This window comes from Plantactinospora soyae (assembly GCF_014874095.1).
Classification (GTDB): Bacteria; Actinomycetota; Actinomycetes; order Mycobacteriales; family Micromonosporaceae; genus Plantactinospora; species Plantactinospora soyae.
Map to the genome: position 1 here is coordinate 6775744 of NZ_JADBEB010000001.1, position 230139 is coordinate 7005882.

Consider the following 230139-nt stretch of genomic DNA (forward strand, 5'->3'; position numbering starts at 1 on the left):
GCGGCATCACCCCGTACGACGCGACCCATCTGGGGCACGCGGCAACGATGATCACGTTCGACGTGCTGCAACGGGTGTGGCGGGACGGTGGCCATCCGGTGACGTACGTGCAGAACGTCACCGACATCGACGATCCGCTGCTGGAGCGGGCCGCGCGGGACGGCGAGGACTGGGTCGTCCTGGCGATGCGGGAGACGGCGCTGTTCCGCGAGGACATGGAGGCGCTGCGGATGATCCCGCCGGCGCACTACGTCGGCGCGGTCGAGTCGATCCCGGCGATCGCCGCGAAGGTCCGGGCGCTGGTGGACGACGGTGCCGCGTACCGCCTCGACGACGGCACCGGGGACCTCTACTTCGACATCACCGCCGCACCCCGGTTCGGCTACGAGTCCAACCTGAGCCGCGAGGAGATGCTGGGCATCTTCGGCGAGCGCGGCGGGGACCCGGACCGGGCCGGCAAGCGGGACCGGCTCGATCCGTTGCTCTGGCGCGGCAGCCGGGACGGCGAGCCGGCCTGGGAGGGCGGACCGCTCGGCCCGGGGCGCCCCGGCTGGCACATCGAGTGCGCGGTCATCGCGCTGGCCCTGCTCGGCGACAGCATCGACGTCCAGGGTGGCGGCAACGACCTGCTGTTCCCGCACCACGAGTGCTCCGCGGCCCACGCCGAGCGGCTGACCGGGGCGGCGCCGTTCGCCCGGCACTACGTCCACGCCGGGATGATCGGGCTCGACGGGGAGAAGATGTCGAAGTCAAAGGGCAACCTGGTCTTCGTCTCCCGGTTGCGGGCCGACCACGTGGATCCGATGGCGGTGCGGCTCGGGCTGCTCGCCGGCCACTACCGGACCGACCGGGAGTGGACCGACGACGTGCTCAAGGTCGGTACCCAGCGGCTGGCCCGGTGGCGGGAGGCCGTCGCGGCCCCGCTCGGCGCCCCGGGCCCCGACCTGCTGGCCGGCGTCCGCGACCGGCTCGCCGACGACCTCGACACCCCCGGCGCGCTTGCCGTGATGGACCGCTGGGCGGACGCGACGCTGGCCCACACCGGCACCGACCCAGCCGCCCCGGACCTGGCCGCCGCCACCGTCGACGCCCTCCTCGGCATCCGCCTGTAAGGAAGGGCCCCTTCCTATCGCTTTTTGTAGAAGAAGGGGCCCTTCCTAACTCCCCAGCCCAGGGGTCAGCCCAGCGCCAGGCCGGGGTCCGGATCCAGGTGGGTGTCGGGGGTCGGGGCGGGGACCTGGTACTGCTCGGTCAGGGTGGTCATCGGACCGGGCCAGGTCGCCTGCGCCACTTCGATCGGCTTGTGGCTGGCGTCGTAGGCGACGTGCAGCAGGTGCAGCACGGGGGTGTCCGGCCGGATCTGCAGGATCTCCGCCTCCTCCCGACTGGGCTGCCGGGCGCTGATCTGGTCCGTCGCCGACATGTAGCGTCGGCCGATGGCCTCCTCCGCCTCCTGGTAGAGCGGTCGCCCGTACGCCTCCATCCGTTCCAGGCTGGTGCCGGCGGCGTCGGCGGTCCGGAACCAGGAGGCGCCGACCTCGACCGGTACCTCCTCGGTACGGACCAGGTGCCGCCGGACGATCAGCTCGGTGCCGTCCGGTACGCCGAACGCGTCGGCCACCTCGGGCGGAGCCGGTGCCCGGCCGACCTGTACCAACTGCTGCCGGTACCGGGCGGCGAGGTCGGCGTGGTAGCCCCGGTGGCCGCCGTACCGGCCCCGGGAGAGGCGGTTCAGCCGGCGCCGGGTACCGCGTACGTAGGTGCCCGAGCCGGGTTTGGTGATCAGCACGCCCTCGACCCGCAGTTGGTCGATGGCCCGCTGGACGGTCTGCTTCGCGACCCCGAACATCTCGGCGATGGCCGGGATCGACGGCAGCCGTTCCCCGGCGGCCCAGTCACCGTCGCGGATCCGGGCCCGCAGCTGTGCGGCGATCTGCCGGTGGGGAAACTCGGCCGCCCCAGGGTTGATCTGCATCCTGCCCCCGTCCAGTAATGACACTAGTTTCCTAGGATGCCGTACAGGCGGTGTGCCGGGCAACCCCGGACACGCCGATCGGAGCCCGCCGGACGACGGGCAGAACGGGGGAGTGGCCCCTGGGCAGGTACGACCGAGGGACGGCCCCCGATCGGAGACCGTCCCTCGAACTGCTAAGCCTGAGCTGCTACCGGATGTACGGGTACCCGCTCACCAGGAGCCGGCGGTCGGACCCGCCGAACCGCCCCGGCGGCGCAGGTACTTCTCGAACTCCTGGGCGATCTCGTCCCCGGTCAACGGCTGGATGCCGGCGTCGCCGACCCGTTCTTCCAGCTCGCGGACGTACTCGCCGAGTTCGGCGTCCTGCTCGGCGGCGGTGCGTACCCGCTGCTCCCACTCGGCGGCCTCCTCGGCCAGGTCCGACATCGGGACCGGCAGGTCGAGTACCTCCTCGACCCGGTGCAGCAGCGCCAGGGTCGCCTTCGGGCAGGGCGGGTTGTTCGCGTAGTGCGGTACGTGCACCCAGAACGAGACGGCGTCGACCTCGGCCCGGGTCGCCGCGTCGTGCAGCACCCCGACGATGCCGGTCGGACCGTCGTAGCGGGTCGGGGTGAGCTGGTAGCGCTCGGCGGCGTCCTTGTCCGAGGCACTGCCACTGATCGGCAGCGGCCGGGTGTACGGCACGTCGGCGAGCAGCGCGCCGAGCAGCACGATCCGGTTGACCTCCAGGCTGTGGCAGAGCTCCAACACCTGCTCGCAGAAGGTCCGCCAGCGCATGCTGGGCTCGATGCCCCGGATCAGGACCACGTCCCGCTCCGTCCCCTCCGGGCTGGCCACCATGAACCGGGTGGTCGGCCACTCGACCCGGCGGGTCTCGCCATCGGCCATGGTGATCGTCGGCCGGCTCACCTGGAAGTCGTAGAAGTCCTCGGGGTCCAGCTCGGTGATCTGGCGGGCCTGCCAGACCTGCTCGAGATGCTCCACCGCCGCCGTCGAGGCGTCCGCCGCGTCGTTCCAGCCCTCGAAGGCCGCGATCGCGACCGGCGAGCGCAGCACGGGCAAGCCGTCGAACTCGGTCACGCCCTACCCCCAGCGTGCGTGCCGTCGGTGATCCGGGCGGCGTACAGCCGCGCGGTGGTCCCCCCGATGAGCCTGGTGCTGCCGTCCCTGTTGTCCCTCACGTCCGTCAGCCTACGTCCCTGATTCGGATGCGGCCCGCCGGCCGCGCCGTCCGGCTCCGGCACGGGGCCCGGCCGGCCGGCCACCGGACAGGTGATGAGCAGGGACATCTGGGGCGCCGAGGGTGATAGCGACGCGGGTCACACCAGACGGAGCGGTACGCCTACCGCCGGTGGTCCGCCCTGGTGGGCACTAGCCTGGAGGCGTGTCGACTCCGCTACTGGACGCGCTGGCCGACCGGGTGCTCGTCGCCGACGGCGCGATGGGGACGATGTTGCAGGCGGCCGAGCTGACCCTGGACGACTTCGAGGGCCACGAGGGGTGCAACGAGGTCCTCAACGTCACCCGGCCGGACGTGGTCAGTTCGGTGCACGACGCCTATCTGGCCGCCGGCGCCGACTGCGTGGAGACGAACACCTTCGGAACGAACCTCTCCGCCCTGCGCGAGTACGGCATCGAGGACCGCATCGCCGAGTTGGCCGAGGCCGGGGCGCGGCTGGCCCGACAGGCAGCGGATGCCGCCAGCACGCCGGACCAGCCCCGGTACGTGCTCGGCTCGATCGGGCCGGGTACCAAGCTGCCGACGCTCGGGCACCTGCCGTACGCCGAGTTGCGCGACGCGTACCAGCGGAATGCGGCCGGGCTGGTGGCCGGGGGAGCCGACGGCCTGATCGTGGAGACCTGCCAGGACCTGTTGCAGGTCAAGGCGGCGGTGGTCGGCGCCCGACGGGCGGTGGCCGACGCCGGCCGGCAGGTGCCGGTGATCTGCCACGTGACCGTCGAGACCACCGGCACCATGCTGCTGGGCAGTGAGATCGGCGCGGCGTTGACCGCGTTGGAGCCGCTCGGCATCGACCTCATCGGGCTCAACTGCGCGACCGGGCCGGCCGAGATGACCGAGCATCTGCGCTACCTCTCCCGGCACGCCCGGATACCGCTGTCGGTGATGCCGAACGCGGGACTGCCGCAGCTGACCGCCGACGGCGCCCGCTACCCGCTGACCCCCGAGGAGTTGGCCGACGCGCTCGAGGAGTTCGTCACCGACTACGGCCTGTCCCTGGTCGGCGGCTGCTGCGGAACGACGCCGGAGCACATCCGTACGGTGGTGGCCCGGTTGCGCGGCGCGGTGCCGGCGCCTCGGGACCCGGAGCCGGAGCCCGGGGTGGCGAGCCTGTACCACCAGGTGCCGTTCGCCCAGCAGGCCAGCGTGCTGATGGTCGGCGAGCGCACCAATGCGAACGGCTCCAAGGCGTTCCGGGAGGCGATGCTGGCCGGCGACTGGCAGACCTGTGTCGAGATCGCCCGTAGCCAGGCCCGGGACGGCTCGCACCTGCTCGACGTCTGCGTCGACTACGTCGGTCGGGACGGGGTGCGGGACATGCGGGAGGTCGCGGGCCGGTTCGCCACCGCCTCCACGCTGCCGATCATGCTCGACTCGACCGAGCCGGCGGTGATCGAGGCGGGTCTGGAGGCGCTCGGTGGCCGGTGCGTGGTCAACTCGGTCAACTTCGAGGACGGCGACGGCCCGGACTCCCGGTACGCCCGGGTGCTGCCGTTGATCGCCGAGCACGGCGCGGCGGTGGTCGCGCTGACCATCGACGAGGAGGGCCAGGCCCGGACCGCCGACTGGAAGGTACGGGTCGCGGCGCGGCTGATCGACGACCTGACCGGCCGCTGGGGGCTGGGCGTGCAGGACATCCTGGTCGACTGCCTGACCTTCCCGATCGCCACCGGGCAGGAGGAGACCCGCCGGGACGGCATCGAGACCATCGAGGCGATCCGGGAGATCGCCCGGCGGTATCCGGGGGTCAACTTCACCCTGGGCATCTCCAACGTGTCGTTCGGCCTGAACCCGGCGGCCCGGCAGGTGCTCAACTCGGTGTTCCTGCACGAGTGCGTACAGGCCGGTCTGACCAGCGCCATCGTGCACGCCAGCAAGATCCTGCCGATGGCGAAGATCCCCGACGGGCAGCGGGAGGTCGCGCTCGACCTGATCTACGACCGGCGCCGCGAGGGCCACGACCCGGTCCAGCGGTTCATCGAGCTGTTCGAGGGCGTCGACGCCGCCTCCGCCCGGGCCACCCGGGCGGAGGAACTGGCGGCGCTGCCGCTCGATGAGCGGCTGAAGCGACGGATCGTCGACGGGGAGCGCAACGGCCTGGAGGCCGACCTCGACGCGGCGCTGACCACCCGGCCGGCCCTCGTGATCATCAACGAGATCCTGCTGGACGGGATGAAGGTGGTCGGCGAACTGTTCGGCGCCGGCCAGATGCAGCTTCCGTTCGTCCTACAGTCCGCCGAGGTGATGAAGACCGCGGTGGCCCATCTCGAACCGCAGATGGAGAAGGCCGACGACGGCGGCAAGGGCCGGATCGTCCTGGCCACCGTCAAGGGCGACGTGCACGACATCGGCAAGAACCTGGTGGACATCATCCTGTCCAACAACGGCTACGAGGTGGTCAACATCGGCATCAAGCAGCCGATCACCGCCATCCTGGAGGCCGCCGAACAGCACGGCGTGGACGCGATCGGGATGTCCGGCCTGCTGGTCAAGAGCACCGTCGTGATGAAGGAGAACCTCGCCGAGATGGCGTCCCGGGGCGTCGCCGAACGCTGGCCGGTGCTGCTCGGCGGAGCAGCGCTCACCCGCGCGTACGTCGAGGACGATCTCCGGGCCGGCTACGCCGGTCAGGTGCACTACGCGCGCGACGCCTTCGAGGGACTCTCCCTGATGGACCGGCTGATGGCGGCCAAGCGCGGCGGGAGCCCCGTGGTCGACCCCGAGCGGGAGGCCGCCCTCGTGGCGCGGCGGGCCCGTCGGGAGCGGCAGCGGGCGATCGTCACCGAGGCGCTGCCCGAACTCACCGACGCGTCCGTACGCTCCGACGTCGCGACCGACGTCGAGGTGCCGACGCCACCGTTCCACGGCACCCGGGTCGTCCGGGGCATCGCGCTGGCGGACTACGCGGCGCTGCTCGACGAGCGGGCCACCTTCGGTGGGCAGTGGGGCCTGCGCGGGTCGCGCGGCGGAACCGGACCGACGTACGAGGAACTGGTGGAGACCGAGGGGCGCCCCCGGCTGCGGTACTGGCTGGACCGGCTCGCCTCGGACAAGGTGCTGGAGGCGGCCGTGGTCTACGGCTACTTCCCGGCCTACTCCGAGGGCAACGACCTGGTGGTGCTCGACGAGAACGGCGGCACCGAACGGGCCCGGTTCAGCTTTCCCCGGCAGCGCCAGGAACGCCGGCTCTGCCTGGCCGACTTCTTCCGGCCCCGGGGCGGCGAGCCGGACGTGGTCGCCCTGCAACTGGTCACCGTCGGGCAGCCGGTCAGCGAGTACGCGGCCAAGCTCTTCGCCGCCGACGAGTACCGGGACTATCTCGAGGTGCACGGACTCTCAGTGCAGCTCACCGAGGCCCTCGCCGAGTACTGGCACCGGCGGATCCGGGCCGAGCTGGCCCTGGCCGGCGGCCGTACGGTGGCCGACGACGATCCGGCGGAACTGGCCGGACTCCTGGGTACCCGGTACCGGGGCTGCCGGTACGCGTTCGGTTATCCGGCGTGTCCCGACCTGGAGGACCGGGCCACAGTCGTCGACCTGCTCGGCGCGGACCGGATCGGGGTGCGGTTGTCGGAGGAGTTCCAGTTGGTGCCGGAGCAGGCGACGGACGCGATCGTCGTGCACCACCCCGACGCCAACTACTTCAACGCCCGCTGAGCGGGGCGCGGGTCACCGCCGGGCCAGGAGCCACTGCGCCGTCTCGAGGTGCCGACCCATTCCCGCCTCGTCCTGGAACGCCCAGACCAGCGCCAGCGCGGCGGACCAGTTCCGGGCCCGGTCCCGGTCGAGGCCCAGTTCGGCGCTGAGCCGGTCCAGCCGGCGCGTCACGTCGACCCGGCCGTGTCCCAGGCCGTAGTCGCGGACGATCGAGGCGACCGACAACTCCCGCTCCCCGGTCACCGGTTTGGGGTCGATGACCAGCCACGGCCGGCGCTCCGCCCGCAGCACGTTGTACGCGTGCAGGTCCAGGTGGACCAGCACCTGCTCGCCCTGCCCGTCGGCGAGGCCGGTCAGCAGCTCCCGGACCGTGTCGAGCAGCCGTCGGGCCGCCGGCCGCCCGGCCCGTTCCCAGCGTTCCGGCAACTCGTCGCCCCACCGGGCCGCCTGCCGCCGTACCGGGACGAACGGCGCCCCCGCCGGCACGGAGAGCGCCGGCAGCAGCCGGGCCAGGACTGTCAGCGCCCGCTCGGCGCCGACCTCGGCGAGGGGGCCGCCGGGAACGCATCGTTCGACCAGCAGGGCCCGCAGCCGTGGGTCGTACCCCAGCAGTCGGGTCGAGACGTGACCGTCCCAGTGCCGGAGCGCGGCGGCCTCGTGCTCGCTGTCCGGCTCGGGGTACTGCACCTTCAGCACCACCTCGGTGCCGTCGGGTCGGGTGGCGGGCAGCACCAGTGAGACGTACGAGCCGTCGTAGGGTGGGCCGGTCCGCAGCGACCAGGCGGCCGCGCACTCGGCGACGAGATCCGGTAACGCCGCCAACCAGGCGCGCCCGCTCTGGTGGCCCCGTAACCAGTCCAGCCCGGCGGGCAACCGCAGTGGCCGTCGATGTCCGTCCATCGGTACATGGTCGTCGATGGCCGCAGCGCGTACGGTCGCCATCGTGGCTGTTCTGACGCTCTGAATTCGAGGTGGTGGCCGCGATGACCCCGTTGCCCCGTAGCGACCGATTCTGGCGGCTGCTCGCGCTCGTCGTCACGCTCGTCGTCGCCGGCGCCTGTTTCGCCGTACCGGGCGGCGAGGACGATCCGCCGGCTCCGGACGACCCGGGTACGCCCGTCGCCACCGGCACGGCCGAGGCCGGGGCGGACGGCACCATGACGGTCGAGGAGTTCGAGCAGGACATCAAGAGCGCGGTCCGGATCGCCGAGCTCTACTGGGCCGGCGAGTTCCGGGAGGCGGGGCAACGGTTCCAGCGGGTCAGCCGGATCAGCGCCTACAAGCGGGACGGTGAGATCGAGTGCGGGGGCCAGCCGCTGCCCCGGAACAACGCGGTCTACTGCTCCGACGGCGACTTCATCGCGTACGACATCAACTGGGCGGTGGCGGCGTTCCAGCAGATCGGGGACGCGTTCCTGTACTACCTGCTCGGCCACGAGTACGCGCACGGCGTGCAGATCCGGCTCGGCATCCGGTACGAGTTCACCATCCAGCAGGAGTTGCAGGCCGACTGCATGGCCGGGGCGTACATCGGGGACTCGGAACGCGACCAGGTGCTGGCGGTGCAGGACGGCGACCTCGAGGAGTTGGCCGCGGGGCTGATGGCGGTGGCCGACGATCCGGGCCAGCCGTGGTTCGCCGAGGGGGCGCACGGCACCGTGGAGCAGCGTACGGACGCCTTCTTCGCCGGCTACCGGGACTCGATCGAGGCCTGCGATCTCGGCTGACGGGCTGAGGGATCCGCCACACTTCGACGCCGACACCGGGAGATCAACGGGTCGCCTTGGCAGGATCGGCACTACAGACCCAGTCCGATCCGGGAGGAAATCCTGAACAGCCAGCACCCCGCAGCCGTGCTCTTCGACATGGACGGCACCCTGGTGGACAGCGAGCGGCTGTGGGACACCGGGCTGCAGGAGCTTGCCGCGCACTACGGCGGAACGCTGTCGACGGCGGCCCGGCTCGCCATGGTCGGCACCAGCATGGCGGTCTCGATGGAGATCATGCACACCGACCTGGGACAGCCGTGGCGGGACCCGGCGGTCGGCGGCGCCTGGCTGGACAACCGGGTCGCCGAGCTGTTCCTCACCGACCTGCGGTGGCGGCCCGGTGCGCTGGCCCTGGTCTCGGCGGTACGCGCCGCGACGGTGCCGACCGCACTGGTCACCTCGACCCGCCGAAGCGTGGTCGAGGTGGCGTTGGAGACCCTCGGGCGGGACAGCTTCGACGTGGTGGTCTGCGGCGACGAGGTGGACGCGACCAAGCCGGATCCGGCGCCGTACCTGACCGCTGCCCGGCTGCTGGGTGTGCCGATCAACCGGTGCGTGGCGATCGAGGACTCGCCGGCCGGGGTGGCGAGTGCGCTCGCCGCGGGTGCCGCCGTACTCGCGGTGCCCAGCGAGGTGCCGATCGACCCGGCTGACGGCGTACGGATGCTGGAGACGCTGGCCGGGGTCGACCTGGAGCTGCTCACCGGCCTGCTGAGGCCGATCGACCTGCCGCACTGACCCGGCGGTACGCACGACGGGGGCGGTGTCCTTTCGGACACCGCCCCCGCGTTTCACCCGCATCCATCCCCTGGATGCGGGCGGGTCATTCGTGCGCGATCGCGCTGAGCACGTTGAGCCGGGCGGCGCGGATCGCCGGCAGCACCGCCGCGACCACCCCGATCACGGCCGCCAGGCCGAGGAACAGCCCCATCTCCGTCCATGGCAGGACGAGATGGGTGATTCCGTCCTCGCGCAGCGCCCGGACCACCGCCGCACCGAGCCCGGTGCCGACGACCACGCCGAGGAGCGCGCCGAAGACCGAGATCACCACGGCCTCGACGGTGATCATCCGCATGGTCTGGGCCCGGCGCAGCCCGATGGCCCGTAGCAGGCCCAGCTCCCGGGTCCGCTCCAGCACCGACAGGGCCAGCGTGTTCACGATCCCGAGTACGGCGATCAGGATCGCCAGCGCCAGCAGCACCTGGATCATCGTCAGCAGCTGGTCGAACTGGCTCGTCTGCTGGTCGATGAAGTCGGCCCGGTCGGCGACTGAGACCTCGGGGCTGTCCGCGAGCAGCGTTTCGACCTGCGGCATCACCTGGTCGACCGAGGCGCCCGAGTCCAGTTTCAGGTACGCCTGGGTCGGCTGCGGTACCGCGAAGTTCGTCGCCGCCGAGACCGGAAGCAGGAACCCGCCGAACAGGTCCGACTCGGCGTAGATCCCGGTCACCGTGTACGTCTGCGCCTCGCCCCGGGACAGTTGCACCGGTACGGTGTCGCCGACGGACAGGCCCCGGTCCTGCGCGGTGCCCGAGTCGACCAGCAACTGGTTGGGGCCGAGCGAGTCGATGCTGCCGGCGGTCGGGGTGACCCGGTAGATGTCCCGCAGCGCCGCCACGTCACTGGTCGCGGCGATGAAGGTCTGCTTGTCGCCGATCTGCGCACGGTCGCCGTAGAGCCCGGCCACCATCGCGACGCCGGGCAGTTCGGCGGCCTTCTGCAGCACCGCCGGATCGAAGCTCGGCGGCCGGGCCCCGGTCTGCGAACCGGAGATGACCAGTTCGGCCGAGATGGTGTCCTCGGCCAGCGCGGTGATGCTGCTCTTGGCCGAGTCCAGGATCACCGTCACGCCGGTGACCAGCGCGATGCCGACCATCAGCGCGGCGGCGGTGATCGCGGTACGGCGCGGGTTGCGGCCCGAGTTCAACCGGCCCAGCTTGCCCGGCACCGACCAGGCGAAGAGCCTGCCGAGCAGCGAGACCACCGGCCGGCTGATCAGCGGGGTGAGCAACGCGACCCCGATGAAGGCGAGCAGCACCCCACCCAGGATCGTCCACAGCGTGTTGTCCCCGGTGCTGCCGCTCAGGCCGAGCGCCAGCAGGGTGCCGCCGAGTGCCGACACCACGGCGCCGGCTGCGGAGATCTTGGTCAGCGGCCGGTCCGGGGTGGCGATGTCCTGCATCGCGGCCACCGGAGGGATCCGGGAGGCGCGCAACGCCGGCAGCACCGCCGCGACGACCGTGACGAGCAGGCCGACCACGAACGAACTGATCACCGCGTTCGCCGGTACGCCGATCCCGGCCAGTTGCAGCCCGCCGACCGCCTGCCCGAACACGTACGCCAGGAGCGCGCCGATCCCGACCCCGGCAGCGAGCCCGAGCACCGAGGCGACCAAACCGATCACCACGGCCTCGACCAGCACCGATCCGATCACCTGACGCCGGCCGGCGCCGATGGCCCGGAGCAGCGCGAGTTCGCGGGTGCGCTGGGCGACGATGATCGAGAAGGTGTTCAGGATCAGGAAGATGCCGACGAAGAGGGCCACGCCGGCGAAGCCGAGCAGGATGTTGTTGAAGAAGGAGAGGCCCTCCTTCATTCCGGCGGTGGCGTCGTCCGAGAGCTGTTCCCCGGTCTTGACCACGTAGCCGTCGCCGAGCGCCGTCGCGATGTCGTCGCGCAGCGCCGCCGGGTCGACACCATCGGCCGCCTTGACGGTCAGTTCGGACCAGACCCCCGGTTGGCCGAGCATCAGTTCCTGGGCGACGCGTTCGGTGAACGTCACCTCCTGGGCGCCGCCGAGGCTGTCCCGGTCGCCGCTGTAGCCGAAGATGCCGACCACGGTGAACTCGCGCTTCGGTTGCAGGGTCAGCACCCCGACCCGGTCACCGACGGAGAGCTTGGCCGCCTCGGCCACGCCCGCGTTGATCGTCACCTCGTCGTCGGCGGTCGGGCCACGGCCCTCGCGCAGTTTGACCAGGCCGCTCTCGCCGGTCCAGTTCGATCCCATCTGCGGCGGGCCGAAGGAGGTCAGCACCTTGCCGTTGCTGCCGATCACCCGGGCGCCGTCGGCGAGGGCCAGACCCGTCGCGGTGGCCACTCCGGGCACCGCCTTGACCTGGTCCAGGGTCGCCGCCGGGAAGGTGGCGGCGACGGGCATGCCCTCCATCTCGTTGACGTCGATCTTCGGCTTGGCGGTCACGCCGACGTCGGTGCCGACGTACGCGTCGCTGAAGATGGTGTCGAAGGACCGTCCGAGGGTGTCGGTGAGGACGAAGGCACCGGAGACGAACATGACGCCGAGCACCACGGCCAATCCGGAGAGGATCAGCCGGAGCTTGCGGGCGAGCAGGCTCTTCAGCGTGGCGCGCAGCATCAGTGCCCCGCCTCGGAGAGCCCGTCCAGCTTCTTCATCGTGTCCAGCACGGTGTCCGGGGTCGGCTCGATGAGTTCGGAGACGATCTCGCCGTCGGCCAGGAAGATGACGCGGCCCGCGTAGGAGGCGGCGACCGGGTCGTGCGTGACCATGACGATGGTCTGCTGGTACTCGGCGACGGAACGACGGAGGAAGCCGAGCACCTCGGCGCCGGCCCGGGAGTCGAGGTTTCCGGTGGGTTCGTCGGCGAAGATGACCGCCGGTCGGGAGGCGAGGGCCCGGGCGCAGGCGACGCGCTGCTGCTGTCCGCCGGAGAGTTGCGCCGGGCGGTGGTTGAGCCGGTCGCGGAGGCCGACCGTGTCGATGACCGTGTCGAGCCATTCCGGGTCGGGCTTCCGGCCGGCGATGGACAACGGCAGCAGGATGTTCTCCTGAGCGGTCAACGTGGGCAGCAGGTTGAACTGCTGGAAGATGAAACCGACTTTGTCGCGGCGGAGTTTGGTGAGACCGGCGTCGCCCAGTCCGGTAACGGCGGTGTCGCCGATATGGATGGTTCCGCGGGTCACCGAGTCCAGCCCGGCGAGGCAGTGCATGAGCGTGGACTTTCCAGAGCCGGACGGCCCCATGATTGCGGTGAACCGAGCGCTCTCGAATTCCGCGTTGACCCCCCGCAGGGCGACCACCTGGGCCTCGCCGCTGCCGTACACCTTCCATACGTCGCTGGCCCGCGCGGCCATCTGCGCATCTCGGGCTACCGTCGCCGTCACTTCGTCTCCCCCTGTAGCAATCTTGGTCCGGCCGGACCTTGGCCCGGCCGGCAGCATCTATCGTCGCTGACAAAGACAACCCGGTCGTCCGTCCCCGGGCGGAGCCGGACGCGGAATTCCGGTGCGGGTCGGCCCTGATACCGAATCAGGGTTGCCCCTGACTGGTACGGCTCGCTCCGTCGAATCGACCCTGTGTCGCCAGTTCTCACTGGATTGCCTGTGTCAATAATCTGACTCGGCGTCCGGTTCGGGTGTGCCGTCGGTCGGGCATCCCGGAACCATTCCTATCCGGTTTTCTTATCACACGACGATTGTTTCCTTAAATGCGATTGACCGAGGCGGGAACGTGAAGCTTCCCGCCCGGTGGCTCGGCGGCGCCGCCGTCCCCCGTTCGTACCTAGCCAAACGGTAGGCGCGGTCGGCCGTCACTCCGTCGTACGCCGGGACGGTCTTCGGATCGGCCCCACGTACCGGGGTCCTCCTCCGGGTGGACGACTCCGGCACCGGCGGGTCGTACATCCCGTCGTGCCGCAGGCGTACGCCCTGGGGTCGGTCCTCACCCTGACCTCTCGGGGTCGGGCGGCGGCGGGGCGGTGTTCGCCGGTCAGGCGCCCGGACGGACCAGGCCGGTCTCGTAGGCCAGCACGACGGCCTGCACCCGGTCGCGCAGCCCGAGCTTGGTCAGCACGTGGCCCACGTGGGTCTTGATCGTGGTCTCGCTGACCGTCAGCACCCGGGCGATCTCGGCGTTGGACAGGCCCCGGGCGACCTGGACCAGCACCTCGCGCTCGCGCTCGGTGAGCACGCCGATCGCCTTCGGCGGGGTGGCGGACGGATCCGGCAGCGACTCCGCGAACCGGTCCAGCAGCCGCTTGAGGATGCGCGGGGCGACCACGGCCTCGCCGTTGGCGACGGTCCGGATGGCGGTGACCAGGTCCTCGGCCGGTACGTCCTTGGCGAGGAAGCCGCTGGCACCGGCCCGGAGCGCGCCGACCACGTACTCGTCGAGGTCGAAGGTGGTCAGGATGAGCACCCGGACCGGCAGCCGCGCGTCGATGATCGCCCGGGTGGCGGCGACCCCGTCCATCCGGGGCATCCGGATGTCCATCAGCACCACGTCGGGTAGCAGGCGGCGGGACAGGTCCACCGCCTCGGCCCCGTCCCCGGCCTCGCCGACGATGTCGAGATCGTCTTCCGCGCCCAGCACCATCCGGAACCCGGTACGCAGCAGCGGCTGGTCGTCGGCGAGGAGGATGCGGATCGGCCGGGCCGGTTCCTGGCGGTCGGTCATGCGGCCGTACCGCCCATTCCGGACGACGGGACCTGTCCCGTACTGGCCGCACCGGCACGCTCGCTTCTGGCCCTCACGATGCCCCCTCACTGATCGGCGCGCCCAGTTGCTCCATCGGCATTTTCGCGTACACCCGGTAGCCGCCGCCGGGACGGGGCCCGGTGCGCAGGGTCCCACCGTAGAGGGCCATCCGTTCCCGCATCCCCACCAGGCCGTGCCCCAGCCGTTCGGGCTCCGGTGACGGCCCGCGGCCGGTGTCGGAGACCTCGACGATCATCCAGTAGACGCCGAAACTCAGCCGGACCTGGGCCGTGGCCGCCCCGGCGTGCTTGAGCGTGTTGGTCAGCGCCTCCTGGACGATCCGGAAGATCGTCAGCGCCACCCCCGGGTCCAGTGGTCCCGGCGTGCCGTCCACCCGCAGCGTCACCGGCAGGCCCGCCTCCTTGACCTGTTCGACCAGCGCCTCGATGCCGGCGAGCCCCGGCTGTGGGGAGAGGTCCGCGGCGGGCTCGGCGTCGGTACGCAGTACGTCCAGCAGGCGGCGCAGTTCACGTAGGGTCGTCCGGCTGGTGTCCTCGATGGTGCTCAGCGCACCGTCGGTGACGCCCGGGTCGCGGGGCAGTACCCGCCGGGCGCCGGTGGCCAGTACCCCCATCACGCTCACGTGGTGGGCGACGACGTCGTGCAGCTCGCGGGCGATCCGCCGCCGTTCGTCGGCGACCGCCTGGTCGGCCAGCGAGCGTTGGTTCTCCTCGGCCACCCGGGCCCGCTCCTCCAGGGCGGCGATGGTGGCCCGGCGGGCGTGCACCGTACGCCCGACGAAGAAGCAGACCAGCGCGAGCAGTACCTGGGTGAAGACCACGTACGCGGGGGAGGGCTGGGTGAGGTTCTCCGGGGGCCGTTGGGCGAGCGCGGCCGGCAGGGTCGGGGCCCAGAGCAGCACGGCGGCGAGCGCGGCCTGGCGCAGCGGCAGCAGCGCGGCGGTGGTGTAGGTCAGGGCGACGAACGTCACGCTGCCGGTCACCGGCTGCGATCCGGTCAGCACCGAGATCGTGAAGGCCGGCACCGCGAGGGCCACCGCCGACCAGGGCGCCACCCGGCGCAGTGCGATCGGCACGGCGCAGGCGATGCTCCAGATCAGCGCCACGGGCCAGCCCGGCGGGGTCAGCTCCGGTGGGGCGGTGACCGCCACCACGGTCTCCACCGCGATGGCCGCGACGGCGAGCAGTCCGTCCCAGGCCAACCATCGGCGTTGCCTGGGGGTGAGCCCGGACCGGATCCACGCCCAGCGGTCCCGGGTGCCGCCTGGTGGTGCGGGGACGTCGGTACGGGTCATGGTGGCGACGGTAATCGCTGTGCGGCCGATCAGGTCATCGCTGACGGCGACCTGGGCCTCCTCCTTCAGGAGGAGACCTGCTCCTCCTGGCCGGAACCGACCGGGACCGTCGGGCCATCCTGGACCGCCGGGTCCGTCGGGCCCGCCTGGACCGGCACCGGCCCGCCCGGCGCCGCGGCCGGCTCGGGGAACGGCGGGGGAGTTCCGCCGAAGGCCGGGCAGTGCGCCTGGTGGTTGCACCAGCCACAGAGCCGGCTGGGCCTGGGCCGGAAGTCGCGGGCCCGGGTCGCCTGTTCGATGGCGTGCCAGAGGGCCACCACGGTGCGCTCGAACCGGACCAGCTCATCGGCGTCGGGGGTGTAGTCGCAGACCTCGGCGTCCTTGAGGTAGAGCAGCCGCAGCACCTTCGGCACCACCCCCCGGGTGCGCCACAGCACCAGGGCGTAGAACTTGAGCTGGAACAACGCCCGCGCCTCGAACGCCTCGCGCGGTGCGCCACCGGTCTTGTAGTCGACCACCCGGAGCGCACCGTCGGGCGAGATGTCCAGCCGGTCGATGTAGCCACGGATGAGCAGTTCGTCGTCCACCACCGCGGACACCAGGCTCTCCCGCTCGGCGGGCTCCAGACGGCGTGGATCCTCCACCGTGAAATAGCCGTCGAGCAGACCCCGGGCCGAGTCCAGGAACTCGACCGGGCCGGCGAGGTCGTCGGCGGTGAACACCTCGGCCAGGTCGGCCTGCTCGGTCACCAGTCGTTCCCACTGCGGGGCGACCAGGTCGGCCGCGGCGGCCGGGGTTCGCCGGTCGGCGGGCAGGTCGAACAGCCGTTCCAGGACCGCGTGTACCAGCGTGCCGCGGGCCTGGTCGACGCTCGGCCGCTCCGGCAGCCGGTCGATGCTGCGGAACCGGTAGAGCAACGGGCAGGTCTTGAAATCGGCGGCCCGCGACGGTGACAGCGAGGCGGCGACCGGCGGGGTGGGTCGGCCCGACGTCGGGGTCGTGCCCGGACCCCGCGGGGCCGTCTGCGATGTCACCGTCTCCGCCGTCATGTCCGGAAGGCTATGTCACGGGTACGACCGAACCGGGTCACGGGTACGACCGAACCGGCCTCACCCACCCCGCCGTGCGTACCCGCCCCGATCGTCCGCGCCGACCCCGGCCGAACCGGCGGGTGCCCCAGGCCGGTTGTTCCGTAGCATCGTTGCGATGGAGGAAAACTCGCGACCACGACGCACCTCGGACCGTCGGCCCGCAATCGCCGTCGGTCGGGTGTTCGGGGTCCCGGTCTACGTCAACGCCTCCATGCTGCTGCTGGTCGCCCTGGTCACGATCATGTACGGCGAGTTCGTCCGACAGCAGCTCGAGCTCTCCCAGCTCACCGGCTATCTGGTCGGGTTCGGCTTCGTGGTCTTCCTGCTCGGCTCCGTGCTGCTGCACGAGCTGGGTCACGCGCTGACCGCCCGGCGGTACGGGATCGGGGTCCGGGGCATCACCCTGGAACTGCTCGGCGGCTACACCGAGATGGACCGGGACGCGCCGAGCCCCCGGGTGGACCTGCTGGTCTCGCTCGCCGGACCGGCCGTCTCCCTGGTGCTCGGCCTGCTCGGAGTGGCCGTCACGCTCGCGCTGCCGGACCGGACCCTGCTCAACGAGTTCGCCTTCCAGCTCGCCGCGAGCAACGTGCTGGTCGCGCTCTTCAACATCCTGCCCGGACTGCCGCTGGACGGTGGTCGGGCGCTGCGGGCCGGGGTCTGGGCGCTGACCAAGGACCGCAACCTGGCCACCGAGGTGGCCGGCTGGTTCGGCCGGGCGGTCGCGATCGGCACCGTCGTGCTGTTCAGCCTGCTGACCTGGCTGGGCGGGCTTCCGCCGCTGGGTCTGGTGCTGATCCTGCTGGTCGCGTTCACGCTCTGGCAGGGCGCGGGGCAGACGATCCGGGCCGCCCGGATCAGCCGGCGGTTCCCGCTGATCGACCTGGCCCGGCTGGCCCGCCCGGTCTTCTCGGTGCCCACCGGCACCCCGTTGGCCGAGGCGCAGCGTCGGGGGGCGGACGCCGGGCAGGGCGCGTCGACGCTCGGTGTCGCGGACTCGTCCGGCCGGCTGGTGGCCCTGGTCGACCGGACCGCGGCCGAGGCGGTGCCGGTCGAGCGCCGGCCCTGGGTGGCCGTCGACAGCGTGGCCCGGGGCGTGGACGGGGTGCCCAGCCTCGCCGTCGGACTCGGCGGGGAGCAGGTGATCAACGCGGTACAGGCCCACCCGGGCGCGCAGTACCTCGTGACGTCAGGCGAAGATGTGATCGGCGTTCTGCATATCGCCGACCTGGCGCAGCTCCTGGAGCCGAAACGGAAGATGACTCAGTGACCGCACAGCCCACCGCCGTTCCCACCGCCCCGGCCGCCCCGGTGCCGGCCCATCGGGGCCCGTTCCGGCCCGGTGACCGGGTGCAGCTCACCGACCCCAAGGGGCGGATGCACACGATCACGCTGGAACCGGGACGGTCCTTCCACACCCACCGGGGCGCCATCGAGCACGACGCGCTGATCGGGCTGCCCGACGGGAGTGTGGTCACCTCGACCGGCAGTACGGCGTACCTCGCCCTGCGGCCGCTGCTCTCGGACTACGTTCTGTCCATGCCGCGCGGTGCCCAGGTGATCTATCCCAAGGACGCCGCGCAGATCGTGGCGATGGGGGACGTCTTTCCGGGCGCCAAGGTGCTCGAGGCGGGCGTCGGTTCGGGTGCGCTGACCTGTTCCCTGCTCCGGGCGGTCGGTCCGGAGGGCGAACTGCACTCCTACGAGCTGCGTGAGGACTTCTCCGAAATCGCCCGCCGGAATGTGGAATCCTTCTTCGGTGGACCGCATCCGGCCTGGACCCTCCGGGTGGGGGACGTCGCAACCTGTCAAGAGTCCGGTTTCGACCGGATCATCCTTGATCTGCTCACTCCCTGGGAAGTACTCGACCTGGTCGAGCGCGCCCTGGTGCCCGGCGGCGTCTTCATCGGCTACGTCGCCACCACGCCCCAGCTCTCCGAACTGGTCGAGGCGCTGCGCGAGCGGGGCGGGTTCACCGAGCCGCGCGCCTGGGAGTCCCTCGTGCGGGACTGGCACGCCGACGGACTCGCGGTACGTCCGGACCACCGGATGATCGCGCACACTGCGTTCCTCGTATCCAGTCGCAGGCTCGCCCCCGGCGTCACCGCCCCGGCCCGCCGGCGCAAACCGAGCAAGGGCGCCGAGGCGTACGCGCTGCGCCGCCAGGCGCGGCAGGAGGCCGAAGCGACGTCCGGGGGAGCCACGGGATGATCCCGCGCGAGGAGGCGCCATGAGCCGGCCGGCGTACGGTGGCGGCGGTGGTGGTGGCGACCTGCCCGCGGTCTTTCCGGACTGGTCGCCCTACCAGGACCTGGAGTCGGCAGCCAGGGCGTACCTGCGGGATCCCGATGTCGCGATGGAGGCGCTCAACGGCGTGCTCCGGGGCGCGTCGGTGCTCGGCTTCACCCTGGAGCGGTTCGTCAACGAGGTGAACGGGGTCTGGCAGGAGGTCGCGATCTGCGACGGCAGCCGGCTGATCCTCTGGCACGGCGAGGACGTGCCGCCGGACGACGGGCCCGCCGGCTCGATGACCTCCTCGCTGCGGGTGGTGCCCGTCTCGACGGTGAGTGAGGTGGGTTGCCGGCGTCGGCTGAGTCGCAACCCGACGGGCCAGATCCGGGTCGACAGCATCGACGTCTACCTGCTGCTCAGCTCGCTCGACGAGGGCGTCCCCGGCGACGAGGCGCAGTTGCCGCCCCGGCACGACGCGCTGCGGTTCGGCAAGACGCTCGACGACGGCGGCGCGGGGCAGATCGCCCGGCTGGAGGAGTTCGCCCGGCTGGTCGCCTCGGTCGTCGGCCGTCCGACACTCTGACCGGTCGGATCCGGCCGGCCCGGTCGGTGCGCTCCGGACGGGACCGCGCCCCGGCGGGCCGCCCCGATGCGATCAGGTTGCCTCCGGGCCCGCCACCTCGACGTCGTCCGTTCCGCGCAGGACGTGGATGCACTCGCCGGGGCACTCCCTGGCCGCGTCGATCACCTCCGAGCGCAGCTGGGCCGGTACGTCCACCCGACTTCCCGGCGCGAGCCGCAGTTCGCCCGCCGCGTCCTTGACGTACGCCAGGCCGTCGACGTCGAACTCGAAGACCTCGGGCGCGTACTGAACACAGAGCCCATCGCCGGTGCACAGGTCCTGGTCGACCCAGACCCGCAGTTCCGCCGGCCCCGGCCCGATGACCGTCCCGGCCCGTTCCGTGCTGTCGCCCACCACGGGCGCGACGGTACCCGAATCACGGCCCGGACTCCCGGCCGGGACGGCCCGGAACGACCCGCCCGGAGCGGACGAAGTGATCAAGGTTCAGCGACGAGGGTGTTGCGTGGAACCGAATCAGCGTCATAGCGGTTAGTGTTAGGGCAGAACGTTCAAGCCCCCGGGGAGGTGGGACGTGGCACGCAGCGACGACGCGGACTCGCGCGCCGCACGGTGGGAGAAGGAGGCCCACGATCTCTCCACCCAGGTCGCGTTTCTTCAAGAGGAACTCGCTCTGGTGCGGCGCAAGTTGACCGAAAGCCCTCGACACGTCCGGCAGCTCGAAGAACGGCTGGCGGCGACGCAGGCGCAGTTGGCTCGACTCACGGAGAACAACGACCGGCTCGTGAACACCCTCAAGGAGGCACGCGCCCAGATCGTCACGCTCAAGGAGGAGATTGACCGGCTGGCGCAACCGCCCAGCGGTTATGGTGTCTTCCTGGCCCGGCACGACGACGGCACGGTGGACGTCTTCACCGGTGGCCGCAAACTCCGGGTGGCCGTCTCACCCTCGCTTGAGGTGGGAGAGTTGCGGCGTGGGCAGGAGGTCCTGCTCAACGACGCGCTCAACATCGTCGACGCGTTCGGCTACGAGCGGGTCGGCGAGGTCGTCATGCTCAAGGAGGTGCTGGACAGCCCCTCCGGCGGCGCGGGTGACCGGGCACTGGTGATCTCCCACGCCGACGAGGAACGGATCGTCCACCTCGCGGAGACCCTCATCGGCACCGCCCTGCGGGCCGGTGACTCGCTCATGATCGAGCCGCGTTCGGCGTACGCGTACGAGCGGATCCCGAAGAGCGAGGTCGAGGAACTGGTCCTGGAGGAGGTGCCCGACGTCGACTACGGCGACATCGGTGGCCTACAGTCCCAGATTGAGCAGATCCGGGACGCCGTCGAGTTGCCGTTCCTGCACGCCGACCTGTTCCGGGAGCACCAACTCCGTCCGCCGAAGGGCATCCTGCTCTACGGTCCCCCGGGGTGCGGTAAGACGCTGATCGCCAAGGCGGTGGCCAACTCGCTGGCCAAGAAGATCGCCGAACGGCGGGGCCAGGAGAAGCACACCAGCTTCTTCCTCAACATCAAGGGTCCCGAGCTGCTCAACAAGTACGTCGGTGAGACCGAGCGGCACATCCGGCTGATCTTCCAGCGGGCTCGGGAGAAGGCCGGCGAGGGCACTCCGGTCATCGTGTTCTTCGACGAGATGGACTCGGTGTTCCGGACCCGTGGCTCCGGCGTCTCCTCCGACGTCGAGAACACGATCGTGCCGCAGCTGCTCAGCGAGATCGACGGCGTCGAGGGCCTGGAGAACGTCATCGTCATCGGCGCCTCCAACCGGGAGGACATGATCGACCCGGCGATCCTGCGGCCCGGACGACTCGACGTCAAGATCAAGATCGAGCGGCCGGACGCCGAGGCGGCCCGGGACATCTTCTCCAAGTACATCCTCACCGGTCTTCCGCTGCACCCGGACGACCTGGCCGAGCACGGGCACGACCCGCAGTCGACGGTCGCCGCCATGATCCAGGCCGTGGTGCTCCGGATGTACTCGGAGACCGAGGAGAACCGGTTCCTCGAGGTCACCTACGCCAACGGGGACAAGGAAGTCCTCTACTTCAAGGACTTCAACTCCGGCGCGATGATCCAGAACATCGTCGACCGGGGCAAGAAGATGGCGATCAAGGAGTTCCTCTCCTCCGGGCGCAAGGGGCTGCGGTTGCAGCACCTGCTCGACGCCTGCGTCGACGAGTTCCGGGAGAACGAGGACCTGCCGAACACCACCAACCCGGACGACTGGGCCCGGATCTCCGGCAAGAAGGGGGAGCGGATCGTCTACATCCGTACCCTCGTCTCCGGTGGCAAGGGCGCCGAGGCCGGCCGGTCGATCGAGACCGCGAGCAACACCGGCCAGTACCTGTAACGTGCGGAACCATCGTGGGCGTCGCGGTCGCGGCGCCCACGATGCTGTCCGGGTGCGTCAGGGGGTGAGAACCGGATGAGGGCGCTGTCGAGGCGTACCGTGGCCGTGTCGACACGCCGGGCGAACAATCCGGCGATGGGGCGGACTACGCTCAACGACATGGGCGAGCGGAGCGAGGCGACGGTATGAGCGTACGGCGGATCATGGGCAGCGAGGTGGAGTACGGCATCTCCGTGCCCGGCCAGGCCGGAGCCAACCCGATGGTGACCTCCTCGCAGGTCGTCAACGCGTACGGCGCCCGTCCGGAGCTGGCTCGGGGCGGCCGGGCTCGTTGGGACTACGAGGAGGAGTCGCCACTGCGCGACGCCCGGGGGTTCACCTACTCCGGCGCGGCGTACGACCCGGCGGAGGCGCTGGCCGACGAGGACCTGGGACTGGCGAACGTCATACTGACCAACGGCGCCCGCCTCTACGTCGACCACGCCCATCCGGAGTATTCGACCCCGGAGGTGACCAACCCGCTCGACCTGGTCCGCTGGGACAAGGCCGGTGAGCGGGTGATGGCCGAGGCGTCCCGACGGGCGGCCACCATCCCCGGCACGCACCCGATCCACCTCTACAAGAACAACACCGATAACAAGGGCGCCAGCTACGGCGCGCACGAGAACTACCTGATGCGCCGGCAGACCCCGTTCGCGGACATCGTCGCGTACCTGACGCCGTTCTTCGTGACCCGGCAGATCGTCTGCGGTGCCGGCCGGGTGGGGATCGGGCAGGACGGTTCCCAGCCGGGTTTCCAGATCTCCCAACGGGCGGACTTCTTCGAGGTCGAGGTCGGCCTGGAGACGACGCTGAAGCGGCCGATCATCAACACCCGGGACGAGCCGCACGCCGACGCCGACAAGTACCGCCGGCTGCACGTCATCATCGGCGACGCCAACCTCTCGGAGATCTCCACCTACCTCAAGGTCGGCACCACCTCACTGGTGCTCGCCATGATCGAGGAGAAGGCGCTCACGCCCGATCTCGCGATCGCCGATCCGGTGGGCGAACTGAAGGCGGTCAGCCACGATCCGTCGCTGTCCCACCGGCTGCGGCTGCGGGACGGGCGGCGGTTGACCGCGCTCGACCTGCAGTGGGCCTACTACGAGCGGGCGCACTCCTTTGTGGAGCAGCGGTACGGCGACGACGTCGACGAGCAGACCGCGGACGTGCTCGACCGCTGGGAGAGCGTGCTCGACCGGCTGGGCCGGGACGCCATGCTCTGCGCGGGTGAGCTCGACTGGGTGGCCAAGCTGCGGCTCCTGGAGGGCTACCGGGAGCGGGAGAAGCTCGGCTGGGCCTCGCACAAGCTGCAACTGGTCGACCTGCAGTACTCCGACGTACGACCGGAGAAGGGCCTCTACCACCGCCTGGTCAGTCGGGGCTCGATGGCCACGCTGCTTGCCGACGAGGTGACCCGGGCCGCGATGGTGGAGCCGCCGGAGGACACCCGGGCCTACTTCCGGGGCCGGTGCCTGGCCCAGTACGCCTCCGAGGTGGTGGCGGCGAGTTGGGACTCGGTCATCTTCGACGTCGGGCGGGAATCGTTGGTACGGGTGCCGATGATGGAGCCCGAACGGGGTACGCGTAAGCACGTCGGTGCGCTGTTCGACCGCTGTGCCAGCGCCAAGGACCTGCTGGAGACCATCACCGGCGGCTGACGGCCGGACCGGTCGCGAGAAAGATCGGTTACCCGGGACCGGGGGAGTCGCGGCGGCGACGTTTCGTCGTCCATCCGAGGTAAGTTTCTCGCAGGCGATCGTGGAGGAGGCACCAGATGGCTACTCGTGACACCGGTGGTCAGACGCAGCCCGGGAAGTCGCGCCGGGACGAGGAGGTCGACGAGGTCACGACCGAGGCGAACCCCGAGGTTGCCGAGCGGCACGCGGAGATCACCGAGGACGTCGACGACCTGCTGGACGAGATCGACTCCGTGCTGGAGGAGAACGCCGAGGAGTTCGTCCGGGGCTACGTCCAGAAGGGCGGCCAGTAGGCGCCGTCGGCGGATCCGGCCCGGCCCTCGTCGTCGCTGGCCGACGGCGTACCGGGCCGGGAGATCCTCGGCGCCGGCCCGTTCCGTGGAGTCGAGGCCACCGATCCCGGCACCGGGGTTCGGTGGCCGGCGAGCGCGCCGGACCGGTCCAGGAGGCCGTGTCCCACCGGCCCGCAACACGAGGACCACGATGATCGCGCCGGTGGGATCCGGAGGATACTCTGCTTCAACCGCAACGGTGGCCTCGACCGGTTCTGCGTTGACGCGGAGGATCGGGGCGATGCGATGAGATACCTGAGAGGAAGCACGTGGCAGCGGCTTTTGATCCAAGCGGGCGTCTACCCGACGTGTTTCTCAACGTGGGGACGTCCTCCTTCACCCAGTTCCTGAGCGCGGCAGCCCCCGACCTGCTGCCCGGTCGCCGGCCGCTGCCGCCCGGCTCCGCCACCGGCCTCGTTCCGCACGCCACCACGATCGTCACCCTGACCACCGTCGACGGCGTCGTGATGGCCGGTGACCGACGCGGCACCATGGGCAACCTGATCTCCAGCCGTGACATGCGCAAGGTGCACCCGGCCGACGCGCACTCGCTGGTCGGGTTCGCCGGCACGGCGGGCATCGCGATGGAACTCGTGCGGCTGTTCCAGGTGGAACTGGAGCACTACGAGAAGATCGAGGGAGCGATGCTCTCCCTCGACGGTAAGGCGAACCGGCTGGCCGCGATGGTGCGGAGCAACCTGGGCGCGGCGATGCAGGGACTCGCGGTCATTCCGATCTTCGCCGGCTTCGACCTGGCCGCCGTCGACCCGGCCCGGGCCGGTCGGATCTTCAGCTTCGACGTCGCCGGTGGCCCCTACGAAGAGGTCGGATACGACGGGATCGGCTCGGGCTCGCTGTTCGCGAAGTCGGCCCTGAAGAAGCGGTACCGCCCCGGGATGAGCACCGAGGAGGCCATCCGGGTGGCCGTCGAGGCGTTGTACGACGCCGCCGACGACGACAGCGCCACCGGTGGCCCCGACCTGAGCCGCCGGATCTACCCGGTCGTGATGACGGCCACCGCGGAGGGCACCAACCGGCTCTCCGACGCCGAGGCGGCAACGGTCGCCGAGGCCGTGGTCGCCGCCCGGATGGAGAACCCGGGCGGCTGACGCCGCCGCAGATCCGCAGTCCGCCGTCAGCAGAACCGCTAAGGAGAACCGCCGCCGTGGCCATGCAGTTCTACGCCTCACCCGAGCAGATCATGCGCGACCGCTCGGAGCTGGCCCGCAAGGGCATCGCCCGGGGCCGGAGCGCCGTGATGCTCAGTTACGAGGGCGGGGTGCTCTTCGTGGCGGAGAACCTCTCCAGCGCCCTGCACAAGGTCAGTGAGATCTACGACCGGATCGCCTTCGCCGCCGTCGGCCGGTACAACGAGTTCGAGAACCTGCGCCGCGCGGGCGTACGGATGGCGGACACCACCGGCCTCAGCTTCGACCGGCGGGACGTCACCGGCCGGGCACTGGCGAACGCGTACGCCCAGACCCTGGGGGCGATCTTCACCGAGCAGTCCAAGCCGTTCGAGGTGGAGATCTGCGTCGCCGAGGTGGCCAGCACGCCGGAGGACGACGAGCTCTACCGGATCACCTATGACGGTTCGGTCAACGACGAGCCCGGCCGGATGGCGATGGGCGGCCAGGCGGAGGCGGTGACCGGGGCGTTGAAGGAGGACCACCGACCCGACATGTCGCTCGAGGCCGCCGTCCGGCTGGCCGTACGGGCGCTGGGCAGTGTCGGTGGCGAGGGCGGAGCACCCCGGACCATCGCCGCGAGCCAACTGGAGGTGGCGATCCTGGACCGCCGCCGGGTCGGCCGTACCTTCCGGCGGATCACCGGTGCACCGCTGACCGCGCTGCTCAACGGTGGTTCGCCCGCCAAGGATGCCGGAACCGAGGCAACGGATCCGAAGCCGCCGGCCCCGGGCCCGGACAAGCCGACCGAGTCGGCCGCCTCCGCGGACCTGGAGAACAAGGCGAAGTCGGGCAAGGACACCGGTAACGGGGACGACAAGCCGGGCAAGGCCAAGCCGGCCAAGTAGCGGGGTCAGCCCCGGACGAGCGATTCCGAGCCGGGCGGCCCGGTGGTGACCACCGCCGGGCCGCTCGGCCGTAACGCCTCGGCGAGCAGCGACCGCCAGTCCGCCAGCGGGGGCAGGCCGGCCCGGGCCCAGCCCGCGTGGCCCAGCACGCTGTAGCCGGGCCGTCGGGCGGGTCGGGGGAACCGGTCGCTGTCGACCGGCCGGATCCGCTCCGGGTCCAGGCCCGCACGGACGAAGATCTCGCGGGCCAGGCCGTACCAGGTGGTCTGGCCGGCGGCGGTGCCGTGGTAGGTCCCGGCCGGGGCGTCGCCGCGCCAGGCCGCCGCGCCGAGGTCGACCAGGCGCTCGGCGAGGGCGTACGACCAGGTCGGCTGACCGAGCTGGTCGTCGACGACGTCGAGCTGCGGCCGTTCGGTGGCCAGCCGGAGCATCGTGGCGACGAAGTTGGGGCCGTGCGCGCCGTACAGCCACGCGGTCCGGACGACGTATCCGGTGCGCGGCAGCAGCCGGGCCACCGCGAGTTCGCCGACCAGTTTGCTCCGGCCGTAGGCGTTGATCGGAGCGGTCGGGGCGTCCTCCGGGTAGGGCCGGGTGGCGTCGCCGCCGAAGACGTAGTCGGTGGAGACGTGCACCAGCCGGGCGCCGGCCTCCGCGCAGGCCCGGGCCAGGTTGGCCACGCCGGCACCGTTGACCGCGGTGGCGGCGGCCTCCTGGCTCTCGGCTCCGTCCACGTCGGTCCAGCCGGCCGCGTTCACCACGATCTGCTGACCGCGCACCCCGGCCCGGACCGCCGCCGGGTCGGTCAGGTCCAGTTCGGCCCGGGGGGCGGCGGTGACCCGGGCGTCCGGCCGCGCCGAGAGTACGGCTACCAGGTCCCGGCCCAGCATCCCGCCCGCCCCGGTGACCAGCCACGCGCAGGAGCCGGCCTGCCGGCCCGGCCGGGCCCGGCCGGTGGTGGTCAACGGGTCGCCACGTCGGGTCGCCACGTTCCCTCGTCGCCCGGTCGCGCCTTGAGCGGCTCCCACCAGGCCCGGTTGTCCCGGTACCAGGTGACCGTCTCGGCGAGCCCGCGCTCGAGACCGATCTGCGGGGCGTACCCGAGTTCTTCACTGATCTTCGTGATGTCCAGCGAGTAGCGTCGGTCGTGGCCCAGCCGGTCGGCGACCGGGGTGACCCGGTCCCAGTCGGCGTCGCAGGCGGTCAGGAGTCGCGCGGTCAGCTCGCGGTTGGTCAGTTCGGTGCCGCCACCGATGTGGTAGATCTCGCCCGGCCGGCCCTTGTCCTGGACCAGCGCGATACCGACACAGTGGTCGTGGACGTGCAGCCAGTCCCGGACGTTGCCGCCGTCGCCGTAGAGCGGCACGTTGCCGCCGTCCAGCAGGTTGGTGACGAACAGCGGGATGACCTTCTCCGGAAACTGGTACGGGCCGTAGTTGTTGGAGCAGCGGGTGAGCACCACGTCCATCCCGTAGGTGCGGTGGTACGCCAGCGCGAGCAGGTCGGAACCGGCCTTGGCGGCGGCGTACGGCGAGTTGGGTGCCAGCGGCCACGTCTCGGTCCAGGATCCGGAGTCGATCGAGCCGTAGACCTCGTCGGTGGAGACGTGGACGAACCGGCCGGTGCCGTGCCGCAGGGCGGCGTCCAGCAGGGTCTGGGTGCCGAGCACGTTGGTGGTGATGAACGGCGCCGCGCTGCGGATGGAGCGGTCGACGTGGGACTCGGCGGCGAAGTGCACGAGAACGTCGTGGCCGGCCACCGCCGCGTCGACCACGGCCGGGTCGCAGATGTCGCCCACCACGATCCGGAGCCGGGGGTCGTCGCGGACCGGATCGAGGTTGGCCAGGTTGCCGGAGTAGGTGAGCTTGTCCAGTACGGTGACCGCGCTCGGCGCGAGTCGGGGGCCCGTACCGGTGAGCACCATCCGAACATATTCGGAACCGATGAATCCGGCTCCGCCGGTTACGAGGATCCTCATGAATTGGGAAGTCTACGCGTTCTCCGGTGAGTTCGGCCGCATAGGATTGTCGGCGAGCCGACTTCACGCCGGGCCGTACCCCGGTAGCCTGCGCGAATGCGCGGAATCCTGCTGGCCGGCGGCACCGGCTCGCGGCTGTGGCCGATCACCCAGGCGGTCTCAAAACAGCTTATGCCGGTTTTCGACAAACCGATGATCTATTATCCGTTGTCCACTCTGGTCATGGCCGGAATACGGGAAATCCTCATTATCACCACCCCCGACGACCAGGCGCAGTTCCGGCGGCTGCTCGGCGACGGTGCCCAGTGGGGACTCCGGCTCGAGTACGTCACGCAGCCGAGCCCGGACGGAATCGCCCAGGCGTTCCTGCTCGGCGAGGAATTCCTGGCGGGTGAGCCGGTGGCCCTGATTCTCGGCGACAACATCTTCTACGGCGGTGGGCTGGGGCGGAGTCTGGCCCTCAACGATGCACCGGCGGGCGGACGAATCTTCGCCTATCCCGTGGCGAACTGCGAGGGTTACGGAATTGTCGAGTTCGACGCCGACGGGGTGGCACTGTCGATCGAGGAGAAGCCGGAGAAGCCCAAGTCGCGTTATGCGGTGCCGGGGCTCTACTTCTACGCCAACGACGTGGTCGAGATCGCGCGGGGCCTGACCCCGAGCGACCGGGGCGAACTGGAGATCACCGCCGTCAACCAGACCTATCTGGAGGCGGGCCGGCTCAAGGTCACCGCCCTGGACCGGGGTACGGCGTGGTTGGACACCGGCACCGTCACCTCGCTGATGCAGGCCGGCGAGTTCGTCCGGGTGATCGAGGAACGGCAGGGGCTGAAGGTCGGCTGCATCGAGGAGGTGGCCTGGCGGAGCGGGCTGATCAGCGACGGCCAGCTGCGCGAACTGGCCGAGCCGTTGAGCCGCAGCGGCTACGGCGAGTACCTCTTCGGCATCCTCGAGGATCCCGGCCGGTGACCCGTCCGGCCGGCGGTACGAGGGCTGGCCGGCGCCGCGCGGTGGGCCGTTCGGGGCGATCCGTACCCGCACCGGGGGCAGATCCGCGCAACGCCACGTCCCGACACTGACCACGCACGGCTCCGGGCGACTAATCTCCAACCATGGAGCGGCGAATCTTCGGCCTTGAAACCGAGTACGGCGTCACCTGCACCTACCGCGGTCAACGGCGACTGTCTCCGGACGAGGTCGCCCGGTATCTCTTCCGTCGGGTGGTGTCCTGGGGACGATCGAGCAACGTTTTCCTACGCAACGGTGCCCGGCTCTACCTCGATGTCGGGTCCCATCCGGAGTACGCCACCCCCGAGTGTGACTCGGTCTCCGACCTGGTCGCCCACGACCGGGCCGGCGAGCGGATCCTGGAGGGTCTGCTGGTCGACGCCGAGAAGCGGCTGCACGACGAGGGGATCGCGGGCGAGATCTACCTGTTCAAGAACAACACCGACTCGGCCGGCAACTCGTACGGCTGCCACGAGAACTACCTGGTCTCCCGGCACGGGGAGTTCGGCCGGCTGGCCGACGTCCTGATCCCGTTCCTGGTGACCCGGCAGTTGATCTGTGGGGCCGGGAAGGTGCTGCAGACCCCGCGCGGGGCGGTCTACTGCCTGTCCCAGCGGGCCGAGCACATCTGGGAGGGCGTCTCCTCGGCGACCACCCGCAGCCGGCCGATCATCAACACCCGGGACGAGCCGCACGCCGACGCCGAGCGCTACCGACGGCTGCACGTCATCGTCGGGGACTCGAACATGAACGAGGTCACCACCCTGCTCAAGGTGGGCAGCGCCGACATCGTGCTGCGGATGATCGAGGCCGGGGTGGTGATGCGCGACCTGTCGCTGGAGAACCCGATCCGGGCGATCCGGGAGGTCTCGCACGACATCACCGGGCGCCGGAAGGTGCGACTGGCCTCGAACAAGGAGATCAGCGCGCTGGAGATCCAGCAGGAATACCTGGCGAAGGCGACCGAGTTCGTCGAGCGCCGGGGCGGCGACCAGACCGCGAAGCGGGTCGTCGAGCTGTGGGGGCGGGTGCTCAGCGCCGTCGAGAACGGCAACCTGGACACGGTCTCCCGGGAGATCGACTGGGTGACGAAGCTTCAGCTGATCGAGAAGTACCAGCGCAAGAACGACCTGCCGCTCTCGCATCCCCGGATCGCCCAGATGGACCTCGCCTACCACGACCTGCGCCGGGGACGCGGCCTGTACGGGCTGCTGGAACGGCGTAAGCAGGTCGACCGGATCGCCACCGACCCGGAGATCTTCGAGGCCAAGGAGACGCCGCCGCAGACCACCCGGGCCCGGCTCCGGGGCGAGTTCATCCGGCACGCCCAGGAGAAGCGCCGGGACTTCACCGTCGACTGGGTACACCTCAAGCTGAACGACCAGGCGCAGCGCACGGTGCTGTGCAAGGACCCGTTCCGGGCGTACGACGAGCGGGTCGAGCGGCTCATCGCCAGCATGTGACCGGGGCATCCGGGCGGGGCCGGACGGGCGTTCGTTATTCTGGCCCCCGCTATGACGCATCCAGAATCCGGTCGTGACGAGGGCGAGCACCGCCGCCCCGAGCAGGTGCGACAGAACCGTGTCGAGCGGCGGCGCGCGAAGATCCGTGAGGAGATCGAGCGCAACCGCCGTGGCGAGTACAAGGTGCCCACCTGGGTGCTGACGGTGGCACTGGTGGTGGTCGTGGCCGGCTGGCTGGCCCTGGTGTTCCTGAGCTGACCCGTCGCCACGTCAGACGGGTCAGCCGGGGCAGAGCCGGCGGCGTGCGGGTCGAATCCGGGCAGCGCACGCTGGCGGCGTGCCGGTCGAACCCGGTCAGCGCAGGCTGGCCGCGTGCCGGCCGGCCGCGGCGGCGGTGAGGAAGTACGCGTGGTCGGCGTCCAGGCCGCGGCCCATCGTGGAGAGCGGGACCGGGGTGGCCCGCAGCGCCTCGTCGAGCCCGTCCACGGCCACCCGGAGGACGCGGTGCCGCTCGGCCAGCGGGACGAGTGCCGCCTCCACCTCGGCGGCCAGGTCCGGTGGCAGTTCGGTCGGCAGCACCAGGTCGGCGGGAGCCAGCGCGACCCGGCCGTACGCGGTGACGCTGTGGTGCGAGAGGCCACGGTGCCGGGGGCGGGGGTCGGCGCCGGAGATCCGCAGCGAACCCACCGGATGACCGCCCAGTACGGCGACGGCGTTGACCGCGTCACCGACCGCGACCCCGGAGAAGCCCCACCGGGTGCCGGTCCCCAGGTTGCCCGGACCCTGCGCGACGATCGCCACCTCGGCGTCGAGCACGTGCCGGGCGGCGAGCAGGCCGCTGTGCAGGTTGGTGGCCTCCAGGTCGCCGCCGAACGCCTGGCCGACGGTCACCGTGCCGGCGAGTTCGGTGCGCAGCCCGTGCAGGGTCCGGGAGAACCAGGCCGGCAGGGCGCCGCCGTCGGTCATCAGGTAGGCGATCCGGATTCCGGGCGCGTCGGCCCGGATCCCGGCGACGATCGCCGGCAGCGCGGAGTGCAGGTCGGCGGTGACCACCGGCAGCCCGTCGAGGCCGTCGGCGTCGGCCAGCGCCGCCCGGTGCGGTGAGGCCTCCTCGTCGACGCCGAGCACGATCGGTTGCAGCGGCGTGTAACGGGCCTTGACCAGGTGCCCACCGTCGCGGGTGTGGCCGTTGTCGGGCGGGTCGGCCGGCAGCCGGTCCGGCAGGGCCACCACCAGGGCGTACCCGCCGGTGCCGAGCCCCATCACCAGCGCGCCCACGTTGAGCAGCACCCGGTCGCCCGGCTCCGGCGTGCCGACCAGTTCCGGGTACGCCAGCGCCCGGACGACGACGCCGTCGCTCTGCCGGACGTCGAGTTCGACCGCACCGCCCCAGTGCCGCCGGAGCGTCGTGACCGTGCCGGACCGCCATCGCACCATGGCCGGCAGGGTAGTCGGCGGCCGTCCGGGCGCCATCGTCCGGCCCCGTCCGGCAGCTACGGCTGACGGGTCCGGGTGGGGTCGAGGAAGACGTACCGGATGTTCGGGTAGCGGGCGACGAGTTGCCGCTCGGCCTGGTCGGCGCCCGCCTCGATCTCCGCCCCGGTCGCCTCGTCCCGGAAGTCGACCTTGGCGGCGACGAGGATGTCGTCCGGGCCGAGGTGCATGGTCAGCAGCGTGTCGACCCGGTCCACCATCGGCAGCGAGGAGAGTTCGCGGTAGATCCCCGTGTACATCTGCGGCGGTACCGCCCGCCCGACCAGCAGCGAGATGTTGCTGCGGGCCAGGATGGCGGCGACGACCAGGAGCAGGAGGCCGATCACGATCGAGGCCAGCCCGTCCCAGAGTTCGTCGCCGGTGAGCTGGGCCAGGCCGAGACCGGCGGCGGCGACCGAGATGCCGATCAGCGCGGCGGTGTCCTCCAGGAACACCGCCTTGATCGTGGTGTCCGCGGTGTGCCGCAGGAACCGGGCGGGGGTGATGTTCCGCTTTCGGGAGGCCCGGAGGATCTGCCGGACGGCCCGGGCCAGCGAGACCGACTCGATTCCGAACGAGATCGCCAGTACGACGTACGAGATCAGGTACTCCCCGCTGTGCACCCCGCTCCGTACGGTGTTGATCCCGTGCGTGATCGAGAAGCCGGCGCCAACCACGAAGGTGAAGATCGCGGCGATGAACGCCCAGACGTAGCTCTCCTTGCCGTACCCGAACGGGTGCTCCGGGTCGGCGGGCCGGGCGCCCCGGCGCAGCGCGGTGAACAGCAGCACCTCGGTGGTGGTGTCGGCGACCGAGTGGGCGCCCTCGGAGAGCATCGCGGCGGAGCCGGAGATGGTTCCGGCCACCACCTTGGCCACGGCGATCGCGAGGTTGGCCAGCCCGGCCACCACCACCGTGCCGAGGCTTTCCGAGGTGCCGTCCCGTTCCGCCATGGCGCCAGCCTATGAGCCGGCCGGCGGTCGCACCGTCGGACCGGCCGGGACTCCGCGCGGGTACCCGCGTTGTGATCCGACACTGCTAGCGTCTGTGTCGTGTCGCGGACCCGTACCGAACGCCTGGTCAACCTGGTGATCTGCCTGCTGTCCACGCGACGGTTCCTGACCGCCGCGCAGATCGCCGCGACCGTACCCGGCTATGAGCATGATCCGGACGACCCTCGGGACCACGAGGCGTTCCAGCGCAAGTTCGAGCGCGACAAGGCCGAGTTGCGCGAGCTGGGGGTGCCGCTGGAGACCGGCACGGCCAGCGCGTTCGACACCGAGCCGGGCTACCGGATCGCACACCGCGAGTACGCGTTGCCCGACATTCCGCTGGAACCCGACGAGGCGGCGGCGGTGGGCATCGCCGCCCGGCTCTGGCGGCACGCCGGGCTGGCCGCCGCGGCCTCCTCCGGGCTGGCCAAGCTGCGCGCCGCCGGCATCGACGTCGACCCGCAGGCCACCCTCGGGATGGAGCCCGTGGTCACCGTCGACCCGGCGTTCGCGCCGCTGACCTCCGCGGCCCGGGACCGCCGCACGGTCACCTTCGAGTACCGGGTGCCCGAGGGCGACGCCCCGACCAGCCGGCGGCTGCAACCCTGGGGCGTGGTCTGCTGGCGCGGCCGGTGGTACGTGGTCGGTCATGATCTCGACCGGGCGGCGGCCCGATGCTTCCGGCTGTCCCGGATCGTCGGCGGCGCGGTCCGGCTGCTCGGCAAGGCGAACGCCTTCGAGCCGCCGGTGGGCGTCGACCTGATCAGTCACGTCGCCCGGTTCTCCGGTCCGGTCGAACGGTCCGGTCGGGCCACCGTGCTGGTCCGCCCCGGTCGCGCGGCCGGGCTGCGCCGGTGGGCCCGGGAGGTGACCAGCGGACCGGACGGCGACCGGCTGGTGCTGCCGTACGCCGACGCCGAGTCACTGGCCAGTAGGCTCGTGGGCTACGGTCCCGATGTGCGGGTGGTCGACCCGCCGGAGATCCGGGACGCCGTCATCCAGCGGCTGAAGGAGATCGCCGCCCGGCACGACGACGTGGTCGTGGCGCGGACGTCGGCGTAGACGCGTGGAGCAGGGTGGGTGCCCTGGTGACTGACCAGAGGGAGGAGCCGGCGTGACTCGTCCGGCGCAACGGTCCGGCGGTGCGCGGGCCTCGGCCGACCGGCTGGCCCGACTGCTCAACCTGGTGCCCTACCTGCTGGCCCGGCCCGGCATCGAGCTGGCCGAGGCCGCCGCCGACCTCGGGGTGACCGAACGGCAACTGCGGGAGGACCTGGAGCTGCTCTGGGTCTGCGGGCTGCCCGGGTACGGCCCCGGCGACCTGATCGACATGGCGTTCGACGGTGACCGGGTGACCATCACCTACGACGCCGGCATCGACCGCCCGCTGCGGCTCACCCCGGACGAGGCACTCGCGCTGGTGGTCGCGCTGCGGATGCTCGCCGAGACCCCGGGGATGGCGAACCGGGACGCGATCGAGCGCGCCCTGGCCAAGATCGAGAACGCGGCCGGCGAACTCGCCGGCGCCCCGGTCGCGGTACGGATGCCCGGGGACGGCGATCGGGTGGAGGCACTGCGGGGTGCGGTGCAGCGTCGACGGGCGCTCCGGATCACGTACTACACCGCGGCCCGGGACGAGACGACCGAGCGCACCATCGACCCGATCCGGGTGCTGACGGTCGGCGGCCTGGCGTACGTCGAGGCCTGGTGCCGCCGGGCGGAGTCCGTACGGATGTTCCGGGCCGACCGGATCGACGCCCTCGTGGAACTCGACGAGCCGGCCGTGGCGCCGCCCCAGGCCCGGCTGCACGACCTGAGCGGCGGCGGCATCTTCCAGCCCTCCGCCGAACTGCCGCTGGTGACCCTTCGGGTGGGCCGGGGCGGGCGGTGGATCACCGAGTACTACCCGTGTGAGCGGGTCGAACCCGGCGACGGGGCGGCCGACGGGGCCGGGCGGGAGTGGCTGGTCTCGTTGCGGGTGACCGATCTGGACTGGGCCCGCCGATTCGTGCTCGGCCTCGGGCCGGACGTCACGGTGGTCTCGCCGCCGGAACTCGCCGAGCAGGTACGCGACCAGGCCGCGGCGGCGCTCGACGCGTACGCCACGCTGCCCGCCGAGCCCGGACCGGCATCCGTCGGTGCGCTGCCGGGCGTCGACGCGGTGGCGGTCGGGCCGGTGTCGGGCTCCCGGTCGACCCGGAGCGCCGATCCGGCGGCCGCGGCCGGTAGCCACTAGGCTGACCGGCGTGGTGAAGTGGATCGTGCTCGGGGTCGTCCTGGTCGGGCTTTTGGTGCTCGGGTTGGCGATTCGTCGGGTGCTCAGCCGGCTTCCGCGCCTGCAACGGGCCGCGTTGGCGTTGCAGCAACGGCAGGAGCAGGCGGAGGATCTGCAACGCGTCGCGTTCGCCGTGCAGGACCGGGCGGAGGCGCTGCAGCAGCAGGTCGACACCATGCAGCGGCACGTCACCCTGATCAAGGCCAAGCGCGGCGAGACCCCGTAGTCCCGCTCGGGCGGCGTGACCGGTCGTTTCCGCCGGGCGGTGTCGTTCCCCGGTTGACGGGATGCCCGACGTTGGTCAAGACTTCACCCTCCGGGTCGCAATGTCATCAGCCTGGCGGGTGGCAGTCCCGCCCGACACACGTACGATGGGCCCAGAACACCCCTTTGCTGGACGAACATCGAACTGGAGCTTCCATGGGCGCCCTTAAGCCGTGGCACATCTTCGTACTCGTTGCTGTGCTGGTCCTGCTGTTCGGCGCGAAGCGGCTTCCCGACGCGGCCCGCTCGCTCGGCCGTTCGCTGCGGATCATCAAGGCCGAGACCAAGAGCCTCGCGGACGACGACAAGGACCTGGCCGAGAAGGCCGACGCCCAGGCCGGCCGGCAGCCGCTGCCTGGGGACTCGACGGTCCAGCCGAGCAGCGTCCACCAGCCCGGCTACCAGCCACCCGCCGCGCCGGTGAACGACCCGCAGCGCGTGCGCGACAACTGACCGGGGCTCGCTACCGTGGCCTTCGCTCTGCGCCGGCGCGGTCCGAACAAGTTCGAGCGGGCCTCCGACGGCTCGATGACTCTCATCGAGCACGTGCGGGAGCTGCGTAACCGACTGTTCTGGGCCTCGGTGGGCATCCTGGTCGGCTTCGGCCTCGGCCTCTGGCTGGCTCGTCGGGTCCGTGGCCTGTTGCAGCAGCCGTACTGCGACCTGCCCGGCTCGACGGTGAACGGCAAGTGCCAGTTCACCCAGCTCGGTCCGGCGGACGTGCTCCTGCTCGACCTCAAGATCGCGCTCTGGGTCGGGCTCATCATCGCGGCGCCGATCTGGCTCTACCAGCTCTGGGCGTTCATCGCACCGGGCCTGCACCGGCACGAGCGGAAGTACGCCTACATCTTCACCGCGTTGGCGGCGCCGTTGTTCATCGCCGGCGCCGTGCTGGCGTTCTTCGTGGTGGCCAAGGGCCTGGAGTTCCTGGTCGGGCTGGCCGGCGAGGACGTCACCAACACCCTGGAGATCACCCGGTACATCTCCTTCGTCACCAACATGATCCTGATGTTCGGGGTGGCGTTCGAGTTCCCGCTGATCGTGCTGATGCTCAACTTCGTCGGTATCGCCAGTGGTCGGCGGTTGCTCAGCTGGTGGCGGGTCGCCGTCTTCGTGTTCTTCCTCTTCTCGGCGATCGTGACGCCCACCCCGGACCCGTTCGGCATGACCGCGCTGGCCCTCTGCCTCTGCGTGCTCTACTTCGCGGCGGTGGGGGTGGCGATGATCAACGACCGACGGCGTGGCCGGGGCAAGGAGGTCTACGCCGGGCTGGACGACGACGAGGTCTCGCCACTGAACATCGAGCCGGAGCCGGTCACCGCCGGCGAGCGGGCCGATGCCGTCGGGCCGATCGAGACGCCGGGCTCCGTCGTGGCGCCGCAGCCGATCGACCGGCGCTACGACGACATGACCTGACCGGATCGGACCTGTCGGATCGGTCACGGCCAGCGGTACGGTGCTGGCCGTGACCGTGAACGATCATCTCCCCGGGCCCGCCGGCCCGCTGCCGGACGGCCGGGTGGCCGTGCTGGCCAATCCGACGGCCGGGCGGGGGCGGTACCGGGGACTGCTGCCGGCCGTACTGGATCGGCTCGGCGCGGCCGGGCGGCCGGTGGATCTGCTCGACGCCGGATCCGCCACCCGGGCCGGTGCGGCCTGCCGTGCGGCGGTCGCCGACGGCGCCGCCGCCCTGGTCACGGTCGGCGGCGACGGCACCGTGCACCTGGCGCTCCAGGCGGTCGCCGGCACCGACGTCGGCTTCGGTCCGGTGCCGGCCGGTACCGGGAACGACTTCGCGGTCGGCACCGGATTCCCGGTCGATCCGCTCGCGGCGGCCGACGTGATCGTCGCCGCGCTGGCCGCGGGCCGGACCCGCCCGGCGGACCTGGCCCGGATGACCGGGCCGGACGGGGCGCTCCGGTGGTACGGCGCGGTGCTGGCCGCCGGCTTCGACGCGCTCGTCAACGAGCGGGCCAACCGGATGTCCTGGCCGAGGGGACGGCGCCGCTACGACCTCGCCATCCTGGTCGAACTGGCCCGGCTCCGGCCCCGGCACTACACGCTGCGGCTGGACGGGGTGCCCCAGGAGCTGGAGGCGGTGCTGGTCGCGGTGGGGAACTGCCCGAGCTACGGCGGAGGAATGCGGATCTGCCCGGCGGCCGACCCGACCGACGGGCTGCTCGACGTGGTGTACGCCGGACCGGTCGGCCGGGCCACCCTGACCCGGATCAAGCCACGGGTCTACCGGGGCACCCACCTCGACCATCCGATGGTGCACAGCGCCCGGGCCCGGACGGTCGAACTCGTCGCCGAGGACATCGTCGGGTACGCGGACGGCGAACGGGCCCTGCCGCTGCCGGTGACCGTGACCGCCGTTCCCGCGGCCGTACGCCTGCTGCGCTGACACCGCCGCGCCCTCGGGCCGCCTGCCGGCGCTGGCCCCGCTCGGCGGTGCGGGGCGGCCCGGTCAGCGGCCCTCGGCGACCGCCAGGTCGAGCGCGGCGGCGAGCCCGTTCGCCCGGCCCGCCTCGGCCGCCGGCAGCACCAGCGCGGAACATCCGGCCCGGACCGCCCCGGCGTCGGCCGGGGTGTCGCCGACCATCAGGGTCCGTTCCGGGTCGACACCCAGCATTCCGCAGGCCCGCAGGAAGATCGCCGGGTCGGGTTTACAGCGCCCCACCTCGTACGACAGGACGAACGCGTCGACCAGTTCGGTGAGTTCCCACGCGTCGAAGTGCGGCCGGAGGTCGAATCCGATGTTGCTCACCACCGCGACCGGAACACCCGCCTTCCGCAGGGCGCGCAGGGTGGCCGCGGTGTCCGCGTACGGGAGCCAGCCGACGGGGGACAGGAGCCGCTCATAGAGGGCCTCGGCGAGCCCGTCCACCCCGGTGTCGACGGTCGAGGCCAGCCCGACGTAGGCGGCCCGGTGGGAGGGCCCGTACAGGTCCCGGTCCGCCCACACCTCGGCCAGGTGCGGCGGCACCCGGGCGGGTAGCGGCCCACCGGCGCGGCCGGCCATCACCAGCCGGTCGGCCAGCGCGGTCGCGCGAGGGCGCTCCAGTGTCGTTCCGCACTCGGCGGCGGCGGCCAGTACCCAGGCGACCGGGTCCTCCACCTGGGCGAGAGTGCCATGGAAGTCGAATAGCACCGCGTCGACCGGCCGGCGGGGCGGCTGTTCGGAGGCGGAGTGGGAGGTTCCGCTCGACGTACGGGGCATGGGCGGTTCGGCATGATCCGGCACGTCGTGCACCCTACCGAGCGGCTCCACCGGGGCCGCTGTATGGCCTGCCGGGGTACGACCTCGCACTACGCATTAATCTTGGTGTCATGTCGAGCCCCGCCGAGCGGTACGCCGCGGCGCGCCGCCGGGCCGCGCAGGCCAATTCCTTTCCCGCCCTGAACGTGTTCGCCCAGCAGCTCGGGTTCGACCTCGACGACTTCCAGCGGGAGGCGTGCCAGGCCCTGGAGCGGGGCAGTGGTGTGCTGGTCTGTGCGCCGACCGGCGCGGGTAAGACCGTCGTCGGTGAGTTCGCGGTGCATCTGGCGTTGCATGCGGGCGACGGCGTCTCGGCCGGTGGGGTCGGCGCGGCGACCGGTGGTGGTGCCGCCACCCGACCGGCCGGTGCCGGTGCGCCAGCTGCCGGCGGGGTGGCCCGGAAGTGCTTCTACACCACGCCGATCAAGGCGCTGTCGAACCAGAAGTACCACGACCTGGTGGCCCGGTACGGCTCGGACCAGGTGGGGCTGCTGACCGGGGACAACGTGATCAACGGCGACGCGCCGGTGGTGGTGATGACCACCGAGGTGCTGCGCAACATGCTCTACGCCGGTTCGTCGACCCTGACCGGCCTGGCCTACGTGGTGATGGACGAGGTGCACTACCTCGCGGACCGGTTCCGGGGCGGGGTCTGGGAAGAGGTGATCATCCACCTGCCGGAGTCCGTGACGCTGGTCTCGCTCTCGGCGACGGTCTCCAACGCGGAGGAGTTCGCGGACTGGCTGGTCACCGTCCGGGGCGAGACCGAGGTGGTGGTCAGCGAGCACCGCCCGGTGCCGCTCTGGCAGCACATGCTGGTCAACCGGCGGATGTTCGACCTGTTCCACGACGCCGACGCGGCCCGCAAGCACGACGTGCATCCCGAACTGCTGCGCTACACCCGGGAGATGCTGCGCCGGCTCGAACTCGGGGACGGCCGTACCCACGGGCCGGGCTGGGGGCGCAGCGGCGGCCGGGGGCCACGCTGGCGTGGACCGCTGCGGGCCGACATCGTCGAACGGCTCGACCGGGAGGGGCTGCTGCCGGCGATCCTGTTCCTCTTCAGCCGGGCCGGCTGCGACGCGGCCGTCCAGCAGTGCCTGGCCGCCGGGCTGCGGTTGACCAGTCCGGAGGAGCGGACCGAGATCCGGCGGGTGGTGGAGAGCCGGATCACCAGCGTGCCCGGCGAGGATCTGGCCGTACTCGGCTACTGGGAGTGGCTCGACGGCCTGGAGCGTGGACTGGCCGCCCACCACGCGGGCATGCTGCCGGCGTTCAAGGAGGTGGTCGAGGAGCTGTTCGTGCGCGGTCTGGTCAAGGCGGTCTTCGCGACCGAGACCCTGGCGCTCGGGATCAACATGCCGGCCCGCTGCGTCGTGCTGGAACGGTTGGTCAAGTTCAACGGCGAGGCGCACGTCGACCTGACGCCGGGGGAGTACACCCAGCTCACCGGCCGGGCCGGCCGGCGGGGGATCGACGTCGAGGGGCACGCCGTCGTCGTCTGGTCGCCCGAGGTCGACCCCCGGCACGTGGCAGGACTCGCCTCCACCCGTACGTATCCGCTGAAGTCGAGCTTCCGGCCCTCGTACAACATGGCGGTCAACCTGGTCGGGTCGGTCGGCGCGGCGCCCGCACGCGAGCTGCTGGAGTCGTCGTTCGCCCAGTTCCAGGCGGACCGCTCGGTGGTCGGCCTGGCTCGGCAGGTGCAGCGCAACGTCGAGACCGTCGAGGCGTACGGCGCGGAGATTCGCTGCCATCTCGGGGACTTCGACGAGTACTTCGGGCTGCGGCTGGCGATCGCGGACCGGGAGCAGACCCTCGCCCGGCAGGGGCAGAACCAGCGGAGGACGGCGACCCTGACCGCGTTGGAGCGGCTGAGGGTCGGCGACGTGATCCGGGTGCCGTCGGGCCGGCGGGCCGGGTTGGCCGTGGTGCTCGATCCGGGCGCCAGCGGGTTCGGTGAGCCTCGCCCGCTGGTGCTCACCCAGGACCGCTGGGCCGGCCGGGTCACCCCCGGCGACTTCACCACCCCGGCCGAGGTGCTGGCCCGGATCCGGGTGCCGAAGAACTTCAACCACCGGTCGCCGGCCGCCCGGCGGGACCTGGCCGCCGCGGTCAGCGGTACCGGACTGGACCGGCAGGCGGGGCGGCGCGGCAGCCGGTCCCGGGGCGGCGGTGGCGAGGACGACCGGCTCAGCCAGCTCCGCGCCGAACTGCGCCGGCACCCCTGCCACGCCTGTCCGGACCGGGAGGAGCACGCCCGCTGGGCGGAGCGCCGCCGGCGCCTGGAGCGGGACACCACGGAGATTCGTCAACGGGTCGCCGGGCGTACCGGCTCGTTGACCCGGACGTTCGACCGGGTCTGCGGGATCCTCACCGCGCGTGGCTACCTGTCGGACTCCGGGGAGGTGACCGACGCCGGCCGGATGCTGGGGCGGATCTGGACCGAGGCCGACCTGCTGGTGGCGGAGTGCCTGCGCCGGGGGGTCTGGGCCGGGCTGTCCCCGTCGGAGCTGGCCGCCGCGGTCTCGGTGGTGGTCTACGAGGCGCGGCGGGACACCGACGAGCGGGCCTCGGTGCCCCGGGGCGTGGTCTCGGCGGCAGTGGACGAGACGTTGAAGATCTGGGCCGAGCTGGAGTCGGACGAGGCGTCCCGGGGGCTGGAGGCGACCCGCGAACCCGACCTGGGTTTCGTCTGGCCCGTCTACCGCTGGGCCAAGGGCGAACCGTTGGCGAAGGTGCTGGCCAGCGGGCACAACCTCGACGGCGACATGCCGGCCGGCGACTTCGTCCGGTGGGCCCGGCAGGTGGTCGACCTGCTCGGTCAGGTCGCCGACTCCGCCGGGGCCTCCGTGGAGCTGCGGGGGACCGCGCGGCAGGCGATGGGCTCGATCAACCGTGGGGTGCTCGCGTACCACGGGGCGACCTGAGTCGTCCGGGCTGACCGGAGGGGTGCCGCCGAAAGCGGCTCTGACCAGGGTCTTGAGTCATCCCTTCGGATGGTTCTCGACCCCGGTCGGTCAAGACCGGCTCATCCCCATGTTGATCTTCCGTACCGCTTGCGTACGGCCGCTCGGCCCGCAGATGGGCCCGAAGTTCCGTTGTGGCTGGTCGAGCCGCAAGTGATCATCAGGTGCCGGGTGCGGAACAGCGCCGTTGTCAACGGCCCAAGGGGATCATCAGCATGGCCACGATCGACCACTTCCAGTACGGCTGGATCACGCCCGTCCTGAGTTTCGGGCTCTCCGTCCTCGGCTCGTTCCTGGGGCTGCTCTGTGCGGCACGGGCCCGCGAGGCGCAGGCCTGGGGGCGCCGCGCCTGGTGGCTCGGCCTCGCGGCCTGGGCGATCGGCGGTACGGCGATCTGGACCATGCACTTCACCGCCATGCTCGGCTTCCGGGTCGCCGGGACCCAGATCCGGTACGACGTGCCGGTCACCGTGCTGAGCGCGGTGATCGCCGTCGCCGTCGTCGGGATCGGGCTGTTCATCGTCGGCTTCGGTCGGGTCTCCTGGCCCAGGCTCGTTCTCGGCGGGATGTTCGCCGGACTGGGCGTGGCCGGCATGCACTACCTGGGGATGGGGGCGATGCGGATGCGGGGACGGGTCGACTACACGCCGTCCCTGGTCGCCGCCTCGGTGCTGATCGCGGTGGTCGCCGCGACGGCGGCGTTCTGGCTGGCGGTCAACGTCCGTGGATCCCGGGCCGTGACCGGTGCGGCCGTGGTGATGGGGTTCGCGGTCAGCGGGATGCACTACACCGGGATGGCGGCGATGGGCGTCCACGCACAGCCGACCGGACCGGCTCCCGCCGGTGCCAACGGCTCCACCCTGTTGCTGCCGATCATGCTGATCGTCATCTTCGTCGCGTTCGTACTGTTCTACGCGCTGCTCGCGTCGCCGACCGAGGACGACCGGGCGGCGTCGGCCTACCTGGCCGACCGGGCCGCCGAGCGCGCCGCCGCGGATCGGGTCGCCGCAGATCGGGCCGCAGCGCAGACCACCTCGGACTGGGCGACCGGTCGCTCGGCCGGCCGGGCCGGTCCGCCACCCGCTCGGCGCGGTCGACGCTCCTCCTGAGGTTCGGGCCCGCCCCCCGGGGTGTCGGGTCCCGCGTCCCGGTGATTCGGCCGGTGGGGTCGGCGGGCGACGATGTCGCCGGCCGGGATCAGGCGGCGACGTTCGCGGCCAGGGCGTCGACCAGGCGGCGGCACGGGCCGGCGAGGTTCCACTGCTCGGCCAGGGCGAGTAGCCGGTCCGGATCGACCGGCGCCGCCGGCAGCGTCGTGGTCAGCGGCGGCACCGGTACGTCGAGCGCCACCCGGACCACCTTCGGCGCGACTGCCAGATAGTCCCGGGCGGCGTTCAGTTTGGTCTTCAGCCCCGGGGCGAAGCCGGACGTCGGGTCGTCCAGCGCGGCGAGAACGCCGTCCAGGCTGCCGTACCGGTCGATCAGTCGGGCCGCGGTCTTGTCCCCGACGCCCGCGACGCCGGGCAGGCCGTCGCTGGGGTCGCCGCGCAGGGCGGCGAAGTCGGCGTACCCGGCGGCCGGCACGCCGTACTTGGCCCGGACGGCGGTGTCGTCGCAGTCCTCCAGCTTCGCCACCCCCCGGCCGCAGTAGAGCAGGCGCACGGGCCGGGCGTCGTCGATGAGTTGGAACAGGTCCCGGTCGCCGGAGGCCACCTCCACCGGGGCCGGTTGGGTGGCGGCGAGGGTGCCGATCACGTCGTCCGCCTCGTAGCCGTCCACCCCGATGGCCGGAATCCCGATCGCCGCCAGCAGTTCCAGAATCAGCGGGACCTGCGGGGAGAGGGTGTCGGGCACCACCTCACCGCCCTCGGGCGCCACCCGGTGCGCCTTGTACGACGGCAGCAGCGCCACCCGCCAGGCCGGTCGCCAGTCGTAGTCGAGTGCGCAGACCAGCCGGTCCGGCCGACGGGCGCGGATCAGCGTGGCCAGCATGTCCAGGAATCCCCGTACCGCGTTGACCGGGCTGCCGTCGGGCGCCTTGGCGGCGGACTCCGGAATGCCGAAGTAGGCCCTGAAGTAGAGGCTGGCGGCATCGACGAGAAGCAGAGGGCGGCTGTCGTTCACCCGGACAGCCTGGCACAGCCTCGTCCGGTCCGGTCGGAGGGCACCGGCGGTGCGGGAAGCGGCCCGGATCCCGGCGGCTGGCGTACCAGCTGTCGGGTCCGGGCCGCTCGGAGTCGCCGACCGTCGGTGCCCGGTCGGCGCTTCCGGTGCTGCGAGGGGCGGGCGGTGCGCTCAGCGCCGTGCGGCGGGCTGCCGCAGCATCGGGAAGAGCGCGGCGGCTACGACGACGTGCATCAGGCCCAGCATGACCTTGGTGTCCGCGGTGGCGAGTTCGATGCCGAGCGGCACGAAGGAGAGCACCAGGACCAGGGTCGCGAGGACGCCCCAGATGGCCCGGGCCCGGCGGGTGAACCGTTCCAGCAGGGCGAGCGTGCCCCAGCCGAGCAGGGAGATCACCAGGGTGATCCCGACGATCTCGGCCAGGATCAGCGGGTGTGACACCGGGTTGCCCGGGTCGGTGAGCACGAAGTCGGTGCCTACGGCGTGGGCGGTCGAGTAGAGCACGGCGTTCGTCAGCACCGCCGCGCCGACGGCGAGGAGGCGGAAGCGCCGGACCTGCCGGCCGGACCGGACGTTGACGTCGGGCTGGCCGGTGGTCCCGGGCCGGATCGCGGTGCTGGGCGGGGTGATGGCGGTGGCGGTCATAAGGGGCTCCCTCTGGTCGCTGCGCTGAGGTCCAACTTCCAGCGGTGGCGCTGGCGATAGGAAGACTCTCCCACCGACAACTTTTCTTGTCAAGACATCTTCGATTGTCGGCTGAACGCCTCGGGGAGAGGGTCGGCGAAGCGGGCAAGAGGCCGTCGGCGGCCGGCGAAATCGGCCGGAGTCCTGCCGATCGATCCCGCCCGAACGACCGTTAAGCTAGTGACGTGGGTTACGAAAACCTCTATCCCCCGGAGCGGCTGCACGCCGCGCAACGGGCCACGGCCGAGGCCGGCCTGGACGCCCTGCTTCTTCCGCCCGGCTCCGATCTGCGCTACCTCACCGGGTACCACGCCCACGCGCTCGAACGGCTCACCTGCCTGGTGCTGCCGGCGGCGGGCGAACCGACGCTGGTCGTACCGACCCTGGAACGGCCGGCCGCAGAGGCGTCGCCGGCCCCGCGCACGGGCGTACGGATCGTCGACCACCCCGACGGCGTCGACCCGTACCCGCTGGTGGTCCAGGCGCTCGACGGACCTGTCCGGGCGGTCGGACTGGGTGACCGGATGTGGGCCGAGCAGGTCCTCGCGCTGCGCGCCGTGCTGCCGCAGGCCACCCAGCGGCTGGCCGGCGAGGTACTGAGGTCGCTGCGGCTGCGCAAGTCGCCGGCCGAGGTGGACGCACTCCGGGCCGCCGGCGCGGCGATCGACGCGGTACACGCGCGGATGGCCGAGTGGTTGCGTCCCGGCCGCACCGAGGCGCAGGTGGCCGAGGACATCTCGGCCGCGATCCGGGAAGCGGGCCACGCCACCGCCGACTTCGCCATCGTCGCCAGCGGGCCGAACGGGGCCAGTCCCCACCACGGCACCTCGGACCGGGTGATCGGCGTCGGTGAGCCGGTCGTCGTCGACATCGGCGGCACGATGCCGTCCGGCTACTGCTCGGACTCCACCCGGTGCTACGTCATCGGCACGCCACCACCGGACTACCTCGACTACTACCGGGTGCTGCACGAGGCGCAGCGGGCGGCGGTCGGGGCGGTACGGCCAGGGGTCAGCGCCGAGGCGGTGGACTCGGTCGCCCGCGAGATCATCGCCGACGCCGGGTACGGCGCCGCCTTCCTGCACCGGACCGGACACGGCATCGGCCTGGACGGGCACGAGGACCCGTACCTGGTCGCCGGCAACGAACTGCCGCTCGAGCCGGGTATGGCGTTCTCCATCGAGCCGGGCATCTACCTCGCCGGCCGGCACGGCGCCCGGATCGAGGACATCGTGGTCTGCACCCCGGACGGGGTCGAGCGGCTCAACACCGTGGACACGGAACTGGTCACGCTGTGACCGGGGAGAACCGGCGCCGGACGAGCGCGGCGACCAGCGGAGCGAGGGGGAGCGGCCATGACCGTTGACCGGATCCTGCCCAGCGACGAGGCGTACGAACTGCTCGACCTCGTCACCGAACTGGCCGACCGTGAACTCGCACCGAAGGTGGTCGACTTCGAGGATCGGGGCGTGTTCCCCCGGGAGGTGCTGCGTACGCTCGGCCGGGCCGGGCTGCTCGGACTGCCGTACCCGGAGGAGCATGGTGGCGCCGCCCAGCCGTACGAGGTCTACCTCCAGGTCCTGGAGATCCTCGCCGGCCGCTGGCTGGCCGTCGCCGAGGCGGTCAGCGTGCACACCCTGTCCTGCTATCCGGTGGCCACCTTCGGCGGCGAGCAGGTACGCAAGTTGCTCCCCGACATGATCGGCGGTGAGCTGCTCGGGGCGTACTGCCTGTCGGAGCCGCAGGGCGGCTCGGACGCCGCGGCGCTGACCACCCGGGCGACCCGGGCCGGCGGCGACTACCTCGTCTCCGGCACCAAGGCCTGGATCACCCACGCCGGCATCGCCGACTTCTACAACGTCTTCTGCCGGACCGGCGGTCCCGGCGCCCGAGGCATCTCCTGCCTGCTCGCCGACGCCAACACCGCCGGCATCGTGCCGCAGACCCCGGAACGGACCATGGGCCTGCGGTCGTCACCGATCGCGCAGATCGCCTTCGACGACGCCCGGGTGCCCGTCGACCGACTGATCGGCGCGGAGGGCGAGGGGTTCCGGATCGCCCTGTCCGCGTTGGACAGTGGACGACTCGGCATCGCCGCCTGCGCCGTCGGACTGGCCCAGGCCGCCCTGGACTACGCGGTGGACTACGCCCGGCAACGGGAGCAGTTCGGCCAGCCGCTGATCGACTTCCAGGGCCTCGGCTTCCTCCTCGCCGACCTGGCCACCCAGGTCTCCGCGGCCCGGGCGTTGACCCTGGCGGCGGCCCGGCTGCGGGACGCCGGCCGGCCGTACTCGATCGAGGCGGCCAAGGCGAAGCTGTTCGCCACCGACACCGCGATGCGGGTCACCACCGACGCGGTGCAGGTGCTCGGCGGCGCCGGCTACGTCTGCGACCATCCGGTGGAGCGGTACATGCGGGAGGCCAAGGTGCTGCAGATCGTCGAGGGCACCAACCAGATCCAGCGGCTGGTCATCGCCCGCTCGCTGGCCCGCTGAGCATCCGGTCGGGGCCGCTGGGACCGGGCCGAGCCGGAACCCGTACCCGGTGGCGGGTCCGGGTCCGGGGGTCGCGGCCGGCGAGGCTCGTTCCCCGTCCGGCGCGCAACTTGGTAACGTCTGCCGACTCGACCGGTCTGACGTCGCCGGAGGGGCCTCCTGGCGGTAGGTTTCACGCCGTGGAGGAGACCGATCGGGCAATCATCGCGGCGTTGGCCGCGGACGGCCGACTGTCGTACACCGACCTGGCGGAACGGGTCGGGCTGTCGGTGTCCGCCGTGCACCAGCGGGTCCGTCGGCTGGAGCAGCGCGGAGTTATCAAGGGGTACGCGGCGCGGGTCTCCTTCGAGGCGCTCGACCTCCCGCTGAGCGCCTTCGTGGCGATCCGCCCCCTGGACCCGTCCCAGCCGGACGACGCGCCGGACCGGCTGGCCCACCTGCCGGAGATCGACTCGTGCTACTCGGTGGCCGGGGAGGACTTCTACCTGCTGTTGGTCCGGGTCGCGAGCCCGGTGGACCTGGAACGGGTGCTACAGGAGATCCGGACCGCGGCGAACGTCACGACCCGGACCACCGTGGTGCTCTCCACTCCGTACGAGAGTCGACCGCCGAAGATCAGTTTGGATCCGGCGGCGCCCCGGCTGCGCGCCCTTCCGCCGGACCCGGCGAGTTCCAGCGCAGGATGACCGGGCGCCCGTGCTCGTAGCCGAGGGTGGACACGGTCGCGGTGTCCAGCCGCAGCCGGCCCCCGCCGCTGGGCGGTAGCCCGATCCACCGGGCACCGGCCACCCGGAGGCTGTGCCCGTGCGCGACCAGGGCGACGTCCCCGTGCTCGAGTAGTGCGGTGGCCCGGTCGAGGACCCGGTCCAGCCGGGCACCGACCTGCTCCGGTGACTCGCCGCCGGGGCAGCCGTCGGTCCACAGCACCCAGTCGGGCCGCTTCTGGTGGATCTCGTCGGAGGTGAGTCCCTCGTACTCGCCGTAGTTCCACTCCACGAGGTCCTCCTCGACCTGCGTCACGGTCAGCCCGGCCAGCGCCGCCGTGCGCAGTGCGCGTTCGCGGGGGCTGGAGAGCACCGCGACGAAGCGCCGGTCCCCGAGTTCCCCGGCGATCTGGCGGGCCTGGCGCTCGCCGTCCGGGGTCAACCCCAGATCCGTGTACGAGGTGTGCCGATGGCTCACGCTCCAGGTGGTCTCGCCGTGGCGGACGAGGACGATCTCTGCCATCTCCCCAGTCAACCACTCCGCTCCGGCCCGGTGCTCCTCCTCCGGGCCGGAGCCGCCGGCCCGCACTTCCCGCATGGGGGTGGACGCGCATTCGGGGGAGCGGAGCCGTCATTCCGGATGGAACTCAGCTCAGGGGCACGTCCGAGGGTGGGGCGAGCATCGCCCGGCGGCGGTCTCGTAGTGACCAGCGGCGGGCGAGCAGGGTGGCGCCACTGATCGCGCCCAGGACCATGGCGATCTCTGCGACAAGGACCGGCGCCGCAGTGCTGTAGCCGGTGGACCGTGCGAACGCCATCGTGAGGGGGGTAATCACGATCCCGGCGAGTGGCAGCAGGAGCATCATCGCCTTGGCGGTGTCCCGGATCTGCGGAACGGTGCGGAGGGTAAGCCGCACTGCGATGACCGCGGCTGCCACGACCATGATGGCGGGAACACCGTAGTAGACGAGAACTGCTACCTGGACCGGTACGTGGAACGAGCGTGGCAGGTCCACCCACCGTACGAGCAGCGGATACGCCACCGCGAGCAGGACGCCGCCGATCACCGCGCCGATCGTCGATCCGACCAGCGTGGTGCCGAGCAGGCGACTTCGTTCCGACGGGACGCGGGCGAGGCCGGCTTCGTCGGCGAGCCGGCGGGCGAAGTCCGCCACGTCCGAGCCGATCAGTTGGGCAGGGCTGATCCCGTCGCCGGCTGCGGCCTGTAGGTCCAGCCGCAGGTCCGCGATGAGGGCCGCCCGGTCGGTCGTGCCGATCCCGTACCTGCGCAAGGCTCGGTCGGCTGTGGCCAGCACGCTGTCGATGGTCTCCACGATCAGCTCCTTGATGCTTCGGGATCGGATTCGGACCTGCGGAGGATGGCGTCGACGATGCCGGTGAAGTGCGTCCACTGCTGTCGCCAGGCGTCGAGCCGTACGTGGCCGGCTTCGGTCAGCGCGTACACCTTGCGGGGTGGCCCCGCAGGGCTGGCCTCCTGTTTGTCGACGACCAGGCCGAGACGGCGCATCCGAGTCAGCAGCGGATAGATGGTGCCGTAGCTGACCGGGCCGATGCCTGTCGTCTCCATTCGCCGCACCAACTCGTATCCATGGGCGGGCTCACCTGCCAACACGGCGAGCAGGCACATGTCGAGCGCGCCGCGAAGAAGCTGTGTCTGCCGATCGCCGTCCTCCGCTGCCTGCTGTTCGACCGGTATCATGTCTCGCAGAATAGCAGCTATTAGGTGAACCGATATAGCTACAGCCAGGCTACGTCGATTAGTTCGGGTCCGGTCGGTCCGCCGGTTCGCAGCCCGAATGCGAACGAGCCGGACCCCACTGCCCGACGCGGAGATCACGCGCCGGGCCGGAGTCAACCCGCAGTATCTGCAGCGCCACCGCGATCTCAAAGCCGAGGCCGAGGCAGTCCGCGCCCACCTCGCAGGCGACCTACCACGCGCCGCTGCCGCGGCCAACACCCGCAAGGAAGCAGCGCTCCAGGTCGAGAACCGAATGCTGCTCGAACAGAACGCCACTCTTAGCCGAATCCTCACCGAGGTCCAAGCCGAGCTACGTGCCATCCGGATCGGACAGCTCGGGGCGCGAGCTCGCGACGGGCTTAGCATCCCCTCCACACGGGACACGGAACTAGACGACCTGAGGAAGCAGCGAGACGCAGCCCTGGCCAGCAGGCGAAGCGCTGAAGCCGACCTCGTGTCCCTCCGCAACATCAACCAGTGTCTGATGGTCGAGAACAGCGACTCCTCCAGCCAACAGCCCAGATGCCCGAAACATAACGCCTCAACGAACATTTCAACCCCTGACTGTCGGTGTAAGACGGGATTCGAGGCCGGTCAGATGGCCCCAGGCCGGGGAGCGGCCGGACTAGGGCTGATCTTGTCCTCACCTGCCCCCGTGTCCGGGGCCAGGTCACGTGCTCCTGAACAGCCGGTCCAGATGCACGTCGATCGCGGCGAGGGCGTCCTGGGGCTCGATCACGTCGAGTTCGATCAGGGAGGTGAAGCCGGTGAGGGCGAGGAGCAGGTTGGTCTCGGTCGCCGGGTCGCGGCCGGAGTCGATGTGCCCGTCGGTGATCGCCTGGCGGACCAACTGCTCGACGAGGGCCCGCCCTTGGACGAGGCCGCGGCGCGCCTGCTCGTGCACGGCCTCGTCGTGCAGCGCCTCCAGGACGTAGGCGGCGCTCATCCGGCGGGTCGCGCGGGCGTCGGCATGCAGGGAGAGCATTTCCGCGAGCGTCAGTCGCAGCACGTCACGGGGGTGCGGACGGTCACCGAGCTTTTCGAGCCCCTGGTGTACGCGCACCGAGGTCTGCTCGGACGCGAAGTCCATGGCGAAGGAGAGCATGGCGGTCCGGGAGGCGAAGTAGTGCTGCAACTGCCCGAGTGACATGCCCGCCTCCTGCGCCACCACGCGCATCGTCAGCTGTGTGACGCCGCGCTGCTCCACCACCCGCCACAGTGCGCGGGCGATCGCTTCGCGGCGTCCGCGGTGATCCACCTGTTTCGGCATCGCCGGCCCTCCCTCGGATCCCGGGACTGTTCCAATACGATTGACATAATACACCTGACCCATAATCCTGGGGTCCACGCGAGGGAAGGAATCGTCATGTCCGAACAGCCAAAGGTACGGACCACGGAAGGCGTGGTGCAGGGGCGCCGGCGCCAGGGGCACGCGGTGTTCCGCGGCATCCCCTACGCCCAGCCTCCGGTCGGAGCGCTCCGCTTCGCCGCGCCCGCGCCGCCGCACCGCTGGGAGGGGACGAGGCAGGCGGTCGAGTTCGGCCCCGTGGTGCCGCTGTCCCTGCCGATCGACGTGCCCCCGCAGGGCACCGACTGGCTGACGCTCAACGTCGGCACTCCGGATCCCGGCGCGGCGGGACTGCCTGTGCTGGTGTGGATCCCCGTAGGCGGCTACCTCTCGGCGGCGTCGAGCGACCCGATGTTCGACCCGGCAGCGCTGGCTGAGGCGGGCGTCGTCGTGGTGACCATCAACTGCCGCGTGGGCGCGGAGGGGTTCGCGTTCCTCGACGACGTGCCGCCCAACCGCGGATTCCTCGACCAGATCGCGGCGCTGGAGTGGGTGCAGCGCAACATCGCCGCCTTCGGAGGCGACCCCGGCCAGGTCACCGTGGGCGGGGTATCCGCCGGGGCGGGGTCGGTCGCCGCCCTTTTGACGATGAAGTCCGCGCGCGGACTGTTCCGGCGGGCCATCGCCCACTCGGTGCCGGGGCTGTACAGCACCCCCGCGCTGGCATGGCAGGTCACCGCCGCGTTCGCGGACCGGCTCGGCGCGGCGGCCCCCACGGCCGAGGCCCTGCGCGACATCGACCCGTGGCACTTGGCCGCGGAGCTCACCTCCTTCAACGCCGGCCTCCACAGGCACCGGGAGAGCTGGGGACGCCTCACGGAGGCCGGCACCGGGCTGTGCCCCGTCGTCGACGGCGAGGTCCTCCCGGAAACGCCCTGGCCCGCGCTGACCGGCGCGCGCGCGAGCGGGACCGAACTGCTCGTCGGCCACACCCGGGATGAATTCCGGTACTTCAGCGTCATGAGCGGACGGTACGGCACCTTCACCGAGGAGGACGCCCACGCGGCCCTGGAACTGCTCGCCCCGCAGCCGGACGGCGCGCGGGCCTACCGTGCCGCGTTCCCGCAGGCAAGCCCGGAGGAGCTGGTGGAGACGGTGTACTCCGACGCCCTCTTCCGCATGCCGTCACAGAAGCTGGCCGAGGCGAACGCCGCAGCCGGCGGCACCTCGTACCTGTTCGAACTGTGCTGGGCTGCCCCGGCCCTCGGCGGCATCCTGGGCGCCTGCCACAGCCTCGACGTGCCCCTGGCGTTCGGCACGCTGGACAGCCCCGTCGGCACCCAGCTCATCGGCGAGGAGCCCACTCCCGAGGCCGTCGGGCTCTCCCGCGAACTCCAGCAGGCATGGGTCCGCTTCGTCACCACCGGCGACGCGGGCTGGTCCGCCCACCGGCCCGGCGGGCACCTCACCCGCCTCCTGGACACCGAGTCGAAGACTCTGCCCTACCCCGAACAGGCATCCCGCCAGATCTGGGAAGGCCACGCCCCCGCCCCCTTCGACCTCTCGTAATTGTCCGGGTCAGCTCCTACGACTGCGACGCCGCCACTCACCTGCCCATCGGGACAGCGCGAATTGACGTACAGCCAGGTAACACCCGGCCCGCTTAGCATCAGATCCCACCCGAGGGTGACGGACGACATCAAGAGCCGGGAGAGGCGACGGGAGAGGGCCCAGGTCACGGACGATCCCGGCCAGGGCCCGGATGGGCTCGCTCTCCGACTCCCTCCGCCACACCAGCGCGTACCGGCAGCGGCTCCAGATCAGTGACTGGCAGGTAGGCGATGTCCGGCCGTGCCCAGTAGCGGGTGACGTGGGCGGGGAAGAGCACCACGAGCCCGTCCATGGGACTGAAGACGAGTTCCAGCCGCAGCCGCGTCGGCGCGGGCCGCGCGACCGTTTGCACCGCGTCAGTGAACAAGGCGTCGAACTCGGCCACCCGGAGCGGCTGCTCGGTGGTGGGCAGGGTGCACGCGGAGGGAGCCCATCCCAGGTCAGGGGCGACGTTCTGTGTCATACCTCGACGGTAAACCTGTACCTAGGTACCGAATGCGAGCCCTTCTCGCGTAGCGCCAAATCCGGTCCGAGCCTCCCCGAACGACTGCGGAGGTTGCCGACTATCAGACCGCGGAATCGGTGAACTGCAGGCGCAGCGTCGTCTCATCAGCCGACTGCCCGGATGCACTTGCAGGTGTCGATGGTTGTTCCGTACTCACGCGGCTTTGCGCCGGAACTCGTACGCCGGCACTGACCCGAGTGGAGCATGCCATACACCCACTGGAGCCGAGCTCGCAACCTGCGGAAACAACCTCCGCCGTTGCGCAGAAGGAGCCGAACAAGGAAAGTTCATGACAACACTTCAGGGCCGGCCGAACACCGCGCTCCTCGTCGTCGACGTGCAGAACGGCGCCGTCGAGGGGACGTACCAGCGCGACGGGGTCGTCGCGGAGGTCGGCCGGGTCGTAGGAAAGGCGCGGCGGGGGCAGGTCCCCGTCGTCTGGGTCCAGCACTCAGACGAGCGCCTGGTACGGGGGAGCGATGACTGGCGGATCGTCGGCGAGTTGACCCCGGGCGGCGCCGAGCCGTTGGTGGAGAAGAACCACGCCGACTCCTTCGAGGACACCATCCTCGAAAGCGTCCTGTCGGGCCTCGGAGTCGGGCGTCTCTTCGTCGTCGGGGCGCAGACCGATGTGTGTGTCCGCTCGACGCTGCACGGCGCGTTCGCCCGGGGGTACGACGTGTTCCTCTCAGCGACGCCCACACGACGGCGTGCGGGGCGCCACCGGCGGACCAGGTCATCGCGGACACCAACCTGTACTGGAGCCAGCAGGCGGCGCCGGGGCGGACGGCGGGCACGGTCGAGGCCAGGCACGTCGAATTCGGCCGCACCTCCTGACGTTCCCTACCCCGGTGCCGGCGCTCGTTCAGACCACAGGCTAGCTTCCTAGGATGGCTTATAGGACGTGCCGCCTGACACAGGCAACACGAAAAACTCACGCCTCGACCCGGGGCTCGAATTTTTTTGGCGTTTGAGCAGGGAGCGGGAAGCAGTGTGCCGTGTGGATTTATGGGCGGATTAGGCAGGTTTTATCTCGGCCAAGTCGGGCAAATTACCTAGCGGGCAGCCGCCACGAGCGGCACCATCGAGGTGAGGAGTGTGCGACATGAGTGCTATGGACAAGATGCGCAACAAGGCGGAGGAGTTGAAGGGTGCCGCCAAGGAGCGGATCGGCGACCGCAGCAACAATGAGCAGATGCGCGGCGAGGGCTCGTCGGAGCAGACGCAGGCCAAGGCGAAACAGGCCGGCGCGAACGTGAAGGACGCCGGCCGTAACGTCAAGGAGACCTTCGACCGATGACGGTCGTCCGTCCTCAGTGAGCAGTCTGAGTGCCGTGCCGGGCCCACCAGGCCCGGCCGGCCTCGGGCAGGGTGTCGATCGGATCGTAGTAGGCGTAGCGGCGTTCGAGTGCCGCCAGGTCCGCGGACTCGATCGACGTACGGTAGTTCTTGGTCCAGTACGAGATCCCGCGTTCCCGGTCGTACCCGGTGAGCATGTGCACCCAACGCTTGCCGACGAACGGTACGTCGCAGACGATCCGTGGCGTCGCGTAGCCGGGCAGGTAGCCCATCATGTCGTGTTGGAGCTGCTGGGCCTGCCAGACCGGTACCCGCCAGTGCTCCGCGTTGGGGATCATGTCGCACATGTAGAAGTAGTACGGCAGGATGCCGGTCTCGCCCTGGAGCGCGAAGCAGAGGTCCAGCAGGTCGGCGGTGCTGGCGTTCACCCCACGCATCAGGACGCCCTGGTTGCGTACGTCGCGGACGCCGACCTCGAGTGCGGTCTGGGCGGCCCGGGCGACCAGTGGGGTCAGCGACTGGACGTGGTTGACGTGGGTGTGGATGGCCAGGTTGACGCCGCGCCGGGCGGCGGTCCGGGCGACCCGTTCCAGTCCCTCCACCACCTCCGGCTGAAGCCAGTGCTGCGGTAGTCCGGCCAGCGCCTTGGTGGCGAGCCGGATGTCGCGGACGGTCTCGATCTCCAGTAGTCGCATCAGGTACGACTCCAGGTTCCGCCACGGCACGTTGGCCACGTCGCCGCCGGAGACCACCACGTCCCGTACGCCGGGGTGGGCGCGCAGGTAGGCGATGTGTGCGTCGTACCGGTCGACCGGCTTGAGGGTGAGTTTGAGTTTCTCGACCGTGGGGGTGGAGTTGCCGACCAGGTCCATCCGGGTGCAGTGCCCGCAGTACTGGGGGCAGGTGGAGAGCAGTTCGGCGAGCACCTTGGTGGGGTAGCGGTGGGTCAGTCCCTCGGCGACCCACATGTCGTGCTCGTGCAGGGAGTCGCGGGTCGCGTACGGGTGGGACGGCCAGTCGGTGCGCCGGTCGCTGGCGAGCGGCAGCATGTACCGCCGGATCGGGTCGGCGCGGAATGCGTCGGAGGTCATCGGTGCGTCCGGTACGACCGTGTTGAGCATCTGCGGCGGCATGAGCATCGACATGGTGGCCTGGGTCGCCTGGTCGGTGGTGAGGTCGGCGTAGCAGGCGTCGTCGATGGTGTCGCCGAGGACGGCGCGGAGCTGTCGGACGTTCTTCACGCAGTTGGCCCGCTGCCATTGGGCCGACTCCCACTGGTCCCGGGTCACGTCCCGCCATCCGGGGAAGCGGGTCCAGTCGGGTTCGGTCAGGGCGCGGCGGCGGTATTCGTACGGCTGGCCGGGCGTGGTGGTGTGGTCCGGGTTCCCGGGGTGGGCCGGGGTGGGTGCGCTGCGGGGCGCGAGCACCGTGGTAGCCGGTTCGACCTGGGTCACGGGTCCTCCTCAGGTGTCGGGTGCCGTAGCCTCGACCGGAAACGCTACTGGAAGATTTCCCGTAGAGGAAATATTCTGCCGGAAGTTTTCCTGTCAACCGCGACGGTTGGTGGCTGAGCGCCGGTCTGCCGGTGATGAGGAGGTGGTCCGACATGACATCGCGGGACGCTGTGGTGGCGCCGGAGGACGCCGCGCCGACGTCGGCGGTCGGACTCGGGAGGGTGGTCGAACCCGCCGGGGTGCTGCCGCAGGCGGCGTACCGGCTGGACGCCCGTCCGGAGATCGGTCGCGACGAGGTACGGATCACGGTCGAGCGGCTGAACCTGGACGCGGCCAGCTTCCGGCAGTTGTCGGAAAAGCACGGCGGGGACGGGGCGGCGGTACGGGTCGAAGTCCTCGACATCATCCGTGACCGGGGCAAGATGCACAATCCGGTCACCGGCTCGGGTGGGATGCTCGTCGGCACCGTGGCCGAGGTCGGACCAGACTCCCCGCTGGGTGTACGGCCGGGTGACCGGGTGGCGACGTTGGTCTCCCTCACCCTGACCCCGTTGGCGATCAGCGACGGGCTCGCCGGCTGGGACGGCCGCAGCGAGCAGGTGCCGTGTGCCGGGCACGCCATCCTGTTCGCCCGTTCGATCGTGGCCGTCCTTCCGGATGATCTCGACCCGCGGCTCAGCCTGGCGGTGCTCGACGTCTGCGGCGCGCCGGCCCTGACCGCCCGCACGGTGGGCCGGTACGACGCGCCCACGGTCGCGGTGATCGGTGGCGCTGGCAAGAGCGGCTCGCTGTCGCTGGCCGCCGCCCGCCAGGCGGGTGCCCGCCGTACGGTCGGAGTCGTTCCGGTGGCGGCGGAGCGGGACGCGTTGCTCGCCGCGGATCTGGCCACCGATGTCGTACTGGCCGACGCGCGGGATCCGGTGGCGCTGGCGGCGGCGGTGACCGGGGCGCTGGGTGGGCCGGCGGACGTCACGGTGGTCTGTGTCGACGTGCCCGGCTGCGAGCACGGGGCGATCCTGGCCACCGGGGACGGCGGGTCGGTGGTGTTCTTCTCGATGGCGACGAGTTTCGCCGCCGCCGCGCTCGGTGCCGAGGGGCTGGCCGCCGACGTGACGATGCTGATCGGCAACGGCTATCTGCCGGGCCACGCCGAGGTGGCGCTGTCTCTGCTGCGTACGGTGCCCGGAGTGCGTACGTTGTTCGAGGCCCGGCTGGCGGCAGACTGAAGTCATGACGAACCCCTCGACGCTGTACCGCGGCGGCCGGCTGTACTGCCCGGCCGACCCCCGTGCCACGGCGCTGCTGGTCCGGGACGGGCGGATCGCCTGGCTCGGCACCGACGGCGACGCCCCCGCCGCCGACCGGACGGTGGACCTCGACGGCGCGCTGGTCACGCCGGCCTTCGTGGATGCCCATGTGCACGCCACCTCGACCGGGCTGGCGCTGTCCGGGCTGGATCTGTCCGGGGCGGCCTCCGCCGCGCAGGTGTGCGCCGCGGTGGTCGGGTTCGCGGCCGGCCTGCCGGCCGACGCGGTGGTGCTCGGGCACGGCTGGGACGAGTCGGGTTGGGCGGACCGGCGGGTACCGGACGCCGGGGAGCTGGACCGGGCCGCCGGGGGTCGGCGGGTGTACCTGTCCCAGGCGTCGCTGCATTCGGCGCTCTGTTCGTCGGCGTTGCTGGCGGCGGTGCCGGAGGTGGTCGCCGCGCCCGGTTACGACGGGTCGGGGTGGCTGCGGCGGGACGCCCACCACCTGGTCCGCGAGGTGGCGCTCGGTTCGGTGAGCGCGGAGCAGCGGGCGGCCGCGCAGCGGGTGATGTTGCGCCGGGCCGCCGAGCTGGGGATCGCGGCGGTGCACGAGTGCGGTGGGCCGGACATTTCCAGTGAGGCGGACTTCACCGCCGTACTGTCGCGGTCCGGGGCCGACGGTCCCGAGGTGTACGGCTACTGGGGCGAGTTGATGGGAGCGGCGCGGGCCCGTGAACTGGGTGCGGTCGGGGCCGGTGGGGACCTGTTCGCCGACGGGGCGCTCGGGGCCCGTACGGCGCACCTGTCGGAGCCGTACGCCGATGGTGAGCCGGGCGGGTGCGGGCACGGCTACCTGAGCGCGGACCAGGTCCGGGAGCATCTGCTGGACTGTGCCGCGCACGGGGTGCAGGGCGGTTTCCACGCGATCGGGGACGCGGCGATCGGGACGGTGCTGGCCGGATTCGCCGGTGCGGCCGAGCGGCTCGGGGTGGAGCGGCTGCGGGCGGCCCGGCACCGGGTGGAGCATGCCGAGATCATCGACAAGCGGTTGATCGCGGGGTTCGTCGAGCACGGCGTCGTGGCCAGCATGCAGCCGGCGTTCGACCGGTTGTGGGGTGGCGAGCGGCGGATGTACGCGACGCGGTTGGGGGTACCACGGTCGCTCGCCTCCAACCCGATGGGCGCGATGCACGCGGTGGGGGTGACGTTGGCGTTCGGGTCGGATTCGCCGGTGACGCCGTTGGATCCGTGGGGTTCGGTGCGGGCGGCGATGGCGCATTTCAGTCCGGTGCAGCGGATGAGCGCGCGGGCCGCGTTCGCCGCGCACACCCGGGGCGGGTGGCGGGCGTTGCCGGATGACGTGCGGCGTCCGGGGTTGTCGGTGCGGGACCGGGCGGTGGCGGAGGGGGTGTTGGCGCCGGGTGCGGCGGCGACCTTCGCGGTCTGGTCGACGCCGGCCGGGGTCGACGGCGGGTTGCCGGTCCTGTTGTCGGCGAGTCCGGAGTTGCGGGGACCGGACGATCCGACGCCGCTGCCCCGGTGCCGGCGTACGGTGCTGCGCGGCTCGGTGATCTACGAGGAGGGTACGTCGTGAGCGGATCTGGGTGGGCGGTCGTCGATGGTGCACGGTAGCGGGGTGCGGCCCGGTTCGGCCGGCGTCGGATCGGCGTCGGCCGCTTCCGGCGCGGGCGGCGGGTCGACGGAAGCGGAGCGCGGCACCGGGTCCGGGCCGGGCCCGGTCGGCAAGCTGGCGCTGGATCCGAGGCTGGTGCGGCGGGCCCGGGAACTGGCCCGCCGGGCCGGTCAGCCGGTGGTCGAGTTGGCCCGTGGCCATACGACGGTGTCGGTGGAGCGGGCGGTGTTGCGGCTGGCCGGGGTCGGTGGTGCGGATCCGGACGGGATCCCGTGGGTGAACCGGTTGGTCGACGCCGTGGTCGCGGAGGTGGGCCTGGCGCACGGGGTGACGCTGCCGGTGTTCGACGCGCTGGTCCGGGAACTGGGCCCGCCGGTGCGGGGCGGCCGGGGGAACGGGGTGCCGGCAACCGAGGTCGGCGAGGCGTTGACCCTGCTGGCGCAGAAGTCGGCGGCCGGTTCGGTCCGGTTCGGCGTTCCGTCGGGGCGGGCGGCCACCTCGGCCCGGGCGGCGGCGCGGCGGGCGGTCGGGGCGGGGCTGCGGCGGATCGACCGGCGTCGGGCCGAGCGGGACCGGCTGGTACGTCGGCACGGCGATCCGGTACAGCGGCCGTGGATCTATCTGATCGTCGCCACCGGCGACATCTACGAGGACATTCCGCAGGCGCAGGCGGCGGCGCGGGCCGGCGCGGACGTGATCGCGGTGATCCGGTCGACGGGGCAGTCGTTGCTGGACTACGTGCCGGAGGGGGCGACCCGGGAGGGGTTCGCCGGTACGTACGCCACCCAGGAGAACTTCCGGCTGATGCGGGCGGCGCTGGACGCCTCGTCGAAGGAGCTGGGCCGGTACGTGCGGTTGACCAACTACGCCTCCGGGTTGTGCATGCCGGAGATGGCGGTGCTGGCCGGCCTGGAGCGGCTGGACATGATGCTCAACGACTCGATGTACGGGATCCTGTTCCGGGACATCAATCCGGTGCGGACCTTTGTGGACCAGCGGTTCTCCCGGCAGGTGCACGCCCGGGCCGGCATCATCATCAACACCGGTGAGGACAACTACCTGACCACCGCCGACGCGGTCGACGAGGCGCACACGGTGACGGTGTCGCAGCTGCTCAACGAGTTCTTCGCGCACGAGGCGGGGTTGGCCGACCGGCAGTTGGGGCTGGGGCACGCGTTCGAGATCGATCCGGCGGTGCCGGAGTCGTTCCGGCTGGAGTTGGCGCACGCGTTGCTGGCCCGGGAGTTGTTCCCGGACGCGCCGTTGAAGTGGATGCCGCCGACCCGGTACATGACCGGGGACGTGTTCCGGGGGAATCTGCTGGACGGGTTCTTCAACCTGGTGGGCACGATGACCCGGCAGGACATTCTGCTGGTGGGGATGATGACCGAGGCGGTGGTGACGCCGTGGTTGAGCGACCGGGACATCGCCCTGCAGAACGTGCGGTACGTGCTCGGCGCGGCCGGGGGGCTGCACGAGGATTTCGTGCCGGCGCCGGGCGGGTTCATCCAGCAGCGGGCGGGCCGGGTCCTCGGTGAGGCGGTGGAGTTGCTGGAGCGGATCGTCGACGACGGGTTGTTGACGGCGATCGCGGACGGCACGTTCGGGATCACGAAGCGGCCGGCGGACCGGGGGCGTGGGCTGGACGGGGTCGCGGCGCACGCCGACGACTACTACAACCCGGCGACCGAGCTGCTGGAGTCCGTGGAGGAGGGGTCGTGACGGGACCGGTGGTGCGGCCGTACGGGGACAGCACCGGGGACGGGATGGTGCAGGTGTCGTTCACCCTGCCGCTGGCGCACGACAAGCGGGCCGAGGGTGCGGCGCTGCAACTGGCGGCGAAGATGGGGCTGGAGCCGGCGATGCTGGTGCACGCCCGTCAGATGGGTGACGGTTTCACCTTCTTCGTGGTGTACGGCCGGGTCGGGCACCTGGTGGACCTGGCGGCGGTGCGGGTGGTGGAGCGGGACTATCCGCTGCTGTCGGCGAAGGAGGTCAACGGCCTGATCCGGCGGCGGTTGCGGCGCAAGTTGTCGGTGGTGGGCGCCTGTATCGGCACCGACGCGCACACGGTCGGGATCGACGCGATCCTCAACGTGAAGGGGATCGCGGGGGAGAAGGGCCTGGAGTACTACCGGGAGTTGCGGGTGACGAACCTGGGTGCCCAGGTGAGCGTGCCGGATCTGGTGGCGGCGGCGCGGGCGGAGAAGGCGGACGCGGTGCTGGTGTCGCAGGTGGTGACGCAGCGGGATGCCCATCTGCACAACACCCGGGAGATGTCGGCGGCGTTCCGGGAGGCGTTGCCGGCGGGCCGGCGTCCGCTGCTGGTCGTCGGTGGTCCCCGGTTCGACGAGTTGATGGCCGACGAGCTCGGGGTGGATCGGATCTTCGGCCGGGGTACCACGCCCGGGGAGGTCGCGAGTTTTCTGGTGCACCGGCTGGTGCCGGCTGGCGCGGGTATCCGGGCGCGGCGCGGGGCGATGGCTGGTGTCGAGGCGGAGGTGGGCGGATGACCGGCGGGTCGGGTGGAGCGGTGTCGGCGGGCGGTGGTCGCGAGGAGGGTGCCGGCGACGGGCGCGGGTCCGGTGGTGACCCTCGGTTGGGGTTGACGGTGCGGCACCGCCGGTATGTGCCGTACTCGCACGCGCACTACGCGGGCAATCTGGTCGACGGGGCGTACGCGTTGGCGTTGTTCGGGGACGTGGCGACCGAGGTGTGCATCCGGACCGACTCCGACGAGGGGTTGTTCGCCGGGTACGCGGACGTACGGTTCCGGGCGCCGATCCGGGCCGGTGACGTACTGGAGGTGGTGGCGACGGTGACCCGGGTGGGGACCCGGAGCCGGACGCTGGACCTGGAGTGCCGGGTGGTGTGCCGGGGGCGGCCGGACCGGGGCGGGTCGGCCGCCGAGGTGCTGGATCCGCCGGTGGTGGCGGTGACCGCTGTCGGCACCGTCGTGGTGCCGGGCGCCGCGTCGGCACCGCCGGGTGTCGGCACCGCCGGGCCACCACCGGCCACGTCGCCGCCGCCACCGGTGTGGACACCCTCGGCGACGGCGCCGGATCCCGGGCCGCCGGCACGGTGACGCGGGTAGCGGCCCTGACGGCGCCGTACGCGGTCTGCGCCGACGTCGGGTCCACCTGGACCAAGGTGGCGGTGGTGGACCGCGTCAGCGGCGCCCTGGTGGCGTCGGCGGCGCGGCCGAGCACGATCGGCACCGACGTGCTGCATGGTCTGGACGCGGCGGTCGCCGCGGCCACCGCCGGCTTGTCGCAGCTGGGATCCGCACCCTGGTACGTCTGCTCGTCGGCCGGTGGCGGGCTGCGGCTCGCGGTGCTCGGCTACGAGCAGTTGATCACCGCGCGGGCCGGGCACCAGGTCGGGTTGTCCGCCGGCGCCCGGGTGGTGCATGTCGGCGCCGGCCGGCTCGACCCGGCGGGGCTGGCGGCGTTGCGGGCCGCACGGCCGGACGTGGTGCTGCTGGTCGGCGGGACCGACGGCGGTGACGCGGAGGTGTTGACCCACAACGCCAGCCGGCTGGCCCGAGCGCGGTGGCGGATCCCGGTGGTGGTGGCCGGTAACGCGGTGGCCGGGCCGGCGGTCCGGGACGTGCTCGCCGGCCGGGGGGTGCCGGTGACGGTGACCGGGAACGTGCTGCCGCAGATCGGCGTCCTGGATCCCGGGCCGGCCCGGGCGGCGATCCGGGAGGTCTTCCTGCGGCACGTGATCGGCGGCAAGCGGCTGTCCCGGGGGCCCCGGTTCGGCCGGCTGGTCCGGGCGGCGACCCCGGACGCGGTGCTCAGCGGGGTGGAGTTGCTCGCCGACCTGCTTGGCGGTGATCTCGCGTTGGTGGATGTGGGCGGGGCGACCACCGACGTCTACTCGGTGCTGGTTCCGGACGAGCGGGCCGGCGGTCCGGGGCGGCCGGCCGCCGGCACGCTGTGGCGGGCCCGCAGCGTCGAGGGTGATCTGGGCATGCGGTGGAGCGCACCGGGGGTGGTCGCGGCGGCGGCGGCCGAGCGGTTGCTGGCCCCGGGCGAGGAGGAGCCGCTGTCCGCCGCCGCGGCGACGATGGCCGCCGAACCGGAGCGGTTGGTGGCCGAGGCGGCGGGCCGGGCGGTCGAGTTGCGGATCGCGACGCTCGCCGCCGTCGTCGCGGTACGCCGGCACGCCCGGGGTGCGGGGGTGGCCGGTGCGCCGGCCCGGGACCTGCGGGACGTACGGCTGCTGGTCGGCTCCGGCGGGGTGCTCCGGTACGCCGATCCGGGTGCCGGGGTCGGCGTACTCGACGGGGTGTCGACGGACCATGCCGGTGGCTGGCCGTTGCCGCGCGCGGCCCGTCCGGTGATCGACGTGGACTACGTCCTGATGGCGGCCGGTCTGCTGGCGGCGGCGGAACCGGCGGCGGCCGCGGCGTTACTGCGCCGGCACCTGCTGCCCGGCTGACCGGGGGCGGTGCGTTCGGTCGGGGGCCCGGTCGTGGTGACCGGGGTCTCGCCGGGGCCCCGGATCAGGGTGACGGGGATCTCGGTCCAGGGTCGGCGTCGGGGGCCTCGGCCGGGCCGAAACAACTACGCATATCGCCCGTCCGATGGGGATTCCGGCGTACGGACGTCACGGGCCGGACACGACACGCCGCATCGAACGGGGCGACTGGCCCGGGGCGGTTGACAGTGCCCGGGGGGTACCACGTACCGTCTTTGAGTCCTACAACGGGAAGCGGCTGTTGTTCGCTTCGTCCCTTCGTCCGCTGGCCGAGCGACATTTTTTTGATTCGTCGCAGCGGCCAGGTCCAGCGGGCGGGGGTCGGCGGGGCGGCGCGAACCGGCCGCGGTTACCGGTGCACGGGCAGGGTGGTGCGGACGGCCAGTAGACAACGGCCCGACGGGAACAGCCAGTTCACGTCCGGTCGGTCCGAAGGTCGTCGTGCAGTGCCCTACCACACCGGCCGGGGAGGGCCTGGGAGCATCGGGGCGCGGCGTATGCCGCGCCCCGATTTTCGTGTCCGTACCGGTGTCGGTGTGCGGTTCGTCGAGGCGTTGCCCGGGGAGCCGGACCGGGCGACCGGGGCCGGCCGGGAGGGGTCAGCCACTGCCGGCCGTACCGGCGGGGCCGGTAGCCTTCGGCAGGTGGGTCCGCCCGCCGCCGGGGTCGGTGGCTTCGATGGAACGTGAGGCACGCGTGACAGTGGTTGACACGGCCGAGACGACGGTTGCCGCCGATGGTGCGGGACAACCACCCGAGCCGGCCGGGAAACCCGTTCCGCTGGGCCTGGGGCTGCTGGCTGCCGTACTGGCCGGGCTGGTCCTGCTGGTGTCGTTCCCGCCGTACGGGCTGTGGTGGGCGGCGCCGGTCGGGGTGGCGCTGCTGACGGTCGCGGTGCACCGCCGCCGGATGCGGGCCGGGTTCGGCCTGGGCGCGATCGCCGGGCTGGCGCTGTTTCTGCCGATGCTGAGCTGGACCAACCTCTACACCGGTCAGCTGCCGTGGCTGCTGTTGTCCGGGTTGCAGGCGTGCTACCTGGGGTTGTTGGGTCTCGCGGTCGCGGCCACCAGTCGGCTGGTGGACCGGGTGCGGTGGTCGTGGCCGCTGGTCACCGGGGTGCTGTGGGTGGCGCAGGAGGCGTTGCGCGACCGTACCCCGTTCGGCGGCTTCCCGTGGGGACGGCTGGCGTTCAGTCAGGGCGACTCCCCGGTGCTGCGGCTGGCGACACTCGGCGGCGCCCCGCTGGTCACCTTCGGCGTGGCGGTGGTCGGTGGGCTGCTGGTCGCGGCGCTCTGGCGGCCGTGGCGGTCGGCCGGGACCGGCGGCTGGGTCCGGGCGGCCGGCTTCGTCGCGGGTGCCGTGGCGGTCTCGGTGCTCGGGCTGCTGCTGCCGGTCGGGGTCGCCGGTGCCGGCGCCGGTACGGCGACGGTGGCCATCGTGCAGGGCAACGTGCCGCGGATGGGGCTGGACTTCAACGCCCAGCGGCAGGCGGTGCTGGAGAACCACGTCACCGCCACCATCGACCTGGCGGCCCAGGTGGCGGGTGGGTCGGCGCGTCAGCCGGATCTGGTGGTCTGGCCGGAGAACGCCAGCGACGTCGACCCGGTCCGCAACGAGGAGGCCGGGCGACGGATCTCCGACGCGGCGGACGCGATCAAGGCGCCGATCCTGGTCGGTGCGGTGCTGCTCGGTCCGGGCGAGGGGCAGGTGCGCAACGCGGGGCTGGTGTGGCTGCCGAAGACCGGCGTGGACCAGTCCCAGATGTACGTCAAGCGCCATCCGGTGCCGTTCGCCGAGTACGTCCCGTTGCGCAGCATCGCCCGGAAGGTCAGCAAGGAGGTCGACCGGATCCGGAACGACTTCGTCGCGGGCACCGAGCCGGGGGTCCTGCGGGTCGGCGGGGTGCCGCTGGGGGACGTGATCTGCTTCGAGGTCGCCTACGACGAGGTGGTCCGGGACACGGTGACCAACGGGGCGCAGCTGCTCGTCGTGCAGACCAACAACGCCACCTTCAACGTGGCCGAGGCCGAGCAGCAGTTGGCGATGGTCCGGCTGCGGGCGGTGGAGCACGGCCGGGAGGCGCTGATGGCGTCCACGGTCGGTGTTTCGGGGTTCGTCGGTGCCGATGGGCGGGTAACCGGGGCGACCGGGTTCAACACCGAGGCGGTGGTGACCCGGCAGATGCACCTCGGGGATGCCCGTACGGTCGCCACCCGGGTCGGTCTGTGGCCGGAGATGGCCCTGCTGGCCATGGCCGTCGCGGCGCTCGTCGCGGCGGCGCTGGTCCGTCGGCGTTCGCTCCCCGGGGACGGTACGGCGACGGCCGGCGACCCGGCGGATGCGGAGGAGCGGTGAATGAGGTGTTCGGGGCGGAGGACCACGGCGACGGTTATCCGGGGGTGGGCCGGGTCCTGGTCGTGGTCCCCACCTACAACGAGGCCGACAACGTTGGGGTGATCGTCGACCGGGTGCACCGGGTGGCACCGTCGGTGGAGGTGCTGATCGTCGACGACAACAGCCCGGACGGCACGGGGGCGATCGCCGACCGGATGGCCGAGGCGGATCACCGGGTGCACGTGCTGCACCGGGCCGGTAAGCAGGGTCTCGGCGCCGCCTACGTCGCGGGGTTCGGCTGGGCCGGGGAGCACGGCTACGACGCCGTGGTCGAGATGGACGCCGACGGCTCGCACGCGCCGGAGGAGCTGCCCCGGCTGCTGGACGCGGCCCGGGACGCGGACGTGGTGATCGGCTCCCGGTGGACCTCCGGTGGGCAGGTGGTGAACTGGCCGTGGCACCGGCAGTTGTTGTCCCGGGGCGGGAACCTCTACACCAGGGTGGCGCTGGGAATGCCGCTGTCGGACGCCACCGGCGGTTTCCGGGTGTACCGGGTGCCCGCGCTGGCGCGGCTCGATCTGGACTCGGTCGCGTCACAGGGCTACTCGTTCCAGGTGGAGTTGTCCTGGCGGGCGCACCGCGCCGGTCTCCGGACGGTGGAGGTGCCGATCACGTTCGCCGAGCGGGAACGGGGCACGAGCAAGATGAGCCCGGTGATCGTCGGCGAGGCGTTGTGGCGGGTGACCATGTGGGCGACGCTGGACCGGCGGACGACTCCGGGCGGCTCGCGTCGGGGTGCCGGCGACCACCAGCTCCGTTGGCCGTGACCGACAACGTGTCATGCTGGACGGACGGAGTTTGCGGGCCGGACATCCGGATGGGGTGAGATGCGCCGAGGGTTGAGGTTCGTGCCGTTGGCACTGCTGTTGACCGGGATCGTGGAGGTCGCGGTCTTCGTACTGCTGGGCCGGTGGATCGGGTTCGGCTGGACGATTCTGCTGGTGGTCGCCGTCTCGGTGCTGGGGCTGGTGCTGCTCCGCCGGGAGGGGATGCGGGCCTGGCGGGGTTTCCGGGCCGCGGCCGAGGGTGGGCGTCCGCCCGGGCCGCAGGTCAGTGACGGCCTGGTCGGGTTGCTCGCCGGGCTGCTGCTGGCATTGCCGGGACTGGTCACCGGGGTTGTCGGGCTGTCGCTGACGGTGCCGTTGGTACGCCGGCTGGCCCGCCACCGGGTGCAGCGTGCCGCCGAGCGCCGGATCTCCGCCGCGGTCGCCGGTGATCTCTTCGGTCCCCGGCGGGTACGGGTCCGGCGGGGCCAGCCGCGTCCGGACGATCCGACGGCGCCCCCCGCCGAGGGGCCGGTGGCGTCGACGGGTGGACCGGTGCCCGGGACCGGTGGGCCCGGTCCGGCCATCGAGGGTGAGATCGTGGAGCCCCGCCCGCGCTGATCCGACCGGTCGCGGGACCGGGGTGGACCTGACACGACACCGCCCCCACGGCGGGTGCCGTGGGGGCGGGTGTCGAACGGTGTTCCTGGTCGGTCAGGCCCGGCCGCGTCGGGTCCGGACCTCTTCGAGCCGTTCCGCGAGGATGCTCTCCAACTCGGCGATTGAGCGGCGCTCCAGCAGCATGTCCCAGTGGGTCCGTGGCGGCTTGGCCTTCTTCTGCTCCGGTTCGCTGCCGTCGACCAACCGCGCGACGCTGCCGTCGAACTTACATTCCCAGGTCATCGGCACTTCGGCATCGACGGCGAACGGCACCTCGAACTGGTGGCCCTTGGCGCAGAGGTACTCTCGGGTCTGTCGCGGGGCAAGCTCGGTGTTGCGGTCGGACTCGTAGCTGACTGCTCCCAGACGGCTCCCGCGCAGCATGCGCTCGCCCATGATCGGCTTTCCCCTCGGTCGTGATGCTGGTTCTTATCGGTGTAACGACAGGTGCCGGGTGGGCGATTCCCGCCGCCGGCAGAAACGTACAGACGGTTAAACGCTCCGAGCGTAGCCGGATCACCTGGGTGGTGATCCGGGTCACCTGTCCGGGGCGCGAATTGCCGTGGTATGTGGCATTGATCCGGCCGCATCGTGCCGGTCTGGCCGGCAAAATCGCCGCCGGATCCGGGAATGGGCCGGGCTCACGGATCACTGGCCGGGGCGGTCCGGCCGGACCCGCCGCCCGGACCCGCCACCGTGGCGGCACCGGCGGGCGCGGCGGTCCGGGCACCGAGGCTGGCCAGAGCGGCGGCCAGATCGCTGACCTGGGCGGACAGTTGCCCGGCACGATCACGGGCCGCGTCGCGGTCGGCTTCGGCGGCGGCCGACCGTACCGTGAGCTCCGCGAGCCGGCCCTCGGCGGCGCTCACGGCCTCCCGGGCGGCCTGGAGTTCGGTGCGCAGCCGGTCCCGCTCGGCGGTGGCGCCCGCGGCCGCCGTCCGGGCCTGCGCGGCGGCGGTCTCGGCCCGTTCGGCCGAGGCGTAGGCCCTAGCGGTGTCCCGCGCGGCGTCGTCCGCCGCGTCGCGGGCCTCGGCGGCCATGGTCCGGGCCTGCGCCTCGGCGGTCCGGGCCTCGGCGGCCATGGCCCGGAACCGTTCGGCCTGGGACACCGCGTCGGCGGCCGACCGGGCGGCCCGGTCGGCTTCCGCGCGCGCCGTGTCCCGCTCCCGGGTGACCTCGGCCAGCTGCCGTCGGTCGGCGTCCGCCTCGGCGCGCAGTCCGCGCAGGTCCCGGCGGGCGCCGTCGCGGTCCCGCTCGGCCTGGGTACGCAGGGCGACCGCCGCGCTCTCCGCCTGCCGCGCCGCGTCCCGGGCGGCGAGGGCGGCGCTCGTCTCGACGTGGGCCTGTTCGACGCTCCGGCCAGCCCGTTCGGACTCCTCGCGGGCGGCGGCGCGGCCGGCGACCGCCTCGGCGGCGGCCTGCTGCGCCTGGCGCAGGGCGACGGCCGCCGCCTCGGCCGCGTGGCGGGCCTCGTCCCGTTCGGTCTGCGCCGCGGCGATCTGGGCGGACGCCTCGGCCCGGACCTCGGCGACCTGCCGTTCGACCCCGGCCGGCGACAGTTCGGCGTGCAGCGACTCGGTCAGCGCCTCGGCCATCTGGTCGAGGCGGTCGACCACCTCCCAGGTCCTGGCCACCTGGCCGGCCAGCCCGGGGGCGTTACGGTGCCGCATGCGCTGGTTGCGGGACGCCCGCTGACAGGCGCCGTCGTTGTCGCGGCAGTAGCGGAACGGCCGCCCGGCGGCCGCCCGCTGCGGTACCAGCCGTCCACAGTGGGCGCAGGGTCGGCTCTCCGCCCGGAGATCGCTGCTGGGGTTCTGGTTGTCCATCGCCGGGGAAGTCTAGTGCCGGGCCGGAGCGGGCTCGCGCGGCTCGTCCGCCCGGTCGGTGGGGTAGACCTCGCCGGTCCGTAATCGACCTGACCCGTACGGCCGGGCCCGCCATACTTGGGAGCCGCCGTCGTCGGGGGAGTCCACGGCGGCGGTCATCGGGTCGGGCGGGGGAGTGTGGTCGGGGTGCCGGAACGGACCAGCGGTGGCGACGGGCCGCCGGACTGGTGGCTCGACGAGCTGGCACACGCCGGGAACGAGCACCTGGATCCGGCGTACGTCGCCGGCTACGACCGCAAGGCCGGGCACGACCCGCAGGCCGATCTCGACATCCTGTGCCGGCTCGGGCTGGACGGCGACAGCACGCTCGTCGACCTCGGGGCGGGTACCGGCCGCCTCACCCTCGCCGCCGCGCGGATCTGCCGGCGCCTGGTCGCGGTGGACGTCTCGACGGCGATGCTCGGGCGGCTCCGCGCCGACGTCGGGCGGGCCGGGCTGGCCAACGTCGAGGTGGTGCAGGCCGGCTTCCTGAGCTACGTCCACCAGGGGCCGGCCGCCGACTTCGTCTACACCCGACACGCGCTGCACCAGTTGCCCGACTTCTGGAAGGCCATCGCCCTCGCCCGGGTCGCCGGCATCCTGCGCCCGGGCGGGGTGCTGCTGCTGCGCGACCTGGTCTACACCTTCGACCCGGCGCAGGCGGCGGGGGAGCTGGAGAGCTGGTTGGCCTCGGCGGCCGGATCCACCGCCGATGGTTGGACCCGGCCCGAACTCGCCACCCACGTACGCGAGGAGCACAGCACCTTCAGCTGGCTGCTGGAGCCGATGCTGGACAAGGCCGGTTTCCGGATCAGCGAGGTCACCCCCAGCCGGCATCCGGCCACCTACGCCAGCTACGTCTGCGTCAAGCGGTAGCGGGGACGGCTCATCGGCGTTCGGGCTTCGCCGACCGCGACATCAGCTCCTTGACGACGACCTGGGGTGGCTTCCCGTCGTGCACGACGTCGACGACCATCTGGGCGATCGGCATGTCGATCCGGTGGCGTCGGGCGAGGTCGAGCACGGACCGGCAGGAGGTGACGCCCTCGGCGGTCTGCCGGGTCGCGGCGATGGTCTCCGCCACCGTCATGCCCCGGCCGAGGTTGGCGCCGAAGGTGTGGTTGCGCGACAACGGTGAGGAGCAGGTGGCGACCAGGTCCCCCATGCCGGCCAGACCGGCGAAGGTGAGCGGGTCCGCGCCCATCGCCAGTCCGAGGCGGGCGGTCTCGGCCAGACCCCGGGTGATCAGCGAGGCCTTGGTGTTGTCGCCGAGCTCCATTCCCTCGGCGATGCCGACGGCCAGGCCGATGACGTTCTTCGCCGCTCCGCCGACCTCGCAGCCGACCACGTCGACGTTGGTGTAGGGGCGGTAGTAGGCGGTGTGGCAGGCGAGCTGGAGCCGTTCGGCGACGGTCTCGTCCCGGCAGGCCACAACGCACGCGGCGGGCTCCCGGCGGACGATCTCCGGTGCCAGGTTGGGTCCGGAGACCACCGCGATCCGGTCCCGGTCCGCGCCGGTGACCTCCGCGATGACCTCGCTCATCAACTTGGCGGTGCCGAGTTCGACACCCTTCATCAGGCTCACCAGTACGGTCTGCGGGCCGATCCGCGGCGCCCAGGCGGCCAGGTTCGCCCGCAGGGTCTGCGACGGCACCGCGAGCACCACGAACTCCGCGTCCGCGACGGCCGCCGCCGGATCCACCGTCGCGGTGATCCCGGCCGGAAGCGCGATCCCGGGAAAGTAGTCCGGGTTGGTGTGCGTGCGGTTGACGGCGTCGACCACTTCGGGGCGACGCCCCCAGAGGGTGACCCGGGATCCGGCGTCGGCGAGGATCATCGCGAAGGCGGTGCCCCAGGATCCGGCTCCGAGGACCGCCATACGGGTCGTCACCGATCAGCCTCCTATGCTCCGGCACCGGTCCGCCCGGCGCGCGTTGTCGTAGCGTACGGGGGATCGTGGGTGTGGCCGTGCGGTGTCCGAACCGGCAGCTCAGGCCCGGGTCGACGCGGTCCCCGCGGTGGTGCCGTCGGGGTCCGGTGCGCCGTCGGCGGGGCCGAACAGGAGGCGGAGGTGCGTGTCGAGGACGGCGACCGCCTCGTCCGGGGAGTAGTGCTGGCCGAGGACCTGGATGCCGAGGCCGTCGACGAGCGCCAGCAGGCCCATGGCCGCGTGGGTGGGGTCGATCCGCAGTGGGCCGTCGGAGTTCTCCTGCGCGGCCCGGATCTGGTCCGCGACGAACGTCCGCATCTGGTCGACACTGTCCCGCAGGCCCGCCGCGATGGCCGGCTTGACGGCGGCGTAGGCGAGGAACGCGAGGACGACGTGGTTCTCCAGCCGTCGGAGCTCGTCCAGGGGCAGGATCTGCAGCAGTAGCGTCCGGACGATGCCGCCGGGTCCGGCCGGTCGCGCCGAGGACGCCTCGGCGACGGAGCGGGCCTGGACGTTCTGCATCACCATGTCCAGGGCGAAGATCATCATCTCGTCCTTGGTGCGGAAGTAGTGCTGCACCATGCCGGTGGACACGCCGGCCTCGGCCGCGACGTGCCGGAGGCTGACGGCCTCCAGTCCCTGGGTCGCGGCGAGGCTCATCAGGGCGTCGGCGAGCTGCTTGCGCCGCGCGTGGTGGTCGACTCTCCTGGGCACCCCGCCACTTTACATTGCGACTGTATTGACACGGGCTCCCCGGCGAACTACATTTCAGTCGTATTTTAAAAGAGGGGGGTCCCAGGGTGAACGTGCTCGCGCTGTCCGAGACAGCCGCCGGGATGACGGACCTGGTCGGCGGCAAGGCCACCGGGCTCGGTGAGCTGATCAGGATGGGCGAACGCGTCCCGGACGGCTTCTGCCTGACCACCGCCGCGCACCGGGCCGGGGTGGTCCCGGAGGCCGAGGTCGTCGCGGCGTACCAGCGGCTCGGCGGCGGGCCGGTCGCGGTCCGCTCCAGCGCGACCGCCGAGGACCTGCCGTACGCCAGCTTCGCCGGCCAGCAGGACACCCTGCTGGGCGTCGACGGTCCCGAGGAACTCGTCGACGCCGTACGCCGATGCTGGAACTCCCTGCACACCGAGCGGGCCGTGGCCTACCGGGAGGCCAACGACATCGACCACGCGACGGTACGGATGGCCGTCGTCGTGCAGCGGATGGTCGACCCCGTGGTCGCCGGGGTGATGTTCACCGCGAACCCGATCACCGGCTGCCGCACCGAGATGGTCGTTGACGCCGCCCCCGGCCTCGGTAGCGCCGTCGTCGACGGCACCGTGGTGGCCGACCACTACGTCCTGGACGGCGACCGGTACGACGAGCGGGGCTGCCTGGCCCCGGACCGGCTGGCCGAACTGTGGCAGGTCGGCCAGCGCCTCCAGGACCACTTCGGCTCCCCGCAGGACGTCGAGTGGGCGATCGACCACGACGGGACGCTGTGGCTGCTCCAGTCCCGCCCGATCACCACCCTGTTCCCGCTGCCGCCCTCGACCGACCAGCCACTGCCCCGGATCTACCTGGAGTTCGGCCACGTGCAGGGCATGCTCGCCCCGGCCACCCCGATGGGGATGTCCACGCTGAAGGCGATGCTGGCCGGGATGCTCGCCTCGTTCGGCATCAAGGCCGACATCGTCGACATCGGTGGCCGCCTCTACGGCGACCTGACCGACCTGGTTCGCGGCAGGTCGACCCGCAAGCGGCTGGTGAAGCTGATGGCGGTGGACTTCGGCCCACGCGCCCAGGCGGTGGTCGAGCACATCCTGACCGACCCCCGGTTCGCGCCGCTGCCCGGCAACCCGGCCGGAATGAACGTCTCGCTCGGCGCGACGCTGCGTACCGCCCCTCGGGCGGTGGCCGGGATCCTGGGCGCGCTGGCCCGGCCGGAGGCGACGCGAATCCGGATGTTCCGCGAGATCGAGGGACTCAAGCAGCGCTCGGTCGCTCCCGCCGGCGTCGACACCGCCGCCGAGCGGCTCGACTTCATCGAGGCCCAGGACCCGTCCACCCGGTACGACGCGATCATCTGGCCGATCGTCGCCGGCATCCTCGTCGCGGCGGTGCCACCGGAACTGCTCAAGGGGATCGCCAGCAAGGCGGAGGTCAACACCGTCCTCGGCGGCATGCCGTACAACGTCACCATCGAGATGGACCTGGCGCTGTGGCGCCTGGCCGAACGCGCCACCGAACACCGTGAGCTGCTGCTGAAGACCCCACCGAACGAACTCGCCACGGCCTACCTCGCCGGCACGCTCGTCGACATCGGCCTGGCCGGGTTCCTCGACGCGTACGGCCACCGGGCCGCCGCCGAGGTCGACATCGGTGTACCGCGCTGGGCCGAGGACCCGACACCGGTCTTCGCCATGATCGCGAACTATCTGCGGGTCACCGATCCGGAGCAGGCGCCCGACCGGCGGTTCGCGCGGGCCGGGGCGGAGGCCGAGGAGAAGCTCGCCGAACTGGTCCAGCGGGCCCGCCGACGCCGGCCGGTCCGTGGCCGGCTCGCCGGGTTCCTGCTGCGCCGGGCCCGGGTGCTGACCGGCCTGCGCGAGGCGGGCAAGTTCGCCGGCCTGTACCCGCTGCGCGAGACGCGCCGGCAACTGTTGCTGGTCGGCGCCGAACTCGCCGGACAGGGGCTGCTGGAACGCGCCGACGACATCATGTTCCTGACCCTGGCCGAGGCCCGCGCCGCAGTGGAGCAGCGGGTCGACCACCGGGCGATGGTCGCCGACCGCCGGGCCGTGCACCGGCGCGAACTGCGCCGCCGCCGGGTGCCGGTATCGGTGCTTTCCGACGGCACCGACGTGGAGACGCTGATCCCCGCGCCGTCGTCCGGGGACGGCACGCTGCGCGGGGTCGGAGCGGCCTCGGGTACGGCCACCGGACCCGCCCGGGTGGTGCACGACCCCGCCACCGCGCACATAGAACCCGGCGAGATCCTGGTCGCCGCGACCACCGATCCCGGCTGGACACCCCTGTTCCTGACCGCCGCCGGACTGGTGACCGAGACCGGTGCCGCGATGGCGCACGGTCCGACGGTGGCCCGCGAGTACGGCATCCCCGCCGTGATCTGCGTTCCGGACGCCACCGAGAAGATCCGCACCGGCCAGCTCGTCACGATCGACGGAGCGGCCGGAACGGTGACGCTCGCCGAGTGACGCGGGCGTACCGGCCGACGCCTCGACGGCCGGCTGGCCGGGTTGGACGACCGGATGACCTTTGCGGATGTCGACGGGTCAGCTCGCCTGCCGGCGCGGCCGGCACCGGGGTCCGGCCCGCCCGGGTCGGGATCGTCGGCGAAAGTGTCGGTCGCCCGGGGTAGCGTTCCCTGGCGTCCGGTTCCGCATCGCGGGAACAGGTCCGGGCACCCCGTGGACATTCCGACCCGTCGTGTCGGCGCCTCTTCTGACCGGGGCCCGCACGATACGACCGAGGAGACCCGTCATGGCGACCTCCCCCCGCCGTACCCGGGTCGCCATGGCGCCCGACGTGGAAGCCGAACGGCTCGACCTGGCCGATCTCCTCGACACCCTCGACGACCGTGAGTGGGAGGCGCCGTCGTCCTGCGACGGCTGGACCGTGCGCGACGTCGTCGCCCATCTCACGCTCGCCGACCGCCAGTTCGCCACCACGACGCTGCGGGTGCTCCGGGCCCGTGGCGACTTCGACCGGGTGACCGCGGAGATGGCCCGGGAGCGGGCCCTTCGGTACGGCCCCGACGAACTTGTCGCGCAGCTGCGGGAGACGGCGGGACGGCCCCGGCGCTTCCCGCTCAGCGGTGCGCTGGATCCGCTGACCGACATCCTGGTGCACGGACAGGACATCGCCCGTCCGCTCGGCCGGGAACGTCCGATGCCCATCGAGCGGGTGCTGCCGGTGCTGCAACCCGCCTGGAACAGCGTTTTCCACGGCAACCGGAAGCGTTTCGCCGGGCTGCGGTTCGTCGCCGACGACGCCGACTGGTCGGCCGGCGACGGTCCGCGCGAGGTGCGCGGACCCGCCGGTGACCTGCTGCTCCTCGCCACCGGCCGGCGGTCCGGTCTGACCGGGCTGACCGACGGACGCGCCGAGGTCGCGGCCCGGCTGAAGTAGCTGCCGGGATCCCGGGCGCCCCGGGTGGACTCCGACAACTCCCCGGCCGCCCGAAGCCGCTACGCCACCGGTGTGGTCGGGGTGTCGGCGGCCTGGGTTCCGGGTCGCCGATCGGCCGCCATCACCTGCGTCGCGCGGAGCAGCCGCGCCACGACGACCGCGACGCACCCCGACGCCGCGACGCCGAGCAGCAACGTGAAGGTCGGATACAGGTAGACGGCCTGTAGCCACGAGATGTCGCGGCCCCGGTAGAGGAAGCTGACCACGTCGTGGATCGTGCTCAGGAGCAGCACGGGCAGCAGGTACGGCAGCAGCCGGGCCACGGTGGCGGGGCGGAGCCGGTGGTGACCGGCCCAGTGCCGGGACCGCCGTACCCCGCGGACGGACGGGTACACGGCGCCGAGCGAGAGCAGCAGCAGGACGACGTCGATCCCGATCAGCGGTGTGGGTGGCGCCGGCGGGGACGACGGCCGGCCTTCGAGCAGGTCGATCAGGTGGGCGCCGAGGGCCGGGGCGTCGCCGTACTGGTCGCCGGCGTTCGCCAGCACGGCGATGCCGTAGCCACTCGTCGGCAGCAGGGCCTGGTACGCGGTGACCGTGATCAGTCCACCGGTGTGTTCGACCAGTGGCGCGCCGGACGGGGTTTCGCCGATGTCCCAGCCCAGGCCGTACGACGAGCGGACCGCCGAGGAGCGGTGCATCTCGGCGACGCTGGCCGGCGAGACGACCGGTGTGCCGTCGGGGCCCCGGCCCTGGCTGTTCTGGGTGATCAGCCAGGCGGCCAGGTCACGGGCGGTGCTCAGTACGCCGCCCGATCCGTTGCCGAAGGCCGGCGGTTCGGGCACGGCGACGGCCATGCCGGCGACCATTCGATGGCCCCTGCCACTGGGCGGCAGGTCGTCGGCGGTGTCGGCGGTGCTGCTGTCGGCCATGCCGAGCGGCCGGAACACGTGGTGCCGCAGGTACGCGTCGAAGGACTGCCCGCTGACCACCTCGACGAGGCGGGCGGCGACCTGGTAGTTCGGGTTGTGGTACGCGTAGCGGGTGCCCGGGGCGGTGGTCAGTCGGGCGGTACGCATCGACGCGACCGCCTCCCGCAGGGTGTGCAGCGGCGGCCCGCTGAAGGACTGGTACGTCCGGTCGGACATCCCGGAGGTCTGGTCGAGCAGCTGTCGTACGGTGATCGCGGCGGCCCGGTCGTCGGCCATGGTGAACTCGGGCAGGTAGCGGCGTGCCGGTGCGTCCAGTGCGACCCGGCCGGCGTCCACCAGCTGCATCACGGCGAGCGCGGTGACGGATTTGCTGAGCGAGGCGACGGCCATGACGGTGTGGTCGGTGACGGCGTCGCCGGCCGCGGTGTGTCCGTACCCGGACGTGTGCACCACGGCGCGGCCCCGGGTGACCGCGACCGCCACCCCGGGGATGCGGGTCGCGTCGAGGTACGCGCGCACGACGGCGTCGATGGAGGCGGCGTCGACCACGGACGGGCGGGTGGGGGCGGGGACGGGAGCCGCGACGGTGAGGACGAGGGCGGCGAGGGCATGGATCAGCACCAACCGAGCGTCGGGTGCGCGAGGGTCGTCCCGCATCGGACCGTGGTCCGATGCGTCGTCCGCGCCGCTGTCGCTACCGTGGGGCCGTGGTGTTCTGGCGGTGGGCTCTGATCGGCGCCGATGTGCCGGCAGCGGCCGCGGTCGTGGCCGCGGTCGTGCTGATGAGGCCGGTGTCGGGTGGCTGGGTGTGGTGCCTGGCCGCGCTGCTCGGACTGCCGCTGGCGGTCCGGCGGTGCTGGCCGGTCCCCGTCCTCGGGATCGTGCTGGCGGCGGCGGGGGCGACCCTGATCGTGGGGGTCGGCACCGAGGTCATGGTGTACGCGGTGGCGTTCGCGCTGTACCCGGTCGCGCTGTCGTCGGCCCGGGCCGCGTCCTGGGGTCTGGTCGGCGCGCTCGCCGCTGTTCTCGGTCCGGGGCTGCTGGACGCCCTCGTGGCCGGACTGCCGGTCGTTCCGGCCCGCGACCAGGTGGAGTCGTTCACGACCACGCCCGTCACCGTGGCCGTCTACAGCACGGCGGTCATCGCCGGCTCGTGGGCGCTGGCCTGGGCCGTCCGCACCCGTCGGGGACACACCGCCCAGCTCACGGAGCTGCACACCGCGCGGGCGGTGGCCGAGGAACGGCTCCGCATCGCCCGCGACGTCCACGACGTGGTCGGACACAACCTCAGTCTGATCGCGATGAAGGCGGCGGTCGCCCACCATCTGGACACCGATCCGCAGCTGGCACTGCGGGTGATCGAGCAGGTCAGCCGGGCCGCCCTGGACGACGTCCGCGCGGTGCTGGGCGGGCTGCGGGACGCGGCCGGCCCGCCGGACGCACCTGACCTGGAGCAGCTCGTCGAGGAGACCCGGGCCGCCGGCATCGCCGTCACGATCGACCGGGAGGATCTGTCGTCCGCGCCGTCCGGTCTGCGGATGTCGGCGCACCGGATCCTGCAGGAGGCGCTGACGAACGTGCGCCGCCATGCCGGCGCCACCCACTGCCGGGTCACCGTCACGGTCGCGTCCGACACCCTCGACCTGACCGTCCTGGACGACGGTGTCGCGCCGACTACGGCCGGCCCGGCCGGGTACGGGCTGCTGGGCATGCGTGAACGGGTCGCCATGCACAGCGGCAGCCTGTCCGTCGGTCCGGAACCGGGCGGTGGATTCGCCGTCCGCGCGACGCTTCCGTTCCCGACATGACGGGTGAGCCGGTCCGGATCCTGCTGGCGGACGACGATCCCCTGTTCCGCGCCACGGTACGTGAACTCGTGGACGCCACGCCGGGCCTGACGGTGGTCGCCGAGGCCGGCACCGGTCGCGAGGCCATAACCCTCGCCGCCAGCCACCGACCCGACGTCGTGCTGATGGACGTACGGATGCCCGACCTCGACGGCATCGCCGCCACCGCGCGGATCACCGCCGCCGCCGGCGCTCCGCGGCTGCTCGTGCTCACCACCTTCGACCTGGACGACTACGTCTACCGGGCGCTGCGGGCCGGCGCGAGTGGCTTCGTCCTCAAGGACATCACCCCGCCCCGCCTGCTCGACGCCGTGCGCACGGTCGCCGCCGGCGAGGCGCTGCTCGCCCCCAGCGTCACCCGGCGACTCATCGCGGCGTCGCTGCACCGGGCCGCGCCGCGCCGGACACTCGACGGCGTGACCCCGCGCGAACGGGACGTGCTGACCCTCATCACCCGGGGGCTCTCCAACGCCGAGATCGAGGCGGCCCTGCACGTGAGCCGTGGCACCCTCAAGACCCACATCGGGAACCTGCTGACCAAACTGGCGGCCCGGGACCGGGCCCAGCTGGTGATCGCCGGGTACGAGGCCGGGCTGGCCGATGTGTGACGGGCCCGGTTGAGCTAACCATCGGGCCGGAGCAGGTGCCGCCAGCCGTCCTCGACCGACCGGCGGCATCGGTCGGGGTCGTCCCCGGCACCGACGAACAGCGCGGTCAGCAGGGGGATGGCGTGGGCGAGCGCCGGGCGGGGCAGCGGGCCGGTGGCGACGAGGGAGGCGAGTCCGTGTCCGATCGTCCAGGTCTGGGTGGCCAGTTCCAGCGGATCGACATCGGCGCGGAGGCGGCCGGCCCGGGTGGCGCGTTCGGCGGTGTGCACCAGGCGGTGCAGGGTGTCGTCCGCGGCCGCGGGGTCTTCGAGGTCGAAGGTCGCGTCGAACATGACCCGGTACAGGTCGGGGTTGTCCAGGGCGTTGTGCAGGTAGGCGGCGCCTAAAGCGGCCAGGTCCCGAATCGGGTCCGGGGACGGCACGACGGTCGCGAGTCTGGCCGCGAGGCGGGTGAAGCCTTCCTGCCGCAGTGCCCTCCAGACGCCGTCCATGCCGCCGAAGTAGGTGTAGACGGCCATTGTCGACACGCCGGTCCCGGCCACCAGTGAGCGGAGGGTGATGGGCTCGCGGGTGCGGAGCATCTGTCCGGCCCGCTCGATGAGCCGGGTGCGGACCGCGGGATCCTTCGTCCTGGCCATGTCAGCACTTTACATAGCGATGCTATGGTTTCGGCGAAGGTGGGGCCCACGGGCTCCGACGACACAAGGAGGCGGCATGGCGATCACCCTGGTGAACCCCGACGGATTGCCCAAGCCCGAGGTCTACCGGCAGATGTCGATCGCCACCGGCTCGAAGCTGGTGTTCATCGCCGGCCAGGTCGCCCGGGACGCCGACGGCCAGAAAATCGGCGAAGGTGACCTTGCCGCCCAGGTCGAGCAGTGCTACCTCAACATCGGCACCGCCCTGGCCGAGGCCGGCGGCTCCTTCGACGACGTGGCGAAACTGACCGCGTACGTCGTCGACTGGACTCCCGACAAGATGGCCCTGCTCGGGGAGGGGGTCGCGCGGGCGGCCGCGAGGCTGGGCATCGACCCGGTCAAGCCGATCACGCTGCTGGGTGTCACTGCGCTGGCCGAGCCCGACCTCCTGGTCGAAGTCGAGGCCACCGCAGTCCTCGACTGAACGCGGCACGACCGGGGGTGCCGCGCCCGCGACAGTGGGGGACCTGGCGGTGGTCCAGGTCCCGTGGGCTGGCGCGAACAGCGGGCGCCAACCCACGGGACCTGGACCAGTCGGATCACCGGGCCGAGGCAGGTGCTACCTCCGGTGCCAGCGCTTCATCCCGTGCTCGATGGCCTCGATGATCCGCGGCCGCAACTCGCCGGCACCGATGATCGCGTCCACCGAGCCGACCTCGACAGCGCGCTGGATGCTGTGCACCCGGTCGAACTCGGCGGCGACATCGCCGAGCTTCTCCGCCCGGACCGCGGACTGCACCTCGGCGAGTTGGGCGTTCAGCGCCGCCCGCTCCGCACCGCTGGCCGCCGAGACCCGGGCCTGCAAACCCGTCACCCGGGGGTCGGTCGCGGTGCGGTTGTTCACCTCACCGGAGAACACCACGGCCGCCGCCGGGGCACCGCCGAGCACCGAGGCGAAGGAGCCCTCCAGCGCCAGTACGGTCATGTTCGGGTTGAGCGCCTTGGAGAACACCACGAACGCACCACCGTGGTAACGCGAGATCACACAGAACACGATCGGCCCGTCGAAGTTGACGATTCCCCGGCCGATCTCCGCGCCGTACTCCAGCTGGAGCTTGCGCATCGACTCCGGTGAGCCGTCGAACCCGGACAGGTTCGCCAACACCACCAGCGGCCGGTTGCCGGACGCCGAGTTGATCGCCCGCGCGGTCTTCCTCGACGACTGCGGGAACAGCGTGCCCGCGGTGTAGGTGTCCGGCCCGTCGGTGGGCGGGAAGCCGCGTCGCGGCACCGACCGCGACTCGATCCCGACGAGGCAGACCGGCCAGCCGCCGACGTGTACGTCCTGCACCACCGAGGTGTCGGCGTCGGCCATGCCGGCCCACCGCTCCAGCACCGGGTGGTCCTGATCGGACAGCGCACGCATCACCGTACGGATGTCGAAGGGCTTCTTCCGGTCCGGGTTGTGCCCGGCGGAGAAGATCTCGCCGACGTGCGCGAAGTCGCTGCCGACGATCGTGTGCGGGAACCCGGAGATGTCGCGGTCGAGCGGGTCGTTCGTCTGCGCCTTCCGGGGCGCCGCCTCGCCGGGTACGACGTAGGTGTGGTCGTAGTGCGCCATCAGCACGTCGCGGGCGGCCGGCAGGTTGGGCGCCCAGTACTGCGCCTGACCGTTGGGGCCCATCACCCGGTCGTAGCCGCCGATGCCGAAGTTGTCCTCGGCCGACACCCCGCCGGAGAAGTCCAGCGACTGCTTGCCGGTCAGCACCATCGCCGAGTCCGGCGTCATCACCAGGATGCCCTTGGTGTGCATGAGCATCGTCGCCTCGGCGTTCCAGTACGGCTGCGCGCCGACGGTGATCCCGGCGACCACGATGTTGATCTCGCCACCGTCCTGGGTGAAGGTGACGATCCGCTTGAGCGCGGCCGCGACCCAGTCCATGTTCTCGGTACCCGAGGACATCGAGATCCGCGCGCCCGCCGAGAGCGCGAACCACTCCAGCGGAACCCGCATCCGCTCGGCCAGGTCGAGCGCGGCGATCACCCGTGAGCACTCCGGTTCCGACAGGGCACCCAGCGCCTTCGTCGGGTCGCCGAGCAGCACCACGCGGGTGACACCCTCGGGATGCCGTTCGGTGGGCGTCGTGACGACGCCCGCGACGATCGCGGCGGTGTTCCTGCCCCTAGGCCGCTGCGCCGGTACGAGCGCGCCCTGGTCGTCGAGGTCGTGCTCGACGAAGCTGCCCTTCGCCCCGGCGAGCAGGCCCGTCAACTCGTACGGGTACACGTTTCCGCGCCGTGCCGCACGCAGCACCTTCTGGCGGTAGTCGTCCAGCGGCCGTACCGGTTCGGTCGACGGCTGACCGACGTGCAGGCGTGCGCCGTGACCCGGATCGAGGGCGATCCGCACGGCGACCTCGGTCAGCTCGCCCGTGGCGGTGCGCTGACGGGCCAGGAACTGGACCTCCTCCAGCCCCGCGCCCGCGGTGGTGGGCAGGATGCGCTGGACCAGTGTGTTGAGTTCGTCGGCGGTCAGCTCGGTCGACGGCCAGACGTACATCATGATCCGGTTGGTGTCGAACCGCTTGTTCTGCGGGCGCTGCGCCTGGATGTTGCGGATCGCGTCCATGCCCGCAGTGATCGCGTCCTCCACCGCGGGCAGTGCGACCAGCCTGCCGTCGGCCTCGCGCAGTGGTGTCAGGTCGCGGACCTGGCCCATCGCGAAGAGTCGCTCGTCGGCGGGGTTGCTCTTCGCCACGGCCTTGAACAGGTAGATCTCCTCGTCGGCCGAGGGCAGCCGGGTGAGGTCGAACTCCCGCAACCGCTGTAGCTGCAGCCGCTGCGCGATCTGCGGGTGCAGGCCACGGATCAGCCGGTCCTCGGTCAGGCCCGCGTCGCCCGGCCGGAAGGTGAAGTGGTGGTGGATCACGCCGCTGGAACCGGCGACGGTGGTGGTGATCCGACGGACGCCCGCCGGCAACGGCTGCTCGGCGAGGAGCTGCCCGAGCCGTACCACCATCGCGTGGACGTCCGGCTGACCCTCCCACGTGAGGTAGAGGTCGGCGACCAACCCGCGCTCGGCGACGTCCGAGGCGAGCGCGCCGACCGCGCCGATGGCGGCGGGCAGGTCGGCGATGTCGACGGCGGTGGTGACCACCCGGGTCACGCCGCCCGAACCGGTGTGCTCGGCGGTGACGAACCGGCAGCCGGCGACGTCCAGCGCCGTGACGGCGGACAACCCACGGTTGCCGTAGTAGCGACGGGTCAGTACCTCCAGCAGCGGCGCGTGGTCCCGGCCGGGCCGCCCGATCCGCTGGCCGATCAGCCGGACCAGTGGCTCGGAGCTGGCCACCATGGCCTGGATCCGCTCGGCGCGGTCCGGGGCGTCCGGCTCGCGGTCCAGGTAGCGCAGGTCCTTGCGGACCGCCGCGTAGACGCTTGCGCGGTTGCGGCGCAGCAGCGGCTGGGCGAACCAGCGGAACACCACACCCCGGGCCAGGTCCGCCACCGCGGGGAAACGCACCTGGGTTGCCTCGATCAGATGTTCCAGCGTCAGCCCGGCCCGCTCGCTCAGCGACTCCAGCGGTGGCCCCCCGGCCAGCCACTGCCGCAGCAACTCCGACATGATCGCGACGTCGGCCGACATCCGCTGCTGCGCCAGGAAGATTCGGAAGACCGCGGCCTCCAGTTCCGGCGTACGGTCCAGGTCGGTGATGCCGTAGTGCCCGAGCACCTGCTTCAGCTTGAGCTGGAACCCTTCGGTGACGCCGGCGCGTTCGACGTCGAGGCTCTGCAGGTAGCTGTGGAAGTACTCGCGCGGGCTGTGTACCGGACTGGCCGGCTCGACCTCGAACTCACCGCCCGGCTTGTTTCGACTGAGCTCCAACAGGTCGGCGAAGACCGTCAGCAGGTCCAACTCGCCCTCGATCGGTCGCCCGCCCAGTGCGGCACGCGCGGCCAGGTAGCCCGACAGCACCCGCTTGCGGTCGTGCGGGTCGACGTCGAAGCCGAGCAGCAGGCTGCGCAGGTCCTGCAGGCCGCGTTCGATCCGCTCCGCCGCGGACGCCGCCGCCGGCTCGGCCGGCAGCTCGATCTCGACGGCCTCGGCGGCCGGTTCCGCCTCGTCGGCGCTCTCGTCGGCCAGCGGCTCCAGCCACATCAACGGCGCGCCGGTCTCGACCTGGCTGCCCACCGACACCGGGCACTCACGGACCCGGGCGCGGAACGGCGCGCGGAGCACCGTCTCCATCTTCATGCTCTCCAGTACGAGGATCGGCGCGCCCGATTCGACCTCGTCGCCGATGGCAGCCGGCGTGGCGACCACCAGCGCGGGCGCGGGGGAGCGGACCACGCCGCCCTCGTCGCGACTGATCCGGTGCGTGACACCGTCGACCTCGACCAGGTGGATCGGCCCGTGGGTGGCCGACACCAGCCGGAACCGACGACCGTTGATCACGATCTGGCCGCTGTGCGCGTCGAACCGCTCGACCTCGACATCCGCCAGGTGCGCGTCACCGCCGCCGGAGACGCCGACGCGGAACCGCTGCTGTCCGACCCGGGACACGCTGACCCGGTAGCCGACGCCGCGAAGCTTGAGGTCCAGTGGGCGGCCCACGTCGTGCTGCACCTGCGGGCGTCCGCCGTGCGCGGTGGCCAGCAGCCGCTGGCGGCTGACCTCCTCCTCGTCCTGGTACGCCTCGATCGCGGCGGCGGCCAGGGCGATCGCCGAGTGCCGCCGGCTGACCAGCCGACCCTCGGCGCGTACACGGTCGATCCAGCCGGTGTCGGCACTCGCGTCGATCACCTCGGGCTGGTCGAGCAGGTCGAGCACGAAGCTCTTGTTGGTCGTACCGCCCTCGATGATCACCGTGGTCTCGGCCATCGCGCGGCGCAGCCGGCCAAGTGCCTGCTCGCGGTCACGGCCGTACGCGATGATCTTCGCGATCATCGAGTCGAAGTCGGCCGGGATGGTGTCGCCCTCGCTGACGCCGGTGTCCACCCGGATGCCGGGCCCGGTGGGCAGCACCAGGCGCGCGATACGACCCGGAGCGGGTGCGAAGTCGCGATCGGGATCCTCGGCGTTGAGCCGGGCCTCGACGGCGTGGCCCGCCTCGCCCGGTTGGGCGCCCTCCAGCTTCCCGCCGCCCGCGACGTGCAACTGCAGCCGGACCAGGTCGGTACCGGTGGTGATCTCGGTGATCGGATGCTCGACCTGTAGCCGGGTGTTGACCTCCAGGAAGGCGAACAGCTTCTCGCCGGGGTGGTAGAGGAACTCGACGGTGCCGGCGCCCCGGTAGCCGACGGCCAGCGCGAGCCGCTCGGCCGACGCCTTCAGGTCGGCGATCTGCTCGGGAGCCAGCACCGGGGAGGCGGACTCTTCGATGATCTTCTGGTTGCGCCGCTGCACCGAGCAGTCCCGCACGCCGAGCGCCCACGCGGTGCCCTGCCCGTCGGCGATCACCTGGACCTCGACGTGCCGGGCACCGGTGACCAGGCGCTCCAGGAAGACGACTCCAGAGCCGAAGGCACGCAGCGCCTCCTGGCTGGTGCGCTCGTAGGCGTCGGTCAGGTCCGCGCTCGACGCGACCATCCGGATGCCGCGCCCGCCGCCGCCCGCGGTCGCCTTGAGCATCAGCGGGTAACCGATCTCGTCGCCGGCGCGCAACGCGTCCTCGAGGGTCGCGACCTCGCCACGGCTCCACGGCGCGACCGGGACGCCGACCTCCTCGGCGATCAGCTTCGAGCCGATCTTGTCCCCGAGCTTGCGCATCGCCTCCGCGCTCGGCCCGATGAAGGTGACGCCGATCCTCTCGCAGAGTTCCGCGAACGTCGGGTCCTCGGCGACGAAGCCCCAGCCGACCCAGGCGGCGTCGGCCCCGGTCTCCACCAGCGCCCGCTCCAGGACGCCATGGTCCAGGTACGGCCGGGCCGAGGCGGGACCGAGCGAGTACACGACGTCGGCTTCCCGGACGAAGGTCGCGTTCCGATCGGCGTCGGTGTAGAGGGCTACCGTCTCGATACGCGTCCCGGTTTCCGCCGAAAGATCCCGCACCGCGTGGATGAGTCGCCTGGCGGCCTCTCCACGGTTGACGATGGCGACACGACTGAACACCGACTGACCCCTCCCCAACTACACACGCACAGAAGGCGACGTCCGCGTCCCGGACCGTCGCCTGTACCTGTTCTACACCCTGCTCGATCACGGCCAACTGCACCATGTCCCGGATCGCACGTGCCTGAACTGCTGTGTTGTAGGAATCCCACAAAAACACTGGCGGGAACCCCACAAAAGCGACCGCGTCGCACCGCTCGGCCGTACCGACCCCGAGGGCGAACACGAAACGTGACCTGTCGCCGACCATCCCGGTACGTGGGGAGGTCATCCATAATCGTCACGCCGAGGTCGACGTATTGCGGGGCCTGGCGGGCGGGCTGCCGGCGCGGCCCGGCGCCGGTCGGCCGGACTGTCCCGCCAGCGCGGACGGCGGAGAATCTTCCGCCGGTGTCCTGGCAGCGCTGCTGCGCGGCGGGGCCTGGAAGCCGGAGCAGTGGCTGCCGGCGCACGCCCAGCCGAGCGCGGCCGAGGTGACGCTGGCCCAGCTGCGGATGCCGGCGCTGACGATCGCCGACATCGAAAAGGTGGAGGCGGACTCGCTGAAATACCGCTACGAGTGACGGTCCGCGGACCCACCGCCGTGCGCTGGGGCCGAGGTCGGCGCAGCGCGATGGGTCCGGCGTCGCGTCCTATTCCTCCGGCTCCCAGGCGATCAGCTGGTCGAAGACGCGCCGGTCGCCGTCGAGCCGCAGCGAGTCCATCGGAATGCGGCCGTAGCAGAACATGACCAGCTCATTGGCCGTGCCCCGGGCGGAGACATAGGCCGCCTCCGGGCCCTCGCCGGCGACCGGCGTGGGGAGGCGGGCGGCCCGGGCGCCGTCGGCGGAGAACCAGAGCCGCCAGGAACGGCCCTCGGTGGCGTGGTAGTCGATGACCGCGGGCTTGTGCGGCCACGCCGCCGTCGTCGCGACGCAGGTGGTCAGGAACTCGTCGACACCGTCGAGGGCCACCTCGTCCGGCAGCGGCTGCGGGGCGCCCACGGCGACCTGGGCGTCGTAGGTGTGCACGGCGACCTGCTGGAGCTGGTGCCGGGCGACGGCACCAGTCGTCTGCGGCGACTGCGACGGACCCCACCACGTCCAGCAACCACGATCCGGGCCGGCCTCCCGCAGCGCGTCCAGCAGCTCCCCCGTCGACGCGGCGAACCAGGCCAGCAGGGCCTCGCGCTCCCGGGGCGCCACCGGGGCGGACATCGCCGGCGGAGCGTCGGCGGGCCCCGCGGCCACGATGGCGGCCCACTTGCGGCGCCCCTCGCCCAGGTGCTGCACCAGGTCGAACAACGTCCACTCGGGGCAGGTCGGCACCCGCACGTCGAGGCTGGGTGCCGCGGCGACCGCCGCCCGGAAAGCGGTCGATCGTTCGTCCATCAGCCGCAACAGGTCAGCGAAACCCAGAGTCTTTTCCACCGCGGCTTTGTACCACCCCCCTCCAACGACCGACAGCGGATTTCCCCACCCCGGCGGCGGGGCCACGCGGAAAATCCGTTGCCCGGCGGCCCACGGGTTGACCATGCTGACGCGCATGGATCAGTGACCAGTGGCGCACGTGCGCGGTGAAGACGGGTTCGAGTCACCTCCCCGTCTCCGCCCGCCGTGCCACTCGAAGCCCGCACCGCGTGACCGGTGCGGGCTTCCTTCACGCGACGTGATCTGCGACGTCGCGCCAGCCGGCGTGCTTCCCGCCGAGACGCCGGCTGCCCGCCACTGGATCCGGGAGGCACCCCCCGGCGCGCCATCGCGCTGCCGGGCGCCTCCTGCCTAGACCTTGGAATCGCCGAAGCCATGAATAGTTCCCGCCATGTCCGCGTGCCGGCGCACGGTCGCGGACCCGGCATCGACCGCAAAGCGCTGTGGGTGGTCAGCGAGCTCGGACTGCCCACCATCGTCAAAGCCTGCGTGTCATGCAGGTCCACCCGTCACCGTCCCACCGGCAAGATCCGGGTCAACGCGAACCACAAGCTGCTCGACGTGTGGCTACTGATCTGCTGCGACCTGTGCGGACGCACGTCGAAGATCCCCGTCCACGAGCGCGTCAACGTGCGGGCGCTGGACAACGAGCGGCTACTGATGTTCGAGAACAACGATCCGGCCATGGTGCGACAGCTGACCATGGACGCGACGCTCGCCCACAAGGCCGCCCACCAGCTCGACTGGACCGGCACCTGGCAGCTGGACACCGACATACCGTTCTACGACCTCCAGCGCGAAGATGCCGCGCCACTCGAGGTCATCATCAGGTTCGAGCTCCCGGCACCGATCCGGGTCGAGAAGCTGCTCACCGCCGGGTTCGGCCTGAGCCGTCCCGCCGTGCGAGGCATGGTCGACTCCGGGCGCATCCGCCTGCCCCTGCCCATCGACGCCAAGGCCCGCGAGGACTTCACCTTCCTGGTCGTCACCGCCCCACCGCTGTCACCCGAGCGGGCATGAGGTGCCGCCCCACGGCGCGATGACCTGCGCCGTGGGGCGGCCCGTACCATCCGGCCCGCCGACCGTCGCGGTCGGCGGGCCGGCCCAGCGTGCGGCGATCTCTAACTGGGTGGCCACGTACTCCACCGCTGACCACGGCATCGCCAGCGGATCCTCGGTCAGGAAATGCCCCAGAAATCGCACCGTTCCGACCCTGCAAGCCAAGGCCGATCTTGTGATGATCGGCGCCCTTGTGCGTGATCAGATCCAAACGCGGTGCCGTCGAGCAGGAAGAAGCCCTCCAGCTCTGAACGGCTCAGCTCACCGACGAACCGCTCGTACGCGGCCACCTGATCATCAGGCAAGAACCTAACGGGCACAGCGCAACAACGTACGTCGATTCACTCCGCTGCGGCAGGCCTCTCACCAAGATCATTTCTACCGCTAACCGCTGTCCCGATCTTCCTCAACCCCGTGGTCGACGGTGGCCGCTTCCACAACGAGGCGGCCGCCGAGTTCGACGGCGAGATCGTGGTAGCCCACGACCTGATGCGCGTCGCGGTGCCGGTCCGGATACCGTCGGGCGAATGACCGTCCGTCTGCGTACCGCGAACGATCTGGACATGCCCGCCGTCGGCGCCCTGCACCACCGGTCCCGGGTCTCGGCCTACGCCGGCCTGGTCGCACCGGAGGCGCTGACCTTCGGGTCGGAGGAGGCGCTCGGCGAGTGGTGGGCCGAGCGCCGGCGCTGGGAGGCCGACACGCACCGGCTGACCGTCGCCGTCGCAGAGTCCGGCATCGTCGGGTTCAGCTATCTGGGGCCGAGCGAGGACGAGGGCGTTACCGAGTTGTACGCCATCCACGTCCTGCCCGCGCAGGTGGGAACCGGCGTGGGCCGGGCGCTGATGGGCGACGCGCTGCCGCACCTGGGACCGCGCGCGGTGCTGTGGGTGCTGGAGGGCAACAAGCGGGCCCGGCGGTTCTACGAGAAGGCCGGCTGGTCGGCGGACGGCGTCACCCGCGACGCCCCGATGGGCGACGAGCTGACCCACCAGCTGCGGTACGCCCGGACCGCCGCCCCGGTGTCCGACTTCGCTGAACGTGCCGAGCGGCACCGGGGCGAACTGCGGGTGCACTGCTACCGCATGCTGGGGTCGTTCGACGAGGCGGAGGACCTGGTCCAGGAGGTGTTCCTGCGGGCGTGGCGCGGTCGGGACGGCTTCGAGGGCCGATCCTCGCTACGCGCCTGGTTGTACCGGATCGCCACCAACGCCTGCCTGGACTTCCTCGACGGCCGGAGCCGCCGGACGCTGCCCGATCAGGCCGATTCGCCGGCCGGCCCGTGGTTGCAGCCGTTTCCCGACCGCCTGTGGGAGCCGGTGGCGCCCAGCGCCGACGACCCGGAGGCCGCAGTGGTCGCCAAGGAGACCCTGGAGCTGGCTTTCCTGGCCGCCATCCAGCACCTGCCGCCAAGGCAGCGCGCCGCGACGATCCTCTGCGACGTGCTGGGCTGGCCGGTCCGCCAGACGGCCGAGGCCCTGGACGGCAGCGTTGCCTCGGTCAACAGCGCCCTGCAGCGGGCCAGAGCCACCCTGCGTACCCACCTGCCGTCCGGCCGGTCGGACTGGGCCCCGTCAGCCCCGCCCACGGACGAGGACCGCAGGATCCTGCGCCGCTACATGTCCGCGGTGGAGCGCGGCGACCTGACCGAGGTCGCGGAGCTGCTGGCCCGGGACGTGCGGGCGACGATGCCGCCGTACCCGGAGTGGTTCGCCGATCGCGACGGTGTACTGGCAGCGCTGTCGGCGAGCTGGGACGCCGGCTCACCCGACTACATCGGAACGCTGCGCATGGTGCCGGCGAGCGCCAACGGCCAGTTGGCCGCGGCGACGTACCGGTGTCCGCCGGGCGGGCACGCGTACGAGCCGTTCGGGATCGGCGTGCTGCGGGTCAGCGACGGCCGGATAACCGAGATCGTCGCGTTCCACGAGCCGGCCCTGTTCCCGTCGTTCAACCTCCCACCCACCCTGGACCGATGAGGTTTCGTGGTGGATGCCGTCTCAATACCGCATGAGGCAATCAGCCGGCAGAGGAGACAGCAGTGAACGACATCGAACCGCAGACCGCGAACGGCAAGGTGCTCTGGCACTTCACCATGTCCCTGGACGGGTTCGTGGCCGGCCCGAACCACGAGATGGACTGGTTGATGACCGGCATCTCGCCCCAGCCGGGCCTGATCGAGGAGTACGTCGCGACCACCGGCGCGGTCCTGGGCGGCCGGCGCGGCTGGGACCACTTCCCGGACCCGGGCGCGTTCTACGGCGGCGCCTGGACCGGGCCCATCTTTGTGCTCACCCACCACCCGGAGGACGCCGAGCCCGCCGACGGCGTCACGTTCCTGGACTGTGACGTGGCCGAGGCGGTACGGATCGCGCTGGCCGCGGCCGGCGACAAAAACGTCGAGGTGCTGTCGCCGACGATCGGTGGCCAGCTTCTCGAACGCGGGCTGCTCGACGAGATCAACCTGCACATCGCGCCCGTGCTGCTCGGCGAGGGCATCCGGCTGCTGGACCTCCCCGGTGGCCGGCCGCACTACCTCCACCGGGTCGGCGCCGACGACCCCACCGCCGAACTGAGTGTGCGGTACCGGCCGGTCAAGCATTAACCGCGAGCGCACTGATCGAGCGGGCCGATCCGCGGCCCGCTCGGCGTCAAATCACCCATCTCGGCAAGGCCAACGCCAGCCTGCAGCTCATCCGACCCATCGGGCCAGCACCGACGGGAGCGTGTTCGTCAGGGACGCTCCGGAAGGCCAGGCTCCCGCAACGTCCGGCGACGACTGACTGGCAGCCGGGCCACGTGGCGATCCGGACACCGTCGACCACTTGTCGATGGCGTCCCGGGGTAGGCAACAGACAGGGCGCCGACCAGTACACGCGTCGGACCCGATCGTCGGGGCAGCTAACTGCCCAGGTCGGCCGACACCTCCGTTGCGAAGCAACAGAGACCAGCCAGCCCAAATTAACAAATTTCCATTACCAATATTCCAGTAATTGGCCTCCCGAAGGGCTCGGACCACCTTGAAGCCGGGTACATCATAATGACAGTTCTTTACCGTAAGGGGTTGCCCTGGTGCACAACGCGGCCACCTCGATGCACGCCCGCCGCTGAGCACCGCGACATCGGCCGCTCCTCGTGCGCTGCTACGCCGAGGGCGACGCGAGCACGCGCCAGAGACCCGATACGGCCAGCAGGGACGCCGCGCCCGCCGCGCCGACGACCAGGCCGGGCGCTGACACCTCGCCCAACGCCCCGCCGCCGGCCGCGAACAGACCCTGCAACGTCATGGTGCCGGTCAGCGCCAACCCGAAGGCCTGGCCTCGGTTCGCCTCCGGCACCGCCTCCAGGAAGCGCCGGGCCAGCCCCAGCTGGTACGCGACCCCGAACCCGGACACGGCGAGCAGCAGCGCCGCGGTGACCGGCCCGGGCGAAAACACGAACCCGAGCAGCGGCGCGCCGAGCAGCAGTGCCAACGGCCCTACCAACCGTTCCCTTCGTTCCGGGCTGACGAGCCGGCCGATCGCGAGGTCGCCGGTGAGCATGCCGAGCGCCACGGCGGTGAACAGCAGCCCGGCCGAGTCCGGCATGCCGATCTGGACGGCGTACGGGACGAGCACGCCCTCGGCGCCGACCATGAGCGCGGGCGGCAGCCACTGGGCCAGCAGCAGCGAACGGATCGCCGGCCGGCGCAGCAGTTCACGATTGACGTGCCAGGTCTCGCGTACCGCGTACCCTGCGGCCGTACTGCGGCGCGGCTGCTCGACCAGCCGCAGGCGCAGCAACGCGGCGGAGAGTAGACAACTCGCCACGGTGATCCAGAGCGCGCCGTACGGGCCGAGCGCCGCGATCAGCATCCCGCCCACGGCGAAGCCGAGCACCTGCGTGCCGCCGGCCGCCGTGGAGAACACGGCCCGGCCAAGCACGTACCGGTCGCCGTCGAGCAGTTCGGGCAGCAGGGCGCTGCGCGCCGCGGAGGCGACCGCGCTGGGGATGCCGGTGACGAACACCAGCACCAGCATCGCGTTGGGGGAGAGCAGCCCGGCGGCGAGTACAGCGGCGACGGCGGCGCGGACCAGGTCGTAGCCGACCATCACGGCCCGAGGCGGCCACCGGTCGGCGTACGCCAGCAGCAGCGTGCCGCCGAGGGCGTAGGGCAGGAAGCCGGCAACGTAGGCCAGCGCGGCCAGCAGGGAGGAGCCGGTGCCGGCGTAGACGGTCACCGAGAGCGCGAGCATCTTCACCGTCTCGCCGCCGAGGAAGAGCGTGTAGCCGGCGAACAGCACGCGGAACTGGCGTACCGCGAACACCTCGCGGTAGGTGGCCCGCGCCGGTGCGGCCTGGAGCGTCGTCATGCGGGCCAGTCTCGGGGGGTGCGGGCGGAGGCGTTAGGCTTTCGCGTGGAGGCGAAAGTGCTTGCCATCGAAGTCGGGCCGCTCGACGTGGCGCACACCCGCTACGCGATCTCGCCGCTGGGTGAGGCGATGAACGCGCTGCGGGTCGCGGCGGGCAAGCAGCCGGCCGGGCCGCTGCGGCCCTGGGCGGAGCGCATTGCGCCGCGGTACGCGCGGCTGCTCGGTGAGACGCCCGCGGTCGGGGCGCTGACATCGCTGTTCCGCCGCGGTCGCTACAACGCCGACTTCATCCATCCTCCGCCTTCGGGCCCCGGCGACGACTTCGCCCTCGAACTCGCCGCGGTGCGGGCGACCCCGCTGCGTCAGGTTCGCGCGGAGATCGCCCGCAATCTGGTCGGGCTGCGTACGCCGCCGCGCGACGTCCAGCAGATCCTGTCCGCCCCGGACGTGCTCACCCGGCTCGCGGACGCGATCGAGGCGACCTGGTACGCACTGGTCGAGCCCGACTGGCCGCGGCTGCGTACGGTGTTGGAGCGCGACTTGGTGCACCGGGCCGGCCACCTCGCCATGTACGGCTGGGCCGCGGCGCTGTCCGACCTGGATCCGCGGGTGGGCTGGCGCTCCGAGGGAGCCGACGGTGTGATCGAGGTGCGCACCGGCACACGGAACGAGTGGGAGCGGCACCGGCTGGGCGGCGAGGGACTGCTGCTGATGCCGACCGTCTTCGGGACTCTCATCAGCTACGTCGAGCCGCCGTGGCCGTACGCCCTGGTGTATCCGGCACGTGGCGTCGCCGACCTGCTCGGGCCGCCGCCCCCGCAGGGCGGTGCGGCGGCGCTGGCGCGGCTGGTCGGCCCACACCGCGCGCAGGTGCTGCGGGCGCTCGCAGTGCCGGCGACGACCACGCAGCTGGTCCGCCAGCTGGGTCTCAGCCTGGGCGCGGTCGGCGGCCACCTGGCCGTGCTGCGCGAATCTGGCCTCGTCACGCGGACCCGGACCGGCCGATCCGTGCGCTACGAGCGCACCCCCATGGGCGGGACCCTGGCCGGCGACTGAGCCCGGCCGCCGGTGGCGGCCCGGATCCCCGCCGGCCACCATCAGCGCTGACGCGGAACACAGGAAGACGACCATGAGTCTCGGTAGGTCTCGAGCTTTGTGACCGCGAGAGAAACACCGGGACGCCCGTGCCGTCGCCGACGCCAACGGCCCCACGTCACCCGCCCGCCTGGCCTCGCCGCTCGGCGTTGTTCTGCGTTGATGACTACGGGCGGCCCATCCGCGGCGCCGTGCAGAGGTACGTCCGGATAGCTGGTTGGAACCCCCGGTGCCGGCGTCATTCCGCTACGCGGCCGTAGCTGGCGCGACCTTCGGCAACCTGGCGCGCCTGCCGCTCGCGCCACCGCTTCTGCGCGTCGCCGTTGCAGCGTCGGCAGACCTTGCGATAGCGGCCGGTACGGGTATCGATCTCACGGTCGTGTCCATTGCGGCACCGAGGTTGCTGCTTGCGGCTACGACAGTTCTCGGCGTGACTGACCTGACGCAGGTGGGTCGGCTCGATACAGTCCGGTACACCACAAACATGGTCGACTTCCAACTCGGGATCGTAGTCGCCGACGAAGGCGACGTATGCGGCGATGTGGGCCCAGGCCCGACCCGCGACCTTCTGGTGTACGCCTCGCTGGCTACCGTAACCGCGTACGACGAGGCAGCCGTCTTCCACGCGCGCCGAGCGGTCCAGCAAGTAGGTCCGGAGCGTTTCCTCCGTGAAATGGCGGGACAAGCCTCTGATCTGGGAGAGCACGTCCGGAGGATAGCGGCCACCTCCGATACTCCCCGTGGTCGGCGGCGATACCCCGGTTGCCTGACCCGGCCGACGGTCACCCGACGGCGGCGTTCTGCCGGGCGCGCCTCTGTACGAATCCGTACGTCAGCTGAGAGTCTTCCTCACATGCCGTCTTCCGAAGTGGTGCGCGGCAGGTCGAACAGTCCCGCGCTGACAGTCCCGGGGTCCGCCGATTTCACCGAAGCCTGGCTGGACAACCGGCGGCTGTCCGAGTACACCCGCGTCGCGTACCGGCGGGACATCGCCGGCTGGCTGAGCTGGTGCCAGAGCCGCAACCTCGATCCGCTGCGGGCCACGTTCATCGATGTCAACGCGTACGCCCGGCAGTTGGAGGCGACGCTGGGGGTTCGTAGCGGCCGCCCGCTCACCCCGGCCACCGTCGCCCGCCGCCTCTCCGCCTTGTCCAGCTGGTACGACTTCCTGGTCAAGCTGCACGCTGTCGACGCCAATCCGGTGGCTGCCGCCGACCGCCCGCGGGTCGACCGAGACCACTCCGCCACCATCGGGTTGACCCCCGACGAGGTCGATGCGCTGCTGGCCGCAGCCGAGGCCGACACCGGACCGACCGCCGTCCGGAACCGGGCCACCATCAGCCTGCTGGCCGATCTGGGACTGCGGGTCGGGGAGTTGATCTCGCTGAACCTGACCGACCTCGGCACCGAGCGTGGGCACCGCAGCATCCGCTTCGTCGGCAAGGGCGGCAAGGTCCGTCGCCGCGCCCTCACCTCCGGCACCGCGTACGCACTGGACGCCTATCTGGCCGCCCGGGCCGCCGCCCAAGGGCTGAGCGTGCCGGAGTTGAGCGGTCCGCTGCTGGTCTCCGGGACCGGTGCGCGGCTGGATCGGAACGCGGTGTTCCGGCTGGTCCGCCGTCTCGCCCGAGTAGCCGGCATCCACGCCTGGGCGAGGCTGTCGCCGCACTCGCTGCGGCACGCCTTCGCCACCACCGCCCGCGCCGAAGGGGTGTCCCTGGAGGACGTGCAGGACGCGATGGGACACGCGGACCCGCGCACGACCCGCCGCTACGACCGAGACCGGCACAACCTAGACCGCGATCCTGCATACGTCATCTGGGCGGCCCGGGCCCGCCAACGCGGGCGACGGAACGGGATCGGCGAGGCGAACGTCTCTTGAGGGGTCGTTGACGCCGTAGCGGAGGTAGCCGGCGAGTTCGGGACACCGGCCCGTGAACTGCGTGCGCGGCTGCGGTACCTGGCGGTCGGTCAGGCCAACCCGTGGGTAGGCAGGTCGAGAAGGTCACGGGCGCCCTGCCGGAGCAGGGCCGCGGCGACAGAGGTCCCGAGGGTGATCGGGTCCGCCGCCCATTCGTGCACGTCGAGCACGGTCTTGCCGTCGAGGCTGATCACCCTCGCCCGCAGGCTGAGCCGCCCGTCGGGCTCGGTGCGGGCGAGCGCAGCAATCGGTGAGTGACAGTTGCCCTGCAGGATGTGCAGCATGGTCCGCTCGGCCACGGTCTCCTGTCCGGTCCGCAGGTCGCTGAGGCTCGCGGCCAGGTCACGGGTGCTGGTGTCGTCGTCGCGGCATTGCAGGACCAGGGTTCCGGAGCCGACGGCCGGGACCATCGTGTCGACGTCGATCGGGTGGGTGATCCGCTCGGCCTGCCCGATCCGTTGCAGGCCGGAGACCGCGAGCAACAGCGCGTCGTACGTCTCGCCAGCGTCGAGCTTGGCCAGCCGGCTGTTCGCGTTGCCGCGGATGGCCACCGGCACCAGGTGCGGCCAGTGCAGGGCCAGCTGCGCGACCCGCCGGACCGCAGAGGTACCGATCCGGGTGCCGGCGGGCAGCTGCTCGATGCGCAGTCCGCCCGGGTGTACGAGGCAGTCCCGGACGTCGTCGCGGGTGAGGTAGGCGGCCATCACCGTGCCTGCCGGTGCCGGCCGGTCCCCGGGTACGTCCTTGACGCAGTGCACCACCAGATCAACGTCCCCGGCGACCAGGGCAGCGTCCACCTCCTTGGTGAACGCCCCCTTGCCACCCAGTGCGGCCAGGTCGCCGAGCCACCGGTCCCCGCTGGTCGACATCGACATCACGTCCACGGTGACCTCGGGGTGCCGGTCGGCGAGCATCCCGCGGACCCGCTCGACCTGGGCCAGCGCCATCGGGGAGTTGCGGGTACCGATACGCAGGAGGCGGGAGTCGGACATACCGGCGAGGGTAGTCCGCTAGATACGGGCGTTGACGACCAGGTCGGATGCCCACCTCATGACCGGTGATCGTGGACGCGATCTTGTACGTCGTACGGCGGCGGGTGTTCCTGGCGGCAACTGCCGGTGGACTTCCCACCCTGGCCGGACCGCGTACTGGCACTTCACCGTTTCGAGCGGCGGGGTGTGACCGATCGGATCCTGGGGTACGAGCCGTCGCTATTTCACTCATCCGGGTTCCACCCTGGAGGCCAGGATAATCCAGTTGCGTCCGATGGGCGCCTCGGCTACGGTCCCGCTTCATTATCGAGTATGGAAGAGGTGTTTTGGTGCGTGTCAACGGAGTTTGCCCACGCTCGGTCCAATCCATTCGTACGACTTTAGTTAGGAATCACAGATTTGGATCTGCCACGTAGTTTCACCATCCGGGAGAGCAGTCACCGGCTCCTGAACCCCATCACGCCGGAGAAGCTCGCCACGTTCGGACGCGCAATCGGACTGCGTACCGACATGTCGGTGCTGGATCTGTGCTGCGGTAAGGGTGAGATGCTGTCCACTTGGGCCCGTGACCACGGGACAACGGGGACTGGTGTCGACATCAGCACGGTGTTCCTCAGTGCGGCTCGCGAGCGCGCCGCCGAATTGGCTGTCGCGAACCGCGTAACGTTCGTCCACGGCGATGCCTCGACCTATGTCTCGACCGAGCAGGTTGACGTAGCGGCCTGCATCGGGGCGACATGGATCGGCAGGGGCGTTACCGGCACCGTTGCGCTGCTTGCGCGCGCCCTCCGGCCGGGGGGACTGATGCTCATCGGGGAGCCGTTCTGGCGGGCCGAACCGCCCGACAAGGAGGCGATCCCGACGCACCACGCCCAAGCAAACTATGAAACCTTGCCAGGGCTCGTGAGGCTCTTCGGAAGCCTCGGGTACGACCTCGTCGAGATGGTGCTCGCCGATGAGGACAGCTGGGACCGGTACCGGGCCGCGCAGTGGTTCAATATCCGAAACTGGCTCGACGCGAACCCGGATGATGAGCTCGCCGCCGAGCTTCGGGACGAACTCACCCAGGCGCCGCTGGACTACATTCACCACGAGCGACACCTACTCGGCTGGGGTGTCTTCGCGTTGAAAAAACGCTGATTGAGTCGGTGCCGGCCCAACCGCAACCGGGAGGGCCGGCACCGGCTAGCAACGCAACGTCGCGAACCTATCGGGAGCCTTACGACGTCGGCGCAGGCGTGGCCCTGGTCCTCATCGCTATCAATGCAGATCCGCGTGAAACTCATGGTGATGCTCGGGGCAGACGAACAGCCGGAGCTCGCCGAATTGTCCCACATTCGCGCCCACGATGTCGTCGCTGGCGATGGTGAAGAGCAGTACCATCGCGCTACCGCAGACGCCACAGGAAAAGGTGTACGAGTCGTGCAGGTGCCAGGTGGGCCAGCGGCTAGTTATCTTGATCGTCCCGCCGCGCCGGCTCGGGTGGGGCTGCCAGGATGTCGCCGATGTCAGCAGTGTGGCGCCATCGCAGCTCGATGGTCGGGCTGCCCTCCGCCTGGTTCCGGGGCGGATCCCAATGGCTGGTCGGACACCAGAGGATTTGCAGGAGGTCGAGACCCTCCGGCCACCAGGGGCCCGGCACGTCCCTGGCGAAGATTTGCGCGACCGGCACCATCGCGACCGCCGGGAGTCCCGATGGCTCGTCCTCGTCCGGTACGGAGCAGGTCGGCCATGGGTCCTCCCGTGGCCAGAGCAGCGGACCGCCGAGAGAACTGTCGTGGATCCCAGGGGCGCCCGGCTCCGCGTCGAGACAGGCAGCTTGCCTGCCGTACGGGGCGAGCTCCGGCATGGCGCTGAGAATCTCGCCGACCGGAGGGCGCTGGGGACGTGGCAACGGACAGCTCCTACGGGGCCGCCCGTAGTTTCCAGACCAAAAACAACGGTAAGCAGTTGATCTAGGCCCGCACCTGGGGGTGACTACCTCGGGACGGCTGGGTTGCCGGACGCCGTTTCGGCGTTTCCGTGATCCCGCTACGTGGGACGGGAGGTCAGCGCCGGTGTCGGCGGTGGTGCTCGTCGTTCTCGGCGGTGATGCGTGCGGAGGTCTTCTCACCGAGCCGGACGTAGATGCCCAGAGTGGCGAGGTGCCGGTGGCGGGACTTGGCCTGTAGTTCGGTGGCGCTGCGCGCGCGGGTTGATCACAGGTACCGGTGACCGCACACCTGGAACTTGCTAGAGGCCGAGTTGCACCGGCCGGCCCGGAGTTCCCGCTGTAAGCAGCGATGTTAAGGGTGTGGTGAGGTCACGGGGCGAGAACAGCTCAGGCCCCGTATGGCCGGCGATCTCCGAGAGCTGCCACCAGCGGAATGCGGCCAGGTTCTCCTCTGCAGCGAGTTGGGCGTCCGTCAGGTCGCCGCGGGGCTGGAAGTTGTTCGCGCGGATGAGGAAGTAGTCGTTGATGATGCCGCCGGAGGCCCGCGGATGGTCGGCGGCCGAGATTTCCTGGTGCCAGATGTGCGGTGGATCGGTGGTGATCGCCAGACCGGTCTCCTCACGCAGTTCACGGCGCAGAGCCGTCAGCGGGTCCTCGCCGGGTTCGATACCGCCGCCTGGCGTCGCCCAAACGGCCTTCGCTTGCTCTGGTACCGCCGGGTGAGGAAAGTCGAACCGGCAGAGCAGGATGCGGTCGTCCTCATCAAGGATGATCGCGCGGACGGCGCGGCGCAGGTTCGGCGTCATGGCGCATCGGACGCGGTAGCGAGGCTGATGATGATCGGCACCGCCGCAGACTATCAACCGAGAGATCGAGCGGTGACTCTGAAACGAGGGATCTCGGCTGAGACAATCGCTTGGACCGCGGCGGCCGGATCCGCCGATGACGGCGCGTTGACGGTCAGGCGCGAGCGCCCCGCATAGCTTCCATCAACGCCGTGCCTACGGGCTCGTGGGCGAGCGGAGGCAACTCCTCCGGCCGGAACCAACGGATCTCGTCATGTTCATCGGGAGCGGCGTTTGTCGGTGTCCCCTCCCACTCGCCGACGATCCAGGCGCTGAAGCGCACGGATTCCTCTGCGCGGCCTATCTCCAGCCAGCACAGGTGGATCGCTGAGCCGGTTGTTATCTGCACGCCCAGTTCCTCATGCATCTCCCTGGCGAGCGCAGCCAGCTCTGTCTCGCCTGCCTCGATGTGTCCGCCGGGCAGATCCCATACGTTCGGGTAGACATGGCGGTTCGGACTTCGGTGGACGAGCAGGACCCGACCTTCGCGAACCAACGCCGCGGTAACGATCTCGTGCATGGGTGGAGATTCTGGCATGCCCATCCGACCATGGGCGTCCGCGACCGCCAGGAGCCGCTGCGACAGCCGGCCCACTGCGGCGTCCGGCGCCAACGGCACCTCATCGGGCACGAACCCGAGCCACGGCAGCGTGCACAGCTGGACCGCCACACCCAGCACGTTGCGACCAGTGCGGAACTGACGCACGAACGCCTCGTCCGCACCGGTCAACGTGAAGTACCGGATCAGAGCTTGATCAGCCCTCAGTTCTTACCGTTGTTTTTGGTCTGGAAACTACGGGCGGGCCTACGGGCGGCGAAACGACGACCGCACCATACAGCCGCCATCGTCGCCGCTGTTCTCCGTCCTACTCATCCGGGTCCCCGGCTATAAGCAGGTCGAAGAGACGTCGATCGCCGTCGAGCTTCAGGGAGTCAACCGGAATACGATCGTAGAAGGCGAGGACCAGCTCACTGGCCGTACTCTGGGCGGAGGCGTCCGCCGTATCCGGGTCCTTACCGGAAGCGGTGGCGGGCGTGGGGAGGCGGGCAGTCCGTGCGCCGGCGTGTCACGGACCAAAGATCGCGCGCGACGCCGTGCCGGTGGCCAAGGATTAGCGGTCGGTCGGGATGCGGTAGACGGATACGTGGGATCGCGTCTCGGCGGTGAACTCCGTGCCGCGCCAGTCCGCGTGCCTGGTCTCCAGCTCGAATCCGGCCAACTGCGCCATCAGGTCCAACTCCGCCGGCCAGATGTAGCGGTGCGGGGTGCGAAACAGCTGAGCTTGCCTGCCCTCACCGAACCCGAAGTTGTACGAAACGACGTGCTGGCGTAGCACGTCATAGGTGTCCAGGCCGATGTGATCAGATCCGGAGTGCCAGACCACGGCCTGTTGACCCGGTGGGAGCTTGCGTAGCTCGGGCACCCACAGTTCGACCACGAACCGGCCGCCGGGTGCCAGGTGGCGGGCGGCGTTACGAAAGCATGCGACCTGCTCAGCCTGGGAGAGCAGGTTCGCGATCGCATTGAAGACGAGGAAGACGAGCGTGTACCTCCCCGGGACGGTGGTGGTCGCCATGTCTCCCACGACTACCGGGATCGTCGCCTCGTCCGCCTTCGTACGCAGTTGGTCGACCATCGGACGGGACAGCTCGATGCCGCTGACGGGCACTCCGCGCTCGGCCAGCGGGACGGCTACCCGGCCCGTTCCGATCGCGAACTCCAGGGCGCTGCCGTCGCCGGCGAGTTCGGCGAGGCGGTCCACGGTCGGCCCCAGCACCTCCGGTGCGAACATGCCGGTACCCGGCGTGTCGTACTGCTGAGCGGCGTCGACGTCCCAGATTTCCTCCTGCTGCATGCCCGCGATGCTCGTCGTGGGCGTACACGTTGTCCAACGGTTTGCCGTCGTGGGCACGCTGCTCGGGGTAGGACCGCCGGCCCTGCGTCCGGTCCGGCCAGTGCTGACGCGCCTGACCGGACCGGCGTGGGTCTCAGCCGAGCTGGTCCGTTCTGCGGGAATCGAGGATCAGTGTGTAGGTGAGCGGTTCGCGACGCGGCCCCAGGATGGTGGTCTCCGAGGCGAGCAGGGCGCCCGTGCGCTCGTCGAAGATCAGTACGTACTCGTACTGGTTCGGGTCACCGCGCTCGGCCGGCGGCATCAGGGTCGTACTCGTCGCGACGCCCTTGCGTCCTGCCCGGTCGGTGGCCGCGCCGCGCCACACGAACCCGTCGAGGTCGGCCAGGGTGAGCAGGACCTGGGCGCGTACCTGCCGGGGCACGACGTAGCTCCGGTACAACTCCAGGGTCCACTTCTGGGCGGCGGAGGCGCCGTACCTCGCCCGAAGAACCGTGGCGACCGCGGTGGGATCCGTGGGCGGTTCGGTCCGGTCGGCCGGACGGGCCGCCTCTGCCGGGTCGGCTGCCCGGCCCGGGGCGACCGGGGGGATGTCGGTGGTCGTCTCGTGTGGGATCGGCGGGTGGCCGAGCTTGGGCAGTTCCCGCTCCCAGTACCGCCGGGACTCCTCGCTGGTGAATTCCGCCGCCAGTGTCTTGCGGCGGGACCGGCCGCTGCCGTCCCGCGCGGTCCACAGCCGGCGCTCTTCGACATAGCTCAACTCGTGGCCCTCGTCGGAGAGCCTCGTCGCACCCCAGGATTCTTCGTGCTGGTAGGTGTACCGGCCGGTTTCGCCGTCGTACGGGGCGTCGGTTATCCGGCCGGCGAGGGCGCGCAGGTGGCCGGCGGCCGGCGGCGGGTCGGTGTCGAACTGGTAGGCGACTGGCAGGAGGACCTGGCCGACCGCGGTGCTGTCCGGCGGGTGTGTGCCGCCGGTCGATCCCTTCGGCAGCGCGTAGGCGGTGACGACCGAGGCCGCCACCGCCGCACCACCGACCAGCATCAGCCGGCGCCGGGGCAGCAGCGGACGGGAGGACCCGGCCATCGCGGTCTCGGCGCGCGCGATGAGTTGTGCCGGCGTGACCGGCGGCGGGGCGATGGTGGTGTCGCGGGCGGGGTCGACCGGTCCGAACGAGTTCCGGATCTGCTGTTCAGCCTTCATCATGCGGTTGCCCTCACTTGGGTTCCGCCGCCGCAGGGCGTCGAGGTGGTCGGGACAGGCGCGGTCAGCACGGCGGCGAGCCGCCGCCGGGCGCGGTGCAGGCGGACCTTTGCCGCCGTCCGGGTGCAACCCAGCACCTGGGCGGCCTCGGCGATGGTGAGCTGCTCCCAGCCGATCAGACGGATGATTTCCCGGTCGATCTCGGGCAGTCGGGCAAGGGCGGCGTGCAGGTCGGCGACGACCGCGACCGCGCTGGGTTCGAACCCGTTCGTCGCCCGCGTCGCGATGCTGGCCGGCAGCGGGTACGGCGGAGGATTCGTCCGCCGGGCGCGCCAGTGGTTGGCCAGGAGGCGGCGGGCGACTCCGTAGAGCCAGGGCAGGCAGTTGTCGGGCACGTCCTGGCGCCGGCGCCACGCTATCTCGAACACTTCCTGAGCGATCTCCACCGACGTGTCGACGTCCGCCAGCCGCCGGAATCCGTACCTGACGATATCGGAGTAGTGGGCGGCGAAGATGTCGTTGAACCACTGCTCGCCACGCCGGTCCGCCCACCTCATCGTGCGTCCGGCACGGGCGTCGGCGGGTCGGTCCGGCGTGGCGCGGCAGAGTCAGCCGCGCCGACAGTCGAGGTGGCAACCGCCTGAGCGTCGAGGGCGACAGCCGACGCCGTCCTCCTGACGTACGGCAACGATCTTCGGACTCGCACGTGACGAACCTCCGGCTTGATGATGGGTCAACCCATTCATGTGTCAGCCGGCGCCGGATGGTTACCGCGAAATCGGCGTGTGGGCACCGCGCTCTGCCCCGGCCGGTCCGCGAGGCCCGCCGCCACCAGACTGGCGACCGCCACACCCGCCGCCGCCAGCAGGATCGCGGTCCGCAGGCCGCCGGCCCGGGACGCGTCGGAGTTCGCCACCGCCACCAGTACGGCGGTGTGCGGCTTCCCGCCAGACCGCGATCATGTGCAGCCGCTCCGCGCTCTCGCCCGCCTTACAACTCCTAACAAAATGATGTTGGGCGTATCCGGTGGTCGTGAGGATCGTTCTGTCTGGGTGTGAGGAGGGGTGAGCAGCCGCCGTGGATCGTCTCGGACGGGTTGTGGGCCGAGATCGAACCGCCGCTACCGGCCCGACCACCCAGACGGACCCGGTTCCCCGGCCGCAAACCGTTGGACGACCGCAAGGTCTTGTGCGGGATTCTGCTCGTCCTCTACACCGCGATCCCCTGGGAGTACCTGCCGAAGGAGTTGGGGTTCGGGTCGGGGATGACCTGCTGGCGCAGGTTGCGGGACTGGAACGACGCGGGCGTGTGGCAACAGTTGCACGAGGTCCTGCTGGCCAAGCTCAGAGCCGCCGGCCAACTGGACATGTCCCGGGCGGTGATCGACGGCTCCCACGTACGGGCGCTCAAAGGCAGCCCAAAACCGGACCGAGCCCGGTCGACCGCCGCAAGCCAGGCTCGAAACACCACGTCATCACCGACGCGGGCGGTATCTCCCTCGCCGCGAGCCTGACCGGCGGCAACCGCCACGACGTCACCCAACTGATCCCCCTGGTCGAGGCGATCCCATCGGTCAAGGGCATCCGGGGGCGTCCTCGGCAACGACCCGACAGGCTGTACGCCGACCGCGGCTACGACTACGACACCTACCGCAGGCAACTACGAACCAAGGGCATCACCCCGCTCATCGCCCGACGCGGTACCGGCCACGGCTCCGGACTCGGCACCCGACGCTGGGTCGTCGAACAGACCATCGCCCTGCTGCACTGGTTCCGACGGCTACGCATCCGCTGGGAAATCCGCGACGACATCCACGAAGCCTTCCTCACCCTCGCCTGCGCCATCATCTGCTGGCGCCGACTCCAACACTCATGCAGTTAGGAGTTGTTAGTGGACCGACCTGTCACCCCAGCTCTGGTCGGCGTTCTCGCTGGCGATCGCGAGCACGCCGAGCACACCCACGACGAGCGGCGGCACGACCAGCATCCGGACGCCGGTCGTGCCGCTCAATGTGGCCGGATCCGGGTCCGACACGCCGACGGACAGGCCGTGGTCGATGGCGGCGGCACGGCGGCGACGGCAAGCCGCAGCGTCTATCGATGCCGCTACGCTGAATTGCTGATCATCAACACGAGCTGCCTCGGACGCACACGGCCTTACCAGCGGTAATGCTTATTGTCCTGGCATTGGGCTTAAGGGGTTACGGAGACTGCGGACATGGCTGGGGTTTTGAGGATTCGTACGGCGGTGGCCAGGCTGGTGACCAGGGTCGCGGTGGCGGCGACCATCACGATGACCAGCCAGATTCCGGGGCCCTGGTTTGGGAGGACCGAGTCGGTGCGGACGAGGGTGAACGGCAGGATGCCGGCGATACCTGCGAGGGTGCCGAAGAGGACTCCAGTCACGGCCAGTACGAGGCTTTCGCCGCCGACCATTTTGAGTACCTGTCCAGGAGTGGCTCCGGCGAGGCGTTGCTGTCCGAATTCTCGGCGGCGGTAGGAGGTCCCGGCGTACAGGCTGTTGATCAGCATGAGGCAGGAGAAGACCACGATGATGCTGACGACGACGAGGTTCATCGTCTCCAGGTTCTTGTCCTCGACCGACTTGGTGAGACCGGACGCTTCGATCGCGTCGCTCTCGACGGCCTGCATGTACAGCGTGGCCGTCGCCATCCCGGTGAAAAGGATCAGCGGCATCAGGATTCCGGACAGGTCCTCGGCACGCTGGCGTAGGTTGAGCACGGTCAGGTAGCCGCTGGCGCCGAAGAGTCTGCCGAACGGCCGCTCCAGCCATCGGAGCAGAGTTCGCAGCAACACCGGTGAGAAGACCGCGAAGCCAGCCGACAGGACGATCGCGCCGTACGCCGGTGCCGCCATCAACGCGCTGTCGGTGGCCTTCATCGCGAAGGTGGCCGAGACCGCGACCGTGCCGAATAGCAGGGCCGCGTATCCGGCGAGCCTCTTCATTCGCCCGGTGGGCTTGCGGATTCTGGTGGCGGCCCTGATCGCCCGGCGTACCGCCAAGAGCGCGGCGCCCGCCGCCGCGAGCAGCGTGATGCCAAGGCCCGAGGTCAGCGCGATGGGGCCGAAGACGTAGTTCACGTCGTCGGCGACCTGCCCGCTGTGCTGGAACCGGTTGAGCAGCGCCTGCCCGCCGAGCATGGCGGGCCCGATGGCGAGCAGCGCGCCGACAAGGCCGACAATGGCTGCCTCGCCGACCACCATCCGCTTGATCTGCCCCGGGGTCGCCCCGGTGCAGCGCAGCAGGTTCATCTCCTCGTCGCGCTGGCGTACGTTCACGGTCAGCGTGGAGGCGACGGCGAAGAACACCAGCAGCGTGCCGTAGCCGCCGACCACGCCCGCCGTGAGGCCGAGTGACTCCGCGCTGACCTTGTCGACGTCGCTGGTGCCCGCGGTGTCGTGCAGCGAGTTGAACGTCATGATGATCGCGGTTCCGAGGAATGTGGCCAGCAGGGTGGCGATGAAGCGTCCGGGGCGCTGCCGGACCGATTGCGCGGCCAGGGAGAACATCGGTTACACCCCGACCGGTACATCGTCGACGTCGTCGATGTTGTCGCCGAGGTGGGCAAGGCGCTCGGCGACGCCGTCAACCGTCGGCTGTGCGAGCTGTCCGGCCAGCCGGCCGTCCGCGAGGAACCGCACGGTGTCGGCGTACGAGGCGGCCAACGGGTCGTGGGTCACCATTACCACCGTTCGGCCGTGGACCCGTACGGTCTGCTGTAGTAGCCGCAGGATCTTCCGCGCGCTGCGCGTGTCCAGCGCGCCGGTGGGCTCGTCCGCGAAGACCACGCTGGGTTCGGTGAGCAACGCTCGGGCGATCGCGACGCGCTGCCGCTGACCGCCGGACAGTTCGTCGGGCCGGTGACCGAGCCGGTCGCCGAGGCCGACCTCGGTGAGGATCTCCAACGTCCTGGCCTGGTCGATGGATCGCCCGGCGAGCTTCAGCGGCAGCGTCGTGTTCTGCGCCACGGTCAGGGTGGGCAGCAGGTTGTACTGCTGGAAGATGAAGCCGATCCGCCGACGCCGGAACTTCGTCAGTTGGGTCTCGCTGCGGCCGGTCATCTCCTCGCCGTCCACCATGACCAGCCCGCTGTCGGGCCGGTCGAGCCCGGCCGCGCACTGGAGCAGGGTCGACTTGCCGGAGCCGGAGGGTCCCATGATTGCGGTGAAGCTGCCGGCCGACAGGTTCAAAGTCACCTTGTCCAGCGCCGTCACGGTGTTGCCGGTCGTTCCGTAGGTCTTGCTGACCTCGACCAGACACAGCGCATCGGAGCCGTCTGTGGGCTGGTTCCTGCTTGTTCGGTGGAACATTGGCCATCCTCCTCGTCAGGGACTTGCCCTGTCATTCACCTGAATCTCAGTTCAACGAATCTAGATTCGGTGAGAACGGGTTCAGTATGATGAGTGACCGGAACGGTGGTCAAGGAGGATCTGCATGAACATGCGCAAGGCGAAGGCCGCCGAGACCCGGGCGGCGCTCAAGGAGGCGGCCCGCCGCCAGTTCGTGGAGCGCGGCTACCTGAACACCAAGATCGTCGACATCACGAAGGACGCCGGCCGGGCCACCGGTTCGTTCTACGAACACTTCACGGACAAGGAGGAACTCCTCCAGGAGCTCCTCGCCGACCTGCATGGACAGGCGCGCGAGCGTCTCAGCGGCGATGAACATCCACGCGACCACGACCTGACCGACCGCGAGCAACTCCGCACCCATCTCGCGGTGACCTGGCAGGTGATGCGGAACAACCTGCCTGTGATGATCGCGCTCTTCGAATCAACCATCGCCAGCGGTCCGGCCTCGGGCAGTATGTGGCACCGCCTCGTCGAGGACACCAACGTGCTCCGCGAACACCTTGATTACCTGCGAGAACAAGACCATCCACTGCCCGGTGACCCCACCCTCGTCGCCGCGGCGATGGGCGGGATGCTCTCCATGCTCGCCTACGCGCTACTCACCTCGAACGCGTCCGGCCTGACCGACGACGAGATCATCGACGCCCTCACCGCACTCCTCCTCGACGGCCTGCGTGGCCCACGATGAGCCGAGCCCACAATCAAGATCACTCACGGACCCGGTCGTGTTGCAGCGGACGCAACCCGGTGCGCCTGCCTGCATCCTCGAGGACAATAGGAACGCCGCCACCGAGTCGGCCCCGGCGTGGTAGGACGATCACAGAGCCCTACCCGTCCAAGCACACGCGACCCAGCCCAGATCCATTGCCGGCGAACACAAGAACGACATCGTCCTTCCGGTGCGGGAATGACCTGCTACAACGCTAATCTTCCTGATCACCGACACGGGCGGCATCCCCCTCGCCGCGAGCCTGACCGGCGGCAACCGCCACGACGTCACCCAACTGATCCCCCTGGTCGAGGCGATCCCATCGGTCAAGGGCATCCGGGGGCGTCCTCGGCAACGACCCGACAGGCTGTACGCCGACCGCGGCTACGACTACGACACCTACCGCAGGAAACTACGAGCCCGACGCATCACCCCGGTCATCGCCCGACGCGGTACCGGCCACGGCACCCGACGATGGGCCGTCGAACAGACCATCGCCCTGCTGCACTGGTTCCGAAGGCTACGCATCCGCTGGGAAACCGCGACGACATCCACGAAGCCTTCCTCATCCTCGCCTGCGCCATCATCTGCTGGCGCCGACTCCAACACTCATGCAGTTAGGAGTTCTTAGGAGCATCCGAGGTGTGCATGTGCAGGCAGTACGCGCAGCCGTTGAGCTGCGAGGCGCGGATCTGGACGAGTTCGACCAGGGCCGGGTCGAGGCCTTCCCGGGCTGCGGCGTCGAAGCCGATGAGGGCCCGGAACGCCTTCGGCGCGGCCTGTGCGAAGTTGATCCGGGGTGCGTTGCTGTTCGTCATGAGGACAAAGCTATGAGCGGAAAAGACCGCTCATAGGGTGCAATCTGACGGCGGAATCGTGAGTCAATCACGAGTCATGCTGGCGGTCACTCCGCTGGTGCGGTCGCGGCGCCCTGCACCGTGACGACGACCTTCCCCGCTGGATGACCCTGCGCGAGGTAACGGATCGCTTCGGGCGCGTCGGCGAGGGCGTAGACGCGGTCGAGGACCGGGGTGACCGTGCCCGACTCGATGAGCGGGGTCAGTTCGTCGAGGTCCTCGTAGCGCTCCCGACCGGTCACACCGCACACCCGCTGGCTGCCGAACAGCGAGACCAACGGCGCGGCCATCTGACGCTGGAAGCCGCCGAGCAGCCGGCCCCTGGCATGTCCGCCGCCGACGAGGGCGATCGTCCCGTGCGGCGTGACCGCGCGCCGGAGCAACGACATCGGCCGGCTGCCCGCCGTGTCGATGACGATGTCGTACCGGGTACCGCCGTGGTCGATCTCGTGCCGGGTGTAGTCGATGACGTCCTCGGCACCGAGGGCGCGCACCAACTCGACCTTCGCGGTGCTGCAGACACCGGTCACGCTTGCCCCGTACGCCTTGACGAGCTGGACGGCGAACGACCCGACGCCCCCGGCCGCACCGGTGATCAGGACCCGCTGCCCGGGCTGCACCCCGGCGTCGCGGACGCTCTGCAGTGCCGTCACCGCGGAGATGGGCGTCGCCGCCGCCTGCTCGAAGGTGAGGTTGGCCGGCTTGGATGTCAGCCGGTGCTGCCGTGCCGTCGCGTATTCGGCGAACGAGCCGCTCTCGCAGGTGCCGTAGACCTCGTCGCCGGGGCGCAGCCGGGTCACGCCGGCACCGACCGCCGCCACGACACCGGCGACGGCCCGACCGAGCGCCGCCACCCTGGGCCGGCGCAGCCCGACCGCGAGGCGTACGGCCATCGGCCGGCCCGTCATGAGGATCCACACGCCCGGGTCGACCCCGGCGGCGCGCACCTCGACGAGCACCTCGTCGTCGCCGATCGGGGGCGTGTCTAGGTCGCGGAGTTCGAGCAGGTCGGCCGGTCCATACGCGTCGCGGGCAATCGCCTTCACGGCTTCTCCTCGGGTGGGTCGGGGTACTGGAACACGTCGTCGAGCGGAACACCGAACACCCGGGCGATCCGGAAGGCCATCTCGAGGGTCGGCGAGTAGCGGCCCTGCTCGATGGCGATGAGGGTCTGCCGGGTCACCCCGATGCGCTCGGCCAGCCCGGCCTGGGTCATCTCGTCGTGCGCGAAGCGCAGCGCACGGATGCGGTTGGTGACCTGCGTCGGCTTCACCACTCGGGGACGCTCCGGCGGTAGACGATGACCTTGGTGATGCCGCCGATGATCGCCGACAGTACGAAGCAGAGGTAGATCACGTTGGCGATCCAGAACCGGTCCCAGCCCGCCAGCGCCATGAGCATCGCCGCGACCGCGCCGATGACGACGAACGACTGGCCGACGTGGTCACCGAGCCGGCCGATCTCGCGGTCCCGGACGTCCGTGACGCGGGATGCGCCCGGCAGCACGATCGCCATGCCGACCTCGGCCACGATCGACGCGAGGATGGCCGCACCGACCGTCCACAACAGGACGCCCGCGTACGGCACGTCAGGCAGCGGGCGGCCGTCCTGGCGGCTCACGATCAGGGCCACATAGGCGGAGTAGCCGAGGACGGCGACGACCAGCCTGATCCAGGCGCGTTTCTCTTCGTGCGTCACGCTCAGCCCTTCGTGATGTCTGGAATTTTTGACATCACGAAGGTAGCAAATCTTTGACTTTGTGTCTAGAAAGTTTTACATCGCTGTGCGGCGTGATCGTCGACGGATCGCTCTTCGTCCTGACCCGGTCACGGGGAGCGGCTCGCCCCGGCCGGCGGTGGACGGGTACGCGCCGGCCGGAACGGCGCCCCCACGGGTGCCGGGCGTTCAGTTCAGTTCAGGCGCAGGATCCACTGCCAGCCACCGGTGCCCACATTCACGGGATCGCCGAGGCCGTCGGCCGTTCCGGGGTGGAACAGCAGCGAGCTGTCCGTACCGGCGTTCGTGGTCGCCCAGAGATCGGGGTATCCGTCCCCGGTGATGTCACCGAGCGAGCCGACCAGCGGCGAGTCGGCTACCGGCCAGCGGCGGTCGGCGGCCGGTCGTGGCGTGCCGAGTGAACCGTTCCCGGTGTTCGGGTAGAGCCACAGGGTTCCGTCGGCGCGGTCCCGGGCCCAGAGGTCGGCCGAGCCGTCGCCGGTCGCGTCGCCCGGCGCCAGCGGATCGAACTGCGCCCACTCGGCGCCGCCGATCCGGACCGGAGCGGTGCTGACCAGTCCGGGTGGGGCCGCCGGGTCACCCCGGTAGAGCCACAGTCCCGACGCGTCCCGGACGATCAGGTCCGGATGGCCGTCGCCGTCCATGTCGTCGGCGGCGATCGCGGTGGCGCCGGCCCAGCCGGTGGGCCGGCCACGCATGGCGATCCGGTTACCGAGGTCGCCACTGCCGGTGTTCGGATACACCCAGAGCTGGTCGTCGAGGCGGACCAGCAGATCCTCCCGGTCGTCGCCGGTCCAGTCGCCACGGTGGGCCACCAGCGCGTTGGTCCAGCCGCCGGTACCGATCTCCCGGGAACTGCCGAGCTGTCCCGCGCCGAGCCCTGAGTACAGCCTCAGGTTGCCCTCGTTCTGGACTGCCACCAGATCCGGCCGACCGTCGTTGGTGAGGTCACCCGGCACGCCCGAGGGGCTCCTCGTCTCGGCGTACGCCGCGCCCCGCAGCAGCTTGTGGTCGGACAGGTCAGGTTCGATCGCGTCACCACGTACGGTGTGGAAGTCATCTGCGGTGACGAAGATGTCGTCGAACTTCTTTTCGACGCCGTTGATGACGACCGTCGGTTCACCGGAACGGCAGGCGGTGGCACCCGCGACCAGGCAAGCCTGGTCGAAGTGGTCCCGGTCGTTCTCGTCGACCTCGGCGAACCTGCCGGTGCCGGGCACTCCCGTCAGGACCGACGCCTGCGCGGCCGAACGGGGTACCTCGTTCAGATCGGCACCGAGTATCACCGGCAGCCCGGCGGACCACCGGTCCAGCAACGCGACCACCTGCCCGGAGCCGTTGTCCGGCGGGATGTACTGGGCCAGGTGGGTGGTGCAGGCCAGGGTCGTACGCCCCTGCACCGGACCACGCGCACACAGCACCCCCCGTGGCTCCTCGTCGTCCGGGACGTCAAGCTGGGCGGCGAATCTGTCCACCCTGTCCGTCGTCGACGCCTGGATGAAGATTCCCAGCCCGAACCGGGTGTCTCCACCGGCGTCCCACTTGGCGCAGCGGCTGGCCGAGGCGACCGTGCTGGCCCAGACGCCGCGATAGCCGGTCAGCGCGCCGCGCAGCGACGTCCACTGTCCGATGCACAACTCCTGCAGCATCACCACGTCCGTCTGCCAGGCGTCGATCTCCTGCTTGATCGCCCTGGTCCAGGAGGCGAGGTCACGGTCGCTCTGACAGGGCGCATGGGCGCCGCAGACGTTGTAGGTCAGGGTCCGGATGTTCGGCGCGGTCGCCGGATCGACGACGTCCGCCCGGGCCGACGCCACGGGCAGCAGCAGACTGGCGCCAACCGCGAGCAGGGCCACCCATCGAGTTCGCAGTGAACCACGCACAGCGTTTCCCCCCGTCCGCCCGTCCTCGGACAGGCCGAAAACTCCGAGCCGGAGCGTATCGTGTTCGCCCCCGGCACGAGGGCCCGTCGATGCCTGTGACCGGGACCACGGTCGGCAACCGGCCGGCCTCGTATGGTCGGCCGGATGAGTACGCGCGGCACGTTCCGGCGGTGGTCACCGATCCCACCGGCGGGGCAGCTGCGGACCCTGGCCTGGGGCACGTTGGCCAACACCGTCGGGTTGGGGCTGTGGTTCGCCGGCGCCGCCCTGTTCCTCACCCGGAGCGTCGGCCTGCCGGCCACCTCGGTAGGGCTGGGACTCACCGTCGCCGGGCTGATCGGGCTCTCGGCCAGCGTGCCGCTGGGCCAGCTTGCCGATCGACGGGACCCACGGTCCCTGCGCGCCCTGCTGCAACTGCTCCAGGCGGCGGTCGCGGCGTCGTATCTGCTGGTCCAGTCGTTTCCGACCTTCCTGCTGGTCGCGGTCGTCGACGCCCTCCTGGCCGCCGGCAATCTCTCCGTGCGGGCGGCGCTCGTCGCCGCCGTCGCCGGTCCAGCCGGCCGGGTCCACGCCTTCGCGACGCTGCGAGCCGTCGCCAACATCGGGATCAGTGCGGGGGCCGCACTGGCCGGGCTCGCGCTGGCCGCCGACAGCAGGCTCGGCTACACCCTGCTGGTGCTCGGCAACGCGCTCACGTATCTCGTCTCCGCCGGCCTGGTCATGCGGCTGCCTCCGTTACCGCCGACCCCGACAGATCCGGGTACGGCTCACCGGACGGCGCTGCGGGACGGACGGTTCCTCGCGGTGAGCGCGGTGTCCGCGGTGCTCGCGTCGCACAGCGTCGTACTCGGGTTGGTGGTGCCTTTGTGGATCGCCACCCAGACCTCGGCGCCCCGGGTGACGGTGTCCGCGGTGCTGGTGACGAACACCGTCCTGACGGTGTTCCTGACGGTAAGGATCAGCCGGGCCGTGGAGAACGCCGTCGCGGCCGCCCGGACGATGCGCCGGGCCGGGTTCGTGCTCGCGGTGGCCCTGCTCCTCTACCCGACGTCCAGCTGGTCCGGCACCGGCGGCACCATCACGCTGCTCCTGCTCGCGACCGTGGTCTACACCATTGGTGACCTGTTCCACGCGACCGCCGCCGCCGGCCTCGCCTACGAACTGGCGTTGCCGCATGCGATCGGCCAGTACCAGGGGGTCAGTGGCCTGCTGACCGGCCTGGCCCAGGCGATCGGCCCGGCCCTGTTCACGCTGCTCCTGCTCGACGGCGGTACCGCCGGGTGGGTGGTCCTGGCCGTCGTCTTCGTGGCGACCGGGTTGGTGACCCCGGCGTTGACCGCACGCGCCCTGGCCAGGCCCCCGTTCGGTCAGGTAACGCCGGTGGGGGGTACCCGGACTCCGGGGTGACTGGCGCGGAGGTTCACCGCCGCGAGGAAGGTGTTCATGTCACACCTCCGCCTGCGAGCCGAGGATCTCCAGGTAGTGCCGGTTGTACATCACGCCGAGGACGTTCCCGAACGGGTCGACCACGGACGCGGTGACGAACCCGGGACCGTGCTCGACCGGCTCCGCGTGCACCGTGGCGCCGAGGGAGACCAGCCGCTCGAAGGCGGCCCGGAGGTCGTCGACGTGCCAGTAGACCATCGCGCCGCCGGCCTTCTCGGACCGGTCCGGTGCGGCGAACCGACCGTCGATGATGCCGAGTTCGTGCTGGTAGTCGCCGATCCGGAACTCGACGTACGCGGGCGTGCCTTGAACGGCGCGGACGAAGTACGGCTCGATGCCGAGCAGTTCGGTGTACCAGGTCACCGCGGCGGTGAGGTCGTCGGCGAAGAAGTTGACGGTGGCGAGTCCTCGCAACATGGGCTGTTCCTTCCCTCGGTGGATGACACTGACCATTTTCCGATCTAAAGTGCTCACCAACTGAGCACTTTGCCGGAGGGATCGAGAAGATCCGCGCTGACCGACTCGTCGCCGTACTCCTGCTCCTACAGTCCCGGGGCCGGGCGACCGCCGCCGAGCTGGCCGCCGAGCTGGAGGTGTCCGTCGCCACGGCCCGCCGCGACCTGGAGGCGCTCTCCGCTGCGGGCATTCCGGTGTATCCGCAGCCGGGCAGGGGTGGCGGCTGGTCCCTCGTCGGTGGTGCCCGGACCGACCTCACCGGACTGTCGGCGACCGAGGCGCAGGCGCTGTTCCTGCTCGTCGGCCCGGCCGCGGCCGTCTCGGAAGAGGCCAGGGCGGCGCTGCGCAAGCTCGTACGCGCGCTGCCGCAGACCTTTCGGGCCGACGCGGAGGCCGCCGCCAGCGCCACGATGATCGACCCCACCCGGTGGGGCGAGCGCGATCGTCGCCGGCCCGAGATCGTCGACCTGTTGCAGGCGGCCGTGGTCCGTCGGCGGAAGGTGCTGCTGACCTACAGCAGCAGCGCCCGCGAGCGGACGGAGCGACTTGTCGACCCGTGGGGCCTGGTCGACAAGGACGACATCTGGTACCTGCTCGCCGGTACCGACCGAGGCCAGCGAACCTTCCGGGTCGATCGGATCGTCGGGGCCGAGCCGACCGAGCAGCCCGCCGATCGGCCGGACGACTTCACGCTCGCGGGCGCCTGGCAACAGGTCGTCGGCGAGGTGGAGCAGCGGCGGTCCCGTACCTGGGCGACCGTGCTCGTCGAGGCCCGGTTCGTACCCGTGCTCCGCAACCACTTCGGACGGCACTGCCACACCGACGCCGAACTCGACGACGGGCGTGCCCGGGTCCGGCTGGGCGCGCCGACCCCGTTGGACATCGCCCGGCACCTCGCCGGCTGGGGCGCGATGATCGAGGTGGTCGAACCGCGATCCGTCCAGGCCGAGCTGGCAAGGATCGGCGCCGAGCTGACCGGCCGGTACACCGGTACGCCCCGACCGTGACGGCCGTGCTGCCGCCGGTGCGTAGGCCGCCGAGCGGCGCCAAATCGGTGGTCGGCGGAGCAGGCCCACTGGTAGCGTCCGGCACCCGGCGCTAGCGGGGCGCCGCCTCGGGATGCAGCGAAGGTGGCGGTGGGCTTGTCGACGGTGTCCTTCCGAACTGCTGTCGCCACCGATGCCGAGGGCATCGCGGCACTCCATGCCGACAGTTGGCGCCGCCACTACCGGGGCGCGTACGCGGACGCGTATCTCGACGGCGACGCGCTGGCCGACCGGCGTACGGTCTGGTCGAGTCGGCTGGCGATGCCGGGAGCGGACAGCGTCACCATCCTCGCCGAAGCCGAAGCCTCGATCATCGGAATCGTCGGGTTCGTCCACGTCGTCCTCGACAAGGACGAGCGATGGGGATCACTGGTCGACAACCTGCACGTGACCCGTGGCCGGCAGCGGAGCGGGGTCGGTACCGCCCTGATCACCCGTGCGGCACGGGCGGTACGCGACCGGGGGACGACAGCCGCGATGTACCTGTGGGTGCTGGAGCAGAACACCGAGGCACAGGGCTTCTACGCGGCGCGGGGTGGGAAGCCGGCCGGGCGGGAACTCGTACCGCCTCCGGGTGGCGTACCGGACCGCCTCAACGGTCGTCCGGCGTGCCTGCGCTATGTCTGGCCCGACGTGCGCGACCTGCTGCACGGGTAGGGGTCCCGGTAGTACGGGCCGAAAACCACCGGATATCCGTGACCGGCGTTGATGCTCGCTCGGCGGGCCGACGCTGGTCGGAGCGGCTGCGGTCGTTTCCGGCGGTGGCCATTCTCAAGGAGCTTACAAATGGTTCCCAGCGCTCTTTGATCTCATTGGAGTGGCCTTCAGGAAACGTAGGTTATTGAAGATCATCTAGTCGGCTCGGTTCGGTCGGGCCTGACGAAGGTCAGGGGTGGTCCCCGTCGTTCGGGTCCTGTTCGGGGATACCGGGACTCCTAGCGTGGCTGACGTCAACGAGATGATCGGAGCGGGCTGTGGGGCAGGACAGGATTTGGTGGCGCGGTGTGGTGGCTGCGGCGACGGTGGGGCTGGTTGCTCTCGCCGTGCCGGGCCCGGCGTTCGCGAAGGAAGGACCGGATCTGGCAGCGGTCGAGCGGTTGGTGACCGACTTCGCTGACCAGGGAGGTTATCCAGGAATCGCCATCGCGATCACCAAGGGCGATCAGGTGGTCCACGTGGGCGGCTACGGCCACGATTCGTCGGGCGCAGCGGTGACCGCGACGACGCCGCTGCCGGCGGCGTCGCTCAGCAAATCGTTCACCGCGCTCGCCGTCATGCAGTTGGTGGAGGCCGGGAAGATGGCGTTGGACGCGCCGGTGCGCGGTTACCTTCCCGACTTCCGGATCGCTGACCCCCGGGGGGCGCGGATCACCGTCAGGCAGTTGTTGAACCAGACTTCCGGGATCACCGACGGGACACTTCCGGAGAAGAGCCTGCCGCAGCCGGACTCGCTGGCAGCGGCTGTCGTGCGGGCCCGCGACGCGACGCTTGCCGCCGACCCCGGCACGAGGTACTCCTACACGAATACGAACTATCACCTCGCCGCACGGCTTGTCGAAGTGGTCGCGGGTGAGCCGTTCGCGCAATACCTGCGGCGTCATGTGTTGGACCCGGCCGGCATGCAGGCAAGCGCCACGATCGATCTGACTCCTCGCGATCTGCCGCAGGATGTGCGCGAGGGACACATCTACGCGTACGGGGCGTCGATTCCGCTCGCCGAGCCGAAGCGGTTCGTCAACGGCTCCGACGGCGTGATCACCACGGCCGAGGACATGGCGCAGTGGCTGATCGTCCAGAACAACGCGGGCAAATCCGCCAACGGTGTGCCACTGGTCTCAGCGGAGAGTATCGCGGCCATGCACACGTCGTCCGACCCGCGGTGGACCTACGGGATGGGCTGGGACATCGACCAGGAAGGGCGGGTCCGCCACAACGGGGTGTGGTTCACCTACACCGCCAGCCAGCTTCTGCTCCCCTCCGGCTACGGCATCGCGGTCATCGGCAACAGCGGCATCGGACTGGGTAACGAGGGCACCGATCAGCTGGCAGACGGGCTTGCCACCCTCGTGGCGGGCGGCAAACCGTCGAGTGGCGCCCCGATACGGCTGATTGTCGACCTGGTTGTGGCCGGGCTGACCCTGTTGAGCCTGCTCCTCGGCCTGCGCAACCTACGCCGCACGCAGGCATGGGCGACGCGGCTCGTCACCCGGCCCGCCTGGCGGCTCGTTCTGCGGTTGCTGCCGAGGCTTGTCCCTCTCGCCCTGTTGGTAATGCTTCCCGATCTCCTCAGCCAGGTCGTCGCAGCCGGGCGTGACATCACCTTTGTCCAACTCGGCTACTACTCGGTGGCGTTGGTGACGTGGACGACGGTCGCGGCGGCGATGAACCTCGGCGTGCTCGGTACCCGCACCGTCGCCCTGGTACGACTGCGTCGGTCGACCGGCACGACGCCGGTGCCCGAGGCATCGGCCCAGCTCGCCGCGAGATAGCGTCGGCGATCATGACGAGAAACGGCGGCGGGTGGTTGACGAGATCACCCGCCCCGCCGTGGGCACTGGCCCTGCTCACGGCCCTGATGACGGTCGTCGCCCTGTCCAACCACGAGCTGCCAGGGTGGGCGTTGACCGGAACCCTGCTGGCGCCCCTCACCGCGGTGGCGCTGCTCGGGACGTACCCGTTGATCTCCTTGAGCGTGTGCGTGACCGCGAGCATGGCGACGGCGCTGGCCCTGGGCGACGCCGTCCCGGTGTGGAGTGCCGCGCTCAGCGCGGCGCTCGGTGTGATCAGCCTCCTTGCCGGCCGACGGATGTCGCGGCCGGCGCCCGCCCTCGCAGTTCTCGCGGCCGGGGCGGCGCTGGCCATCCCACTCGCTCTGATCGCGGAGGATGCGTGGATCACCGGACTGCTGCTGCTGGTCATGACGGTGGCGCTCCCATGGGTGCTGGGCCGCTCCATCCGCCAACAGGCCGAGCTCGTGGCGACCACCGCCGAGCGGACCCGGCTACAGGAGCGCACCCGCATCGCGCACGACATGCACGACACGCTCGGGCACGAGCTCAGCCTCATGGCGCTACGCGCCGGGGCCCTGGAGATAGCACCCGATCTTGAGGACCGGCATCGGATGGCGGCGGCGGACCTGCGGGCCGGGGCCGAGGCGGCGACCGAAAGGCTGGCCGAAATTCTCGGTGTGCTGCACGACGGCGAGCCCGCATCGCTGCAACCGGCCTCCGAGCGGATCGACGACCTGGTCGACCGGGCCACCCAAGCCGGAATGGCAGCGTCGTTGGAGTGGCGCGGCCGGCGACAACTACCTCCGATGGTCGACCGGGCCGCGCACCGTATCGTCCAGGAAGGGCTGACCAACGCCATGAAACACGCCGCCGGGACGGCCGTGCGGGTACGACTGGAGACAGCTGACGCCATGACCTTGTTGACCGTCACCAACCCCCTGCTTCCGGGTTCGCGTCCGGGCGCCGGTGGCCGGGCCGGCCTGGTGGGACTACAGGAACGGGTCAGGCTCGTCGGCGGAACGCTCCAGGCCGGTCCACACGATCACGTGTTCGAGATCGTGGCCACGCTGCCACACACGAGGGAATCATGATCCGGGTACTGCTGGCAGACGACGAGGTGATGATCCGGGCCGGGGTCCGGGCGATCCTCACCACCGACCCCGATATCGAGGTGGTCGCCGAAGCGGGCGACGGGCGGGAAGCCATCGAACTCACCCTGGCGCACCGCCCCGACGTCGCGCTGCTCGACATCCGCATGCCCCGCCTCGACGGTCTCGCCGCTGGCGCTGAGATCATCCGGGCGATGCCCGAGGCGGCCGTGGCCATCTTGACCACCTTCGGTGACGACGCCTACCTGACCCGGGCACTCGACGACGGTGCCCGGGGCTTCCTCCTCAAGTCCGGCAACCCGCGCGAGTTGATCGCCGGCGTCCACGCCATCGCCGCCGGTGGCGCCTACCTGTCACCGAAAGTGGCCGCGCGGGTGATCGGCAAGCTTCGCTCCACAGGACTCAGCCGCGCGACAACAGCACGGAGCAGGGTAGGGACGCTCACCCAGCGTGAACGCGACGTACTGGCGTTGCTGGGCGCCGGGCTGTCCAACGCCCAGATCGCCAACCAGCTCAACATCGTCGAAGGCACGGTCAAAGGCCACGTCAGCGCCATCCTGACCCGACTCAACCTGAGCAACCGGGTAAAAGCGGCCGTCCTCGCCCACGAAGCCGACCTCGTCACGGGATGAGGTTATCCAGGTACCGCTGATCCCTGGACAGATCTCGCCTGGATCCCATCGGTGGAGGTTGCCACTCTTGGCAGAGCCGAGAGGAACACCACCGACCAGGGGAGTAGTTGTGCAGGACGTGTCCGTACCCGATCTGACCGGAAAGCTCGCCGTGGTGACCGGTGCGAGCGACGGCATCGGCCTCGGCCTGGCCGTACGCCTGGCCCGAGCCGGCGCCGAACTCGTCCTGCCGGTCCGCAATCCGGGCAAGGGCGCCACGGCGGTCGACCGGATCCACGCGGCGGTACCGCAGGCCACCGTCTCCGTCCGGGAACTCGACCTGGCCTCGCTGGACTCGGTGGCCGCGCTCGCGGACACGCTGAACCGCGACGGCCGGCCGATCAACATTCTGATCAACAACGCCGGTGTGATGATGCCGGCCACCCGACACGCCACGGCCGAGGGCCTGGAACTCCAGTTCGGCACCAACCACGTCGGGCACGTGGCGCTCACCGGCCGGATCCTGTCGCTGCTGCGGGCCGGCCGGGCCCGGGTCACCACCATGTCGAGCGCCGCCGCCCGCTCCGGAAAGATCAACTGGGCCGATCCGCAGAGCGAGCGCGGGTACTCGGCGATGCGGTCGTACGGTCAGTCGAAGCTGGCCAACCTGCTGTTCGGCCTGGAACTCGACCGGCGCAGCGCGGCGGACGGCTGGGGCATCGTCAGCAACGTCGCGCACCCCGGCACCACCCTGACGAACCTGTACGCCTCCGGCCCGAACCTGGGCCGTCGACGCCGCTCGCCCGTCGAGTCGATCATGAAGCGACTCGCCGGCTGGGGAATATTCGTGCAGCCCGTCGATGCCGGCCTGCTGCCCGCGCTGTACGCCGCCACCAGCCCGCAGGCGCTGGGCGGGCGCTTCTACGGCCCGGACGGCTTCGGCCAGTTCACCGGTGGCCCGACGGAACTCGCCATCTACAGGTCGGCCCGGGACCAGGCCGACGCGGTACGGCTCTGGGACCTCTCCGAGCGGCTGGCCGGGGTCGATTTCGCCGCCGTCTGAGATCACCGCTGCCGGAGCCCGTTCCCGTCCGGGTTCGCCGACGACCGAGTATGCCGCCGCCGGAATCACCGCCGGCCACCGCCACAGGAGGGAAAACTGAGAATCATGGAACGGGACCGGCTCGCCGCCTTCCTCCGGACCCGGCGCGAGGCGCTGCAACCGGAGGACGTCGGACTGCCTCGGGGGCGGCGACGGCGTACCGGTGGGCTGCGCCGGGAGGAGGTCGCCGCGCTCTCCGACATGTCAACCGACTACTACAGTCGGCTGGAGCAGCAGCGCGGGCCGCACCCGTCCGAGCAGATGCTCGCCGCGATCGCCCGTGGCCTGCGGCTGTCCCTCGACGAGCGCGACCACCTGTTCCGACTCGCCGGTTACGCCACACCACGCCGGGTCCTGCGCGCGGACCACATCAATCCCGGGATGATGCGCATCTTCGACCGGCTGGAGGACACCCCCGCGCAGGTGGTGAACCTGCTCGGCGAGACGCTGACCCAGACCCGGCTGGCGATCGCGTTGCTCGGCGACGACAGTCGACACACCGGGCTGGCGCGCAGCCTGCACTACCGGTGGTTCACCGACCCGGCCACCCGGCGCAGCTACCCCGAGGAGGACCACCCGACCCACAGCCGGCTCTTCGCGGCCAGCCTGCACGACGCGTACACCCGGGAGGGCAGGGGCTCGCGTGCGGCCGCCATCGTCGACGCGCTGCTGGCGGTCAGCCCGGAGTTTGCCGAGATCTGGCGGGAACATCCCATCCTGGGCCCGTACTGCGCCCCGAAGCGGATCCAGCATCCGCAGGTCGGACTCCTCGAACTGGACTGCCAGACACTGGTGGATCCCGACCAGTCCCAGGCGCTCCTGGTCTACACCGCGGTACCGGGCAGCGAGAGCTACGAGAAGCTGCAACTGCTCTCGGTCCTCGGCGACCAGCGCATCTGAGCTCTCTCGTTCGCGGCGCCCGGTGGCTCCGGGGCGGTGCTGAGGCGCGATGTCGAGACCGGTCGCTCCGCTCCGACCTCTGCTGCGTGGGTGTCCGCCGTATCGGAACTGCCGGAGGAGTCGGGGTGAAGTACCTGATTTTGATCTACTGCGAGCCGGCCGACCGTGCCGGGCTGGCCGGGCTGACCGAGGCGCTGTTCACCGAGATCACCGAGTCCGGGGAGCTGGTCGCCGGTACGGCCCTGGCCGACCCGCTCGACAGCCGGACCGTTCGGGTCCACGACGGCGTCCCGACGGTCAGGGACGGGCCCTACGATGCCGTACGGGCGCAGTTGGCGGGGTACGTCGTCGTCGACTGCGAGCACCGGGACCGGGCCGGCGAGATCGCGGCGCGGTTCCCTTCCGCCCGGTCCGGCGCCGTGGAGGTACGCCCGATCATGGACATGTCCGGCCAGGAGATGTGAACGTCGGCACCGACATCGAGGACCTGCTGCGCCGGCTGGCGCCGCGGGTCCTCGCCGCGCTCGTCCGACGCTACGGACACTTCGAGATCGCCGAGGACGCCGTACAGGAGGCGTTGCTGGCCGCCGCGTTGCAGTGGCCCGACGGCGGGGTGCCGGACAGTCCGGAGGGCTGGTTGATCAGGGTCGCCTCCCGCCGACTGACCGACCAGTTGCGCAGCGAACTGGCGGGCCGGCGCCGGGCGGACCGGGTGGCCGCGCAGACCCCGCCGGACGAGTTTCTGGCGCCGGCCGCAGACGTCGAGGACCTGGCGGGCGCGGAGGACGACACGCTGACCCTGCTGCTGCTCTGCTGCCACTCCAGTCTCACCCCGGCGTCCCAGGTCGCGCTCACGCTGCGTGCCGTCGGCGGCCTGACCACGGTGGAGATCGCCCGGGCGTTCCTGGTACCCGAGGCGACGATGGCCCAGCGGATCAGCCGCGCCAAGCAACGGATCAGGGCCGCCGGTGCCCAGTTCCGGCTGCCGCCCGAGGCCGAGCGACCGGAACGGCTCCGTTCCGTCCTGCACGTCCTCTACCTGATCTTCAACGAGGGCTACACCGCCAGTTCGGGGCCGGACCTGCACCGTGGCGAGCTGACCGGAGAGGCGATCCGGCTCGCCCGGACCGTACGCGTACTGCTGCCCGATGACGGTGAAGTCGCCGGACTGCTCGCGCTGATGCTGCTCACCGAGGCCCGGCGGGCCGCGCGTACCCGGGCCGACGGCAGCCTCGTCCCGCTGGCCGACCAGGACCGCAGCCGGTGGAACCGGAGTTCCATCGACGAAGGCGTCGCACTGATCACCCACACGCTGGCCCACGCCCCGGTCGGCCCCTATCAGGTCCAGGCGGCCATCGCCGCCGTACACGCGGAGGCGGCGCGCGCCGAGGACACCGACTGGGCCCAGATCGTCGCGCTGTACCGACTGCTCGAAGACCTGGCACCCGGTCCCATCGTGCGGCTCAACCACGCCGTCGCGGTCGCGATGGTGCGGGGCCCGCAGGCTGGTCTCGCCCTCCTCGCGACGGTGGACACCGACGACCAGTTGTCCGGACACCACCGGCTCCACGCGGTCCGGGCGCACCTGCTGGAGATGGCTGGTGACCTCGAGGGCGCCGGTCGCTACTACCGGTCGGCCGCCCGCCTGACCACCAGCCTCCCCGAACAGCGGTACCTGCGGGGACGCGCGGCCACGCTCTCCATGGTGGACGGCCGTCCGGCCGCGACCCGGCCGGGTGGGGCGGGAACGGGTCCCACGCCCCCGGACGCCGGTTAGCGGGCCCCGGCCGATGTGCCTCAGGCGACACATCGGCCGGGAACCCTGGCCCACGTCGCGACCTACCGAGGTCTCAGACGTCGCGACGTACCGAGGTGTTCAGACGTCTCGGCGGCGGACGACGAGCAGCGCGACGACGACCGCGACGAGTGGCCAGGCCGCGAACACGATCCAGGACTCGGTGACCGTCGGGCGGTAGAAGCCGTCACCGGACGGCTCGGCCGAGAGCGCGGTCAGGCGCTCCCAGGCGGTGAGCACCATCGCGTGATTGATCGTGGCGGACCAGCGCGTCGTGAGCGAGAAGAAGGACGGCAGCACGAGCAGGACGAGAATGCCGGTGACCATGGTGGTGGCGCTGTGCCGGATCAGCACGCCGAGCCCGAGGCCGATCAGTGCGCAGACCGGTGCCAGCAGCGCCGACGCGACCAGGGCCCGGACCGCGATCGGGTTGGTGATCGACACGGACGCGTCCCGCCCACTGAGGATGGCCTGGGAGACCGCGAACGAGCCGGCGGCGATGACCGTGCCGACGACCGTCCAGGCGACGGTCACCACGGCCGCCTTGGCCAGCACCACCGCGCCGCGGGCGGGAACCGCCACCGTCGTGGTGCGGATCAGGCCGCTGCCGTACTCGTTGACGACGGCGATCGCGCCGGCGCTGACCGCGACGAGCGCCAGCGCCCAGTAGCCGGTCAGCGGAAACGCGTCGGAGAGCGCGAACATCGGCTCCCGCTGCGTCTCCGGGCTCATGCTCGGAAAATCGGTGTAGTCGTCCCACGCCTCGACCGCGGCGAAGGCGATGACGACCAGGGTGACGAGGCCGAACGTCCAGGGCGTCGACCGGAGCGACCGCATCTTGATCCACTCGGCGGCGAGCAGGTCGCGGAACCGGGCGGGTGGATCGGCGACGAGCCCGGCCGAGCTGGACGGCGCGACGGCGGCGGGGACGCTCATCGCTGCTGCCCGGCCAGGTACTCGACGCTGTCGGCGGTGAGTTCCATGAATGCTTCCTCCAACGAGGCGGTTCGGGGGGTCAGTTCGTGTAGGACGATCTTGTTGTCGAAGGCGAGTACGCCGATCCGATCCGCCGGCAGCCCGGTCACGGCCAGCCTCCCGACCCCGTCCGGGACGTCCGGCTCGACCTGCGCACCCGCGGCGGTCAGTACCGCCGCGAGTTCGGCGGCCTGCGGGGTACGCAGCACGACGCTGAGCCGGGTGCTCCGGGCGGCGAACCGCGACAGCGGCTCGGCGGCGATGAGCCGGCCCTGCCCGATGACGATGAGTTCGTCGGCGGTGTTCTCCATCTCCGTCATCAGGTGGCTGGAGAGGAAGACCGTGCGGCCCTCGGCGGCGAGGCGGCGGAAGAGGTGCCGCACCCAGAGCACGCCCTCCGGGTCCATCCCGTTGATCGGCTCGTCGAAGATCAGCACCGGGGGGTCGCCGAGCAGTGCGGTGGCGATTCCGAGCCGCTGCTTCATGCCGAGGGAGTACCCGCCGACCCGGCGCCGCGCCACGTCGGTCAGGCCCACCTCCTGCAACACCTCGTCCACCCGCCGCAGCGGAATGCCGTTGCTGCGGGCCAGCGCGGACAGGTGCGCCGTGCCGCTGCGCCCGCCGTGTACGTGGTGCGCGTCGAGCAGCGCGCCGAGGTGCCGCAGCCCGCGTCGGTGGGTACGGAACGGGACACCGCTGACGGTCGTGCTGCCGGCGGTGGGTGCGTCCAGGCCGAGGATCATCCGCAGCGTGGTCGTCTTGCCGGCGCCGTTGGGTCCGAGGAACCCGGTCACGTGCCCGGGGCGGACGGTGAAGGACAGGTTGTCGACGGCGGTCTTGCTGCCGTAGCGCTTGGTGGCTGAGCTGACTTCGATCACAACGTCGATGCTGTCCGGTACGCCGAATCCGGACATCCGGCCACCGACGGCAATCGCCGGGAAGGGTTAGCCCGTGGGCGTACGCCCGTGGTGTGATGCCGGGTCCGGCGCGAGCTGGCTAGTCTCGCGGCGTGGATGCCATCCCTTTTGCCCTCCGCCCGCCGCTGCGGCACCGCGTGCCACCGGCGGCCCGGACGGTCCTGGCCTGGGGCGGAATCGCCGCGTTTCCCTTCTTTCTGGTTCTTACCGTATTGGTCATCTCAAATGATGGCAGGCCGTACGTCAACGTGCTGGAGAGCATTCCGCGGTACCTGCTTCCGGCCATCGTGATGGCGCTACCCGCCACCCTGCTGCGCCGCAGCCCGCTGACCACCCTCGCGCTGATGCTCGTCGGCTCGGCCGGCCTGACCACCGGGATCAGCCTGGACACCCCGGGATACCTGGGCGACCTCCGCTATCTGCAACTGTTCGCCATCGACGTCGTCGTGGGCTTCGTCGCGGCGGGCCGACCACGCCGGATCTCGGTCGGCACGGCGGTGCTGGCGCTCTGCGCCCAGATCACCATCGGCTACACCAACCCGGTCAGCGACGATCCGATCTTCCAGCCCGAGATACCCTCCCTGGCGATGATCGCCGCCTGGATGATCGGCAACTCCGTCCGGGCCCGCCGGCAGCACGCCGAGGCACTCCGCGCCCAGGCGACGGTCCAGGCGGTCACCGCCGAGCGGCTGCGGATCGCCCGCGAGATGCACGACATGGTCGCGCACAGCATCGGCATCATCGCGATCCAGGCCGGCGTGGGCAGCCGGGTCATCGACACCCAGCCGGCCGAGGCCCGCAACGCGCTACGGGCGATCGAGGCGACCAGCCGGGACACCCTCGCCGGACTGCGGCGGGTCCTCGGCGGCCTGCGACCGGGACAGCAGGACACCGGATCCGAGCCGGCGTCGCTGAGCCCGACGCCGGGGCTGGCCGACGTGGACCGGCTGGCCGCCACCACCTCGGCGGCCGGCGTCCGGGTGGAGGTGTGTTGGCGGGGGGAGCGGCGCCCGCTGCCGGCCGACATCGAACTGTCGGCGTACCGGGTGATCCAGGAGGCGGTCACCAACGTGGTGCGGCACGCGGGCACCGCGCGGTGCCGGGTGAGCGTCGAGTACCGGGCCGAGGAACTGCACGTCGAGGTCACCGACGACGGGCACGGCGCACCGGCGCCCGGCACCGGCCACGGCATTACCGGGATGCGCGAGCGGGTCGGGCTGCTGCACGGCGAGTTCAGCGCCGGGCCACGACCGGGCGGCGGCTTCCGGGTGTCGGCGACGCTGCCGCTGCGCGAGCCGGTCAGCACCCCGGCAGCGCCGCGATGAGCGTCCGGGTGGTACTCGCCGACGACCAGCCGCTGGTCCGGTCCGGTCTGCGGGTGCTGATCGCCGACGCCCCCGACCTGACGGTCGTCGGCGAGGCCGGAACGGGCGCCGACGCGGTCCGGGTCGTCCGGGACCTCCAACCCGACGTGGTGCTGATGGACATCAGGATGCCGGGGATGGACGGGATCGAGGCCACCCGGCAGATCGCCGCCGGATCAGGTCCGACCCGGGTACTCGTGCTGACCACCTTCGACTCCGACGACCACGTCTACGGGGCGCTCCGGGCCGGCGCCAGCGGGTTCCTGGTCAAGGACATGGCGGTGGACGACATCCTCGCCGCGATCCGGGTGGTCGCCGCCGGTGACGCCCTGATCGCGCCGGGCGTCACCCGGCGTCTCATCGCGGACTTCGTGAAGTCCCGCGAGTCGGCCGTCCGTTCCGTGCGGCCGGTCGCGGGCATCACCGAGCGGGAGCGGGAGGTGCTGACCCTGATCGGACGTGGCCGGTCGAACAGCGAGATCGCGGGGGAGCTGTTCATCACGGTCGCCACCGCCAAATCCCACGTGGCGCGGCTGCTGACCAAGCTCGCCGCCCGGGACCGGGTACAGCTGGTGATCATCGCGTACGAGACGGGGTTGGTGACGCCGCCGGGCTGAGTAGGGACCGGCGCCTGGTCGGATCAGTGCGCGGCCAGTACGAGCGCCAGGCCGATCGCCGCCGGTACGGCCTGCACCAGCAGGATCCGCCGGCTGGCCGTGGCCGCCCCGTAGAGACCGGCGACGAGTACGCAGGCGAGGAAGAACACCTTGGCCTGGAACGCGGTCGTGCCGTCGGCCAGCAGCGACCAGACGAGTCCGGCGGCGAGGAACCCGTTGTACAGACCCTGGTTGGCCGCGAGGGTGGCGGTCGACCGGGCAAACTCGGGCTCGGTACCGAACGCCCGCCGACCCCGTGCCGTCGTCCAGAGGAACATCTCGAGGACCAGGATGTAGACGTGGATCGCGGCGATCAGGCCGACGGCGACGTTTCCGGCAGTACTCACGCGACGGCACACTACCCGGGTATCCCGACCCGGCGGTGCTGAGCTGGTCGAACGTGGCAGCCGCCGAGGGCGGTACCGGTGCTGGCGGACGGCGGCGCGTACCCGGTGGTCCGCCGGCCCGGGAACCCACCGGAAAGCCTTGGGGGCGCTGTGTCAGCGGCACGAGCCGGCGGAGAATCGCGGATCGGGGCATGGCTTTTCGGCCCGTGTGATCGGCGCCGGCCGTGCCGCTTGAGGCAGGTGGGTGTCATGGACAGGACCCGGGAATCCGAACCGACGCAGCCGAGCGGAGTCAGCCGCCGTGGTTTCCTGACCGGCGTGGGTGCCGGCGCGGCCGGCGTGGCGCTGGCGGCACCGGGCGCCGCGAGCGCCGCACCGGCGGTCGCGGCGACCCCGGCCGACCGGTTCGGCCGGATGTTCCCGGAGCTTCCCTCGTTCGTACCGGCCGACGACCGGCGCCGCAGCGCGCTCACCGATCTGGGCCGGGCCGGCGGCATACTCGACGCCCGGGACAACCTCGCCGTCGGGCCGGTACTGCTGATCACCGACCCGGCGCAGAGCGTCAACAACCCCGACAACCCGACCCACACGGCGGGCACCACGTTCTTCGGCCAGTTCCTGGACCACGACATGACCTTCGACGCGGTGTCGCCGCTGGGCGTGCCGACGGCTCCGGAGTCCACGCCGAACACCCGTACGCCGGCGCTGGACCTGGACACCGTGTACGGCGGTGGGCCGGTAACCAGTCCGCACCTGTACGAGCCCGACCGGATCCGGCTACGGATCGAGTCCGGCGGCCTGTTCGAGGACCTGCCCCGGCAGTCGAACGGGGCGGCGATCATCGGCGATCCGCGCAACGACGAGAACCTCATCATCTCCGGTATGCACGCGGCGTTCATCCTCTTCCACAACCGGGTGGTGGCTCGGCTCGTCGAGGAGGGGGTGCCGGCGGCCGACCAGTTCGCCCGGGCCCGGCAACTCGTCACCTGGCACTACCACTGGCTGATCGTGCACGAGTTCCTGCCGCAGATCATCGGCGCCGCGGCCGTGCAGGACATCCTGACCCAGGGGCGTCGGTGGTACCGCCCCGAGCCGGGGCCGGCGTTCATTCCGGTCGAGTTCCAGGGCGCGGCGTACCGGTTCGGGCACAGCATGGTCCGGCCCTCCTACCGGGCCAACCTGGCCGGCAACCCGGACGGTACCGCCTTCTTTGGCTTCATCTTCGACCCGGCGGGGGAGGGCCAGGCGGACCCGGTGGACCTGCGGGGCGGCCGGCGGGCGCCGCGACGCTTCATCGGGTGGCAGACGTTCTTCGACTTCGGCGACGGACAGATGCGCCCGAACAAGCGGATCGACCGTCGGATCTCGACCCCGCTGTTCCAGTTGCCGCTGGGGGCCATCTCCAGTGGCGCTCCACCGATCTCGTTGCCACAGCGGAACCTGCTCCGCCATCTGACCTGGAGCATTCCGGCGGGTCAGCGGATCGCCCAGCTGATGGGGGTGCAGATGCTGCATCTGCAGGAGCTGGCGGGTTCCGGTGTGGCGCTGGAGAACCAGAGTCCACTGTGGTACTACGTGCTGGCCGAGGCCGAGATGCTCGCGAACGGGCTGCACCTCGGCCCGGTGGGCGGGCGGATCGTCGGCGAGGTGTTCATCGGGCTCCTCCAACTCGATCCGAACTCGTATCTGGCTGCCCAGCCGGGCTGGACACCCACCCTTCCGGTCCGTGACGCGGGCACCTTCCGGATGACCGACCTGCTGCGGTTCGCCGGGGTGGATCCGGCGAGTCGGGGGCAGTGACCGTCGGTCGGAAGCGGCGCGTCACCCGGCCGCTTCCGACCCGTTCGCCCAGCGCCGTCCCCGGCCGTTCGCCCAGCGCCGCTCGTGGCCGGGCGGGGGGACGGATGTCGAAACCCCCTAGGCGGATGCCTTCGCGCAGATCTTGTATAACAATGATGTGCGTCGATGCAGCACTTGCTTGACACGTCGCCCGAGCATCGGGATCAGGCCCGATGCCGGGCGGTGGCGCGAGCCGGGGGAGGCGAGCGTGCAGGCAATCCGAGGCCCGGAACAGTCGGTACGACTCGCCATCCGCTCGGCTCGGCGGCTCTTCCGGGACGCGCTGGCGACCTGCCTCGCCGCCGAGCGGGAGTTCAGCGTCGTTGGTCACGTGCCGGACGAGGCCGATCTGCTGGCGCTGTGCGCATTGCGCGCGCCGGACCTCGTACTCTTCGACATCGGCGGGGCGGTGGGGCCGAAGCCGCTGACCTCGCTGGCCGCGTTGCATCGTCGGTGCCCCCGGACGCGGCTGCTGGTCGTCTACGACGAACTGTCCCGCGCGGAGCTGACCGCGATCTGGCAGGTCGGGGTGGACGCGATCCTGCCCGGCTCGCACAGCCTCGACGCGCTGATGGTGGTCCTGCACCAGCACGCGGCGGCGGTGCGCTCGGTGTCCGGCCCGGTCCGCCCGGACACCGGCCTCAGCGATCAGGAACAGGAGATCATCGCGCTGATCGCCGGCGGGCACACCGTCAGCCGCATCGCCGAGCTGCTCGGGCTGTCATCCGGTGCCGTGGAGAACCGTAAGCGCCAGATCTACCGGAAGCTGCTGGTGTCCAGCCAGAGTCACGCGATCGCCCGCGCCACGGCGCTGGGTCTGGTCAACCGGGCGCCGAGCCGCCGTAGCCGGGCCCGTACCCGCGGTGGTACGACGCTGGTCGTCCTGCGCGGGCCGATGACGGCGACGCTGCGCCAGGCGATGGCGGTGCTGACGGCCAACGGCGTTGACGTCGTCGTCGAGGACGGCGTCCGGTACCAGGGCGGGATTGCCGTACAGGATGGGTCGCCCACCTGCCCGCCGGTGCTCGTCCTGGTCGATCCGGCTCCGTCGGACTGGCCGGGGGTCGACGAGAGAACCGCGCCCGTGCTGCTGGTCCGGTCCGAGCCGATGAGTCCGGCCGAGACGATCGCGGCACTGGCCAGTGGGGTGGCCGGGGTCGTCGCGGCGGAGGATCTCGTCCAGACCCTGGTGCCGGCGTTGGTGCTGACCGACCACGGTCACGTGACCGTCGAACCCGGCGCGGCGGACGCGTTGGTGGCCGGGATCGGCGCCCGGTTCCTCGACGGGCAGCAGGGGCTTCCCGAACTGACCGCGCGGGAGTCGGAGATCCTCGACTCCATCGCCTCCGGTCACACCGTGCGGCAGACCGCCCGGCGGCTGGGCATCGCGGAGAAGACGGTGCAGAACATCCAGGCCCGGATGTTCCGGAAGCTGGGTACCCAGAACCGGGCCGGTGCGCTGGGCGCCGCCCACGCCCTCGGCCTGCTCTGACCGCCGATCCTCAGGGTGCCGGCGGCTGTTCGGCGGCGAGCATGATCCGGCGCAGCAGGTCGGACAGGGTTCTCCGCTCGTCGGCGGTCAGGGTGCCGAGCAGGCGGTACTCCTCGTGACCGAGGATGTCCATCGCGCCGAGCCAGGCGGCCCGGCCGTCCTCGGTGAGTTCGATGTCGATCCGGCGGCGGTCCGTGACGGACGGCGTCCGCCGGACGAATCCCCGGGCGACCAGGGCGTCGACCCGTGCCGTCACCGACGGGGGCGCCAGACCGAGGTCGTCGGCGAGTTGCGACGGCACCGCCCGGCCGTGCCGTCCGGCGAGTGCGTGCAGGGTGTCGAACTCGTGCCGTTGCAGATCGAAGTCGACCAGGGAGTTCTCCCGGAACCGGCGCAGGTGTTTGGTCACCAGTTTCATCCGGGTGACCGCGGCCTCGACGTCCGGGTCGAGGTGGGGCAGGACGGGCAGCCAGCGCGCGACGTGTCCGTCGGTCCAGTCTCGGTGTTCCACGCCACAACTCTACGTCGACACGGAATTATTCGTTGACGAAAGGTTCGACGTCGAAATACTGTCCCTGGCGTGCCTCATCCGCTCCGGCTCCGCGCCTTCCAGCTGCTCTTCCTCGGCCGTACGCTGTCCGCGCTCGGCGACGCCGTCGTGCCGGCCGCACTCGCGCTCGCGGTGCTCCGGGTCACCGGTTCGACCTCCGCGCTCGCCCTGGTGCTCGGCTGCGCGATGGTGCCCAGACTGCTGCTCCTGCCGATCGGCGGCGTGATCGCCGACCGGTTCAACACCCGGATCGTCGCGATCAGCACCGATCTCGTCCGCTGCGGCACACAGGTCTTCATCGGTGTCGAGCTGCTCAGCGGCACTCCGACACTGCTGCCCATCGCCGCCGCCTCCGCCGTCGGTGGCGTCGCGTCGGCGTTCGCGATGCCCACCACGTCACCGCTGGTCGCCGGAATCGTCGACGGTCCAGGACGGCAACGGGCCAACGCCGCGCTCGGTGCGGCCCGCAGCGCCACCGGACTCGCCGGCCCGGCCCTGGCCGGGGCGTTGATCTGGGCAGCCGGTCCGGGCTGGGCGTTCGTCCTCGACGGCGCGAGCTTCGCCGTCAGCGCCGCGCTGCTCGCCGTGCTGCGGGTACGCCACACGCCGATCGAACGGCGCTCGCTCCTGGCCGACCTGCGGGAGGGCTGGGCGGAGGTCCAGTCCCGCGACTGGTACTGGAGCAGCCTGGTGGCGCACGCGGTCTGGAACGGTGTGGCGGCGGTGCTGGTCACGCTCGGCCCGGCGGTGGCGATCAGCGAACTGGGCGGTGAGGGCGTCTGGGTCCTGGTGCTCGAAGCGGGCGCCATCGGTCTGCTGATCGGATCCCTGCTGGCCGGCCGGGCCCGACTGAAGCGGCCGATCCTCGTCGCCAACCTGGGTCTCGCCACGTACGCGCTACCGCTCACCCTCTTCGCCGTCGCCGCGCCGTCCTGGGCGGTGATCGTCTCCTACGGTGTCGCGCTGGCCGCCCTCGGCTTCCTCAACCCGGTGTGGCAGACGGTCGTCCAGGCGGAGATACCACCACACACGCTCGCCCGGGTCACCTCGTACGACTGGCTTCTCTCGCTGGCCGCGATGCCGCTCGGGTACGTACTCGCCCCGCTCGCCGCCGACGCCTGGTCACCGTCGGTGCCGCTGGGAATCGGCGCGGTGATGGTCGCGCTGGTCTGTCTGGGCACCGCGGCCGTGCCCGGCGTACGCCGACTTCAGGTCAGCCGGCCGACGGCGCAGCCACAGCCGGAGCCGGCGAACGCGTCCGGTTAGTCCGGACCGGGCTCCGCGATGCCGGCTCCGATCGCCACCACTGAGCAGTCGCTCAGCCGATCGGCCGATGACCCGGTCGACCGATCGCCTGGTCGACCGGGTCCCGATCTTGGCGACCGTCGTGACACCATGCGCCGGTGACGTCGACCCGACACACGCACGTTCTGTTCGACTTCTTCGGCACCCTGGTGGACTACTCGGCCAGCCGGACCGAGCAGGGGTACCAGCGCTCGCACGAGTTGCTGCGCTGGTACGGCGGGCGGCTGGACTATCCGGACTTCCTCCTGGAGTGGTCGCGGGTCTGCACGGACTTCGACCGGAGCTGCGACCTGGACGACCACGAGTTCGCCATGGAGGAGGTCACCGAGGCGTTCCTCTCGGCGGCGCTGGGCCGAGAGCCGGACGCGGCCGACGTACGGGCGTTCGTCGACACCTACGTCGCGGAGTGGAACCGGGAGGTCCACTACCTGCCCGGCATCGCCGACCTGCTGTCCGGACTCGCCGCCGACTACCGGCTCGCCGTGGTCAGCAACACCCACCATGCCCCGCTGGTCCCCGCCCACCTGGCCGCGATGGGGGTCGAGTCGCTGTTCGACGCCGTGATCACGTCGGTACGGGTCGGCTGGCGCAAGCCCGACCCCCGGATCTACGCGGCGGCACTCGGGGAACTCGGAGTGGCCGCCGAGTCCGTGGTCTTCGTGGGCGACTCCATCGAGCCGGACTACCACGGGCCACGGCGGATCGGCATGTTGGCGTACCTGATCGACCCGACGGGTCAGGCGCCGGTGCCCGACCGGCACCGGCTGGCGTCCGTCTTCGACCTGCCGGGTCGGCTCGCCGGGCTGACCACGGTTCCGCCGGACTGACCACGGTTCCGCCGGACTGATCCCTCGGCGTCGTCGCGAACGGTCCGGCCGTACCGGACCTCGCCGGCCCGGCGTGACCGCCGGACCGGTCGGCGGGTGCTGCCCGGATATCCGCTGGACGCGGTGGCGAGACTGGGCGGGTGGAGACGATCACAACCCGGGCCTGGACGGTCCGCGACGAGCCCGTGGACGGCGCGACGGCCAGCGCGCTGCTACGCGACTACTACACCGACATCGTCGGCCGGTACCACGGCCGTCCGGCCGAAACTGCCGAGGTCGACGCCGTGCTGGAAGAGGAGCCGAGCGACGATCTGCGACCGCCGACCGGCCTGTTCCTGGTGGGCTGGTACGACGGCGAGCCGGCCGGCTGTGTCGGGCTCCGGCTCGGCGACCTGCCGGTGGCCGAGATAACCCGGGTGTACGTCCGGCCGTCGGCCCGGCGGCAGGGCGGCGGCGCACGGCTGCTCGACGCGGTCGAGGCGGCCGCGGTGGCGTACGGCGCGACGACGGTACGGCTGGACACCCGGCACGATCTGGTCGAGGCCCGGGGGCTGTACGCCCGGCAGGGTTACCGCGAGGTCGCTGCCTTCTCCGTCTCGCCGTACGCCGACCACTGGTTCGAGAAGCGGCTGAGGGGTTGACGGAAGGCGCCGGGGCACGGCGGTGCGGACCGGGGGAGTCCGGCGCGGCTCAGTCCAGGGTGACCCGGTAGCGCCGCGCCAGCGCCCCGGCCGTCGCGACGAACACGGCCCGCAGTTCGGCCGGGGCGAGCACCTCGACGTCGGCGCCGAGCTTCAGCAACTCGATGTGCCCCTGCCGGACCGACTCGATCGGCACCACCGTGTAGAGCCAGCCGGCGTCGTCGACCGGACCGGCGGCCTCCCGTGCCGCCCGGGACATCGCTGGCGGGAACACGAACGGCATCAGGTCGAGTGCCGCCGCCGTCATCCGTACCGTCGCCTCGGCCCGGTAGACGCTCTCCTCGTACCGGCGGCTCCAGGCCTGCCAGAACGCGGCCAGGTCGAAGTCCGCCGGCCGCTCGAATCCCTCGTCCAGCACGGTCAGGTCGAGCACGCTGGCGATCCGGTACGCCCTGGCCTCCGTGCCCGCCCGGGCCACCAGGTACCAGCGGCCCGCCTTGAGCACCACGCCGAGCGGGGCGAGCCGGCGGTCCACCTCCTGCGGCGCCTTCCAGCGGCGGTACCGGATCTCGACCATGCGTTCCCGCCACACGGCGTCGGCGAGCGCGGCCAGGTACGGCGTCGGCTCGGTGGAGCGGAACCAGCCCGGGGCGTCCAGATGGAACCGGTCCCGGGACCGGGCGGCCCGGTCACCCAGCTCACCGGGAAGCGCGGCGAGCAGCTTCAACTCGGCTCCGGCCAGTACGGTGCCGAGGCCGAGTTCCTCGGCGGGACCGGGCATGCCGGTGAGGAACAGGGTCTCCGCCTCGTTGACGGTCAGCCCGGTCAGCCGGGTCCGGTAGCCGTCGAGCAGCCGGTAGCCGCCGGTCGGGCCACGGTCGGCGTACACCGGCACCCCGGCGGCGCCGAGCGACTCGACGTCGCGGTAGACGGTCCGGACCGACACCTCCAGCGCCGTGGAGAGTTCCTGCGCCGTCATCCGCCCCCGCGCCTGCAGGAGCAGCAGTAACGACACGAGTCGGCTGGCGCGCACGCCAGGAAGGCTATCCCGGTATTCGGGGGCACCGAAGGTTCCCGGGCGCGCCTGGACGCCGGGGACGGAACGATCTGGGAACCTTTCTCGCGTGCCCCGATCCACTCCCACCCTGGTCCGTCGGACCACCGGTCGGCTCGCCCTGACCGACTCCCCGGCCGACTTCACCGAGGCCTGGCTGCGTAACCGTCGGCTGTCCGAACACACCCGGGCCGCGTACCGACGGGACATCACCGGCTGGCTGTCCTGGTGCACAGGGCGGGACCTCGATCCGCTCGGGGCCACCTTCCTGCACGTCAACACGTACGCCCGGGACCTGGAGTCGAGTGTCGACGCGCGCAGTGGCCGGTCACTCACCCCGGCCACGGTGGCCCGAAAGCTCTCCGCCCTGTCGAGTTGGTACACCTTCCTCGGTCGGCTGGGCGTGGTGCCGGCCAATCCGGTCTCCGGCGCCGACCGGCCCCGGGTGGACCGGGACCACTCCGCCACCGTGGGGCTGACCTCGGACGAGGTCGATGCCCTGCTCGCCGCCGCCGAGGCGGACACCGGCGTCAACGCGCTGCGCAACCGGGTGGTGCTGGTCCTGCTGGCCGACCTCGGGCTGCGGGTCGGCGAGCTGGTCTCCCTGGACCTGTCCGACCTGGGATACGAGCGGGGGCACCGCAGCGTCCGGTTCGTCGGCAAGGGCGGCCGGGCCCGCCGCCGGGCGTTGACCCCCGGTTCGGCGTACGTGGTGGACGCCTATCTGGCCGCCCGGTCGGCCGCCGAACAGCGGCCGACCGACCAGCTCGGCGGGGCGTTGCTGGTCACCGCCACCGGCAACCGGCTGGACCGGCACGCCGTGTTCCGGCTGGTCCGCCGACTGGCCCGGGTGGCGGACATTCCGGCCTGGGAGCGGCTCTCCCCGCACTCGCTGCGGCACGCCTTCGCCACCTCGGCCCGGGCCGAGGGGGTCCCGCTGGAGGACGTGCAGGACGCGATGGGGCACGCCGATCCCCGGACCACCCGCCGGTACGACCGGGACCGGCACAACCTGGACCGGGACCCGGCGTACGCGATCTGGGCGGCCCGGGCGCGCCGCCAGAGCTGACCGGAGCCTCCGACGGCACGCCACCCGTGACCGCCCCCGATCAGTCCTGCGGTCGCAGGCAGACACAGAACGGCTGGCCGGCCGGGTCGGTGAGGACCCGCCACCGGTCGCCGCCCGGCTGGAAGTCGGGCCGGGCCGCGCCGGCCTGCACACAGCTCGCCTCGGCCTTGTCCAGGTCGTCGACGTAGAAGTCGAGGTGGTAGCGCTTGCCGCCGGAGGTGTCCGGCCAGGCCGGCGGCCGGTACCCCTCGACCAGGCCGAAGCCGATCGAGGTGTGTCCGTCACTGATCATGGCGTATTCGTCTTCACTCGCGGTTATCTCCCAGCCGAGTACCTGGTGGTAGAACTCGGCGTGCGCGCGGGGATCGGGGCTGTCGAGGCTGACCATGATGAGGTCGGCGATTTTGTTCATGCCGGCCAGCCTGCCCCGGATAGCTGACACCTCCTGTCAGGTACGTGATCCGAACCGGGAACGGCTCAGCAGAGTGAGTCGAGTTCGTGGTGGGCGTCGGCCGCGATGTCGCCGCCGCGCAGCCAGCGCCGCGCCCAGAGCGGGGCCGCCACCTCCGCCACCTCGTCGCCCCAGGCCGCCTGCTCGACCAGCAGCGCGGTGCTGAGCGCGTACGCCATCCGCAGGGCCAACCCTCGGGCTCCGGCGATCACGCCGACGGCCTCCGGATCGGCGGCGACCTCGGCGAGCGAGTTCCGCAGCTCGGCGGTGCCGGCGCCGAGCGTGTCGGCCAGCGCCGGGTGCAGCCGCCGGGCGGTGTCTACCGCCTGGTCGAGGCGCTTGAGCAGCGGCGTGGCGGCGTCGTCCCGGACGACCGCCCGGAGCACGTCCAGGGCGAGCACGTTGGTGGTGCCCTCCCAGATCGGCAGCACCTGCGCGTCCCGGAGCAGTCGGGGCACGCCGGTGTCCTCGACGTACCCGGCGCCGCCGAAGCTCTCCACGTACTCGCTGGCCGACGAGACCGCCAGCCGTGCGGTGGCGAGCTTGGCCAGCGGCGCCACGATCCGCAGCTCGGCCTCGGCGTCGGGATCGGCACCGACCTCGACCCGGCCGAGCAGCGCGAACGCGTGCCCGGCGAGCACGAACGCACCGGCCGCGTCCACCGCGAGGGTACCGAGGGTGGCCCGGTGCAGCGGCGAGGTGATCAGCCGCCCGCCGGCGACCTGGCGGGCGTCGGCGTACGCGCGGGCGTACGCCAGCCCCCGGCGCATGCCACCGGCGGCGGCTGCCGCGTTGTGTACCCGGGTCACCACGACCAGGGTCATCGCCCGGGTGAGACCGGGCTGGGTCGGGTCACCCAGCGGCCAGGCGTACGCGTCGTGCAGCCCGATCTCGGCCGTGGGAAGCGCCCGGGTGCCGAGCTTGTCCTTGAGCCGGTGCACGGTGACCCCCGGTGCCGGTGCGTCCGGTTCGGCACTCGGCAGCGCCAGTGGCGAGTCGGCGGCGTAGCGCGGGACCAGGAACGGGGCGAGTACCCGACTGCCCCGACCGGCCGCGTCGGGGCGGGCCAGTGCGACCGCCAGTTCGGCGTCGGCCGCCGAGCAGAACCACTTCTCGCCGGTCAGCCGCCACGAGCCGTCGCTGGCCGGCCGGCCGATGGTGGTCGACCGGGCCAGGTCGGAGCCGCCCTGTGACTCGGTCATCCACTGGCCGCTGCTGACCACCCGGCTCGGATCGGTCGAGGTGAGCCGGGGCAACCAGGCGTCCCGGAGCGCCGGGTCGACCTCGGGGCGGGAGAGCAGTGCCGCCGCACCGTCGCTCATCGCGACCGGGCAGGAGAAGGTTGCCGACTCCGGGCCGTACAGGTGCAGCAGGGCGTGCTGGACGACCCGGGCTGCCGCGCCCCAGGTGCTCCGGGCCCGCGCCAGGTACGGCAGCGCGACCACGGCGTGCCGGGCGGCGGCCTCGCGCTGCGCCTGCCAGCCGACCGAGGTCTCGATCCGGTCGATCCTGGCCCCCCACGGGCCGTAACGGACCAGTGTGGGCGGGTGCGCCTCGGCGAGGGCGTGCGCGGCCCGGAGCGGTCCGGTGACGTCGGTGGCGAGCGCGGTCAGCCGGTCGGCGGCGGCGGCGTGTCCGTCCGCGCCGAGCTGACGGTCGAGCCAGGACCGCAGCAGCCGGTCACCGGTGTACGGGTCGGCGGGCGCGGGTACCGCCTGGACGTAGCGCACCATGGTCTGATTCCTTGGAGTCGAGGGCCGGCGGAGGGGCGGGGTCGGCGACGGGGATGATCCCGACCGTAGACCACGGCCGATCCCGGCGGCACCGCCCGAGCCGATCATGCCGGCCCGCCGGAGTACGGTCCACGAGCCGGAACCCGGCCGGTTCGCTGCGCCGATCGCGGTGGCATATCTACCGTCGAGGCCATGGGATACGAGGTGCCGGGGGCTCGGCCGGCCCGGCGGCCGCGCCGGATGCGGGGCGTCCTGTCGCTGGCCGCGGCCGGGCTCTTCGTCTGCTGCGTGGGCGCGGCGGGGCTCGGCGCCTGGAACTACCAGCAGGTTCGGCAGTCCTCCGGCGGGGCGCGGGACGCGGCGGAGGCGTTCCTCCGCGACGTGACCAGCGGCGACGCGGCCGGCGCCTACGACAAGCTCTGCGGGGACACCCGCGAGCGGTGGAGCCGGGACGACTTCGTCCAGCGGCTGTCGGTGCCGCCCACGATCAACCGGTACGCCATCGACGACGTCGCGGTCGCGACCGACCGGGGGCAGGTCCGGGGCACCGTCACCGCCAGGCTGACCCGTCGCTCCGGTGCGGTGGACGTGCGGGAGATGCCGATGGTGAAGGACGGCGACCGGTGGCAGGTCTGCGGCGATCCGTTCTGAGCGTGACCCGGCGCACTCGATGTGAAGTGTTCTTGACGTAAAGAAGAGTTGACGTCATGCTCGACGTCATGACCACCTCACCCGCCCCCACCAGCCGGATCACCGTGCTGGACCGGATCGCCGACTGGGCTCTCGACCCCGACGGCCACACCTACGGCGACGAACGCGAACGGCTGCGCTGGTACGAGGGCATGGCGACGGCCGCCATGATCCAGTGGATCGCCCTGCCATGGGCGGCGGCGGTGCTGGTGTGGGTCGGCGGCCGACCCGTGGCACCGACCCTCGTGGTGCTGCTGGCCCTGCTCTACCTGCCGATCCTGCTGTGCGCCCGGTACGTCGCGCGGCGCCGGGTCGACCCCCGCCGGATCCGCTGGACCACGCGGACGATCAGTACCGCGTTGCTCGTCGGCGTTCCGTACCTGCTCTTCCTGTTCGGCCTGGCCCGCGCGTACCACCTCCTCGCCGGCCCACCCGTCTGGGCCGTACCGCTCGGCGCGGCGTTCGGCATCGGCGGCGCGGCCGTCGGCGTACGCCTCGACGCCCGGCGCCGGAATCGGGCGGCCGCAGCCGAGGAACTCGACTGATGGTCCGCACCGGCGGGCCGGTACGGGGACGGCCGAACAGTGCGGTCGGCGCGGGGATACGGGTCCAACGCCGCGCGGCCGGACTGACCCAGCAGCAGCTCGCGGACGCTGTCGAGGTGAGCCGACAGACCATCATCGCGATGGAGACCGGCGACTACGCGCCCTCGGTCTACCTCGCCATCAAGATCGCCCGTGCCCTGGAGACCTCCGTGGAAGCCCTCTGGGGCTGACCGTCAGCGGTTGCCGCCCAGGTCGCCGTTGCGGTAGTGCCGCCGGCACAACACCTGGTAGCGCACCTCTGCCTCGTCGACGGTGTCGCCGATGACCACCTGCTCGCCCTCCCGGGCCACCGTTCCGGCCACCACCCGGGCGTTGAGCAGCCCCGGCCGCCCGCACCAGCAGAGCACCTCGACCTGGATCCGGGACACCTCGTCAGCGAGCTCGAACAACCGCTGCGCCGCCGGGAACAGACAGGACCGGAAGTCGCTGGCCAGGCCGAACGCGAACACGTCGACGTCGTACCGGTCGACCAGTTCCGCCATCTGCTCGATGTGCGGCACCGTGTAGAAGCAGGCCTCGTCGCAGATCAAGTAGTCGACCCGGATGCCCGCGGCCCACCGTGACCGCACCAGCTCACAGAGGTCGAGTTCCTCGGTGACCTCGATCGCCTCGTGTGCCAGGCCGATCCGGGTGGTGATCTGCGGGCCGAGCGAGCGGTCGATCCGGGTCAGTACCAGGCCGCGTCGCCCCTGCCGGGCATGGTTGTAGTTCATCTGCAGGGCCATCGTCGACTTGCCGCAGTCCATCGGTCCCCAGAAGAACTTGAGCGCGGCACCGTGGCGTAACCGGCCGTCGCCAGCGGCGAAACACGCGGCGGACAGGGCGGACTCGGCTCCGACCGGCTCGGCCCGGTCGGTACGGATGTCGTCGGTCACGGTCGGTGAGCCTAGGCCACCCGGCGTTTTCGTACGACCCGCCGTGTTGATCACCACTCCGGTCATCCGCCGGGCACCTGCCGGTCACCGCCGGTCGTGCCGCTCCTTCTCGTCCGACACCGTCGCGGCCACCTCGGCCCGCTCGTCCGGGGCCAGCGTCGGCGCCAGGTGCTGTTCCAGAATCGACCGCAGTTCGCCGGAGAGCCCGGGATCGGGGCGCAACAGTTCCTGGAACCGGCGCTGCCAGATCCCGGCCAGCGCCCGCTCCAGGTCGGGATCGTCGGCCTGCCGGGCGGCCAGCACCTCGGCGCGCAGTTCGGCCAGGTCGTCGGCCACGGTGTCGGCCTCGTCCGCCCGGGCCCGTCGCCAGAACGCGACCACCTCGGCCCGGGCCACCGGCCATCCGTCGCTGGCCATCGCGCCGACCAACGACGTTCCGGCCGCCACCGCGATCGGTTCCATCCCGTGCCCCCTGTCTCGTACGGCTCGCCGGCCCCACAGTAGGACACGGCGGGCGGTCCGGACAGCGGTAGCCGGATGCCGGCCCCACGCGAGGCGTCCGGCCGCCCACGCCGCCGCCTCGATCGTCGCCGACCCTCAGAGCCGCGCCGGCGGTACGTTTCCGGCGGCGACGATCGCCCGACGGATCGGCACGGCGAGCAGCAGCACGAAGCCGACGATGAAGAACACCAACAGCGAGATGATCGCCACCCGGTAGCTCTCGGTCATCCCGTACGCCAGGCCGAACAGCAGCGGCCCGAGCCAACTGGTGCCCTTGTCGGAGATCTCGTAGAGCCCGAAGTACTCGGCCTCCTTGCCCTTCGGGATCAGCTGGCTGAACAGCGACCGACTCAGCGCCTGGCTGCCGCCGAGCACGATGCCGATTCCGCCGCCGAGCAGCACGAACGGGATCTCCTCGTTGGCCGGCAGTCGGAACGCCACCGCCAGCACCACCGTCCAGAGCACCAGGCTGATCAGGATCGTCTTCCAGGCGCCGATCCGCTTGGCCAGCGCGCCCATCCCGAGCGCCCCGGCGAAGGCCAGGAACTGCACCATCAGGATGGTCGGCACCAACACGTCGTCGGAGAGCTTCAGCTCCTCGGTGCCGTAGACGGCGGAGAGCGAGATGACCGTCTGGATGCCGTCGTTGTAGATCAGGTACGCGATCAGGAAGAACAACGTCAACGGGTACGCCTTGAGACTGCGCAGCGTGTGCCACAGTTGCCGGAACCCGTCGATCAGCAGCGGTCCCTGGGCCGGTCCGGCCACCGGCGGGCGGTTGCGCAGCCGGATCAGCGGGATGGTGGTGAACGCGGCCCACCAGATGCCGGCCGACACCATGCTGTACCGGGCGACCTCGCCGGTGTCCATGCCGAGCGAGTCCTTGAACAGCACCGCCGCCACGTTGATCGCCAGCAGGAGCCCGCCGCCGATGTACCCGATCGCCCAGCCGATGCTGGAGACGCTGTCCCGGTCCTCCGGCCCGGCTATCTGGGGCAGGAACGAGTAGTAGACGACGATGCTCGCGCCGTAGGCGATGTTCGCGATCAGGAACAGCCCCGCACCGAGCAGATAGCGGTCACCGGTGAGGAAGAGCAGGCCGACGGTGGCCGCCGAGCCGATGTAGGCGAACAGCGCCAGCATTTCCTTCTTGTGCGCCGACCGGTCGGCGACGGCGCCCACCATCGGCAGTACGAAGACGGTCAGGAACACCGACAGCGACACCATGTACGGGAACAGCGAGCCGGGCGCGATGTCGATGCCGAGCAGGCCGATCCGCTGGCCCCGGCACGGGTCGTCCGAGGCGCACCCGGCGGCGGCCTTCGCGATCGACGTCAGGTACGGGCCGAGGAAGACGGTGATGACGGTGGTGTTGAACGCCGAGTTCGCCCAGTCGTAGAAGTACCAGCCGACGCGTTCGTGGCGGGTGCTGGGTGGCGCGTCCTCCGCCGTCGCGGGAAGTGTCTCGGCCATGATCGGTCCTTCGGCGGGGGTCGGGCGGGGGTGGTCCGGGCCGACCTACCGATCGGAGGGCCAGTGTCCGCGGCTGAGGTACGCCTCGCGCAGTACGTCGACGTGATCGGTCATGATGCCATCCACACCCATGTCCAGTAACTCGTTCATCTCGGTGAGTTCGTCGATGGTCCAGACATGGACCTGTAGGCCCAGCCGGTGGACGTAGTCGACGAATCGCCGGTCGACCACCCGTACGCCCCGGTACCGGACCGGAACCTGGGCGGCCACCACCGTCGGCGGCAGCGCCAACCGCCGGTTCGCCAGCGAGGCGAGCCGCAGCCGTGCCACCCCGCGCAGGCCCAGCGAGGTGGCGACCTTCGGTCCGGCCAGCAGCCGCAGCCGGGCCAGTCGGGTGTCGCTGAACGACGCGAGCAGGACCCGGTCACCGGCGCCGACCCGTTCGACGGTGCGCGCCGTGGCCAGGACCGCGCTGTCGGCCTTCACGTCGACGTTGAACCGGATCTGCGGCCAGGCGCCGAGGACGTCGTCGAGCCGGGGCACGGCCGCGGCACCGCCGATCCTGATCGTCTGGAGGTCGGCCCAGCGCAGACCGGCGATCCGGCCCCGTTCGCCGGTCATCCGGTGCAGTGTCGCGTCGTGGAACACCACCGGTACCTCGTCGGCGGTGGCGTGGACGTCGGTTTCGACGTACCGGTAGCCGAGCCGGACCGCCCGGGCGAACGCCTCGGTGGTGTTCTCGTCGCCCCGCGCGGCGCCGCCCCGGTGGGCGAAGGCCAGCGGCGTGGGGGCGTCGAGGTAGGCGAAGTCCCGGATCACGGTGCGAGTATGCGCCGCGAGGTTGGCCGCCGGATGACCGGAGGGCGGCACTTTCATCCGGCGGGCGGTGAACCTCCGGGACAGTAGGGTGCTGCCATGCGGTTGCTCGCCATCGACTTCGGTACGTCCAACACCGTGGCCGTGGTGCGGAACGCGGACGGCCGGAGTCGCCCGCTGCTCTTCGACGGCACCCCGCTGCTGCCGTCGGCGGTCTGCCTCGACCCGGCCGGTGCGCTGCTGGTCGGCCGGGACGCCGAGCGGGCCGCCCGAGGAGATCCGGCCCGGTTCGAGCCGCATCCGAAGCGACGGATCGACGACGGCGTGGTGCTGCTCGGCGGCCGGGAGGTACCGGTGACCTACCTGGTCGCGGCGGTCTTGCGACGGATCGCCGTCGAGGCGGAGCGGCAGATCGGTGGCGTCGACGAGGTCCGGCTCACTCATCCGGCGCGCTGGGGTGAGCCGCGTCGTTCGGTGCTGGTGGCCGCCGCGCTCGCCGCCGGCCTGCCGCCGCCGCGCCTGGTCGTCGAGCCGGTCGCTGCGGCCGCGTACTACCCGACGGTGCTCGGCGCGGCGATGCCGCCGGGTCGGGCGCTGGCCGTTTACGACCTGGGCGGCGGAACCTTCGACGCGGCCGTGGTGCGCCGTACCGTGGGCGGCTTCGACGTGCTCGCCGAGCTGGGGCTGAGCGATCTGGGCGGACTCGACTTCGACCAGGCGCTGGTCGAACACCTCGGCCGGGGCTACGCCGGGACCCGGACCGAGCTGTGGCACGGGCTGGTGAGCCCGGACGACTCGCAGCGGCGCCGGCAGCGGGCGCTGCTCTACGACGACGTACGGGCCGCCAAGGAACTGCTGTCCCGGATGTCCAGCGCCGACGTGCACCTGCCGGCGCTGGACATCCGGGCACACGTCACCCGGGAGGAACTGGAGTCGCTGATCCGTCGGCAGCTGCTCCAGACGGTCAACTGCCTGGCCCGGACGATCGCCGCCGCCGGGCTGGAGCCCGCCGACCTGGTCGGGATCTTCCTGGTCGGCGGGTCGAGCCGGATCCCCCTCGCCGCCCGGCTGATCCACGCCGAACTGGGCATCGCCGCCAGCACGCTCGACCAGCCGGAGACGGTGGTCGCCGAGGGAGCGCTGTGCCACGGCACCCCGCATTCGCCCGGCCAGCCCGCTGATCCGGCCGGCCGGCCATCCCGGCACTCCGGTCCCGGCGCTTCGGCGGCGGAACCCGGCAATCCGGTGGCGGCACGGTGGGGCGGTCCGGCGGAACTCGGCGATCCGGTGGCGGCGCGGCCGGACGGTCCCGCGCTGGCGTCCGGGCCGGAGCCCGGTGCGGTCTGGTCGGTCGCCGGCCCGGCCGGTTCGTCGGTGGGCCGGACCGCACCGGGCTCCGGTCGGGCTGCCGCCGCGCCGACCACCCCGGCCGGCGGATTCTGGTACGGGACGACCGGGCTGGTCTGGACCGGATCCCTGGCCGTGCTGGTGGCTGTCGCGCTCGTCGTGCTCGTCGCGGTGGCCGGGGCCGGCTGACCGGTATGCGCGGGCCGGGGCCCGACCCCACCGGTCGGCTCACCGCCCGCGGCACCACCATTTTCGGGCCACCGTCGGCACCGGCAGGGTCAGCGGTTGTCCGGTGACCAGAACCGGGCCAGCGCACTCGTCGCCGGGTCCTCGGAGTCGGCCAGCGCCGTCCACGGGTCGCCGTCGGCCGGCAACTCCGTCCCGGCGTAGTCGGCCAGTTCCTCCGGGCCCGGTGCCGGGCCGGCCGCCGTCGGCTCGACCGGGGCGGCGGCCGGGTCGCCGAGCAGGGCGGGATCCGCCCACGGGAAGCCGTCGACCGGCTCCGGTGGCGGGCCCAGGTCGGAGGCGTCCGGCGCCGACCAGGCCGGCTCCGACCACTGCGCCGTGTCGCCGTACGGGTCGAGATCCGGATCGGCGCCGATCGGCGGGTCGGCCGGACCCATGCCGACCTCGGCGGGCACCTCCGTCGAGTCGTCCGGCCCGATTCCGGCCGCACCGTCGGCGTACGGGTCAGCCTCGGGGTACGGGTCGAAGCGGGGCGATCCGGCACCGAGGCCGTCGTACCCGATCGGCTCGGGCGGCGGGTCGGCCGCCCCGGTCAGGTCGTCGGGGGCGGCGTCGGCAGCGCCGAAACCCTCCACCGGGTAGTCGTCGCCCTCGGACTGGTCCTGGCCCAGGTCATCGAACTCGCCGCCGTCCGGACCGTCGAAGTCCGGCTGGTCCTCCGGCCAACCGCCCCAGTGGTCAGTCATGTTCCCGCTCCCGATGCGTCGGTGGCCGGCGCCGGGGCAAGCGCCCGGGCCCGCAGGAGTACCTCGTCGACGTTCTTGACCCGGGCCCGGACGGTCTCCCGCTCCGTCTGGGTCGCGGCGCGGCGCCGGGCCCGACTGGCCTGGTCCGTCGCCGCCGCCGAGTCGATCTCGGCGATCCGCTCGTCGAGCTGCCGCAGCCGCCGCTCGATCGCGTCGTCCAGGGCGAGCGTGAGCCCGTACTGGAGGTCGGTGAACCGGTGGGTGATCTCATCCGAGAGCGCCGCCCGGGCGTCGGCGACCACCTCCCGGAGCCACATCCGGGCCTGCTGCCGGTCGGTCTGCACCCGACGCCGGTAAAGGATGAACCCACCGGCGGCCAGTCCCAGCCCGAGCCCGGCGAACGGAATCAGCAGACTGCCGCCGACCAGCGCCCCCGCACCGAGCGCGGAGGCACCCGCCATCGCACCACGGCCGGCCATGAACGCCATCGAACCGGCCGACAGCGCGATCATCATGTTGTCCGGTCCGCCACCCTCGCGGCGCGGCTTGCTGGCCAGCGCGTGCCGGAGCGTCGCGTTCAGCCGCCCCAGCACGAACCGCAGCTCCTCGGGCTGGAACACCTCCGCCAGCACCCGCTCGCCGACCTGCCGGAAACGGACCTCCAGATCCTCCGACAGCCGGATCGAGAGCGCGTGCAGGGCCTCGTCGACCTGCTGCGGCAGTCCCTTGATCTCGTCGCCGCGGGCCCGGTCGACCCGGTTGAGGAACTCCTCCTGCAACCCGCCGACGTACCCCCGGAGCAGGCCGGTGGCCTCGACCCGGGCCCGCTGCGTCTCGGTGTTCAGCGCCAGCGACCACTGCCGGGACTCGGTACGCTTGCGGGCCGCCAGCGCCGCCCGCTCCGCTTTGATCCGGGCCACCTCGGCCGGGTCGGGGTCGGTGGCCCGGAGCCGTTCGCCGAGTTCCAGGTCCCAGCGGACCAGTTCGCTGCGTACCGTGCGCAGCAGGTTGGCCTGCCGCAGCAGGTGGCCCCGCGAGGCGAGGGCGATCAGGGCGTGCTGGAGGTCGGCGATCCGGGACTCGCGGACAAGTTCCCGGGCCGCCTCCGCCGGCATCGTCCGGGACAGCTCGGCCAGCCGGGCCGAGACCGGAAACCACGGCGCGGAGCCGAACCGGGGCGCGTGCGCCTGCAACTGTGCCCGGTTGTCGGCCAGGATCGTCCGCCAGCCCGGGTAGGCGTCGGTCTTGGTCAGCGCGAACACCACCAGGTTCACCCGCTTGCTGGCCTCGATCAGGAAGTCCAGCTCCGGCTGGGAGAACGGGGCGGCGGCGTCGACCACGAAGAGCAGCGCGGTGGCCCGGCTCGCCGCGTCCAGCGCGATCTGGGCGTGCGTCGGATCCAGTCCACCGGTACCCGGGGTGTCCACCAGGCTCAGGTACTGCAACAGCGGCGCCGGATGGGTCACCTCGATGTGCCGGGGCGGCCGCTGGTCCTCCGGCAGCCGCCCGAGCGGGGTGGCCCAGTTCCGCAGCTCCGCAAGGGCCAGCGGAACCGGCTCGGCCCGCCCCGGCAGCCAGGCCCGGGCCCCGGGTTCGGCGCCGGGCAGGAACTCCAGGTAGCAGGCGGTGGCGACCGCGACGTCGACCGGCGACAGGTCCGGCACCCCGACCAGGGCGTTGACCACCGAGCTCTTGCCGCGTTTGGTCTCACCGACGACCACCACCGACGGCCGGGTCACCACCCGGCGGCGCAGCCCGTCGACCTCCGCCGCGGCATCCGGGGCGACCTTGCGCAGGAACGCCAGGCCACCGTCCACCGCACCGGTCAGGGCACTGCCCAGCGCCGCCTCCGGAGAACCGCCGCCACCGGTCCGGGCGCCCGGCGCCCCGGCGACCGTACGGCCGGCGGTCACCGGACACCTCCCTCGGCCCGTACCCGCTGGGAGAGTAGGAAGAAGCCACGGTGGGCGACCTGCGCCACCCGGGACTGGGCCGGGCTGGCTCCGGCGACGGCGTACACCCGCCACCTGGTGGCGGCCTCCAGCGCTGCCCTGGTCAGCTGCTCCGGGGCGGCGGCCGGAAGGCTGAGGATCCAGCGCGGATCGGTGGAGAGCGCCAGCCGGGTCAGCTCCTGCTCCATCGGCTCCGGCAGCTCCACCGACCCGGAACTGACCAGCTGCGCCACCTCCAGCAACCGCAGCCGGTGGTAGTCCGGCTGTTGCAGCAGCTGCTCGATCGCGTCCCGCAGCAACTCGCGGTCCTCGGGGCGGGCGGCGTGACTGGCCAGCTTCTCCAGGCTCGACAACCCCCAGCCGGCCTTGATCGCATCGGTACGCCACCGGAACGCCTGGTCGAGCGTGTTGCGCAGCCGGGGGAAGCCGGACGCCTGGAACAGCAGCCGGACCAGGTCTCCACTGGCCAGCTGCGGTTGGGCGGCGAACTGGGCGATGGCGAACCCGATGCCGTACAGGTCCAGCAGCCGCAGCAGCCGCTCCCGCTGCTCCCGTGGCACCGGCGCGTCCCGCGAGGTGAACAGGTCGACCGAGGCGAGCAGCACCAGCCGTTCGCTGTGCGGCAGCCGGGCCATCGTCCGCAGCGCCTCACAGTCCGCGGCGGTCAACCGGCCGGCCTCGGTGGTCTCGGCGAGCAGGCCCACGATCGGCACCACCTCCGACACCACCCGGCGAAGCACCCCGGTCTGGTCGGCGGCCAGTGGACCGGCCACCGGCCACGGGTCGGCCGCCCCGCCGACGAGCTTGTCCACCTTGTTGAACAGTCCCAGCGAGTTGATCGGGTTGCTGGCCAGCCGGGCCGACACCGACCGGAACGCCTCCAGCGCGGCCACGTCGTCGTCCCGGACCGACTGGGTGAAGACGTAGATGATCGCCTCGGCGCCGGCGATCGCGCCGGCCGAGTCGTCGTCGATGTTGTCGTCGAACGGGGCGGCGGCCGCCTCGAAGAGGAACCGTCGTGCTCCCGCGCTGACCGAGGTGTTCGTCGACGCCAGGCCGGGGGTGTCCAGCACGGTGAGGTCCCGCAGGTGGTCGCTGGTCAACGTCACGTCGACGTACCCGATCTCGGCGCGCGGCACGCCGAGCCGCTGCGGGATCATGCCGGCGTCGTCCAGCGGCAGGCTGACCCGGCTGCCGTCCCGCCGGACCACGTCGACCCGGTCGGCGGTGCCGTAGCGGAACTGGGTGACGATCCGGGTGCACTCACCGACCTCGGTCGGTGCCACCCGCCGGCCGATCAGCGCGTTGACGAGTGTCGACTTTCCGGCCTTGAGGCGGCCGGCGATCGCCACCCGCAGCGGCTCGTCGAGCCGGCGGCGTATCCCCAGCACCTGGTTCCGGGTGGCGGGGCCGAGCCGGGGCCCGGCCCCGTCGCAGAGGCCGGCGACCCGGGCGCTGAGCGGACCTGGGCCCATGGCTCGTCAGCCGGCGGTGCGGTCGGCGACAATGGTCGGAACCCGGTGGTGGCACGCGCTCATCTCGTCTGCTGTCCTTCCGACACGGCGGCAGGAGCGGGCTGTCCCTGCCGGACATCACACTACGAATATCCTGCCGGCGCAGGATCCCATGTTCGTGCCACCGTCTCACGTGGCGGTGGCCGCCAACCCGGGCGGGGAGGACCAGTGCGGCACGCGTCGGTCGGCGACCTGTCCGATCAGTTCCGAGCCAGTGATCTTTCGGAGGTCGGCCGTGACGTCGTGGGCGACCCCGCCCGGGACGTCGTCGAGGTGGGCTCCGCACTGCTGGCCACGCCCGGCCTGGTCGTCCTGCACAGCGGGCCCGGCGGTGGGCGCAGCACCGCGCTGTCCCGGCTCGGTGCCGCGTTCCGGGGACCGGTGTTCGCCGGTGGTGGTCTCGCCAGCCTGCCCACCGAGCCGGCGTTCGCGTTGGCCCGGGCGGTCCGGGTCCGACTTCCCGGGCACGATCCGGCGCTGCTTGCCGAGGCGGTGCGGTCGCGGGTACGGGGCGGCCTGCTGCTCCTGGACGATCTGCAGTGGGTCGATCCGGCCACCCTCGCCGCCCTGCTGCCGCTGGCCGCGCACTGCCGGGTGGCGGTCGCGCTGCGTACCCCGCACCGGCTGCCGGCCGCGGCGGTGACGGCGCTGCGCGGCGGTGCGGCCGGCTGGCTCGCGATACCGCCGGTGGACGTCGACACGGCGACCGCCGTGGCCGGCCGGGTCGCTCCCGGGCTGGGCGCCACCGCCGTCGCCGACGTGGTCCGCCGGGCCGGCGGCGTACCGCTGGCCGTGGTCACGCTGGCCCGCCGGGCCGCGAGCCGGCGGGCCGCCCGGCCCGGCGTGCCGCACCAGCCGGACGGGTCAGCCCACGACGCCCCCGCAGGGCGGCCCGACGGCGACGCGTCACCCGGTTCCGACCCGACCGGGCGCGACGTCGAGCAGGTCGGCTACGCGGTCGCCACCGCCCTGGCCGACCTGAACCGGCCGGCCCGTACCGCGATGGCCGCGCTGGGACTGCTCGGCCGACCGGCGTCGGTGACCGTGCTCGGCACCGGCGTCGACGAGTGCGTCGACGCCGGCCTGGTGACCCGGGCGTCCGACGGCGCACTCGTCGCCCCGGTGTCGCCGTACGTCGCCGAGATCGCCGCCGGCCTGCTCGACGACGCCGGCCGCCGCGCACTGCACCGTCGGCTGGCCGAACTCGTGCCGGCCGAGGAGGCGGTCCGGCACCTCGCGGCGGCCGGTGACGGGGCGGCCGCGTACCGGCTGGCGCTTGTCGCGGCGGAGGACGCCGACACCGCCGGGGCCCGCGCCGAACCGCTGCTGCTCGCCTGCGGGCTGCCCGGAGTCGAGCCGGAACCGGCGGTCCGGGTCGCGGCCGCCCAGGCGGCACTGGCCTGCGGCCGCCCCCGGGCGGCGGTCCGGGTACTGACCACCGCCGCACCGCTGGGGGTCGATCCGGACCTGCTCCGGGGCGAGGCGCTGGTCCAACTCGGCGACCTGGTCGGCGCCCGGTCGGCGGTGGCCCGGGTACCGGACTCGGCCACGCCCGAGCAGCTCGCCGCCCGGGACCGGATCACGCTGCTGGCCCAGCTCGGCACCGAGCCGGCCGAGGCGGCCCGGACCACGGCGCGGCTGCGGGCCACCCACGGCCGGGAACCGGCCCATCCGGGGTTGCGGGCGGCGCTCGCGGCGGCACAGGCCGCACACCGCGAACCGGGTTGGGAGACGGCGCTGGCCACGGCCGCCGCCGCGGCCGGGGCTGCCGGCGACCCGCTGTCGGCGCGATGGAGCGCCTGGTCGCTGGTCGAGACCCTGATCGCGGACGGTCGGCTCGGCGAGGCGGGCCAGATCGCCGAGGCGGCCGAGCAGGCGTGCGTCGCCGACCTGGCCTACAGCTGGCAGACCCGGTTCCTCGCGGCCCGGCTGTGGTGTGCGGCGCTGCGCGGCGGACTGCCCACGCTCGGCCCGGACGAGGCGTTGCGCCGGGCGGGCGACCTGACCGACCGCACCCTGCCCGGTCCGGCCCGGGGATACGCGGTGGCCGCCGCCAGCCTCGTTGAGGCCGACGGCGGACTGCTCGGCTCGGCCCGCGCCCGGTTGGCGGCGACCACGATCGGGTCCGCGACGCTCGACGCACTGCTCGACTGGGTCAGCCGGGAGGCGGCCTGGCTCGACGGCCAACCGGAACGGGCCGGCGGGGCGCCGTCCGGTGGTCCGCCGCTCATCGACGGGCTCCGGCAGATCACCGCCCGCTGGGCGGCCTACGACGGCGCCCGCGCCGGTTCCGCCCCGGAAAACGACCCGCCGGCGTCCGGCGGCGGCCGTCCCGGACCGGCGCCGGACGCCGGCGCCGCGCCGTGGCCCGGCGACGGCGGGACCGAGCCGTCGCAGGTACGGCAGACCCTGGCCGCCTGGGACACGCCGGGCGGCGACCCGGCCGGCTTCACCCTGGCCGCCGCCGGCTGGCGGGAACTGGTGGTCCGGGAGGAGGTGCGCTGCCTGCTGGCCGCCGGGCTGCACGAACCGGACCCGGCGCGGGGCGTCCCGTCGCTGCTGGGCGCGGAGCAGCGCGCCGAGGAGGCCGGGCTGGTGGTGCTGCTGGGCCGGACCCGTCGGGCGCTCCGCCGGCACGCGGTGCGGCGCGACAACCGTGGTGCCCGCTCGGACGGCGACCTCACCGATCGGGAACGCGAGGTGCTGCGCCTGGTCGCGGCCGGCGAACCGACCCGACGAATCGCCGGCCAACTGGGTATATCCGCTGAGACGGTGGAGACCCACGTCCGGTCCGGGATGCGCAAGCTGGGCGCACGCACCCGTACCGAGGCCGCTGCGCTGGCGCTGGAGGTGCTGTGACGGGTGCGGAAGATGCGGCGATGAGTGATCCACCGCGGTACGTCGTGCCCTCTGCGACGGACGCGACCAGCGTGCTGCGCCGGTTGGCCCGCGACGGTTGGCTGACCCGGGAGGGCTTCGCGGTCGCCGAGCCCAGCTGGGACCTGGCCACGGCGAAGCTCGTGCTGTTCGGGCGGGTACCGGACACCGAGACGGTCCGGCTGGCGGTGCTGGCCGCCGCCCGGGGCGCGGGCGTGGTCGCCATCGTGGACCCGACCGGCGAGATCGGCCGTGCCCTGGTCGACGACCTCAGCCGGCTCGGTCCGGTGCACCAGGATCCGGACGACGAACCGGAGTCGGACAACGAGTCGGCGCTGAGCCGGCTCATCCCGGAGCAGCGGGCGCTGCTGGAACGCCTGGCCGACGGCGAGACGATCGCCGCGGCGGCGGCGGCCGAGTTCCTGTCGCTGCGGACCGCGAACCGGCGGATCGCCCAGGCCCGCGAGGCGCTCGGGGTGCGTACCACCCGGGAGGCGGTGCTCGCCTACGTACGGCAGCGCCGCTAGCAAGGAAGGGCCCCTTCCTATCGTTTTCTGTAGAAGAAGGGCCCCTTCCTAACACCCTCAGAACTGGATGCGGGCCGCGATCGGTAGGTGGTCGCTCCCGGTCGCGGGCAGCGACCAGACCTCGGTGACGGTCGCCGACCGGGCCAGGATCTGGTCTATCCGGGCGACCGGCAGCGTCGCCGGCCAGCTGAACGCGAGACCCGATTCCGGCGTACCCAGCCGTGAGGTGACCGGGTCCAGCCCACGGTCGTCGACGGTGCCGTTGAGGTCGCCGAGCAGGACCACCTCGGCCAACTGTTCGGCGGCGACCGCCGCGCCGAGCAGGGCGGCGCTCTCGTCCCGCCGTGCGGAGCCGAACCCGTGGGGCAACCCGAGCCGCAGCGAGGGCAGGTGCGCCACGTACACCGCGACGTCGCCCCGCGACAGCCGGGCCGTCGCCCTCAGGCCGCGGTTCCAGTCCGCGCCGACCCCGGTCGGTCTGATCTCCACCGGCCGTACGTCCGAGAGCGGAAACCTCGACCAGAGACCGACGGTGCCCCACACCGCGTGATGGGGGTAGGCCGGCGCCAGTACCCGCGCGTAGCCGGGCAGCGCGGGCGGGGTCAGCTCCACCAGGGCGATGAGGTCGGGTTTGACCGCCATCAGAGCCCTCGCGGTGCCCGCCGGGTCCCGGTTCTCGTCGCTGACGTTGTGCGTGACGGCGGTGATGTCGTACGGCGGGTCGTCCCCGGGCGGCAGGAGGCCACCGAAGACGCCGAGCCAGGCGGCCACGGGCAGCGACAGGGCGAGCAGGGCGACGAACGATCGACGGAACAGCGACATGCCGAGCAGTACCGGAACGGCCAGCCCGAGCCAGGGAAGGAACGTCTCCAGCAGGCTGCCGAGCCGGCCGACCGTGTTGGGTACGACGTCGTGGAAGACCAGCAGGACGGCGACGATCCCGGCGAGTACGGCGACGATCCGGCCCCGCCGCCAGCCCGACCGCCCGCGTGCGTCGTCGCCCCAGCCGCCCCGGCCGGGAACCCTGGCCCATCGACGGGTTGCCGGGGTTCGGCTCCGCACCGCCGTACCCCGGTCGTCGCCGGTCGTCGGTTCGTCCACTGTCGGCCTCCTGCTGACGCGGGAACCGAGGGTCCCACACCGGACCACCGAGCTAATTGGGTGGTTCGGGGCGGCGGGGGTTGCGTACCGTTCCCGATCGCCACGTCGTCACGGGAGCGGATCATGCGAGTGCCCTACCCCCGCACCCCCCACCTGCCCTGGTCGCCGGGCGTCGCTCCGGACGACCTGCGGGTCAACGGCCTGTCGGGGCTGCTGGGCCGGGAGGTCGTGGTCACCGAGAAGCTCGACGGGGAGAACACCACCCTCTACCGGGACGGGCTGCACGCCCGTTCACTCGACTCGGCACACCATCCGTCCCGCGCCTGGATCAAGGCCCTGCACGGCAGGATCGCCGCCGGGTTGCCCTCGGGCTGGCGGATCTGCGGGGAGAACGTCTACGCCCGGCACTCGATCGGATACCAGGACCTGGAGAGCTGGTTCTACGCCTTCTCGGTCTGGGCCGGCGACCGTTGCCTGGACTGGGACCGGACGGTGCGGTTCACCCGGGGGTTGGGCGTTCCGGTTCCACCGGTGCTGTGGCGGGGCACCTTCGACGAACGGGTGCTGCGTACGCTGCGGCTGGACCCGGCCCGCCAGGAGGGGTACGTGGTCCGGACCGTCGCGGGGTTCTCCCGCCCCGAGTTCGACCAGCGCGTCGCCAAGTGGGTACGTCGACACCACGTGCGTACCGACGCGCACTGGATGCTCGCCCCGGTGGTGGAGAACGGCCTCAGCCCGCTCGCCCCGTTCTGGGAGGTCCGCTCCGGTGGCGCCGTCGACGTACCGCCGCTGCTGGCCGCCACCGGGACGACCGGTACCGACACGGTCGCCGTCGACCGGGCCGAGGCGGCGGTGGCCGACGTCGGCGCCCGGCTCGCCCTACTGGGCCGGTCCGGAGATCTCCGGCTGGCCGGCGTGCTGGCCGCGCTGTTCCACGCCAGCCCCCGGGCCTGGCTGGCGACCCGGCTGGTCGCGTCGGTCGGAATGCCACTGGCGCGGCGGGTCGCCGATCTGGTCGGCCTGCACAGCGGCCTGCACCGGCAGTTCCCCGACGAGGAGCGCCGGGCCGGTCTGGTCCGGTTGGCCGTCGCGGCCGACCTCGGGGTGCTGCACGCGGTCGCCGCCGCAGTCCTCGCCGGCCGTACCGACGGTGCCGCCGGGCCGGCACGCGAGCAGGTCAGCTGGTCGGAACTGCACGCCGACGAGGCCGACCTGCTCGGTACGGCGCCACTGGAGCCGCTGCGGACGGAACTGCGCTCGGCACTGCACGACCATCCGCCGGACGTGGCGGACCGGTGCTGGGCCGAGACAAGGCAGGCGTACGCGCAGGGTCGGATCAGCACCCCCGGCGAGGCACCGGCGGCGAGCTGGCGGTGGCGGGCCGGGGAGTTCCCCCGCCTGGTGATGCTGGTGGGGCCGTCCGGCAGCGGGAAGAGCACCGTCGCCCGTGGCCTTCCCGGTGTCGACGGCGTCGTCTGCCTGGACGACCTGCGGCAGGCCCGGGGTTCACGCGCCGACCAGCGCGCGAACGCGGCCGTTCTCCGCGAGGGGCTGCGTCGGCTCGACCGGCGACTCGCGGGCGGTGGGACGACGGTCTGGGACGCCACCGGGCTGAACCGTCAGCAGCGTTCCCTGGTCCACGCGGTGGCCGAGCGCCGGGACGCGTTGACCACGCACGCCGTGCTGCTGGTTCCGGAGGACGTCCTCGTCCGGCGCAACGCCGGCCGGGCCGATCCGGTGCCGTCGGCGGTGCTCGCCGCCCAGCTCCGCCGGTTCTGGCCGCCGTACCCGGGTGACGCGCACCGCACCTGGTACGTCGGGGTCGAGGGAACCGTCGCCGACGTCGCCGGGACCCTGTCCGACGATCCGGAAACCCCGGTCGACGACCCGGCGACCGGAGACGGCTGATGCGGACCAGCGAGGAGATCTACCACCGGATCCGCTGGGACCCCCGGTTCGATCCGGCCCGCTTCGTGCTCGGGGTGAACGTCCGGGGGCCCCGTCCCGCCCGGGTTCCGCTGCCCGCGTTCGTACCCGGTGGTGACGTCCCGTGGCACCGGGTCCTGTTCATCGAGGCCGACGGCGAGGTGGTCTGGGACCGGTCGGCCGGCGTGGACCGGATCGACTCGTCGTCGGCCGGCCGGGTCCGGGACCCGCGCCGGCTCCGGGCACCGTTCTTCACCGCCGGTACGCCGTTCCGGTGGGATCCGCTCGTCGGCTGGCACGACGCTGCCGCTCCGGCCACCAGCGCCGTCCCGGCCACCACCGGTTCGGCAGCGGTACGGCTGCGCGTACTGACCTGGAACGTCCTGTGGGACCGGTACGACGGTGACCGGATCGACACGGCCCGACGCAGGCCGCTGCTGCTGCGGGCGCTGGAACGGGCCGACGCGGACGTGATCGCCCTGCAGGAGGTCGAAACGGGGCTGCTCGACCTCCTGCTGCGGGCGCCCTGGGTCCGGGCCACCTACACCCTCGACGCCGATCCGTCCGGCCGGGACGTCGACGACACCGGGCTGCTGCTGCTCAGCCGGCTGCCGGTGCGGGAGGCGGGCCGGTACGCCCTCGGCCGGCACAAGGCCGTGGCGGCCATCACGGTGCAGACCGCCGCCGGTCCGGTCGTGCTGGCCGGTACCCATCTGACCAGCGACCATGCCGAGCACGGCGCCGCCCGACGCGACACCGAACTGGCCCGGCTCGCCGAAGGGCTGGCCGGGGTCGACGGTGCCGTGATCCTGCTCGGCGACTTCAACGACGGGGGAACCGGACCCGGCGTCCTGCCCGGCCTGCGCGACGCCTGGACCGAGGTACGCGGTCCCGACGACGGAACGCCGACCTTCGATCCACGGGTCAATCCGCTGGCCGCCGTCTCCACGCTCTCCGGCCGCCCGGCCCGGCTGGACCGGGTGCTGGTGCGCGGTGCCGGGCTGCGCGCGGTGGCCGCGGCGATCCTGGGCGATGCTCCGGCGGCTCCGGGCGGGCTGTTCATCTCGGACCACTACGGCGTCGTCGTGGACGTCACCGTCGGGGCGGACCCGGCCGGCGTCGACCCGTCCGTCCCGCGGCATCCGGACCCGCCGTCGGGTGGCGGGCCCGACGGGTGGCCGCGACCGGATCACCCGCTGCCGAGCCGTCCGGTGCCGGATCACCCGCTGCCGGGCGGATTCCTGCCGGAACTACTGGCCGGCCCCGGGGACGGGCGGCCGGCGGCCGGGGAGCGGCATCGGATCGTCCTCGCCGGCCGGGTCACCCGTCGGCTCCGGGCGGCGCTACCGGAGGCGGCGGTACACGTCGTCGGGTCGCGACGCCTCGGCTGTGCGCTGGCCGGCGCCGACCTGGACCTGGTGCTGGCGGTGCCCGGACCGGTCGACCTGGCGGCGGTCGAGGCGCGGGTGCGCGGGGCACTGCCGGCGGCGACCGGGATACGGCCGGTGGCCGGCACCCGCGGACCGGGGCTCCGGCTGCGGGTCGAGGACCTCGACGTCGACCTGGTCGTCGTGCCCACCGTGGACGTGCCGGCGGCTGCGGCGGTGATCCGACGGGCCGAACTCGGCGAGGTCGCGGCGACCGCCCTGAGCGCGGTCAGCGACGCGGACGCGGTGCTCGCCGAGGTGGGTGCGCGCCGGTCCGCCTTTCTCGGGCTGGCCCGGCAGGTGAAGGCGTGGGCGCGGGCCCGTGGGCTGGACTCCGCCCCGTTCGGCGGGTTGCCGGGCCTCGCCTGGACGGTGCTGGCGGCGCGAACGGTCTGCGACGCCGGTGACCTGCCCCGGGCCGACCTGCTCCGGCACTTCTTCGCCGAGTGGGCCACCTGGGACTGGCGTCGACCGGTCGCCCTGCGGCCGAACCCGCCGGAGACCGAGCTCGCGGAGCCCGTCCGGATCCTGACCCCGTCCGCGCCGGTCCGGTCCTGCACCGGACAGGTCGGTGCCGGCGGGCGGGACCTGCTGGTCCGGGAGTTCCACCACGGTTGGGAACTCGTCGAGGCGGCCGGTCCCGGTTCCCGGCCGGACCTGCTGTCGCCGCCACCGCTGCGGCAGCGGCACGCGGCGTGGGCGGTGCTGACCGTACGGGCGGTCGGGGGCGAGTCCTCTCAGGTGACGCTGGGCCGGGTCCGGGGTCGGATACGCGCCCTGCTCACCGCCCTGGAACGGGCCGGGGTGCCGGACGCGCACGCCTGGCCCCGGCCGTACGAGTCCGGATCCGGGGTGACCCGGTACGCGATCGGGCTCGGTCAGGCGCCACCGGACCCGTACCGGCTCGGCACCGTCGCCGACGCCTGGCTGGCCGGGCTGCCCGGTACCAGCGTCGACTGGGTGCCGGGCGACGGCCTGCCGGCCACGGGTACGCACGACTAGCTGTACTGCCCCGCTCGGCTGGACGCCCTGAGCCGCCGCCCCCTGAGCCCGCCGTACGCCAGATCGGGTTCAGGAGCCGTTCGGACGGCTGCGCCGGTGCTGGCGTCGGGTCTCGGTGGGACGGGTCGGATCGACGTACCGGGGAAGGTCCGGCTCGTCGGGGCGCAGCGGCACGAGTGCGTCGGTGAGCGCGTCGACGATCGCCTCGGTGGCCCGGGCGGCGGCGCCCGGCCCGAGCGGGTCGATTCCGCCGAGGTCGACCGGTGGGCCGAAGTGCACCCGGATCACCGGTCGGCGTACCAGTGCCCGGCCGAGTGCCCGCAGCACTCCACGGGGCGCGACGTACGGCAGTATCTCGTGTGCCCCCCACTGCGCCACCGGTACGACGGTGGCACCGCTGGCGAAGGCGAGCCGGGCGGTTCCGGTCTTTCCGCGCTCGGGCCACATGCCGGGGTCGAGCCCCATCCGCCCCTCCGGATAGACCAGGACGACGGATCCCCGGGCGACCGCCGCCGCCGCGTGTTCGAGGGCCAGGCCGACGGTCGGGGTACGCCGGTCGACCCGGATGTGTCCGCTGTGTCGCATGGCGGCGCCGAAGATCGGCGCCCGGAACACCCCGCCGGTCGCCATGATCCGGGGTGCGATCCGGCGTACCCGGCAGGCGGCGGTCAGCACGACCGGGTCGAACGGGTTGATGTGGTTGGCGGCCAGGATCAGCGGCCCGTGCCGCAGTCCGTCCGGCACGTCGCCGGTGACCCGGAGCCGGGCGACCAGTCCGACGACGCCCCGGGCGACGACCTGGAGGAACAGCCAGAGGCGGGGGGCGCGCCACGGGTCGGTGGCGGTGGTGGTGTCCATCAGCGGTTGATCGTCGCACGTCGCGGGCCGTCCTGTACGCCGGGGCGTCGTACCCGGACACCGGCGCCCCACCCGCCCGCGCACCTCGGTCGTCCCGGCGGCCCGGGATCCGCCGTGGCCGCCCGTGGCGCGGCGGGTGTACCTGTCCCAGGCGTCGCTCCATTCGGCGCGTGCCGGACGTGACCGACCTCCCAGCGACGTCATCTACGACGGCGGGTAGTATTTACTACGTCGCGTAGTAAACATCTGGGGGTTCGCGTGGACGCGCTCGACGTCGCCCGATGGCAGTTCGGTGTCACCACCGTCTACCACTTCCTCTTCGTGCCGCTGACCATCGGCCTCTCGGTGCTCGTCGCCGTCCTGCAGACCCGCTGGCACCGCACCGGAGATCCGCGCTACCTGCGGCTGACCAAGTTCTACGGCAAGCTGTTCCTGATCAACTTCGCGATGGGCGTCGTCACCGGCATCGTGCAGGAGTTCCAGTTCGGGATGAACTGGAGCGACTACTCCCGGTTCGTCGGCGACGTCTTCGGCGCCCCGCTGGCGATCGAGGCCCTCCTCGCGTTCTTCCTCGAATCCACCTTCATCGGACTGTGGATCTTCGGCTGGGACCGGTTGCCCCGGCGCGTACACCTGGCCACCATCTGGGCCGCCGCGCTCGGCTCGACCCTGAGCGCGTACTTCATCCTGGCCGCGAACTCGTGGATGCAGAACCCGGTCGGCTACCGGATCAACCCCGACACCGGCCGCGCCGAACTCACCGACATCGTCGCGGTACTCACCAACAAGGTCACCCTGGTCACCTTCCCGCACACCCTGGCCGGCTGTTTCCTGGTCGCCGGCGCGCTGATGGTCTCGGTCGCGCTCTGGCACCTGCGACGCCCCGCCGGCACCCCGGCCGCGAAGACCACCAGTCCGGAGGCCACCAGGGCGGGGGAGGACCGGGCCGCGTTCCGGTTCGCCGCCCGGTTCGGCGCGTGGGTCACCCTCGCCGCCGCGGTCGCCGTCGTGATCAGTGGGGACCAGCAAGGCAAGATCATGACGCAGGTGCAGCCGATGAAGATGGCCGCCGCCGAGGCGCTCTACACCACCGAGTCGCCCGCGTCGTTCTCCGTGCTCACCGTCGGCAGCCTCGACGGCAGCCGCGAACTGTTCGCGATCAAGATCCCCTACCTGCTCTCCATCCTGGGTACCGGCGACCCGAACGGCCAGGTACGCGGGATCAACGACCTCCAGGCCCAGTACGTCAGCCAGTACGGCCCCGGCGGCTACACCCCGATCATCCCGGTCACCTACTGGAGCTTCCGGTTCATGATCGGCCTGGGACTGGCCGCCGCCGCGATCGCGCTCTGGGTGCTCTGGGCCCAGCGCCGGGGCCGTACCCCGACCTCGCGCTGGCTGTTCCGGGCCGGCCTGGTCATGCCGATCCTGCCGCTGGCCGCCAACTGCTTCGGCTGGATCTTCACCGAGATGGGTCGGCAGCCCTGGGTCGTCTTCGGCGAGATGCTCACCCGGGACGGCGTGTCCCGCAGCGTCTCCCTGCCCGAGGTACTCACCTCGTTCACCGCCTTCACCCTCGTCTACGCCACCCTTGCCGTCGTCGAGGTCCGGCTGCTGCTGCGCTACGCCAAGGCCAACCTGCCCGACGTCGAGCCGGCCCCGGAGCCCGACCCGGGCACCGACGACGAGAACAGACCGCTCGCGTTCGCCTACTGAACCCCTACGCCGACGCCGACCCCGCCCGACCGACCCGACCGGAGTCCACCGTGGACCTGCCCACCGTCTGGTTCCTGCTCATCGCCGCGCTCTTCACCGGCTACTTCATCCTGGAGGGCTTCGATTTCGGCGTCGGCATCCTGCTGCCCGTACTCGGCCGTGACGACCGGGAACGACGCGTACTGATCAACACCATCGGCCCGGTCTGGGACGGCAACGAGGTGTGGCTGATCACCGCCGCGGGAGGGCTCTTCGCCGCCTTCCCCGGCTGGTACGCCACCCTCTTCTCCGGCTTCTACCTGCCGCTGCTGCTGGTCCTCCTCGCACTGATCTTCCGGGGCGTCGCCTTCGAATACCGGCACAAGCGCGCCGACGCCGCCTGGAAGGCCCGCTGGGACACCGCGATCTTCCTCGGCTCCCTGCTCCCCGCCGTGCTGTGGGGGATCGTCCTGGCCAACCTCCTGCGCGGGGTACCGCTCGCCGCCGACCACGACTACGCCGGCGGCCTGCTCGACCTGCTCAGCCCGTACGCCCTGCTCGGTGGCGCGACCACCGCCGCGCTCTTCGTCACCCACGGCGCGGTCTTCCTCGCCCTGAAGACCACCGGGGAGGTCCGGCACCGCGCCGGCCGGCTCGCCGCCCGTGCCGCGCTGGCCACCGCCCTGCTCGCCGGCACCTTCCTGGCGGTCAGCCTGACGATCCGGCACACCCCGGCCGCCGTCGGACTCGCCGCCGGTGCCGCCGTCGCGCTGGTCGGCGCCCTGGCCGCCACCCGGGTACGCCGGGAGGGCTGGGCCTTCGTCGGCACCGCCGCCGCGATCGGGCTGACCGTGGCGACCCTGTTCGCCGCCCTGTTCCCGAACGTGCTGCCCTCCACCACCGATCCGGCCGGCACACTGACCGTTGCCAACGCCGCCGCCGGCGCCTACTCCCTCAAGGTCATGACCTGGGTGGCGGTGGTCTTCGCCCCGCTCGTGCTCGCCTACCAGGGCTGGACCTACTGGGTGTTCCGCAAGCGGATCGGCGTCGCCAACATCCCGGGCTGACGGCGACACCCAGCCCTCCGACGGTTGACGCGCATTGAGGCCTGCTACCCAGGAAGCACGCCACCACCGGTAGATGATCATGCCAGAGTCTCAACGGGCGGTTCAATGAAACAATTGAACCTGGCAGCCCCGCAGAGGGCATCGACCAACTACCTTGCTCGCACCCTTCGGAGGGCTCGATGACGCAGCTACCGATCCGGCACATCCGGGTCGCCGACGTACAGCGGATCACGCCGCACATGGCCCGGGTCAGCTTCACCGGCGACGACCTGGCCGACCTCCACCTCGACGGGCCCGACCAACAGGTCAAACTCTATTTCCCCCGGCCCGGTCAGTCCCGGCCCCGAATGCCCGAGCCCGGGCCGGACCTCTACCGCTGGTACGAGTCGTTCACCGCGATCCCCGAACCCGAACGACCATGGACCCGCAGCTACACCATCCGGGCCCACCATCCGCAGGGGACGCTGATCGACATCGACTTCGCCCTGCACCACAACGCCGGACCGGCCACCCGCTGGGCGCTGCACGCCACCCCGGGCGACACCCTCGCGATGTTCGGCCCGTCACCGGTCTTCGCCCGCCCCGTCCCGCTCACCGGCACCGACTGGATCCTGCTGGCCGCCGACGAGGCGGCACTTCCCGCGCTCGGCACCATCATCGAGGCGCTGCCCGAGGGCACCCGCGCACTCGCCTTCGTCGAGGTCCGCGACCGGTCCGAGGAACAACGGTTCGACACCCGGGGCGAGGTCACCCTGCGCTGGCTGCACCGTGGCGACCACCCCGCCGGACACGGCACCCTGCTGACCGACGCCGTACGCGGCGCGGACTTCCCACCCGGATCCGTCTTCGCCTGGCTCGGTGCCGAGTCCGGCACCGTACGCGCCCTCCGCCGGCACCTCGTCGGCGAGCGCCGGCTGCCCCGACGGTCGGTCGACTTCACCGGCTACTGGCGGCTCACCCTGACCCAGGACGACGCCCCGACCGAAGAGGACCTCGTCGAGGCGCGGGAACGCCTCGCCGACGCCTCGGCCGCACCCGGCCCGAACTGACGCCACCCGACCAGTAGTCGCCGCCGACCCGACGAAGTGTCCCACGCTGCCGACACCCCCCGGGTGTGTCGGCAGCGGCACTTCCGCATCCCCCGGTACTCCGCCCGCCCGGCCCACCGCACAGTCAGTCGAGCGGACCGGTGCTGGAGGTCCCGTTCGGCGAGTCCACCCGCAGGTCGACGGCGGCGGCGGGCACCAGCGCGACATCCGGGCCGGCGTCTTCCCACCGCCCCTCGGCCAGCCGGTAACCGAACGCCGCACCCGGCGCGGCGACCAGCGTGCCCTGCCCGTCCGGCAGCCGCAGCCGTACCGGCACCGTCGCGGTCCAGTCGACGATCCCGCTGGCCACCACCCGCAGCCGCGTCCCGACCGGTCCGAGCATCGCCATCGCCCAGGCCGGATAGTCGTCGTACTGGATCGTCCGCAGCAGCAGACACCTGCCGTCCGGGCTGACCCCGTACACCGTCAGTTCCGGCCCGGTGCCGGCCCGGTGGGTACCGATCGGGTCGTAGAACTCGGCGAGCGCCTCCGCCTCGCCGAGGTGCCGCGCGGCCACCTCCCCGGGATCGTCGCCCCACGCCGGCCCCGCCCCGGGCATGGTGTGGACGATCCGCGTCGGCTCCGGCCGGCCACCCACCGACAGGATCTCCGAGGTGTTGCTGACGTGCACGAAGTTGGACGGGTCGACCGGGGTACGGGACAACGCCAACGTGACCCTCGTCCGCTGCGGCGGCACCTCCAGCACCGCGGCCCCGTCCCGGAACACCACCGGCCGGAACGTACGCCGAATCCTCCCGTCGGGGCCGAACGACAGGTCCGGGGAGAACTCCACCGGCCGGCCGTCGTCCAACACCAGCAGTACGTCGTGGCCGTCGCCGAGCAGCGCCGCCCGCGAATTGCCGTCCATGCCGGCGTCGGTGACCTGTTCCACCGTCATCACCTCGTACCGGTCCTCGACCGACTCCACGAACGCCGCGTACCCGACCAGCCGGTCACCGTCCGGCTTCGACACCACCGGGTTGTCGGCGCTGCGCGCGATGACGTAGGCGGTCGCCCCGGCCGGGGTGGTGCCGGCCCAGACCACGTGCGGATCACCCGCCACCCGAGCCTCGATCCGCTCCAGGTGGCGCCGCCACACCTCCAGCAGTCGCCGCCGGTACAGCTGGTTCCCGGCCAGGTCGCCCCGGGTCGGCTGGTCGAACAGCGGGGAGGCGAACTCGACCCGGTCCCGGCCACCGGGGTACCGCAGCATCCCGCCGGTCGACGCCGCCGCGGCCACCGCCAGGCCGGCGGCCAGGACGCTGCGCCGCCGTACGACCCGTCGCCGGCCACCCCGGCGTACCTCGTCGAGCAGATTCGGCGGGCCCGCCAGGTGATCCGTCGCGCGCTGCAGGACGATCCGCACATCGCCGTCACTGATCGTCATCGTGAACCTCCGGAATCGTTGGAGACAGGCACGACGAGACCCGACCCGGCCAGCGCGGCACGCAGCCGCGTCAACCCCCGGGCCGTATGGCTCTTCACCGCGCCCTCGGAACAGTCGAGCGCTGCGGCGACGTCGGCGACCGACAGGTCCTCCAGGAAACGGAGCACGACCGCCGCCCGCTGCCGGTGCGGCAGCACCCGCAGCGCCGCGACGACCAGCTCCCGGAGCAGCACGTTCTCGGTACCGTCCGGCGCGGACGGGTCGATGTCGCCCAGCGCCCGCTCCGGCCGCCGGGCCCGCCGACGCCAACGGCTCGCCGCCCGGTTGATCAGAGCCCGCCGGGCGTACGCCTCCGGCACGGTCCTGACCCGACGCCAGTGCAGGTAGACCTGTTCCAGCACCTCCTGGAGCAGGTCCTCCGCCTCGTGCCGGTCTCCGGTCAACAGGTAGGCGACCCGCAACAGCGTCACCGACCTCGTACGGACGAAGTCGTCGAACTCCGCGCCACGCGAGTCTCGCATCCCGCCTCCCGGTCTCGTCGCCCTTAAAGACACCGGGAGAGGCGGTACGGGTTACCGCCACACCGATCCGGGCCACGGCCGTTCCCACCGGACTTGCAGGAGCACCGGACCGGCGGGAACACCGGAGCGGCGGTACGACGGCGAGCCGCGTCGTACCGCCGGGGACGGCGGGCGTCAGCCGAGATCGATCGTCGGATACAGCGGATGGTTCGCCAGCAGGTCGGCCGCCTGACCCGCGACCCGGTCCGCCACCGCCCGGTCGAGCAGATACCGTGCCTTCGACGCGGCACCGTCGGGCCCGGCGTCGGGCCGGGTACCGGCCAGCACCGCGTGGACCAGCCCGGCCACCTCGTCCATCTCCGCGACGCCGAGACCCCGACTGGTCAGCGCCGGAGTACCGAGCCGGATCCCCGAGGTGTACCAGGCGCCGTTCGGGTCCCGGGGCACCGAGTTCCGGTTCGTCACGATGCCGGCGTCCAGCAGCGCCGCCTCCGCCTGCCGCCCGGTCAGGCCGTAGCCCGACACGTCCAGCAGCAGCATATGGTTGTCCGTACCGCCGGTGACCAGGGACGCGCCCCGACGCGCCAACCCCTCGGCCAGCGCCACCGCGTTCTCCACCACCCGGGCGGCGTACGTCTGGAAGTCCGGCCGCCGCGCCTCCGCCAACGCGACCGCCTTCGCCGCCATCACGTGCGGCAACGGTCCACCGAGCACCATCGGGCAGCCCCGATCGACCTGCGCGGCCAACTCCGGTCCACACAACACCATCCCGCCGCGCGGGCCACGCAGCGACTTGTGCGTCGTCGTGGTCACGATGTGCGCGTGCGGCACCGGATCGAAGTCACCGGTGAACACCTTCCCGGCCACCAGGCCAGCGAAATGCGCCATGTCCACCATGAACGTCGCGCCCACCTCATCGGCGATCTCCCGCATCAACCGGAAGTTCACCCGCCGCGGATACGCCGAATAGCCGGCTATCAGGATCAGCGGCCGGAACTCCCGGGCGATCCGCCGTACCTCGTCGTAGTCGAGTAGCCCGGTCGTCGGATCCGTACCGTAGCTGCGCTGATCGAACATCTTGCCAGAGATGTTCGGCCGGAACCCGTGCGTCAGATGCCCACCCGCGTCCAACGACATGCCCAGCATCCGCTGGTCGCCGAGCTGCCGCCGCAACACCGCCCAGTCCTGCTCGGTCAGCTCGTTGACCTGCCGGACCCCGGCCCGGCCCAGCGCCGGGACCTCGACCCGGTCCGCCAGTACGGCCCAGAACGCGACCAGGTTCGCGTCGATCCCCGAGTGCGGCTGCACGTACGCGTGTGCCGCCCCGAACAGCTCCCGGGCGTGCTCGGCGGCGATCGACTCCACCGTGTCGACATTGCGGCAACCGGCGTAGAACCGCCGGCCGACGGTCCCCTCGGCGTACTTGTCGCTGAACCAGTTACCCATCGCCAGCAGCACCGCGGGCGAGGCGTAGTTCTCCGAGGCGATCAACTTCAGCGACTCACGCTGGTCGACGAGTTCCGCGCCGATCGCGTCGGCGACCCGGGGCTCCACCGACCGGACCACATCCAGAGCCGAACGGAACGCGACGGACTCGGAGCTGAGCTCGGACACCTGACTGGCCACAAGACCTCCTGGGCAGGAAGAGAATTCGGCCCAGGCGCTCGGCACACGTCACTCGACGGGACCGCTTCCCGATGGTTGACCCCATCCCAGCGCGCCAGTCACGGTCCGGGGCCGAGCCTACCAACCCGCACCGGGCCCCGCGACCATCCGCGCCGCGCAACGTCGGGGTACGACCACACCCGAGGAAACGCGGTGCCACACCACCGGCCCCACCCGGCGGGAACCCCGCCGGGTGGAGACACATCCGGAACCGGGCTCAGCCGGCGTCGCGCAGCTCGGCCAGCCGCGCCTCTATCTCGGCCAGCTCGGCCCGCAACTTCTCGGCCTGCTGCTCGGCCTCCCGACGCTCGACCGACATGATCTGTTCCACCGCCTCGTGCACCCCCGGCACATCGATCAGGCCCACCATCTTCAGCGCCTCGGCCGGCTTGATCACGTACGGCTTCGCCAACGACTTCGTCCCCTGCGTCGCCGCCAACGTCCACTCACCCTCGGCGTACGTCAGGGTGACGGTCAGCCCCGCCGGTCCCTTCGGCTTCGCCGCCTTCACCGGCCGACGCGCCGGCTTGGCCTCGGCGTCCACCGACGGAGCCGGGGGAGTGTCCACTTCGGTCACTACTGCCTCCTCGCGGGGCGCCGGCACCGGCTCCCTGACAATCTTGAATTCTGGCTCCGGCGCCGCCTCCGGCACCGGCTCCGACCTGGCCGCGACCCGCCGCGTCGTCGCACCACGAGGCGCGACGGCCAGATCGGTGGGGGAGAAGGGCAACTCGTCCCGGCCGAACCGGACCACCACCCACTCCTCGGACACCGCCGGGTCGGTCAACTCGACCACCTGCCCGAGCTGGCCGGCGATCTGCCCCGCCGCCTCGGTGAACAACACCTTCGGCTTGCGGCCGCCCGCCAACGCGTCCCTGATCTGCTGCAACTCCTCGGTGGACAACCCCTGGTCGGCGGTACGCGCGGCAGCCATCAGATCCCTCTTCCGTACACCTGTTTGATTCCTGACTTACTACCAGGCCGGCCCGACAACGTCGAGACGGACACACCGGATCGAGATCATCAGAAAACTCGGAACCGGTGCCGAACCCGGCGCCCCGAGCCGGACGTCGACGAGCGCTGTGAGCGCCCCCACACCGGAACAGGCCATCCGCCGCGCACCCCACCTGGCAGGATCGCCTCCTGGTGGGGCCGTCGGGCCCCAGGCGAGGAGGCGACCGTGGCCCCGGTGACGGTGGTGACCGGCGGCGGCCGTGGAATCGGCGCCGCGACGGTCCGACAACTCGCCGCCGCCGGACACGACGTGGCGTTCTGCTACCGCAGCGACGCCGAGGCCGCCGCGACGGTACTGCGTGACGTCCACGCCGCCGGCCGGCGGGGCATCGCGGTACGCGCCGACACCACCGACCCCGACCAGGTCGGCCACCTGTTCGACGCGGCCGGAAAACTGGGGGAACTGACCGGCCTGGTGAACAACGCCGGGGTGACCAGCCCGATCGGGCCCTTCGTCGACCTGACCCTGACCGACCTGCGCCGGGTCGTCGACGTCAACCTCGTCGGCTACGTCCTCTGCGCCCAGCAGGCCGCCCGCCGCCTCGGCGACGGCGGCGCCATCGTCAACGTCTCCTCGGTCGCGGCCACCCTCGGCAGCCCTGGCGAGTACGTGCACTACGCCGCCGTCAAGGCCGCCACCGACACCCTGACCATTGGCCTGGCCAAGGAACTGGCGCCCCGGATCCGGGTCAACGGGGTCTCGCCCGGCATCATCGACACCGAGATCCACACCCTCTCCGGCGTACCCGACCGGGCGCACCGGGCCGCCGACCGCATCCCACTGGGCCGTCCAGGCCGGGCCGACGAGGTCGCCGCCGCGATCGTCTGGCTGCTCGGCGACGCCGCCTCGTACACCACCGGCACCGTACTCAAAGTCGCCGGCGGCATGTAGCCGACCCGGCCCCGGGACGCCTCCGTCGGCCCCGACGGCTTCCCGGACCGGGCCGCCCCGGCCGCACTCGCCGTGGGGCAGGCCCGGACCGTGCCGTACCGACCTGCCTCAGTCCTCGCCGGCCATCCGGAACGCACCGCTGTCCAGCCGGCCGATCAGCCGGTGGGTCCACTCCGCCCGGCTCTCGGCGGTGTGCAGCCACAACCCGACGACCTCGCCGACCGGACCCCAGGTCTGCAGATCGGTGTCCGGCGGCAGTTGGGTGGCGATGCTCGCCCGCCACTCGTCCATCGCCCGGGCACGCCGCCGGAGCAGCTCGACCGCCTCGGACCGGGGGAGATCGTCGATCAGGCCCACCGCGGCGGCGAGCAGGTCCAACCGCGGATCGCGGCTGGACAGCGCGTCACGCAACATACCGAGGTACGCCTGCTCGCCCTCCCCGGTCACCTCGTACTCCATCCGCGGCGGTCCGCCCGCCGCGCTCGGCGTGGTCTCGTGCACCAGCAGCAGACCCTGCCCGGTCATCGCCTTGAGCGCGTGGTAGACCGAGCCCGAGGTGGCGCTCGACCACTCGTGCGCCCCCCAGGCCTCCAGATCGGCGCGGACCTGGTAGCCGTGTGCCCGGCCACGCCGGCGCACCGCACCGAGCACGAGAAGTCGAACCGCCGACATGTGCGTCCTCGTCCCTTCGAACCGATCGTCAGCCGGGGGTGCTGACCCACCACAGTGTGCCGAACGGGTCGACGAAGCCGCCCATCCGGCTGCCGTCGTCCTGGCCGGTGACCTCCATCGCCGACCGGGCACCGGCGGCAACCGCCCGCTGGTAGGCCGCTTCGGCGTCGGGCACGGTGGTCCAGAGCTGGACGTGCACCGGCTCGGCCGGTGAACTCAGGCACCGGCCGCCGTCGGGTCCCGAATCGGCGAAGAACAGCACGCTGGTGCCGATCCGCGCCTGCGCGTGCATCACCCGTTCGGGATCCGTGGGCAGGGGAACGACGTGGGACACCTCGGCCCCGAAGGCGCTCTTGATGAACTCCCCGAAGGCGTTGGCGCTGTCCACCATCACGTACGGCGTCACTGTCGACATCGAAACGGTCTCCTCACTAGCTAAATTTGGCTACCTGCTCGGCAGCGTATCACCGGAGTAGCCAAATTTAGCTAGTGAGAGATCGGGCAGGCCGGACAGGAACCCCCGAAACACCCCGACGCACTGGTCAACGCCGACACCACGTGGCACGATTCCGCAGGTGACCAGCACATCCGCCGCCACGCACCAGCTGCGCGACCTCGCCCGGCTACGCCGCGTCCGCGACCGGATCGACCGGGAACACGCCCAGCCACTGGACGTCGAGGCACTCGCCCGCGGCGTCAACATGTCCGCCGGACACCTCAGCCGCGAGTTCCGGCGCGCCTACGGCGAGTCACCGTACGCCTACCTGATGACCCGACGCATCGAACGCGCGATGGCCCTGCTCCGCCGCGGCGACCTCAGCGTCACCGAAGTCTGCTTCACGGTCGGCTGCTCCTCACTGGGCACCTTCAGCACCCGCTTCACCGAACTGGTCGGCGTACCCCCCAGCACCTACCGGCGCGACGCGGCGCTCGCGACAGCCGGAATCCCGTCCTGCCTCGCCAAACAGGTGACCAGACCGGTCAGGAATCGAGAAGCCCGCGTTCCGGAGCCAGAACTAGCCTGAGCACCATGAACGTCACCATCCACGCCAGCTTCCTCCCACACGACGACCCCGAGGCCGCCCTGGCCTTCTACCGCGACACCCTCGGCTTCGAGGTCCGAGGCGACGTCGGATACGAAGGAATGCGCTGGATCACGGTCGGCCCCGCCGACCAGCCCGGCACCTCCATCGTGCTGCACCCGCCCGCCGCCGACCCCGGCATCACCGACGACGAACGCCGCACCATCGTCGAGATGATGGCCAAGGGCACCTACGGTGGCATCCTCCTGGCCACCGCCGACCTGGACAGCACCTTCGAACGGCTACAGGCCAGCATCGCCGAGGTCGTCCAGGAACCGACCGAACAGCCGTACGGCATCCGCGACTGCGCCGTCCGCGACCCCGCGGGCAACCTCATCCGCATCCAGGAACTGCGCTGAGCCGTCCGGCCACCCCGGACAAACCACCGACCCGACGGCAACACCCCCCGGACCGCCGAGCGCGCCTACCCCGCCACCGGCAGGCGGCGAACCAGACGACGCCGGGGGACCGCGACAACGCCCCCGCCCGAGCAGATGGAGACACGATGAGCAAGGCCACGAGGACGGACACGCAGGCGCCCGCGCCACACGCCGCCGACAGCCACGACCTGATCCGCGTACACGGCGCCCGCGTGAACAACCTCAAGGACGTCAGCGTCGAAATCCCCAAACGTCGACTCACGGTCTTCACCGGCGTCTCCGGCTCGGGCAAGAGCTCACTGGTCTTCGGCACGATCGCCGCCGAATCCCAACGGATGATCAACGAGACCTACAGCGCCTTCCTCCAGGGCTTCATGCCGACACTGGCACGGCCCGAGGTCGACGTACTCGAAGGACTGACCACCGCGATCATCGTCGACCAGCAGCGGATGGGCGCCGACACCCGCTCCACCGTCGGCACCGCCACCGACGCCAACGCCATGCTACGAATCGCCTTCAGCCGACTCGGACAGCCACACATCGGCTCACCCCAGGCCTTCTCCTTCAACGTCGCCTCGATCAGCGGCGCCGGCGCGGTCACCATGGAACGCGCCGGACGCACCGTGAAAGAGCGCCGCGACTTCAACATCACCGGCGGCATGTGCCCCCGGTGCGAAGGCCGGGGCAGCGTCTCCGACATCGACCTCACCCAGCTCTACGACGACAACAAGTCGATCGCCGAAGGCGCCTTCACCATCCCCGGCTGGAAGTCCGACAGCTGGTGGACCGTACGCACCTACGCCGAATCCGGCTTCCTCGACCCGAACAAGCCGATCCGCACGTTCACCAAGAAGGAGATGAACGACTTCCTCTACCGGGAGGCGACCAAGGTGAAGGTCGAAGGCGTCAACCTCACCTACGAAGGCCTGATCCCCAAAATCCAGAAGTCGTTCCTCAGCAAGGACCGCGAGGCGATGCAACCGCACATCCGGGCGTTCGTCGACCGGGCGGTCACCTTCACCAGCTGCCCCGAATGCGGCGGCACCCGGCTCAGCGAGGCGGCCCGCTCCTCACGAATCGGCGGGATCAACATCGCCGACGCCTGTGCCATGCAAATCAGCGACCTGGCCGACTGGGTCCGCGACCTCGACGAACCGTCGATCGCACCACTGCTCAGCACGCTGCTCAAGACCCTCGAATCATTCGTCGAGATCGGGCTGGGCTACCTCTCGCTCGACCGACCGGCCGGCACCCTGTCGGGCGGCGAGGCGCAACGCGTCAAGATGATCCGCCACCTCGGCTCCTCGCTCACCGACGTCACCTACGTCTTCGACGAGCCCACCATCGGCCTGCACCCCCACGACATCCAACGGATGAACGACCTCCTGCTGCGACTACGGGACAAGGGCAACACGGTGCTCGTCGTCGAACACAAACCGGAGACGATCGCCATCGCCGACCATGTCGTCGACCTCGGCCCCGGCGCCGGTACGGCGGGCGGCACCGTCTGCTACGAAGGAACCGTCGAAGGGCTGCCGAGCAGCGGCACCATCACCGGCCGCCATCTCGACGACCGGGCCACCCTCAAGGAGAAGGTGCGGACGCCCACCGGCACACTCGAGATCCGCGGTGCGACGACGCACAACCTGCGCGACGTCGACGTCGACATCCCACTCGGGGCCCTGGTCGTCGTCACCGGCGTCGCCGGCTCCGGCAAGAGTTCACTCGTACACGGGTCGATCCCCGCCGGCGAGGGCGTCGTATCGATCGACCAGGGCGCGATCCGCGGCTCACGGCGGAGCAACCCGGCGACGTACACCGGACTACTCGACCCGATCCGCAAGGCGTTCGCGAAGACCAACGACGTGAAACCGGCGCTGTTCAGCGCCAACTCCGAGGGCGCCTGCCCCAACTGCAACGGCGCCGGCGTCATCTACACCGACCTGGGGATGATGGCGGGCGTCGCCACCACCTGCGAGGAGTGCGAGGGCAAGCGGTTCCAGGCCGCCGTGCTGGAATACCACCTCGGCGGCCGCAACATCAGCGAGGTACTCGCGATGTCGGTGACCGAAGCCGAGAAATTCTTCGGCACCGGCGAAGCGCGCACCCCGGCCGCACACGCCATCCTCGCCCGGCTCGCCGACGTCGGGCTCGGCTACCTCAGCCTCGGCCAGCCGCTCACCACACTGTCCGGCGGCGAGCGGCAGCGGCTCAAGCTGGCCACCCACATGGCGGAGAAGGGCGGCGTCTACGTCCTCGACGAACCGACCGCCGGCCTCCACCTCGCCGACGTCGAGCACCTGCTCGGCCTGCTCGACCGGCTCGTCGACTCCGGCAAGTCGGTCATCGTCGTCGAGCACCACCAGGCGGTCATGGCACACGCCGACTGGATCATCGACCTCGGTCCCGGTGCCGGCCACGACGGCGGCCAGATCGTCTTCGAGGGCACACCCGCCGACCTCGTCGCCGCCCGCTCCACCCTGACCGGCGAGCACCTCGCGGCGTACGTCGGCAGCTGACCCGAGGCACCGCACGGACATCGTGGGACCTGCCCGTGCGGTGCCTCTGGCAGGTCCAGGGCTCTGTCGGCTGTCGGCCCGCATGATCGACGTCAATGCCTAGGCCAGGGGAGTCGTGGCCGGGCGATGCCGCAAATGGCTCACACCTACCGAGTTCCACCAAGCGGCTAAGTATCGCGATGGACTTTCGGCGTTGTGCCGCACATGCGTGGTGGACAAGCACCTGCGCTCGAAGTTCGGGATCAACCTTCAGCAGTACCTCCACCTGGTCGAGGAGCAGGGCGGCCTGTGTCGCATCTGTCAAAGCCCGCCGACGGAGGCGGAGCGCCTGGTGGTTGACCACGATCACTCCTGCTGCCCGCCACAGAAAACCTGCGGGAAGTGCCTGAATCCCTCATCGCAGCGACCTGGCGGCGTACGGGTTGGAGTAGGGAGTCAGGACCCCTTTGCGGTGTCCGAATCCCAGACAACCGAGCCGGCTTCCTTTCGCATTCCTTCAGTGCCCGTCTGGACGCTGGTCGGCGTCGATGGACAGCGGTACGTGCCCGGGTGATGTGGGACGCTCGATCCCTCAGGGCCCTATATGGCGTTCTACCTCGTCGGCTGGCTCCGGCGCGTCGGAAACGCGCCGGTCGGGACGGCCCGCTGGTGACCGACTGCTCGGCTAGTTCTGGTTCGGGGCTGGCACGGCGATCTCTCTGTCGCCGTGCCTGGTTGCGTCGGCGGGTGCCGCGACGGTGGGATCCGTAGCGCCCGTGGCTTTCGGGGAGCGTAGGAGGACTGCGGCGAGGAGGAACCCGATTACCTCGAGACCGGTGGCCACGAAGAACGACACGTGGTAGCCGGCGGTCATGGCGTCGGCCGGCGTCTTGCCGTCGCCGAGCAATGTGTCGGTGCGGGAGCCGGCCAGCGCGGCGAGGAGCGCGACGCCGAGGGCACCGCCGATCTGTTGAGTGGTGCTGACGAGGCCCGAGGCGAGACCGGAGTCTGCTGGTGTCGCGCCGGACATGGCGAGCCCGATGACTGCGGGGAGCGCGAGACCTGCGCCGATGCCTAGGAGAAGCACCGACGGAAGGACGTCCACGAGGTAGGACGCGTCCACGGGCAGGCGTCCCAGCAGAGCCAGTGCGACGGCCGTGGCGACCATGCCGGCGAGCAGCACGGCGCGCGGACCGAAGCGGGTGATCAGCTTGGCGGAGTAGCCGAGCGAGATCACCGCGATCACGATAGGTCCTGGCAGATAGGCCATGCCGGTCTCGACGGAGCTGTATCCCCCCACCGACTGCAGGTACAAGGCGAGCAGGAACTGGAACCCGAACAGGCCCGCCAGGTTGAGGACGCTCCGTAGTTGAGCTGGTGACCTGACGGTCACGTGGAGCACCGCCCCTCGTACTACGAGTGGGAGAAAGACCAGGACCGCGGTTACTCGTGGTCAGCGGTGCGGGCGGCCTACGCGTGCCAGTCGCCCGCGGCTGCGCGCTGCGGCGCTGCTGGCGAGTTCGTCGACCACGACCAGCAGTCACCGGTACGGGCGGGATCCTCCGGTCGCTGTTGGGGATCTCAACCCGACAGCGCTCTTGCCCCCGGATCGGGGGAGGAGCCGCACCCTCCGACGACCCGACCGCGTACGAGTGCCTAGACCTTCCCCTTCGGACGAAGACCACCACCCAGCGGGTGACGGGTCGGGCCGGCGGAGGATGAATCCATTGCCGGTCACGCAGCGGCGTCCGCCGTGGCTCAAGTTAGTGCGAAGACTCAGGAGATAGCTCAAGTTGCTGAGAATGGCTCCAGGACGAATGAGAAGTGACAGGAGTGACGCGGGGCCCCGATGACGGTCTCGGACCCGTCCCGTTTCCAGGTCGATAATGTACATTATGTCAACCAAACAGGATCAGGGTCCGACGTGGCGGTGCGGCCGTACTGGTGGTGTCGCTCCCCGAGGCGCGAACCTCGACGTTGATCGGGCGGGTCCGCCGCCGAGCCCTCTGACCTTCCGGCGCCGTCGACCCGAGCCAACTCGGCGGACTGCTCGGCTGGATAGCCGGCGTGATCGACGCGATGGCTCGCTCACCCCGACAGCCGGGTGCGAACTTCCGTCCGCGTGAACTGTCGCAGCCTGACGGGCTGGTCGCTGCGTCGTGGCTCATTCCCTACCCCGGCTCGGGGTCTCCGGTCCCGAGCCGGTGCACCGCAGGTCGACCGGGCTGTCGGGACCGGCGGATCGCGTACGTCCCGTCGTGACAGCCACTCGCGTTAAACCTCCAAATCATGCATAATGTTGCTTATGCAGGACGAAAGGAACTTTCTTCTCTTACCCCTCATTGACGAGTTCCTGACGTCGCGGGCGACCCGCAAGCCCTCCCCGCACACCCTGGCGGCGTACCGTCGGGACCTGCTGGCCCTCGGCCGACTGATCGCCGAGGATCCGACCACTCCCCTCCCCCTGGCCGCCCTGGAGATCAACGCCCTGACGGCCCGGTCGCTGCGTGGGGCATTTGCCCGGTTCGCCGCTCCCCGAGCAGCGGCGTCGATCTCCCGGGCCTGGTCGACCTGGAACAGCTTCTTCGGCTTCCTGGTCGCCGACGGCATCGTGCCGGGTAACCCGATGTCGGCGGTGGACAAGCCGGTGGTGCCGCCTCCCCCGCCGAAGCCACTGCGCGGTGAGCAGACACCGGAGCAGTTGCTGGCGGCGGTGGCCCGGGAGGACCCGCGCCAGCGGCATCCCTGGCCCGAGCGGGATCTGGTGGTTCTGGCCCTGGCGCTGTGCGCCGGCCTCCGGCTCGCCGAGTTGCTGGCGCTCCGGGTCGGTTCGCTGGGTGGTCGTCCGGGCGAGCGCCGGGTCGAGGTGGCGGGTAAGGGTGGTCGGACCCGGATGATCCCGGTGGAGCCGGAGTTGGACCGGGTGGTGGTCGGCTATCTGGAGAGTCGGCGGCGGCGGTTCGGTGCCCGCACCGTACGCCGGGACTCGGCGCTGCTGCTCGACCGGTACGGTGCTCCGCTGCGTCGGGGTGGTCTGCAGTATCTGGTGGAGTCCTGTTACCGGCGGGCCGGCATCACCGACCGGGTTCCCCGGGGCGCGCAGTTGCACGCGTTGCGGCACACGTTCGCGACCCGGCTGGCGGAGGACGGTGCGAACGCCTCGGAGATCATGCGGTTGCTGGGGCACGCGAGTCTGAGCACGAGCCAGAACTACATCGAGGTGACCGCAGACGCCCAGCGGGCGGCGGTGCGGGCGAACCGAACGAACCGGTCGTTGGGCCGGTTGGTCGGCTCGGACGCGGCGGCGATGGGTTCGGGCTGACGTCGGGGTGCCGCTGTTCCGGATGTTTCCGGGCCTGGGACGAGGGACTCGTGGTCAGTTCATTCCGGAGATCCGCAGTGCCAGGGTGCGCCGGTCGCCGGTGATGACGCCGACGAGGTCACCGGCGACGGCCACCTGCTCGGGGGATTTGTCACCGACGGCGACGGTACTGGTGCTCCGGTCGGTGGCTGTCTCCTCGACGTGGAGTTGCCACTTGATGGGTAGGCCGTCGGTGCTGCTCAGCACCATCCGGCCGCCGTTGGTGGCCAGCACGGTGGAGTACTCGGAGAGTTTGCGTCGTGCCTTGCCGTCGGACTGGTTGACCAGTCGGGGGTCGTCGAGCGATTCGAAGAAGGTGGATTTGCCGGCGAGGATGGTGTCGCCGTGGGCGTACCAGTCCTCGTCGGAGTTGTCGACGGCGATCCGCCAGGCGGGTGTTCCGGTGCGGGTGTCGACGGCGAGGGTGTGGTTGGCGTCGGGTCCGGTGATCGCGACGCAGACGAGGTGGGGTCCGCAGGGCTTGACGCGTTCGATGCGTTCGACGGCGGCCAGCGGTACGGTCCAGCGCTGCTGGAAGCCGGGTACGGCGTGGCCGGCGAGGACCTGCTGGGCGCCGGCGGATCGGGTGGCGGTCTTGCCGATGACGAGGTTGTCGTAGGCGACCCAGATGCCGTCGTCGAGTGGCAGTTTGCCGCTTCCCTGGGCTTTTCCGGTTTTGGCGTCGAGCAGGGTGCCGCGGCCGTTCTTGGCGTCGAGTTCGATGATGGGGGTGGCGGCGACGACCGCGTCGGTGAGGACGCCGTTGACGGCGGGCAGGGTGGCGGCGGGTGTGCTGGGCGGGGTCGGCCATTGGCGCATGGGTTCGGTGCGATGGTCGTCGGTGCTGAGTACGTCCCGGGGGCCGGTCCGGCTCCACTCCTGTTTTCCGGTGCGGAGGTCGACGCGGGCGATGGAGTGTTTGTCGGTGCCGCTGCGGATTTCCACGACGACGTCGGTGCCGTAGTAGGCGACGTCGGTGCGGTTGGCCCAGGCGCGTTTCCACAGCAGTTTGCCGTTGGTGGCGGAGAGCACGGCGCGGACGTCGTCGCCGTAGTTGGTGATGGAGCGCAGGCCGTCCAGGATGATCAGGTCGCCGACGGCGGCGATTCGGAGTTCGGATGGTTCCATCGGCACGGTCGCTGTCCAGCGGGGTGGGGCGTCGTTGCCGGGCAGGGAGACGACTTCGGTCGCCCCGTCGCCGGAGACCGCGGATATGACGTGGTCGCCGGCGACGGTGACGGCGGCGGCGCCGGTCCGGGTGCTCGGATATCCGTTGACCTGTTTGAGGTCTCCGGCGGGGTCGGGGGCGCCGAGGTTGGTGCCGATGCCGTTGCCTGTGTTGTTGAGGGTGCCGACGGCGGCGATGGTGTTCTTCAGCCAGTTTCCGCCGACGACGGCGGTGCCGATGCAGCCGGCGACCGCGATGAACGCGGTGCTGACGATCAGGAGCCGGCGGATCGGTCGGCGGCGTGTGGTGCGGGCGGTCGGTCCGGGTGGCTGTTGGGTCGCGGTGTGCGGTCGGGTCGGGATGGCCGGGGGTGGTGTTGGTGGGTTCGGGGACCAGGTGGGGCCGGCCATCGGGGGGTAGGCGGCCGGCTGGTACCCGGGTCGGGGTGGGCCGGGGTGTGGTGTCGGGGGTGTGGTGCGCCGGATTGCGCCGTACGCGACGGGTAGTTCGGGTTGCTCGGGTACCGAGGGGGCGATGCCGAGCCGGGCGTGCAGGCGGCTGGCGACCAGGGGTAGGCGGCTGGATCCGCCGACCAGGAGGAGGCCGGTGAGGTGGGCCGGGTCGACGGCGGCGCGTTGCAGTACGCGTCGGGTCTCGTCGACGGCGCGGGCGATGAGGGGGCCGGCGACGCGGTCGAGTTCGTCCCGGGTGAGGTGTACGGGGTCGTCGCGTCCGGGGACCTGTACGGGGGCGCTGGTGGTCCGGGACAGCATTTCCTTGGCGGTGCGGACTTCGGTCCAGAACGCCTGCCGGTCGCGGCGGTGTGCCGGGGTGTCGGGCTGGTTGAGCCGGTGCCAGAGTGCGGGGTCGCGGAGTTCGATGAGGTGGCCGAGGTGGGCGACGAGGGCCTCGTCGATGTCGAGTCCGCCGAGGTCGTCGAGGCCGCCGGTGGCGAGTACCCGGAGGCCGTCGGGGTCGCGGCGGACGACGGTGACGTCGAGGGTGCCGCCGCCGAAGTCGAAGATGCCGAGGCTGCCGCCGGTGGGGAGTTGCTGGTGGAGGATGTCGACGCAGTAGGTGGCGGCGGCGACGGGTTCGTCGAGGAGGCGTACGGGGCCGAGTCCGGCGTTCTGGGCGGCGCTGCGGAGCAGGTTCCGTCGGGGTGGGCCCCAGTCGGCGGGGTAGGTGAGGACGGTCGCTGCGGCGGGGTCGACGCCGGCGGTGCGGGCTTCGTCGGCCACCCGTCGGAGGGTGGCGGTGAGGAGGCGTTCCACCGGTACTTCGTCGGTGCCGAGCAGGAGGGTGCCGTCGTCGATGCGGCGTTTCGGGTGTGGTTCGTAGCGTTGCGGGTCGGTGGCGCCGAGTCGTTCGGCGTCCCGGCCGGTGTGCACGGTGCCGTCGGGGGCGACGTAGCCGGCGGAGGAGAGCAGTGGTGAGCCGTCGAAGAGCAGTGTCCGGGGTGGCTGGTGGTCGTCCCGGCGGACCACCGCGATGGTGTGGGTGGTGCCCAGGTCGATCGCGAGCCGGACCGGTTGGTCCACCGATGTCACCTCCGCAGGTGGCGCGCCGGGGGTCGCCGCGCCGCGTGCGGATGCTACTGCCCGGTTGGTGGTGCCGTGGTGGCGGCCCGTCCGGGCTGTGTACCGGTCCGGTGGGTGGGGTTGCGGGCGGGCTCAGGCGAGGTCTACGACGAGGGGGCGGTGGTCGGAGATGGTCGCCACGGGGGTACGCACGGCGGTGACCGCGGGCAGTGGGTGGCCACCGCGGGGGTCGGCCAGGATGTGGTCGAGTTGGACCCGGGGTTGTTTCGCCGGGTAGGTGGGGCGGCGGGCCAGGGAGCGCCAGCCGGAGACGAGGCTGGCGAGTCCGGCGGGCAGGTTCAGGTCGCCGAGGAGGATCCGGGGCGCGGGCAGGGTGCGTAGGGCCCGGATGACCTGGCGGAGTTGTCGGATGTTCCAGCCGGGTACGAAGGAGAGGTGGGTGGCGGCGGCGGTGATCGGGCCGTACGGGGTGTCGAGGATGGCGGCGAGGACGACTCGGGGTTCGTCGCGGAAGAGGACGATTCCGCCGCCGGGGCCGGGGGCGATCACCGGGGAGCGGACGGGGAGTGCGGTGAGCCGGATGACCTGCCAGGAGCGGACCGGGTAGCGGCTGATCAGGCCTATGCCGTAGAGCGGTTCGCCGTGTCCGTCGTCGTCGTGGGTCAGGGGGCGGAACCCCTCGCCGGGGGTGCCGACGACAGCGGCGGCGAACCGGTGGTCGGGTGCGTCCATGGCGTGGGCGGCGATGCTGGTCAGGTCGAGGTGGTTGCTGCGGGACTGGTCGCGGTCGACCTCCTGGAGGGCGAGGACGTCGGCGTCGAGGTTGGCGACCGCGGTGCTGAGCCGGGTCGCGTCGACGAGGCCGTCGTGCGGGGATCTGCCGTGCAGGAGGTTGAAGGTTGCCAGGCGCACCTCTGCACCTTACGGCGGGATGTGCGACAGTTTCCCGGTGATCTTCAAAGCGCTGCTCTGTTCCGGGCTGCTGTTCGTACTCCTGGGTGTGGTCGGCATCTGGTTGCGGCGGCGCCGGGGCCGCTGAGCGGGGGTGGTCCGTTCGGGCCGGGGCTGCGGGCCCGGTTCGTTTTCGGTGGTTACCGTTCGGGCGTGGCGAATCGTCCGGCGCGGATCTCGCGTAGCGCCCGGCGGCGGGCGTCGCCGCGCAGTGTGTCGACGTAGAGGCGTCCGGCGAGGTGGTCGGTCTCGTGTTGCAGGGCGCGGGCGAGGAAGCCGCTGCCGGTGATGGTCAGGGGTTCGCCGTGCTGGTCGACGCCGTGGGCGGTGGCGTGCATGGCGCGCGGGGTCGGGAAGTACAGGCCGGGGATGGAGAGGCAGCCCTCGTCGTCGTCCTGTGGTTCGTCGGAGAGTTCGAGGGTGGGGTTGATCATGTGGCCTCGGTGTCCGTCGGCGTCGTAGACGAACACCTGGGCGCTGATGCCGATCTGGGGTGCGGCGACTCCGGCCCGGCCGGGGGCGCCGAGCAGGGTGTCCATGAGGTCGGTGACCAGGGCGCGTAGCTCGGCGTCGAACGTGGTGACCGGTTCGCTCGGGGTGCGGAGTACGGGGTCGCCGATGATCCGGATGGGCCGCATCGTCATGACCGGAACCTTATCGGGTGGTTTTCCGGCGGTGTCGTCCGGCGCGTCACGGGGTGGGCCGGGATCCGCCGGTGTCGTGACGGTCGCGGATCAGTGCGTCGATGCCGTCAAGCAGCCGGTGCAGGCCGAATTCGAAGGCGTGTACGGGGTTGACCGCCGACCCGTACGCCTCGCCGACGGTGGCGCCGACCCGGGCGGCGGTCGGATAGTGGTGGCCTTCGGTGAGTGCGTCGAGCAGTGGCGCGCGGGCGGACCACCACTGTTCGTCGGTCATGCCGGTGCGTTGTTCGACCGAGGTCGCGTCGAGGGCCTGTCGGGCGGCGCTGGCGACGTGTCCGGCGACGAGGTTGACCACGGAGTCCATCTCGATGTCGGTGAGTCCGATGCCGTCGATTGCGCGTAGTTCGTGTTCGTACCGGGCCATCGCGTTGGGGCCGAGGACGGGGCGGCTGGTGCCGATCTGGAGCATCCACGGGTGTCGGTGGTAGCGGGCCCAGGCGTCCCGGGCGATCTGTTCGACCCGGGTCCGCCAGTCGCGGGGGGTGGTGTCGGTGTCGGGGACGTCGGCGTAGACGGTGTCGAGCATCAGGTCGAGGAGTTCGGCCTTGCCGGGCAGGTGGGTGTAGAGGGACATGGTGCCGACGCCGAGTCGTTCGGCGATCCGGCGCATGGAGAGTCCGGGGAGCCCGTCGGCGTCGGCGACCTCGATCGCGGCGTGGATGATCCGGTCGACGGTCAGGTCGGTACGGCCGCGTCGGTTGGCGCGCTCGTGGGTGCGCCAGAGCAGCGCGAGGCTGCGGGCGGGGTCTCCGGTGCCGGTGTGCTCGGTCGTCATGTCCGGTTGATTGTCGTCCCGTCCGTCGATCTCTGCTCCGGAGGGGTTCCCGTACGTCATACGGTACAATGTACGGGCTGGTCTGGGGGTGGCCCGTCGCCGACCATGGCGCGATGGTGGGCGGGCGGCGGCAGCGGAGAGGAAGAGAACCGGGTATGGAGCCGATTTCGGTGCGGGACGCCGACGGTGGTGACCCGGAACGGCAGCCGGGTGGTCTCGCCGGCTGTGCCGTGGTGTTCGAGCCGGCCGATCCGCCCCGTACGGGTGCGATGGCGTTCTGGCGACCGGACGGTGGCCCGCTGCCGGGCGGGCCGGGGCTGCCCGGGGAGCTGACCGTCGTCGTACCGGACGGGGACGGGGTGCGGTCGCGGACCGTGCCGGCCCGCCGGTTGGCGGTCGGCGAGGCGGTGCCGGTGCTGCTGGCCGGGACCCGTCCGGCGCCGGACCGGCCGGTCGACCCGGCCGCCGCCTACTGGGCCGCGGCGGCGGTGGTGGCGCTGCACCTGGTCGCGCGGCGGCGGATCCTGCCCACCGTGTCACCGGGCGGCTTCGACGCCTGGCTGGTCGGACCGCTGGACCCGGCGGACGTCGCCCGGGTCCGGGAGCTGGCGACGGCGATGCCGGCGCGGGCCCGTGCGGTGCCAATCCCGACGGACCCGCTGACGCTGCCGGACGCGCATCCCCTGCTGCGGGGCTTCCTCGACGCGGTCGCCGACACCCTGCCCCGGTCCCCCGCCGCCCGGCACGCCGCCGGTACCGACGTGTTCGCCGCGCCGGCCCCGCAGCCGGTGCCGCGGCTGCGGAGCTGGGCGGAGGAGATCTCCGCCGGCCTCGACTCCGGGGTACGCGTCTCGATCCGTCTCGACGCCGTCGACGGGGACCTCACCCGGCCCGGGCTGCGGGCGGTGCTACAGGTGCACAGCCTCGTCGACCCCGCGCTGGTGGTCGACGCGGCCGCGCTGTGGCGTGACACGGTCGCCGACTTCGGTCCCCGGGCCCGGATCGACACCACCCTCGCGGTACGGCGGGCGGCCCGGGTCTGGCCACCGCTGCGGCACCTGCTCGACGCCACCGTCCCCGACGAGCTCGCGCTGACCGACGAGGAGGTCAGCGACCTGTTCGCCGACGGGTCCGGCCGGCTCGCCGCGATCGGTGTCGAGGTGCACTGGCCGCGTGAGCTGACCTCCGCGCTGACCGCGCGGGCGGTGCTCGGCGCGACCGACGCTCCCCCGTCGGACGTCGCGGCGTTCTTCGGCGAGGGTGAACTGCTCCGGTTCGACTGGCAGCTCGCCCTCGCCGGCCAGCCACTCACCGCCGCCGAACTGGACGTACTCGCCGAGTCGCACCGGCCGGTGGTCCGGTTGCGGGACCAGTGGGTGCTGGTCGATCCGGAGCTGGCCGCCCGGGCCCGCAAGCCGGCTCTGCCGCCGGTCACCGCGATCGAGGCGCTCGGTGCCGCGCTGACCGGAACGGTCGAGATCGATGGTCGCCCGGTCGAGGTCGCCGCCGACGGCTGGCTGGCCGGGCTGCGGCGGCGGATCGCCGATCCCGAGCCGGCCGGACCCGACGGTGCCGGACCGCAACACCCCGGCCGGACGCCGGACGCCGACCGCGGGTACGCCGAGACGGACCGGATCGGTCCACCGGCGGGCCTGACCGCGGTGCTGCGCGACTACCAGCTGCGGGGGCTGCGCTGGCTGGCCCGGATGACGTCGCTCGGGCTCGGCGGCTGCCTCGCCGACGACATGGGGCTGGGCAAGACGGTGACGCTGATCGCGCTGCACCTGCACCGGCAGGCCGATCCGGCGACCGCCGGGCCGACCCTGGTGGTCTGCCCCGCCTCGCTGCTCGGCAACTGGGAACGGGAGATCGACCGGTTCGCCCCGGGTACGCCGGTGCGGCGCTTCCACGGCGGCCGGCGGACCCTGGACGAGGTGGCCGGTGGTGGGTTCGTGTTGACGACGTACGGGACGATGCGGCTGGACACCGAGCGGCTCGGTGCCGTGCGGTGGGGTCTGGTCGTGGCCGACGAGGCGCAGCACGTGAAGAACCGGGCCTCGGGTACGGCGCGGGCGTTGCGGGCGATCCCGGCCGCCGCCCGGGTCGCCCTCACCGGCACCCCGGTGGAGAACAACCTCGCCGAGCTGTGGGCGATCCTGGACTGGACCACCCCCGGCCTGCTCGGCCCGCTCGCCCGGTTCCGGGCCCGGTGGGCCAGCCGGATCGAGGCGGACCGGGATCCGGTGGCCGCCCGGGAACTGGCCCGGCTGATCGCGCCGTTCCTGCTGCGCCGCCGCAAGTCGGATCCGGGTATCGCACCGGAGCTGCCGCCGAAGACCGAGACCGATCATCCGGTCGGGTTGACCGGCGAGCAGGCCGGCCTCTACGAGGCGGTGGTCCGGGAGACGATGGCGCAGATCCGCGACAGCAACGGGATGGCCCGCCGTGGCCTGGTGCTCAAACTCCTGACCTCGTTGAAGCAGGTCTGCAACCATCCGGCGCACTACCTGCGGGAGGCGCGGCCCCGGCTGGCCGGCCGGTCCGGGAAACTCGAACTCCTCGACGAACTTGTCGACACGATCGTCGCCGGTGACGGCGCGATGCTGGTCTTCACCCAGTACGTCGCGATGGCCCGGCTGCTCGAGCGGCACCTCGGCGACCGTGGCGTGCCGACCCAGCTGCTGCACGGCGGTACCCCGGTGCTCCGCCGCGACGAGCAGGTACGCCGGTTCCAGGACGGCGCCGTGCCGGTCTTCCTGCTGTCGCTCAAGGCCGCCGGCACCGGGCTCAACCTGACCCGGGCCGACCACGTGGTGCACTACGACCGCTGGTGGAACCCGGCCGTCGAGGAGCAGGCCACCGACCGGGCGTACCGGATCGGGCAGACCCGGCCGGTGCAGGTGCACCGGCTGGTCACCGAGGGGACGGTCGAGGACCGGATCGCCGCGCTGCTGGCCACGAAGCGGGAACTCGCCGACGCGGTGCTGACCGGCGGCGAGGCGGCGTTGACCGAACTGTCCGACGCCGAACTGGCGGACCTGGTCGAACTGCGGAGGCCGGGATGAGTGGGCGCGGCGGGCGGATCGACGGGCTCGGCAGGGACAACATGACGAGGGACGCGGCGGGGAGACGGCATGGCTGACGGTGGTGACCGGGTCCGGGGCTTTCCGGCGTTTCCACCGGGCCGGCGGGCCCGGCTGACCCGGGCCTGGTGGGGCGACGCCTGGATCCGTGCCCTGGAGGACACGTCACTGGACCAGACGCTGCTGCGCAAGGGACGCCGGTCCGCCTCCGCCGGCCAGGTCGGATCGATCACCGTCAGCCCGGGCCGGATCGCCGCCGAGGTGCACGACGGGGTCCAGGACGTCTTCTACCGGCCCCGGGTCTTCGTCGAACCGATGAGCGACGCCGCGTGGACCCGGTTCCTGGACCAGGTCGAGGCGAAGGCCGGCCACATCGCCGCGCTGCTCGACGGGGAGATGCCGCGTGACCTGGTGGCCGCGGCGGACGACGTCGGCGTCCGGCTGCTGCCGGGGCTGGGTGACCTGCAACCGGAATGCGACTGCCCGGAGTGGGGCGATCCCTGCCCGCACGCCACCGCGCTCTGCTACCAGGTCGCCTGGCTGCTCGACGCCGATCCGTTCGTGCTGCTGCTGATCCGGGGCCGAGGTCGACGGGAACTGCTGGCCGAGCTGCGCCGCCGGACCGCCCGGCCGGTGACCGACCGCCCGTCGCCCGGCCCGTCGACCGGCGCCGGGGTGCCGGCCGCGCGGGCGTACACCGGGCCGGATCCGGTGCTGCCGCAACCGCCGCCGCCACTTGGCGCAGACGGGCCCGGGCCGGACCTGCCGGACGCGCCGGGGATACCGGCGGAGGCGCTGCGGGCGCTGGTCGACAACGCGGCGTCCCGGGCCGCCGCGCTGCTCGGGCCCACTGCCCCGGACGGGTGCCCGCCGATGTCGCTGCCGCAACGGTCGGACGCGGTCCGGCTCGCCGCCGCCGGGGCGAGCGGCCCGGCGTTGGCCCGGTTGCGTCAGGCCAGCGGCCGGCCGGCCCGGGAGTTCAGCCGGGCCGTGCGGGCCTGGGAGTACGGCGGCCACGCCGGGCTGACGGTATTGGAGGAGTCGTGGCGGCCGCCGGCCGCGGGGCTGGCCCGGGCCCGGGCCCGGCTCGACGCCGGTTGGGACGGTGACGACCTGCCGCAGCCGCAGGTCTGGCGCAACCGGTGGACGTTCCCGGACCGCCGGGCGCAGTTGCGGTACGGCCAGGACGGACGCTGGTACCCGTACCGGGAGGCCGCCGATGGCGAGTGGTGGCCGGCCGGAGCGCCCCGGGACGATCCCGCCGAGGCGCTGGCCGACCTGCTCGGCGGCTGATCCGTGGCCGGTCAGCCCATGGCGCGGCGGTAGCGGGCGGCGACGATGGAGACCCAGGTCGAGGCGGCGATGGAGCCGACGGCCAGGGTCAGGGATCCGGCCTGGCCGCCGCTCATCGCCCAGCCGTTGCCGAGCAGCAGGGCGGTGCCGGCGATCCGGGCGGCGATCGCGTGGCCCCGGTTCCCGGCCCGGCTGAAATGGTGGCCGAGGACGTAGCTGGCGGCGATCAGGGCGGTGAAGGCGACCGCGCCGGCGGCCATGTGGCCGTAGCTGTGCCAGCTGAGCGCCTCGGGTGTCCCGTACGGGGTGCCGGCGGGGAAGCCGTCGCCGGCGTCCATCACCAGTACTCCGGCCGCGATCATGCCGATGCCGTTGACCAGGATCAGTCGGGGTGCCCAGCGGCCGCCCGGTGTGCCGCGCATCATCCGGCGCAGTCCGACGGCACCGGCGACGGTGAGGATCCCACCGAGCAGGAAGTTGGTGATCTGCAGCCAGCCGAGGGCACCGTTGCTCAGCATGCTCAGCGGATGGCGGGTCAGGTCGAAGCCGTCCCGGGTGGCGGCCTGGGCCAGGGAGACGGCGGTCCACAGCGGCGCCGAGACGACGCCGCAGGTGAGCAGGGTCCGGGTGCTGACCGCCGGGCGGGTGGTGGCGATGGTGGTGGTGGGGATCTGGCTGGTGGTCATGGTGGGGCCTTCCTCGGATGTCGGCTGTTCCTGGTCGGCTACGCGTCGATCGGCCCATCCGACAGGGAACGCCGGCCGTTCCCTGTCACATACACTGTTCGACGTCTGAGCAGGGCCGGAGAACCAGCCCGGACAGAGCAGGCGACGAGAGAAAGAGACATTCCATGCGCTACCTGATGACGGCTATGCCCAGCGAGGTCGTACCGGACGAGAACCTGTACGCCGAAATGGCCCGGTTCGTCGAGGAGTTGACCGCGGCGGGAGTTCTGCTGGCCACCGGTGGCCTGGACCCGGCCGGTGTCCGGGTCACCTCGTCCGGGGACGAGATCACCGTGACGGACGGGCCGTTCGCCGAGGCCAGGGAGGCGGTGGCCAGTTTCGCACTGGTCGAGGTCCGGTCCCGGGAGGAGGCGGTCGAGCTGACCCGCCGGTTCCGCAGGATCGTCGGCGACGGCGAGAGCATGATCCAGCAGGTCTTCGGTCCCTGATTCCGGGCCGGGACCGGCCGGGTCGACGACGAATGCGCGGGAAGGTGGAGGTGGGGCTGCCATCGTGGTGACGACGACGGACCTGCACCGTACGGTCGACGCGGTCTGGAAACTCGAGTCGGCCAGGATCGTCGCCGGGCTGGCCCGGATGGTGCACGACATCGGTCTCGCCGAGGAGCTGGCCCAGGACGCCCTGGTTGCCGCGCTCGAACAGTGGCCGGCCTCGGGCATCCCGGGCAGTCCCGGCGCCTGGCTGATGGCCGTGGCCAAGCGGCGCGCCGTCGACCACCTCCGGCGCTCGCAGCGGCTGGACCGCCGGCACGCGCAGCTGGCCCACGAGCAGGGGCAGCAGCCGGAACCCGAGGCGCCGGAGCCGGAGACCGCGCAGGACGACATCCTGCGGCTGATGTTCATCTCCTGCCATCCGGTGCTGGCGACCGAGGCGCGGGTCGCGTTGACGCTCCGGGTGATCGGGGGCCTGACGGCCGCCGAGATCGCCCGGGCGTTCCTCGTGAGCGAGCAGCGGATCGTCGAGCGAATCGCCGGGGCGAAGCGGCGGCTGGCGCAGGAGCGGGTGCCGTTCGCGCTGCCGGACGCCTCGGAGCTGGCGGCCCGGCTGTCGTCGGTGCTGGAGGTCATCTACCTGGTCTTCAACGAGGGGTACGCGGCGACGTCCGGCGACGACCTGATCCGGCCGGGGCTGTGCCACGAGGCACTGCGGCTGGGCCGGCTGCTGGCCGGACTGGCACCCGGCGAGGCCGAGGTGCACGGGCTGGTCGCGCTGATGGAGATCCAGGCGTCCCGTTCGGCCGCCCGGACCGGACCGTCGGGTGAACCCGTCCAGCTGACCGAGCAGAACCGGGGACGCTGGGACCAGTTGCTCATCCGGCGGGGCTTCAGCGCGATGCTGCGGGCCCGGGAGGCTGGCGGCCCAGCCGGCCCGTACGTGTTGCAGGCGGCGATCGCGGTCTGCCACGCACAGGCCCCGACCGCGCGGCAGACCGACTGGCCCCGGATCGCATCCCTGTACGCGGCGCTGGCCCGACTGTTGCCGACCCCGGTCGTGGCGCTCAACCGGGCGGTGGCGGTCGGAATGGCGTACGGGCCGCAGGCCGGGCTCGCGATGGTCGAGGAGTTGACCACCGACCCGGCGTTGCAGGACTACCACCTGCTGCCGGGCGTCCGGGCAGACCTGCTGTTCCGACTGGACCGGTTCGAGGAGGCCCGTCGGGAGTTCCTCCGGGCCGCCGCGCTGACCGGGAACGCCGCCGAGCGGGCCTTCCTGCACCGCCGGGCCGACGAGGCGCGGGACCTGCTTCCGGCGGCGGAACCACAAGGGGCGGGACCGGCCGTCGGGATCGGTGTTCCGGCGGACACGCTCGGCCGGGCCGCCGAGGACTTCCTGGGCCGGGAGGACCTGGACGCTGCGACGGTCCGCTCGTACGGGCAGACCCTGCGCCGGCTGCGGCGCAGCCTCGGCGACCAGGTGCCGCTGACGGCGTTGACCGCCGAGCAGGTGGCCGGGGTGTTCAGCACGGCGTGGGGTACGGCGGCGGCCCCGACCTGGAACCGGCACCGGTCGGCGATCCGGTCGTTCGGCTCCTGGGCGTCCCGGCCGGACCTCGCGGTGGGACTCGACCGCCGTACCGACGTCCGTTCCCCGACCCCGGCGATCGGCGTGGTGGAGCTGGCGGCGCTCTGGGACCGGACCGACCTGCCGGTGCGGGAACGGACGCTGTGGCGCCTGCTGCACGAGTCGGCGGCCACCGTGACGGCGGTGCTGTCGCTGGACGTGGAGCAGCTCGACCTAGACGACCGCCGCGCCCGGGTCGGCGGGGTCTGGCTCAACTGGCGGTCCGGCGCCGCCCGGCTGCTCCCCGAACTGCTCGCCGGCCGGACCCGGGGGCCGTTGTTTCTCGCCGACCGGCGGCCGGGACCGGCCCGGATGCCGTCGGACGCCGACCGGTGCCCGGAGACGGGCCGGGGCCGGCTCTCCTACGAGCGGGCCGAGTACCTGTTCAAGCAGGCGACGAAGCCGCTGGATCCGACCGGTCACGGCTACACCCTGCGGCAGCTGCGGCCGCGTCGCTGACGGCGACCGTCGTCAGCCGGCATCCGGTGTTCTGGCCAGCCACAGTCGGAGAAGGTCCCGGCGACGCTCCCGCTCCGGATGGTCCTCGTATCCGGTCCGGCTGTGCAGGACGACGTGGTTGTTGAGGAACTGCATGTCGCCGGTGCGCAGGTCCATGGTGAGCCTGAACCGGGGGTCGTCGTGGAGCCGGTCGAGGGCTTCCATCGCCGCGACCTGCGCCGGGCGCAGCGGCGGTACGTGGGCCGCGCGCTGGACGGAGCGCATGTAGTCCGGCCCGTAGTAGACGGAGAGTCCGCCCTCGGTGTCGACGGTGTAGACCGGTCGTTGGAAGAAGCTGTCCGGGCCGTCGCCGGAGCGCCGGTCGTGCCACCACGGCTGGTAGAGCACCTGCGCCAGGTCGGGACGGGTACGCGCGATCTCGTCGTGTACCGCGACCGAGCTGACGATCGTGCTGAGCCCGCCGGACCGGGCCGGTCGGATGCACAGCAGGGCGACGACGTCGGTCGGGTCGGCGTGGAACCCGAGGCGGTGGGGGTGCTGGTAGCTGCGGCTCGTCGGGTGGGTCGGATCGACGCCCTCGTCGCGTACGTGGCGCAGTGGCGCGCCATCCGGCCCCTGCGGCACCAGCCTGCCGACGTAGCCGGCGATGCCCAGCGCGATGATCTCGCACTGCCGCTCGGTGAGCCGGGCGACCGGCACGTCCTGGACGAGAGCGACTCCGGGACCGTCGGTCACCGTCGCGGCGAGTCGGTCGAGTTCGGGGCCGAGCGTCGGCAGGGGGAAATCCGTCCGGGCGATGGCGCCCGGCGCGACCTGCGACGCCTCGACGGCGGCGAGCGCGGCGAGCAGTTCCGCCTGGTGTGCGTCGCCGCACGACAGCCGCCACCCCGCGCTGCCGGCCAGCTGGTCGCCACGCCAGCTCGCCGGGCCGGAGACCTGCGCGATCATCGTCATCTCGGCACCCTCTCGTCGGCCGGCGACCACCGCCGGGCGCTGACCTCAGGATGCCTTCCGAGCGATCCCGCCGTTGACCGCTATGCCGTCGGCGTAACGATTCTTGGCTGCTGCCGGGGGTGGGTCGGGGCGGCTCGGGTGTCGCGGGTGTTACCGGGTGCGGCCGGCCAGCGCGGCCCGGACCGGTCCGGCTTTGGCGGCGGCCTCGGCGACCTCGGCGGCGGGATCGCTGTCCCAGGTGATTCCGCCGCCGGCCCAGACGTGTACCCGGTCGGCGTCCACGGCGGCGGTCCGGATGGTCAGGCCCAGCTCCATCCGGTCGGGGCCGATCCAGCCGAGCCCGCCCATGCTGGCGCCCCGGCCGACCGGCTCCAGCGCGGCGATCTGGGCCAGCGCGGCGAGCTTCGGCGCGCCGGTGACCGAGCCGCCGGGGCAGACCGCCCGGAGCACGTCGGCCAGGCCCTGTCCGTCGGCGAGCGTCGCGGAGACCGTCGACTCGGCCTGCCACAGGTCCGACCAGCGGCGGATCGCGTAGAGCTCGTCGACCCGGACCGAGCCGGTCCGGGCGATCCGGGCGAGGTCGTTGCGCTCCAGGTCGACGATCATGACGTGTTCGGCGCGTTCCTTGGCGGATTCGAGCAGTTCCCGCCGGCCCTGGCCGGTCGCCGGTCGGGTGCCCTTGATCGGTCGGGTGAGCACCCGGCCGTCGGCGACCTCGACCAGGGTCTCCGGGGAGGCGCAGCCGATCGCCCAGCCGGCGCCGGTGAGTACCCCGCCGTAGCGGGCTCCGGGCAGCCGGGTCAGCCGGGTCAGCCCGGGCAGTGGGTTGCCGGTGTACCGGGCGGCGGCGTGCCCGACGACGTTGACCTGGTAGATGTCCCCCCGGCCGATGGCCTGCCGGGCCAGTTCCACGGCGGTGGCGTGCTGCTGCGGTGACCAGCTCTCCCGCCACGGCTCCAGCCGCCAGTCGGCCGCGGCGTGCCACGGCGGGGCGGTCCCCTCGCCGGGCCGGCCGTGCCGGTAGACGACCGCCACCAGGTCGGGGACGTCCGGCGCAGGGCTCGGCGGCCCGGTCGGGAATCCGACCATCCGGGCGCCGGCCGCGGCGGAGACGAACAGGGCCGCGCCGCAGACCGTGCCGGGCCGGGCGTCGGGGCGGTGCCGGACGGGCCGGGACAGGTCGCGGACCGGCAGGCCGTGTCCGGCGAGGAAGTCTTCGAGCAGCTGGGCGGGGTCGCCGGCCGAGCCGGTCCAGTACTGCCACCGGTCGTGTTCGACGAGCCCGGGTACGCAGGTGGTCGGCGCTCCCGGCGGCCTGTATGGGAGCGCTTCCACGACGGACGGTTCGATCTGCCTCATCCGAAGAGTGGATTCTTTCCCGTGCAGACGGATACCCGCTCGTCATCACCGGGGGTGAGGGGGTACCGTCCGTCACTGGTCATGTGAACCATGCCACAGTGCCCCCATAGTCCGGAGAACCCGATGTGCCAGCACCGACCGACCTGTCCCTCCGCTGAAGCGACCGACCGTGAGGCCGCCCGCGTGATCGCCTGCTTCCGTGAACAGGGATGGAGCCTGCTCTGCAATGGCGTCATCCTGTTCGAGGACACCGGCGAACTGTTGCCCGACGGCAGCACGATAGCCCCGCACCGTGGCCCGGCCCGGCACGCCCTGGTCGGCTGACCGGTCGCTCAGCGTCACCGGCCGCTGTCCGGAACAGCAGCCGGTGACGAGTCGTCCCTGGTCAGTTCTCGAACGCCTCCGGCGGCGGGCAGGCGCAGACCAGGTTCCGGTCGCCGTACGCGTCGTCGATCCGACGCACCGGCGGCCAGTACTTCCCGAGCCGGTCGACCCCACCCGGATACGCCGCCACCGAGCGCGGGTACGGGTGTGGCCAGTCGTCGCCGCTGACCATCACGGCGGTGTGCGGCGCGTTCGCCAGCGGGTTGTCGCCGGTGGGCCACTCCCCCGTCCCGACCTGGTCGATCTCCGCCCGGATCGCGATCATCGCCGCGCAGAACCGGTCGAGTTCGGCCAGGTCCTCGCTCTCGGTCGGCTCCACCATCAGGGTGCCGGCGACCGGGAACGACATCGTCGGCGCGTGGAACCCGTAGTCGATCAGGCGCTTGGCGACGTCGTTCACGCTCACGCCGGTGGCCTTGGTCAGGCCGCGCAGGTCGAGGATGCACTCGTGGGCCACCAGGCCCTTGTTGCCGGCGTACAGCACCGGGTAGTGCCCGCGTAGCCGGGTCGCGACGTAGTTGGCCGCCAGCACGGCCACCCCGGTGGCCCGGGTGAGCCCCTCCGGGCCCATCAGCCGCAGGTAGGCCCACGGGATCGGCAGGATGCCCGCGGAGCCGTACCGGGCCGCCGAGACCGCCGGCCGGGCCGGGCCGTCCGTACCGAGCGGGTCGCCGGGCAGGTACGGCGCCAGGTGTGCCCGCACCGCCACCGGCCCGACCCCGGGACCGCCGCCGCCGTGCGGGATGCAGAACGTCTTGTGCAGGTTCAGGTGCGACACGTCGGCGCCGAACCGGCCGGGCTTGGCGAACCCGAGCAGCGCGTTGAGGTTGGCGCCGTCGACGTAGACCTGGCCGCCGGCGTCGTGCACCCTGGCGCAGAGCGTCGCGATGCCGCCCTCGTACACCCCGTGGGTGGACGGGTAGGTGACCATGATCGCCGCGAGGGTGTCCCGGTGCGCCTCGATCTTGCGGTCGAGGTCGGCCAGGTCGACGTCACCGTCCCCGTCGCAGCCGACCACCACGACCCGCATCCCGGCCATCACCGCGCTGGCCGCGTTGGTGCCGTGCGCCGACGACGGGATCAGGCAGACGTCCCGGTGCGCCTCGCCGCGCTCGCGGTGGTAGGCGCGGATGGCCAGCAGGCCGGCGAGTTCGCCCTGGGAGCCGGCGTTGGGTTGGACGCTGACCGCGTCGTACCCGGTCACCTCGGCCAGCCAGCGTTCCAGCGAGGCGACGAGTTCGGCGTAGCCGGCGGTCTGCGCGGCCGGCGCGAACGGGTGGATGTCGGCGAACTCGGCCCAGCTGACCGGCTCCATCTCCGTGGTGGCGTTCAGCTTCATGGTGCACGAGCCGAGCGGGATCATGCCCCGGTCCAGGGCGTAGTCGAGGTCGGAGAGCCGGCGCAGGTAGCGCAGCATGGCGGTCTCGGAGTGGTGCGACCGGAAGACCGGGTGGGCCAGGAAGTCGCTGGTCCGGGCCAGCCCCGCCGGCAGCGCCGACGGCGCCTCGACCGCGTCCGGTACGCCGGCCGACGTGCTGCCGGACAGCCGGGCGAAGACGTCCGCCACCGTCGCCAGGTGCGCCCCGGTGGTCGTCTCGTCGCAGGAGATCCCGACGTGGTCGGCGTCGACCAGCCGCAGGTTGACGCCCCGGTCGGCGGCGTCGGCCAGCACCCGCTCGGCGCGGCCGGGTACCTGGACCAGCAGGGTGTCGAAGTACGCCTGGTGCACGAGCGTGATCTGCGGGTCGTCCAGGTCGCGGAGCAGCCGGTCGAGGGTGGCGGCCCGGCGGTGCACCCGCTGCGCGATCGCCCGCAGCCCGGCCGGGCCGTGGTAGACCGCGTACATCCCGGCCATCACGGCGAGCAGGACCTGGGCGGTGCAGATGTTGCTGGTCGCCCGCTCCCGGCGGATGTGCTGTTCCCGGGTCTGCAGTGCCAGCCGGTAGGCCGGGTCGCCGGCCGCGTCCCGGGACACCCCGACCAGCCGGCCGGGCAGCATCCGCTCCAGGCCGCCGCGCACCGCCAGGTAGCCGGCGTGCGGACCGCCGAAGCCCATCGGTACGCCGAACCGCTGGGTGGTGCCGGCGGCGATGTCGACGCCGATCTCGCCCGGTGGCCGGAGCAGGGTCAGCGCGAGCAGGTCGGCGGCGACGGTCACCAGTGCCCCGGTGGCGTGCGCGGCCTCGACCAGCGCGGTGTGGTCGCGTACCGCTCCGGAGGCGCCCGGGTACTGCAGGTGCAGTCCGAAGAACTGCGCCGGCAGCGGCTCGGTGTCGAGGTCGACGACCCGGACCTCGATCCCGAGCGGTTCGGCCCGGGTGGCCAGTACCGCGATGGTCTGCGGCAGGGTGTCGGCGTCGACGACGTACACCGGGCTGGAGCTCTTGCCGGCCCGGCGGGCCAGGGTCATCGCCTCGGCCGCGGCGGTGCCCTCGTCGAGCATCGAGGCGTTCGCGGTGGCCAGCCCGGTCAGGTCGGTGACCATGGTCTGGAAGTTGAGCAGCGCCTCGAGCCGGCCCTGGCTGATCTCCGGCTGGTACGGCGTGTACGCGGTGTACCAGGCCGGGTTCTCCAGCACGTTGCGGCGGATCACCGCCGGGGTGTGGGTGCCGTGGTAGCCCAGCCCGATCATGGAGACGGCGACGGTGTTGCGGGCGGCGAGGGCCCGCAGTTCGGCGATCACCTCGTCCTCGGTGGCCGCCGGCGGCAGGTCGAGGGTGCCGGTCCAGCGGATCGCCTCGGGGATCGCGGCGTCCATCAGGTCGTCGATCGAGTCGTATCCGACGGTCTCCAACATCCGGCGCTCGGCCTCGGCGTCGGGGCCGATGTGCCGGTCGGAGAACCGCCCGATGTCGCGGGCGGGAAACTGCGGTGTGGTCATGGGGGCACTCCCGGGCGAGGTCGACGCTGCAACCTCCCCCTCTGTCACGCCCCGCGACGTCGCGCAGCGCTCCACAGTCGCCTGCCCACGGGCTCCTTTTGCCTGAGAGGTTCCGGGGAGGATTTGCCCCTTCGGCGCCGCCTGTGCAGTTGCCTGGCGGTCTCTCGCTCGTGAGTGTTATCGGCGCTGGCAACGGTACCAGCGATCGGGTTTCGTCCGAATTTCGGCCGGGCCGGAATGGATCATCGTTCGCCCCGGCGTCGGTGACCGCCGACGGCGGGGCGGCGGCCGGAACGTCCCCGGCCCGTACAGGCGGAACCGGTTAAGCCGGAGTCGGCGCCCGGCGGGGCTGACCGGCGCACGCTCATGTCGTGAAAAGGCAGCTCATCGTCGCGGCGGCAGCTATCGTCCACCGTCTATTGACTCTGAACCGGTTCGGTGTTGTTATCGATCTCACGTTCCCCGGACACCGCGTCGAAATCCGCCCGAAATTCCCGACCGGGAGGCACCGATGAGATCCCCCCTCGCCCGCCGGCTGCTCGCCGCGCTGGCCACCGCCACGCTGGTCGTCGGCGGTGCCGCCGGCTGCGGCGACGACGGCGACGCAGACGGCTCCGGTACGGCCGAGGGCAAGATCATCAACGTCTTCTCCGGGGCGAACGCGGGCTTCGTGCCGAACTTCAACCCGTTCTCCCAGAACAGCGTCGCCGGCACCCACAGCGTGCTCTACGAGGCGCTGCTCTACTTCAACGGCGCCCGGGCCGACGACGTGCAGCCGCAGCTCGCCACCGGCTACGAGTTCGCCGACAACGGCCGGACGCTGAACCTCACCGTCCGGGACGGGGTGAAGTGGAGCGACGGCACGCCGTTCACCGCCGAGGACGTCGCCTTCACCTTCAACCTGATCCGGGACCACCAGAAGATCAACCACAACGGCCTGCCCATCGTCGAGGCCGTCGCCGCCGACCCGACGCACGTCTCGATCAAGTTCAGCCAGGGCGTCTACACCCGGCTCAACCTGATCGCCGGCCGGATCTACATCGTGCCCAAGCACCTGTGGTCGGCCATCGCCGACCCGTCCGCCTTCACCAACGAGAAGCCGGTCGCCACCGGGGCGTTCACGGTGGCCTCGTTCAGCCAGCAGAACTACGTCTTCGAGCGGAACCCGAACTACTGGGAGGCCGGCAAGCCGAAGATCAAGGGCCTGCGGTTCCACCAGTTCGCCAGCGCGGACAGCGCGATCGCGGCGCTCGGCGCCGGCCAGCTCGACTGGGCCGGCTCGTTCATCGCCGACATCGACAAGCAGTACGTCAGCCGGGACCCCGAACACAACAAGTACCTCAACGAGTCGCAGCTCTACCTGACCAACCTGATCCCCAACCTGGACAAGGCGCCGTTCAACAGCGTCGCGGTCCGCAAGGCGGTCAGTCTCGCCCTGGACCGCGACCAGATCATCAAGCTGGCCTTCTCCGGGTACGGCAAGCACGCCAGCCCCGCCCAGCTGCCCCGGCCACTCTGGGACGACTACATCAAGCCGGAGTACAAGGACCGCAAACTGGAGTTCGACCCGGCCCGCGCGGAGCAGACCCTGCAACAGGACGGCTGGACCAAGGGCGCCGACGGGATCTACGCCAAGGCCGGCCGGCGGCTGTCGTTCACCGTCAAGGTGGTGCAGGGCTACAACGACTACATCTCCGCGCTGCAGATCATGACCCAGGCACTGAAGTCGGTCGGGATCGAGATGAAGACCCAGGAGGTCTCCTTCACCGCCTTCTCCACCGACCAGCAGACCGGCGACTTCGACATGATCATCACCAACCTGTACAGCGAGGGCACCGCGTACAGCTGGTACAGCCGCGGGTTCGCCAGCAAGACCACCGCCCCGCTGGGTCAGCAGGCCGGCTCCAACTACGGCCGCTACCGCAACCCGAGCGTCGACGCCGCCCTGCTGGTCATGGAGAACACCCCGCCGGACCAGAAGGACGCGCTGCGGGCCGAACTGTTCAAGATCCAGGACGTACTGGTCGAGGAGCTGCCGTACATCCCGATCCAGCAGTCGAGTTCACTGATCGAGTACCGCACCGAGAACATCTCGAACTTCCCCACCGAGCAGAACCACTACGCGCTGACCACCCCGTACAACGGGCCGGACATGGGCATCGTGGCCAAGAACCTGCTTCCGGCCGGCTGAGCGCCCGATGCGCTACCTGCGGCGCAAGGCGCTGTTCTACCTGGTCGCCGTCTGGGCGGCGGTCACCCTCAACTTCCTCATCCCCCGGCTGATCAAGGGCAACCCGGTCGACGCCGTCCTGGCCAAGACCCAGAACATGACGCCGATGTCGCCGGAGGCCCGGCGGGCCCTGGAGCTGCAGTTCGGGGTCTCCGACGACCCGCTGTGGCAGCAGTATTTCGGCTACCTCGGCAACCTGCTGCGCGGCGAGTTCGGGCTGTCGGTCAGCTACTACCCGACGCCGGTGGCGAAGGTGCTCAGCCAGAGCCTGCCCTGGACGGTGGTGATGGTCGGGCTGGCCACCGTGCTCAGCGTGCTGCTCGGGATCACCCTCGGCATGCTTGCCGGCTGGCGCCGGGGCACCTGGCTGGACGCGCTGGTGCCGACCACCACCTTCCTGGCCGCCATCCCGTACTTCTGGCTCGCCCTGGTGCTGCTCTACGTGCTGGCCGGGATCCTCGGCTGGTTCCCGCTCAACAGCGGCTACAGCTACGAGACCACCATCGGGTTCAACTGGCCGTTCCTGCGCAGCGCCGTCTACCACGGCATCCTGCCGGCGGCCTCGATCGTGGTCGCCTCGGTCGCCGGCTGGTTGCTCGGGATGCGGAACATGATGGTCTCCACGATGGCCGAGGACTACGTGGTGACCGCCGAGGCCAAGGGACTCCGCCCCCGCCGCATCATGATCCAGTACGCGGCCCGCAACGCCGTACTGCCCAGCGTCGCCGGCTTCGCCATCACCCTCGGCTTCGTGGTCAGCGGCTCCATCGCCACCGAGATCGTCTTCTCCTACCCCGGCATCGGGATGAACCTGGTCGCCGCCGTCGCCAACGCCGACTATCCGCTGCTGCAGGGCATCTTCCTGGTCATCTCCCTCGCGGTGCTCGGCGCCAACTTCGTCGTCGACCTGCTCTACGCCCTGATCGATCCCCGGACCCGGCAGGCCGGCTGAGATGGCGACCATCGAGACCCAGCACGACGTCACCGGCGAGGTGGTACCCGGCGTGGTGGTGCCGACCGGCCGACCCCGCTGGCGTGGCCTGCTGCACTCCCGCAAGCTGGTGACCGGACTCGGCATCGTCGGGTTCTTCGGCCTGGTCGCCGTCGTCGGCCCACTGCTGGTCGGCGACCCGCAGCTGGTCAGCGACGACCGGCTGCTCGGGCCGTCCGCCGCGCACCTGCTCGGCACCACCAACACCGGCCAGGACGTGTTCCGGCAACTGGTCGTCGCCACCCGCGGCTCGATGGTCGTCGGACTCGTCGTCGGTGTCCTCGCCACCGTGGTCTCGGTGCTGGTCGGCGTCGTCGGAGGCTACGCCGGCGGCCACACCGACGAGGGACTCTCCCTGTTCAGCAACGTCTTCCTGGTGCTACCCGGACTGCCGCTGGTGGTCCTGATCACCGACTACGTGCAGACCCGGGGGGCGCTGGCCATCGCGCTGATCGTCTCGATCACCGCCTGGGCCGGCTCGGCCCGGGTGCTGCGGGCCCAGACCCTGTCGCTGCGCTCACGCGACTACGTCGACGCGGCGCGGGTCAGCGGCGAACCCGGCTGGCGGATCATCACCTTCGAGATCCTGCCCAACCTGCTGCCGCTGATCGCCGCCCAGTTCGTCTTCGCCGTCATCGGCGGCATCCTCACCGAGGCCGCCCTCGCCTTCCTCGGCCTCGGCGGCGCCGGCTCCTGGGGCACCATGCTCTACTTCGCGCAGAACTCGCAGGCCCTCTCCCTGGGCGCCTGGTGGTGGTTCGTGCCACCCGGGCTGGCCATCGCCCTGGTCGGCGCCGGACTCGCGTTGATCAACTTCAGTCTCGACGAGCTGATCAACCCCCGGCTGCGGGTCGCCCGCCGCGACCGCCGGACCGGACGTGCCCGATGACGGTCGGGCCGGCGCCGGCCGGCGACACCGTGCTGTCGGTACGCGGCCTGAACGTCGTCTACGACGGCCCGACACCGGTACAGGCCGTCCGGGACGTCAGCTTCGACCTGGCCCGGGGCGAGGTGCTCGGCATCGCCGGGGAGAGCGGCTGCGGCAAGTCCACCCTCGCGTACGCGATGACCCGGCTGCTCAAACCGCCGGGCCGGCTCGTCTCCGGCGAGGTCGTCTTCCACCCCGACGACGGCCCCCCGGTCGACCTGTCGACACTGCACGGCGAGCACCTGCGCCGGTTCCGGTGGAACCGGGTCGCGATGGTCTTCCAGGGCGCGATGAACGCCCTCAACCCGGTGCTGTCGGTACGCCGGCAACTCGCCGACGTCTTCACCGCGCACCGCCCCGAACTGCGCCGCCGCGAGCGCGAGGAGCGCTGCCGGGAACTGCTCGACCTCGTCGGCATCGGTCCCGAGCGGCTCTCGTCGTACCCGCACGAACTCTCCGGCGGGATGCGCCAACGGGTGCTGATCGCGATGGCGATGGCGCTGCGACCCGACGTGCTCGTGATGGACGAGCCGACCACCGCGCTCGACGTCGTCGTGCAACGCGACATCCTGGAGGAGGTCGACCGGCTGCGGGCCCGGTTCGGTTTCGCGGTCGTGTTCATCACCCACGACCTGTCCCTGCTGCTGGAGATCAGCGACCGGCTGGCCGTCATGTACGGCGGCCGGATCGTCGAGTACGGTCGCGCCGCCGACATCCACACCGCCGCGCACCACCCGTACACCGTCGGCCTGCTGCGCTCGTTTCCGAGCCTGCGCGGCCCGAGGACGGTCCTGCACGGCATCCCGGGAACCCCGCCGGACCTGTCCCGGCCCCCGCCCGGCTGCCCGTTCACGGCCCGCTGCCCGTACGTCCTCGACGCCTGCCACCGGATCGACCCGGCCCTGCGACCGGCCGGTACCGGCCCGGCGACCAGCCAGGTCGCCTGCCTGCACTACGACCCGGCGCTGCGGCCCGACGGTCCACCGCCGGCACTGCGGGCCGGCCGGTTCGACCCCGAACCCGAACCCGACCCGCCACCGGCGGCGACAGTTGACGAACCAGAGGCAGGGCCGGATGACCACGCTGACCGTCGACCATCTGAGTAAACACTTCCCGCTGCGTGACGGGCGGCGGCGCCGGACGCTGCGCGCGGTCGACGACGTCTCCTTCGAACTGCGGTCCGGGCAGACGGTCGCGCTGGTCGGCGAGAGCGGCAGCGGCAAGTCGACGATCGCCCGGATGCTGGTCCGGCTGACGACGCCGACCGGTGGCCAGATCCGGCTCGACGGGATGCCGGTGCGGGCGGACCGGCGGGCGGTACGCCGCTACCGGCGCGACGTGCAGATGGTGTTCCAGGACCCGTTCGGATCGCTGAACCCCGCACACACGGTGGAGTACCACCTGCGCCGGCCACTGCGGCTGCACGGGGTGGCCCGCGGCCCCGGCGAGATCCGCGCCGCCGTACGCGACCTGCTGACCCGGGTCAATCTCACCCCGGCCGACCAGGTGGCCCACCGGCTGCCGCACGAGCTGTCCGGCGGGCAGCGGCAGCGGGTCGCGATCGCCCGCGCGCTCGCGCCCCGGCCCCGGATCCTGCTCGCCGACGAGCCGGTGTCGATGCTGGACGTGTCGATCCGGCTGGAGATCCTCAACCTGATCGACCGGCTCAAGCGGGAGGAGGAACTTGCGGTCCTGTACGTGACCCACGACCTGGCCACCGCCCGCTACTTCGCCTCGTCGATCATGGTGCTGTACCGGGGACAGGTGGTCGAGTCCGGTCCCAGCGACGAGGTGATCCTGCGCCCGGCGCATCCGTACACCCAGTTGCTGGCCTCGGCCGCGCCCGACCCGGGCAGCCCCCGCACGGTGACCCCCGGCGGCATGCGGGCGCTGCGCGGCGGGCAGCAGCCCTCGACCACCGACACCGGCTGCCTGTTCCGGGACCGCTGCCCCGCCGCGATGGACGTCTGCCGCACCCCGGTGCCGGAGTTCGACGTCGCCGCCGGGCACATGGCCCGGTGCTGGCTGCGGCAGCCCTGAACGTCGCCGGCCCGCGTCGGTCTAGTGGTCGGCGGGTGCGGCGCCGGAGACGGTGACCGTGATCCGGCCGTCGGCCAGCCGGTAGAACATCCCGACCACGTCGCACCGGCCCGCGGCCACCGCCTCGGCCAGTTCGGTGCCCGGGGCCGTGATCGTGTCGATGGTGTGCTGGATGTGGACGCCGGCGACGCCCTCGTCGTCGGTGATCTGTCGGGACCGCGCGTCCTCGATGCTGGGGGCGACCCGCTCGACGATCGCGCCCAGGTCACGGCCCGGCAGCCGGGTACCGCTCAGCGCCGCGTGGGTGGCCTGGATGGCGCCGCAGGTGTCGTGGCCGAGGACGACGACCAGCGGCGCGCCGAGCACCACGACGCCGTACTCGATGCTGGCGGTCACCTCGGCGCCGACGATGTGCCCCGCGGTCCGCACCACGAACAGGTCGCCCAGGCCCCGGTCAAAGATGATCTCAGCGGCGAGTCGGGAATCCGAACAGCCGAACACGACGGCGAACGGCCGTTGCGCGGCGGCCACCACGGACCGGTGCTCGGCGTCCTGGTGCGGATGGATCCGGGTACCGGTGACGAACCGCTCGTTACCGGCCAGCAGCTCGTCGAGCGCCTCGGCCGGCCCGACCGGTCGGTGTTCCAGGTATGCCATGACGTCCCTTTCGACGGTGCCGACCCCGCTGGGAAGCAAGGTCGACGCCTTCGGCGACCTGATGCGTAACGATCAGTACCACGGATCGTCCCCGCCGGTCAGCTGAAAACAGCCTGACCGTGAGCGACGGAACACCGGAACCACGCGGTGCCGCCTACGGGGTGCACACCGCCAGGCTACGGCCCTGGGCGAACTCCCGGGCGGATGCGACACGGCCGGAGCGGATCAATAAGGTGACGACGTGACCTACGTTGCCGCGGACGACCGCTACGACTCGATGACCTACCGCCGGGCCGGCCGCAGCGGCCTCCGGCTGCCCGCGATCTCGCTCGGCCTCTGGCACAACTTCGGCGAGGAACGCCCGTGGCAGCAGCAGCGGCAGATCTGCCGCCGGGCCTTCGACCTCGGGGTGACACACTTCGACCTGGCCAACAACTACGGGCCACCGCCCGGTTCGGCCGAACGGAACTTCGGCCAGGTGCTGGCCGCCGACCTCGCCCCGTACCGCGATGAGATGGTCATCTCGACCAAGGCCGGCTACCACATGTGGCCCGGCCCGTACGGTGAGTGGGGCTCCCGCAAGTACCTCGTCTCGTCGCTGGACCAGTCGCTGCGCCGGATGGGACTCGACTACGTCGACATCTTCTACCACCACCGGCCCGACCCGGACACCCCGCTGGAAGAGACCATGGGTGCCCTGGACGCCGTCGTACGCGCCGGCAAGGCCCTGTACGTCGGACTGTCCAACTACGACTCGGCCCAGACCGAACGGGCCGCCGCCATCCTGGCCGAACTCGGCACGCCGCTGCTGATCCACCAGCCGTCGTACTCGATGATCAACCGGTGGATCGAGCCGGACGGGCTGCTGGACACCCTCGAACAGGCCGGCGCCGGCTGCATCGCCTACAGCCCGTTGGCCCAGGGCCTGCTGACCGACCGCTACCTCGACGGGATCCCGGCCGACTCCCGGGTCCGTACCAGCGTCTTCCTCGACGAGACCGACCTCGACGAGACGACGATGGCGACCGTCCGCGCGCTGAACGCGATCGCCGCCCGACGGGGACAGTCGCTGGCCCAACTGGCCCTGGCCTGGGCGCTGCGCGACAACCGGATGACCAGCCTGATCATCGGCGCGAGCAGCGTCGCCCAACTGGAGACCAACGTGGCGGCGCTGGACAACCTCGACCTCACCGACGCCGAACTCGCGGAGATCGAGAGCCACCTGACCGGGGCCTGACTTCACCGCCCGGCCCCGGCGACCGGAACCACCCCACGGCCGTCCCGGGCCGGGCCAGCCGAGCGGGTCGCCGATCCTCTGCGACTCAGATCGCTCACGATCAGGCATGTGAGCTGGTCACGCTGGAGTGCCGGCGCGAGTACAGCTGGACCGGCCGGCTATTCCGTGGTGGCGGGTTGCCGGGGCGGCAGGACGATCCACGTGCCGAGCGCGTACATCGCGAGACCGAGGATGGCGAAGCCCAGCGCCACCGGGTAGCGCAGGCCCGGCGGCATGTAGGTGGCGAGGAACCACGTGTGGTGCAGCATGTCGCGGCTCACGAACACCGTGGCCAGGATGCCCTGGGGGATCAGCGGGATCGCGGCGAAGCCGAAGCACCACCACGCCACCACCTTGCGGGGTTTGGAAAGCTCCGTGAACCGCGACTGCATCGTCCCGCCGGTCGAGCGGCCGGTACGCATGGTGGACAACAGTTCCGGCCCGCGCTCCCGGAGCCGGGCCGAGGCCAGCCGCCCGAAACCCCACCAGCACAGCACGCCCGTCGCCACCCCGACGATCACCCCGGCCCAGCCGAACCGGATCGCCACGAAACCCGCCGGTAGCGCGGTCGCGACGACCAGGGCGAGCGCCAGGTACGCCTGGCCGGTCAGGCTTCCCTCGTCTTCGCTGGTCCGCAGCGGATTGTTCGCCCGCTTGTGCGGGTCGGTGCCCGGCACCAGACCGTAGACGGAGATCAGCGGGACCAGACCCGCCGCGCCGCCGAGCAGCGCCGGCAGCAGGGCGAGGATCAGCGGCCACGGGCCACCGGTGATCGCCGTGCAGACCACGGTCAGCAGCACCGCCACCGGGGCGTGCGTCGCGAGCCACGCGACCTGCCGCCCGCGCACGTCCGAGGCGCCCGGCGTCATCACCGTCAGCCACAGCGCCGTGCCGTCGGTGCCGTAGACGTTGGCCGCCATCGCGGCCGCCATCACGATGAAGACCGGGCCCGCGTACGGCAGCATCCCGTTCCACCCCAGAAGCAGCGGGCTCGCGGCGAAGCAGACACCGTATGTGAACGCGAACGTGAACTGGTAGGTCCGCACCAGGTCACGCGACGAGGTCCGCAGCTCCTTGGCCACGATCGCCCCGTCGGCGGTGCGCGCGAGGAACGGCCGCCGGGCCCGCCCCGACGTCCGGGTCACGCCGACCCGCCATCGCAGCAGCGCCGCCCACGCGAGCAGCAGCAGCACGATCAGCCCGGCCAACGCGCCGAAGGCCCACCACGACCCGCGCACCGCCAGTAGTCCCCAGCCGGATGGCAGGTACCGGACGAGCGGTGGCACCCCGGTCTGCCCCAGGGCCAGGAAGACGACCCAGATCTGCCCGAGCCCGGCCAGGATCGCGCCGTTGAGCACACCGGTGCTGATCGCGCCCAGCCGGCTGCGCAGCGCCAGCCCGACCAGCCCGACGGCCACCTTGGACAGCAACACGAACACGGCCAACTGCAACAGCATCGCCGGAACCGCGACCAGCGCCGCGACCAGGCCGAGCCGCGCCCCGACGACGACCAGCCCGAGCAGGGCGGTCAGGCTGACCAGCGGCGGCAGGCCGACGAACGCCGCCGCCAGCAGTCCGACCGCAAGACGACGCGGCGGCAGGCCCAGCAGAGCGAAGTACTCCGGGCGGAGCGTCTCGTCACCGCCGCCCATGAAGACCGGGCCGAGGAGCCAGCCCAACAGCCAGACCGCGTACGCGGCGGCGAGCAGGTCCAGGTCGCGGACCGCGAGATAGATCGTGCCGCCGGCGAGCACGATTCCCAGCACCGCACCGATGCCGGCGGTCTGGGCCCGTTCCCCGCGCAGGGCGTGGCGCAGGGCCGCGACCTTCATCGCCGCCATCGTCAGTGCGACAGCCACGACAGCTCCTTGATCCCGCCGTCCTCGCCGCCGACCAGGGCGACGAACGTGTCCTCCAGCGACCGCGACCCGCGTACCTCGTCAAGCGTGCCCGCCGCGGCCACCCGCCCGGCGTCGACCACGGCGACATGGTCGCAGAGCTGCTCGACCAGCGCCATCACGTGGCTGGAGAGCACGATGGAGCCGCCGCCCCGGACGAAGCCGCGCAGGATCGTCTTGATCGTGGCGGCCGAGACCGGGTCGACCGCCTCGAACGGCTCGTCGAGCACGAGCAGCCGAGGCGCGTGCAGCAGCGCGGTCGCCAGGCCGATCTTCTTACGCATGCCGGTCGAGTACTCGATAACCAGCGTGCCGTCGGCTCCGGACAACTCCAGCACGTCGAGCAACTCGTCGGCCCGACGCAGTACCTCGTCGCGCGGCATCCCGCGCAGCAGGCCGAGGAACGTGAGTACCTCGCGGCCGGTCAGCCGCTCCGGCATGGCGAGCCCGTCGGGCAGTACCCCGACGAGCGCTTTGGCCTCGTCGGGGGCGGACCAGACGTCGGCACCGAAGATGCGGGCGGTGCCGCCGTCGGGCCGCAGCAGGCCCACGGCCATCGAGAGGGTGGTGGTCTTGCCGGCACCGTTCTGCCCGACGAGCCCGTAGAACGAGCCCTGGGGCACCCGCAGGTCGATCGCGTCGACGGCCAGCTTCTCGCCGAACCGTTTGGTCAACCCGTTGATTTCCAGCGCAGGCGTCATCGATCCCCCGGTACGTCGCGTGCCGACAAGGCGTCGACATGTTCTACCGGACCTTGGCGGCGCCGCGCTAGATCCGTCCGGGTCCCAGTCCGCTGTGTACGTACCTGAAAACCCACACCGACTCGTTGCGACCGTGGTTGTCGACCCAGCGGCCGGCGACCGGATGGTCGCCGGCCGACACCACACTCCAGAGTTCCCACCCGGCCACGCCGACGGACCAGGACGGTGCCTCACATCTGGCGCGGAGCCTCCGGACGCGGCGACAACGCCTGCCGGACCGGACCCTGCGGGCCGGCCACCCCCGGACCTGCCTCGCGGGCGATCCGGTCCATGGTCCGGGCCAGATGCTCGCTGCCGTCGTCCAGATGCCGGGCCGCCGCCTGCATGTGCGAGATCATCATCTCGCCGAAGATCTTCAACGCCTCCCGGGTCGCGATCGTGTCGTCGAAGTTCGACCCCGCCGACGCCCGGTAGTCCTGCACCGCCTTCTCCGCCTCGTTGCGGGCATCCTCGGCGGCCGCCCGCAGATAGTTCTCGTACTGCACCCTGGCGTACTCGGCGACCCGGCGGGCGTAGTCGTGCGCCTGGGCGATGATCTGCTCTGCCTCCCGCTGCGCCGCCGACAGCAGGTTGACCTCCTTGGCCCCCGGCAACTGCGGACGGCTGCTGGCACTGGGCAACACCCCGTGCCGATGCAGCTCCACATGGTCGTGCAGCCGCTGGTTCTCGGCCCGCAGGTCGGCGATCTGCGTCGCCAGCAGGTCAAACTCGTCGGCCACCTGATGACGGAACCGGTCGACGTCCCGGTCGTCGTAACCCCGCCGGGTGAACGAGGACGTCGTGAACTCCCACCGCCGGACCCGGTCCGCGGTGATCCGGACCCGCTGCCCCGAACCGCTCACCGCCGTCGCGCGGTTGTACTCGCTGATCGGGCTGGCGCTCACTGCGTACCTCCATCTGCCGCCCTCTGCTCCTGCACGTCACCGACCCGTTGCCCGGGCGCGTACCACTGCCCACCCAACGCCTCGTAGTGCAACTGCCCGGTGTGGTAACCGGCCTGGGTCAGCCCACTGACCGCGCTCGAGACCATCACGTCCGAACCACAGGCGAAGACGTGCCGGCCACGCCAGTCACCGTCGGCCATCGCGCGGTCCACCACCGAGGTGAACTCCCCTGGACGCGACGGGTCGCCATTGACCACGTACGTCACCCGCAACCACGGGTACGACGCCACCAACTTCTCGATCGCGTCGACGTCGTAGAACTCGGTCCGCGACCGGGCGCCGACGTACACGTCGACCCGCCGGCCACCGCCCTCCGCCGCCACCTGCTCCACCAGCGACTTCAACGGCCCCCACCCGGTGCCACCGGCAAGCAGCAACAGGTCACCGGCCCCGGCCCGGCGCAACGTCAGGCGCTCCCCCAGCGGGGCCGCCAGATGCAGCTGGTCGCCGACGTTCGTGGCGTAGACCAACCGGGAGCTCACCGCGCCACCGGGAACCGCCCGGACGTGCAACTCGATCGTCCCGTCACTGCGCGCGGCGTTCGCCGGCGAGTAGTACCGCCAGGCCCGGGTCTGCGGACTCGACACCCCGATCGACTGACCCGGCTCGAACGGCAACAGGTACTGCGGACGCAGGGTCAGCACCGCGATGTCGAAGGTACGGGGTTCGTGCGCGACGACCTCGCCGACCCACCACGGCGGGCTGACGTTCTCGGCCGCGCTGGCACCGTCGGACATCACCTTCGCGACCAGCCCGTACGCCGCCGTCCAGTCCTGGGCGAGGTCCTCGGTCCAGTGCTCGCCGAGAAAGTGCGCCAGGGTGGCCAGCAACGCCTCGCCGACCGCCGGATAGTGCTCCGCCCGGACCGCGAACTTGCGGTGGTCCGCGCCCAGCGACTGGAGGAACCCGACCAGCTGGTCCACCTGGTCCACATTGGAGACGACATGCCCGAGCGCGGTGACCAACCGGTCCCGCTGCCCCGCCATGTTCGTCGGGAACATCTGCCGGACCTCGGGATGGGCGAGGAAGAGAGTCGAGTAGAAGAAGAGCGGCACCTGATCGCCGTGCCCGGCGACCAGGTGCCAGCTCTGCTTGAGACGGGCTACGTCCACGGTCAAACGCCCGCCGAGGAACCGCTCGACACTACCTGGTCACGGACCGATACCAGGGTTGCCCGCACGTCGTCGAGGATGTCCGCCGGCACACCGAGCTCGGTCAGCGTGTCCAGCAGATGCGCGCCGACCCGGGCGAAGTGCTCGTCCGGGATGTCCAGCGGCTGGTGCGCCTCGGCCAGTCCACGGCCGGCGTAGTTGTTCGGGCCGCCGAGCACCACCGTCAGCATCAACACCATATGCCGCCGCTGCTCCTCCATGTTGATGGCGGAGAAGTACGGGGCCAGCTCGGCGTCGGCGAGCACCCGGTCGTAGAACAGCCCCACCGCGGCCTTCACCGACTCCGCCCCGCCGATCCGCGCATAGTGCGAGGGGCGGGCAGCCGATCCGTTGCTGGGGGTGCTGGCGCCGCCCGAGGACACGGCGCTGTCTTCTGGTTCCGTCACGGTCTTCCTTCCGGCGCGAGAGGGGTCGCGCGGCGTTGAGGGGCGTGGCACAGGTTGCCGACCCAGGGGGCGGATCGCCGACGAGGGACACTACCGCGCCCACCCGTTCTGTGTCATCCGACCCGAAACGGTGTCATCCGTACCCAGATTGTTCGGCGCTCATCGATGCCATTCCGTCGCGCGCGGTCATCATCCCCAGTGGACTGCAATCCCGCAAATCCCGGAACCCCATCGACGACTCAACCACCCAACGCATCCCGGACACCCGACTCGGGCGGACCGAGAAACACCGGATCCCGGCCGGTCAACACGTCGTACGCCGCTTTCACCGCCGCGAAGTTCTCCCGGAACCCACCCCAGTTCCAGGCCCGTTCGAACCGGCGCACGGAATCGTCACCGACACCCACCGCATCCACACCGACCCGCCGGCACACCGTCACCGCCCGCGCGATATGGAAACTCTGGGTGACGACAATGGTGCGATCGACACCGAAGACCCGGCGAGCCCGCAGACACGAGTCGTAGGTGTCGAAACCCGCATGGTCCTCGACCACCTGACGGGCCGGCACACCCCGGTCGACCAACCAGCGACGCATCGCCCCCGGCTCGTCGTACTCCCACCGGCCATGGTCCCCGGAGACCAGGATCGCCCGCACCTTGCCGGCGTCGAGCAGCTCCTTGGCCAACCCCAGCCGCGCCGCCAGGAACGCCGACGGCGTCCCGTCCGGATTGACCTGCGCACCCAACACCAACGCGACCGGCGCCGCCGGCACCCCGGCCAGATCGTAGACGTGGTCCTCCGCCGACTGACGTACCCAGAGCACACTGCCGACCACCGAGACCGGCAACAGGAGCGCCACGACCACCGCGGCGACAATCAACCGCCGCCACCAACGGCGGCGACCACCGGAGCGGACAATCGGGACGGGACCGGGAGACTCCGGCAGCGCAGCTGGCATACCACCCATTATGCGGTGACGATCATGGCAGCCGACAGGCCCGGCACAGCAGGCCGCGCGGACGGTAAACCGCGCCGCCTCAGCCCGCCCGGCGACGAGCCCGACGGGCCGCCAACTCGTCACCGGCATCCGACGCCACCGGCTCCGGGGACGTACCGACCGGCATCGGCTCCCCCGCCGGCTCAGCCGGCAGATGCGACAGCGACCCCTGGATCTCCTTGAACGCGCCGCCGATGGCGATCCCGAACACGCCCTGCCCACCCTGCAACAGGTCGACGACCTCCTCCGGAGACCGGCACTCGTAGACCGTCGTACCGTCGGAGATCAACGTGATACCGGCCAGATCCGCCACCCCGCGCGAACGCAGCGTCTCAATGGCCCGCCGAATGTTCTGCAACGACACCCCCGCGTCGAGGAGCCGCTTCACCACCTTGAGCACCACCAGGTCGCGGAACGAGTAGAGCCGCTGCGTACCCGAACCCGACGCATCCCGCACACTCGGCACCACCAGCGTCGTACGCGCCCAGTAGTCCAACTGCCGATAGCTGATACCGACCGCCGAACACGCGGTCACACCCCGGTAACCGACCGCGCCGTCCTCTATCGCGACATCGTCGACCGGGTGATCCTCCGCTACCCGACCATGCCCTTCGACGTGACGCTGGTCCTCACCGCGCCGGTAACCAGATGTACCCGGATCAGGGTCCTGTGGCTCATGCATCGGACAACCTCCCCGCCCGTGCGGTGACACGTCGTTTCCGGGACGTGCACCCCTCGACAGGCCCAACCCTATAGCCCGGCTGAAGGCTTACCTCGCAGGATTTGCCGCGACACGCCGCACCTCGGCGATCACCCCCCGCGTACCCGGACGAACCAGTAGTCACGGCGACCCGGCACATGCGGGGCCGGCACTCAGCCGGCGAAGTCCTCCGGGCGGACCTGCTCCAGGAACTCCCGGAACTTCTCCACCTCGTCCTCCTGCTCGTCCGGAATGATGATGCCCGCCTCGGAGAGCACCTGCTCCGCACAACGAATCGGCGCACCGACCCGCAACGCCAGGGCGATCGAATCACTCGGCCGGGCCGACACCCGCAGCCCGTCACCGATCAGCAGGTCGGCATAGAAGACATTGTCCTTCAATTCGACAATCTCCACGGCGCGCAACGGCGCCTCCAACGCGGCGAGGATGTCCCGAAGCAGATCGTGGGTCAGCGGGCGGGCCGGTTTGACCCCCTGCTGCTCGTAGGCGATCGCGGTTGCCTCGACCGCACCGATCCAGATCGCCAGGTAACGGTCGCCCTCGACCTCTCTGAGCAAAACGATCGGCTGGTTGGTGGGAAGCTCCACCCGAACCCCGACCACGCTCAGCTCGCGCACCGCCGCCTCCGTGTCGCTGTCGTCGTCCCCACCACCGTCCTGCGGCGGCCGATGCTACCCGCCGCCGGAGCCGGCATGCCCCTTCCCTGCACGGTACACGGGCCGGCATACCGCCGCCCCACGCGCGCCGCCCGCACCCGCCGCACCCGAGCCGATTACCCCGGGAAGCCTACGCCACGCCCACCGCCGCAGATCTTTCCTGCTGACCGAGTGCGCGAGCACACACCAGCGCGCGACAAAGGGCCGGCACGCGGCAAACGGCGCCGACGGCCCGCCACAACCGTGGCCGACGGCGCCACCCCCGGAGCCCCGCTCAGCGCCCCAGCGTCCCCCGCAGCCCGACCCGGACCAACGCGGCGTGCAACCGCTGCGACAGCCCCACCAGCTCCCGCGCCGCCTCGGCCGCCCGAGCCCGGGCCGCCGGATCCGACTGCCGGGCCAACGGCGCCACCAGCTGAGCGAACAACCCCACCTCACGGTCCGCCGCCGTCCGGTAACCACGCAGATGACGCGGCTCCAGGCCATAGGCGGCCAGACCCGCGACCGCCTGCGCGATCACCAACGCGTCCGCGTCGTACCACCCCGGTGGCTGGGACACCACCAGACCCATCCGCTCCAACTCGGCCAGCGTCTTCTCGTCGATCCCGCTGCGGGACAGCAGATCGACACGCCCCAGCCGGGACTCCGCCGACTCGACCGGCGTACCGACCTCCCGGCCCGGCACCTCACCGTCCGGCCCCACCGCCACCAGCGACGGCCTCGACCGCTCCGGCCCCGGCAGCCCCTCCTGAGTCGCCTCCGCGAGCTGCTCCCGGATCACCCGCAACGGCAGGTACTGGTCCCGTTGCGCGGTCAGGACGAACCGCAACCGCGCCACATCGTCCCAGCTGTACTTGCGGTAACCCGCCGGCGTACGTTGCGGCTCGACCAGACCCTCGGACTCAAGAAAGCGCAGCTTGGAAATCGTCGTGTCGGGAAACTCCACCCGTAGCTGCGCCAGCACCTCGCCGATACTCATCAAGGGCTGGCCTCGAGCGACCGCCCCCGGATCGGGAACAGCCGCCGCCGCACGCTCGTTCACCCCCGGATGGCCCCCTCCTCCGGACGCGGACCGGCGATGAATACCAGCCGGAACTTGCCGACCTGCACCTCGTCGCCGTTGCTCAGCGTCGCCGCCTCGACCCGCTCCCGGTTGACGTACGTCCCGTTCAAACTGCCCACGTCGCGAACGGTGAACGTGCCACCGTCACGGTGGAACTCAGCGTGCCGACGCGACACGGTGACGTCGTCGAGGAAGATGTCACTGTCGGGATGCCGACCGCTCGTGGTCACATCGTGGTCCAGAAGGAACCGGGCACCGGCGTTCGGGCCACGCCGCACCACGAGCAACGCCATGCCCGGAGGCAGCGAACCCGACATGCGGCTCGGAACGACGTCAGTCTCTGGCCCCTCCAACATTTCGTCGAGAGAACCAAGATTGAGCGTCGATGTGACGTCGAGTGGGGGGAACTCGTCGTCTGGGCGCGTCATTGGGACCACCTCACGGATCTATTCGGTCGGCGTCGGGGTTGACGGGTCTGGCCGCCGGGCGTTGTCGAGGCCCAGCGGCTGGCTCCCCCGTGCCCGGGAAGGCATTTCCGCAACGCGCAACTATTGGTTCTCGGTCGACTGGGCGAGCCTAGCCAGCGCCGAAATACAGGGCAACCAGACGCGCGGACACAACCCCGCGCTGGCGTCACCGCGATCAGCTCTCGGTCAAGTCCCGGTAAGCCTCGGCGGTCAACAATTCGGCCACCGACGCCGGATCGCTCGGCGCGATCTGGACCAGCCAACCCGAACCGTACGGGTCGGTGTTGATCACCTCAGGGGTGTCGGCGAGCTGCTCATTGCGCGCCACCACGGTACCGGTCACCGGGGCGTAGATCTCGGAGACGCTCTTCGTCGACTCCACCTCACCGAACGAGTCGCCGGCCTGCACCGTCGCACCCTCGTCGGGAAGCTGGACGTACACGATGTCACCCAACGCGTCCTGCGCGAAGTGGGTGATGCCCACCCGCACCGGTCCGCTGCCGTCGCCCGCCACCCACTCGTGCTCGGCGGTGTATCGCAGGTCCTCAGGAATCACCAGACGCGTCCTTCTCCGTCGCACCAATCAACACCGGGACCGGCAGTCGCCGGCCCCGGCCGCGCCGGTCAGGAAACCGGACGCGCGTGTTGCAGATCCTTGGGCGGGCTGAGGGCCGTCACGTCGACCACCTCCCGCTCCTGGATCGCCACGTTACCGCCGTCGCCACTGACCGATGCCACCACCCCGCCCGGGATGTTCAACGCGGTCTGCATCGTCTTCGGATCACCTATGACCATGATCATGTACGGCCCCGTCAGCCGGCGTCCACTGACTGAGATACCGCCGTCCGCGTCGAGGAAGTACGTCGATGCGATGATCCGCACCGTCGCACCGTCACCCCCGGCGATCTGCATCGCCTCCGCGCCCGCACCCCGCAACTCCTGCACCGCGTCCAGCACCCGCGACGCCGCGATCGGCTTGGACACCGGCATGAAGCTCACCGTCAACCCGGGACCCCGCGCCGCCAACGTCCCCGCCAGCACCCCCAGCTCGTCGGCCCTGCGGGTCGCCTCGTCCAACGCGGCCTGACGCCCCTGCGCCCCCGAACTCAACTGCCGCTGGCTCTCCTCCAGCCCCGCGATATCCTGCCGGACCCGCTCCTCCTGCGCGTCCAGATCCGACAGGATCCGTACCAGGTCCTCCTGGCGGGTGCTCTCCAACGACGCATCAGTCGAGTTCGACTTCAGCTGCACCACCAGCGTGAACCCCAACAGCGCCAGCAGCACCGCGATCATCGCGTTGGCCGTGGTCAGCCGCGGCAGCACCCGCCGGACCGGCGACCCCGCCCCGACCGGCTCCTGCTTCGCCGGCAACGGCACCGTCTCGTCGCCGGTGGGCAACGCCACCGTGGGACCATCATCGGACTCCGCCGGACCGCCACCCACGGCGCCGTCCCGAAGCCGGCCACCATCGTCGACCGACGTCTCGGCCGCACCAGAACCGCCACCCGCCACGGACACCGAACCCGGCCGGTCACCGGCCGCACCGACCCCGGCATCCGGACCCGGCGCGGTATCCCCCGACCCGGGCCGCTCCCCGGCACCGTCCGGCGACCCCGGACCGCCGTTCTCCCTCGCTGACTCAGCCATCGCCACGAACCTACGCCCGGAACAGGTGCCGGCGAATAGCCGCCACGTTGCCGAAGATCCGGACACCGAGCACGACCACCACACCGGTGGACAACTGCCCACCCACACCCAACTGGTCACCGAGGTAGACGATGATCCCCGCGACCAGCACGTTCGAGATGAACGAGATCACGAACTGCTTGTCGTCGAAAATCCCGTCAAGCTTGGCCCGCACCCCGCCGAACACCGCATCCAGCGCCGCCACCACGGCGATCGGCAGGTACGGCAACAGCGCCAGGGGCACCGTCGGATCCAACCAGACGCCGAGGAGCACCCCGGCGAACAACGCGAGCACAGCGATCATCGGCCACCTCCGGACGAACTGGGGGACGTCCCCGACCCCGCCGACGACCCGGACCCCGAGGACGTCGGTGTGGGCGTGGGCGAGGGTTTGGCATAACGCAACTGCGGCTCGGTCGCCGCCGGCAGAGTGAGGTCGTCCGCACCCCGGAAATCGAACGACATCCCGTGCTCCTCGGCGACGGTGTCCAGTAACCGCGCCGCGGCGCTGTCCCGGAACCGTCGCTCCAACTGTCGAGGACCGATCGCGGACACCTCGTACGGGCCGATGACCGGTTTGAAGTCGACCAGAATGGCGCCGCCGGCCGCCCGGATCGTCGAAGTCGCCGTCAGCCGCTGCCCGTTGATCGAGATCGCCTCCGCCCCGCCGCTCCACAACGCGTTCGCGATGTCCTGCAGATCCCGGTCCAGCACCCGGCCGAGATTGGTCCCGCCGGCCCCGGTCACCGCGTCGGCCTTGGTCGGCGCGTCGGCGACCCGGACCACGACCCCGTCACCACGGACCCGCCCCAGCCCCGTCGACGCCTCCAGGTTCCGCAGGTTGGCCGCTACGCTGCCGGACAACGCCGCGTCCCGCTGCCGGGCGACCTCGTCGCGCAACCGGTCGGACTCGGCCGTCAACGTCCCGTTGTCGGCCTCCCGCTGCTTGATCTGCGCCACCAGGCCCGCCCGGGCCTCGCTCCGGCTCGGCTCGGCCGCCATCGTCTGGCGATAGGCCACGGCCAGCAGGAAACCCAGCAGAATCAGGGTCACCACGCTCACCGTACGAGGCGCCGACCGTCGCCAACCCTTGACCGGACCGGCCCGTCGACGCTGCTCGGCGGCGTCGGCGTACCCGGGATCGAGGGGATTGCGGAACAGCTCGGTGAGAAAATCCGGAGCGTACGCCCGCTTACCGGGCTCGGTCATGCCACCTCCGCCCGCGAGGATCGGGCCGCCCTGATCAGCCGGCCCGCCTGGATCAGGTACAGCCCACCCGCCAGCCAGTAGAGCGCCAGCCCCCACAGGGCCAGGCTCCACCCGATCGCCCCGGCGGCGGTGGCCGCACCCGCGGACGCGTCGGCGAGCAGGAGTGTCGGAAAGGCCGCCAACAGTACGAAGGTGGCCGTCTTGCCGAGATAGTGCACGGGCGGCGGACGGTAGCCGTACCGCCGCAGGACCGCGATGTTGGCCGTCATCACCACGTCCCTGGCCAGCAACGCGACGGTGAACTGCCACGGCACGACGTCGCGGACCGTCAACGCGATCAGCGTCGCCAGGATGTAGAGCCGGTCGGCGACCGGGTCCAGCAGTTCACCGAGCCGGCTGACCTGGCGCAGGCGGCGGGCGACGTACCCGTCGACCCAGTCGCTCAAGCCACCGACGGCCAGTACGACGAGGGCGGCAACGTCGGAGTGGGCGACCAGGAACAGGTAGAGGAAGAGCGGCACCCCGAGCAGTCGGGTGAAGCTGATCAGGTTGGGGACGGTGAGGATCCGCCCCGTCGAGCCGGCGGACTCGGCGGCAGCGCCACCGGTTGGCTGGGTATCACTCGCCCGCGCCGGCCGACGCGACACCGAACCTCCCTCCGCGCCACGGTTTGGCGCCCCGCCGAGTGGGCGGGTCCGCAGGACCGGTACGCGTTTCCGGCCGACTCCTCCCCCGGAATGCATGCCGCACCCCCGGTGATGCCGGCGCCTGACACAGCTCGGCCTCCGCTGACGCGAGTCCCGTTGCTGCTCAATTGCCGTGCCACTATATCCGGCCGAAATTCGGGCGGACCGACCGTGCCCGGTGCGTTCGTTGGTTTTGTTCGCGGACAGGATGTGACGTGGGGCACGTCTTGTCCGGCATCCTAGGAAGCTAGACTAACGGGCACCCTGGCGGTACCTCGGTGAGCGGGCGGCAGGATGACGTGGGAAGGGTCAATCGGCCGGGCTACCTGCGGGACGTGGCGGCACCGGCCCGGGAGACGCTGGCCGGCGCGCTCGGCGCGGCGCACCAGCTTCCCGGCCGGGCCGCGGCTGATCTGCTGCGCGCGGCGCACGACGCGTCCACCAGCGGGCTGCACGTGGCCGGCATCGTCGGCGCCGTCGTCTTCGCGGGCCTGGCGGTGTGGTTCCTGCGGGTGCACCGCCGAACCCGCCGGGCCTGACCGGGCCCGGCGCCGGTCAGCCGCTCAGGCCGGCCCGACCGAACAACGGGGCGTACCCGGACGGCAGTTGGGTCAGCACGTCGTTGAGCTCACCGCCGGAGACCGCCTCGGTCACGGTGCACAACACCGCGCTCGCGTCCCACTCGGCGGTGCGGACCGTCGCGCCGGCCCCGGTCGCCACCCGGGCCAGGAACTCTCGGGCCCCGAAGCCGCCCGCTCCGCCCTGCCCGGCCGAGATCAGGGTCGCCGCCAGCGGCCCAGGCAACTGCGCCGCCAGGTCCTCGGCCTCATCCGGGTGCAACCGCTGGGCCAGGATGCCGAGCACCAGGTGGGTCACCCGTTCCGCCTCCGCCGGGTCGGCGTACTCGCCACGCTCCCGTACCTTGGCGAGAAACTCGTCGTACCGCACTCCCCCACCCCCGTCCGGGACCAGACCGCCGAAATGCCTACCGCCGGCACGGTGTACCCACCGGTGCGGCGATGATGCGCGGGCGGTCCGGCCCGGAACGGGACAGGTCGGCCGTCAGACCCGGGTGATCCGGACCGCGTCGGCGACGACGTACCCGGTGGCGCCGCTCCACCGGCTCACCCCGACCACGTTCTTGTCGCCGGCGGTCAGGGTGAAGTTGCCCAGCGAGCGCCAGGCACCGCCGCCGGTGCTCTGGTCGACGACCACGGTCTGGCTGCCGCTCTTGGCCAGCACGACGTACGGGGTGGCGGTGTTGTAGCCGGCGATGCCCGGGTACCACGCCTCGACCCGGTACGTCCCCTCCGCCGGGATGTTCGCCTTGTAGTAGGCGACGTCGCTGATCGCCTCCGGGTTGGCGTACCGGTAGTCGGCTCCGTAGCGCTCGGCGGAGTAGCTGGAGGTGAGCCAGTTGGCGCTGGCGGTGAACCGTCCGCTGGTGGTGTTGTCGATGATGGTGCTGAAGGCGGGTGGCGGGGTGGTCCCGCCGCCCGCGAGCGCCTCCGCGACGTCGGTACGCAGCTGCGGCAGCATGCCGTAGAGCACGTTTCCCGGGCAGGCGGTGGCGATGTAGTCCCGGTGCCCGTAGATCCGGGAGGCGCCGATGTCGTACTGCTCGCAGATGTACGCGCAGAACTGGACGAGCTTGTCGTACAGCGCGGCCGGTGGGGTGGCACTGGTGTAGGTGCCCTCGTTCTCGATCCCGATGCCCTTGTCGTTCTGGCCGGGACAGTGTGCCCCGACGACCATTCCGCTGCCGGCGCGGAGCCGGGCCAGGCTGTTGTGCCGGCCCTCCATGATGTAGCCGCCACGGCTGATGGTGAAGTGCTGACCCGAGTCGGACCAGCCGTTGCCGTCCATGTGGAAGCTCTGGATGCTCCGGGCCATCGCGTACGCGTGCGCCTGGGTGTAGGTGGTGCTGTTCGCACCAGCGGTGTGGTGGATGACGATCTTGTCCGGCGACGAGGAGATCACGCTTAGCGAGCCCGGGGACCGCGCTCCCCAGGTGGCGCAGCTGGCGATGGTGGGAACGGGGACGGCCAGCACCGACGACTCGTCGGGAGCCGCCAGCGCCGGTGGGGCGCCGGCGATCGACAGACCGCCGGCGGCGGCACCGACGCCGAGGAACACCGCGCCGCGTACGACGTCGCGGCGGGACAGGGGGTTGCCGGTCACGGCTGGACCTCCAGTAGACGGGGGTGAAGGTTTCCTTGATTCAGCTGAGCAATGTTGAAGGAATTTTTACCAGACCATCGACGTGCACCGCTAGAGCAGACATCTTCCGTAATATCTGACTATCTCGATAGGTTGAGTAGGCAAGAGAACGTGCTGACCGGGCGAGCCGTGGACAGGAGCACACCATGACCAGATGGACCCCGGATCCCACCTTCTACGCCTCACCCCGCGACGCGGCCGGCGCGCCGCCGGAGAAGCTCGCCTATGTCGCGGCCTTCGACCGCGAGGCGCGCCGGCCGGACGCGATCGCCGTGGTGGACGTCGACCCCGAGTCCACCGGCTACGGCACGGTGGTGGGCTGGACCGACCTGCCGCACACCGGCGACGAACTGCACCACTTCGGCTGGAACGCCTGCAGCAGCGCACTCTGCCCGACCGCCCCGCATCCGCACGTCGAACGCCGGTACCTGATCGTGCCGGGGCTGCGCTCGTCCCGGATCTACGTACTCGACACCAAGGCCGACCCGAGCCGGCCGGAGATCGTCAAGGTCCTGGAGCCGGACGAACTCGCCGACCGAGCGGGCTACTCCCGCCCGCACACCGTGCACTGCGGCCCGGACGGGATCTACCTCTCCGCGCTGGGCGGGGCACACGGCGCGGACGGCCCCGGCGGGATCGCCGTACTCGACCACGACACCTTCGAGGTACGCGGTGCCTGGGAGGCCGACCGGGGACCACAGTTCCTCGCGTACGACGCCTGGTGGCACCTGAACCACGACGTCATGGTCACCTCGGAGTGGGGCACGCCGTCGATGATCGAGAACGGCATCGTCGGCGAACTGCTGCTGGGCCGGAAGTACGGCCACGCCCTGCACTTCTGGGACCTGCGCCAGCGGCGCCACCTGCAGACCGTCGACCTCGGCGACGCGTACCAGATGCCGCTGGAGTTGCGGCCCGCGCACGATCCGTCGAAGACGTACGGCTTCGTCGGCGTGGTGATCAGCGTCGAGGACCTCTCCGCCTCGATCTGGGTGTGGCACCGCGACGGCGAACGGTGGACCGCCACCCGTGTGATCGACATCCCGGCCGAGCCGGCCGACCCGGAACTCCTGCCCGACCTGCTCAAACCCTTCGGCGCGGTGCCCCCGCTGGTCACCGACATCGACCTCTCCGTCGACGACCGCTTTCTGTACATCTCCTGCTGGGGCACCGGCGAACTGCGGCAGTACGACGTCAGCGACCCCTTCCACCCGGTACAGACCGGCTCGGTACGACTCGGCGGCATCGTCGGCCGGGCCGCGCACCCGGCCCGACCGGACCTGCCGCTGGCCGGCGGCCCGCAGATGGTCGAGGTGAGCCGGGACGGCCGCCGGGTCTACCTGACGAACTCGCTCTACGGGGCCTGGGACGACCAGTTCTATCCGGACGGGGTTGGTGCCTGGCAGGCCAAGCTGGACGTCGACCCGGGCGCCGGAGGGCTGGCCGTCGACCCACGGTTCTTCCCGCACGGGAACGATTTCCGGGGCCTGCGGGTGCACCAGACTCGACTCCAGGGCGGCGACGCCTCCTCCGACTCGTACTGCTTCCGGTGACCTGGCAGCAGCTGACCGGGCTGGTCGCGCTCGGCGCGTTCCACGGGCTCAATCCGGCCATGGGCTGGCTGTTCGCGGTCGCCCGGGGATTGCAGGAGGGCAGCCGGGCGGCCCTGCTCAGGTCGCTGCCGGCGATCGCGGCCGGGCACGCGGCGTCGGTCGCCGTGGTGGCCAGCCTGGTCAGCGCCACCCGATCGGTGCTGGCGAGCACGGTGGTGGCGGTGCTGACCGGTCTGCTGCTCGTCGGTTTCGGGCTGTGGCGGCTGCTGTCCCGGCGACATTTCCGGTGGGTGGGGATGCGGCTCTCCCTGGCCCAGCTGGCCGGTTGGTCGTTTCTGGTCTCCTCCGCGCACGGCGCCGGGTTGATGCTGCTTCCGGTGCTGCTGACCGCCCCGCCGGCCGGCGGGCCGGGGCACGGTGGCCACCTCTCGGCCGCGCCGGCCGGCGCGCTGTCCGGACTGGTCGCGGCGGGCGTGCACACCGCGGCGATGTTCGCGGTGGCCGCCGGCTGCGCGGTGCTGGTGTACGAGGTGCTGGGCACCGGGGTGCTGCGCCGGGCCTGGGTCAACCTCGACCGCCTCTGGGCGGCGGTGCTGGTCACGGCCGGCCTGGTCACGCTGGTCGCCGCTACCTGACGCGTCCGTCGACCGGCCCGACGCCATCCAGCTCACCGCCCGCGGGGGGCTCGGGCGACGGCGACGGTCCCGCCGTCTACCGAGCCACGCGGCCCGGCGCCGGTCCCGCCGTCAACCGGCGGCGGGACCCCGACCGGCGGCCGGCACCTCGCCTTGGTGCACCGGGTTCTCGTCCTGCCGGAGCGCAAACTCGTGGTGGATCCGTCCCGCCAGGCCGGAGAGCCGGTTGCCGCTACCGCCCCACCTGGCCGCGACGATCTCCGCCGCGATGCTGACGGCGGTCTCCTCCGGGGTCCGGGCCCCCAGATCGAGGCCGAGCGGCGAGGCGAGCCGGCCGAGTTCGCCCTCGGACAGCCCGGCCGTGCGGAGCCGGGCGAGGCGGTCCGCGTGGGTCCGCCGCGATCCCATCGCCCCGACGTAGCCGAGCGGCAGCCGCAACGCCACCTCCAGCACCGGAACGTCGAACTTCGGATCGTGGGTCAGCACGCAGACCACGGTGCGGCCGTCCACCCGTCCGGCGTCGGCCTCGGCCCGCAGATAGCGGTGCGGCCAGTCGACCACCACCTCGTGCGCGTCGGGTAGCCGCCGGGTGGTGGCGAAGACGGGCCGGGCGTCGCAGACCGTCACCCGGTAGCCGAGGAACGCGCCGACCCGGGCCACCGCGGCCGCGAAGTCGATCGCGCCGAAGACGATCATCCGGGGCGGGGCGGCGTACGTCGCGACGAAGAGCAGCAGGTCGTCGCCGCGACGCTGCCCGTCGTACCCGTAGCGGAGCGTGCCGGTCCGGCCGGCGGCCAGCAGCCCCCGGGCGTCGTCCGTGACCGCCGCGTCCAACCGGTCGGAACCGAGCGATCCCGCGGTCCGGTCCGCCCAGACCACCATCCGGCGGCCGAGCCGACCGGCCCGGTCCGGAGGTCCGGCCGACACCACCGTCACCACGGCCACCGCGACCCCAGCCCGGATCGCCGCCGCGACCTCGGCGAACTCGCCGAATCCCGTCGGATCCACCCGTTCGACGAAGACGTCGAGGATGCCACCGCAGGTCAGGCCCACCGCGAACGCGTCGTCGTCGGTCACGCCGTAGCGCTGCAACGCCGGTACGCCGGTGGCACTCACCTGCCGGGTCAGTTCGTAGACGGCGCCCTCGACGCAGCCGCCGGAGACGCTGCCGACCGCCGCGCCGTCCGGCCCGACCAGCATCGTGGCGCCGGCCTGGCGGGGCGCGGACCGCCAGGTGGCCACCACGGTCGCCATCCCGACCGGTTCGCCGGCCTGCCACCAGCGGTCCAGCTCGTCCAGCACGTCACGCATGCCGTTCACCCGCACCCGTTCCTCGTGCCCGGTGGCCCGGCGCCGGCCCACCGGCGGCGGTCGGTCCCGCCACCATCCTCGCGTTGCCCGAGGATCGTCCCATATGTCCGATCACTCCCCTCGGTCGACCCTTGATCCCCGGTGCGAGATTACGCGGGAACGGGCCATCCGACCCCGGACCACCGGGGCTCGGCGAATGGGCCGGACCCGGGCGGGTAGACCAGCCGGGTACGGCGCCGACACGACGGGACGGGGGCAGCCTCATGCCAGGACCACGACCGGGAAGCAACGCGTACGACGTCGAACGTGCCCGGCTGCGCAAGCGAATCGAGAACTCGGGCCGCGCCAACGACAAGGAGGCGGACGAGGCGGCCAACCGGTATCTGCGGGAGGAACAGCGGCGTCCCGGCTTCGTCCGGGGAGAACGCGGACTCGGCCCCAAGGGCGAACGCGGCCCCGGTGAGCCGAAGTGATCGGCCAGACCGTTACCGGGCTGGCGCACCGGCGAACGAACCGCGACCAGGTCACCGATCTGGTCGACGGGGCGATCGCGGGTGCGGTCGGCACAGTGGCACTGAACGTCGTCACCTACCTGGACATGACGGTCCGGGCCCGCCCCGCCAGCAGTACGCCGGAGGAGAGTGCCCGGCGGCTCACGGAGGCACTGCACATCGGTCTGGGGCCCGAGGACCGGGCGGCGAACCGCCGCTCGGGCCTCGGGCCCCTGCTCGGCTACGCAATCGGCGTAGCCTGTGGCGCCGCGCTCACCGTGGTCGGTCTGCGCCGCCTTCCCGGGCCGGTGGCGGCCGGGCTGTTCGGGGCCGGCGCGATGCTCGCGTCGGACGGCATGCTGACCGTCCTGCGGATCACCGACCCGCGCCGGTGGAGCAGATCCGACTGGCTCTCCGACGTCGTACCGCACCTGGCGTACGGGATGGCCGCCCGGGCCACCCTCGACCACCTGAACCAGGCGCGGCGCCCGAACCGGCGGTTTCCGCTCCGGGTCCACCCCGATTGAGGATCGGGATCCACCGGCACCCCGGCGTTATCCGGCGTCGCCGGCCACCGGACGCGCCGGTCCACGGCCGGCCGCCCGCTCGTCGGGATCCTCGGCCACCGGCCGGGCCGCCGGGCCGTACGGGGAGACCTGTTCGGGCGGGATCCGCCGGCCGTCACCGCCGCGGACCCGTGACGGGTCACCCGGGCGCGGGCCCTTGCTGTCCTGTACGAGAGGGGTCTGCCCGTTCCGGCGCATCTCCGGCTGCTGCACGTTCGTCATCGCCGTCCCCTTCCACCGTCGTACCACTCGGTTGGGCTGCCCGGCCGGAGGCGTACCGACCGGTCGGGTGCCCCGGTGTGCGGTACGCGTCCGGTGTCGCCACCGGTGCCTCCTACCGCTCGGGCACCCGCTGCCGATTACCCGGTGCGCGGGGCGGCATTCGGTCCGCCCGCTGTGGTGCGGCTCCGGACAGCGCGGGTAACCGGAGTACATGAACCGTGATCGCGCCCTGGTGCGGGCGCTGCTCGAGCGGCAGGGGCGGACCTACGCCGAGGAGGCCGGGATCCGACTGGCCGACCGGCCGGGTCCGCTCTATCAGCTGTTGCTGCTCACGACGCTGCTCAGCACCCGGATCCGGGCCGGCGTCGCGGTCTGTGCCGCCCGGGAACTCTTCGCCGCCGGTTGCCGTACGCCGCAGGGCACGGCGTCGTCGAGCTGGCAGGACCGGGTGGACGCGCTGGGTCGGGGCCACTACCGGCGCTACGACGAACGCACCGCGACGATGCTCGGCAACGGCGCCCAGTTGTGCCTGGACCGCTGGCACGGCGACCTGCGCCGACTGCACCGCGAGGCCGGTGGCGACCATTCCGCGCTCCGCCGGCTGCTGACCGGCTTTCCCGGCATCGGGCCGACCGGAGCCGACATCTTCCTCCGGGAGGCGCAGGCGGCGTGGCCCGACGTACGCCCGTACGCCGACCGCAGGGCGGCCGGTGCCGCGCAACGGCTCGGATTGCCGTCGACGCCGGACAAGCTGGCCGGACTGGTCGGCGGGGGCGACTTTCCCCGACTCGTCTCGGCGCTGGTGAGGGTCTCCCTCGGCCAGGCGTCGATCGGCGAGTTGACCAGGGCGGCCGGTGCCCGCTGAGCCGGGTCCGAGGCCGGTCAGCTCACCGGTTTCCCGGCGCTGGGCCGGGTCAGGTACCAGACGGCGAGGCCCGCCGCGACCGCCAGCAGCAGCACCGCGTTGGTGACCCCGCCCCCCTCCTCGCCACCGCTGCCGAAGTAGATGACGGCGAGCCCGGCGCCGACCGACAGCAAGGTCCGCAACCCCTTATTTTTCACGCAAATTACCCTAATTACGGCAAGAGGTTCCGGCGGCGGATCGAGCCGAGACCCCCCGAACCGGGTGACCGGGTGACGGCCCGGACGGCGTGGGGCGACCGGGCCGGCCGAGGGCATCCGGGGCAGTACCTCACGACCGGGCGGATGGTCGTACAGTCTCGCCGTGACCGAAATCCGGACCACCGTCGACCTGCGCCATCCGCCGGAGCGGGTGTGGCGGGCCCTGACCGATCGTGAGCTGCTGCCGAAGTGGTTCGGATCGGTCGAACCTCGACCCTCGTCGATCAGCCGGTTCGAACTGCGCCCGACGGACCTGCCCGAGCTGGACGAGCTGATCACCGTCGAGCTGGTCGAACTCGACCCGCCACACCGGATCGTGGTGCGCTGGCCCGAGGACGGTCAGCCGACCCAGGTGGTGTGCGAGCTGACCCCGACGGCGGAGGGGTGCCGGCTGACGGTGACCCAGGGCGACGCCGAGGACCCGTTCGTGGACACCGGGATCGACGACCCGTTCCGGGACGGCGGGATCGACGACCCGTGGCGGCCGGCCGACCCGGACCAGCGCGAGCAGGCGTACCAGCAGCTTCTCGACACCCGGTTGCCCGCCGTACTGGACTGGATGGCCTTCCGGGAGGTCGACCTTCCGGAATCCACCGCGGTCATCGGCGCCGTTCCGGCCAGTGCGGCGCCGGACAACCGCTCCCGGCGGCGGCTCGGTATCGGGCTCGCCCTGCTGGCCCTGACCGTCGGCGCCGTGGTCGTGGTGGCCGGCCTGGCCCGTGGCCGGACCGACTCCGGCTCCACCGGGCCGGTGATCGGCGTCGGCAGCCCGGCGCTGACCACCGCGCCGGGCACACCCAGTCCGGCCGCCGGCACCCCGACGACCGTCGCCACCACGGCGCCGGCCGGCCGGACCGTCCGGCCGACGCCGCGCCGGAGCGCGACCGCCACGCCGGCCCGTCCGCCGAGGCCGGGACAGCCGGACCTCACCGCCCGGTACAGCACGCTGCGCACCGGCCTCCTCGGCTACCAGGGCGAGGTGGTCGTCACCAACGGCGGCGACGCGGCGGCGACGAGCTGGACCGTGGTGATCACCCTGCCCGGCGGCGCCAAGGTGTCGACGGCCAGCGGAGCGAGCTTCACCCAGGAGGACGAGCGGGTGACCTTCACCGGCGCCGCGCTGCCGGCCGACCGCTCGGCGACGATCCAGTTCGAGGTGGACCGCGACGCGACCCTGACCCGGAAGCAGCCGACCAGCTGCGTCGTGCAGGACCGGCCCTGCGACGGCCTGTGAACCGGGGTCGTCAGTAGAGCAGGTACGGGCGGCGCCGGCGGTCGAACGCCGCCAGCTCCGCCGACCAGGCACCCACCAGGTCGGCCACGTCGGCACCAGCGTCGATCATCGTACGGAGCCGGGTGGAGCCGCTCAGCTTGTCGATCCAGTACGGCCGGGCGGCGTCCCAGGTGTCGGCCCGCCAGGCGAACGCCGGATACTTCCGCGCCTCCACCAGCATCGCCACCCCGGTACGCACCGGATCGAACCGGGCCGGATCGACCACCTTGACCTCCACACCGGCGCAGAGCTTGTTCAGCAGGTCCGGCTTCTGTCCGGCGGCGGTCGGCGAGAAGTACGCCTCCCGGAACTCGACGCCGGGCAGTTCCCGGGCGGCCAGCCGGTCCACCCAGTGGTAGTCGAAGTCGGCGGCCAGCCCGCCGATCAGCTCGAACGGCCGGGTGGTGCCGCGTCCCTCGGTCATCGACGCGACCCCCTCGAACAGGCAGGTGCCCGGGTAGGCCAGCGCGGTGTCCGGGGTGGGCATGTTCGGGCTGGGCAGTACCCACGGCAGGCCGGTGTCGGCGGCGAACTGGGTCCGGTGCCAGTTCCGGCACTTGATCACCGTCAGGTCCACCGACCGGCCCGCCTCGGCCGGCAGGAACTCGCCGTTGTAGAACCGGGCCAGCTCGCCGACGGTCATGCCGTGCTGCTGGACGATCTCCTTCTTACCCACGCCGGAGGTGAACGGGGTGGTCATCATCGGCCCGTACGCCCGGCCACCGATCGGGTTCGGCCGGTCCAGTACGACGTACCGGCGGCCGAGCCGGGCGGCGGCGACCATCGAGTCGTACAGGGTCCAGATGTAGGTGTAGAAGCGGGCGCCGACGTCCTGGATGTCGAAGACCACGGTGTCGACGCCGGCCTGGGTGATCAGTTCAGCCCACTTCGCCTGCGTGGCGCCGTACGCGTCGTAGACGGTGACCCCGGTCCGGGCGTCGATCCCGGTCCCCTCGCTCCCGCCGGCCTGGGCGGAGCCCCGGAAGCCGTGTTCGGGGCCGAACGCGGCGGTCAACCGCACCCGGCCGGAGGCGTGCATCAGGTCGACCAGGTGCCGGTACTTCGCGTCCACCCCGGTCGGGTTGGAGAGCACCCCCACCTTCTGCCCGCTCAGCGCGGCGAAGCGGGAGTCGACGAGTACGTCGAGTCCGGTGGCGACGCCGCGGCCGTGCCCGGAGCCGCCGCCCCTCCCGTCTCCGCTCATCGCCCCGGCGTCGGTGCCGGGACGGGCGCTGGCCGGGCCGGCGGCGAGGGTGCCGGCCGTCGCGCCGAGGGCGCTCACGGCGGCGGTGCTGGCGAGGAACCTTCTGCGTTGCACGACGGCCTCCGGGGCGGGTACGGGAGCAGGGGGACGCCTCGGAAGTTACCTACGCCACATTGGTTGGTCAAGAAGGAAAACTACAGCTCGACCTCTTCGAGATCGCCGAGCTCGATGTTCTGGATCATCAGCCAGCGGGCCAACGCCGGCATCCCGTACAGCCACAGCGGCGCCGACTCGGTCGTGCCGTTCGTCGCGTAGATGGCGAACCGCAGGTCAGGTGCGCGGATCGCCTCGATCCGCCAGCGGTGGTTCTTGTCCTGCCACACGGCCGAAGGGTCCATCTCCCCAAGTTAGGCGAGGCACCCCGGGCCCGGCCGCCATTCGTCCGGCGATGACGGCGGCGGGGCCCGCTACCGTCGCCCTGACCTCGCGTCGTACCCGGCCCGTATGGTGTACGGTGCTCGTTGTCGTACACCATACGGAAAACAGGGGGAACGCATGGCGGCCGACGATATCGTCATCACCGGGGCCAGGGAGAACAACCTTCGGAACGTCTCGCTACGGGTGCCAAAACGCCAGCTGGTGGCCTTCACCGGCGTCTCCGGCTCCGGCAAGTCCTCCATCGTCTTCGACACCATCGCGGCCGAGGCACAGCGTCAGCTCAACGAGACCTTCACGGCGTTCGCCCGGAACTTCCTGCCCCGGTACGGGCAACCGGACGTCGACACGATCGAGAATCTCTCCGCAGCCATCGTGGTGGACCAGAAGCGGCTCGGCGGCGGCTCCCGGTCGACCGTCGGCACCATCACCGACATCTACACCCTGCTGCGCCTGCTCTTCTCCCGGGTCGGCAAGCCGCACGTCGGCTTCTCCAACGCCTTCTCCTTCAACGACCCGCAGGGCATGTGCCCGGAGTGCGAGGGCCTCGGCAAGTCCGTCCAACTCGACCTCGACACCTTCCTCGACCGGTCGAGGTCGCTGAACGACGGCGCCCTGCTGCACCCGGACTTCGGCAGGACCGGGTGGTACTGGAAGATGTACGCCGCCTCCGGCTACTTCGACCTGGACAAGCCGCTCGGCGACTACACCGACCAGGAGTGGCAGACACTGCTGTACGGCGACGGCAAGGTTCCGTTGGAGTGGCAGGGCACCACGATCAACTCCACCTACGAGGGCGCCGTCAGCAAGTTCACCCGGCTGTACATCCGCAAGGACGCCGCCGAGATGTCCGAACGCAACCGCAAGGTCTTCCTCCAGTACGTCACCGAGCAGACCTGCCCGCTCTGCAAGGGCGACCGACTCAGCCAGGCGGCGCTGGGCAGCGAGATCGACGGCTACAACATCGCGCAGCTCGGTGCGATGGAGGCGACCGAACTCGTCGCGGTGCTGCGAACCCTCACGGACCCGCAGGGCGCGACCGTGGTGGAGAGCCTGCTGGACCGGGTCGGCAACCTGGTCGACATCGGCCTCGGCTATCTCAGCCTCAACCGGCCGACGGACACCCTCTCCGGTGGCGAGTCCCAGCGGATCAAGATGGTGCGGCACCTGAGCAGCAGCCTCATCGACATGATGTACATCTTCGACGAGCCCAGCGTCGGCCTGCACGCCCGCGACGTGGAGCGGCTCAACCGGCTGCTGGTCAAGCTGCGCGACAAGGGCAACACCGTGCTCGTGGTCGAGCACGACCGGGACGTCATCGAGATCGCCGACCACGTGATCGACATCGGTCCGAAGGGCGGTGCCGGCGGCGGTCAGGTCCTCTTCGGCGGCACGGTCGCCGAACTGCGCACCGCAGACACCCCGACCGGGCGGTACCTGGAGCACCGGCTGCCGCTGAAGACCACCTACCGCGAGCCGACCGGGCACCTGAAGGTCGTCGCCGCCGACGCGCACAACCTGAAGAACGTCAGCGTGGACATCCCGACCGGCGTACTCGTGGTGGTCACCGGGGTCGCCGGCTCGGGCAAGAGCACTCTGATCAACAACGTCTTCGTCAGCCAGCACCCCGAGGCGATCGTGATCGACCAGTCGGCCGTCGGCGCCTCGATCCGGTCCAGCCCGGCCACCTACACCGGGCTGCTCGACCCGATCCGGCAGCTTTTCTCCAAGGCAAACGGCGTCCCGGCCTCGTTGTTCAGCTTCAACTCCAAGGGCGCCTGCGCGAACTGCCAGGGGCTGGGCGTCATCTACACCGACCTGGCGTTCATGGACGGGCTACGGTCGACCTGCGAGGTGTGCGAGGGGCGCCGGTTCAGCGACGACGTACTCGAGCACACGTTGCGCGGCAAGTCGATCAGCGACGTACTCCGGATGCCGGCCACCGACGCGCTGGAGTTCTTCCCCGAGAAGAAGCTGCGGACGATCCTCCAGGCCGTCAACGACGTCGGCCTGGGTTACCTCCAGCTCGGCCAGCCGCTGAGCACGCTGAGCGGTGGGGAGTGCCAGCGCATCAAGCTCGCCACCGAGCTGCACAAGGGCGGCACCATCTACGTGATGGACGAGCCGACCACCGGGCTGCACATGTCCGACATCCAGCACCTGCTCGACATCATCGAACGGCTGGTCAGCAGCGGAAACTCGGTGATCGTCATCGAGCACAACCTCGACGTCATCAAGAACGCCGACTGGATCATCGATCTCGGTCCGGAGGGCGGCAGCCAGGGCGGCACGATCCTGTTCGAGGGCACCCCGGTGCAACTGCTCGACGCGACGAACTCGTACACCGCCGAGTACGTCCGCCGCGACGTCGGTGCCGCCGTACCGGTCGTCTGATCCCCGGTCGGCTGTCCCACCCCCGCGCCGGCCGCCGCTCCACGTGACGGTCGGCGCGGGGGTGCCGCGTTGCCCTTCCGGCACGGGCCGCTCCCGGCCCGGGCCGGGAGCGGCGCCGGCCGTTTCCTGACATCGCCGCCGGTCACGCTCGCGGGTCGCGGCCGGCGGGCGTGGGAACGGACACGACGGCGGCCGTCTCCTCGCACCAGGAGATCATCTCCGGATGGCGGCCCGCCATGCCGTGGTCGACCAGCGACTCCATCATCCAGTCCCGGTCCTCCGCGTCCACCGGGAGCGCCCGGAGCCGCGCGAACCAGTCCGCCGCCCCGGCTCCGTCGCCACGCGCCTCTAACACCAGTCCGAGGACGAACAACGCCGCCGACGCGTCCGGGTCGACCGCGAGCGCGCGGCGGGCAAGAACCTCGCCGTCGTCGAGCCGCCCCGACTCGAACCGGAACTCGGCGAGCACGGCCAGGCCCTCGACCGAGTACGGGTTCGCGTCGACCAGCAGTTCCAACACCTCGAGCGCCGCCGGCCGGGCACCGTTGTCCCACCAGATGACGGCCATGTCGAGCTGGTCCTCGACCACCTCCGGATCGGTGCGGTCCACCGCGGCGGACTCGCCAAGGGCGGCACAGACCGAGGCGTAGAGCGCGGCGAACCGGTCCGGCACGCCGAGCAGCCGGAGCGTCATGCCCACGGTGCTCACATGGCGCAGGCTCGCGTCCTGGCGCAGCCCCTCGACGAAGTCGTCCCGGGCGTCGTCGAGCCGGCCGATCTGCAACCGGGCAAGGCCGAGCCGAAGCCGGATGCCGCCGTCCTCGGGCGCCAGCGTGAGCGCGGTCAGGTAGGCCGCCTCCGCCGCCGGACCGTCGCCGAGCGCCGTCAGCAGTGCGTCGCCCAGCGCGGCATGCATGTCGGCGTCCTCCGGGGCCAGCGCGACGGCCCGGCGGGCCGCTCCCACCGCCTCGTCCCCGCGCTCCGGCAGGTAGGACAGGACCTCGGCGAGCTGCTGCCAGGCGACCGGGGCACTGTTGTCGAGGTCGAGGGCGGCACGCACATAGGGCTCAGCCTCGGCATGCCCGTCCTGGCGAACCAGAGCCTCGGCGAGTGCGAGGTACCCGATCGGCTCCCCGGAATGGGCCGCGACCAGCCGTCGCGCCACCTCGGCCGCCTCTGCCGGACGGTCCAGGTGCTCCAGCACCTCGGTGAGCCGGGCCAGCGCGTCGCGGTGGTCCGGGTCGGCCGCGAGCACCCTGCCGAGCGCCGGTTCGGCATCGGCCCACCGGCCAAGCTCACACAGGTGGTCCGCGCGCCCGTACATGGCGTCGATCTCCTCCGAAGTCACCGAGGGACGATAACCCGATGACGCGGCCGAAGACGTCCGGGCCGGCCGACGAGCGGCCGACCCGGACATCGGAATCAGGCGAGGTCGAACCGGTCCAGGTTCATGACCTTGTTCCACGCGGCCACGAAGTCACGGACGAACTTCTCGCCCGCGTCGGCGGTCGCGTAGACCTCCGCGTTGGCCCGGAGCTGGGAGTGCGAACCGAAGACGAGATCGACCGCGGTGGCGGTCCACTTGACCTCGCCGGTGGCGCGGTCCCGGCCCTCGTAGACGTTCTCCGCCGACTCGGCCGTCCGCCACTCCGTGCGCTGGTCGAGCAGATTCAGGAAGAAGTCGTTCGTCAACGTCCCCGGCCGGTCGGTGAAGACGCCGTGCGGGGACTGCCCGACGTTGCCGTTCAGCGCCCGCAGGCCGCCGATGAGCACCGTCATCTCGGGTGCGCTGAGGTTCAACATGAACGCCCGGTCCAGCAGCAGGGTCTCCGGCGACAGCTTCTCGCCGGCGCGCAGGTAGTTGCGGAAGCCGTCGGCCCTCGGTTCGAGGACGGCGAACGAGTCCGTATCGGTCTGCTCCTGCGAGGCGTCCGTACGACCCGGTGCGAACGGAACGGTGATGTCGTGTCCGGCGTCCCTGGCCGCCTGCTCGACCGCCGCGCATCCGCCCAGCACGATCAGGTCGGCGAGCGACACCCGCCGGTCGCCGGACTGTGCGCCGTTGAAGTCCTGCTGGATCCGTTCGAACGTCTGCAGCGCGGTGCCCAGTTCGGCCGGGTTGTTGACCTCCCAGTCCTTCTGCGGCGCCAGGCGGATGCGCGCCCCGTTGGCCCCGCCGCGCTTGTCGGTGTCGCGGAAGCTGGCCGCCGAAGCCCAGGCCGTGGCAACCAACTGGGGAACGGACAGCCCCGACTCGAGGAGCTTGCCCTTGAGCGCGACGACGTCCTCGTCCGTGACCAGCTCGTGGTCCACCGCGGGAACCGGGTCCTGCCACAGCTGCGCCTGCGGAACCCACGGCCCGAGATAACGCGACACCGGTCCCATGTCGCGGTGCAACAGTTTGAACCACGCCTTGGCGAACGCCTCCGCGAGCTGGTCCGGGTTCTCCCAGAAGCGCCGCGCGATCGGCTCGTAGATCGGGTCGATCTTCAGCGCCAGGTCCGACGTCAGCATCATCGGGGCGTGCCGCTTCGACGGGTCATGGGCGTCCGGCACGGTGCCCTCGGCCGAGGCGTCCTTCGGCTTCCACTGCTTGGCGCCGGCGGGGCTCGCGGTCAACTCCCAGTCGTACCTGAACAGGTTGTCCAGGTAGCCGTTGTCCCACTTGATCGGCTCGGTGGTCCAGGCGCCCTCCAGCCCACTGGTGAGCGTGTCTGCGCCCTTGCCGCTGCCGTAGCTGTTCTTCCAGCCGAAACCCTGCTGTTCGATGGGGGCGCCCTCCGGCTCCGGGCCG

213 protein-coding genes, 3 pseudogenes and 2 riboswitches (2 of these 218 cut by a window edge) are annotated in these 230139 nt (G+C 71.5%); of the genes and pseudogenes, 108 read left to right on the forward strand and 108 right to left on the reverse strand.

The genetic code is table 11. From position 1 onward, the window contains the following. Window positions 1-1112: the 3' portion of a cysteine--1-D-myo-inosityl 2-amino-2-deoxy-alpha-D-glucopyranoside ligase gene (gene mshC, locus H4W31_RS29565; RefSeq protein ID WP_192769636.1), read on the forward strand. It extends 127 nt beyond the left edge of the window; only the last 1112 of its 1239 coding nucleotides appear in the window; the start codon falls outside the window, past its left edge; the stop codon is at window positions 1110-1112. A gap of 65 nt (window positions 1113-1177) precedes the next feature. On the opposite strand, the gene H4W31_RS29570 is transcribed toward mshC, so the two are convergent. Together H4W31_RS29570 and H4W31_RS29575 are read right to left on the reverse strand one after the other, a co-directional pair. Next, entirely contained in the window at window positions 1178-1975 is a 798-nt protein-coding gene (locus H4W31_RS29570) for a GntR family transcriptional regulator (protein ID WP_192769637.1), read from the reverse strand. A 210-nt stretch (window positions 1976-2185) separates the two neighbouring features. Further along, window positions 2186-3055 carry a PAC2 family protein gene (locus H4W31_RS29575; RefSeq protein ID WP_192769638.1) on the reverse strand — a complete coding sequence of 290 codons (870 nt, stop codon included), beginning with the start codon at window positions 3053-3055 and terminating at the stop codon, window positions 2186-2188. A gap of 304 nt (window positions 3056-3359) precedes the next feature. Here H4W31_RS29575 and metH point away from each other — a divergent pair, with 304 nt between their 5' ends. Further along, the gene (metH, locus tag H4W31_RS29580; protein WP_192769639.1) at window positions 3360-6872 is read left to right on the forward strand and encodes a methionine synthase; all 3513 of its coding nucleotides are present in this window, start codon (window positions 3360-3362) and stop codon (window positions 6870-6872) included. Between the two features lie 12 nt (window positions 6873-6884). On the opposite strand, the gene H4W31_RS29585 is transcribed toward metH, so the two are convergent. Continuing rightward, window positions 6885-7772: an aminoglycoside phosphotransferase family protein gene (locus H4W31_RS29585; RefSeq protein WP_225945747.1), complete on the reverse strand. Its 888-nt coding sequence runs from the start codon at window positions 7770-7772 to the stop codon at window positions 6885-6887. A gap of 83 nt (window positions 7773-7855) precedes the next feature. On the opposite strand from H4W31_RS29585, the gene H4W31_RS29590 reads away from it, so the two are divergent. Further along, a complete protein-coding gene (locus tag H4W31_RS29590) occupies window positions 7856-8599 on the forward strand; it encodes a neutral zinc metallopeptidase (RefSeq protein ID WP_192769640.1) in 744 nt (247 codons plus the stop codon). A 126-nt stretch (window positions 8600-8725) separates the two neighbouring features. Continuing rightward, a complete protein-coding gene (locus H4W31_RS29595) occupies window positions 8726-9379 on the forward strand; it encodes an HAD family hydrolase (RefSeq protein WP_318783470.1) in 654 nt (217 codons plus the stop codon). Window positions 9380-9464: 85 nt separating this feature from the next. Here H4W31_RS29595 and H4W31_RS29600 read toward each other — a convergent pair whose 3' ends face one another. The 5 genes from H4W31_RS29600 to H4W31_RS29620 all read right to left on the reverse strand — a co-directional run bounded on the left by H4W31_RS29600 (window position 9465) and on the right by H4W31_RS29620 (window position 16457). Then, the gene (locus H4W31_RS29600) at window positions 9465-12014 is read right to left on the reverse strand and encodes an ABC transporter permease (protein ID WP_192769641.1); all 2550 of its coding nucleotides are present in this window, start codon (window positions 12012-12014) and stop codon (window positions 9465-9467) included. Further along, a complete protein-coding gene (locus H4W31_RS29605; RefSeq protein ID WP_192769642.1) occupies window positions 12014-12781 on the reverse strand; it encodes an ABC transporter ATP-binding protein in 768 nt (255 codons plus the stop codon). The genes H4W31_RS29600 and H4W31_RS29605 overlap by 1 nt, the downstream gene beginning before the upstream one ends. A gap of 604 nt (window positions 12782-13385) precedes the next feature. Further along, window positions 13386-14072: a response regulator gene (locus tag H4W31_RS29610; RefSeq protein ID WP_192769643.1), complete on the reverse strand. Its 687-nt coding sequence runs from the start codon at window positions 14070-14072 to the stop codon at window positions 13386-13388. Between the two features lie 73 nt (window positions 14073-14145). Further along, window positions 14146-15408, reverse strand: coding sequence for a sensor histidine kinase (locus tag H4W31_RS29615; RefSeq protein WP_192769644.1), 1263 nt, complete (start codon window positions 15406-15408; stop codon window positions 14146-14148). 65 nt (window positions 15409-15473) lie between these two features. Then, on the reverse strand, window positions 15474-16457 hold the full coding sequence (locus H4W31_RS29620) for a RecB family exonuclease (RefSeq protein WP_192769645.1): 984 nt from the start codon (window positions 16455-16457) through the stop codon (window positions 15474-15476). Between the two features lie 157 nt (window positions 16458-16614). Here H4W31_RS29620 and H4W31_RS29625 point away from each other — a divergent pair, with 157 nt between their 5' ends. Genes H4W31_RS29625 through H4W31_RS29635 form a run of 3 tightly spaced genes read left to right on the forward strand, consistent with a single transcriptional unit; the run spans window position 16615 to window position 19314 of the window. After that, complete coding sequence (locus H4W31_RS29625) at window positions 16615-17769, forward strand: site-2 protease family protein (RefSeq protein ID WP_404825628.1); 1155 nt, start codon at window positions 16615-16617, stop codon at window positions 17767-17769. Beyond that, window positions 17766-18710: a tRNA (adenine-N1)-methyltransferase gene (locus tag H4W31_RS29630; protein WP_192769647.1), complete on the forward strand. Its 945-nt coding sequence runs from the start codon at window positions 17766-17768 to the stop codon at window positions 18708-18710. The genes H4W31_RS29625 and H4W31_RS29630 overlap by 4 nt, the downstream gene beginning before the upstream one ends. Window positions 18711-18729: 19 nt before the next feature. Then, the gene (locus H4W31_RS29635) at window positions 18730-19314 is read left to right on the forward strand and encodes a hypothetical protein (protein WP_192769648.1); all 585 of its coding nucleotides are present in this window, start codon (window positions 18730-18732) and stop codon (window positions 19312-19314) included. Window positions 19315-19386: 72 nt separating this feature from the next. Here the strand turns inward: H4W31_RS29635 and H4W31_RS29640 are convergent, their stop codons facing one another. Next, complete coding sequence (locus H4W31_RS29640; RefSeq protein WP_192772484.1) at window positions 19387-19674, reverse strand: ferredoxin; 288 nt, start codon at window positions 19672-19674, stop codon at window positions 19387-19389. A 211-nt stretch (window positions 19675-19885) separates the two neighbouring features. On the opposite strand from H4W31_RS29640, the gene arc reads away from it, so the two are divergent. The 5 genes from arc to prcA all read left to right on the forward strand — a co-directional run bounded on the left by arc (window position 19886) and on the right by prcA (window position 25776). Continuing rightward, window positions 19886-21667 (forward strand): proteasome ATPase, encoded by a 1782-nt coding sequence (gene arc, locus H4W31_RS29645; protein WP_192769649.1) that lies wholly within the window; start codon window positions 19886-19888, stop codon window positions 21665-21667. A 185-nt stretch (window positions 21668-21852) separates the two neighbouring features. Beyond that, window positions 21853-23370: a depupylase/deamidase Dop gene (dop, locus tag H4W31_RS29650; RefSeq protein WP_404825629.1), complete on the forward strand. Its 1518-nt coding sequence runs from the start codon at window positions 21853-21855 to the stop codon at window positions 23368-23370. A gap of 116 nt (window positions 23371-23486) precedes the next feature. Next, the gene (locus H4W31_RS29655) at window positions 23487-23702 is read left to right on the forward strand and encodes a ubiquitin-like protein Pup (RefSeq protein ID WP_192769650.1); all 216 of its coding nucleotides are present in this window, start codon (window positions 23487-23489) and stop codon (window positions 23700-23702) included. Window positions 23703-24010: 308 nt separating this feature from the next. Continuing rightward, window positions 24011-24850 carry a proteasome subunit beta gene (prcB, locus tag H4W31_RS29660; protein WP_192769651.1) on the forward strand — a complete coding sequence of 280 codons (840 nt, stop codon included), beginning with the start codon at window positions 24011-24013 and terminating at the stop codon, window positions 24848-24850. A 56-nt stretch (window positions 24851-24906) separates the two neighbouring features. Beyond that, window positions 24907-25776, forward strand: coding sequence for a proteasome subunit alpha (prcA, locus tag H4W31_RS29665; RefSeq protein ID WP_192769652.1), 870 nt, complete (start codon window positions 24907-24909; stop codon window positions 25774-25776). A 5-nt stretch (window positions 25777-25781) separates the two neighbouring features. Here the strand turns inward: prcA and rfbD are convergent, their stop codons facing one another. Together rfbD and rfbB are read right to left on the reverse strand one after the other, a co-directional pair. Then, the gene (rfbD, locus tag H4W31_RS29670) at window positions 25782-26684 is read right to left on the reverse strand and encodes a dTDP-4-dehydrorhamnose reductase (protein WP_264084224.1); all 903 of its coding nucleotides are present in this window, start codon (window positions 26682-26684) and stop codon (window positions 25782-25784) included. Window positions 26685-26734: 50 nt separating this feature from the next. Continuing rightward, a complete protein-coding gene (gene rfbB, locus H4W31_RS29675; RefSeq protein ID WP_192769653.1) occupies window positions 26735-27751 on the reverse strand; it encodes a dTDP-glucose 4,6-dehydratase in 1017 nt (338 codons plus the stop codon). A 96-nt stretch (window positions 27752-27847) separates the two neighbouring features. Here rfbB and rfbA point away from each other — a divergent pair, with 96 nt between their 5' ends. The 3 genes from rfbA to H4W31_RS29690 all read left to right on the forward strand — a co-directional run bounded on the left by rfbA (window position 27848) and on the right by H4W31_RS29690 (window position 30480). Next, window positions 27848-28720 carry a glucose-1-phosphate thymidylyltransferase RfbA gene (gene rfbA, locus H4W31_RS29680; RefSeq protein ID WP_192769654.1) on the forward strand — a complete coding sequence of 291 codons (873 nt, stop codon included), beginning with the start codon at window positions 27848-27850 and terminating at the stop codon, window positions 28718-28720. Window positions 28721-28863: 143 nt separating this feature from the next. Continuing rightward, a complete protein-coding gene (gene pafA / locus H4W31_RS29685; RefSeq protein ID WP_192769655.1) occupies window positions 28864-30222 on the forward strand; it encodes a Pup--protein ligase in 1359 nt (452 codons plus the stop codon). A gap of 51 nt (window positions 30223-30273) precedes the next feature. Continuing rightward, window positions 30274-30480: a hypothetical protein gene (locus H4W31_RS29690; protein WP_192769656.1), complete on the forward strand. Its 207-nt coding sequence runs from the start codon at window positions 30274-30276 to the stop codon at window positions 30478-30480. 96 nt (window positions 30481-30576) lie between these two features. Here the strand turns inward: H4W31_RS29690 and H4W31_RS29695 are convergent, their stop codons facing one another. Further along, the gene (locus H4W31_RS29695) at window positions 30577-31659 is read right to left on the reverse strand and encodes a DUF3866 family protein (protein WP_192769657.1); all 1083 of its coding nucleotides are present in this window, start codon (window positions 31657-31659) and stop codon (window positions 30577-30579) included. A gap of 56 nt (window positions 31660-31715) precedes the next feature. After that, window positions 31716-32648, reverse strand: a complete 933-nt coding sequence (locus H4W31_RS29700) for a cation diffusion facilitator family transporter (RefSeq protein WP_192769658.1) — start codon at window positions 32646-32648, stop codon at window positions 31716-31718. A gap of 99 nt (window positions 32649-32747) precedes the next feature. Between H4W31_RS29700 and H4W31_RS29705 the strand changes: the two genes are divergently transcribed. The 6 genes from H4W31_RS29705 to H4W31_RS29730 all read left to right on the forward strand — a co-directional run bounded on the left by H4W31_RS29705 (window position 32748) and on the right by H4W31_RS29730 (window position 37630). After that, a complete protein-coding gene (locus tag H4W31_RS29705; protein WP_192769659.1) occupies window positions 32748-33749 on the forward strand; it encodes a helix-turn-helix transcriptional regulator in 1002 nt (333 codons plus the stop codon). Between the two features lie 52 nt (window positions 33750-33801). Next, window positions 33802-34923: a helix-turn-helix transcriptional regulator gene (locus H4W31_RS29710; RefSeq protein ID WP_192769660.1), complete on the forward strand. Its 1122-nt coding sequence runs from the start codon at window positions 33802-33804 to the stop codon at window positions 34921-34923. A gap of 10 nt (window positions 34924-34933) precedes the next feature. Next, entirely contained in the window at window positions 34934-35188 is a 255-nt protein-coding gene (locus H4W31_RS29715) for a hypothetical protein (RefSeq protein ID WP_192769661.1), read from the forward strand. A gap of 194 nt (window positions 35189-35382) precedes the next feature. After that, window positions 35383-35679, forward strand: a complete 297-nt coding sequence (gene tatA / locus H4W31_RS29720; protein WP_192769662.1) for a Sec-independent protein translocase subunit TatA — start codon at window positions 35383-35385, stop codon at window positions 35677-35679. Between the two features lie 15 nt (window positions 35680-35694). Beyond that, window positions 35695-36642, forward strand: coding sequence for a twin-arginine translocase subunit TatC (gene tatC / locus H4W31_RS29725; RefSeq protein ID WP_192769663.1), 948 nt, complete (start codon window positions 35695-35697; stop codon window positions 36640-36642). A gap of 49 nt (window positions 36643-36691) precedes the next feature. Further along, window positions 36692-37630, forward strand: a complete 939-nt coding sequence (locus tag H4W31_RS29730; protein ID WP_318783472.1) for a diacylglycerol kinase family protein — start codon at window positions 36692-36694, stop codon at window positions 37628-37630. A 63-nt stretch (window positions 37631-37693) separates the two neighbouring features. Here H4W31_RS29730 and H4W31_RS29735 read toward each other — a convergent pair whose 3' ends face one another. Next, window positions 37694-38470, reverse strand: a complete 777-nt coding sequence (locus H4W31_RS29735) for an HAD family hydrolase (protein ID WP_404825630.1) — start codon at window positions 38468-38470, stop codon at window positions 37694-37696. A gap of 86 nt (window positions 38471-38556) precedes the next feature. Here H4W31_RS29735 and H4W31_RS29740 point away from each other — a divergent pair, with 86 nt between their 5' ends. Beyond that, window positions 38557-41415 carry a DEAD/DEAH box helicase gene (locus H4W31_RS29740; protein WP_192769665.1) on the forward strand — a complete coding sequence of 953 codons (2859 nt, stop codon included), beginning with the start codon at window positions 38557-38559 and terminating at the stop codon, window positions 41413-41415. Window positions 41416-41669: 254 nt separating this feature from the next. Beyond that, window positions 41670-42563, forward strand: a complete 894-nt coding sequence (locus H4W31_RS29745) for an MHYT domain-containing protein (protein WP_192769666.1) — start codon at window positions 41670-41672, stop codon at window positions 42561-42563. Window positions 42564-42651: 88 nt separating this feature from the next. On the opposite strand, the gene H4W31_RS29750 is transcribed toward H4W31_RS29745, so the two are convergent. Together H4W31_RS29750 and H4W31_RS29755 are read right to left on the reverse strand one after the other, a co-directional pair. After that, window positions 42652-43578, reverse strand: coding sequence for a 5'-3' exonuclease (locus tag H4W31_RS29750; RefSeq protein ID WP_192769667.1), 927 nt, complete (start codon window positions 43576-43578; stop codon window positions 42652-42654). Between the two features lie 171 nt (window positions 43579-43749). After that, on the reverse strand, window positions 43750-44223 hold the full coding sequence (locus H4W31_RS29755; RefSeq protein ID WP_192769668.1) for a DUF6069 family protein: 474 nt from the start codon (window positions 44221-44223) through the stop codon (window positions 43750-43752). A gap of 224 nt (window positions 44224-44447) precedes the next feature. Here H4W31_RS29755 and H4W31_RS29760 point away from each other — a divergent pair, with 224 nt between their 5' ends. The 3 genes from H4W31_RS29760 to H4W31_RS29770 all read left to right on the forward strand — a co-directional run bounded on the left by H4W31_RS29760 (window position 44448) and on the right by H4W31_RS29770 (window position 47443). Then, window positions 44448-45560 carry a M24 family metallopeptidase gene (locus H4W31_RS29760; RefSeq protein WP_192769669.1) on the forward strand — a complete coding sequence of 371 codons (1113 nt, stop codon included), beginning with the start codon at window positions 44448-44450 and terminating at the stop codon, window positions 45558-45560. Window positions 45561-45617: 57 nt separating this feature from the next. After that, window positions 45618-46757 carry an acyl-CoA dehydrogenase family protein gene (locus tag H4W31_RS29765; protein ID WP_192769670.1) on the forward strand — a complete coding sequence of 380 codons (1140 nt, stop codon included), beginning with the start codon at window positions 45618-45620 and terminating at the stop codon, window positions 46755-46757. A gap of 179 nt (window positions 46758-46936) precedes the next feature. Beyond that, the gene (locus tag H4W31_RS29770) at window positions 46937-47443 is read left to right on the forward strand and encodes an Lrp/AsnC family transcriptional regulator (protein WP_192769671.1); all 507 of its coding nucleotides are present in this window, start codon (window positions 46937-46939) and stop codon (window positions 47441-47443) included. Here H4W31_RS29770 and H4W31_RS29775 read toward each other — a convergent pair. The 4 genes from H4W31_RS29775 to H4W31_RS29790 form a co-directional block, all read right to left on the reverse strand. Next, on the reverse strand, window positions 47373-47984 hold the full coding sequence (locus H4W31_RS29775; protein ID WP_192769672.1) for a histidine phosphatase family protein: 612 nt from the start codon (window positions 47982-47984) through the stop codon (window positions 47373-47375). The genes H4W31_RS29770 and H4W31_RS29775 overlap by 71 nt on opposite strands. A 124-nt stretch (window positions 47985-48108) precedes the next feature. Beyond that, window positions 48109-48795 carry a hypothetical protein gene (locus H4W31_RS29780; RefSeq protein WP_192769673.1) on the reverse strand — a complete coding sequence of 229 codons (687 nt, stop codon included), beginning with the start codon at window positions 48793-48795 and terminating at the stop codon, window positions 48109-48111. 2 nt (window positions 48796-48797) lie between these two features. Continuing rightward, on the reverse strand, window positions 48798-49181 hold the full coding sequence (locus tag H4W31_RS29785; RefSeq protein WP_192769674.1) for a PadR family transcriptional regulator: 384 nt from the start codon (window positions 49179-49181) through the stop codon (window positions 48798-48800). Window positions 49182-49890: 709 nt separating this feature from the next. Further along, a complete protein-coding gene (locus H4W31_RS29790) occupies window positions 49891-50490 on the reverse strand; it encodes a TetR/AcrR family transcriptional regulator (RefSeq protein WP_192769675.1) in 600 nt (199 codons plus the stop codon). Window positions 50491-50586: 96 nt separating this feature from the next. Here H4W31_RS29790 and H4W31_RS29795 point away from each other — a divergent pair, with 96 nt between their 5' ends. Next, window positions 50587-52077 carry a carboxylesterase/lipase family protein gene (locus H4W31_RS29795; RefSeq protein ID WP_192769676.1) on the forward strand — a complete coding sequence of 497 codons (1491 nt, stop codon included), beginning with the start codon at window positions 50587-50589 and terminating at the stop codon, window positions 52075-52077. Window positions 52078-52243: 166 nt separating this feature from the next. Here the strand turns inward: H4W31_RS29795 and H4W31_RS43230 are convergent, their stop codons facing one another. After that, complete coding sequence (locus tag H4W31_RS43230; RefSeq protein ID WP_225945748.1) at window positions 52244-52582, reverse strand: hypothetical protein; 339 nt, start codon at window positions 52580-52582, stop codon at window positions 52244-52246. 331 nt (window positions 52583-52913) lie between these two features. Between H4W31_RS43230 and H4W31_RS29805 the strand changes: the two genes are divergently transcribed. Continuing rightward, window positions 52914-53513, forward strand: a complete 600-nt coding sequence (locus H4W31_RS29805; RefSeq protein WP_225945749.1) for an isochorismatase family protein — start codon at window positions 52914-52916, stop codon at window positions 53511-53513. Window positions 53514-53729: 216 nt separating this feature from the next. Then, window positions 53730-53924, forward strand: a complete 195-nt coding sequence (locus tag H4W31_RS29810) for a CsbD family protein (RefSeq protein ID WP_192769677.1) — start codon at window positions 53730-53732, stop codon at window positions 53922-53924. Window positions 53925-53937: 13 nt separating this feature from the next. Here H4W31_RS29810 and H4W31_RS29815 read toward each other — a convergent pair whose 3' ends face one another. Further along, a complete protein-coding gene (locus tag H4W31_RS29815) occupies window positions 53938-55377 on the reverse strand; it encodes a KamA family radical SAM protein (protein ID WP_192769678.1) in 1440 nt (479 codons plus the stop codon). Between the two features lie 152 nt (window positions 55378-55529). Between H4W31_RS29815 and kdd the strand changes: the two genes are divergently transcribed. The 9 genes and pseudogenes from kdd (at window position 55530) to H4W31_RS29860 (ending at window position 66521) form a co-directional block, all read left to right on the forward strand. Next, window positions 55530-56603 carry an L-erythro-3,5-diaminohexanoate dehydrogenase gene (gene kdd, locus H4W31_RS29820; protein WP_192769679.1) on the forward strand — a complete coding sequence of 358 codons (1074 nt, stop codon included), beginning with the start codon at window positions 55530-55532 and terminating at the stop codon, window positions 56601-56603. A gap of 4 nt (window positions 56604-56607) precedes the next feature. Continuing rightward, window positions 56608-58218, forward strand: a complete 1611-nt coding sequence (locus H4W31_RS29825) for an amidohydrolase (protein ID WP_192769680.1) — start codon at window positions 56608-56610, stop codon at window positions 58216-58218. Between the two features lie 24 nt (window positions 58219-58242). Beyond that, a complete protein-coding gene (gene kamD / locus H4W31_RS29830) occupies window positions 58243-59979 on the forward strand; it encodes a lysine 5,6-aminomutase subunit alpha (protein ID WP_225945750.1) in 1737 nt (578 codons plus the stop codon). Further along, complete coding sequence (kamE, locus tag H4W31_RS29835) at window positions 59976-60770, forward strand: lysine 5,6-aminomutase subunit beta (RefSeq protein ID WP_318783473.1); 795 nt, start codon at window positions 59976-59978, stop codon at window positions 60768-60770. Before kamD ends, kamE begins: the two co-directional genes overlap by 4 nt. A 20-nt stretch (window positions 60771-60790) precedes the next feature. Beyond that, window positions 60791-61231, forward strand: a pseudogene (gene kal, locus H4W31_RS29840) (3-aminobutyryl-CoA ammonia lyase); the annotation flags it as partial. A 107-nt stretch (window positions 61232-61338) separates the two neighbouring features. Further along, window positions 61339-62703 carry a glutamate mutase L gene (locus H4W31_RS29845; RefSeq protein ID WP_318783474.1) on the forward strand — a complete coding sequence of 455 codons (1365 nt, stop codon included), beginning with the start codon at window positions 61339-61341 and terminating at the stop codon, window positions 62701-62703. A gap of 717 nt (window positions 62704-63420) precedes the next feature. Further along, window positions 63421-65097, forward strand: coding sequence for an apolipoprotein N-acyltransferase (gene lnt / locus H4W31_RS29850; protein WP_192769682.1), 1677 nt, complete (start codon window positions 63421-63423; stop codon window positions 65095-65097). Beyond that, window positions 65094-65903 (forward strand): polyprenol monophosphomannose synthase, encoded by an 810-nt coding sequence (locus H4W31_RS29855; protein ID WP_404825631.1) that lies wholly within the window; start codon window positions 65094-65096, stop codon window positions 65901-65903. The genes lnt and H4W31_RS29855 overlap by 4 nt, the downstream gene beginning before the upstream one ends. A 60-nt stretch (window positions 65904-65963) precedes the next feature. After that, complete coding sequence (locus tag H4W31_RS29860; protein WP_192769683.1) at window positions 65964-66521, forward strand: FxsA family protein; 558 nt, start codon at window positions 65964-65966, stop codon at window positions 66519-66521. Window positions 66522-66614: 93 nt separating this feature from the next. Here the strand turns inward: H4W31_RS29860 and H4W31_RS29865 are convergent, their stop codons facing one another. After that, window positions 66615-66956, reverse strand: a complete 342-nt coding sequence (locus H4W31_RS29865; RefSeq protein WP_101366032.1) for an RNA polymerase-binding protein RbpA — start codon at window positions 66954-66956, stop codon at window positions 66615-66617. A gap of 245 nt (window positions 66957-67201) precedes the next feature. After that, window positions 67202-68386, reverse strand: a complete 1185-nt coding sequence (locus H4W31_RS29870) for a hypothetical protein (protein WP_225945751.1) — start codon at window positions 68384-68386, stop codon at window positions 67202-67204. Between the two features lie 186 nt (window positions 68387-68572). Between H4W31_RS29870 and H4W31_RS29875 the strand changes: the two genes are divergently transcribed. Then, entirely contained in the window at window positions 68573-69301 is a 729-nt protein-coding gene (locus H4W31_RS29875) for a class I SAM-dependent methyltransferase (RefSeq protein WP_192769684.1), read from the forward strand. 10 nt (window positions 69302-69311) lie between these two features. Here the strand turns inward: H4W31_RS29875 and H4W31_RS29880 are convergent, their stop codons facing one another. Further along, on the reverse strand, window positions 69312-70316 hold the full coding sequence (locus H4W31_RS29880) for an NAD(P)H-dependent glycerol-3-phosphate dehydrogenase (RefSeq protein ID WP_318783475.1): 1005 nt from the start codon (window positions 70314-70316) through the stop codon (window positions 69312-69314). 99 nt (window positions 70317-70415) lie between these two features. Beyond that, window positions 70416-71069 (reverse strand): TetR/AcrR family transcriptional regulator, encoded by a 654-nt coding sequence (locus H4W31_RS29885; protein ID WP_192769685.1) that lies wholly within the window; start codon window positions 71067-71069, stop codon window positions 70416-70418. Window positions 71070-71155: 86 nt separating this feature from the next. Here H4W31_RS29885 and H4W31_RS29890 point away from each other — a divergent pair, with 86 nt between their 5' ends. Both H4W31_RS29890 and H4W31_RS29895 read left to right on the forward strand, forming a co-directional pair. Further along, window positions 71156-73561 (forward strand): PEP/pyruvate-binding domain-containing protein, encoded by a 2406-nt coding sequence (locus tag H4W31_RS29890; RefSeq protein ID WP_192769686.1) that lies wholly within the window; start codon window positions 71156-71158, stop codon window positions 73559-73561. A gap of 286 nt (window positions 73562-73847) precedes the next feature. Continuing rightward, window positions 73848-74495 (forward strand): maleylpyruvate isomerase family mycothiol-dependent enzyme, encoded by a 648-nt coding sequence (locus tag H4W31_RS29895; RefSeq protein ID WP_192769687.1) that lies wholly within the window; start codon window positions 73848-73850, stop codon window positions 74493-74495. A gap of 59 nt (window positions 74496-74554) precedes the next feature. On the opposite strand, the gene H4W31_RS29900 is transcribed toward H4W31_RS29895, so the two are convergent. Then, window positions 74555-76048 (reverse strand): serine hydrolase domain-containing protein, encoded by a 1494-nt coding sequence (locus tag H4W31_RS29900; protein ID WP_318783476.1) that lies wholly within the window; start codon window positions 76046-76048, stop codon window positions 74555-74557. 86 nt (window positions 76049-76134) lie between these two features. Between H4W31_RS29900 and H4W31_RS29905 the strand changes: the two genes are divergently transcribed. After that, on the forward strand, window positions 76135-77235 hold the full coding sequence (locus tag H4W31_RS29905; RefSeq protein WP_192769689.1) for a sensor histidine kinase: 1101 nt from the start codon (window positions 76135-76137) through the stop codon (window positions 77233-77235). Further along, window positions 77232-77882 carry a response regulator gene (locus H4W31_RS29910; RefSeq protein ID WP_192769690.1) on the forward strand — a complete coding sequence of 217 codons (651 nt, stop codon included), beginning with the start codon at window positions 77232-77234 and terminating at the stop codon, window positions 77880-77882. Before H4W31_RS29905 ends, H4W31_RS29910 begins: the two co-directional genes overlap by 4 nt. Window positions 77883-77896: 14 nt before the next feature. Here H4W31_RS29910 and H4W31_RS29915 read toward each other — a convergent pair whose 3' ends face one another. After that, window positions 77897-78520, reverse strand: a complete 624-nt coding sequence (locus tag H4W31_RS29915) for a TetR/AcrR family transcriptional regulator (protein WP_192769691.1) — start codon at window positions 78518-78520, stop codon at window positions 77897-77899. Window positions 78521-78596: 76 nt separating this feature from the next. Between H4W31_RS29915 and H4W31_RS29920 the strand changes: the two genes are divergently transcribed. Continuing rightward, on the forward strand, window positions 78597-79004 hold the full coding sequence (locus tag H4W31_RS29920; protein WP_192769692.1) for a RidA family protein: 408 nt from the start codon (window positions 78597-78599) through the stop codon (window positions 79002-79004). A gap of 135 nt (window positions 79005-79139) precedes the next feature. On the opposite strand, the gene H4W31_RS29925 is transcribed toward H4W31_RS29920, so the two are convergent. Beyond that, on the reverse strand, window positions 79140-84632 hold the full coding sequence (locus tag H4W31_RS29925) for an ATP-binding protein (RefSeq protein ID WP_192769693.1): 5493 nt from the start codon (window positions 84630-84632) through the stop codon (window positions 79140-79142). A 299-nt stretch (window positions 84633-84931) separates the two neighbouring features. Between H4W31_RS29925 and H4W31_RS43235 the strand changes: the two genes are divergently transcribed. Then, window positions 84932-85195, forward strand: a complete 264-nt coding sequence (locus H4W31_RS43235; RefSeq protein WP_225945752.1) for a hypothetical protein — start codon at window positions 84932-84934, stop codon at window positions 85193-85195. 69 nt (window positions 85196-85264) lie between these two features. Here the strand turns inward: H4W31_RS43235 and H4W31_RS29935 are convergent, their stop codons facing one another. Then, window positions 85265-86041 (reverse strand): maleylpyruvate isomerase family mycothiol-dependent enzyme, encoded by a 777-nt coding sequence (locus H4W31_RS29935; protein ID WP_192769694.1) that lies wholly within the window; start codon window positions 86039-86041, stop codon window positions 85265-85267. Between the two features lie 375 nt (window positions 86042-86416). Here H4W31_RS29935 and H4W31_RS29940 point away from each other — a divergent pair, with 375 nt between their 5' ends. Beyond that, entirely contained in the window at window positions 86417-87061 is a 645-nt protein-coding gene (locus H4W31_RS29940) for a DUF1062 domain-containing protein (RefSeq protein WP_225945753.1), read from the forward strand. Here the strand turns inward: H4W31_RS29940 and H4W31_RS29945 are convergent. Beyond that, window positions 87044-87244, reverse strand: coding sequence for a hypothetical protein (locus tag H4W31_RS29945; RefSeq protein WP_192769696.1), 201 nt, complete (start codon window positions 87242-87244; stop codon window positions 87044-87046). The two genes, H4W31_RS29940 and H4W31_RS29945, sit on opposite strands and share 18 nt — an antisense overlap. 383 nt (window positions 87245-87627) lie before the next feature. On the opposite strand from H4W31_RS29945, the gene H4W31_RS29955 reads away from it, so the two are divergent. Together H4W31_RS29955 and H4W31_RS29960 are read left to right on the forward strand one after the other, a co-directional pair. Next, window positions 87628-89079: an RNA polymerase subunit sigma-70 gene (locus H4W31_RS29955; protein WP_192769697.1), complete on the forward strand. Its 1452-nt coding sequence runs from the start codon at window positions 87628-87630 to the stop codon at window positions 89077-89079. A 62-nt stretch (window positions 89080-89141) separates the two neighbouring features. Continuing rightward, window positions 89142-89705: a dihydrofolate reductase family protein gene (locus H4W31_RS29960; protein WP_192769698.1), complete on the forward strand. Its 564-nt coding sequence runs from the start codon at window positions 89142-89144 to the stop codon at window positions 89703-89705. Between the two features lie 538 nt (window positions 89706-90243). On the opposite strand, the gene H4W31_RS29965 is transcribed toward H4W31_RS29960, so the two are convergent. Then, on the reverse strand, window positions 90244-91452 hold the full coding sequence (locus H4W31_RS29965) for an MFS transporter (protein ID WP_192769699.1): 1209 nt from the start codon (window positions 91450-91452) through the stop codon (window positions 90244-90246). 57 nt (window positions 91453-91509) lie between these two features. Between H4W31_RS29965 and H4W31_RS29970 the strand changes: the two genes are divergently transcribed. Further along, the gene (locus tag H4W31_RS29970) at window positions 91510-92508 is read left to right on the forward strand and encodes an ArsR/SmtB family transcription factor (RefSeq protein WP_192769700.1); all 999 of its coding nucleotides are present in this window, start codon (window positions 91510-91512) and stop codon (window positions 92506-92508) included. 277 nt (window positions 92509-92785) lie between these two features. Here H4W31_RS29970 and H4W31_RS29975 read toward each other — a convergent pair whose 3' ends face one another. Further along, window positions 92786-93253: an HNH endonuclease gene (locus H4W31_RS29975; protein ID WP_192769701.1), complete on the reverse strand. Its 468-nt coding sequence runs from the start codon at window positions 93251-93253 to the stop codon at window positions 92786-92788. Window positions 93254-93400: 147 nt separating this feature from the next. On the opposite strand from H4W31_RS29975, the gene H4W31_RS29980 reads away from it, so the two are divergent. Then, window positions 93401-94429 carry a tyrosine-type recombinase/integrase gene (locus H4W31_RS29980; protein ID WP_192769702.1) on the forward strand — a complete coding sequence of 343 codons (1029 nt, stop codon included), beginning with the start codon at window positions 93401-93403 and terminating at the stop codon, window positions 94427-94429. Between the two features lie 89 nt (window positions 94430-94518). Here H4W31_RS29980 and hemC read toward each other — a convergent pair whose 3' ends face one another. Continuing rightward, window positions 94519-95460 (reverse strand): hydroxymethylbilane synthase, encoded by a 942-nt coding sequence (hemC, locus tag H4W31_RS29985; RefSeq protein ID WP_192769703.1) that lies wholly within the window; start codon window positions 95458-95460, stop codon window positions 94519-94521. 399 nt (window positions 95461-95859) lie between these two features. On the opposite strand from hemC, the gene H4W31_RS29990 reads away from it, so the two are divergent. Next, window positions 95860-96600 carry an SAM-dependent methyltransferase gene (locus H4W31_RS29990; protein WP_192769704.1) on the forward strand — a complete coding sequence of 247 codons (741 nt, stop codon included), beginning with the start codon at window positions 95860-95862 and terminating at the stop codon, window positions 96598-96600. Window positions 96601-96720: 120 nt separating this feature from the next. On the opposite strand, the gene H4W31_RS43905 is transcribed toward H4W31_RS29990, so the two are convergent. From H4W31_RS43905 to H4W31_RS30035, 9 genes and pseudogenes are all read right to left on the reverse strand, one after another. Further along, a complete protein-coding gene (locus H4W31_RS43905; protein WP_264084091.1) occupies window positions 96721-96843 on the reverse strand; it encodes a hypothetical protein in 123 nt (40 codons plus the stop codon). Between the two features lie 64 nt (window positions 96844-96907). Then, a complete protein-coding gene (locus H4W31_RS43240) occupies window positions 96908-97354 on the reverse strand; it encodes a hypothetical protein (protein WP_225945754.1) in 447 nt (148 codons plus the stop codon). Window positions 97355-97692: 338 nt separating this feature from the next. Then, window positions 97693-98199 carry an NUDIX hydrolase gene (locus tag H4W31_RS30000; protein WP_192769705.1) on the reverse strand — a complete coding sequence of 169 codons (507 nt, stop codon included), beginning with the start codon at window positions 98197-98199 and terminating at the stop codon, window positions 97693-97695. Window positions 98200-98353: 154 nt separating this feature from the next. Next, window positions 98354-98782, reverse strand: coding sequence for an NUDIX domain-containing protein (locus H4W31_RS43245; RefSeq protein ID WP_318783758.1), 429 nt, complete (start codon window positions 98780-98782; stop codon window positions 98354-98356). A gap of 3 nt (window positions 98783-98785) precedes the next feature. Next, window positions 98786-99004, reverse strand: a pseudogene (locus H4W31_RS44470) (DUF4158 domain-containing protein); the annotation flags it as partial. 346 nt (window positions 99005-99350) lie between these two features. Then, the gene (locus H4W31_RS30020) at window positions 99351-100094 is read right to left on the reverse strand and encodes a class I SAM-dependent DNA methyltransferase (RefSeq protein ID WP_192769706.1); all 744 of its coding nucleotides are present in this window, start codon (window positions 100092-100094) and stop codon (window positions 99351-99353) included. Between the two features lie 133 nt (window positions 100095-100227). Further along, window positions 100228-101295, reverse strand: a complete 1068-nt coding sequence (locus tag H4W31_RS30025; RefSeq protein ID WP_192769707.1) for a CU044_5270 family protein — start codon at window positions 101293-101295, stop codon at window positions 100228-100230. Continuing rightward, a complete protein-coding gene (locus H4W31_RS30030) occupies window positions 101292-101849 on the reverse strand; it encodes an RNA polymerase sigma factor (RefSeq protein ID WP_192769708.1) in 558 nt (185 codons plus the stop codon). Before H4W31_RS30030 ends, H4W31_RS30025 begins: the two co-directional genes overlap by 4 nt. A 185-nt stretch (window positions 101850-102034) precedes the next feature. Then, on the reverse strand, window positions 102035-102208 hold the full coding sequence (locus H4W31_RS30035) for a hypothetical protein (RefSeq protein WP_192769709.1): 174 nt from the start codon (window positions 102206-102208) through the stop codon (window positions 102035-102037). 165 nt (window positions 102209-102373) lie between these two features. Here H4W31_RS30035 and H4W31_RS30040 point away from each other — a divergent pair. After that, window positions 102374-103173 (forward strand): IS5 family transposase gene (locus H4W31_RS30040; RefSeq protein ID WP_318783759.1). Its coding sequence is split into 2 segments (ribosomal slippage): window positions 102374-102713 and window positions 102713-103173, totalling 801 coding nucleotides; the frame shifts between segments, so codons are not numbered across the junction. A gap of 6 nt (window positions 103174-103179) precedes the next feature. Here H4W31_RS30040 and H4W31_RS43910 read toward each other — a convergent pair. From H4W31_RS43910 to H4W31_RS30050, 3 genes are all read right to left on the reverse strand, one after another. Further along, window positions 103180-103302: a hypothetical protein gene (locus H4W31_RS43910; RefSeq protein ID WP_264084092.1), complete on the reverse strand. Its 123-nt coding sequence runs from the start codon at window positions 103300-103302 to the stop codon at window positions 103180-103182. Window positions 103303-103484: 182 nt separating this feature from the next. Further along, the gene (locus H4W31_RS30045) at window positions 103485-104822 is read right to left on the reverse strand and encodes an ABC transporter permease (protein ID WP_192769711.1); all 1338 of its coding nucleotides are present in this window, start codon (window positions 104820-104822) and stop codon (window positions 103485-103487) included. A gap of 3 nt (window positions 104823-104825) precedes the next feature. Beyond that, window positions 104826-105623 carry an ABC transporter ATP-binding protein gene (locus tag H4W31_RS30050; protein ID WP_192769712.1) on the reverse strand — a complete coding sequence of 266 codons (798 nt, stop codon included), beginning with the start codon at window positions 105621-105623 and terminating at the stop codon, window positions 104826-104828. A gap of 124 nt (window positions 105624-105747) precedes the next feature. Between H4W31_RS30050 and H4W31_RS30055 the strand changes: the two genes are divergently transcribed. Both H4W31_RS30055 and H4W31_RS30060 read left to right on the forward strand, forming a co-directional pair. After that, window positions 105748-106353: a TetR/AcrR family transcriptional regulator gene (locus tag H4W31_RS30055; protein WP_192769713.1), complete on the forward strand. Its 606-nt coding sequence runs from the start codon at window positions 105748-105750 to the stop codon at window positions 106351-106353. A gap of 244 nt (window positions 106354-106597) precedes the next feature. Then, window positions 106598-106995: pseudogene (locus tag H4W31_RS30060) on the forward strand (transposase); the annotation flags it as partial. On the opposite strand, the gene H4W31_RS30065 reads toward H4W31_RS30060, so the two are convergent. The 5 genes from H4W31_RS30065 to H4W31_RS30085 form a co-directional block, all read right to left on the reverse strand. After that, on the reverse strand, window positions 106992-107192 hold the full coding sequence (locus tag H4W31_RS30065) for a carboxymuconolactone decarboxylase family protein (protein ID WP_225945755.1): 201 nt from the start codon (window positions 107190-107192) through the stop codon (window positions 106992-106994). The pseudogene H4W31_RS30060 and the gene H4W31_RS30065 overlap by 4 nt on opposite strands. Window positions 107193-107278: 86 nt before the next feature. Next, entirely contained in the window at window positions 107279-108277 is a 999-nt protein-coding gene (locus H4W31_RS30070) for an NAD(P)-dependent alcohol dehydrogenase (protein ID WP_192769714.1), read from the reverse strand. After that, window positions 108274-108507, reverse strand: coding sequence for a helix-turn-helix transcriptional regulator (locus H4W31_RS30075; protein ID WP_192769715.1), 234 nt, complete (start codon window positions 108505-108507; stop codon window positions 108274-108276). Before H4W31_RS30075 ends, H4W31_RS30070 begins: the two co-directional genes overlap by 4 nt. Beyond that, window positions 108501-108929: a hypothetical protein gene (locus H4W31_RS30080; protein ID WP_192769716.1), complete on the reverse strand. Its 429-nt coding sequence runs from the start codon at window positions 108927-108929 to the stop codon at window positions 108501-108503. Before H4W31_RS30080 ends, H4W31_RS30075 begins: the two co-directional genes overlap by 7 nt. Before the next feature lie 212 nt (window positions 108930-109141). Further along, window positions 109142-110851 (reverse strand): FG-GAP-like repeat-containing protein, encoded by a 1710-nt coding sequence (locus H4W31_RS30085; protein ID WP_192769717.1) that lies wholly within the window; start codon window positions 110849-110851, stop codon window positions 109142-109144. A 144-nt stretch (window positions 110852-110995) separates the two neighbouring features. On the opposite strand from H4W31_RS30085, the gene H4W31_RS30090 reads away from it, so the two are divergent. Further along, window positions 110996-112258, forward strand: a complete 1263-nt coding sequence (locus H4W31_RS30090) for an MFS transporter (RefSeq protein WP_192769718.1) — start codon at window positions 110996-110998, stop codon at window positions 112256-112258. A 39-nt stretch (window positions 112259-112297) separates the two neighbouring features. Here the strand turns inward: H4W31_RS30090 and H4W31_RS30095 are convergent, their stop codons facing one another. After that, window positions 112298-112714: a VOC family protein gene (locus H4W31_RS30095; RefSeq protein ID WP_192769719.1), complete on the reverse strand. Its 417-nt coding sequence runs from the start codon at window positions 112712-112714 to the stop codon at window positions 112298-112300. Window positions 112715-112833: 119 nt separating this feature from the next. On the opposite strand from H4W31_RS30095, the gene H4W31_RS44475 reads away from it, so the two are divergent. From H4W31_RS44475 to H4W31_RS30140, 9 genes are all read left to right on the forward strand, one after another. Beyond that, complete coding sequence (locus H4W31_RS44475) at window positions 112834-113760, forward strand: helix-turn-helix transcriptional regulator (protein WP_225947273.1); 927 nt, start codon at window positions 112834-112836, stop codon at window positions 113758-113760. Window positions 113761-113904: 144 nt separating this feature from the next. Next, window positions 113905-114456: a GNAT family N-acetyltransferase gene (locus H4W31_RS30105; RefSeq protein WP_318783477.1), complete on the forward strand. Its 552-nt coding sequence runs from the start codon at window positions 113905-113907 to the stop codon at window positions 114454-114456. A 317-nt stretch (window positions 114457-114773) separates the two neighbouring features. Continuing rightward, on the forward strand, window positions 114774-116288 hold the full coding sequence (locus H4W31_RS30110) for a serine hydrolase domain-containing protein (protein WP_318783478.1): 1515 nt from the start codon (window positions 114774-114776) through the stop codon (window positions 116286-116288). A gap of 11 nt (window positions 116289-116299) precedes the next feature. Beyond that, the gene (locus tag H4W31_RS30115) at window positions 116300-117400 is read left to right on the forward strand and encodes a sensor histidine kinase (protein WP_192769721.1); all 1101 of its coding nucleotides are present in this window, start codon (window positions 116300-116302) and stop codon (window positions 117398-117400) included. Further along, entirely contained in the window at window positions 117397-118050 is a 654-nt protein-coding gene (locus tag H4W31_RS30120; protein ID WP_192769722.1) for a response regulator, read from the forward strand. Before H4W31_RS30115 ends, H4W31_RS30120 begins: the two co-directional genes overlap by 4 nt. Window positions 118051-118159: 109 nt before the next feature. Next, a complete protein-coding gene (locus H4W31_RS30125; RefSeq protein WP_192769723.1) occupies window positions 118160-119092 on the forward strand; it encodes an SDR family oxidoreductase in 933 nt (310 codons plus the stop codon). A gap of 105 nt (window positions 119093-119197) precedes the next feature. Next, a complete protein-coding gene (locus H4W31_RS30130) occupies window positions 119198-120031 on the forward strand; it encodes a helix-turn-helix transcriptional regulator (protein ID WP_192769724.1) in 834 nt (277 codons plus the stop codon). Between the two features lie 125 nt (window positions 120032-120156). Continuing rightward, window positions 120157-120495, forward strand: coding sequence for a YciI family protein (locus tag H4W31_RS30135; RefSeq protein WP_318783479.1), 339 nt, complete (start codon window positions 120157-120159; stop codon window positions 120493-120495). Continuing rightward, entirely contained in the window at window positions 120492-121808 is a 1317-nt protein-coding gene (locus H4W31_RS30140; RefSeq protein WP_192769725.1) for an RNA polymerase sigma factor, read from the forward strand. Before H4W31_RS30135 ends, H4W31_RS30140 begins: the two co-directional genes overlap by 4 nt. Window positions 121809-121907: 99 nt before the next feature. Here H4W31_RS30140 and H4W31_RS30145 read toward each other — a convergent pair whose 3' ends face one another. Together H4W31_RS30145 and H4W31_RS30150 are read right to left on the reverse strand one after the other, a co-directional pair. Beyond that, on the reverse strand, window positions 121908-122762 hold the full coding sequence (locus H4W31_RS30145; RefSeq protein ID WP_192769726.1) for an ABC transporter permease: 855 nt from the start codon (window positions 122760-122762) through the stop codon (window positions 121908-121910). Beyond that, entirely contained in the window at window positions 122759-123715 is a 957-nt protein-coding gene (locus tag H4W31_RS30150; RefSeq protein ID WP_225945756.1) for an ABC transporter ATP-binding protein, read from the reverse strand. The genes H4W31_RS30145 and H4W31_RS30150 overlap by 4 nt, the downstream gene beginning before the upstream one ends. 95 nt (window positions 123716-123810) lie before the next feature. On the opposite strand from H4W31_RS30150, the gene H4W31_RS44480 reads away from it, so the two are divergent. Both H4W31_RS44480 and H4W31_RS30160 read left to right on the forward strand, forming a co-directional pair. After that, entirely contained in the window at window positions 123811-125043 is a 1233-nt protein-coding gene (locus H4W31_RS44480) for a sensor histidine kinase (protein ID WP_318783480.1), read from the forward strand. Then, window positions 125040-125699: a response regulator gene (locus H4W31_RS30160; RefSeq protein WP_192769727.1), complete on the forward strand. Its 660-nt coding sequence runs from the start codon at window positions 125040-125042 to the stop codon at window positions 125697-125699. Before H4W31_RS44480 ends, H4W31_RS30160 begins: the two co-directional genes overlap by 4 nt. Before the next feature lie 23 nt (window positions 125700-125722). Here the strand turns inward: H4W31_RS30160 and H4W31_RS30165 are convergent, their stop codons facing one another. Continuing rightward, the gene (locus H4W31_RS30165) at window positions 125723-126085 is read right to left on the reverse strand and encodes a DUF1304 domain-containing protein (protein WP_192769728.1); all 363 of its coding nucleotides are present in this window, start codon (window positions 126083-126085) and stop codon (window positions 125723-125725) included. A gap of 249 nt (window positions 126086-126334) precedes the next feature. Between H4W31_RS30165 and H4W31_RS30170 the strand changes: the two genes are divergently transcribed. Both H4W31_RS30170 and H4W31_RS30175 read left to right on the forward strand, forming a co-directional pair. Further along, window positions 126335-127885, forward strand: a complete 1551-nt coding sequence (locus H4W31_RS30170) for a peroxidase family protein (protein WP_192769729.1) — start codon at window positions 126335-126337, stop codon at window positions 127883-127885. A 247-nt stretch (window positions 127886-128132) separates the two neighbouring features. After that, entirely contained in the window at window positions 128133-129416 is a 1284-nt protein-coding gene (locus tag H4W31_RS30175) for a LuxR C-terminal-related transcriptional regulator (RefSeq protein WP_192769730.1), read from the forward strand. Window positions 129417-129426: 10 nt separating this feature from the next. Here the strand turns inward: H4W31_RS30175 and H4W31_RS30180 are convergent, their stop codons facing one another. Then, window positions 129427-129927, reverse strand: a complete 501-nt coding sequence (locus H4W31_RS30180) for a MarR family winged helix-turn-helix transcriptional regulator (protein ID WP_192769731.1) — start codon at window positions 129925-129927, stop codon at window positions 129427-129429. A 69-nt stretch (window positions 129928-129996) separates the two neighbouring features. On the opposite strand from H4W31_RS30180, the gene H4W31_RS30185 reads away from it, so the two are divergent. From H4W31_RS30185 to H4W31_RS30195, 3 genes are all read left to right on the forward strand, one after another. Then, entirely contained in the window at window positions 129997-131232 is a 1236-nt protein-coding gene (locus tag H4W31_RS30185) for an MFS transporter (protein ID WP_192769732.1), read from the forward strand. Between the two features lie 137 nt (window positions 131233-131369). Continuing rightward, window positions 131370-132098: an HAD family hydrolase gene (locus tag H4W31_RS30190; RefSeq protein WP_192769733.1), complete on the forward strand. Its 729-nt coding sequence runs from the start codon at window positions 131370-131372 to the stop codon at window positions 132096-132098. Window positions 132099-132238: 140 nt separating this feature from the next. After that, window positions 132239-132739 (forward strand): GNAT family N-acetyltransferase, encoded by a 501-nt coding sequence (locus tag H4W31_RS30195; RefSeq protein ID WP_318783481.1) that lies wholly within the window; start codon window positions 132239-132241, stop codon window positions 132737-132739. A 49-nt stretch (window positions 132740-132788) separates the two neighbouring features. Here the strand turns inward: H4W31_RS30195 and H4W31_RS30200 are convergent, their stop codons facing one another. Further along, complete coding sequence (locus tag H4W31_RS30200; RefSeq protein WP_192769734.1) at window positions 132789-133772, reverse strand: helix-turn-helix transcriptional regulator; 984 nt, start codon at window positions 133770-133772, stop codon at window positions 132789-132791. A 112-nt stretch (window positions 133773-133884) separates the two neighbouring features. Between H4W31_RS30200 and H4W31_RS30205 the strand changes: the two genes are divergently transcribed. Further along, complete coding sequence (locus H4W31_RS30205) at window positions 133885-134862, forward strand: tyrosine-type recombinase/integrase (protein WP_225947287.1); 978 nt, start codon at window positions 133885-133887, stop codon at window positions 134860-134862. A 40-nt stretch (window positions 134863-134902) separates the two neighbouring features. On the opposite strand, the gene H4W31_RS30210 is transcribed toward H4W31_RS30205, so the two are convergent. Both H4W31_RS30210 and H4W31_RS30215 read right to left on the reverse strand, forming a co-directional pair. After that, entirely contained in the window at window positions 134903-135274 is a 372-nt protein-coding gene (locus tag H4W31_RS30210; RefSeq protein WP_192769736.1) for a VOC family protein, read from the reverse strand. Between the two features lie 65 nt (window positions 135275-135339). Beyond that, window positions 135340-137046: an acyl-CoA dehydrogenase family protein gene (locus H4W31_RS30215; RefSeq protein WP_192769737.1), complete on the reverse strand. Its 1707-nt coding sequence runs from the start codon at window positions 137044-137046 to the stop codon at window positions 135340-135342. A gap of 192 nt (window positions 137047-137238) precedes the next feature. Here H4W31_RS30215 and H4W31_RS30220 point away from each other — a divergent pair, with 192 nt between their 5' ends. The 3 genes from H4W31_RS30220 to H4W31_RS30230 all read left to right on the forward strand — a co-directional run bounded on the left by H4W31_RS30220 (window position 137239) and on the right by H4W31_RS30230 (window position 138511). Further along, on the forward strand, window positions 137239-137697 hold the full coding sequence (locus tag H4W31_RS30220) for an Rv0361 family membrane protein (protein ID WP_225945757.1): 459 nt from the start codon (window positions 137239-137241) through the stop codon (window positions 137695-137697). Between the two features lie 68 nt (window positions 137698-137765). Continuing rightward, entirely contained in the window at window positions 137766-138281 is a 516-nt protein-coding gene (locus H4W31_RS30225; RefSeq protein WP_192769738.1) for a hypothetical protein, read from the forward strand. Beyond that, window positions 138281-138511 (forward strand): helix-turn-helix transcriptional regulator, encoded by a 231-nt coding sequence (locus H4W31_RS30230; RefSeq protein WP_192769739.1) that lies wholly within the window; start codon window positions 138281-138283, stop codon window positions 138509-138511. The genes H4W31_RS30225 and H4W31_RS30230 overlap by 1 nt, the downstream gene beginning before the upstream one ends. A 3-nt stretch (window positions 138512-138514) precedes the next feature. On the opposite strand, the gene H4W31_RS30235 is transcribed toward H4W31_RS30230, so the two are convergent. From H4W31_RS30235 to H4W31_RS30250, 4 genes are all read right to left on the reverse strand, one after another. Beyond that, on the reverse strand, window positions 138515-139162 hold the full coding sequence (locus H4W31_RS30235; RefSeq protein ID WP_225947288.1) for a thymidine kinase: 648 nt from the start codon (window positions 139160-139162) through the stop codon (window positions 138515-138517). Between the two features lie 138 nt (window positions 139163-139300). Beyond that, window positions 139301-139678 (reverse strand): hypothetical protein, encoded by a 378-nt coding sequence (locus H4W31_RS30240; RefSeq protein ID WP_192769741.1) that lies wholly within the window; start codon window positions 139676-139678, stop codon window positions 139301-139303. A gap of 135 nt (window positions 139679-139813) precedes the next feature. Further along, entirely contained in the window at window positions 139814-141190 is a 1377-nt protein-coding gene (locus H4W31_RS30245) for an MFS transporter (RefSeq protein WP_192769742.1), read from the reverse strand. A gap of 45 nt (window positions 141191-141235) precedes the next feature. Next, window positions 141236-142009 carry a glycerophosphodiester phosphodiesterase family protein gene (locus H4W31_RS30250; protein ID WP_318783482.1) on the reverse strand — a complete coding sequence of 258 codons (774 nt, stop codon included), beginning with the start codon at window positions 142007-142009 and terminating at the stop codon, window positions 141236-141238. Between the two features lie 96 nt (window positions 142010-142105). Here H4W31_RS30250 and H4W31_RS30255 point away from each other — a divergent pair, with 96 nt between their 5' ends. Next, window positions 142106-143542: an Hsp70 family protein gene (locus H4W31_RS30255; RefSeq protein WP_192769744.1), complete on the forward strand. Its 1437-nt coding sequence runs from the start codon at window positions 142106-142108 to the stop codon at window positions 143540-143542. An 89-nt stretch (window positions 143543-143631) separates the two neighbouring features. On the opposite strand, the gene H4W31_RS30260 is transcribed toward H4W31_RS30255, so the two are convergent. Genes H4W31_RS30260 through H4W31_RS30270 form a run of 3 tightly spaced genes read right to left on the reverse strand, consistent with a single transcriptional unit; the run spans window position 143632 to window position 147712 of the window. Beyond that, a complete protein-coding gene (locus H4W31_RS30260) occupies window positions 143632-144285 on the reverse strand; it encodes a hypothetical protein (protein ID WP_192769745.1) in 654 nt (217 codons plus the stop codon). Further along, window positions 144282-146198 carry a dynamin family protein gene (locus H4W31_RS30265; RefSeq protein ID WP_318783483.1) on the reverse strand — a complete coding sequence of 639 codons (1917 nt, stop codon included), beginning with the start codon at window positions 146196-146198 and terminating at the stop codon, window positions 144282-144284. The genes H4W31_RS30260 and H4W31_RS30265 overlap by 4 nt, the downstream gene beginning before the upstream one ends. Further along, complete coding sequence (locus H4W31_RS30270) at window positions 146195-147712, reverse strand: dynamin family protein (protein WP_192769746.1); 1518 nt, start codon at window positions 147710-147712, stop codon at window positions 146195-146197. Before H4W31_RS30270 ends, H4W31_RS30265 begins: the two co-directional genes overlap by 4 nt. Window positions 147713-147919: 207 nt before the next feature. Here H4W31_RS30270 and H4W31_RS30275 point away from each other — a divergent pair, with 207 nt between their 5' ends. Continuing rightward, window positions 147920-150610, forward strand: coding sequence for a helix-turn-helix transcriptional regulator (locus tag H4W31_RS30275; RefSeq protein ID WP_318783484.1), 2691 nt, complete (start codon window positions 147920-147922; stop codon window positions 150608-150610). Window positions 150611-150630: 20 nt separating this feature from the next. Beyond that, window positions 150631-151155 (forward strand): LuxR family transcriptional regulator, encoded by a 525-nt coding sequence (locus tag H4W31_RS30280; RefSeq protein WP_192769747.1) that lies wholly within the window; start codon window positions 150631-150633, stop codon window positions 151153-151155. A 57-nt stretch (window positions 151156-151212) separates the two neighbouring features. Here the strand turns inward: H4W31_RS30280 and H4W31_RS30285 are convergent, their stop codons facing one another. Beyond that, on the reverse strand, window positions 151213-152115 hold the full coding sequence (locus H4W31_RS30285; RefSeq protein ID WP_192772504.1) for an endonuclease/exonuclease/phosphatase family protein: 903 nt from the start codon (window positions 152113-152115) through the stop codon (window positions 151213-151215). A gap of 264 nt (window positions 152116-152379) precedes the next feature. Between H4W31_RS30285 and H4W31_RS30290 the strand changes: the two genes are divergently transcribed. Continuing rightward, entirely contained in the window at window positions 152380-154164 is a 1785-nt protein-coding gene (locus H4W31_RS30290) for an RNA ligase family protein (RefSeq protein ID WP_192769748.1), read from the forward strand. Further along, entirely contained in the window at window positions 154164-156611 is a 2448-nt protein-coding gene (locus H4W31_RS30295) for a poly(A) polymerase (protein WP_192769749.1), read from the forward strand. Before H4W31_RS30290 ends, H4W31_RS30295 begins: the two co-directional genes overlap by 1 nt. Before the next feature lie 69 nt (window positions 156612-156680). Here H4W31_RS30295 and H4W31_RS30300 read toward each other — a convergent pair whose 3' ends face one another. Continuing rightward, window positions 156681-157469 (reverse strand): lysophospholipid acyltransferase family protein, encoded by a 789-nt coding sequence (locus H4W31_RS30300; protein WP_192769750.1) that lies wholly within the window; start codon window positions 157467-157469, stop codon window positions 156681-156683. 258 nt (window positions 157470-157727) lie between these two features. Between H4W31_RS30300 and H4W31_RS30305 the strand changes: the two genes are divergently transcribed. The 3 genes from H4W31_RS30305 (at window position 157728) to H4W31_RS30315 (ending at window position 161280) form a co-directional block, all read left to right on the forward strand. Beyond that, window positions 157728-159185 carry a cytochrome ubiquinol oxidase subunit I gene (locus tag H4W31_RS30305; protein WP_192769751.1) on the forward strand — a complete coding sequence of 486 codons (1458 nt, stop codon included), beginning with the start codon at window positions 157728-157730 and terminating at the stop codon, window positions 159183-159185. Between the two features lie 50 nt (window positions 159186-159235). Continuing rightward, window positions 159236-160231, forward strand: coding sequence for a cytochrome d ubiquinol oxidase subunit II (gene cydB, locus H4W31_RS30310; RefSeq protein WP_192769752.1), 996 nt, complete (start codon window positions 159236-159238; stop codon window positions 160229-160231). Between the two features lie 179 nt (window positions 160232-160410). Next, a complete protein-coding gene (locus H4W31_RS30315; protein WP_192769753.1) occupies window positions 160411-161280 on the forward strand; it encodes a siderophore-interacting protein in 870 nt (289 codons plus the stop codon). A 124-nt stretch (window positions 161281-161404) separates the two neighbouring features. On the opposite strand, the gene H4W31_RS30320 is transcribed toward H4W31_RS30315, so the two are convergent. The 4 genes from H4W31_RS30320 to H4W31_RS30335 all read right to left on the reverse strand — a co-directional run bounded on the left by H4W31_RS30320 (window position 161405) and on the right by H4W31_RS30335 (window position 165826). Further along, window positions 161405-162706: a hypothetical protein gene (locus H4W31_RS30320; protein ID WP_192769754.1), complete on the reverse strand. Its 1302-nt coding sequence runs from the start codon at window positions 162704-162706 to the stop codon at window positions 161405-161407. Then, window positions 162703-163227, reverse strand: a complete 525-nt coding sequence (locus H4W31_RS30325; protein WP_192769755.1) for a SigE family RNA polymerase sigma factor — start codon at window positions 163225-163227, stop codon at window positions 162703-162705. Before H4W31_RS30325 ends, H4W31_RS30320 begins: the two co-directional genes overlap by 4 nt. A gap of 174 nt (window positions 163228-163401) precedes the next feature. Further along, the gene (locus tag H4W31_RS30330; protein WP_404825632.1) at window positions 163402-164853 is read right to left on the reverse strand and encodes a glycine hydroxymethyltransferase; all 1452 of its coding nucleotides are present in this window, start codon (window positions 164851-164853) and stop codon (window positions 163402-163404) included. Window positions 164854-164874: 21 nt separating this feature from the next. Beyond that, window positions 164875-164965, reverse strand: a riboswitch (ZMP/ZTP riboswitch). 144 nt (window positions 164966-165109) lie between these two features. Next, a complete protein-coding gene (locus H4W31_RS30335; protein WP_192769756.1) occupies window positions 165110-165826 on the reverse strand; it encodes a hypothetical protein in 717 nt (238 codons plus the stop codon). A gap of 246 nt (window positions 165827-166072) precedes the next feature. On the opposite strand from H4W31_RS30335, the gene H4W31_RS30340 reads away from it, so the two are divergent. Further along, on the forward strand, window positions 166073-166798 hold the full coding sequence (locus tag H4W31_RS30340; protein WP_192769757.1) for an SDR family oxidoreductase: 726 nt from the start codon (window positions 166073-166075) through the stop codon (window positions 166796-166798). Window positions 166799-166906: 108 nt separating this feature from the next. Here the strand turns inward: H4W31_RS30340 and H4W31_RS30345 are convergent, their stop codons facing one another. Beyond that, window positions 166907-167470 (reverse strand): PadR family transcriptional regulator, encoded by a 564-nt coding sequence (locus tag H4W31_RS30345; protein ID WP_192769758.1) that lies wholly within the window; start codon window positions 167468-167470, stop codon window positions 166907-166909. Between the two features lie 28 nt (window positions 167471-167498). Next, window positions 167499-167885 (reverse strand): VOC family protein, encoded by a 387-nt coding sequence (locus H4W31_RS30350; protein ID WP_192769759.1) that lies wholly within the window; start codon window positions 167883-167885, stop codon window positions 167499-167501. A gap of 160 nt (window positions 167886-168045) precedes the next feature. Here H4W31_RS30350 and H4W31_RS30355 point away from each other — a divergent pair, with 160 nt between their 5' ends. The 4 genes from H4W31_RS30355 to H4W31_RS44910 all read left to right on the forward strand — a co-directional run bounded on the left by H4W31_RS30355 (window position 168046) and on the right by H4W31_RS44910 (window position 172004). Then, window positions 168046-168495, forward strand: coding sequence for a helix-turn-helix transcriptional regulator (locus H4W31_RS30355; RefSeq protein ID WP_192769760.1), 450 nt, complete (start codon window positions 168046-168048; stop codon window positions 168493-168495). A 5-nt stretch (window positions 168496-168500) separates the two neighbouring features. Beyond that, window positions 168501-168911, forward strand: coding sequence for a VOC family protein (locus tag H4W31_RS30360; RefSeq protein ID WP_192769761.1), 411 nt, complete (start codon window positions 168501-168503; stop codon window positions 168909-168911). A 146-nt stretch (window positions 168912-169057) separates the two neighbouring features. Next, window positions 169058-171451, forward strand: a complete 2394-nt coding sequence (locus H4W31_RS30365) for an ATP-binding cassette domain-containing protein (protein ID WP_192769762.1) — start codon at window positions 169058-169060, stop codon at window positions 171449-171451. 211 nt (window positions 171452-171662) lie between these two features. Next, complete coding sequence (locus H4W31_RS44910; protein WP_192769763.1) at window positions 171663-172004, forward strand: endonuclease domain-containing protein; 342 nt, start codon at window positions 171663-171665, stop codon at window positions 172002-172004. 111 nt (window positions 172005-172115) lie between these two features. On the opposite strand, the gene H4W31_RS30375 is transcribed toward H4W31_RS44910, so the two are convergent. Further along, window positions 172116-172832, reverse strand: coding sequence for an MFS transporter (locus H4W31_RS30375; RefSeq protein WP_318783486.1), 717 nt, complete (start codon window positions 172830-172832; stop codon window positions 172116-172118). Between the two features lie 903 nt (window positions 172833-173735). On the opposite strand from H4W31_RS30375, the gene H4W31_RS30380 reads away from it, so the two are divergent. Further along, window positions 173736-174752, forward strand: coding sequence for a tyrosine-type recombinase/integrase (locus H4W31_RS30380; RefSeq protein ID WP_192769764.1), 1017 nt, complete (start codon window positions 173736-173738; stop codon window positions 174750-174752). Between the two features lie 54 nt (window positions 174753-174806). Here the strand turns inward: H4W31_RS30380 and H4W31_RS30385 are convergent, their stop codons facing one another. From H4W31_RS30385 to H4W31_RS30400, 4 genes are all read right to left on the reverse strand, one after another. Then, window positions 174807-177500, reverse strand: a complete 2694-nt coding sequence (locus H4W31_RS30385; protein ID WP_192769765.1) for an Hsp70 family protein — start codon at window positions 177498-177500, stop codon at window positions 174807-174809. A gap of 132 nt (window positions 177501-177632) precedes the next feature. Beyond that, the gene (locus H4W31_RS30390) at window positions 177633-178412 is read right to left on the reverse strand and encodes an endonuclease/exonuclease/phosphatase family protein (protein ID WP_192769766.1); all 780 of its coding nucleotides are present in this window, start codon (window positions 178410-178412) and stop codon (window positions 177633-177635) included. Between the two features lie 179 nt (window positions 178413-178591). Beyond that, complete coding sequence (def, locus tag H4W31_RS30395; protein ID WP_192769767.1) at window positions 178592-179095, reverse strand: peptide deformylase; 504 nt, start codon at window positions 179093-179095, stop codon at window positions 178592-178594. Between the two features lie 46 nt (window positions 179096-179141). Then, entirely contained in the window at window positions 179142-179930 is a 789-nt protein-coding gene (locus H4W31_RS30400) for a TetR/AcrR family transcriptional regulator (protein ID WP_192772506.1), read from the reverse strand. A 155-nt stretch (window positions 179931-180085) separates the two neighbouring features. Here H4W31_RS30400 and H4W31_RS30405 point away from each other — a divergent pair, with 155 nt between their 5' ends. Next, window positions 180086-182995: a DEAD/DEAH box helicase gene (locus tag H4W31_RS30405; protein WP_192769768.1), complete on the forward strand. Its 2910-nt coding sequence runs from the start codon at window positions 180086-180088 to the stop codon at window positions 182993-182995. Between the two features lie 69 nt (window positions 182996-183064). Continuing rightward, the gene (locus H4W31_RS30410) at window positions 183065-184306 is read left to right on the forward strand and encodes a hypothetical protein (protein WP_192769769.1); all 1242 of its coding nucleotides are present in this window, start codon (window positions 183065-183067) and stop codon (window positions 184304-184306) included. 11 nt (window positions 184307-184317) lie between these two features. Here the strand turns inward: H4W31_RS30410 and H4W31_RS30415 are convergent, their stop codons facing one another. Next, window positions 184318-184992, reverse strand: coding sequence for a DUF998 domain-containing protein (locus H4W31_RS30415; RefSeq protein ID WP_192769770.1), 675 nt, complete (start codon window positions 184990-184992; stop codon window positions 184318-184320). Window positions 184993-185156: 164 nt separating this feature from the next. Between H4W31_RS30415 and H4W31_RS30420 the strand changes: the two genes are divergently transcribed. Continuing rightward, window positions 185157-185480 carry a YciI family protein gene (locus H4W31_RS30420; protein ID WP_192769771.1) on the forward strand — a complete coding sequence of 108 codons (324 nt, stop codon included), beginning with the start codon at window positions 185157-185159 and terminating at the stop codon, window positions 185478-185480. Between the two features lie 64 nt (window positions 185481-185544). Then, window positions 185545-187572, forward strand: coding sequence for a sigma-70 family RNA polymerase sigma factor (locus H4W31_RS44485; RefSeq protein ID WP_318783487.1), 2028 nt, complete (start codon window positions 185545-185547; stop codon window positions 187570-187572). A 12-nt stretch (window positions 187573-187584) separates the two neighbouring features. Here the strand turns inward: H4W31_RS44485 and H4W31_RS30430 are convergent, their stop codons facing one another. Both H4W31_RS30430 and H4W31_RS30435 read right to left on the reverse strand, forming a co-directional pair. Beyond that, entirely contained in the window at window positions 187585-188526 is a 942-nt protein-coding gene (locus tag H4W31_RS30430; RefSeq protein ID WP_192769772.1) for a TauD/TfdA family dioxygenase, read from the reverse strand. A gap of 150 nt (window positions 188527-188676) precedes the next feature. Continuing rightward, window positions 188677-189885 (reverse strand): chorismate-binding protein, encoded by a 1209-nt coding sequence (locus H4W31_RS30435; protein WP_192769773.1) that lies wholly within the window; start codon window positions 189883-189885, stop codon window positions 188677-188679. Window positions 189886-190008: 123 nt separating this feature from the next. Between H4W31_RS30435 and H4W31_RS30440 the strand changes: the two genes are divergently transcribed. After that, on the forward strand, window positions 190009-190209 hold the full coding sequence (locus H4W31_RS30440) for a DUF5999 family protein (protein WP_192769774.1): 201 nt from the start codon (window positions 190009-190011) through the stop codon (window positions 190207-190209). A gap of 61 nt (window positions 190210-190270) precedes the next feature. Here H4W31_RS30440 and gcvP read toward each other — a convergent pair whose 3' ends face one another. Continuing rightward, window positions 190271-193150: an aminomethyl-transferring glycine dehydrogenase gene (gene gcvP, locus H4W31_RS30445; protein ID WP_192769775.1), complete on the reverse strand. Its 2880-nt coding sequence runs from the start codon at window positions 193148-193150 to the stop codon at window positions 190271-190273. Window positions 193151-193230: 80 nt separating this feature from the next. Then, a riboswitch (glycine riboswitch) is annotated at window positions 193231-193329 on the reverse strand. A gap of 332 nt (window positions 193330-193661) precedes the next feature. Between gcvP and H4W31_RS30450 the strand changes: the two genes are divergently transcribed. The 5 genes from H4W31_RS30450 to H4W31_RS30470 are packed head-to-tail and all read left to right on the forward strand — an operon-like array spanning window position 193662 to window position 199339. Further along, on the forward strand, window positions 193662-195341 hold the full coding sequence (locus H4W31_RS30450; RefSeq protein WP_192769776.1) for an ABC transporter substrate-binding protein: 1680 nt from the start codon (window positions 193662-193664) through the stop codon (window positions 195339-195341). Window positions 195342-195348: 7 nt separating this feature from the next. Further along, window positions 195349-196332: an ABC transporter permease gene (locus H4W31_RS30455; RefSeq protein ID WP_192769777.1), complete on the forward strand. Its 984-nt coding sequence runs from the start codon at window positions 195349-195351 to the stop codon at window positions 196330-196332. Between the two features lies 1 nt (window position 196333). Next, window positions 196334-197260: an ABC transporter permease gene (locus H4W31_RS30460; protein WP_192769778.1), complete on the forward strand. Its 927-nt coding sequence runs from the start codon at window positions 196334-196336 to the stop codon at window positions 197258-197260. Further along, complete coding sequence (locus tag H4W31_RS30465) at window positions 197257-198405, forward strand: ABC transporter ATP-binding protein (protein ID WP_192769779.1); 1149 nt, start codon at window positions 197257-197259, stop codon at window positions 198403-198405. Before H4W31_RS30460 ends, H4W31_RS30465 begins: the two co-directional genes overlap by 4 nt. Further along, on the forward strand, window positions 198374-199339 hold the full coding sequence (locus H4W31_RS30470; protein WP_192769780.1) for an ABC transporter ATP-binding protein: 966 nt from the start codon (window positions 198374-198376) through the stop codon (window positions 199337-199339). Before H4W31_RS30465 ends, H4W31_RS30470 begins: the two co-directional genes overlap by 32 nt. A 21-nt stretch (window positions 199340-199360) precedes the next feature. On the opposite strand, the gene H4W31_RS30475 is transcribed toward H4W31_RS30470, so the two are convergent. Next, window positions 199361-199996: a carbonic anhydrase gene (locus tag H4W31_RS30475; protein WP_192769781.1), complete on the reverse strand. Its 636-nt coding sequence runs from the start codon at window positions 199994-199996 to the stop codon at window positions 199361-199363. A gap of 241 nt (window positions 199997-200237) precedes the next feature. On the opposite strand from H4W31_RS30475, the gene mgrA reads away from it, so the two are divergent. Then, window positions 200238-201233: an L-glyceraldehyde 3-phosphate reductase gene (gene mgrA / locus H4W31_RS30480; RefSeq protein ID WP_192769782.1), complete on the forward strand. Its 996-nt coding sequence runs from the start codon at window positions 200238-200240 to the stop codon at window positions 201231-201233. Between the two features lie 158 nt (window positions 201234-201391). Here mgrA and H4W31_RS30485 read toward each other — a convergent pair whose 3' ends face one another. From H4W31_RS30485 to H4W31_RS30555, 15 genes are all read right to left on the reverse strand, one after another. Then, on the reverse strand, window positions 201392-203131 hold the full coding sequence (locus H4W31_RS30485) for a GumC domain-containing protein (protein WP_192769783.1): 1740 nt from the start codon (window positions 203129-203131) through the stop codon (window positions 201392-201394). After that, window positions 203116-203871, reverse strand: coding sequence for an ABC transporter ATP-binding protein (locus H4W31_RS30490; protein ID WP_192769784.1), 756 nt, complete (start codon window positions 203869-203871; stop codon window positions 203116-203118). Before H4W31_RS30490 ends, H4W31_RS30485 begins: the two co-directional genes overlap by 16 nt. A gap of 230 nt (window positions 203872-204101) precedes the next feature. Next, entirely contained in the window at window positions 204102-204815 is a 714-nt protein-coding gene (locus H4W31_RS30495) for a DivIVA domain-containing protein (protein WP_192769785.1), read from the reverse strand. Beyond that, on the reverse strand, window positions 204812-205987 hold the full coding sequence (locus H4W31_RS30500; protein ID WP_192769786.1) for a globin domain-containing protein: 1176 nt from the start codon (window positions 205985-205987) through the stop codon (window positions 204812-204814). Before H4W31_RS30500 ends, H4W31_RS30495 begins: the two co-directional genes overlap by 4 nt. 2 nt (window positions 205988-205989) lie before the next feature. Next, window positions 205990-206433 (reverse strand): group I truncated hemoglobin, encoded by a 444-nt coding sequence (locus H4W31_RS30505; RefSeq protein ID WP_318783488.1) that lies wholly within the window; start codon window positions 206431-206433, stop codon window positions 205990-205992. Window positions 206434-206672: 239 nt separating this feature from the next. Continuing rightward, window positions 206673-207314, reverse strand: coding sequence for a SanA/YdcF family protein (locus H4W31_RS30510; protein WP_318783489.1), 642 nt, complete (start codon window positions 207312-207314; stop codon window positions 206673-206675). 157 nt (window positions 207315-207471) lie between these two features. After that, a complete protein-coding gene (locus H4W31_RS30515) occupies window positions 207472-208113 on the reverse strand; it encodes a MerR family transcriptional regulator (RefSeq protein ID WP_225945759.1) in 642 nt (213 codons plus the stop codon). A 191-nt stretch (window positions 208114-208304) separates the two neighbouring features. After that, window positions 208305-208769, reverse strand: a complete 465-nt coding sequence (locus H4W31_RS30520; RefSeq protein ID WP_192769788.1) for a bifunctional nuclease family protein — start codon at window positions 208767-208769, stop codon at window positions 208305-208307. A 313-nt stretch (window positions 208770-209082) separates the two neighbouring features. Further along, window positions 209083-209850, reverse strand: a complete 768-nt coding sequence (gene ftsR, locus H4W31_RS30525; RefSeq protein WP_404825634.1) for a transcriptional regulator FtsR — start codon at window positions 209848-209850, stop codon at window positions 209083-209085. Next, window positions 209847-210299: an oxoglutarate dehydrogenase inhibitor Odhl gene (odhI, locus tag H4W31_RS30530; RefSeq protein ID WP_192769790.1), complete on the reverse strand. Its 453-nt coding sequence runs from the start codon at window positions 210297-210299 to the stop codon at window positions 209847-209849. Before odhI ends, ftsR begins: the two co-directional genes overlap by 4 nt. A gap of 214 nt (window positions 210300-210513) precedes the next feature. Then, window positions 210514-210894, reverse strand: coding sequence for a glycine cleavage system protein GcvH (gene gcvH / locus H4W31_RS30535; RefSeq protein ID WP_192769791.1), 381 nt, complete (start codon window positions 210892-210894; stop codon window positions 210514-210516). A gap of 68 nt (window positions 210895-210962) precedes the next feature. Next, window positions 210963-211985, reverse strand: coding sequence for a DUF881 domain-containing protein (locus tag H4W31_RS30540; RefSeq protein WP_225945760.1), 1023 nt, complete (start codon window positions 211983-211985; stop codon window positions 210963-210965). Window positions 211986-211995: 10 nt separating this feature from the next. Further along, window positions 211996-212328, reverse strand: a complete 333-nt coding sequence (locus H4W31_RS30545; RefSeq protein WP_192769792.1) for a small basic family protein — start codon at window positions 212326-212328, stop codon at window positions 211996-211998. After that, the gene (locus tag H4W31_RS30550) at window positions 212325-213233 is read right to left on the reverse strand and encodes a DUF881 domain-containing protein (RefSeq protein WP_192769793.1); all 909 of its coding nucleotides are present in this window, start codon (window positions 213231-213233) and stop codon (window positions 212325-212327) included. The genes H4W31_RS30545 and H4W31_RS30550 overlap by 4 nt, the downstream gene beginning before the upstream one ends. Then, entirely contained in the window at window positions 213230-213880 is a 651-nt protein-coding gene (locus tag H4W31_RS30555; protein ID WP_404825635.1) for a CDP-alcohol phosphatidyltransferase family protein, read from the reverse strand. Before H4W31_RS30555 ends, H4W31_RS30550 begins: the two co-directional genes overlap by 4 nt. A gap of 338 nt (window positions 213881-214218) precedes the next feature. On the opposite strand from H4W31_RS30555, the gene H4W31_RS30560 reads away from it, so the two are divergent. Further along, complete coding sequence (locus H4W31_RS30560; protein ID WP_192769795.1) at window positions 214219-214458, forward strand: hypothetical protein; 240 nt, start codon at window positions 214219-214221, stop codon at window positions 214456-214458. A gap of 16 nt (window positions 214459-214474) precedes the next feature. On the opposite strand, the gene H4W31_RS30565 is transcribed toward H4W31_RS30560, so the two are convergent. Further along, window positions 214475-214867, reverse strand: a complete 393-nt coding sequence (locus H4W31_RS30565) for a DUF2267 domain-containing protein (RefSeq protein ID WP_192769796.1) — start codon at window positions 214865-214867, stop codon at window positions 214475-214477. A 114-nt stretch (window positions 214868-214981) separates the two neighbouring features. Then, entirely contained in the window at window positions 214982-216100 is a 1119-nt protein-coding gene (locus H4W31_RS30570; protein ID WP_318783490.1) for a golvesin C-terminal-like domain-containing protein, read from the reverse strand. 185 nt (window positions 216101-216285) lie between these two features. Between H4W31_RS30570 and H4W31_RS30575 the strand changes: the two genes are divergently transcribed. Together H4W31_RS30575 and H4W31_RS30580 are read left to right on the forward strand one after the other, a co-directional pair. Further along, window positions 216286-217692: a selenium-binding family protein gene (locus H4W31_RS30575; protein WP_192769797.1), complete on the forward strand. Its 1407-nt coding sequence runs from the start codon at window positions 216286-216288 to the stop codon at window positions 217690-217692. Beyond that, the gene (locus tag H4W31_RS30580) at window positions 217689-218327 is read left to right on the forward strand and encodes a hypothetical protein (protein WP_192769798.1); all 639 of its coding nucleotides are present in this window, start codon (window positions 217689-217691) and stop codon (window positions 218325-218327) included. Before H4W31_RS30575 ends, H4W31_RS30580 begins: the two co-directional genes overlap by 4 nt. A 111-nt stretch (window positions 218328-218438) precedes the next feature. Here H4W31_RS30580 and H4W31_RS30585 read toward each other — a convergent pair whose 3' ends face one another. After that, window positions 218439-219638 (reverse strand): XdhC family protein, encoded by a 1200-nt coding sequence (locus H4W31_RS30585; protein ID WP_192769799.1) that lies wholly within the window; start codon window positions 219636-219638, stop codon window positions 218439-218441. Between the two features lie 263 nt (window positions 219639-219901). Between H4W31_RS30585 and H4W31_RS30590 the strand changes: the two genes are divergently transcribed. Together H4W31_RS30590 and H4W31_RS30595 are read left to right on the forward strand one after the other, a co-directional pair. After that, window positions 219902-220111 (forward strand): phosphatidylethanolamine-binding protein, encoded by a 210-nt coding sequence (locus tag H4W31_RS30590; protein ID WP_192769800.1) that lies wholly within the window; start codon window positions 219902-219904, stop codon window positions 220109-220111. A 59-nt stretch (window positions 220112-220170) separates the two neighbouring features. Continuing rightward, complete coding sequence (locus tag H4W31_RS30595; protein ID WP_192772512.1) at window positions 220171-220656, forward strand: hypothetical protein; 486 nt, start codon at window positions 220171-220173, stop codon at window positions 220654-220656. Window positions 220657-220683: 27 nt separating this feature from the next. Here H4W31_RS30595 and H4W31_RS30600 read toward each other — a convergent pair whose 3' ends face one another. Further along, a complete protein-coding gene (locus tag H4W31_RS30600) occupies window positions 220684-220917 on the reverse strand; it encodes a hypothetical protein (protein WP_192769801.1) in 234 nt (77 codons plus the stop codon). Between the two features lie 211 nt (window positions 220918-221128). On the opposite strand from H4W31_RS30600, the gene H4W31_RS30605 reads away from it, so the two are divergent. After that, window positions 221129-221782, forward strand: coding sequence for a DNA glycosylase family protein (locus tag H4W31_RS30605; RefSeq protein WP_192769802.1), 654 nt, complete (start codon window positions 221129-221131; stop codon window positions 221780-221782). 17 nt (window positions 221783-221799) lie between these two features. Here the strand turns inward: H4W31_RS30605 and H4W31_RS30610 are convergent, their stop codons facing one another. Further along, a complete protein-coding gene (locus H4W31_RS30610; protein ID WP_192772513.1) occupies window positions 221800-221952 on the reverse strand; it encodes an amidophosphoribosyltransferase in 153 nt (50 codons plus the stop codon). 190 nt (window positions 221953-222142) lie between these two features. On the opposite strand from H4W31_RS30610, the gene H4W31_RS44490 reads away from it, so the two are divergent. Then, on the forward strand, window positions 222143-223273 hold the full coding sequence (locus tag H4W31_RS44490; RefSeq protein WP_192769803.1) for an SRPBCC domain-containing protein: 1131 nt from the start codon (window positions 222143-222145) through the stop codon (window positions 223271-223273). A gap of 10 nt (window positions 223274-223283) precedes the next feature. Here H4W31_RS44490 and H4W31_RS30620 read toward each other — a convergent pair whose 3' ends face one another. After that, window positions 223284-224630, reverse strand: a complete 1347-nt coding sequence (locus tag H4W31_RS30620) for an exo-beta-N-acetylmuramidase NamZ family protein (protein WP_318783491.1) — start codon at window positions 224628-224630, stop codon at window positions 223284-223286. 80 nt (window positions 224631-224710) lie between these two features. Continuing rightward, the gene (locus tag H4W31_RS30625) at window positions 224711-224914 is read right to left on the reverse strand and encodes a hypothetical protein (protein ID WP_192769804.1); all 204 of its coding nucleotides are present in this window, start codon (window positions 224912-224914) and stop codon (window positions 224711-224713) included. Between the two features lie 157 nt (window positions 224915-225071). Between H4W31_RS30625 and H4W31_RS30630 the strand changes: the two genes are divergently transcribed. Continuing rightward, window positions 225072-227345, forward strand: coding sequence for an ATP-binding cassette domain-containing protein (locus H4W31_RS30630; protein WP_192769805.1), 2274 nt, complete (start codon window positions 225072-225074; stop codon window positions 227343-227345). 142 nt (window positions 227346-227487) lie between these two features. On the opposite strand, the gene H4W31_RS30635 is transcribed toward H4W31_RS30630, so the two are convergent. Continuing rightward, window positions 227488-228693, reverse strand: a complete 1206-nt coding sequence (locus H4W31_RS30635; RefSeq protein ID WP_192769806.1) for a tetratricopeptide repeat protein — start codon at window positions 228691-228693, stop codon at window positions 227488-227490. Between the two features lie 74 nt (window positions 228694-228767). Next, a protein-coding gene (gene katG, locus H4W31_RS30640) for a catalase/peroxidase HPI (protein WP_192769807.1) crosses the window boundary here: on the reverse strand, window positions 228768-230139 show its 3' portion. The gene runs 842 nt beyond the window's last position; the window shows 1372 of its 2214 coding nt (coding positions 843-2214); the start codon falls outside the window, past its right edge; its stop codon occupies window positions 228768-228770.

Bases quoted from the DNA above. Each gene is read 5' to 3' on its own strand.
- H4W31_RS29570 (WP_192769637.1), bottom strand. From the start codon at position 1,975: ATGCAGATCAACCCTGGGGCGGCCGAGTTTCCCCACCGGCAGATCGCC.
- H4W31_RS29585 (WP_225945747.1), bottom strand. From the start codon at position 7,772: ATGGACGGACATCGACGGCCACTGCGGTTGCCCGCCGGGCTGGACTGG.
- H4W31_RS29590 (WP_192769640.1), top strand. From the start codon at position 7,856: ATGACCCCGTTGCCCCGTAGCGACCGATTCTGGCGGCTGCTCGCGCTC.
- H4W31_RS29600 (WP_192769641.1), bottom strand. From the start codon at position 12,014: ATGCTGCGCGCCACGCTGAAGAGCCTGCTCGCCCGCAAGCTCCGGCTG.
- H4W31_RS29610 (WP_192769643.1), bottom strand. From the start codon at position 14,072: ATGACCGACCGCCAGGAACCGGCCCGGCCGATCCGCATCCTCCTCGCC.
- H4W31_RS29615 (WP_192769644.1), bottom strand. From the start codon at position 15,408: ATGACCCGTACCGACGTCCCCGCACCACCAGGCGGCACCCGGGACCGC.
- H4W31_RS29620 (WP_192769645.1), bottom strand. From the start codon at position 16,457: ATGACGGCGGAGACGGTGACATCGCAGACGGCCCCGCGGGGTCCGGGC.
- H4W31_RS29625 (WP_404825628.1), top strand. From the start codon at position 16,615: ATGGAGGAAAACTCGCGACCACGACGCACCTCGGACCGTCGGCCCGCA.
- H4W31_RS29635 (WP_192769648.1), top strand. From the start codon at position 18,730: ATGAGCCGGCCGGCGTACGGTGGCGGCGGTGGTGGTGGCGACCTGCCC.
- dop (WP_404825629.1), top strand. From the start codon at position 21,853: ATGAGCGTACGGCGGATCATGGGCAGCGAGGTGGAGTACGGCATCTCC.
- H4W31_RS29655 (WP_192769650.1), top strand. From the start codon at position 23,487: ATGGCTACTCGTGACACCGGTGGTCAGACGCAGCCCGGGAAGTCGCGC.
- rfbB (WP_192769653.1), bottom strand. From the start codon at position 27,751: ATGAGGATCCTCGTAACCGGCGGAGCCGGATTCATCGGTTCCGAATAT.
- rfbA (WP_192769654.1), top strand. From the start codon at position 27,848: ATGCGCGGAATCCTGCTGGCCGGCGGCACCGGCTCGCGGCTGTGGCCG.
- pafA (WP_192769655.1), top strand. From the start codon at position 28,864: ATGGAGCGGCGAATCTTCGGCCTTGAAACCGAGTACGGCGTCACCTGC.
- H4W31_RS29690 (WP_192769656.1), top strand. From the start codon at position 30,274: ATGACGCATCCAGAATCCGGTCGTGACGAGGGCGAGCACCGCCGCCCC.
- H4W31_RS29695 (WP_192769657.1), bottom strand. From the start codon at position 31,659: ATGGTGCGATGGCGGTCCGGCACGGTCACGACGCTCCGGCGGCACTGG.
- H4W31_RS29700 (WP_192769658.1), bottom strand. From the start codon at position 32,648: ATGGCGGAACGGGACGGCACCTCGGAAAGCCTCGGCACGGTGGTGGTG.
- tatA (WP_192769662.1), top strand. From the start codon at position 35,383: ATGGGCGCCCTTAAGCCGTGGCACATCTTCGTACTCGTTGCTGTGCTG.
- H4W31_RS29740 (WP_192769665.1), top strand. From the start codon at position 38,557: ATGTCGAGCCCCGCCGAGCGGTACGCCGCGGCGCGCCGCCGGGCCGCG.
- H4W31_RS29745 (WP_192769666.1), top strand. From the start codon at position 41,670: ATGGCCACGATCGACCACTTCCAGTACGGCTGGATCACGCCCGTCCTG.
- H4W31_RS29755 (WP_192769668.1), bottom strand. From the start codon at position 44,223: ATGACCGCCACCGCCATCACCCCGCCCAGCACCGCGATCCGGCCCGGG.
- H4W31_RS29765 (WP_192769670.1), top strand. From the start codon at position 45,618: ATGACCGTTGACCGGATCCTGCCCAGCGACGAGGCGTACGAACTGCTC.
- H4W31_RS29775 (WP_192769672.1), bottom strand. From the start codon at position 47,984: ATGGCAGAGATCGTCCTCGTCCGCCACGGCGAGACCACCTGGAGCGTG.
- H4W31_RS29785 (WP_192769674.1), bottom strand. From the start codon at position 49,181: ATGATACCGGTCGAACAGCAGGCAGCGGAGGACGGCGATCGGCAGACA.
- H4W31_RS29790 (WP_192769675.1), bottom strand. From the start codon at position 50,490: ATGCCGAAACAGGTGGATCACCGCGGACGCCGCGAAGCGATCGCCCGC.
- H4W31_RS29795 (WP_192769676.1), top strand. From the start codon at position 50,587: ATGTCCGAACAGCCAAAGGTACGGACCACGGAAGGCGTGGTGCAGGGG.
- H4W31_RS43230 (WP_225945748.1), bottom strand. From the start codon at position 52,582: ATGACACAGAACGTCGCCCCTGACCTGGGATGGGCTCCCTCCGCGTGC.
- H4W31_RS29805 (WP_225945749.1), top strand. From the start codon at position 52,914: ATGACAACACTTCAGGGCCGGCCGAACACCGCGCTCCTCGTCGTCGAC.
- H4W31_RS29810 (WP_192769677.1), top strand. From the start codon at position 53,730: ATGAGTGCTATGGACAAGATGCGCAACAAGGCGGAGGAGTTGAAGGGT.
- kdd (WP_192769679.1), top strand. From the start codon at position 55,530: ATGACATCGCGGGACGCTGTGGTGGCGCCGGAGGACGCCGCGCCGACG.
- H4W31_RS29825 (WP_192769680.1), top strand. From the start codon at position 56,608: ATGACGAACCCCTCGACGCTGTACCGCGGCGGCCGGCTGTACTGCCCG.
- kamD (WP_225945750.1), top strand. From the start codon at position 58,243: ATGGTGCACGGTAGCGGGGTGCGGCCCGGTTCGGCCGGCGTCGGATCG.
- lnt (WP_192769682.1), top strand. From the start codon at position 63,421: ATGGAACGTGAGGCACGCGTGACAGTGGTTGACACGGCCGAGACGACG.
- H4W31_RS29860 (WP_192769683.1), top strand. From the start codon at position 65,964: ATGCGCCGAGGGTTGAGGTTCGTGCCGTTGGCACTGCTGTTGACCGGG.
- H4W31_RS29865 (WP_101366032.1), bottom strand. From the start codon at position 66,956: ATGGGCGAGCGCATGCTGCGCGGGAGCCGTCTGGGAGCAGTCAGCTAC.
- H4W31_RS29870 (WP_225945751.1), bottom strand. From the start codon at position 68,386: ATGGACAACCAGAACCCCAGCAGCGATCTCCGGGCGGAGAGCCGACCC.
- H4W31_RS29895 (WP_192769687.1), top strand. From the start codon at position 73,848: ATGGCGACCTCCCCCCGCCGTACCCGGGTCGCCATGGCGCCCGACGTG.
- H4W31_RS29910 (WP_192769690.1), top strand. From the start codon at position 77,232: ATGACGGGTGAGCCGGTCCGGATCCTGCTGGCGGACGACGATCCCCTG.
- H4W31_RS29915 (WP_192769691.1), bottom strand. From the start codon at position 78,520: ATGGCCAGGACGAAGGATCCCGCGGTCCGCACCCGGCTCATCGAGCGG.
- H4W31_RS29920 (WP_192769692.1), top strand. From the start codon at position 78,597: ATGGCGATCACCCTGGTGAACCCCGACGGATTGCCCAAGCCCGAGGTC.
- H4W31_RS29940 (WP_225945753.1), top strand. From the start codon at position 86,417: ATGAATAGTTCCCGCCATGTCCGCGTGCCGGCGCACGGTCGCGGACCC.
- H4W31_RS29955 (WP_192769697.1), top strand. From the start codon at position 87,628: ATGACCGTCCGTCTGCGTACCGCGAACGATCTGGACATGCCCGCCGTC.
- H4W31_RS29965 (WP_192769699.1), bottom strand. From the start codon at position 91,452: ATGACGACGCTCCAGGCCGCACCGGCGCGGGCCACCTACCGCGAGGTG.
- H4W31_RS29980 (WP_192769702.1), top strand. From the start codon at position 93,401: ATGCCGTCTTCCGAAGTGGTGCGCGGCAGGTCGAACAGTCCCGCGCTG.
- hemC (WP_192769703.1), bottom strand. From the start codon at position 95,460: ATGTCCGACTCCCGCCTCCTGCGTATCGGTACCCGCAACTCCCCGATG.
- H4W31_RS43905 (WP_264084091.1), bottom strand. From the start codon at position 96,843: ATGGTACTGCTCTTCACCATCGCCAGCGACGACATCGTGGGCGCGAAT.
- H4W31_RS30000 (WP_192769705.1), bottom strand. From the start codon at position 98,199: ATGACGCCGAACCTGCGCCGCGCCGTCCGCGCGATCATCCTTGATGAG.
- H4W31_RS43245 (WP_318783758.1), bottom strand. From the start codon at position 98,782: ATGGGCATGCCAGAATCTCCACCCATGCACGAGATCGTTACCGCGGCG.
- H4W31_RS30020 (WP_192769706.1), bottom strand. From the start codon at position 100,094: ATGCAGCAGGAGGAAATCTGGGACGTCGACGCCGCTCAGCAGTACGAC.
- H4W31_RS30025 (WP_192769707.1), bottom strand. From the start codon at position 101,295: ATGATGAAGGCTGAACAGCAGATCCGGAACTCGTTCGGACCGGTCGAC.
- H4W31_RS30030 (WP_192769708.1), bottom strand. From the start codon at position 101,849: ATGAGGTGGGCGGACCGGCGTGGCGAGCAGTGGTTCAACGACATCTTC.
- H4W31_RS30045 (WP_192769711.1), bottom strand. From the start codon at position 104,822: ATGTTCTCCCTGGCCGCGCAATCGGTCCGGCAGCGCCCCGGACGCTTC.
- H4W31_RS30050 (WP_192769712.1), bottom strand. From the start codon at position 105,623: ATGTTCCACCGAACAAGCAGGAACCAGCCCACAGACGGCTCCGATGCG.
- H4W31_RS30055 (WP_192769713.1), top strand. From the start codon at position 105,748: ATGAACATGCGCAAGGCGAAGGCCGCCGAGACCCGGGCGGCGCTCAAG.
- H4W31_RS30065 (WP_225945755.1), bottom strand. From the start codon at position 107,192: ATGACGAACAGCAACGCACCCCGGATCAACTTCGCACAGGCCGCGCCG.
- H4W31_RS30090 (WP_192769718.1), top strand. From the start codon at position 110,996: ATGAGTACGCGCGGCACGTTCCGGCGGTGGTCACCGATCCCACCGGCG.
- H4W31_RS30095 (WP_192769719.1), bottom strand. From the start codon at position 112,714: ATGTTGCGAGGACTCGCCACCGTCAACTTCTTCGCCGACGACCTCACC.
- H4W31_RS30115 (WP_192769721.1), top strand. From the start codon at position 116,300: ATGACGAGAAACGGCGGCGGGTGGTTGACGAGATCACCCGCCCCGCCG.
- H4W31_RS30120 (WP_192769722.1), top strand. From the start codon at position 117,397: ATGATCCGGGTACTGCTGGCAGACGACGAGGTGATGATCCGGGCCGGG.
- H4W31_RS30130 (WP_192769724.1), top strand. From the start codon at position 119,198: ATGGAACGGGACCGGCTCGCCGCCTTCCTCCGGACCCGGCGCGAGGCG.
- H4W31_RS30145 (WP_192769726.1), bottom strand. From the start codon at position 122,762: ATGAGCGTCCCCGCCGCCGTCGCGCCGTCCAGCTCGGCCGGGCTCGTC.
- H4W31_RS30150 (WP_225945756.1), bottom strand. From the start codon at position 123,715: ATGTCCGGATTCGGCGTACCGGACAGCATCGACGTTGTGATCGAAGTC.
- H4W31_RS30160 (WP_192769727.1), top strand. From the start codon at position 125,040: ATGAGCGTCCGGGTGGTACTCGCCGACGACCAGCCGCTGGTCCGGTCC.
- H4W31_RS30170 (WP_192769729.1), top strand. From the start codon at position 126,335: ATGGACAGGACCCGGGAATCCGAACCGACGCAGCCGAGCGGAGTCAGC.
- H4W31_RS30210 (WP_192769736.1), bottom strand. From the start codon at position 135,274: ATGAACAAAATCGCCGACCTCATCATGGTCAGCCTCGACAGCCCCGAT.
- H4W31_RS30215 (WP_192769737.1), bottom strand. From the start codon at position 137,046: ATGGTGCGCTACGTCCAGGCGGTACCCGCGCCCGCCGACCCGTACACC.
- H4W31_RS30220 (WP_225945757.1), top strand. From the start codon at position 137,239: ATGGGATACGAGGTGCCGGGGGCTCGGCCGGCCCGGCGGCCGCGCCGG.
- H4W31_RS30225 (WP_192769738.1), top strand. From the start codon at position 137,766: ATGACCACCTCACCCGCCCCCACCAGCCGGATCACCGTGCTGGACCGG.
- H4W31_RS30230 (WP_192769739.1), top strand. From the start codon at position 138,281: ATGGTCCGCACCGGCGGGCCGGTACGGGGACGGCCGAACAGTGCGGTC.
- H4W31_RS30240 (WP_192769741.1), bottom strand. From the start codon at position 139,678: ATGGAACCGATCGCGGTGGCGGCCGGAACGTCGTTGGTCGGCGCGATG.
- H4W31_RS30245 (WP_192769742.1), bottom strand. From the start codon at position 141,190: ATGGCCGAGACACTTCCCGCGACGGCGGAGGACGCGCCACCCAGCACC.
- H4W31_RS30255 (WP_192769744.1), top strand. From the start codon at position 142,106: ATGCGGTTGCTCGCCATCGACTTCGGTACGTCCAACACCGTGGCCGTG.
- H4W31_RS30260 (WP_192769745.1), bottom strand. From the start codon at position 144,285: ATGACTGACCACTGGGGCGGTTGGCCGGAGGACCAGCCGGACTTCGAC.
- H4W31_RS30270 (WP_192769746.1), bottom strand. From the start codon at position 147,712: ATGGGCCCAGGTCCGCTCAGCGCCCGGGTCGCCGGCCTCTGCGACGGG.
- H4W31_RS30280 (WP_192769747.1), top strand. From the start codon at position 150,631: ATGAGTGATCCACCGCGGTACGTCGTGCCCTCTGCGACGGACGCGACC.
- H4W31_RS30290 (WP_192769748.1), top strand. From the start codon at position 152,380: ATGCGAGTGCCCTACCCCCGCACCCCCCACCTGCCCTGGTCGCCGGGC.
- H4W31_RS30295 (WP_192769749.1), top strand. From the start codon at position 154,164: ATGCGGACCAGCGAGGAGATCTACCACCGGATCCGCTGGGACCCCCGG.
- H4W31_RS30300 (WP_192769750.1), bottom strand. From the start codon at position 157,469: ATGGACACCACCACCGCCACCGACCCGTGGCGCGCCCCCCGCCTCTGG.
- H4W31_RS30315 (WP_192769753.1), top strand. From the start codon at position 160,411: ATGACGCAGCTACCGATCCGGCACATCCGGGTCGCCGACGTACAGCGG.
- H4W31_RS30320 (WP_192769754.1), bottom strand. From the start codon at position 162,706: ATGACGATCAGTGACGGCGATGTGCGGATCGTCCTGCAGCGCGCGACG.
- H4W31_RS30325 (WP_192769755.1), bottom strand. From the start codon at position 163,227: ATGCGAGACTCGCGTGGCGCGGAGTTCGACGACTTCGTCCGTACGAGG.
- H4W31_RS30335 (WP_192769756.1), bottom strand. From the start codon at position 165,826: ATGGCTGCCGCGCGTACCGCCGACCAGGGGTTGTCCACCGAGGAGTTG.
- H4W31_RS30345 (WP_192769758.1), bottom strand. From the start codon at position 167,470: ATGTCGGCGGTTCGACTTCTCGTGCTCGGTGCGGTGCGCCGGCGTGGC.
- H4W31_RS30350 (WP_192769759.1), bottom strand. From the start codon at position 167,885: ATGTCGACAGTGACGCCGTACGTGATGGTGGACAGCGCCAACGCCTTC.
- H4W31_RS30360 (WP_192769761.1), top strand. From the start codon at position 168,501: ATGAACGTCACCATCCACGCCAGCTTCCTCCCACACGACGACCCCGAG.
- H4W31_RS30365 (WP_192769762.1), top strand. From the start codon at position 169,058: ATGAGCAAGGCCACGAGGACGGACACGCAGGCGCCCGCGCCACACGCC.
- H4W31_RS30380 (WP_192769764.1), top strand. From the start codon at position 173,736: ATGCAGGACGAAAGGAACTTTCTTCTCTTACCCCTCATTGACGAGTTC.
- def (WP_192769767.1), bottom strand. From the start codon at position 179,095: ATGACGATGCGGCCCATCCGGATCATCGGCGACCCCGTACTCCGCACC.
- H4W31_RS30400 (WP_192772506.1), bottom strand. From the start codon at position 179,930: ATGACGACCGAGCACACCGGCACCGGAGACCCCGCCCGCAGCCTCGCG.
- H4W31_RS30405 (WP_192769768.1), top strand. From the start codon at position 180,086: ATGGAGCCGATTTCGGTGCGGGACGCCGACGGTGGTGACCCGGAACGG.
- H4W31_RS30410 (WP_192769769.1), top strand. From the start codon at position 183,065: ATGGCTGACGGTGGTGACCGGGTCCGGGGCTTTCCGGCGTTTCCACCG.
- H4W31_RS30415 (WP_192769770.1), bottom strand. From the start codon at position 184,992: ATGACCACCAGCCAGATCCCCACCACCACCATCGCCACCACCCGCCCG.
- H4W31_RS30420 (WP_192769771.1), top strand. From the start codon at position 185,157: ATGCGCTACCTGATGACGGCTATGCCCAGCGAGGTCGTACCGGACGAG.
- H4W31_RS30430 (WP_192769772.1), bottom strand. From the start codon at position 188,526: ATGACGATGATCGCGCAGGTCTCCGGCCCGGCGAGCTGGCGTGGCGAC.
- H4W31_RS30435 (WP_192769773.1), bottom strand. From the start codon at position 189,885: ATGAGGCAGATCGAACCGTCCGTCGTGGAAGCGCTCCCATACAGGCCG.
- H4W31_RS30440 (WP_192769774.1), top strand. From the start codon at position 190,009: ATGTGCCAGCACCGACCGACCTGTCCCTCCGCTGAAGCGACCGACCGT.
- gcvP (WP_192769775.1), bottom strand. From the start codon at position 193,150: ATGACCACACCGCAGTTTCCCGCCCGCGACATCGGGCGGTTCTCCGAC.
- H4W31_RS30450 (WP_192769776.1), top strand. From the start codon at position 193,662: ATGAGATCCCCCCTCGCCCGCCGGCTGCTCGCCGCGCTGGCCACCGCC.
- H4W31_RS30455 (WP_192769777.1), top strand. From the start codon at position 195,349: ATGCGCTACCTGCGGCGCAAGGCGCTGTTCTACCTGGTCGCCGTCTGG.
- H4W31_RS30460 (WP_192769778.1), top strand. From the start codon at position 196,334: ATGGCGACCATCGAGACCCAGCACGACGTCACCGGCGAGGTGGTACCC.
- H4W31_RS30465 (WP_192769779.1), top strand. From the start codon at position 197,257: ATGACGGTCGGGCCGGCGCCGGCCGGCGACACCGTGCTGTCGGTACGC.
- H4W31_RS30470 (WP_192769780.1), top strand. From the start codon at position 198,374: ATGACCACGCTGACCGTCGACCATCTGAGTAAACACTTCCCGCTGCGT.
- H4W31_RS30475 (WP_192769781.1), bottom strand. From the start codon at position 199,996: ATGGCATACCTGGAACACCGACCGGTCGGGCCGGCCGAGGCGCTCGAC.
- H4W31_RS30490 (WP_192769784.1), bottom strand. From the start codon at position 203,871: ATGACGCCTGCGCTGGAAATCAACGGGTTGACCAAACGGTTCGGCGAG.
- H4W31_RS30515 (WP_225945759.1), bottom strand. From the start codon at position 208,113: ATGCATGAGCCACAGGACCCTGATCCGGGTACATCTGGTTACCGGCGC.
- odhI (WP_192769790.1), bottom strand. From the start codon at position 210,299: ATGACGCGCCCAGACGACGAGTTCCCCCCACTCGACGTCACATCGACG.
- H4W31_RS30540 (WP_225945760.1), bottom strand. From the start codon at position 211,985: ATGGCTGAGTCAGCGAGGGAGAACGGCGGTCCGGGGTCGCCGGACGGT.
- H4W31_RS30545 (WP_192769792.1), bottom strand. From the start codon at position 212,328: ATGATCGCTGTGCTCGCGTTGTTCGCCGGGGTGCTCCTCGGCGTCTGG.
- H4W31_RS30550 (WP_192769793.1), bottom strand. From the start codon at position 213,233: ATGACCGAGCCCGGTAAGCGGGCGTACGCTCCGGATTTTCTCACCGAG.
- H4W31_RS30575 (WP_192769797.1), top strand. From the start codon at position 216,286: ATGACCAGATGGACCCCGGATCCCACCTTCTACGCCTCACCCCGCGAC.
- H4W31_RS30585 (WP_192769799.1), bottom strand. From the start codon at position 219,638: ATGCGTGACGTGCTGGACGAGCTGGACCGCTGGTGGCAGGCCGGCGAA.
- H4W31_RS30590 (WP_192769800.1), top strand. From the start codon at position 219,902: ATGCCAGGACCACGACCGGGAAGCAACGCGTACGACGTCGAACGTGCC.
- H4W31_RS30600 (WP_192769801.1), bottom strand. From the start codon at position 220,917: ATGACGAACGTGCAGCAGCCGGAGATGCGCCGGAACGGGCAGACCCCT.
- H4W31_RS30605 (WP_192769802.1), top strand. From the start codon at position 221,129: ATGAACCGTGATCGCGCCCTGGTGCGGGCGCTGCTCGAGCGGCAGGGG.
- H4W31_RS30625 (WP_192769804.1), bottom strand. From the start codon at position 224,914: ATGGACCCTTCGGCCGTGTGGCAGGACAAGAACCACCGCTGGCGGATC.
- H4W31_RS30630 (WP_192769805.1), top strand. From the start codon at position 225,072: ATGGCGGCCGACGATATCGTCATCACCGGGGCCAGGGAGAACAACCTT.